The 224,933-nt window shown below is 71.3% G+C and carries 214 protein-coding genes and 1 riboswitch (1 of these 215 running past the window's edge); of the genes, 117 read left to right on the top strand and 97 right to left on the bottom strand.

From position 1 onward, the window contains the following. Together ACIPTO_RS36005 and ACIPTO_RS36010 are read right to left on the bottom strand one after the other, a co-directional pair. A partial coding sequence (locus ACIPTO_RS36005) for a maltotransferase domain-containing protein (protein ID WP_401199096.1) occupies window positions 1–920 on the bottom strand: 920 nt, incomplete at its 3' end. 79 nt (window positions 921–999) lie between these two features. Next, entirely contained in the window at window positions 1,000–1,302 is a 303-nt protein-coding gene (locus ACIPTO_RS36010) for a DUF5133 domain-containing protein (protein WP_401199098.1), read from the bottom strand. A gap of 301 nt (window positions 1,303–1,603) precedes the next feature. Between ACIPTO_RS36010 and ACIPTO_RS36015 the strand changes: the two genes are divergently transcribed. Together ACIPTO_RS36015 and glgX are read left to right on the top strand one after the other, a co-directional pair. Continuing rightward, a complete protein-coding gene (locus ACIPTO_RS36015; RefSeq protein WP_401199100.1) occupies window positions 1,604–2,107 on the top strand; it encodes a pep a2 in 504 nt (167 codons plus the stop codon). A 23-nt stretch (window positions 2,108–2,130) separates the two neighbouring features. Beyond that, on the top strand, window positions 2,131–4,269 hold the full coding sequence (glgX, locus tag ACIPTO_RS36020) for a glycogen debranching protein GlgX (RefSeq protein ID WP_401199470.1): 2,139 nt from the start codon (window positions 2,131–2,133) through the stop codon (window positions 4,267–4,269). Here the strand turns inward: glgX and ACIPTO_RS36025 are convergent. Next, a complete protein-coding gene (locus tag ACIPTO_RS36025) occupies window positions 4,247–5,050 on the bottom strand; it encodes a VOC family protein (RefSeq protein ID WP_401199102.1) in 804 nt (267 codons plus the stop codon). The two genes, glgX and ACIPTO_RS36025, sit on opposite strands and share 23 nt — an antisense overlap. 143 nt (window positions 5,051–5,193) lie before the next feature. On the opposite strand from ACIPTO_RS36025, the gene ACIPTO_RS36030 reads away from it, so the two are divergent. The 4 genes from ACIPTO_RS36030 (at window position 5,194) to ACIPTO_RS36045 (ending at window position 8,043) form a co-directional block, all read left to right on the top strand. Beyond that, window positions 5,194–5,649, top strand: coding sequence for a MarR family winged helix-turn-helix transcriptional regulator (locus ACIPTO_RS36030; RefSeq protein WP_401199104.1), 456 nt, complete (start codon window positions 5,194–5,196; stop codon window positions 5,647–5,649). Continuing rightward, window positions 5,646–6,518 (top strand): ATP-binding cassette domain-containing protein, encoded by an 873-nt coding sequence (locus ACIPTO_RS36035; protein ID WP_366315786.1) that lies wholly within the window; start codon window positions 5,646–5,648, stop codon window positions 6,516–6,518. The genes ACIPTO_RS36030 and ACIPTO_RS36035 overlap by 4 nt, the downstream gene beginning before the upstream one ends. After that, a complete protein-coding gene (locus ACIPTO_RS36040) occupies window positions 6,478–7,338 on the top strand; it encodes an ABC transporter permease (protein ID WP_366315784.1) in 861 nt (286 codons plus the stop codon). The genes ACIPTO_RS36035 and ACIPTO_RS36040 overlap by 41 nt, the downstream gene beginning before the upstream one ends. Window positions 7,339–7,527: 189 nt before the next feature. Continuing rightward, window positions 7,528–8,043: a hypothetical protein gene (locus tag ACIPTO_RS36045; RefSeq protein WP_366315782.1), complete on the top strand. Its 516-nt coding sequence runs from the start codon at window positions 7,528–7,530 to the stop codon at window positions 8,041–8,043. 19 nt (window positions 8,044–8,062) lie between these two features. On the opposite strand, the gene hemC is transcribed toward ACIPTO_RS36045, so the two are convergent. The 4 genes from hemC to ACIPTO_RS36065 form a co-directional block, all read right to left on the bottom strand. Continuing rightward, window positions 8,063–8,998, bottom strand: coding sequence for a hydroxymethylbilane synthase (hemC, locus tag ACIPTO_RS36050; RefSeq protein ID WP_366315780.1), 936 nt, complete (start codon window positions 8,996–8,998; stop codon window positions 8,063–8,065). Window positions 8,999–9,116: 118 nt separating this feature from the next. After that, complete coding sequence (locus tag ACIPTO_RS36055) at window positions 9,117–10,679, bottom strand: MGH1-like glycoside hydrolase domain-containing protein (protein ID WP_401199107.1); 1,563 nt, start codon at window positions 10,677–10,679, stop codon at window positions 9,117–9,119. A gap of 157 nt (window positions 10,680–10,836) precedes the next feature. Continuing rightward, on the bottom strand, window positions 10,837–11,481 hold the full coding sequence (locus ACIPTO_RS36060) for a response regulator transcription factor (protein ID WP_366315777.1): 645 nt from the start codon (window positions 11,479–11,481) through the stop codon (window positions 10,837–10,839). A gap of 22 nt (window positions 11,482–11,503) precedes the next feature. Beyond that, complete coding sequence (locus ACIPTO_RS36065) at window positions 11,504–12,664, bottom strand: histidine kinase (protein WP_401199109.1); 1,161 nt, start codon at window positions 12,662–12,664, stop codon at window positions 11,504–11,506. A 452-nt stretch (window positions 12,665–13,116) separates the two neighbouring features. Here ACIPTO_RS36065 and ACIPTO_RS36070 point away from each other — a divergent pair, with 452 nt between their 5' ends. The 7 genes from ACIPTO_RS36070 to ACIPTO_RS36100 all read left to right on the top strand — a co-directional run bounded on the left by ACIPTO_RS36070 (window position 13,117) and on the right by ACIPTO_RS36100 (window position 19,866). Beyond that, on the top strand, window positions 13,117–13,884 hold the full coding sequence (locus tag ACIPTO_RS36070) for a response regulator transcription factor (RefSeq protein WP_401199111.1): 768 nt from the start codon (window positions 13,117–13,119) through the stop codon (window positions 13,882–13,884). A gap of 264 nt (window positions 13,885–14,148) precedes the next feature. Then, complete coding sequence (locus ACIPTO_RS36075) at window positions 14,149–14,799, top strand: GntR family transcriptional regulator (protein WP_328833579.1); 651 nt, start codon at window positions 14,149–14,151, stop codon at window positions 14,797–14,799. Between the two features lie 61 nt (window positions 14,800–14,860). Further along, window positions 14,861–15,610, top strand: coding sequence for a PIG-L deacetylase family protein (locus ACIPTO_RS36080; protein WP_366315771.1), 750 nt, complete (start codon window positions 14,861–14,863; stop codon window positions 15,608–15,610). Between the two features lie 2 nt (window positions 15,611–15,612). After that, entirely contained in the window at window positions 15,613–16,317 is a 705-nt protein-coding gene (locus ACIPTO_RS36085) for a 4-carboxy-4-hydroxy-2-oxoadipate aldolase/oxaloacetate decarboxylase (RefSeq protein ID WP_401199114.1), read from the top strand. Further along, window positions 16,314–17,441, top strand: coding sequence for a 4-oxalomesaconate tautomerase (locus ACIPTO_RS36090; RefSeq protein WP_401199116.1), 1,128 nt, complete (start codon window positions 16,314–16,316; stop codon window positions 17,439–17,441). The genes ACIPTO_RS36085 and ACIPTO_RS36090 overlap by 4 nt, the downstream gene beginning before the upstream one ends. Further along, the gene (locus ACIPTO_RS36095; protein ID WP_401199118.1) at window positions 17,422–18,372 is read left to right on the top strand and encodes a catechol 2,3-dioxygenase; all 951 of its coding nucleotides are present in this window, start codon (window positions 17,422–17,424) and stop codon (window positions 18,370–18,372) included. The genes ACIPTO_RS36090 and ACIPTO_RS36095 overlap by 20 nt, the downstream gene beginning before the upstream one ends. Before the next feature lie 156 nt (window positions 18,373–18,528). Next, a complete protein-coding gene (locus ACIPTO_RS36100) occupies window positions 18,529–19,866 on the top strand; it encodes an MFS transporter (RefSeq protein WP_401199120.1) in 1,338 nt (445 codons plus the stop codon). Between the two features lie 135 nt (window positions 19,867–20,001). On the opposite strand, the gene ACIPTO_RS36105 is transcribed toward ACIPTO_RS36100, so the two are convergent. Beyond that, window positions 20,002–20,412 carry a cupin domain-containing protein gene (locus ACIPTO_RS36105; protein ID WP_366315761.1) on the bottom strand — a complete coding sequence of 137 codons (411 nt, stop codon included), beginning with the start codon at window positions 20,410–20,412 and terminating at the stop codon, window positions 20,002–20,004. 234 nt (window positions 20,413–20,646) lie between these two features. Between ACIPTO_RS36105 and ACIPTO_RS36110 the strand changes: the two genes are divergently transcribed. The 12 genes from ACIPTO_RS36110 to ACIPTO_RS36165 all read left to right on the top strand — a co-directional run bounded on the left by ACIPTO_RS36110 (window position 20,647) and on the right by ACIPTO_RS36165 (window position 31,719). Then, window positions 20,647–21,219 carry a carboxymuconolactone decarboxylase family protein gene (locus tag ACIPTO_RS36110; protein WP_401199472.1) on the top strand — a complete coding sequence of 191 codons (573 nt, stop codon included), beginning with the start codon at window positions 20,647–20,649 and terminating at the stop codon, window positions 21,217–21,219. Continuing rightward, on the top strand, window positions 21,216–22,718 hold the full coding sequence (locus ACIPTO_RS36115) for a sugar ABC transporter ATP-binding protein (protein WP_401199122.1): 1,503 nt from the start codon (window positions 21,216–21,218) through the stop codon (window positions 22,716–22,718). Before ACIPTO_RS36110 ends, ACIPTO_RS36115 begins: the two co-directional genes overlap by 4 nt. Next, a complete protein-coding gene (locus ACIPTO_RS36120) occupies window positions 22,715–23,728 on the top strand; it encodes an ABC transporter permease (RefSeq protein ID WP_401199124.1) in 1,014 nt (337 codons plus the stop codon). The genes ACIPTO_RS36115 and ACIPTO_RS36120 overlap by 4 nt, the downstream gene beginning before the upstream one ends. A gap of 46 nt (window positions 23,729–23,774) precedes the next feature. Then, window positions 23,775–24,725: a sugar ABC transporter substrate-binding protein gene (locus tag ACIPTO_RS36125; RefSeq protein WP_401199126.1), complete on the top strand. Its 951-nt coding sequence runs from the start codon at window positions 23,775–23,777 to the stop codon at window positions 24,723–24,725. A gap of 67 nt (window positions 24,726–24,792) precedes the next feature. Next, the gene (locus ACIPTO_RS36130; protein ID WP_366315753.1) at window positions 24,793–25,704 is read left to right on the top strand and encodes a LysR family transcriptional regulator; all 912 of its coding nucleotides are present in this window, start codon (window positions 24,793–24,795) and stop codon (window positions 25,702–25,704) included. A 124-nt stretch (window positions 25,705–25,828) separates the two neighbouring features. Next, complete coding sequence (locus tag ACIPTO_RS36135; protein ID WP_401199129.1) at window positions 25,829–26,746, top strand: VOC family protein; 918 nt, start codon at window positions 25,829–25,831, stop codon at window positions 26,744–26,746. 32 nt (window positions 26,747–26,778) lie between these two features. Beyond that, window positions 26,779–28,227 carry an NAD-dependent succinate-semialdehyde dehydrogenase gene (locus ACIPTO_RS36140; RefSeq protein ID WP_401199131.1) on the top strand — a complete coding sequence of 483 codons (1,449 nt, stop codon included), beginning with the start codon at window positions 26,779–26,781 and terminating at the stop codon, window positions 28,225–28,227. A 6-nt stretch (window positions 28,228–28,233) separates the two neighbouring features. Beyond that, window positions 28,234–29,004, top strand: coding sequence for a fumarylacetoacetate hydrolase family protein (locus ACIPTO_RS36145; RefSeq protein WP_401199133.1), 771 nt, complete (start codon window positions 28,234–28,236; stop codon window positions 29,002–29,004). Next, on the top strand, window positions 29,001–29,372 hold the full coding sequence (locus tag ACIPTO_RS36150; protein WP_019056998.1) for a VOC family protein: 372 nt from the start codon (window positions 29,001–29,003) through the stop codon (window positions 29,370–29,372). Before ACIPTO_RS36145 ends, ACIPTO_RS36150 begins: the two co-directional genes overlap by 4 nt. A gap of 26 nt (window positions 29,373–29,398) precedes the next feature. Then, window positions 29,399–30,202, top strand: coding sequence for an alpha/beta fold hydrolase (locus ACIPTO_RS36155; RefSeq protein WP_401199135.1), 804 nt, complete (start codon window positions 29,399–29,401; stop codon window positions 30,200–30,202). After that, a complete protein-coding gene (locus tag ACIPTO_RS36160; protein ID WP_401199137.1) occupies window positions 30,199–30,687 on the top strand; it encodes a heme-binding protein in 489 nt (162 codons plus the stop codon). Before ACIPTO_RS36155 ends, ACIPTO_RS36160 begins: the two co-directional genes overlap by 4 nt. 3 nt (window positions 30,688–30,690) lie before the next feature. After that, the gene (locus tag ACIPTO_RS36165) at window positions 30,691–31,719 is read left to right on the top strand and encodes a methionine synthase II (cobalamin-independent)-like protein (RefSeq protein ID WP_401199139.1); all 1,029 of its coding nucleotides are present in this window, start codon (window positions 30,691–30,693) and stop codon (window positions 31,717–31,719) included. A 46-nt stretch (window positions 31,720–31,765) separates the two neighbouring features. On the opposite strand, the gene ACIPTO_RS36170 is transcribed toward ACIPTO_RS36165, so the two are convergent. Further along, window positions 31,766–32,053 (bottom strand): putative quinol monooxygenase, encoded by a 288-nt coding sequence (locus tag ACIPTO_RS36170; RefSeq protein WP_401199141.1) that lies wholly within the window; start codon window positions 32,051–32,053, stop codon window positions 31,766–31,768. 236 nt (window positions 32,054–32,289) lie between these two features. Between ACIPTO_RS36170 and ACIPTO_RS36175 the strand changes: the two genes are divergently transcribed. The 5 genes from ACIPTO_RS36175 to ACIPTO_RS36195 all read left to right on the top strand — a co-directional run bounded on the left by ACIPTO_RS36175 (window position 32,290) and on the right by ACIPTO_RS36195 (window position 38,802). After that, window positions 32,290–33,738 (top strand): aldehyde dehydrogenase family protein, encoded by a 1,449-nt coding sequence (locus ACIPTO_RS36175; RefSeq protein WP_401199143.1) that lies wholly within the window; start codon window positions 32,290–32,292, stop codon window positions 33,736–33,738. Window positions 33,739–33,769: 31 nt separating this feature from the next. Continuing rightward, complete coding sequence (gene lhgO, locus ACIPTO_RS36180; RefSeq protein WP_401199145.1) at window positions 33,770–34,978, top strand: L-2-hydroxyglutarate oxidase; 1,209 nt, start codon at window positions 33,770–33,772, stop codon at window positions 34,976–34,978. A gap of 121 nt (window positions 34,979–35,099) precedes the next feature. Then, window positions 35,100–35,960: an amidohydrolase family protein gene (locus tag ACIPTO_RS36185; RefSeq protein ID WP_366315732.1), complete on the top strand. Its 861-nt coding sequence runs from the start codon at window positions 35,100–35,102 to the stop codon at window positions 35,958–35,960. A gap of 13 nt (window positions 35,961–35,973) precedes the next feature. Beyond that, window positions 35,974–37,695 (top strand): thiamine pyrophosphate-dependent enzyme, encoded by a 1,722-nt coding sequence (locus tag ACIPTO_RS36190; RefSeq protein ID WP_401199147.1) that lies wholly within the window; start codon window positions 35,974–35,976, stop codon window positions 37,693–37,695. A gap of 21 nt (window positions 37,696–37,716) precedes the next feature. Then, window positions 37,717–38,802, top strand: a complete 1,086-nt coding sequence (locus tag ACIPTO_RS36195) for an Ldh family oxidoreductase (protein WP_401199149.1) — start codon at window positions 37,717–37,719, stop codon at window positions 38,800–38,802. 66 nt (window positions 38,803–38,868) lie between these two features. On the opposite strand, the gene ACIPTO_RS36200 is transcribed toward ACIPTO_RS36195, so the two are convergent. From ACIPTO_RS36200 to ACIPTO_RS36210, 3 genes are all read right to left on the bottom strand, one after another. Beyond that, window positions 38,869–39,804 carry an alpha/beta hydrolase fold domain-containing protein gene (locus tag ACIPTO_RS36200; RefSeq protein WP_401199151.1) on the bottom strand — a complete coding sequence of 312 codons (936 nt, stop codon included), beginning with the start codon at window positions 39,802–39,804 and terminating at the stop codon, window positions 38,869–38,871. Between the two features lie 182 nt (window positions 39,805–39,986). Beyond that, window positions 39,987–40,979 (bottom strand): M56 family metallopeptidase, encoded by a 993-nt coding sequence (locus tag ACIPTO_RS36205; protein WP_401199153.1) that lies wholly within the window; start codon window positions 40,977–40,979, stop codon window positions 39,987–39,989. A gap of 4 nt (window positions 40,980–40,983) precedes the next feature. Then, window positions 40,984–41,409, bottom strand: coding sequence for a BlaI/MecI/CopY family transcriptional regulator (locus ACIPTO_RS36210; protein ID WP_366315721.1), 426 nt, complete (start codon window positions 41,407–41,409; stop codon window positions 40,984–40,986). Between the two features lie 230 nt (window positions 41,410–41,639). Here ACIPTO_RS36210 and ACIPTO_RS36215 point away from each other — a divergent pair, with 230 nt between their 5' ends. From ACIPTO_RS36215 to ACIPTO_RS36225, 3 genes are all read left to right on the top strand, one after another. Continuing rightward, window positions 41,640–43,010, top strand: coding sequence for a glycosyltransferase (locus ACIPTO_RS36215; RefSeq protein ID WP_401199155.1), 1,371 nt, complete (start codon window positions 41,640–41,642; stop codon window positions 43,008–43,010). Further along, window positions 43,007–43,783 (top strand): polysaccharide deacetylase family protein, encoded by a 777-nt coding sequence (locus ACIPTO_RS36220; protein ID WP_401199157.1) that lies wholly within the window; start codon window positions 43,007–43,009, stop codon window positions 43,781–43,783. Before ACIPTO_RS36215 ends, ACIPTO_RS36220 begins: the two co-directional genes overlap by 4 nt. Before the next feature lie 98 nt (window positions 43,784–43,881). Further along, window positions 43,882–44,403, top strand: coding sequence for a MarR family winged helix-turn-helix transcriptional regulator (locus tag ACIPTO_RS36225; protein WP_401199159.1), 522 nt, complete (start codon window positions 43,882–43,884; stop codon window positions 44,401–44,403). Window positions 44,404–44,507: 104 nt separating this feature from the next. Here ACIPTO_RS36225 and ACIPTO_RS36230 read toward each other — a convergent pair whose 3' ends face one another. Together ACIPTO_RS36230 and ACIPTO_RS36235 are read right to left on the bottom strand one after the other, a co-directional pair. After that, window positions 44,508–45,569, bottom strand: a complete 1,062-nt coding sequence (locus ACIPTO_RS36230) for a dihydrodipicolinate reductase (RefSeq protein ID WP_401199161.1) — start codon at window positions 45,567–45,569, stop codon at window positions 44,508–44,510. A gap of 79 nt (window positions 45,570–45,648) precedes the next feature. Then, on the bottom strand, window positions 45,649–46,314 hold the full coding sequence (locus ACIPTO_RS36235; RefSeq protein ID WP_401199163.1) for a TetR/AcrR family transcriptional regulator: 666 nt from the start codon (window positions 46,312–46,314) through the stop codon (window positions 45,649–45,651). Between the two features lie 145 nt (window positions 46,315–46,459). On the opposite strand from ACIPTO_RS36235, the gene ACIPTO_RS36240 reads away from it, so the two are divergent. The 6 genes from ACIPTO_RS36240 (at window position 46,460) to ACIPTO_RS36265 (ending at window position 52,605) form a co-directional block, all read left to right on the top strand. After that, on the top strand, window positions 46,460–47,740 hold the full coding sequence (locus ACIPTO_RS36240; protein ID WP_401199165.1) for an acyl-CoA dehydrogenase family protein: 1,281 nt from the start codon (window positions 46,460–46,462) through the stop codon (window positions 47,738–47,740). Next, window positions 47,737–48,759, top strand: coding sequence for a phosphotransferase family protein (locus ACIPTO_RS36245; RefSeq protein ID WP_401199167.1), 1,023 nt, complete (start codon window positions 47,737–47,739; stop codon window positions 48,757–48,759). The genes ACIPTO_RS36240 and ACIPTO_RS36245 overlap by 4 nt, the downstream gene beginning before the upstream one ends. Beyond that, a complete protein-coding gene (locus ACIPTO_RS36250) occupies window positions 48,756–49,724 on the top strand; it encodes an NADPH:quinone oxidoreductase family protein (RefSeq protein WP_401199169.1) in 969 nt (322 codons plus the stop codon). The genes ACIPTO_RS36245 and ACIPTO_RS36250 overlap by 4 nt, the downstream gene beginning before the upstream one ends. Further along, window positions 49,714–50,565: an acyl-CoA dehydrogenase family protein gene (locus ACIPTO_RS36255; RefSeq protein WP_401199171.1), complete on the top strand. Its 852-nt coding sequence runs from the start codon at window positions 49,714–49,716 to the stop codon at window positions 50,563–50,565. Before ACIPTO_RS36250 ends, ACIPTO_RS36255 begins: the two co-directional genes overlap by 11 nt. Then, window positions 50,562–51,710, top strand: a complete 1,149-nt coding sequence (locus ACIPTO_RS36260; RefSeq protein ID WP_366315701.1) for an acyl-CoA dehydrogenase family protein — start codon at window positions 50,562–50,564, stop codon at window positions 51,708–51,710. The genes ACIPTO_RS36255 and ACIPTO_RS36260 overlap by 4 nt, the downstream gene beginning before the upstream one ends. Window positions 51,711–51,813: 103 nt before the next feature. Beyond that, entirely contained in the window at window positions 51,814–52,605 is a 792-nt protein-coding gene (locus ACIPTO_RS36265) for an enoyl-CoA hydratase (RefSeq protein WP_401199173.1), read from the top strand. Between the two features lie 56 nt (window positions 52,606–52,661). Here ACIPTO_RS36265 and ACIPTO_RS36270 read toward each other — a convergent pair whose 3' ends face one another. The 5 genes from ACIPTO_RS36270 to ACIPTO_RS36290 are packed head-to-tail and all read right to left on the bottom strand — an operon-like array spanning window position 52,662 to window position 56,835. Next, window positions 52,662–53,888 carry an amidohydrolase family protein gene (locus ACIPTO_RS36270; protein WP_401199175.1) on the bottom strand — a complete coding sequence of 409 codons (1,227 nt, stop codon included), beginning with the start codon at window positions 53,886–53,888 and terminating at the stop codon, window positions 52,662–52,664. A gap of 6 nt (window positions 53,889–53,894) precedes the next feature. After that, window positions 53,895–54,215, bottom strand: coding sequence for a hypothetical protein (locus tag ACIPTO_RS36275; protein ID WP_366315696.1), 321 nt, complete (start codon window positions 54,213–54,215; stop codon window positions 53,895–53,897). Then, entirely contained in the window at window positions 54,202–55,467 is a 1,266-nt protein-coding gene (locus ACIPTO_RS36280) for an aromatic ring-hydroxylating dioxygenase subunit alpha (RefSeq protein ID WP_366315694.1), read from the bottom strand. Before ACIPTO_RS36280 ends, ACIPTO_RS36275 begins: the two co-directional genes overlap by 14 nt. Before the next feature lie 4 nt (window positions 55,468–55,471). Beyond that, window positions 55,472–56,134, bottom strand: a complete 663-nt coding sequence (locus ACIPTO_RS36285; RefSeq protein ID WP_401199178.1) for a carboxymuconolactone decarboxylase family protein — start codon at window positions 56,132–56,134, stop codon at window positions 55,472–55,474. Then, complete coding sequence (locus tag ACIPTO_RS36290; RefSeq protein ID WP_401199180.1) at window positions 56,131–56,835, bottom strand: SDR family NAD(P)-dependent oxidoreductase; 705 nt, start codon at window positions 56,833–56,835, stop codon at window positions 56,131–56,133. Before ACIPTO_RS36290 ends, ACIPTO_RS36285 begins: the two co-directional genes overlap by 4 nt. A gap of 234 nt (window positions 56,836–57,069) precedes the next feature. On the opposite strand from ACIPTO_RS36290, the gene ACIPTO_RS36295 reads away from it, so the two are divergent. The 13 genes from ACIPTO_RS36295 (at window position 57,070) to ACIPTO_RS36355 (ending at window position 69,824) form a co-directional block, all read left to right on the top strand. Next, on the top strand, window positions 57,070–57,801 hold the full coding sequence (locus ACIPTO_RS36295) for an SDR family oxidoreductase (RefSeq protein WP_366315688.1): 732 nt from the start codon (window positions 57,070–57,072) through the stop codon (window positions 57,799–57,801). Continuing rightward, complete coding sequence (locus ACIPTO_RS36300) at window positions 57,798–59,237, top strand: aldehyde dehydrogenase family protein (protein ID WP_401199183.1); 1,440 nt, start codon at window positions 57,798–57,800, stop codon at window positions 59,235–59,237. The genes ACIPTO_RS36295 and ACIPTO_RS36300 overlap by 4 nt, the downstream gene beginning before the upstream one ends. Next, window positions 59,234–60,439, top strand: coding sequence for a CaiB/BaiF CoA transferase family protein (locus ACIPTO_RS36305; RefSeq protein WP_401199185.1), 1,206 nt, complete (start codon window positions 59,234–59,236; stop codon window positions 60,437–60,439). The genes ACIPTO_RS36300 and ACIPTO_RS36305 overlap by 4 nt, the downstream gene beginning before the upstream one ends. Window positions 60,440–60,479: 40 nt before the next feature. Then, window positions 60,480–61,847: an ABC transporter substrate-binding protein gene (locus ACIPTO_RS36310; protein ID WP_401199187.1), complete on the top strand. Its 1,368-nt coding sequence runs from the start codon at window positions 60,480–60,482 to the stop codon at window positions 61,845–61,847. Window positions 61,848–61,901: 54 nt separating this feature from the next. Then, window positions 61,902–62,096, top strand: coding sequence for a ferredoxin (locus ACIPTO_RS36315; protein ID WP_327406534.1), 195 nt, complete (start codon window positions 61,902–61,904; stop codon window positions 62,094–62,096). A 36-nt stretch (window positions 62,097–62,132) separates the two neighbouring features. Next, the gene (locus ACIPTO_RS36320; RefSeq protein ID WP_401199189.1) at window positions 62,133–63,512 is read left to right on the top strand and encodes a cytochrome P450; all 1,380 of its coding nucleotides are present in this window, start codon (window positions 62,133–62,135) and stop codon (window positions 63,510–63,512) included. Continuing rightward, window positions 63,509–65,167 (top strand): thiolase C-terminal domain-containing protein, encoded by a 1,659-nt coding sequence (locus ACIPTO_RS36325; RefSeq protein WP_366315678.1) that lies wholly within the window; start codon window positions 63,509–63,511, stop codon window positions 65,165–65,167. The genes ACIPTO_RS36320 and ACIPTO_RS36325 overlap by 4 nt, the downstream gene beginning before the upstream one ends. Next, window positions 65,164–66,096 (top strand): alpha/beta hydrolase, encoded by a 933-nt coding sequence (locus ACIPTO_RS36330; protein WP_401199192.1) that lies wholly within the window; start codon window positions 65,164–65,166, stop codon window positions 66,094–66,096. Before ACIPTO_RS36325 ends, ACIPTO_RS36330 begins: the two co-directional genes overlap by 4 nt. Beyond that, window positions 66,093–66,716, top strand: coding sequence for a DoxX family membrane protein (locus ACIPTO_RS36335; RefSeq protein ID WP_401199194.1), 624 nt, complete (start codon window positions 66,093–66,095; stop codon window positions 66,714–66,716). Before ACIPTO_RS36330 ends, ACIPTO_RS36335 begins: the two co-directional genes overlap by 4 nt. Next, a complete protein-coding gene (locus tag ACIPTO_RS36340) occupies window positions 66,716–67,567 on the top strand; it encodes an NAD(P)-dependent oxidoreductase (protein ID WP_401199196.1) in 852 nt (283 codons plus the stop codon). Before ACIPTO_RS36335 ends, ACIPTO_RS36340 begins: the two co-directional genes overlap by 1 nt. 70 nt (window positions 67,568–67,637) lie before the next feature. Beyond that, window positions 67,638–68,930, top strand: a complete 1,293-nt coding sequence (locus ACIPTO_RS36345; protein WP_401199198.1) for a cytochrome P450 — start codon at window positions 67,638–67,640, stop codon at window positions 68,928–68,930. After that, a complete protein-coding gene (locus ACIPTO_RS36350; RefSeq protein ID WP_366315668.1) occupies window positions 68,927–69,130 on the top strand; it encodes a ferredoxin in 204 nt (67 codons plus the stop codon). Before ACIPTO_RS36345 ends, ACIPTO_RS36350 begins: the two co-directional genes overlap by 4 nt. 121 nt (window positions 69,131–69,251) lie before the next feature. Beyond that, window positions 69,252–69,824, top strand: coding sequence for a TetR/AcrR family transcriptional regulator (locus tag ACIPTO_RS36355; protein ID WP_366315666.1), 573 nt, complete (start codon window positions 69,252–69,254; stop codon window positions 69,822–69,824). Here the strand turns inward: ACIPTO_RS36355 and ACIPTO_RS36360 are convergent. Genes ACIPTO_RS36360 through ACIPTO_RS36370 form a run of 3 tightly spaced genes read right to left on the bottom strand, consistent with a single transcriptional unit; the run spans window position 69,790 to window position 72,329 of the window. Continuing rightward, window positions 69,790–70,599 carry an alpha/beta hydrolase fold domain-containing protein gene (locus tag ACIPTO_RS36360; RefSeq protein ID WP_401199200.1) on the bottom strand — a complete coding sequence of 270 codons (810 nt, stop codon included), beginning with the start codon at window positions 70,597–70,599 and terminating at the stop codon, window positions 69,790–69,792. The genes ACIPTO_RS36355 and ACIPTO_RS36360 overlap by 35 nt on opposite strands. Continuing rightward, window positions 70,592–71,311: an enoyl-CoA hydratase/isomerase family protein gene (locus ACIPTO_RS36365; protein ID WP_366315662.1), complete on the bottom strand. Its 720-nt coding sequence runs from the start codon at window positions 71,309–71,311 to the stop codon at window positions 70,592–70,594. Before ACIPTO_RS36365 ends, ACIPTO_RS36360 begins: the two co-directional genes overlap by 8 nt. Window positions 71,312–71,315: 4 nt before the next feature. Next, window positions 71,316–72,329 (bottom strand): 2Fe-2S iron-sulfur cluster-binding protein, encoded by a 1,014-nt coding sequence (locus tag ACIPTO_RS36370; RefSeq protein WP_401199202.1) that lies wholly within the window; start codon window positions 72,327–72,329, stop codon window positions 71,316–71,318. Window positions 72,330–72,392: 63 nt separating this feature from the next. Here ACIPTO_RS36370 and ACIPTO_RS36375 point away from each other — a divergent pair, with 63 nt between their 5' ends. The 9 genes from ACIPTO_RS36375 to ACIPTO_RS36415 are packed head-to-tail and all read left to right on the top strand — an operon-like array spanning window position 72,393 to window position 81,890. Then, a complete protein-coding gene (locus tag ACIPTO_RS36375) occupies window positions 72,393–73,931 on the top strand; it encodes an AMP-binding protein (protein ID WP_401199204.1) in 1,539 nt (512 codons plus the stop codon). Between the two features lie 35 nt (window positions 73,932–73,966). Next, window positions 73,967–75,145, top strand: coding sequence for an amidohydrolase family protein (locus tag ACIPTO_RS36380; protein WP_401199206.1), 1,179 nt, complete (start codon window positions 73,967–73,969; stop codon window positions 75,143–75,145). Beyond that, complete coding sequence (locus tag ACIPTO_RS36385) at window positions 75,142–76,569, top strand: FadD3 family acyl-CoA ligase (protein ID WP_401199208.1); 1,428 nt, start codon at window positions 75,142–75,144, stop codon at window positions 76,567–76,569. The genes ACIPTO_RS36380 and ACIPTO_RS36385 overlap by 4 nt, the downstream gene beginning before the upstream one ends. Further along, window positions 76,566–78,167 carry a methylmalonyl-CoA mutase family protein gene (locus ACIPTO_RS36390; protein WP_401199210.1) on the top strand — a complete coding sequence of 534 codons (1,602 nt, stop codon included), beginning with the start codon at window positions 76,566–76,568 and terminating at the stop codon, window positions 78,165–78,167. The genes ACIPTO_RS36385 and ACIPTO_RS36390 overlap by 4 nt, the downstream gene beginning before the upstream one ends. Then, window positions 78,167–78,565, top strand: coding sequence for a cobalamin B12-binding domain-containing protein (locus ACIPTO_RS36395; protein WP_366315650.1), 399 nt, complete (start codon window positions 78,167–78,169; stop codon window positions 78,563–78,565). The genes ACIPTO_RS36390 and ACIPTO_RS36395 overlap by 1 nt, the downstream gene beginning before the upstream one ends. 31 nt (window positions 78,566–78,596) lie before the next feature. Next, window positions 78,597–79,553: an LLM class F420-dependent oxidoreductase gene (locus tag ACIPTO_RS36400; RefSeq protein WP_401199213.1), complete on the top strand. Its 957-nt coding sequence runs from the start codon at window positions 78,597–78,599 to the stop codon at window positions 79,551–79,553. Beyond that, entirely contained in the window at window positions 79,550–80,605 is a 1,056-nt protein-coding gene (locus ACIPTO_RS36405) for a CaiB/BaiF CoA transferase family protein (RefSeq protein ID WP_401199215.1), read from the top strand. The genes ACIPTO_RS36400 and ACIPTO_RS36405 overlap by 4 nt, the downstream gene beginning before the upstream one ends. Continuing rightward, window positions 80,605–81,060, top strand: a complete 456-nt coding sequence (locus ACIPTO_RS36410; RefSeq protein WP_401199217.1) for a VOC family protein — start codon at window positions 80,605–80,607, stop codon at window positions 81,058–81,060. The genes ACIPTO_RS36405 and ACIPTO_RS36410 overlap by 1 nt, the downstream gene beginning before the upstream one ends. Further along, a complete protein-coding gene (locus ACIPTO_RS36415) occupies window positions 81,057–81,890 on the top strand; it encodes an SDR family oxidoreductase (protein WP_401199219.1) in 834 nt (277 codons plus the stop codon). The genes ACIPTO_RS36410 and ACIPTO_RS36415 overlap by 4 nt, the downstream gene beginning before the upstream one ends. Window positions 81,891–81,942: 52 nt before the next feature. On the opposite strand, the gene ACIPTO_RS36420 is transcribed toward ACIPTO_RS36415, so the two are convergent. The 3 genes from ACIPTO_RS36420 to ACIPTO_RS36430 all read right to left on the bottom strand — a co-directional run bounded on the left by ACIPTO_RS36420 (window position 81,943) and on the right by ACIPTO_RS36430 (window position 83,783). After that, window positions 81,943–82,113 (bottom strand): hypothetical protein, encoded by a 171-nt coding sequence (locus ACIPTO_RS36420; RefSeq protein WP_401199221.1) that lies wholly within the window; start codon window positions 82,111–82,113, stop codon window positions 81,943–81,945. A gap of 139 nt (window positions 82,114–82,252) precedes the next feature. Further along, complete coding sequence (locus tag ACIPTO_RS36425) at window positions 82,253–83,014, bottom strand: SDR family NAD(P)-dependent oxidoreductase (RefSeq protein WP_401199223.1); 762 nt, start codon at window positions 83,012–83,014, stop codon at window positions 82,253–82,255. 7 nt (window positions 83,015–83,021) lie between these two features. Next, window positions 83,022–83,783, bottom strand: coding sequence for an SDR family NAD(P)-dependent oxidoreductase (locus ACIPTO_RS36430; RefSeq protein ID WP_401199225.1), 762 nt, complete (start codon window positions 83,781–83,783; stop codon window positions 83,022–83,024). A 66-nt stretch (window positions 83,784–83,849) separates the two neighbouring features. Here ACIPTO_RS36430 and ACIPTO_RS36435 point away from each other — a divergent pair, with 66 nt between their 5' ends. Both ACIPTO_RS36435 and ACIPTO_RS36440 read left to right on the top strand, forming a co-directional pair. Then, window positions 83,850–85,274 carry a class I adenylate-forming enzyme family protein gene (locus ACIPTO_RS36435; RefSeq protein ID WP_401199227.1) on the top strand — a complete coding sequence of 475 codons (1,425 nt, stop codon included), beginning with the start codon at window positions 83,850–83,852 and terminating at the stop codon, window positions 85,272–85,274. Further along, the gene (locus ACIPTO_RS36440; RefSeq protein ID WP_401199229.1) at window positions 85,267–86,415 is read left to right on the top strand and encodes a thiolase family protein; all 1,149 of its coding nucleotides are present in this window, start codon (window positions 85,267–85,269) and stop codon (window positions 86,413–86,415) included. The genes ACIPTO_RS36435 and ACIPTO_RS36440 overlap by 8 nt, the downstream gene beginning before the upstream one ends. Window positions 86,416–86,478: 63 nt before the next feature. On the opposite strand, the gene ACIPTO_RS36445 is transcribed toward ACIPTO_RS36440, so the two are convergent. The 4 genes from ACIPTO_RS36445 to ACIPTO_RS36460 are packed head-to-tail and all read right to left on the bottom strand — an operon-like array spanning window position 86,479 to window position 89,601. Continuing rightward, window positions 86,479–87,282, bottom strand: a complete 804-nt coding sequence (locus tag ACIPTO_RS36445; protein WP_401199231.1) for an acyl-CoA thioesterase — start codon at window positions 87,280–87,282, stop codon at window positions 86,479–86,481. A gap of 20 nt (window positions 87,283–87,302) precedes the next feature. Continuing rightward, window positions 87,303–88,091, bottom strand: a complete 789-nt coding sequence (locus ACIPTO_RS36450; RefSeq protein ID WP_401199233.1) for an acyl-CoA dehydrogenase family protein — start codon at window positions 88,089–88,091, stop codon at window positions 87,303–87,305. 2 nt (window positions 88,092–88,093) lie between these two features. Next, window positions 88,094–89,209: an acyl-CoA dehydrogenase family protein gene (locus tag ACIPTO_RS36455; protein WP_401199235.1), complete on the bottom strand. Its 1,116-nt coding sequence runs from the start codon at window positions 89,207–89,209 to the stop codon at window positions 88,094–88,096. After that, window positions 89,206–89,601 (bottom strand): nuclear transport factor 2 family protein, encoded by a 396-nt coding sequence (locus tag ACIPTO_RS36460; RefSeq protein ID WP_366315627.1) that lies wholly within the window; start codon window positions 89,599–89,601, stop codon window positions 89,206–89,208. The genes ACIPTO_RS36455 and ACIPTO_RS36460 overlap by 4 nt, the downstream gene beginning before the upstream one ends. Window positions 89,602–89,811: 210 nt before the next feature. Between ACIPTO_RS36460 and ACIPTO_RS36465 the strand changes: the two genes are divergently transcribed. From ACIPTO_RS36465 to ACIPTO_RS36495, 7 genes are read left to right on the top strand one after another with little or no spacing between them, the layout of a single operon-like run. After that, the gene (locus ACIPTO_RS36465; RefSeq protein ID WP_401199237.1) at window positions 89,812–91,926 is read left to right on the top strand and encodes an ABC transporter permease; all 2,115 of its coding nucleotides are present in this window, start codon (window positions 89,812–89,814) and stop codon (window positions 91,924–91,926) included. After that, window positions 91,907–92,617: an ABC transporter ATP-binding protein gene (locus ACIPTO_RS36470; RefSeq protein WP_401199239.1), complete on the top strand. Its 711-nt coding sequence runs from the start codon at window positions 91,907–91,909 to the stop codon at window positions 92,615–92,617. The genes ACIPTO_RS36465 and ACIPTO_RS36470 overlap by 20 nt, the downstream gene beginning before the upstream one ends. Continuing rightward, the gene (locus ACIPTO_RS36475) at window positions 92,614–93,321 is read left to right on the top strand and encodes an ABC transporter ATP-binding protein (RefSeq protein ID WP_401199241.1); all 708 of its coding nucleotides are present in this window, start codon (window positions 92,614–92,616) and stop codon (window positions 93,319–93,321) included. Before ACIPTO_RS36470 ends, ACIPTO_RS36475 begins: the two co-directional genes overlap by 4 nt. Then, window positions 93,318–93,701, top strand: coding sequence for a hypothetical protein (locus ACIPTO_RS36480; RefSeq protein WP_401199243.1), 384 nt, complete (start codon window positions 93,318–93,320; stop codon window positions 93,699–93,701). Before ACIPTO_RS36475 ends, ACIPTO_RS36480 begins: the two co-directional genes overlap by 4 nt. Beyond that, window positions 93,667–93,984, top strand: coding sequence for a hypothetical protein (locus tag ACIPTO_RS36485; protein ID WP_401199245.1), 318 nt, complete (start codon window positions 93,667–93,669; stop codon window positions 93,982–93,984). The genes ACIPTO_RS36480 and ACIPTO_RS36485 overlap by 35 nt, the downstream gene beginning before the upstream one ends. Window positions 93,985–94,007: 23 nt before the next feature. Further along, window positions 94,008–95,303, top strand: coding sequence for an amidohydrolase family protein (locus ACIPTO_RS36490; RefSeq protein ID WP_366315617.1), 1,296 nt, complete (start codon window positions 94,008–94,010; stop codon window positions 95,301–95,303). Next, window positions 95,300–96,028 carry an enoyl-CoA hydratase-related protein gene (locus ACIPTO_RS36495; protein ID WP_401199247.1) on the top strand — a complete coding sequence of 243 codons (729 nt, stop codon included), beginning with the start codon at window positions 95,300–95,302 and terminating at the stop codon, window positions 96,026–96,028. The genes ACIPTO_RS36490 and ACIPTO_RS36495 overlap by 4 nt, the downstream gene beginning before the upstream one ends. Window positions 96,029–96,132: 104 nt before the next feature. Here ACIPTO_RS36495 and ACIPTO_RS36500 read toward each other — a convergent pair whose 3' ends face one another. Further along, window positions 96,133–97,125, bottom strand: coding sequence for an enoyl-CoA hydratase/isomerase family protein (locus ACIPTO_RS36500; RefSeq protein WP_401199249.1), 993 nt, complete (start codon window positions 97,123–97,125; stop codon window positions 96,133–96,135). 70 nt (window positions 97,126–97,195) lie between these two features. Between ACIPTO_RS36500 and ACIPTO_RS36505 the strand changes: the two genes are divergently transcribed. Both ACIPTO_RS36505 and ACIPTO_RS36510 read left to right on the top strand, forming a co-directional pair. Continuing rightward, window positions 97,196–98,227 carry a CoA transferase gene (locus tag ACIPTO_RS36505; protein WP_401199251.1) on the top strand — a complete coding sequence of 344 codons (1,032 nt, stop codon included), beginning with the start codon at window positions 97,196–97,198 and terminating at the stop codon, window positions 98,225–98,227. Next, window positions 98,227–99,471: an amidohydrolase family protein gene (locus tag ACIPTO_RS36510; protein ID WP_401199253.1), complete on the top strand. Its 1,245-nt coding sequence runs from the start codon at window positions 98,227–98,229 to the stop codon at window positions 99,469–99,471. The genes ACIPTO_RS36505 and ACIPTO_RS36510 overlap by 1 nt, the downstream gene beginning before the upstream one ends. A gap of 1 nt (window position 99,472) precedes the next feature. On the opposite strand, the gene ACIPTO_RS36515 is transcribed toward ACIPTO_RS36510, so the two are convergent. From ACIPTO_RS36515 to ACIPTO_RS36570, 12 genes are all read right to left on the bottom strand, one after another. Beyond that, window positions 99,473–100,198: an SDR family NAD(P)-dependent oxidoreductase gene (locus ACIPTO_RS36515; protein WP_401199474.1), complete on the bottom strand. Its 726-nt coding sequence runs from the start codon at window positions 100,196–100,198 to the stop codon at window positions 99,473–99,475. 46 nt (window positions 100,199–100,244) lie between these two features. Continuing rightward, window positions 100,245–101,393 carry an acyl-CoA dehydrogenase family protein gene (locus ACIPTO_RS36520; RefSeq protein WP_401199255.1) on the bottom strand — a complete coding sequence of 383 codons (1,149 nt, stop codon included), beginning with the start codon at window positions 101,391–101,393 and terminating at the stop codon, window positions 100,245–100,247. Between the two features lie 11 nt (window positions 101,394–101,404). Beyond that, a complete protein-coding gene (locus ACIPTO_RS36525; RefSeq protein WP_401199257.1) occupies window positions 101,405–102,553 on the bottom strand; it encodes a thiolase family protein in 1,149 nt (382 codons plus the stop codon). Then, complete coding sequence (locus tag ACIPTO_RS36530) at window positions 102,550–103,383, bottom strand: enoyl-CoA hydratase/isomerase family protein (RefSeq protein ID WP_401199259.1); 834 nt, start codon at window positions 103,381–103,383, stop codon at window positions 102,550–102,552. The genes ACIPTO_RS36525 and ACIPTO_RS36530 overlap by 4 nt, the downstream gene beginning before the upstream one ends. Beyond that, window positions 103,380–104,606, bottom strand: coding sequence for a CaiB/BaiF CoA transferase family protein (locus tag ACIPTO_RS36535; RefSeq protein WP_401199261.1), 1,227 nt, complete (start codon window positions 104,604–104,606; stop codon window positions 103,380–103,382). The genes ACIPTO_RS36530 and ACIPTO_RS36535 overlap by 4 nt, the downstream gene beginning before the upstream one ends. Window positions 104,607–104,622: 16 nt before the next feature. After that, window positions 104,623–106,221 (bottom strand): FadD3 family acyl-CoA ligase, encoded by a 1,599-nt coding sequence (locus ACIPTO_RS36540; protein WP_401199263.1) that lies wholly within the window; start codon window positions 106,219–106,221, stop codon window positions 104,623–104,625. A gap of 15 nt (window positions 106,222–106,236) precedes the next feature. Continuing rightward, entirely contained in the window at window positions 106,237–107,376 is a 1,140-nt protein-coding gene (locus ACIPTO_RS36545) for an acyl-CoA dehydrogenase family protein (RefSeq protein WP_401199265.1), read from the bottom strand. Further along, window positions 107,373–108,344 carry an acyl-CoA dehydrogenase family protein gene (locus ACIPTO_RS36550; protein ID WP_401199267.1) on the bottom strand — a complete coding sequence of 324 codons (972 nt, stop codon included), beginning with the start codon at window positions 108,342–108,344 and terminating at the stop codon, window positions 107,373–107,375. Before ACIPTO_RS36550 ends, ACIPTO_RS36545 begins: the two co-directional genes overlap by 4 nt. A gap of 2 nt (window positions 108,345–108,346) precedes the next feature. Further along, window positions 108,347–109,147, bottom strand: coding sequence for an enoyl-CoA hydratase/isomerase family protein (locus ACIPTO_RS36555; protein ID WP_401199269.1), 801 nt, complete (start codon window positions 109,145–109,147; stop codon window positions 108,347–108,349). Between the two features lie 82 nt (window positions 109,148–109,229). Further along, the gene (locus ACIPTO_RS36560; RefSeq protein WP_401199271.1) at window positions 109,230–110,030 is read right to left on the bottom strand and encodes a FadR/GntR family transcriptional regulator; all 801 of its coding nucleotides are present in this window, start codon (window positions 110,028–110,030) and stop codon (window positions 109,230–109,232) included. A gap of 150 nt (window positions 110,031–110,180) precedes the next feature. Continuing rightward, entirely contained in the window at window positions 110,181–110,948 is a 768-nt protein-coding gene (locus ACIPTO_RS36565) for an SDR family NAD(P)-dependent oxidoreductase (RefSeq protein WP_401199273.1), read from the bottom strand. Next, window positions 110,949–112,115 (bottom strand): acyl-CoA dehydrogenase family protein, encoded by a 1,167-nt coding sequence (locus tag ACIPTO_RS36570; protein WP_401199275.1) that lies wholly within the window; start codon window positions 112,113–112,115, stop codon window positions 110,949–110,951. It abuts the gene before it with no gap. Window positions 112,116–112,242: 127 nt separating this feature from the next. Here ACIPTO_RS36570 and ACIPTO_RS36575 point away from each other — a divergent pair, with 127 nt between their 5' ends. The 3 genes from ACIPTO_RS36575 to ACIPTO_RS36585 all read left to right on the top strand — a co-directional run bounded on the left by ACIPTO_RS36575 (window position 112,243) and on the right by ACIPTO_RS36585 (window position 115,488). Continuing rightward, window positions 112,243–112,623 (top strand): DoxX family protein, encoded by a 381-nt coding sequence (locus ACIPTO_RS36575; protein WP_401199277.1) that lies wholly within the window; start codon window positions 112,243–112,245, stop codon window positions 112,621–112,623. After that, on the top strand, window positions 112,620–113,087 hold the full coding sequence (locus tag ACIPTO_RS36580) for a peroxiredoxin (protein WP_366315584.1): 468 nt from the start codon (window positions 112,620–112,622) through the stop codon (window positions 113,085–113,087). Before ACIPTO_RS36575 ends, ACIPTO_RS36580 begins: the two co-directional genes overlap by 4 nt. A 64-nt stretch (window positions 113,088–113,151) precedes the next feature. Continuing rightward, the gene (locus tag ACIPTO_RS36585; RefSeq protein WP_401199279.1) at window positions 113,152–115,488 is read left to right on the top strand and encodes a SpoIIE family protein phosphatase; all 2,337 of its coding nucleotides are present in this window, start codon (window positions 113,152–113,154) and stop codon (window positions 115,486–115,488) included. A gap of 49 nt (window positions 115,489–115,537) precedes the next feature. On the opposite strand, the gene ACIPTO_RS36590 is transcribed toward ACIPTO_RS36585, so the two are convergent. Further along, window positions 115,538–116,368 carry an aldo/keto reductase gene (locus ACIPTO_RS36590; RefSeq protein WP_401199281.1) on the bottom strand — a complete coding sequence of 277 codons (831 nt, stop codon included), beginning with the start codon at window positions 116,366–116,368 and terminating at the stop codon, window positions 115,538–115,540. 174 nt (window positions 116,369–116,542) lie between these two features. On the opposite strand from ACIPTO_RS36590, the gene ACIPTO_RS36595 reads away from it, so the two are divergent. Next, window positions 116,543–117,517, top strand: coding sequence for a TauD/TfdA dioxygenase family protein (locus ACIPTO_RS36595; protein ID WP_401199283.1), 975 nt, complete (start codon window positions 116,543–116,545; stop codon window positions 117,515–117,517). Window positions 117,518–117,523: 6 nt separating this feature from the next. On the opposite strand, the gene ACIPTO_RS36600 is transcribed toward ACIPTO_RS36595, so the two are convergent. Beyond that, window positions 117,524–118,552 carry an LLM class flavin-dependent oxidoreductase gene (locus ACIPTO_RS36600; RefSeq protein ID WP_401199285.1) on the bottom strand — a complete coding sequence of 343 codons (1,029 nt, stop codon included), beginning with the start codon at window positions 118,550–118,552 and terminating at the stop codon, window positions 117,524–117,526. Between the two features lie 67 nt (window positions 118,553–118,619). After that, window positions 118,620–120,125: a metallophosphoesterase gene (locus ACIPTO_RS36605; RefSeq protein WP_366315574.1), complete on the bottom strand. Its 1,506-nt coding sequence runs from the start codon at window positions 120,123–120,125 to the stop codon at window positions 118,620–118,622. Window positions 120,126–120,213: 88 nt separating this feature from the next. Between ACIPTO_RS36605 and ACIPTO_RS36610 the strand changes: the two genes are divergently transcribed. Continuing rightward, entirely contained in the window at window positions 120,214–122,502 is a 2,289-nt protein-coding gene (locus tag ACIPTO_RS36610) for a zinc-dependent metalloprotease (RefSeq protein WP_401199287.1), read from the top strand. A 70-nt stretch (window positions 122,503–122,572) separates the two neighbouring features. Here the strand turns inward: ACIPTO_RS36610 and ACIPTO_RS36615 are convergent, their stop codons facing one another. Both ACIPTO_RS36615 and ACIPTO_RS36620 read right to left on the bottom strand, forming a co-directional pair. Then, window positions 122,573–123,520, bottom strand: a complete 948-nt coding sequence (locus ACIPTO_RS36615; RefSeq protein ID WP_401199289.1) for an MHYT domain-containing protein — start codon at window positions 123,518–123,520, stop codon at window positions 122,573–122,575. Window positions 123,521–123,673: 153 nt separating this feature from the next. Next, entirely contained in the window at window positions 123,674–123,856 is a 183-nt protein-coding gene (locus tag ACIPTO_RS36620; RefSeq protein ID WP_366315568.1) for an antitoxin, read from the bottom strand. A 310-nt stretch (window positions 123,857–124,166) separates the two neighbouring features. Between ACIPTO_RS36620 and ACIPTO_RS36625 the strand changes: the two genes are divergently transcribed. Next, window positions 124,167–126,539: a M4 family metallopeptidase gene (locus ACIPTO_RS36625; protein ID WP_401199476.1), complete on the top strand. Its 2,373-nt coding sequence runs from the start codon at window positions 124,167–124,169 to the stop codon at window positions 126,537–126,539. 83 nt (window positions 126,540–126,622) lie between these two features. Here ACIPTO_RS36625 and ACIPTO_RS36630 read toward each other — a convergent pair whose 3' ends face one another. From ACIPTO_RS36630 to ACIPTO_RS36685, 12 genes are all read right to left on the bottom strand, one after another. Then, the gene (locus ACIPTO_RS36630; RefSeq protein ID WP_401199478.1) at window positions 126,623–127,759 is read right to left on the bottom strand and encodes a glycoside hydrolase family 64 protein; all 1,137 of its coding nucleotides are present in this window, start codon (window positions 127,757–127,759) and stop codon (window positions 126,623–126,625) included. A 213-nt stretch (window positions 127,760–127,972) separates the two neighbouring features. Then, a complete protein-coding gene (locus tag ACIPTO_RS36635) occupies window positions 127,973–128,728 on the bottom strand; it encodes a dienelactone hydrolase family protein (protein ID WP_401199291.1) in 756 nt (251 codons plus the stop codon). A gap of 123 nt (window positions 128,729–128,851) precedes the next feature. Beyond that, window positions 128,852–129,472: an L-threonylcarbamoyladenylate synthase gene (locus tag ACIPTO_RS36640; RefSeq protein WP_366315562.1), complete on the bottom strand. Its 621-nt coding sequence runs from the start codon at window positions 129,470–129,472 to the stop codon at window positions 128,852–128,854. Between the two features lie 203 nt (window positions 129,473–129,675). Then, complete coding sequence (locus ACIPTO_RS36645; protein ID WP_401199294.1) at window positions 129,676–130,902, bottom strand: cytochrome P450; 1,227 nt, start codon at window positions 130,900–130,902, stop codon at window positions 129,676–129,678. Continuing rightward, window positions 130,899–132,137: a cytochrome P450 gene (locus tag ACIPTO_RS36650; protein WP_401199296.1), complete on the bottom strand. Its 1,239-nt coding sequence runs from the start codon at window positions 132,135–132,137 to the stop codon at window positions 130,899–130,901. The genes ACIPTO_RS36645 and ACIPTO_RS36650 overlap by 4 nt, the downstream gene beginning before the upstream one ends. Next, on the bottom strand, window positions 132,134–132,742 hold the full coding sequence (locus tag ACIPTO_RS36655; protein ID WP_401199298.1) for a GTP-binding protein: 609 nt from the start codon (window positions 132,740–132,742) through the stop codon (window positions 132,134–132,136). The genes ACIPTO_RS36650 and ACIPTO_RS36655 overlap by 4 nt, the downstream gene beginning before the upstream one ends. Further along, window positions 132,714–133,076 (bottom strand): DUF742 domain-containing protein, encoded by a 363-nt coding sequence (locus ACIPTO_RS36660; protein ID WP_401199300.1) that lies wholly within the window; start codon window positions 133,074–133,076, stop codon window positions 132,714–132,716. Before ACIPTO_RS36660 ends, ACIPTO_RS36655 begins: the two co-directional genes overlap by 29 nt. Beyond that, window positions 133,073–133,495 carry a roadblock/LC7 domain-containing protein gene (locus ACIPTO_RS36665; RefSeq protein WP_366315553.1) on the bottom strand — a complete coding sequence of 141 codons (423 nt, stop codon included), beginning with the start codon at window positions 133,493–133,495 and terminating at the stop codon, window positions 133,073–133,075. The genes ACIPTO_RS36660 and ACIPTO_RS36665 overlap by 4 nt, the downstream gene beginning before the upstream one ends. Beyond that, window positions 133,492–134,910, bottom strand: coding sequence for an ATP-binding protein (locus tag ACIPTO_RS36670; protein ID WP_401199302.1), 1,419 nt, complete (start codon window positions 134,908–134,910; stop codon window positions 133,492–133,494). Before ACIPTO_RS36670 ends, ACIPTO_RS36665 begins: the two co-directional genes overlap by 4 nt. Window positions 134,911–135,114: 204 nt before the next feature. Then, window positions 135,115–136,155: an NAD(P)-dependent alcohol dehydrogenase gene (locus ACIPTO_RS36675; protein ID WP_401199304.1), complete on the bottom strand. Its 1,041-nt coding sequence runs from the start codon at window positions 136,153–136,155 to the stop codon at window positions 135,115–135,117. Window positions 136,156–136,175: 20 nt separating this feature from the next. Continuing rightward, window positions 136,176–136,958, bottom strand: coding sequence for an SDR family NAD(P)-dependent oxidoreductase (locus tag ACIPTO_RS36680; protein ID WP_401199306.1), 783 nt, complete (start codon window positions 136,956–136,958; stop codon window positions 136,176–136,178). Between the two features lie 7 nt (window positions 136,959–136,965). After that, the gene (locus ACIPTO_RS36685) at window positions 136,966–137,712 is read right to left on the bottom strand and encodes a TetR/AcrR family transcriptional regulator (protein ID WP_401199308.1); all 747 of its coding nucleotides are present in this window, start codon (window positions 137,710–137,712) and stop codon (window positions 136,966–136,968) included. A gap of 182 nt (window positions 137,713–137,894) precedes the next feature. On the opposite strand from ACIPTO_RS36685, the gene ACIPTO_RS36690 reads away from it, so the two are divergent. The 3 genes from ACIPTO_RS36690 to ACIPTO_RS36700 all read left to right on the top strand — a co-directional run bounded on the left by ACIPTO_RS36690 (window position 137,895) and on the right by ACIPTO_RS36700 (window position 142,052). Further along, complete coding sequence (locus tag ACIPTO_RS36690; protein ID WP_401199310.1) at window positions 137,895–139,244, top strand: transaminase; 1,350 nt, start codon at window positions 137,895–137,897, stop codon at window positions 139,242–139,244. A 23-nt stretch (window positions 139,245–139,267) separates the two neighbouring features. After that, on the top strand, window positions 139,268–139,708 hold the full coding sequence (locus tag ACIPTO_RS36695) for an Lrp/AsnC family transcriptional regulator (RefSeq protein WP_401199312.1): 441 nt from the start codon (window positions 139,268–139,270) through the stop codon (window positions 139,706–139,708). Window positions 139,709–139,802: 94 nt separating this feature from the next. Next, on the top strand, window positions 139,803–142,052 hold the full coding sequence (locus ACIPTO_RS36700) for an MMPL family transporter (RefSeq protein ID WP_401199314.1): 2,250 nt from the start codon (window positions 139,803–139,805) through the stop codon (window positions 142,050–142,052). A gap of 9 nt (window positions 142,053–142,061) precedes the next feature. On the opposite strand, the gene ACIPTO_RS36705 is transcribed toward ACIPTO_RS36700, so the two are convergent. Further along, on the bottom strand, window positions 142,062–143,189 hold the full coding sequence (locus tag ACIPTO_RS36705; protein ID WP_401199316.1) for a PP2C family protein-serine/threonine phosphatase: 1,128 nt from the start codon (window positions 143,187–143,189) through the stop codon (window positions 142,062–142,064). A gap of 44 nt (window positions 143,190–143,233) precedes the next feature. After that, on the bottom strand, window positions 143,234–144,436 hold the full coding sequence (locus ACIPTO_RS36710; RefSeq protein ID WP_401199318.1) for a glycoside hydrolase family 64 protein: 1,203 nt from the start codon (window positions 144,434–144,436) through the stop codon (window positions 143,234–143,236). Window positions 144,437–144,834: 398 nt separating this feature from the next. Between ACIPTO_RS36710 and ACIPTO_RS36715 the strand changes: the two genes are divergently transcribed. From ACIPTO_RS36715 to ACIPTO_RS36725, 3 genes are all read left to right on the top strand, one after another. After that, window positions 144,835–147,252 (top strand): GH92 family glycosyl hydrolase, encoded by a 2,418-nt coding sequence (locus tag ACIPTO_RS36715; protein ID WP_401199320.1) that lies wholly within the window; start codon window positions 144,835–144,837, stop codon window positions 147,250–147,252. Between the two features lie 227 nt (window positions 147,253–147,479). Then, entirely contained in the window at window positions 147,480–148,370 is an 891-nt protein-coding gene (locus ACIPTO_RS36720; protein ID WP_401199322.1) for a GNAT family N-acetyltransferase, read from the top strand. A gap of 133 nt (window positions 148,371–148,503) precedes the next feature. Beyond that, window positions 148,504–148,848 (top strand): hypothetical protein, encoded by a 345-nt coding sequence (locus ACIPTO_RS36725; protein WP_401199324.1) that lies wholly within the window; start codon window positions 148,504–148,506, stop codon window positions 148,846–148,848. Window positions 148,849–148,855: 7 nt separating this feature from the next. Here the strand turns inward: ACIPTO_RS36725 and ACIPTO_RS36730 are convergent, their stop codons facing one another. The 3 genes from ACIPTO_RS36730 to ACIPTO_RS36740 form a co-directional block, all read right to left on the bottom strand. Then, the gene (locus ACIPTO_RS36730) at window positions 148,856–149,743 is read right to left on the bottom strand and encodes a Gfo/Idh/MocA family protein (RefSeq protein WP_401199326.1); all 888 of its coding nucleotides are present in this window, start codon (window positions 149,741–149,743) and stop codon (window positions 148,856–148,858) included. Window positions 149,744–149,927: 184 nt separating this feature from the next. Continuing rightward, a complete protein-coding gene (locus tag ACIPTO_RS36735) occupies window positions 149,928–151,106 on the bottom strand; it encodes a GDSL-type esterase/lipase family protein (RefSeq protein WP_401199328.1) in 1,179 nt (392 codons plus the stop codon). A 97-nt stretch (window positions 151,107–151,203) separates the two neighbouring features. Then, window positions 151,204–151,779 (bottom strand): TetR/AcrR family transcriptional regulator, encoded by a 576-nt coding sequence (locus ACIPTO_RS36740; RefSeq protein WP_366315523.1) that lies wholly within the window; start codon window positions 151,777–151,779, stop codon window positions 151,204–151,206. Window positions 151,780–151,850: 71 nt separating this feature from the next. Between ACIPTO_RS36740 and ACIPTO_RS36745 the strand changes: the two genes are divergently transcribed. The 4 genes from ACIPTO_RS36745 (at window position 151,851) to ACIPTO_RS36760 (ending at window position 155,762) form a co-directional block, all read left to right on the top strand. Further along, entirely contained in the window at window positions 151,851–152,345 is a 495-nt protein-coding gene (locus ACIPTO_RS36745; protein ID WP_366315521.1) for an FBP domain-containing protein, read from the top strand. A 338-nt stretch (window positions 152,346–152,683) separates the two neighbouring features. Further along, complete coding sequence (locus ACIPTO_RS36750) at window positions 152,684–153,541, top strand: aldo/keto reductase (protein WP_366315519.1); 858 nt, start codon at window positions 152,684–152,686, stop codon at window positions 153,539–153,541. Between the two features lie 88 nt (window positions 153,542–153,629). Then, the gene (locus ACIPTO_RS36755) at window positions 153,630–155,399 is read left to right on the top strand and encodes an ABC transporter ATP-binding protein (protein ID WP_401199331.1); all 1,770 of its coding nucleotides are present in this window, start codon (window positions 153,630–153,632) and stop codon (window positions 155,397–155,399) included. A gap of 120 nt (window positions 155,400–155,519) precedes the next feature. Next, entirely contained in the window at window positions 155,520–155,762 is a 243-nt protein-coding gene (locus ACIPTO_RS36760) for a DUF5133 domain-containing protein (protein WP_366315515.1), read from the top strand. A 5-nt stretch (window positions 155,763–155,767) separates the two neighbouring features. Here ACIPTO_RS36760 and ACIPTO_RS36765 read toward each other — a convergent pair whose 3' ends face one another. Then, on the bottom strand, window positions 155,768–156,736 hold the full coding sequence (locus tag ACIPTO_RS36765; RefSeq protein ID WP_401199333.1) for a GlxA family transcriptional regulator: 969 nt from the start codon (window positions 156,734–156,736) through the stop codon (window positions 155,768–155,770). 144 nt (window positions 156,737–156,880) lie between these two features. Here ACIPTO_RS36765 and ACIPTO_RS36770 point away from each other — a divergent pair, with 144 nt between their 5' ends. Then, a complete protein-coding gene (locus ACIPTO_RS36770) occupies window positions 156,881–157,348 on the top strand; it encodes a hypothetical protein (protein ID WP_401199335.1) in 468 nt (155 codons plus the stop codon). 4 nt (window positions 157,349–157,352) lie between these two features. On the opposite strand, the gene ACIPTO_RS36775 is transcribed toward ACIPTO_RS36770, so the two are convergent. Then, entirely contained in the window at window positions 157,353–159,392 is a 2,040-nt protein-coding gene (locus ACIPTO_RS36775) for a SpoIIE family protein phosphatase (RefSeq protein ID WP_366315509.1), read from the bottom strand. A 199-nt stretch (window positions 159,393–159,591) separates the two neighbouring features. Here ACIPTO_RS36775 and ACIPTO_RS36780 point away from each other — a divergent pair, with 199 nt between their 5' ends. After that, window positions 159,592–160,749, top strand: a complete 1,158-nt coding sequence (locus ACIPTO_RS36780; RefSeq protein WP_401199337.1) for a serine hydrolase domain-containing protein — start codon at window positions 159,592–159,594, stop codon at window positions 160,747–160,749. Window positions 160,750–160,788: 39 nt separating this feature from the next. Here the strand turns inward: ACIPTO_RS36780 and tgmB are convergent, their stop codons facing one another. From tgmB to ACIPTO_RS36795, 3 genes are all read right to left on the bottom strand, one after another. Next, window positions 160,789–161,775 carry an ATP-grasp ribosomal peptide maturase gene (tgmB, locus tag ACIPTO_RS36785; protein WP_401199339.1) on the bottom strand — a complete coding sequence of 329 codons (987 nt, stop codon included), beginning with the start codon at window positions 161,773–161,775 and terminating at the stop codon, window positions 160,789–160,791. Window positions 161,776–161,791: 16 nt separating this feature from the next. After that, window positions 161,792–161,983 (bottom strand): putative ATP-grasp-modified RiPP, encoded by a 192-nt coding sequence (gene tgmA / locus ACIPTO_RS36790; RefSeq protein ID WP_328833722.1) that lies wholly within the window; start codon window positions 161,981–161,983, stop codon window positions 161,792–161,794. 155 nt (window positions 161,984–162,138) lie between these two features. Beyond that, on the bottom strand, window positions 162,139–162,444 hold the full coding sequence (locus ACIPTO_RS36795; RefSeq protein WP_366315503.1) for a YkvA family protein: 306 nt from the start codon (window positions 162,442–162,444) through the stop codon (window positions 162,139–162,141). A 156-nt stretch (window positions 162,445–162,600) separates the two neighbouring features. Here ACIPTO_RS36795 and ACIPTO_RS36800 point away from each other — a divergent pair, with 156 nt between their 5' ends. Further along, entirely contained in the window at window positions 162,601–163,404 is an 804-nt protein-coding gene (locus tag ACIPTO_RS36800; protein ID WP_401199342.1) for a helix-turn-helix domain-containing protein, read from the top strand. A gap of 75 nt (window positions 163,405–163,479) precedes the next feature. Here ACIPTO_RS36800 and ACIPTO_RS36805 read toward each other — a convergent pair whose 3' ends face one another. From ACIPTO_RS36805 to ACIPTO_RS36815, 3 genes are all read right to left on the bottom strand, one after another. Continuing rightward, window positions 163,480–164,751: an alpha-L-fucosidase gene (locus ACIPTO_RS36805; RefSeq protein ID WP_401199344.1), complete on the bottom strand. Its 1,272-nt coding sequence runs from the start codon at window positions 164,749–164,751 to the stop codon at window positions 163,480–163,482. A 161-nt stretch (window positions 164,752–164,912) separates the two neighbouring features. Further along, window positions 164,913–166,148, bottom strand: coding sequence for a hypothetical protein (locus ACIPTO_RS36810; protein ID WP_401199346.1), 1,236 nt, complete (start codon window positions 166,146–166,148; stop codon window positions 164,913–164,915). Window positions 166,149–166,421: 273 nt separating this feature from the next. After that, window positions 166,422–166,853, bottom strand: a complete 432-nt coding sequence (locus ACIPTO_RS36815) for a hypothetical protein (RefSeq protein WP_366315495.1) — start codon at window positions 166,851–166,853, stop codon at window positions 166,422–166,424. 247 nt (window positions 166,854–167,100) lie between these two features. Between ACIPTO_RS36815 and ACIPTO_RS36820 the strand changes: the two genes are divergently transcribed. The 5 genes from ACIPTO_RS36820 (at window position 167,101) to ACIPTO_RS36840 (ending at window position 171,454) form a co-directional block, all read left to right on the top strand. Next, window positions 167,101–167,631, top strand: coding sequence for a PadR family transcriptional regulator (locus ACIPTO_RS36820; protein WP_401199348.1), 531 nt, complete (start codon window positions 167,101–167,103; stop codon window positions 167,629–167,631). A gap of 89 nt (window positions 167,632–167,720) precedes the next feature. Further along, the gene (locus tag ACIPTO_RS36825) at window positions 167,721–168,911 is read left to right on the top strand and encodes a DUF2306 domain-containing protein (RefSeq protein ID WP_401199350.1); all 1,191 of its coding nucleotides are present in this window, start codon (window positions 167,721–167,723) and stop codon (window positions 168,909–168,911) included. Then, a complete protein-coding gene (locus ACIPTO_RS36830) occupies window positions 168,908–169,819 on the top strand; it encodes a hypothetical protein (RefSeq protein ID WP_401199352.1) in 912 nt (303 codons plus the stop codon). The genes ACIPTO_RS36825 and ACIPTO_RS36830 overlap by 4 nt, the downstream gene beginning before the upstream one ends. 10 nt (window positions 169,820–169,829) lie before the next feature. After that, the gene (locus tag ACIPTO_RS36835; RefSeq protein ID WP_401199354.1) at window positions 169,830–170,822 is read left to right on the top strand and encodes a sigma-70 family RNA polymerase sigma factor; all 993 of its coding nucleotides are present in this window, start codon (window positions 169,830–169,832) and stop codon (window positions 170,820–170,822) included. A 74-nt stretch (window positions 170,823–170,896) separates the two neighbouring features. Continuing rightward, entirely contained in the window at window positions 170,897–171,454 is a 558-nt protein-coding gene (locus ACIPTO_RS36840) for a dihydrofolate reductase family protein (protein ID WP_401199356.1), read from the top strand. 104 nt (window positions 171,455–171,558) lie between these two features. Here the strand turns inward: ACIPTO_RS36840 and ACIPTO_RS36845 are convergent, their stop codons facing one another. Next, window positions 171,559–172,923: an FAD-dependent oxidoreductase gene (locus tag ACIPTO_RS36845; RefSeq protein WP_401199358.1), complete on the bottom strand. Its 1,365-nt coding sequence runs from the start codon at window positions 172,921–172,923 to the stop codon at window positions 171,559–171,561. A gap of 171 nt (window positions 172,924–173,094) precedes the next feature. Beyond that, complete coding sequence (locus tag ACIPTO_RS36850) at window positions 173,095–173,853, bottom strand: SDR family oxidoreductase (RefSeq protein ID WP_401199360.1); 759 nt, start codon at window positions 173,851–173,853, stop codon at window positions 173,095–173,097. A gap of 268 nt (window positions 173,854–174,121) precedes the next feature. On the opposite strand from ACIPTO_RS36850, the gene ACIPTO_RS36855 reads away from it, so the two are divergent. The 3 genes from ACIPTO_RS36855 (at window position 174,122) to ACIPTO_RS36865 (ending at window position 179,441) form a co-directional block, all read left to right on the top strand. After that, the gene (locus ACIPTO_RS36855; protein WP_401199362.1) at window positions 174,122–176,842 is read left to right on the top strand and encodes an MGH1-like glycoside hydrolase domain-containing protein; all 2,721 of its coding nucleotides are present in this window, start codon (window positions 174,122–174,124) and stop codon (window positions 176,840–176,842) included. Continuing rightward, window positions 176,839–178,317 (top strand): alpha-amylase, encoded by a 1,479-nt coding sequence (locus tag ACIPTO_RS36860; RefSeq protein ID WP_401199364.1) that lies wholly within the window; start codon window positions 176,839–176,841, stop codon window positions 178,315–178,317. The genes ACIPTO_RS36855 and ACIPTO_RS36860 overlap by 4 nt, the downstream gene beginning before the upstream one ends. A 197-nt stretch (window positions 178,318–178,514) precedes the next feature. Next, window positions 178,515–179,441, top strand: coding sequence for a hypothetical protein (locus ACIPTO_RS36865; protein ID WP_401199366.1), 927 nt, complete (start codon window positions 178,515–178,517; stop codon window positions 179,439–179,441). A gap of 102 nt (window positions 179,442–179,543) precedes the next feature. Here ACIPTO_RS36865 and ACIPTO_RS36870 read toward each other — a convergent pair whose 3' ends face one another. Next, complete coding sequence (locus tag ACIPTO_RS36870; RefSeq protein WP_366315473.1) at window positions 179,544–179,999, bottom strand: MarR family transcriptional regulator; 456 nt, start codon at window positions 179,997–179,999, stop codon at window positions 179,544–179,546. Between the two features lie 177 nt (window positions 180,000–180,176). On the opposite strand from ACIPTO_RS36870, the gene ACIPTO_RS36875 reads away from it, so the two are divergent. Both ACIPTO_RS36875 and ACIPTO_RS36880 read left to right on the top strand, forming a co-directional pair. Continuing rightward, window positions 180,177–181,634, top strand: coding sequence for an MFS transporter (locus ACIPTO_RS36875; RefSeq protein WP_401199368.1), 1,458 nt, complete (start codon window positions 180,177–180,179; stop codon window positions 181,632–181,634). A gap of 245 nt (window positions 181,635–181,879) precedes the next feature. Further along, on the top strand, window positions 181,880–182,677 hold the full coding sequence (locus tag ACIPTO_RS36880) for a hypothetical protein (RefSeq protein WP_401199370.1): 798 nt from the start codon (window positions 181,880–181,882) through the stop codon (window positions 182,675–182,677). A 30-nt stretch (window positions 182,678–182,707) separates the two neighbouring features. Here ACIPTO_RS36880 and ACIPTO_RS36885 read toward each other — a convergent pair whose 3' ends face one another. Continuing rightward, window positions 182,708–183,127, bottom strand: a complete 420-nt coding sequence (locus ACIPTO_RS36885; RefSeq protein ID WP_401199372.1) for an ATP-binding protein — start codon at window positions 183,125–183,127, stop codon at window positions 182,708–182,710. 297 nt (window positions 183,128–183,424) lie between these two features. Between ACIPTO_RS36885 and ACIPTO_RS36890 the strand changes: the two genes are divergently transcribed. Then, window positions 183,425–184,522 carry a PP2C family protein-serine/threonine phosphatase gene (locus tag ACIPTO_RS36890; protein WP_401199374.1) on the top strand — a complete coding sequence of 366 codons (1,098 nt, stop codon included), beginning with the start codon at window positions 183,425–183,427 and terminating at the stop codon, window positions 184,520–184,522. Between the two features lie 78 nt (window positions 184,523–184,600). On the opposite strand, the gene ACIPTO_RS36895 is transcribed toward ACIPTO_RS36890, so the two are convergent. The 6 genes from ACIPTO_RS36895 to ACIPTO_RS36920 all read right to left on the bottom strand — a co-directional run bounded on the left by ACIPTO_RS36895 (window position 184,601) and on the right by ACIPTO_RS36920 (window position 192,598). Next, complete coding sequence (locus ACIPTO_RS36895; protein ID WP_401199376.1) at window positions 184,601–185,548, bottom strand: chitinase; 948 nt, start codon at window positions 185,546–185,548, stop codon at window positions 184,601–184,603. Between the two features lie 283 nt (window positions 185,549–185,831). Continuing rightward, window positions 185,832–187,001, bottom strand: coding sequence for a permease (locus ACIPTO_RS36900; protein WP_401199378.1), 1,170 nt, complete (start codon window positions 186,999–187,001; stop codon window positions 185,832–185,834). A gap of 128 nt (window positions 187,002–187,129) precedes the next feature. Then, on the bottom strand, window positions 187,130–189,184 hold the full coding sequence (locus ACIPTO_RS36905; RefSeq protein WP_401199380.1) for a beta-galactosidase: 2,055 nt from the start codon (window positions 189,182–189,184) through the stop codon (window positions 187,130–187,132). Window positions 189,185–189,330: 146 nt separating this feature from the next. Further along, on the bottom strand, window positions 189,331–190,671 hold the full coding sequence (locus ACIPTO_RS36910; protein ID WP_366315457.1) for an extracellular solute-binding protein: 1,341 nt from the start codon (window positions 190,669–190,671) through the stop codon (window positions 189,331–189,333). A 46-nt stretch (window positions 190,672–190,717) separates the two neighbouring features. Next, the gene (locus ACIPTO_RS36915) at window positions 190,718–191,668 is read right to left on the bottom strand and encodes a carbohydrate ABC transporter permease (RefSeq protein ID WP_366315455.1); all 951 of its coding nucleotides are present in this window, start codon (window positions 191,666–191,668) and stop codon (window positions 190,718–190,720) included. Window positions 191,669–191,671: 3 nt separating this feature from the next. Continuing rightward, window positions 191,672–192,598 carry a carbohydrate ABC transporter permease gene (locus ACIPTO_RS36920; protein WP_401199383.1) on the bottom strand — a complete coding sequence of 309 codons (927 nt, stop codon included), beginning with the start codon at window positions 192,596–192,598 and terminating at the stop codon, window positions 191,672–191,674. 203 nt (window positions 192,599–192,801) lie between these two features. Here ACIPTO_RS36920 and ACIPTO_RS36925 point away from each other — a divergent pair, with 203 nt between their 5' ends. Further along, entirely contained in the window at window positions 192,802–193,878 is a 1,077-nt protein-coding gene (locus tag ACIPTO_RS36925; RefSeq protein WP_401199385.1) for a LacI family DNA-binding transcriptional regulator, read from the top strand. A 49-nt stretch (window positions 193,879–193,927) separates the two neighbouring features. Here ACIPTO_RS36925 and gndA read toward each other — a convergent pair whose 3' ends face one another. Further along, the gene (gene gndA / locus ACIPTO_RS36930) at window positions 193,928–195,397 is read right to left on the bottom strand and encodes an NADP-dependent phosphogluconate dehydrogenase (protein WP_366315449.1); all 1,470 of its coding nucleotides are present in this window, start codon (window positions 195,395–195,397) and stop codon (window positions 193,928–193,930) included. A gap of 187 nt (window positions 195,398–195,584) precedes the next feature. On the opposite strand from gndA, the gene ACIPTO_RS36935 reads away from it, so the two are divergent. Further along, window positions 195,585–196,454: an endonuclease/exonuclease/phosphatase family protein gene (locus ACIPTO_RS36935; protein ID WP_401199388.1), complete on the top strand. Its 870-nt coding sequence runs from the start codon at window positions 195,585–195,587 to the stop codon at window positions 196,452–196,454. A gap of 28 nt (window positions 196,455–196,482) precedes the next feature. Here the strand turns inward: ACIPTO_RS36935 and ACIPTO_RS36940 are convergent, their stop codons facing one another. Together ACIPTO_RS36940 and ACIPTO_RS36945 are read right to left on the bottom strand one after the other, a co-directional pair. Then, window positions 196,483–196,944 (bottom strand): hypothetical protein, encoded by a 462-nt coding sequence (locus ACIPTO_RS36940; protein WP_401199390.1) that lies wholly within the window; start codon window positions 196,942–196,944, stop codon window positions 196,483–196,485. 203 nt (window positions 196,945–197,147) lie between these two features. Next, entirely contained in the window at window positions 197,148–199,067 is a 1,920-nt protein-coding gene (locus ACIPTO_RS36945; RefSeq protein WP_401199392.1) for an NlpC/P60 family protein, read from the bottom strand. An 8-nt stretch (window positions 199,068–199,075) separates the two neighbouring features. Beyond that, window positions 199,076–199,249: riboswitch (cyclic di-AMP (ydaO/yuaA leader) on the bottom strand. A gap of 335 nt (window positions 199,250–199,584) precedes the next feature. Between ACIPTO_RS36945 and ACIPTO_RS36950 the strand changes: the two genes are divergently transcribed. After that, a complete protein-coding gene (locus ACIPTO_RS36950; protein ID WP_401199479.1) occupies window positions 199,585–201,660 on the top strand; it encodes a DUF1996 domain-containing protein in 2,076 nt (691 codons plus the stop codon). Window positions 201,661–201,741: 81 nt separating this feature from the next. Here ACIPTO_RS36950 and ACIPTO_RS36955 read toward each other — a convergent pair whose 3' ends face one another. From ACIPTO_RS36955 to ACIPTO_RS36970, 4 genes are all read right to left on the bottom strand, one after another. Further along, window positions 201,742–203,187: a glyceraldehyde-3-phosphate dehydrogenase gene (locus ACIPTO_RS36955; protein ID WP_366315443.1), complete on the bottom strand. Its 1,446-nt coding sequence runs from the start codon at window positions 203,185–203,187 to the stop codon at window positions 201,742–201,744. A 178-nt stretch (window positions 203,188–203,365) separates the two neighbouring features. Continuing rightward, complete coding sequence (locus ACIPTO_RS36960) at window positions 203,366–203,680, bottom strand: SCO5918 family protein (RefSeq protein WP_366315441.1); 315 nt, start codon at window positions 203,678–203,680, stop codon at window positions 203,366–203,368. Window positions 203,681–203,744: 64 nt separating this feature from the next. Beyond that, entirely contained in the window at window positions 203,745–205,313 is a 1,569-nt protein-coding gene (locus tag ACIPTO_RS36965; protein ID WP_366315439.1) for a DEAD/DEAH box helicase, read from the bottom strand. A 180-nt stretch (window positions 205,314–205,493) separates the two neighbouring features. Beyond that, window positions 205,494–205,697, bottom strand: a complete 204-nt coding sequence (locus ACIPTO_RS36970) for a cold-shock protein (RefSeq protein WP_366315437.1) — start codon at window positions 205,695–205,697, stop codon at window positions 205,494–205,496. Between the two features lie 246 nt (window positions 205,698–205,943). Between ACIPTO_RS36970 and ACIPTO_RS36975 the strand changes: the two genes are divergently transcribed. Together ACIPTO_RS36975 and ACIPTO_RS36980 are read left to right on the top strand one after the other, a co-directional pair. Further along, the gene (locus tag ACIPTO_RS36975) at window positions 205,944–206,255 is read left to right on the top strand and encodes a hypothetical protein (protein WP_401199395.1); all 312 of its coding nucleotides are present in this window, start codon (window positions 205,944–205,946) and stop codon (window positions 206,253–206,255) included. Continuing rightward, window positions 206,252–207,181, top strand: a complete 930-nt coding sequence (locus tag ACIPTO_RS36980; protein ID WP_401199397.1) for an oxygenase MpaB family protein — start codon at window positions 206,252–206,254, stop codon at window positions 207,179–207,181. Before ACIPTO_RS36975 ends, ACIPTO_RS36980 begins: the two co-directional genes overlap by 4 nt. Window positions 207,182–207,234: 53 nt before the next feature. Here the strand turns inward: ACIPTO_RS36980 and ACIPTO_RS36985 are convergent, their stop codons facing one another. The 5 genes from ACIPTO_RS36985 to ACIPTO_RS37005 all read right to left on the bottom strand — a co-directional run bounded on the left by ACIPTO_RS36985 (window position 207,235) and on the right by ACIPTO_RS37005 (window position 211,320). Further along, a complete protein-coding gene (locus ACIPTO_RS36985; protein WP_401199399.1) occupies window positions 207,235–207,675 on the bottom strand; it encodes a VOC family protein in 441 nt (146 codons plus the stop codon). Window positions 207,676–207,844: 169 nt separating this feature from the next. Then, window positions 207,845–208,888, bottom strand: a complete 1,044-nt coding sequence (locus ACIPTO_RS36990) for a glycoside hydrolase family 5 protein (RefSeq protein ID WP_401199401.1) — start codon at window positions 208,886–208,888, stop codon at window positions 207,845–207,847. A gap of 399 nt (window positions 208,889–209,287) precedes the next feature. Then, window positions 209,288–210,115, bottom strand: a complete 828-nt coding sequence (locus ACIPTO_RS36995) for an SAM-dependent methyltransferase (protein WP_401199403.1) — start codon at window positions 210,113–210,115, stop codon at window positions 209,288–209,290. Window positions 210,116–210,199: 84 nt separating this feature from the next. Then, complete coding sequence (locus ACIPTO_RS37000) at window positions 210,200–210,451, bottom strand: DUF397 domain-containing protein (protein WP_366315425.1); 252 nt, start codon at window positions 210,449–210,451, stop codon at window positions 210,200–210,202. Beyond that, window positions 210,448–211,320: a helix-turn-helix transcriptional regulator gene (locus ACIPTO_RS37005; RefSeq protein WP_366315423.1), complete on the bottom strand. Its 873-nt coding sequence runs from the start codon at window positions 211,318–211,320 to the stop codon at window positions 210,448–210,450. Before ACIPTO_RS37005 ends, ACIPTO_RS37000 begins: the two co-directional genes overlap by 4 nt. Window positions 211,321–211,560: 240 nt before the next feature. Between ACIPTO_RS37005 and ACIPTO_RS37010 the strand changes: the two genes are divergently transcribed. Continuing rightward, window positions 211,561–212,007 carry an ATP-binding protein gene (locus ACIPTO_RS37010; RefSeq protein ID WP_366315421.1) on the top strand — a complete coding sequence of 149 codons (447 nt, stop codon included), beginning with the start codon at window positions 211,561–211,563 and terminating at the stop codon, window positions 212,005–212,007. 40 nt (window positions 212,008–212,047) lie between these two features. Here ACIPTO_RS37010 and ACIPTO_RS37015 read toward each other — a convergent pair whose 3' ends face one another. After that, the gene (locus ACIPTO_RS37015; protein WP_366315419.1) at window positions 212,048–213,394 is read right to left on the bottom strand and encodes a SpoIIE family protein phosphatase; all 1,347 of its coding nucleotides are present in this window, start codon (window positions 213,392–213,394) and stop codon (window positions 212,048–212,050) included. 184 nt (window positions 213,395–213,578) lie between these two features. Here ACIPTO_RS37015 and ACIPTO_RS37020 point away from each other — a divergent pair, with 184 nt between their 5' ends. The 4 genes from ACIPTO_RS37020 to ACIPTO_RS37035 all read left to right on the top strand — a co-directional run bounded on the left by ACIPTO_RS37020 (window position 213,579) and on the right by ACIPTO_RS37035 (window position 216,920). Further along, the gene (locus tag ACIPTO_RS37020) at window positions 213,579–214,373 is read left to right on the top strand and encodes an SAM-dependent methyltransferase (protein WP_401199406.1); all 795 of its coding nucleotides are present in this window, start codon (window positions 213,579–213,581) and stop codon (window positions 214,371–214,373) included. Between the two features lie 137 nt (window positions 214,374–214,510). Continuing rightward, complete coding sequence (locus ACIPTO_RS37025; RefSeq protein WP_401199408.1) at window positions 214,511–215,389, top strand: SigB/SigF/SigG family RNA polymerase sigma factor; 879 nt, start codon at window positions 214,511–214,513, stop codon at window positions 215,387–215,389. 150 nt (window positions 215,390–215,539) lie between these two features. Further along, a complete protein-coding gene (locus ACIPTO_RS37030; RefSeq protein ID WP_401199410.1) occupies window positions 215,540–216,118 on the top strand; it encodes a hypothetical protein in 579 nt (192 codons plus the stop codon). A 145-nt stretch (window positions 216,119–216,263) separates the two neighbouring features. After that, window positions 216,264–216,920, top strand: a complete 657-nt coding sequence (locus ACIPTO_RS37035) for a TetR family transcriptional regulator (protein ID WP_401199412.1) — start codon at window positions 216,264–216,266, stop codon at window positions 216,918–216,920. A 3-nt stretch (window positions 216,921–216,923) separates the two neighbouring features. Here ACIPTO_RS37035 and ACIPTO_RS37040 read toward each other — a convergent pair whose 3' ends face one another. After that, on the bottom strand, window positions 216,924–217,748 hold the full coding sequence (locus ACIPTO_RS37040) for a DUF2993 domain-containing protein (protein ID WP_401199414.1): 825 nt from the start codon (window positions 217,746–217,748) through the stop codon (window positions 216,924–216,926). 144 nt (window positions 217,749–217,892) lie between these two features. Here ACIPTO_RS37040 and ACIPTO_RS37045 point away from each other — a divergent pair, with 144 nt between their 5' ends. Then, entirely contained in the window at window positions 217,893–219,521 is a 1,629-nt protein-coding gene (locus tag ACIPTO_RS37045) for an MFS transporter (RefSeq protein ID WP_401199416.1), read from the top strand. Between the two features lie 254 nt (window positions 219,522–219,775). After that, window positions 219,776–220,819, top strand: a complete 1,044-nt coding sequence (locus tag ACIPTO_RS37050; protein ID WP_366315405.1) for a YbhN family protein — start codon at window positions 219,776–219,778, stop codon at window positions 220,817–220,819. A gap of 11 nt (window positions 220,820–220,830) precedes the next feature. Here the strand turns inward: ACIPTO_RS37050 and ACIPTO_RS37055 are convergent, their stop codons facing one another. Then, window positions 220,831–221,616 (bottom strand): SDR family NAD(P)-dependent oxidoreductase, encoded by a 786-nt coding sequence (locus ACIPTO_RS37055; RefSeq protein WP_401199418.1) that lies wholly within the window; start codon window positions 221,614–221,616, stop codon window positions 220,831–220,833. 87 nt (window positions 221,617–221,703) lie between these two features. Between ACIPTO_RS37055 and ACIPTO_RS37060 the strand changes: the two genes are divergently transcribed. The 3 genes from ACIPTO_RS37060 to ACIPTO_RS37070 form a co-directional block, all read left to right on the top strand. Further along, complete coding sequence (locus ACIPTO_RS37060) at window positions 221,704–222,555, top strand: helix-turn-helix transcriptional regulator (RefSeq protein WP_401199420.1); 852 nt, start codon at window positions 221,704–221,706, stop codon at window positions 222,553–222,555. Between the two features lie 172 nt (window positions 222,556–222,727). Continuing rightward, entirely contained in the window at window positions 222,728–224,236 is a 1,509-nt protein-coding gene (locus ACIPTO_RS37065; protein ID WP_401199480.1) for a hypothetical protein, read from the top strand. A gap of 79 nt (window positions 224,237–224,315) precedes the next feature. Then, window positions 224,316–224,933, top strand: partial view of a hypothetical protein gene (locus ACIPTO_RS37070; RefSeq protein ID WP_401199422.1) — the 5' portion only. Its footprint extends 126 nt past the window's final position; only the first 618 of its 744 coding nucleotides appear in the window; its start codon is at window positions 224,316–224,318; its stop codon lies beyond the right edge, outside the window.

A 224,933-nucleotide genomic window follows, 5' to 3' on the forward strand; every position in this document is an offset into this window, starting at 1 on the left:
ATCTCCATGCCCAGTTCGGCGGCCCGGGTGACGAACGCGTCGAAGTCCTCCAGGGTGCCGAGCTGGGGGTGGATGGCGTCGTGGCCGCCTTCGGGCGAGCCGATGGCCCAGGGGACGCCGACGTCCTCGCGTCCGGCGGAGAGGGTGTTGTTGGGGCCTTTGCGGAAGGTGGTGCCGATGGGGTGGACCGGTGGCAGGTAGACGACGTCGAAGCCCATGGCGGCGATCTTGTCGAGCCGTTTCGCGGCGGTGCGGAAGGTGCCGTGGGGCTGGGCCGGGGTGCCCTCGGAGCGCGGGAAGAACTCGTACCAGGCGCCGTAGAGGGCACGCTCCCGCTCGACCAGCAGAGGGCGCGGCTCGGAGACCGTCACCAGGTCCCGCAGCGGATGGCGGGCGAGGACCTTGTCCACGTCCGGCGTCAGCGCGGCCACGAAGCGTGTCCCCACCGGCAGGGTGTCGTCGCGCAGTGTCTCCGCGGCGGCCAGGACCGTGTCACGAGCCGGGCCCTCGGGGACCCCGGCGGCGGCGCGCGCGTACAGCTCCGCGCCCTCCTCCAGCACCAGGCCGATGTCGATGCCGGCCGGGATCTTGATCCGGGCGGCCCGACGCCAGGTCGCGACGGGATCGCCCCAGGCCTCCACGACGTAGGACCAACTGCCGGTCGTGGTCGGGATGATCTCGGCGCCCCAGCGGTCGGTGCCGGGGGCGAGTTCCCGCATCGGGGTCCACGGACCCGGACGCCCGTCCGGGTCGTAGAGGACGGTGTTGGCGCCGATCGTGTCGTGGCCCTCGCGGAAGACGGTGGCGGTGACCTGGAACGGTTCGCCGACCACCGCCTTCGCCGGGCGCGCGCCGCTGTCCACGGACGGGCGTACGTCACGTACCGGAATGCGGCCGATGGCTGCCGGGGTCGCGTTCATGGGTCTCACCTCCGTCGTGCCGGAGGCCGGGCTGTTCGCCCGGCCGTGGGATGGGTGGGAGCTGCGCCGAAAGGGGGATCTACCGTCCCGCCGGGGAGCGGTGGTCGACGGTCACGGGCGGACCGCGGTGCGCGACGGCCGCCGTACGGGGGAGTCCGTTCTGCTCCTTGAGGTACGCGCCCTGGGTGCTGCGGAGATAGCGCTCCGCGGATTCCGCGGCCTCGCGCGCGCAGCGTTCGCCCATCAGCACGCACAGGGTGTAGCCCGAGTCCTCGAAGGTGGCCCGTACCGTCCGGTCGCCCGGCGACGCGAGCATCACGCGTTCCCACGCCCGGTAGCGCCGCAGTTGGCGGGCGACCTCGGCCTTGGCGGGTAGCAGCATGGCGCTGTTCACCTTTCGCCCCGGCGGACCGCGGTTCCCGACCATCGGGTGGCGGCCGGGCACGGAGCGGCATGGCTCCGTGCCCGGCAGTCGAGGCTTTCACTCATGGTGCACACCTGATGACCGAGCGTCTTGTTGGTTCTTCAACTACCTCGTCCGTCGCTCGTGTTGCACGAATGGCCTAGACCTCGCACGCTGGTGCTGACCCAGAAGCGATCAGTGCTCACGCTTCGTGTTCGGGGCCGGGTCCCGCAGGGGGCAGAGGCGGCGCGAGAGTTCCGTCGGTGAGGAGCCAACGAAGATGAAGACCGCAGTGCCGTGCTACTACCACCTCGATGTGGACGTCAGTCAGGAACGGGTCGGGCAGGTCAGGCGCATCCTGGCCGCCCACCTCCGGCTGTGGGACCTGGAGATCCTCGTGGAGCCCGTCTGCCGCGGCGCCGAGCTGCTGCTGCGGGCCATCGACGAGCACGCCACGGACAAGCACACGTCCATAGAGCTGTGGTGGAACGGCCAGCACCTGATCACCGCCATCGGCGACAACGACCGCGATCTGCGCCCCGACCTGGAACTGCGCGCCTGCCTCGCCCGGATCGCCGCGATGAGCGACGGCTGGGGATGCTGCGCCACCGGCACCGGGAGCAAGGTCATCTGGTTCTCGCAGCGAGCCCGCAGCGGTGAACGCGTCCCGCGCGTCCCCAGGACGCCCGCGCCGCGCCTGCGGGAGATGCTCGAACTTCCCCGCGAGGTGCCGGCCGCCCTGCCGGACCGCCCGGCGGACGGCGTCCTGGAGGACGCCAAGTGAGTGCGAGCCGGTCCCGGAAAGGGGTGCCCGTCTGGAACGGGCGCCCCTTTCCGCTGGGGGCCGCGTACGACGGCGCGGGTACGAACTTCGCCCTGTTCAGCGAGGTCGCCGAACGGGTCGACCTCGTCCTCGTCGGCGACGACGACAGCCACCGAAGCGTGCGGCTGACCGAGGCCGACGGCTTCGTGTGGCACTGCTACCTGCCGGACGTCGGTCCCGGCCAGCGCTACGGCTACCGGGTGCACGGGCCGTGGCAGCCGGGTGCCGGACACCGCTGCAACCCGGCGAAACTGCTCCTCGATCCGTACGCCACGGCGGTCGACGGACAGATCGACAACGACCCCTCGCTGTACGAGCGTTCGGCCGGACCGGCGCCCGGCGACAGCGCGGGACACGGGATGCTGGGCGTCGTCACCGACCCGGCCTTCGACTGGGGCGACGACCGCCCGCCCCGGCGCCCGTACTCCGACACGGTGATCTACGAGGCCCATGTGAAGGGCCTGACCCGCACCCACCCGGAGGTCCCCGAGGAACTCCGGGGGACGTACGCGGGTCTCGCGCACCCGGCCGTCGTCGAGCATCTGGTCCAACTCGGCGTGACAGCGGTCGAGTTGATGCCGGTGCACCAGTTCGTGCAGGACGGTGTGCTCCAGGACCGCGGCCTGTCCAACTACTGGGGCTACAACACCATCGGCTTCTTCGCGCCCCACAACGCCTACGCCGCGCACCGCGAACGCGGGCGCCAGGTCACCGAGTTCAAGTCCATGGTGAAGGCGCTGCACGCGGCCGGACTCGAAGTCATCCTCGACGTCGTCTACAACCACACCGCCGAAGGCAACGAACAGGGCCCCACCCTCTCCTTCCGGGGCATCGACAACTCCTCCTACTACCGCCTGGTGGACGGCGACTGGGGCCACTACTACGACACGACGGGCACCGGCAACAGCCTGCTGATGCGGCACCCGTACGTCCTCCAGCTGATCATGGACTCGCTGCGCTACTGGGTCACCGAGATGCACGTCGACGGCTTCCGCTTCGACCTCGCGGCCACCCTGGCCCGGCAGTTCCACGAGGTGGACCGGCTGTCGGCGTTCTTCGACCTGATCCAGCAGGACCCGGTGGTCAGCCGGGTCAAGCTCATCGCCGAACCCTGGGACGTGGGGGAAGGCGGCTACCAGGTCGGCAACTTCCCGCCGCTGTGGTCGGAGTGGAACGGCAAGTACCGTGACGCCGTACGGGACTTCTGGCGCGGCGGCGAGCACACGCTCGGCGAGTTCGCGTCCCGGCTCACCGGGTCCTCCGACCTGTACCAGCACAGCAGGCGCCGGCCGCGCGCCAGCGTCAACTTCGTCACCGCCCACGACGGGTTCACCCTGCGCGACCTCGTCTCCTACAACGACAAGCACAACGAGGCCAACGGGGAAGGGAACCAGGACGGCGAGAGCACCAACCGGTCCTGGAACTGCGGGGTCGAAGGAGAGACCGACGACCCGGCCGTCCGTGAGCTGCGAGCCCGGCAGCAGCGCAACTTCCTCGCCACGCTGCTCCTTTCGCAGGGCATCCCGATGCTCGGCCACGGCGACGAACTCGGCCGCAGCCAGCGCGGCAACAACAACGCCTACTGCCAGGACAACGACATCTCCTGGATCGACTGGGAGTTGACCGACGAGCAGCGTGAACTCGCCGACTTCACCCGGTACGTCATCGGGCTGCGGGCCGCACACCCCGTGCTGCGGCGGCGCCGGTTCTTCCGGGGCGAGACCGCCGTGCACGCCGGACAGCCGCTGCCCGACCTGGTCTGGCTGCTGCCTGATGCCCGCGAGATGGCCGACCTGGACTGGCAGCGCTCCGACGCGCACGCCATGGGGGTCTTCCTCAACGGAGACGCCATCGCCGAACGCGACGCGCACGGCGGGCCCGTCGTCGACGACTCGTTCCTGCTCCTGCTCAACAGCTACTGGGAACCCGTCGGCTTCCGGCTGCCCGACGCGGCCTACGGCGAGCGCTGGACCACCCTGATCGACACCGCCGAACCGCAGGGCGGCCCGGACGAGACGGAGCACAAGGCCGGCACGGAGCGGGTCGTGGAGGCGCGCAGCCTGGTGCTGTTGTCCCGGCCCGCCCGGGAGGGCCGCGAGGTCAGGGGGCGTCGCGGGAAGTGACCGTGAAGCGGGCGCCGTCGGGGTCGCGCAGGACGGCCTCGGTGGCGGACTCCCGCAGGACGCTGCCGCCGTACGACTCGGTCACCCGGGCACAGGACCTGACGTCGGAGACCGAGAAGTGGACCTGCCAGTTCGGCCGGACCGTCGGGTCGGGGGCCGCCTCCAGGGCGCCCGACTCGATACGGGCCACCACGTTCCCGCCGCTGCGCAGGACGACCTCATCGCTCTCGTAGCGCACCTCGCAGCTCCTCGGGTCCGCCGACGCCCAGTCGAGGACCTCGCCGTAGAAGATCGCCGCGTCGAAGGCGTCCCGGGTGTGCAGCCGGACGAAGGCCGGGGCCGAGCGGCGCCAGGTCTCCCAGCCGCCGACGAGCTCGCCCTCCCAGATGCCGAAGGTCGCGCCGTCCCGGTCGGCCAGCAGCGCCGCGCGGCCGGGCGGGAACGAGAGAGGGCCCACGGCGACCGTCGCACCGCGCTCCCGGACCCGGGACACGGTCACGTCCGCGTCGGGCACCGCGAAGTACGGCGTCCACGCCACCGCGACCTGCCACATGGAGGCCACCGCGGCCAGACCGGCCACCGGGACGTCGTTCGCCGTGGCGATCCGGAACCGTTCGCCGAGGCTGGCCGGGCGCCACTTCCAGCCGAACGCGGCCTCGTAGAAGGCCTCGGTCGACTCCACGTCACGGCTCGTGAGACTCACCCAGCAGGGGGCGCCGAACACCGAACGCGTGGAGACGGCTTCCGGCTCACCGGGGGACGTATTCCTGTCGTGGTCCATGGCAGTCGCGTTCCCCTTTCGTGGACCGGCGGCCACCGGTCTCCACCAGTGTCCAACCGGAACCGGTCGGACGGCCTGCCGAGCGGGCGTCTTGACCATCCTTTTGGGTTAGTTACCTCTGCTAAGGAGGTAATCTGAAGAGCGTGGAGACGGAGAACTTCCCCGAAGAACTGGCCGACGCGCTCGTCGGCGTCCAGCGGCTGATCCGCAGACGACTGCGCAGCGAGATGACCCTGCCGAGGCTGCGCGGCGCCGAAGTGGAACTGCTGCGCCTGGTCGAGGTCCGGCCCGGCATCGGCATCTCGGACGCGGCCAGGGAACTGTTCCTCGCGAGCAACTCGGTGTCGACGCTCGCCAACCAGCTCGTCAAGGACGGCTTCCTGATCCGCGGGACCGACCCCGCGGACCGGCGCGCCGCCCGCCTCCAGCTCACCGAGGCGGCCAGAACCCGGCTATGCGACTGGCACGCGCGACGCGCGGCGCTCGTCCGCGGCCAGGTCGACCGGCTCGACCAGACGGACCGGGACGCGCTGAGCGCGGCGATCCCGGCCCTGCGCCGACTGGCCGAGAACCTGCACGAGGAGGCCGAGGAATCATGACGCCGTCCATCGACGCCGCCACCGACACCGGGCGATCCCCGGCCGTCAGCTGCACGCGGCTCACCTACACCTTCGGCGAGACGACCGCGGTGGACGGGCTCGACCTGTCCGTGGGGGAGGGCGAGGTCTTCGGCCTGCTCGGCCCCAACGGCGCCGGGAAGACCACGGCGATCCGCTGCATCACCACCCTCCTGCCGGTCCCCGCCGGCATGGTCCACGTCTTCGGCCACGACACGGCCAAGGACCAGATGTCCGTACGGCGCATGCTCGGCTACGTCCCGCAGCAGCTCTCCGCCGACAGCGGGCTCACCGGCCGCGAGAACGTCGCTCTCTTCGCCCGCGTCTTCGACGTGCCGCGCAGGGAACGCGCCGCACGCGTCTCCCAGGCGCTGCGGGCCGTCGACCTCACCGACGCCGCCGACCGGCTCGCCAACACCTACTCCGGCGGCATGGTCCGCCGCCTCGAACTCGCGCAGGCCCTGGTCAGCGCGCCCCGCCTGCTCATCCTCGACGAGCCCACGATCGGCCTCGACCCGATCGCCCGCACCAGCGTGTGGGAGCACATCAACGCGGTGCGCGAGGCCACCGGCATGACCGTCCTGGTCACCACCCACTACATGGACGAGGCCGACCAGTACTGCGACCGCGTCGGCCTCATGCACCACGGCCGCATTCGCGCCCTGGGCACCCCGCAGCAGCTCCGCGAGGGACTCGGCGAACGCCGTCGTGCCGACGGGGCGCCCGCCACCGATCCGCTGCCCACCCTCGAAGACGTCTTCCGGGACATCGCCGGCAGCGGCCTCGAAGACCAGTCAGGAGGTTTCCGCGATGTCCGAAGCACCCGCCGCACCGCGAACCGTGTCGGCTGACCCCGCCACCGAGAACGGCCTGAACCTTCTGTTGACCCCGCCCCGGCCCCGGGCCGGATGGCGCCTGCTGCCCGCCCGCGTCATCGCGATGTGCGCCGTAGAACTCCAGAAGCTCCGCCACGACCGCACCGAGCTGTACACCCGGGCCGTCCAGCCGGCGCTCTGGCTGCTGATCTTCGGCCAGACCTTCACCCGCATCAAGGCGATCCCCACCGGCGGCATCCCGTACATCGACTACCTCGCCCCGGGCATCATCGCCCAGTCCGCGATGTTCATCGCCATCTTCTACGGCATCCAGATCATCTGGGAGCGCGACGCGGGCATCCTCAACAAGCTCCTCGTCACCCCCACCCCGCGCTCGGCGCTGATCACCGGCAAGGCCTTCGCGGCCGGGGTGAAGTCGCTGATCCAGGCCGTCGTCGTGGTCGTCATCGCCGCGCTCCTCGGTGTCGCGCTGACCTGGAACCCGCTGAAACTGATCGGCGTCGGGGCGATCGTGATCCTCGGTTCGGCCTTCTTCTCCTGTCTGTCGATGACCATCGCCGGCATCGTGCTCAGCAGGGACCGGCTGATGGGTTTCGGACAGGCGATCACCATGCCGCTGTTCTTCGGCTCCAACGCCCTCTACCCGGTGGCGATCATGCCCGGCTGGCTGCAGGCGGTCAGCAAGGTGAACCCGCTGAGCTACGAAGTGGACGCGCTGCGCGGGCTGCTGCTCGGCACCCCGTCCCATGTGGGCACCGACTTCGCGGTGCTGCTGGTGGCCGCCGCACTCGGGATCGCGGCCGCTTCCTCCCTGCTCGGACGGCTCGCCCGGTGATCTTGCCGGCGACGTGATGTGCGGCACGCCCCCGGCCGGGATTCGACGGCCGGAAAGCGGGTTTCTCCTGCGCACGGCTTGATCAGTGATCAAGCGGACGAAAACGCTGGCCACAGCGCATTCTGCTCATTTGACAGTGCGCTGAGCACACAGATAGGAAGCAGCTCTCTGAGGTCGAGAGGGTGCACTGTGTACGAGCCGAACGTGGTCGGGGACTGGCAGGAGTACGACGAACACGCCGGTCTGCGTGTCCGCGTCCACAGCCTGGCCGCCGCCGAGCCGCCACGCGGACGCGACGACGCGGCCGAGGGCCTGACGTACTTCACGCTCCGTGTCACCGTCGAGAACCGCGGGGCACGGCACTACGGCATCCACCTGGAGGACGGTCAGATCGACATCAGGGTGGGCCCGGACGGCGAGAGCGCCTTCATCGACTGGCGCAGCACGCAGTTCATCGAGGGCTTCGACGTCTATCCGCTGCGGCGCGCCACCGCCGTCGTGTACGCGGCCGGTGCGGAGGCCTCCCTGAAGCAGGTGGACGTCCAGGTCCAGCTGCGGGTCGAGGAGGAGTGGACCGAACGGCGGCTGTGGGCGGGCGGCATCGGCCTGTGCGAGGCGGCCGTCGCCGCCGGGGTCGGACGGGACGGCCTGGCCCACCAGGTGAGCAACTTCCTCCGTGACCAGGCGGAGCCGGGAACCCCCTGAGGCCCCCGGCCCCGAGCCGTCAGTGCGGGATGCCGTCGATGATCTCGCGGGCGCCCTGCCGCAACAGCGCCACCGCCACCGACGTGCCCAGCGTCGCCGGGTCGAGCCGGCCCGCCCACTCGTGGGCGTTCAGGCGAGTCTTGCCGTCGGGCGTGAACACACAGGCGCGCAGCGAGAGTTCACCGCTGCGGTCGACCCTGGCGTAGCCGGCGATCGGGCTGTTGCAGTGGCCCTGGAGGACGTGCAGGAACATGCGCTCAGCGGTCGCCTCCCGATGCGTCTCCGGGTGACCGAGCCCGCTGACCGTGTCGATGACGTCGGTGTCGCCCTCGCGGCACTGCAAGGCGAGGATGCCCGCGCCGATCGGCGGCATCATCGCCTCCGGGGACAGCACCTCGGTGAGCACGTCCGTGCGGTTGATGCGCTCCAGGCCCGACATCGCGACCAGCAGCGCGTCGGCCTCGCCAGCCGCAAGCTTCTCCAGCCGCCGGTTGACGTTGCCGCGGAACGGCACGCACTGCAACTCGGGGTGCGTGACGGCGAGTTGAGCGACCCGGCGGACCGAAGAGGTGCCGACGCGGGTGCCGGGCGGCAGCTCGTCCAGGGTCAGACCGCCCGGGTGGATCAGGGCGTCACGGATGTCGTCCCGCTTCAGGAACGCGGCGAACGTCGTACCGGCGGGCAGCGGACGGTCGGCGGGCACGTCCTTCACGCAGTGCACCGCGAGATCCGCCTCACCGGCGAGCAGCGCCGCGTCCACCTCCTTGGTGAACGCCCCCTTGCCCTCCACCAGGGCGAGATCGCCCATCCACTTGTCGCCGGTGGTCTTCACCGGGACGACCTCGGTGCGCACCTGCGGATGAAGGACGGCCAACTCGGCGCGGACGCGCTCCACTTGGGCCAGCGCCATGGGCGAGTCGCGGGAGACGATACGGATCAGTTCGGGCACGGACATGCCGACACGATAGACCGTCCGGCATGTCCGCGTTGACCGATGGGCGCACCTGGCGACAGCTTCAGGCCCATCTCAGGACAGTCGGCCCATGGGCCTCCTTGGCCCGTAGGGACCCGCTCTACTCCGTCAGGGCGACCTCGATCGTGTGATGCCCCCGCCCGTCCGCCGCGATGACGGGGTCCGCGGCCAGCCCGTCGACCGTGCACGACTCCACCCGGCTTCCGGCGCCGCTCAGCCGCAGGTCCAGCGTCATGCCGCGGTACCGCAGCCCGCGCAGACCCACCGGCCCCCAGGCCGACGGCAGGCACGGAGCCAGCCGTAGCGAGTCGTCCGTGAACGTGAGGCCGAACAGGCCTTCGTGGATCAGGCGGAGATACGCCGTCGCCGACCAGGTCTGGTCGGGCTGGGACACGAAGTGGTCCGCGTGTCCGCTCGCGCCGCCCTGCCAGCCGCCGTCGACCTTGCCGGTCACCGAGTCGTACAGCTCGTAGAAGCCGCCGCTCGCGGTGACCAGGTCGGCGAGGGTGTCCACGGCGAGGGCGAACGGCTCGGTGCGGCCCGCTCCGGCGGCGGCCCGGCCGTAGAGGCCGTGGACCATCGGCCAGACCATCACGTTGTGCCGTCCGGGGCGCCGGTCGTCGAAGCGCGGGAAGTGCGGCCAGACGTTGACGATGCCGTACGGCTGCCAGTGGGCGGAGTCCAGGATCCGGCCGGCGCGCGTGCCGTCGGCGACGCCGAGGAGGATCGCCAGGGCCAGGCCCGCGCCCTCCTGCGAGGTGTCGAGATGTCCGGCGAGGGGGCCCTCGCCGTGCACGAGGTAGCCGTAGGTGCCGGCGTCCGCGCGCCACAGGTGCCGGTCGATCGCCGTACGGAGGTGCTCCGCGTCCGAGCGGAACGAGGCGGCCTGCACGGGGTGGCCGAGGGCCTCGGACATGGCGGCGAGGGCCTGATGGGCGCCGTAGTAGAGGCAGTTGGTCGACAGGCACATCAGCTTCGCGGCGTGCGGATGGTCGAGGACGAAGGACGAGTGGACGGACGTCGACGCGGGCGGGCTGGGGTAGCCGGAGATGCCGTCGTTCATGAAGCCCGGGCCCGCGAAGAGGCCGAACGCCGGGTTGAAGTGCTCGGCCCGGCGGGCCGCCAGGGTGCGTGCGGAGGCGTCGTGCGCCCGGGTGAGGAAGTCGCGGTCGCCGGTGACCAGGTAGTGGTGGTGGGCTGCCGGCACCCAGACGATCTGGTCCCACCACTGGTTGTCCTGCTGGACGACGAGCCCGTCCCGCGCCCGGTCGACCACGGACCACAGCGTGTTGCGGCCGACGTCCGGCGCCAGCAGGCTGACCCCGCTCCACGCGTTGACCGCCGCGTCCCGGGTCCAGCGCTGCGGCGCGGGATAGCCGCCGCCCGCCCGCACGACGGTGCCGGGCGGATAGGACAGCAGGCCGGAACGGTCGTACACCGCGCGGTCCGCGCCGATGGTGTTCGCGCCGGACAGGGAGCGGAGCGCGGACGCGTGGACGGTGCCGAGGCGGTGCTGGACGGCCGGGTCGTCGAAGGCGAGGGTGGGCATGGTGTAGCCGTTCCCGGGGGCGGGGCCCTGGGCACCCGCCGGGCCGGCCGTCGCCCCGGCGATGGCCAGCGCTATCAGAAGCGCCCGCCGTGAGATCCCGCGTTCAGCTGCCACGTTCCGTCCTCTCAGGCCTCCCGGGGTCGCGACGACCCCGGGAGCCCTGAGAACGATGGTGCCCCCTCGGGGGTGGCGTCGGGCGCCGGTGCCGAACACGGTTGCGGAGGGTTCGCCCGCCGGCCGCCGTGTCGTCACCCGGCCCGGCCCACCCGGCTCACACGTTCCGCAGATACGCCAGCACGGCCAGCACCCGCCGGTGTCCGCTGTCGCTCTGCGGCAGGCCCAGCTTCAGGAACACATTGCCGATGTGCTTGCTGACCGCGCGTTCCGTGACGACCAGGGTCTTCGCGATCGTCGTGTTGTCGTGGCCCTCCGCCATCAGCTTCAGCACCTCCCGCTCACGCGGGGTCAGCGAGTCCAGCGGTGAATCGCGGCGCCGGGTCAGCAGCTCGGTCACCACCTCGGGGTCCAGCGCCGTGCCGCCGGCCGCCACCCGGTCCAGCGCGTCCAGGAACTCGTCCACGCGTCCGATCCGGTCCTTGAGGAGATAGCCGACCCCGCTCGCGCCGACGCCCAGCAGCTCGGCGGCGTACGACTCCTCGACGTACTGCGAGAGCACCAGGACCGGCAGCCCCGGGATCCGTTCCCGTGCCTCCAGCGCGGCCCGCAGTCCCTCGTCGCGGAAGCCGGGCGGCATCCGGACGTCGAGGACGGCCACGTCGGGCCGGTGTCCGAGCAGCGCGGGCAGCACCTCGGGCCCGCTGCCGGCGACGGCCACGACCTCGTGTCCCGCGGAGGTCAGCAACAGGACCAAGCCCTCCCTGAGCAGGGCGTTGTCCTCGGCGATCACGACTCTCACGTCAGCTCCGCCCCGACCACGTTCACCACACGCACGGCAGCTCCACTTCGATCACGGTAGGTCCCCCCACGGGGCTGGTCACGGTCACACGTCCGTCGAGCGCGGCGACCCGACGCCGCATACCGAGCAGCCCCGAACCACCCGCCTCGTCGGCGCCGCCCCGGCCCTCGTCGCGCACCCGGACACGGAGTCCGGTGCGGGCGCGGGCGAGGTGGACGTCGGCGCGGTCGGCGCCGCTGTACTTGGCCGCGTTGGTCAGCGACTCGGCGATCACGAAGTACGCCGCCGCCTCCACCGCCGCCGGGGCGCGCGGTCCGTCGTGCCCGTCGGTCAGCCCGTCCACGGTCACGGTCACGTCGAGCGCGCTGCCCGCGGCGAGCGCCCCGACCGCGCCCACCAGGCCGCGGTCGGTGAGGATCGGCGGATGGATGGCACGCACCACGTGCCGCAGATCCGTCAGCGCCTCCTCGGCCAGCGTCTGCGCGTCGTCGAGCATCCGGCGCGCCGCCTCCGGGTCCTGGTCGTAGGCCCGCTTGGCGAGCCCGATGCGCATGGACAGGGAGACCAGCCGGGCCTGGGTACCGTCGTGCAGATCGCGTTCGATCCGGCGCAGCTCGGCCCCGTGCGCGGCGATCGCGCCCGCCCGGGTCTGCGTCAACTCCTCGACCCGTACGGCGAGTTGTGCCTTCGGCGAGGGCTTCAGCAGAACGGTGGACCAGTGCGCGTCCAGATCCGCGAGCCGGGTGATGAGCGGCAGGATGACGGCCTTGCGGCGCAGCAGCCCGCACCACACTCCGTCGACGGCCAGGCCCAGTGGCCACAGCGGCAGCATCAGCACGGGCAGCGCGCCGTAGGCGTAGTAGGCGACCATCCAGCGGAAGTCGGTCAGCGTGCTCGGGTCGCGGACCGCCGTGCGCAGCCGCTCGCGCACGGTGCCGGTGAGCGGCTGGTACGCCTCGGGGATCGCGCGGCCCGTCCACGCGCCGGCCTGCTGCCGCTTGGCCCCGGCGATGCGCCGTATCAGCAGCACCGTCTCGGGGAGCATGAACGCGCCGACGACCACGGCCGTGGCGATCGCGGTGAGCAGGAGCACGGTGATGAAGATGTACGACCCGAAGGTCATCGCGGCGGAGACGGCCAGCTGGAGTGTCGCCCGGCCGGCCTGCCGCACGGTGGCGCGCATGAAGATCAGGTTAGGCGCATCAGTCCGGGCGAGCGGGGACGGACCGCCGGGCACGGGTGCGGCGCGGTCCGCCGGTGGTCCGGGGGACCGCTCCCTCGGGGCGTCGGGCGGACGCCGGAATCGTCGGGGCAACACGTCAGCCAGGATCCACATCTGCTCGGTCGGGAGGGAGGAGGGCGAAGAGGGATGAGTAGGGGCGAGGGAGTACAGGAGGCGGTGCGGGTTCGTCCGCGGACCCGGTGCCGGTCCGGGAGAGTGGACGGCGACCGGGTCCGGGACGGCGCCGACCCCCGTCCCCACGGGTTCGGCGCGGAGGCGGCCTTCCGCTCAAGGCGGCCCCAGTGCTGGCGGCGCGGGGCAGGCTCGGTCGTGCACCCGCTGCCCCGGCCGCCTTACGGTGACCTTACTTGAGTTAGGCAAGCATGCATGACTTACTTGAGTCAAGCAATGGTATGGATCTGCTGGAGTCGGGCGAGCGGGACGGTGGGGTGGCGCGCGTGTCCACGTACGGCGGCATCAGTGAGCCACCCACGCTCGCCCGCGGTCACGGGCAGCATCTGCTCGTCGCCGTGGAGGAGCCGTACGACGCCGAACTTCTCTCCACCATGCTGGAGTTGGCGGGCTACCGGATCGGGATCGCCGACAGGGGGACCGAAGCGGTGGCGCGGCTCGCGGAGCGGCGGTTCGAACTGCTCGTCATCGACGCCGAGTTGCCCGGGATGGATGCCCTCGCGCAGGCCCGTCCTCTCACCGCCCACTGCCCGCCCGTCCTCCTGCTCGCCGGCCGGGACGCCCTCGACGGACCGCTGCCCGACCTGGGTGCGGGGGAGCGGGACCGTGTCACCAGGCCCCTTCGGGTCGCCGAAGTGCTCGCCCGTGTCCAGGTGTTGCTGCGCGGCGGGAGCGGCGGCCGGGAGGGCGCGCTGCACTATGCCGACCTGGTCCTGGACGACACCACCTGCCAGGCCCGGCGCGGCCGGCGCACCCTCGACCTCACGCCCGCCGAGTACCGGCTGCTGCGCCATCTCCTCGGCAACGCGCACAAGGTGCTGTCCAAGGAGGAGATCGGCCGGTACGTCTGGGGCGACTTCCGTGGCGGCAACGCGGTGGAGCAACTGGTCTCCCGTCTCCGGCGCAAGGTCGACCGGGACGCCCCGGCGCTCATCCATACGCGCCGGGGTTTCGGCTACTGGCTCGGACGGGTGGCCGGCGAGGGGTGAGTGCCCCGCCGGGGCGGTGTCGCGGTGACGCGGCGCCGCCCCTTTTCCGTTGTGTGCGCGCGTCGGAGACGTCACCTCCTCGTGACCTCCTCGTGGGGCAACTCACCTGCTGTGCAACTGAGTTGATCTCTCTGTGCATCCCTGCCCGGTTCATGGTGGCAGCGGCAGGGGCGACGGCGTGCCTGCAATACAGCGGACAAAATTGTTGACAATCTTGTTTGGCTAGATTTAGGTTCGACAGGCACTCACTCAGGGAGGGCAACGATGCCGAAAGAAGCCCGTCCGAGCACCGGGGAGCAGGCCAAGCAGCATGCGCTCACGCAGCTGCGGCAGGCGATCCTGCACGGCGACATGGCACCGGCTCAGCGGTTGGTGGAGAACGAGCTCGCCGAGCAACTCGATGTGACGCGGGCCAGCATCCGTGCGGCACTGATCGATCTGGCGGCCGAAGGACTGGTCGAGCGGATCCGCAACCGGGGTTCCCGGGTGCGGGTGGTGACCGTGGAGGAAGCGGTCGCCATCACGGAGTGCCGCATGGTCCTGGAGGGGCTGTGCGCGGCCAAGGCGGCCGTCGCGGCCAGCGACGACCAGCTGGCCGAACTGGCGGACCTGGGCCGGGCCATGACCAAGGCCGTGGCCGACGGCGAGCCGGTCACCTACTCCGAGCTGAACCACGAACTCCACGACAAGGTGCGGGAGTTCTCCGGCCAGCAGACGGCCGTGACCTTGCTGGAGCGGCTCAACGCCCAACTGGTGCGTCACCGCTTCCAGTTGGCGCTGCGACCGGGGCGTCCGCAGCAGTCCCTGAACGAGCATCTGGCGATGATCGAGACGATCACGGCCAGGGACCCACAGGCGGCCGAGGCGGCCGTCCGCGCCCATCTCGCCAGTGTGATCGAGGCGTTGCGCGACTGACGCGCCGCGGACCGGCACAGCTGGGGCGGGCGCACACCTGTCCACCAAGGAGATTCCAGCAATGACGCACGGCAATGCGCCCGCCACCCCACGATCGACACTCGTCGTCACGGCGCACGCCGGGGACTTCGTCTGGCGGGCGGGCGGGGCCATCGCCCTCGCCGCCGCCCGCGGCGAGAAGGTCACCATCGCCTGTCTGACCTTCGGCGAGCGCGGTGAGTCCGCCAAGGCCTGGCGTGAGGGCAAGAAGCTGGACGAGATCAAGGCGATACGCCGGGACGAGGCCGAGCGCGCCGCGGCCACCCTCGGCGCCGAGGTCCGTTTCTTCGACGCCGGCGACTACCCTCTCGTCGCCACCGCCGGGCTGACCGACACCCTCGTCGAGGTCTACCGCGCCACGCAGCCCGACGTCGTGCTCACCCACCCCACCGAGGACCCGTACAACGGCGACCACCCGGCCGCCAACCGGATGGCGCTGGAGGCCCGCGTCCTCGCGCAGGCCATCGGCTACCCCGGCGAGGGCGAGATCATCGGCGCCCCGCCGGTCTTCTACTTCGAGCCGCACCAGCCCGAGATGAGCGGCTTCAGGCCCGAGGTCCTGCTCGACATCACCGAGGTCTGGGACGCCAAGCGCAAGGCCATGGAGTGCCTCGGTGCCCAGCAGCACCTGTGGGACTACTACACCGATCTGGCCGTCCGCCGCGGCGTCCAGCTCAAGCGCAACGCCGGCCCGAACCTGGGCCTGGCCCACAAGACGATGGCCGAGGCGTACATGCGCCCGTACCCGCAGATCACGAAGGAGCTGGCATAGCCATGGGCGGAGTGATCGTCACCAACCCCCCGAAGGCCGACGCGCAGGACGTCGAGGCGCTCGCCGCCTTCGGCGTGGCCACCGTCAGCGAGGCCATGGGCCGCACCGGTCTCCTCGGACCGTCGATCCGCCCTGTGCAACAGGGAGTCCGGGTCGCCGGCACCGCCGTCACCGTGCTCGGCTGGCCCGGCGACAACCTCATGATCCACGCGGCCGTCGAGCAGTGCGGCGAGGGCGACATCCTCGTCGTCACCACCACCTCGCCCAGCACGGACGGCCTGTTCGGCGAGCTGTTCGCCACTGCGCTCCAGCAGCGCGGGGTGCGCGGAGTCGTCCTGAACACCGGCATCCGCGACACCCAGGAACTGCGTGACATGGGCTTCGCCGCCTGGTCCCGCGCCGTCTCCTCGCAGGGCACCGTCAAGGCCACCGGCGGCTCGGTCAACGTGCCGATCGCGATCGACGGCCAGGTGGTGCGCGCCGGTGACGTGATCGTCGCCGACGACGACGGTGTCGTGGTCGTACCGCGTGAGAAGGCCCGCGAGACCGCCGAGAGGTCCGAGGCCCGCGAGGCCAAGGAGGCCGCCACCCGCGCCGCCTTCCTGGAGGGCCAACTCGGCCTGGACCGCTACGGCTTGAGGGACACCCTCAAGCAGCTCGGCGTCGAGTACCGGACGTACGAGGAGTACACCGGAGCCGGGTCGTGACCGATCCCGCGGAGGTCCGCTGCATGCTGATGCGCGGCGGCACCTCCAAGGGCGCCTACTTCCTGGCCGAGGACCTCCCCGCCGGCACCGCCGCCCGCGACGACCTGCTGCTGCGGGTCATGGGCAGCCCCGACCCGCGCCAGATCGACGGCCTGGGCGGTGCCCACCCGCTCACCAGCAAGGTGGCCGTGGTCGCCGCCTCGGCGGACCCCGAGGCCGACGTCGACTACCTGTTCCTCCAAGTCGCCGTCGACCGACCGGAAGTGACGGATCGTCAGAACTGCGGCAACATCCTCGCCGGAGTAGGCCCGTTCGCCGTGGAGCGGGGGCTCGTGGCCGCCGCCGACGGCGAGACGTCCGTCCGCATCCGCATGCTCAACACGGGGGAACTGGCCGTGGCGAGCTTCCCGACCCCGGGCGGGCGCGTCGACTACTCGGGTGCCGCCGAGATCTCCGGCGTCCCCGGTTCGGCGGCGCCCGTGGTGATCGAATTCCCGCAGGGCGGAGGCCAGTTGCTGCCCACGGGGCAGGTCCGGGACGTGATCGCCGGCACCGAGGTGACCTGCGTCGACAACGGCATGCCGGTCGTCCTCGTCCCCGCCGCCGCACTGGACATCACGGGGTACGAGACGCCCGCCGACCTGGAGGCGAACGCCCCACTGGCCGCCCGGCTGCGGGAGATCCGCCTGGCGGCCGGGAAGCTGATGGGTCTCGGTGACGTCGAGCACACCACCATCCCCAAGCTCAGCCTGCTCGCCCCGCCGACGGACGGCGGCGCGGTCATGACCCGCACCTTCATTCCCGTGCGCTGTCACACCTCCATCGGCGTCCTCGGCGCCGCGAGCGTGGCGGCGGGGCTGCTGGTCCCGGGCGGGGTGGGGGAGGGCATCGCGAGAACACCCGAACACAGTGACCGGATCCGCGTCGAGCATCCCAGCGGATTCCTGGACATCGACACGAGTGTGGCCGCCGGATCCGAGGGTTCCGCTCCCGTGGTCCGCAGCACCGCGGTCGTCCGCACCGCACGCAAGATCTTCGACGGCACCGTCTTCCCCCGGCCCGCCGGCCCGACTCCCGCACCCGTACGACCCCTTGGAGGCAACGATGGCTCCGCCGCTCGGTGACATCGCCCATATCGGCCACGCCCAGCTCTTCACCCCGGACCTGGACGCCAGTGTCGCCTTCTTCACCGACTACCTGGGCCTCACCGTCAACGGCCAGGACGGCGACACCGTGTACCTGCGGACCTACGACGACTACGAGCACCACAGCCTGGTCCTCACCACCCGCGACCGGCCGGGTCTCGGGCGCCTCGCCCTGCGCACGTCCAGCGAGGAGGCCCTTCAGCGCCGTGTCGAGGCGGTCGAGGAGGCGGGCGGCACCGGCCGGTGGGTGGAGGACGAACCCGGCATCGGCAAGCTCTACGTCACCACCGACCCGGACGGCCACGAGCACGCCCTGTACTGGGAGAGCGAGCACTACCGGGCGCCCGACGAGCTGAAGCCCGCGCTGAAGAACCAGCCGCAGGCCAAGCCCAATCGGGGCGTCGGCGTACGGCGGCTCGACCACATCAACTTCCTCGCGGCGGACGTGCTGTCGAGCGCCGAGTTCCAGCAGCACGTGCTGGGCGCCCGGCCGACCGAGCAGATCCGGCTCGACAGCGGCCGGATCGCGGCGCGCTGGCTGACGTACACGAACAAGTCGTACGACGTCGTGTACACGGAGGACTGGACCGGTTCGACGGGGCGGCTGCACCACATCGCCTTCGCGACCGACACCCGCGAGGACATCCTGCGGGCGGCCGATCTCGCCATCGACACCGGTGTGTTCATCGAGACGGGCCCGCACAAGCACGCCATCCAGCAGACGTTCTTCCTCTACGTCTACGAGCCCGGCGGCAACCGCATCGAGCTGTGCAACCCGCTCACCCGACTGGTGCTCGCGCCCGACTGGCCGCTGATCACCTGGACCGAGGAGGAACGGAAGAAGGGGCAGGCCTGGGGGCTGAAGACCATCGCCTCCTTCCACACCCACGGGACTCCGCCGGTCGCCTGAGCGGCGCGCGGAGGCCCCGAGCGGTGCGTGAGAGCCGCCGAGTGTGACGCGGGAGCCACCCCTCATTCATGGTCGATGAGATTGTTGACAAAAACGTTGACTATCCGGGGGTGGCTCCTTAGCGTCTAGCGCACCAAGCACGAGAGGTAACCAACGATGTCTTCCTCCCCCTCCCCGTCCCCCGCTCCGACCGCGCGCGCCGGCCGGCTGGCCCTGCTGGTCATCGGCCTGTGCTGGCTCGCCGTGCTCTTCGACGGCCTCGACATGTTCATCTACGGCTCGGTGCTGCCGCACCTGCTGGAGACGAAGACCTTCGGTCTCACCGCGGACCAGGCGGGCGACCTCGGCAGCTACGCCACCTTCGGCATGCTGGTCGGCGCGCTCACCGCGGGCACGGTCGCGGACCGCATCGGCCGCAAGCAGCTGATGATCGGCTGCGTGACGCTCTTCTCGCTCGCCTCCGGCATCTGCGCGGTCTCGGGCAGCGTCGAGGTGTTCGGCCTCGGCCGCACCCTCGCCGGTGTCGGCCTCGGCGGGCTGCTGCCCACCGCGATCAGCATGGTCTCCGACTACGCCCCGCGCGGCCGGACCGCCCTCACCATCGGCATGCTGATGACCGCCCACCACGCGGGCGGCATCCTCTCCGCCTACGTGGCCAAGTGGCTGGTGGAACCGGTCGGTTGGCGCGCCGCCTTCTGGGTCTGCGTCGTCCCGCTGCTCTTCGTCCCCGTGCTGCTGAAGCTCCTGCCCGAGTCGCTGAGCTTCCTGGTCGCCAAGGGCCGCACCGACGAGGCCCACGCCCTCGCCGAGCGCTTCGAGGTCCAACTGCCCGCCGCCACCGGCAAGAAGACGGCGGCCGACCGCTGGGACGCCCTGCTCGCCCTCTTCCGCGGCGGCGAATGGCTCCAGACCCTGCTGTACTGGCTGGCCTCCTTCGGCGGCCTGCTCCTCGTCTACGGCGTCGCCACCTGGCTGCCCACCCTGATGCGCGCCGAGGGCTACGAACTCGCCAACGCCCTCACGTTCGTCGTGGTGTTCAACCTGGGCGGCATCGTGGGCATGCTCGTCGCAGGCCGCGCCGCCGACCGCTTCGGCGCTCCGCGCATCTCGGCGATCTGGTTCGCGCTCACCGCCGCCGGCGTCTTCCTGCTCGGCGTCCACATGAACCAGACCGTGACGATGCTCGTCGTCTTCCTCACCGGCGTCTTCCTCAACAGCGCCCAGACGATGATCTACGCCACGGTGTCCATCCGCTCCACCCCCGACAACCGTGCCACGGCGGTCGGTTGGACCTCCGGCATGGGCCGCTTCGGCGCCGTCTTCGGCCCCTGGCTCGGCGGCCAGCTGCTCGCCTCCGGCAACGGAGACTGGGGCTTCACGTCCTTCGCCATCGCCGGTCTGTCCTCCATGGTGTTCATCGGCATCGCGGCGCTGCGCGGCTCCAGGCGGGCCGAACAGACAAGCGCCGAGCGAGAGTTGGCCGTCAGTCACTGACCGCGGACCCGGCCCGGGCGACCGGGGCGGGACCGGACGCCGGCCGCCGCGAGGACGCGGGGGCCGGGTCCGGGCACGAAGAAGCGCCTGACGCCCATGAGGGCGCAGGCGCGGGCCTGTTGACGTGCGGGTGCCTCAGTCCCTGCCCATCCGGTCCTCCGCCGACAGGTGTTCCACCGTCCTGCCCGTCTCCGTGAACGTCCGCGTCACGTACCCCGACGAGTACACCCACAGGATGCGCAGCGGGGTGTCGCCGATGTTCCGGAACAGATGAGGGACGGGGGAGGGGACGTACGTGGTGTCGTACTGCTCCAGCTCCGTCACCTCGCCGTCGACCACCACCTCCGCGCGGCCCTCCAGGATCGTCACGTGCTCGTCGCAGTTGTGCGAGTGCAGCGGCGCCCCGGAACCCACCGGATACACGCTCATCCCGCTGGTGATCAGGTTCTCCCCGCCCGCCGACGGCGTCGTGATCAACGGGGTCGTCGCGACGGCACCGCCCCGGTCGAGCACGGGCACGGAGGCGACCTTCACGATCGTGGTCATCCGGAGTTCCTTTCCACGTACATGCGTCTGCGGCGAACGACGTTAGGCCGCGGGCGCGGGAATGGCTGCCCTCCGGAGTGCAGCTTTACCTTGCGTTTCCAGAGGGGTGAGCATCCCGGACCCGCCTGTACGGTCGGCACGCATCGCACGGATTCCCGGACCGTGCCGGTAACGCGCCGGAAAGAAAAGGCAGGTAAAGGCCCCATGAGGCTCCCCGTTCTCACCGAAGAGGAAATGGACCCGCGCCAGCGGGAACTGGCCGCCCGCATCGCCGGCCGGCGCGGCGGGGTCCGCGGACCCTTCCGGGTCTGGCTGCACAGCCCGGAGATGTGCGAACGCGCCGAATCGCTCGGCGCCTTCGCCCGGTTCGACTCCAGCCTCCCCCGGCACCTGAGCGAACTCACGCTGCTGATGGCCGCCCGCAACTGGGACGCGCAGTACTCCTGGAACGCCCATGTGCACCAGGCGATCGAGGCCGGCATCCCGGAGGCCGCCGTCAAGGCGATCGCCGAGCACCGCGAGGCCGTCTTCGACAACGAGGCCGACCAGGCGTTCTACCGGTTCTGCCGGGAGGTCCTCGACGACCACTTCGTCACCGACGAGACCTTCGCCGCCGCACTGGCGCACTTCGGCCCCAAGGGCCTGGTCGACACCATCGGCGCGCTCGGCAACTTCACCATGCTCGGCATGTGCCTCAACACCTTCCAGGTGGACCTCCAGGCCGACCGGCGACCCCCGTTCCCGGACATCCGCGGCTACGGCCGGATCGCCCCGGACGGCGCCGACGGCACCGAGCCACGGCCGTGACAACTCCGGGGGGAGGCCCGGTACTTCGCGTCCGGGGCGTCACCAAGAGCTTCGGTGGCGCCGCCGCCCTGAAGGGCGTCGACCTCGACCTGTACCCGGGCGAGGTGCACGCGCTGATGGGCATGAACGGGGCCGGCAAGTCCACGCTGGTACAGGTCCTCTCAGGCATCCACCAGGCCGACGCCGGCACCGTCGAGGTCGACGGGCGGACACGGCACGGACTCACGGTCCGCACGGCCCGCCGGCTGGGCATCGCGTCGGTGCCCCAGCGCCGGGAGCTGGCGCCGGAACTCACCGTCGCCGAGAACGTACTGCTCGGCGACCTGCCCACCCGCGGAGGTGCCGTGCGCTGGAAGGAGGTCGGCTCCCGGGCCCGCGCGGCGCTCGACGCACTCGGCATCGACATCGACGTGACCCGCACCGCGGCCTCGCTCACCGTCGCCGAGCAGACCATGGTCGAGGTGGCCCGCGAGGTCCGCCGCGGCGGCCACATCCTGATCCTCGATGAGCCGACCGCCTGTCTGAGCGCCGAAGCGGCCCACCAGATACGGGAGTTGGTGCGCACCCTGCGCGACGAAGGCGTGGCCGTCGTCTACATCTCGCACTACATCGACGAGGTACTGGCGGTCGCCGACCGCGTCACGGTGCTGCGGGACGGAGCCGTCGTACGCGGCGCCCCGGCCGCCGAGTTCGACGCCGCCTCGCTCGTCCGCGACATGGTCGGCCGGGACGTCGTGTCGCGGCGCTCCCAACGGCCCGCGCCCAAGGACGAGTTCGGGCTCACCGTGCACGGCCTCACCGACGGCCGGGCGGTACGGGACTTCACCGTCGAGGTGCGCAAGGGCGAGATCGTCGCCGTGCTCGGACCGGCCGGTGACGCGCAGTCGCGCCTCTTCGACCTGCTCTCCGGGCGCCGCCGCCCCGACACCGGACGGCTTGCCGTGGACGGAACACCGGTGCCGTTCGGGCGGGTTCGCGCCTCCCTCGCCGGCGGACTGCGCTGCGTCACCGGGGACCGGCGGGCCCTGGGCCTGGTCCCCGAGCTGTCCCTGGACGAGAACCTGATGCTGGCCGGCGACCGCCTCGCCCGCCGCCGTATCCACCGGCGCACCCGACTCGCCCGCCGGGCAGCCCCGTTGCGCCGGGAGTACGGCGTGGTCGCACTCGCCGGGAACCCGCCGGTGGGCGCGCTGTCCGGCGGCAACCAGCAGAAGGTGCTGCTCGCCAAGTGGCTGCAGACCGAACCGGTCGCCTGCTTCCTGGAGGACCCCACCAACGGGGTCGACATCGCGGCCATGGCCGACATCCACGCCCTCGTCGACGACCTCGCCTCGCGCGGAGCCGCCGTCCTGCTCGCCTCCTCGTCCGCCGAGGAGGTCATGCGCCTGGCCGACCGGGTCGTCGTCGTCAGCGCGGGCCGCACGGTCGCCGAGCACGACATCGACGCCATCACCCACGACGAACTCGTCGCCACCGCCCTCGGAGGTCAACCGCAGTGAGCGTCAAGACACTTCCCGACGCCCCCGGCTTCTCGGACCCGCCCGCGAAGGCACGCCCCAAGCTCTCGTGGGCCGCGCTGCGCGGTGCCCCGCACACCGGCCTGATCGCCGTCCTGATCGTGGTGATCGTGGCCACCTCGATGCGGACCGACGCGTTCGCCACCGACACGAACGTCATCAACATCCTGCGCCAGGTCAGCGTCGTCGCCGTGATCGCGGCCGGGCTCACCCTGCTGATGACCGCGGGCGGCATGGACTTCTCGATGGGCAGCAACGTCGCCGTGACCACCGCGGTCGGGGCGCAGCTGCTGGCGCACGGCCACTCCACCGCGTTCACTGTCGTCGTCTCGCTCGTGCCGGCCACGCTGATCGGCCTGGTCAACGGCATGGTCGTGACCTTCACGAATGTGGCCCCGTTCGTCGCCACCCTGGCGATGGCGACCCTGCTCGACGGAGTCGCCCTGCTCGTGCTCGACAGCGTCAGCGTCTCCATCGGCACCAAGATGTCCGCCCTCGGCAACGACACGATCCTCGGCGTGCCGTACCTGCTGGTCGTGGCGGTCCTCGTGCTGCTCGCGACCGCCCTGGTCATGCGGTTCACCGTGTTCGGCCGTGACGCCTTCGCCATCGGCGGCAACGCACACGTCGCCCGGCTCAGCGGGATCCACGTCACCGCCCGCACACTCTCCCTCTACGCCCTGACCGGGGCCCTGTCCGGACTCGCGGGCCTGATGCTGCTGTCCCGGCTCAGCGGCAGCAGCCCCGGCACCGGCGGGCTCCCGCTCCAGCTCCAGGCCGTCGCCGCGGTCGTCATCGGCGGTACGGCCCTGGCCGGCGGCCACGGCACGGTCGTCGGCACCGCGCTCGGCGTGGTGCTCCTCGGCGTGGTCGCCAACGCGCTCAACCTGCTCCAGGTCTCCAGCAACTACCAGTCGGTCTCCGTCGGCGGGGTGCTGCTCGTCGCGGCCGTCGCCAACGAGATGCACAAGGCACGTTCCGCACGTCACTGACGTGCTCAGCCCGGCTCTGCCCACGTTCCCCGAATGGCGGTTCACCATGAGAATGTCGCTCCGTTCCCGCAGATCCCTGCTCGCCGCGTTCGCCGGCACCACGCTCGTCCTGAGCGGGTGCGGCACCGGCGAGGACAGCGGGAGTTCCGGCCATGTCACCCTCGGTTTCGTCAACGGCGGCGACACCGAGTTCCACAGCTGTCTCCAGAAGGCCGTCGAGCAGACGGCGAGGACGGAGAACGCGAAGGTCCTCACCGCCAACTCGCACCAGAACTCCACCACCGAGCTGTCCAACATCGAGGACATGACCTCGCGCGGTGTGAGCGCGCTGATCGTGCAGACGGTCAACGTGGACGCGTTGAAGGGCGACATCGCCAAGGCGAAGGCCGCGAACATACCGATCTATCTGACCTCCGTCGCCACCAGCGACGTGAACGACATCCTCGGCGCGGCCGTCGTCGACCTCACAAAGGTCGGCGCTCTCGACGCCGGCTGGGTCGCGACCGACGCGGGCGGCAGGAGCGTCGAGGTCGGCGTGATCGCGGGCGCGCCGGGCGCCGCCTCCGACCTCCTGGTGGGCGGCTTCACCAAGGCGCTGCCCGGCACCGCGAAGGTGGTCGCGAACCAGCCGGGCATGTTCAACCCGGTGAAGGCGCAGGACGTGGCGGAGAACATGATCCAGGCCCACCCGGACCTGGACTACGCGTTCGTCGCCTCCGAGGACATGGCGCTCGCCGCCCGCAAGGCCTTCGACGCGGCCGGCCGGAAGGACGTCAGGATCGTCACCGTGAACGGCACGGACGAGGGCCTGGCCGCCGTCGAGGACGGCCGCCTCTCCGCCACCGTCGCCAACTCGGCCATGGCGATCGGACAGACCGCCGTGCGCAACGCGGTCGGTCTGCTGGACAAGAAGAAGGTTGACAAAATTGCCGACATTCCTCTTTTGTTGGTGACCAAGGACAACCTGAGCAAGGCCCCCCAGTACTGCCCGAAGTAGACCCATCGGTACGACCGGCACCGCCGCCGGGGCCCACCCCTGGCACCCGTGGGCCTCCGGAGGAATCATGGACCGACTGCTCCTCATGCACAGCTTCGTCACCGTCGCACAGGCCGGGAGCTTCAGCGGCGCCGCCAAGAAGCTGGGCTCGTCGGGCTCGCTCGTCTCGCGCCACGTCGCCGAACTGGAGCGGCAGGTCGGCGTCCGCCTGGTCAACCGCACCGCCCGCTCGGTCAGCCTCACCGAACCGGGCCTGAAATACGCCGAGTTCGCGGCCCGCATCCTCGACGAGATCGAGGCCGAGGACGCCGTCATCTCGCACCTCCACGACCGCGCCGAGGGCACCCTCAGCATCATCTGCCCCAAGTGGATAGGCAGCCTGGACCTCGGGGACGCCATCGCCGCCTTCTCCGCGGCCCACCCCAAGATCCACGTCCGCTTCGAACTCGGCGGCATGTCGGACCGTACGTACGACTTCCTGGACAGCGGCTTCGACGTCGCCTTCCACACCCGCGACCTGCGCGACTCCAGCGTCCGCCTCAAGAAGATCGCCTCACTGCCCTTCGTGCTGTGCGCCTCCGGGACGTACCTGGAGCGCGGCGGCCCGCTCACCGAACCCAACGGCCTCGCCCACCACGACTGCCTGGTCCACGTCAACGACCCGGTCTGGCGGATCGGCCACGGCCACGCCTCCACCCTGCACAAGATCCGCAACGTGGCGTTCTCCTCGAACTCGTACCTCGCGCTCCAGAAGGCCGCCGTCCACGGCCGAGGCATCGCCCTGCTGCCCCAACGCCCGGCCTACGACGACCTGATGAGCGGCGCCCTCAAAGTGCTGCTCCCCGAACTCGCGGTCCCCGACCGCCCGCTGTTCGCGATCTACGGCCCGGGCCAGGCGACCCCGCGCAAGGTCAGTGTGTTCCTCGACTTCCTCTCCGCGTGGTTCGCGCAGAATCCCATTCCGGCCATCCGGTCCTGAGAACTCTCCGACGGATCAGGCCACGGCCGCAAGAAACGATTGCGCATTCCGACGAGCCCGGACCATTGAGGCCTCCACGCCCCGAAATCTAGGCTCGCCGGGCGACCCGCGAAACGAGGCATCCATGGGAATCCAGAGAATCGAATCCGTCACCTACGGGATCGACGACGTAGCCGAATGCGTCCGTTTCTTCGACGACTTCGGACTGTTCCTGCTGGAGCGGACCGACGAGCACGCGGTCTTCGAGACCCTCACCGGACAGACCCTGCATCTGGACACCGCGCCCGGCCCCCTCTTGCCACCGCCGCTGGAGGCCGGACCCACCGTCCGCGAGATCGTCTGGGGCGTCGACACTCCCGCCGAACTCGCCCGGCTCGTCGACGGACTGGGCCGCGACCGCACGGTCCACGAGAGCGCCGACGGCGTCTTCCGCACCGTCGACGAGAGCGGCTTCGGCGTCGGCCTCACCCTGGCCCGCCCGAAGCGCGCCGACGTCACCCCGCGCCCCGCCAACGCGCTCGGCAGCGTCCACCGCTGGAACTCCCCGCTGCGACCGCTCACCCGGGCCCACCCGCTCCGGATGTGCCATGTCGCGCTGAACATCGTGAAGGAAGGCCGCGAGGAAGCCGTCGCCTTCTACACCGACCGGCTCGGCTTCCGGCCCACCGACATCGTCGAACCCATGGGCGTCTTCATGCAGGCACCGGGCGACGACGACCAGCACACCATGCTGCTGTGCCACCGCCCCGACCGCGCCGGCATCAACCACATCGCCTACGAGGTCCCCGGCTTCGACGACGTCGTCGAGGGCGGCAACCACATGATCGAGCGCGGCTGGCGGGAGGCCCGCAGGCTCGGCCGCCACACCGTCGGCTCGAACGTCTTCCGGTTCCTGCACGCCCCCTGCGGAGGCCGCGTCGAGTACGCGGCGGACATGGACCGCGTCGACGACACCTACGAGACCCGCGTCCACGAGACCACCCCGCCCCACCACATCTGGGCGCTGCGCTCCCACCGCGACCAGGACGCCCCCGCCACCTGACTCTCCTCCCCAGCCTGAGAGGGCACCCACTCATGACCTCCGACCACGGCTACCCCGCCGTCCGCATGTACATCGCGGGCGAGTGGTGCCAGGGCGGCACCGGACGGACCGCCCCGATCGTGAACCCGGCCACCGAGAAGGTGATCGGCGACGTACCCCTCGCCACCACCGCCGACCTCGACCGCGCCCTCGACGCGGCCGACGAGGGCTTCCGCGCCTGGCGCGCCACCCCGGTCGCGCGGCGCTCCGCGATCCTGCACACGGCCGCCGACCTCATCACCGAACGCGCCCCCGAGATCGGCCGGATCATGGCCCTGGAGCAGGGCAAACCGCTCCGCGAGGGCGCCACCGAGGCCCTGCGCACCGCCGACACCCTGCGCTGGCACATCGAGGACGCCCGCCGCGCCTACGGCCGGATCATCCCGTCCGCCCCCGGCACCGTCCTCACCGTCCGCCGTGAACCGGTCGGCCCCGTCGCCGCGTTCGTGCCCTGGAACTTCCCCGTCGGCGGCCCCAACCGCAAGCTCTCCTCCGCCTTGTCCGCGGGCTGCTCGATCGTCATCAAGGCCTCCGAGGAGACACCGGGCACCGCCGCCGCGCTGGTCGCCTGCTACGCCGACGCGGGACTTCCCGCCGGTGTCCTCAACCTGGTCTTCGGTGAACCGGCCGAGGTCTCCGCCCACTTGATCCCCTCGCCGAAGATCCGCCTGGTCGCCTTCACCGGCTCCGTCCCGGTCGGCAAGCTGCTCGCCGCCCGCGCGGGCGAGGTCATGAAGCCCACCCTCATGGAACTCGGCGGCCACGCCCCGGTCGTCGTGTGCGCGGACGCCGACCCGGTGAAGGCCGCCCGCGCGTCCGCGCGGGCGAAGTTCTTCAACGCGGGCCAGGTCTGCACCTCCCCGAGCCGCTTCTTCGTCCACGCGAGCATCGCCGAGGAGTTCACCGCCGAGTTCGTGCGGGCCGCCCAGGACGTCACCGTAGGGGACGGCCTCGACGCCGGCACCACCATGGGCCCGCTGGCCAACGAGCGCCGCCTGCACGCGATGGAGACCCTCGTCGCCGACGCCGTGGAACGCGGCGCCACCGTGCGCACCGGCGGCCGACGCCTGGACCGCGACGGCTACTTCTACGCCCCGACCGTCCTCACCGACGTACCGGCGGACGCGCGGCTGCTGCACGAGGAACCCTTCGGCCCACTCGCCCCGATCGTCCCGTTCACCGACCTCGACGAGACCCTCGCCGTCGCCAACTCCCTCCCGTACGGCCTCGCCGCCTACGGCTTCACGGAGTCCGCCGCCACCGCCGAGAAGCTCTCGGACACGCTGGAGGCCGGCATCCTCTCCCTCAACCACTGCGGCGGCTCCGTCGCCGAAGCACCCTCCGGCGGCGTCAAGGAGAGCGGCTACGGCAGGGAGGGCGGCCCGGAGGCACTCGACGCCTACCTGGTCACCAAGCGCGTCTCCCACCTGCTGGCGGGCTGAACCGCCATGAGGTACACGCGCGTCGCGGTCGGCGGCCGGGCGGTGTGGGGCCGCGTGGGGGAGGAGGACATCGAGCTGCTGACCGGGTCCCCGATCGACGGCGACCCCACGGTCCTGGGCAACGTGCCGCTCGCGGACGCCCGTTGGCTGCCCGTCGTCGTACCGCCCGTGTTCTACGCGGTCGGCATGAACTACCCCCGGCACATCGCGCACGCCCGCGCCGAGACACCGGCCCGGCCCGAGGCCGGCTACCGGGCCAACAACGCGCTCACCGGCCACCGTTCACCCATCGTCAAACCCGCCGCGGTCGAGGGCCGGTTCGAGGCCGAGCCGGAACTCGTCGCCGTGATCGGCCGCACCCTCCGGCACGCCAGCTACGACGAGGCCCGCGCGTCGGTCTTCGGCTGGACCATCGGCAACGACGTGAGCGCCCGCACCTGGCAGCACCAGGACCGCTCGTTCTGGCGCAGCAAGAACAGCGACACGTTCAAGCCGATGGGCCCCTGGATCGAGACCGACGTCGACGCCCTCGCGCAGACCACGACCCTCCGGGTGAACGGAGCGGTCCGCGCCTCGTTCGCCACCGGCGACATGGTCTTCGACCCCTTCGACCACATCGTCGAACTCACCAGGCACCTCACCATGCACCCGGGGGACGTGCTGTGGATGGGCGCCGAGTCGACCTGCCAACTCGAACCAGGGGACACCGTGGACATCGAGATCAGCGGCATCGGCGTCCTGTCCAACCCCGTACACAGCGAAGGGAATCCGTCATGAGCAGCGCACCCCGCTACATCCACCACGTCAACTTCCCCACCACCGACCCCGACCGGACCGCCGAGTGGTACACGAAGGTCTTCGGGATGAAGCGCATCATGCCCAAGTCCAACACCCGCGTGGTGCTGATGACCCGCGGCAACTTCGACCTCCACTTCACGCCCGTCGAGGAGATGGAGCGCATGGCGCCCTATCACTTCGCCGTCGAGGTCGACGACTGGGACGACTTCCTCGCCCACCTCAAGGAGCTGGGCATCCGGCACACCCGGCCGATCGAGCGCCCCGAGAACCAGTCGAAGTTCTGCTACATCCACGACCCCGACCACACCATGATCGAACTCGTCTTCCACGGCCGCCGCCCCAACTAGCCACCCGCGCACAGGAGTTCAACACCATGCCCTTCGCCGACTCCGACGGCACCGCCATCTACTACGAACGCCACGGCAGCGGTCCGGCCATCCTGTTCGTGCACGGCAGCGGCGGCCACCACGCCGCCTGGTGGCAGCAAGTGGCCGCACTGCGCGAGGAGTTCACGGTCGTCACGGTGGACCTGCGCGGCTTCGGCAAGTCCGCCGCACCCCTTCCACCGAACGCGTCGACGCCCGAGTTCGACGGCCAGGACTTCCCCGGTGACGTCGTCGCCGTCCTCGACCAGGAGGACCTGACCGACGCCATGCTGGTCGGCCAGTCCATCGGCTCCGTCGCCGCACTGCGCGCCGGACTGCTCCGCCCCGAGCGGGTCGGCTCCGTCGTGCTCGGCCACTCGCTGGGCGGCATCAGCCACCCCGAGCTGACGGAACTCGCCGCCGCCGACCGCGCCGAGGCCGTCCGGCTGCCGGTCATCGACCGCCTGCTGACGAAGCGGTTCCAGCGGGAGCGGCCCGACCTCACCTTCCTCTTCCAGCAGATGGGCACGTTCAACGTCGCCCGCATGCAGGACCTGCGCAACCTCGACACCGACGGCCCCTCCCTGGACGACATCCGGGACTCGGGTGTGAAGGTCGCGTTCCTCGCCGGCGAGAAGGACGCGGTGCTCAGCGTCAAGACCGTCACCCGCGCCCATGAACTGCTGCCCGGCTCCCGCCTGGAGATCGTCCCGGACGCCCCGCACTCCATGTACTGGGAGACGCCCGCCGAGTACAACGCCGCCGTCGCCCGTCTGCGCCGCACCCTCACCACACCGAAGGAAGCAGCATGAGCAGCCTCACCCTGGACGCCGCCGAGAAGATCATCGACGCCGCCCACCAGCGCGCCCGGTCGATCGGCAAGGCGGTCAGCGTCGCCGTCGTGGACGCGGGCGGCTTCCCGGTGGCCATCCGTCGCCCGGACGGCGCCCGTCCGCTCACCCCGGACATCGCCCGCGCCAAGGCATACACGGCCGCGATCATGCAGCGCCCCGGCACCATGCTGAAGAAGTGGCAGGAGAGCCAGCCCGTCTTCTTCTCCCAGCTGTCCCAGCTCCCGGGCGCCGCCATGCCGATCATGGCCACGGAAGGCAGCCTCACCATCAAGAAGGACGGCGAGATCATCGGCGGCCTCGGCATCGCGGGCGGCACCGCCGACGAGGACCAGAGGATCGCCGAGGAGGCCCTCGCCTCGCTCGGCTACGAACTGGAGTTCGCCGCCTGGGGTGTCACGGGCAACCCGGCCCCGGCCCCGTCCCCGTCCGGAAAGGACGCCTGACCCATGGCGGACACGTTCAACTACCGCATCGACCACCACGGCAGCCTGGTCCGCCCCGCCGAACTGACGGCGGCCCGCGCGGCAGGCGACCCCGAGGCCCTGAAGGAGGCGGAGCTCCAGGCGGTCAAGGACGCGGTCGTCTTCCAGCGCAAGCTCCGCTCCACCGTCGTCACCGACGGCGACTTCCCCCGGGAGGACTTCCGCAGCGCGGTCCTTGACGGAGTGTCAGGGTTCCGGCGCACGGACGAGACGGACGCCGACGGCCTCACCCGCTGGGTCGCGGAGTCCCTCCCCAAGGCGGGCGGCCCGCTCCTCGCCGACTGGACGGCCCGGCTCACCGAACTGACGGTGATCGCCCCGAAGGCATCGCTGCCCTCACCCGCGTACCTCGCCGCCACCACCTTCCGGCCGGGCCACGGCCCGTCCTCCGCGCGGGAGTTGGGGGAGGCGCTGGCCGAGATCCTCGCCGCCGAGATACAGCTGCTGGTCGCCCGGGGTGTCCGCCTGATCCAGCTCAACAACCCGCTGCTGCTGGGCCAGTTGGACACCGACCCGGCCGACCCGGGCGCCCTCTCCTTCACGGACGCCCTCGCGGTCGACGCCCTGGCGGTCCGCCTGGACGACCGCCCCGAAGGCGTCCGTATCGGCCTCGCCCCCGGTCCGGTCGCCCCCGCAGCGATCGACGGGGCCCGCGCCGAGCGGCTCTACGGCGAGATCGCCGCCGACCGCTGGATCCTCCCGTTCGACCAGGGCACCCCGGCCGAACTCGCCCTGGTCAAGGCCCTCCCCGAGGACCGTGACTTCTGCCTCGGCGTCGTCGACGCGACCGTGCCCGGGCTGGAGGACATCGACACGGTGATGGCCAGGCTCGACGCGGTGGGCGAGTTCAAGGACCTGGAGGACGGCGCCGTAGCACCGTCCCGGGGCTTCGCCGACGTGGCGGCCCGGCCGCTGCTCAGCACCGAACAGCAACGCCGGAAGATCGAGTTGGTGGAGACCGTCGCACGGTACGTGTGGGGCAACGAGTTCTGACAGCAGGGCCGGGAAGCGCGTCCCCGTGCTTCCCGGCGGGGCTCCCTCACAGCACCTCGGCGAACGTCACCTTCCGGTCGGTCAGCAGAGGCCGGACGGTGTCCACGATCAGCTCGCCGAAGTACTCGGCCGCCTTGTGCGCGTCGAAACCGGCCCGGTCGGCGTACTGCTCGTACAGCACGAAAGCGCCCGGCACATCCGCCTCGGCATGCACCTCGTACGCCAGGTTCGCCGGCTCGGCGCGGGTGTGCTCGCGCACCTTCAGCAACGCGGCACGCACCGTGGCCTCGTCGGCGGGTTCGCAGAAGTAGCGGGCGATGACGGCGTAGGCCATGTCGTGTCTCTCCTCGGTGGTCCTGGGCTCCCGGCGGCATGGCGTCAACGGCCTCCGGCCAGCCGATTCCAGCACGGAACAACCCTTCGCCGACCCGCGCACGACGCAAGCAATGCCTGCCGCCGTGGGGCTTGTGGCGCCGCCCCCACATGGTGTGTTGTCGCATCCGGCCCACCGCGGCCGACGACTGTGCAGACCGCGGACCCCTGCCGCGGCGGACGAAGGAAGTGATCTTCATGCGAAGCCTGGAAACCCTCTCCGGTGGCGAGTGGGTGGCGACCGGCGAGTGGATCGAGGTGCACGACCCCGCCGACGTCCGCACCCCCCTCGCGCGCATCCCCGCCCTCGCCGCCAAGGACGTCACCCGCGCCTACGACCACGCCGAGCGCGGCTTCGCGGTATGGAAGCGCACCAGCCCCTTCGAGCGCGCCCGGATCTTCACCGAGGCGGCCCGGCTGATCCGCCAGCGGGTCGACGAGATCGCCGCCGACGTCACCGCCGAGAACGGCAAGACCGGCGCCGAGGCCCGAGGCGAGACCCTCAAGGCCGCCGACTTCCTCGACTACTACGCGGGCCTGGCCCGCCAGGGCTACGGCACCCTCCTGCACGACGCCCGCCCCGACACCCGCGTGCACACCCAGCGCGAGCCGATCGGCGTGATCCTCGTGATCAGCCCCTGGAACGACCCGCTGATCACCCCGGCCCGCAAGCTCGCCCCGCTGCTCGCCACCGGCAACGCGGCCGTGTTCAAGCCGGCCACCGAGACACCGCTGTCGGGCCTGCACTTCGCCCGCGCCCTGCACGACGCGGGCCTGCCCGCCGGAGTCCTGAACGTGGTGACCGGCCGTACCGCCGAGATCGAGGAGGCGCTCCTCGACGACCCGCGCATCGCCGCCGTCACCTTCACCGGCTCGAACGAGGTCGGAGCCCGCATCCGCCGCCGCCTCGCCGACCGCAACGTCCGCTTCCAGGGCGAACTGGGCGGCAAGAACGCCTCCGTGGTCCTCAAGGACGCCGATCTGCCGTTCGCCGCGAGGACCGTCGTGGCGGCCTCGTTCGGCCAGGCCGGACAGCGCTGCACCGCCACCAGCCGGGTGATCGTCGAGCGCCCGGTGTACGACGAGTTCACCCGGCTCCTGGTCGCCGAGGCCGAGGCACTGAAGGCGGGCCCGGGCAGCGACCCGGCGACCACCCTGTGCCCGCTCTCCAGCCCCAAGCAGCGCGACAGCGTCCTCGCCCGTCTCGCCGGGGCCGTCGAGCAGGGGGCGACCGTCCTCACCGGCGGCCACGCCGACACCGAGGGCGAGCGGGAACACGGCTGCTTCGTCCAGCCGACCGTCCTCGCCGACGTCACCGCCGAGACGGCGATCTGGCGCGAGGAGGTCTTCGGCCCGGTCCTCGCCGTCCGCGCCGTCGACGACTTCGAGCAGGCCCTCGACGCGGTCAACGACTCCCCGTTCGGCCTCGCGGCAGCGGTGTTCACCCGCGACCTGGCCGCCGCCCACCGCTTCGCCGACGACGCCGAGTGCGGTCAGATCGCGGTCAACACCACCACCCCCGGCTGGGACGTCCACCTGCCCTTCGGCGGCTTCCACGACTCCGGGACGGGCTACAAGGAGCAGGGCGACGAGGTCCTGCGCTTCTCCACCCGCGTGAAGACCGTCGCCGTGCACTTCGGTGCCTGAACACATCGGTACGACAGAGAGGAGGCCACCGATGGCCGACGAGACGATCGGCATCGTGGGCGCCGGCATCGTGGGACTCGCCACCGCCCGGGAGATCGCCCTGCGCCGCCCCGGCACCCGGGTCCTGGTCCTGGAGAAGGAACACGAGGTCGCCGTCCACCAGACGGGCCACAACTCCGGTGTCGTGCACGCCGGCATCTACTACGCCCCCGGCAGCCTCAAGGCCGACCTGTGCGTCCGAGGCGTGTCGATGCTGCGCGAGTACTGCCAGGACCGCGGGCTGCCGTACGACGAGATCGGCAAGCTCGTCGTGGCCGTGCGCGAGGACGAACTGGGGCGGATGGAGAACCTCTACGAGCGGGCCCGGAACAACCACGTGCCCGAACTCCGCAGGATCTCCAAGGAGGAGATCAAGGAGCTGGAACCCCACGTGGGCGGCATCGCGGCCCTGCACTCGCCGCGCACCGCGATCACCGACTACCCGGCCGTCGCCCGGGAGTTCGCGAAGGACATCGAGGCGTCCGGCGGCGAGGTCAGGCTCGGTTTCCCGGTCACCTCCCTCACCAAGGTGCCGGGCGGCATCGAGGTCGCCTCGGGCCGGCAACGCGTCCGTGTCGACCGGTTGATCCTCTGCGCGGGTCTCCACTCGGACACCGTCGCCCAGTTGGCGCAGGACAGGCGGGAACCGAGGATCATCCCGTTCCGGGGCGAGTACATGCTCCTCAGACCGGACCGCACCCACCTGGTCCGCGGGCTCGTCTACCCGGTGCCCGACCCTCGTTACCCCTTCCTCGGCGTGCACTTCACCCCACGCGTCGACGGCACCGTCGAGGTCGGCCCGAACGCCGTCCTCGCCCTCGCGCGCGAGGGCTACACGCTCGGCCGCCTCTCCGTGAAGGACCTCGCCGGACTCGCCGCCTACCCCGGCACCTGGAGGATGGCCGCCCGGCACTGGCGCACCGGCATCAAGGAATACCGCGGCTCCCTGTCCGCGACGGCCTTCATGAAGGACGCGAGGCTCTACGTCCCCGGAGTCGGCGTCTCCGACGTGGTGCGCGGCGGGGCGGGCGTCCGCGCTCAGGCACTGGACCCCGACGGCACCCTCGTGGACGACTTCCGCATCCACCGGGTCGGCCGGATCACCGCCGTCCGCAACGCGCCCTCGCCCGCCGCCACGGCCTCCATGGCGATCGCGGAGCACATCGTCGGCGCCGTCTTCGACACCCCGTCCGCACGCTGAGAATGCCATGCGCAGAGGGGTGTTCCGCGCAACTACTGCTTGCGCGCCCAGGGCTCTGCAAGGCCGCGTCGCCCGCCTAGCGTTCCCTCCGTAAAGACCTTCGAGAGAAAGAGTTGCGGCCATGTTCGTCGTCGACACGCAGATCCACATCTGGAAGGAAGAGACCCCGGACCGCCCCTGGGTCCCCGGAGCGCGCGAGCGCATCCGCCTCAACGGACACCGCGAGGAGGCCTTCTCCTACGAGGAGGCGCTGGAGCTGATGGACGAGGCCGGCGTCAACCGGGCGCTGATCCTGCCGCCGTCCTGGGAGGGCGACAGGATCGACTACGCCCTGGAGGCCTGCGAGGCGCACCCCGACCGCTTCGGGATCATGGCGCGCATCCCGCAGAACAAGCCCGAGGAGGGCAGGGCGATGCTCGCGGACTTCGCGCAGAACCCGCATGTGAAGGGCACGCGCCTCACCTTCCACCGGCCGCAGGACCGCAACTGGATGATCGACGGCACCAACGACTGGTACTGGCCGGTCGCCGAGGAGCTGCGCATCCCGACGATGGTCCACGCGCCCATCTGGAAGCGGGAGTTGGGCGAGATCGCCGCCAAGCACCCCGAGCTGAGGATCATCATCGACCACATGGGCATCATGGCCCGCTGCGTCGACGACGCGATCGGCTACTGGGTCTCGGAGACCGCCGACCTCGCCGCCCACCCGAACATCTACGTCAAGGTCTCGGCGCTCCCCGGCTACTCCACGCAGCCGTTCCCGAACAACAACATCCAGAAGTACGTGCGCGAGATGGTCGACAGGATGGGCCCGCAGCGCTGCTTCTACGGCACCGACATCACCCGCCTGCTCGGGCACGGCATCACCTACACCGACACGATCGAGCAGTTCACCAAGCACTGGGACTTCACGCCCGAGGAGCTTGAATGGATCATGGGCCGCGGTATCTCCGAGGTCCTGAACTGGCCGATCGAGGGCTGAGGACGGGCGAGAGATGACCGACACCACCCGCACCCCTGGCGCCGACGGCGGCGACGCCCTCGTCACCGCCTTCAACGCCGTCGGCGCCGACTACATCTTCTGCTCGTCGGGCTCCGAGTGGGCTCCCGTCTGGGAGTCCCTCGCCCGCCGCCACCGCGACGGACTGCCCTGCCCGCGGTACCTGGACCTGACCCACGAGACCGTCGCCGTCGGCATGGCCACCGGCTACGGACTGATCGAACGCCGGCCGCAGGGCGTCCTGCTGCACGCGGCCCCCGGTCTCCTCCAGGGCTCGATGGCCGTGCACGGGGCGCTCCTCGCGGGCGTCCCGATGGTGGTCGGCTCCTCGGAGTCGACCACGTACGGCGACGGGCCCGGCCAGGACCCGGGCGGCCAGTGGTACCGCAACCTGTCCGTCGTCGGCGGCCCGCACCAGATCGCGCAGCCCTTCACCAAGTGGTCCACCGAGGCCGCCAGCGTCCACACCCTTCCCATGATGGTGACGCGGGCGGCGGAACTCGCCTGGCGCGTTCCCGCCGGACCGGCCTACCTCAACGTCCCGCTGGAGATCCTCCTGGAGGACTGGGACGGGCGCGAGGCCAAGCCGATCGTCCGGCCCGGCTCCACACACAGCTCGCCCGACGAGGTCGACCCCGTGGCCCAGTTGCTCCGCGAGGCGAGGAACCCGGTCATCGTCACCGAGACGGCCGGGCGTGAGGCGGGCGGCTTCGAGGCACTCGTCGCCTTCGCCGAGGCGTGGCACATCCCGGTCGTCGAGCCCGACTCCGCGGTGTGCGGCAACTTCCCGCGCACCCACCCGCTGCACGCCGGCAGCGACATCGGGCCCTGGATGGACGAGGCGGACCTCATCCTCCTCGTCAACTGCCGTGCCCCCTTCTACCCGCCGTCGCGCCGCCCCTCCCGGGCGACGGTCGTCGTCATCGACGAGGTGCCGCAGCGCCCGCATGTCGTCTACCAAGTGCTGTTCGCCGACCGGTACCTGGAAGGGAACGTCGCCAACACCCTGCGCCAGCTCGCCAAGCGGGCGAAGGACCTCGACGAGACGGCCGTGGCGGCGCGCGGGGCCGCGCAGGAGGCCCGCCGCACGGCCGAGCGGACGGCGATCACCCGGGCCGAGACCCTGGCCGGGAGCGCGGCCGAGGGCGCCGGGGGCGTCGACCCGGTCCTGGTCGCCGCGACCCTGCGCAGACTGCTCGACGGCACGGACGCGATCGTCGTCGACGAGACCATCACCCACAGCCGCGTCGTCAGGCGCCACGTCCGAACCACCGACCCCGACGCGTACTTCTACGTCCAGGGCGGTCTCGGCCAGGGCATCGCGGTCGCCCTCGGCGTCAAACTCGCCGCACGGGAACGCCCGGTGGTCCTCACCATCGGCGACGGCGCCTTCACCTACAACCCGGTCATCCCGTCGTACGACGCGTCCAAGGCCTACGAACTCCCGCTGCTGATCGTGGTGTTCAACAACCGTGTCTACAAGTCGATGAATCTCAACCACCGCCGCTTCTACCCCGAGGGCGCCGCCGCCGACACCGGTGAGTGGCTCGGCACCGATCTGCGCCGGCTGCCCCGACTCGCCGCGTTCGCCGAGCCGTTCGGGATGCACACCGAGACCGTCGACGCCCCCGAGGCCCTCGCCCCCGCGCTGGAGCGGGCGCTCAAGGCGGTGGCGGAGGGCACCACCGCCGTCGTCGACGTCCTCGTCACCCGCTGAACCAGGAAGGCACCCGCCACCATGTCCGACACCGCAACGCCCAAGCCGGGCAAGGTCCTTGTCGCCGCCGACGAGCTGCGCGCCTTCTCCGCCGCGCTCCTGGAGAAGGGCGGTCTGCGCGCAGGGCAGGCGCGCACCACCGCCGACGTGTTCGTGTGGGCCGCGCTGCGCGGCGTCGACTCGCACGGCATCGCCCGCGTCCCCGCCTACCTGGACCTGCTGGCCAAGGGCGTGGCCAACGCCGACGCCGTCCTCACGGTCGAGTCGACCGCCCCGGCCGCCGCCGTCCTGGACGCCGACCGCGCGCCCGGCCCCGTAGCCCTCAGCGCCGCCGCCGACGAGGCGGTGACCAGGGCCCGGATCAGCGGAGTCGCCGCGGTCGGCGTCCGCCGCACCGTGCACACCGGCGCCATCGGCTACTACGTGTCGAAGATCGCCGAGCAGGGACTCGTCGGCATCGGCTACGTCGCCGGAATGCCCAACATGGCCTACGCGGGCGTCAAGGGCGCCGCCGTGGCGACCAGCCCCCTCGCCATCGCCGTACCAGCGGAGGCGCACGCCCCGCTGCTGCTCGACATGGCCACCGCCACCATCGCCCTCGGAAAGATCCGCCAGGCGAAGGCGAGCGGCACCCCGCTGCCCGAGGGGGCCGCCGCCACCGCGGACGGCACCCCGACCACCGATCCCGAACTCGCCGTCATGCCCCTGCCGTTGGGCGGCGCCAAGGGGTCCGGGATGTCCCTCGCGTTCGAACTCCTCACCAGCGTGCTGGTCGGCGCGCCGATCTTCGCCGCGTTCCACTCGGACGATCCGCGGGGCCGCGCGCACCGTCAGAACGCCCTTCTGATCGCCCTCGACCCGGCGGCCTTCGGCGACCCGGCCGCGTTCACCGAGGCGGTCGACGCCACACTGGCCACGCTCAAGCGACTGCCCCCGGCCGACGGTGCCGAGGGAGTCTTCTACCCCGGCGAGCGCAGCGCGGCGGTCGCCGAGAGCCGGGGTGCGGAGGGCATCCCCGTCGCGCCGAAGGTCTGGCGCGAACTGACCGAGGCGGCGGAGAAGTTCGGCCTCACGCTGCCGGAGCAGGTACCCGTGCCGACCGCGTGACCCAGCGGCACTTCGCCGACCGTCCGAGGGAGGCGGTCGGCGAAGTGCGGTGTCCGTGCGGGGAGTTCAGGCCCCGCCGACGGCCTCACGCAGCTGACGGGCGATCAGGGCGTAGGTCAGGCGGGCCCGTTCGTCGTCCGTGCCGTCGTACCCGTGGTCGGCTCCGGCCACGTCGACGTGCTCGACGAGTGACCCGGCCGTCCGCAACCGGTCGGCGTAGCGCACACCCTCCGCCTTGAGCAGGTCGTACTCCGCCGTGACGACCAGCGCCGGAGCGATGCCCTTCAGGTTCGCGGTGTCCGAGGGATGAGCGGGCGACACGAGCCGGTCGGAGCGCACTTTCGGATCCGGGACGTACGACGTGTCGAAGACCTCCGCCATCCAGGGCCGCAGCATCGGCTTGGCGATGGCCGCGTGCTTGTCCTTCGCGCTGGTCACGAGGTCGAGCGGCGGATAGTGCAGCACCTGGAGCGCGAGGGAGGGACCGCCCTCCTCCAGCGCCTGCCGTGCCACCGCCGCCGCGAGCCCGCCCCCGGCGCTCTGCCCGCCCACGGTGAGCCGGCCGCCGTCCCAGCCCTGCTCCGCGTCGTGCTCCGCGATCCACCGGACCACCTCGAAGGCCTGCCGGGGCGGCGCGGGGAAGGGATGCTGCGGCGCGACGACGTAGTCCACGTTGACGACCACGACGCCCGCCTCCGCCGCGAGGAACCGGCAGAGCGGGTCGTCCAGTTCGGTCAGCGGTACGACGTAGCCGCCGCCGTGGAAGTTCACGTGCACCGGGGGCGGCGGACCCTCACCGGCCGGCAGGTACACCGTCGCCCGCGCCGGGGCGATGCTGCTCGGGATGGTCAACTCCCGCGTCCGGCGCGGGTGTTCGGGAAACCGTTGATGCGAGGCGGCGGCGGAACCGCGCCCGCTCGGGCGCCGGTCGGCCAGCACGGAGAGGCGCTGCAGGGACTTGGCGGCGAGTGCGGCCACCGCGGGCCGGGCCAGAACAGACATACCGCTCCATGGGTGGAGTGCGCGCGACGGGTGATCCCGTCCGATCGCCGGGTTCGATCAACAGGATTCCTGTCGATGAGTGGGCCGACGATAGCACGGGCGCGCGGCGGGCGGACCCTGTGATCGGCGCTGTTCCGGGGTGGGAGGCGGTGCGGGGGCGGGGATGGCGAAGCAGGCGGTGGTCACCTGAACCGGACGGGCTCGTCCCTGTCCTCGCGGTCGGGGCAGGGTCCGTGGTGCGCCGGTGCGACGGTCGCCTGCTCCGTCACCCCGGCCGCCCGCTGGGCCGTCTCGATCATCTGCTCGCTGTCGGTCGCCGCGTCGGCCAGGCTCGCGCAGCACACGACGAGGAGCGCGGCGCCCGCGACCAGCGGCAGGGCCCGGCGTGGGGGAGGAGGGGCGAGCAGTGCCCGGACCCGCTGCGGTACCGCCCCGCCGGTCGCGGCCAGCACCGGGCGGGACCGGTTCGCCGACCCGGCGAGCGCCGCCCGGCCCACGGCGTGCGCGACGACCGTCCGATCGCCGACGCGTACCGCGGCCTCCTCGTCGGCCCAGCGCTCCAGGACGAAGCCGCCCGCGCCGGACAGCGGTCGCAGCAGGGGATTCGCGGCGGCGGAGAGGCGCCAGAGGGTCTGGAAGAGATGGTGGCGCCCGCGCAGGTGGGCCCGCTCGTGGGCGAGCAGGGCCTCGCGCTCGCGGTCGTCGAGGCAGCGCAGCATGCCGCGCGACACCACGATCCGCCCGGGCGACCCCGGCAGTGCGAACGCCTCGGGCGCCGCCATGTCCAGGACCGCCAACTCCGTGTCACCGGGCAGGAGTCTGCACTCGCGACGGGCCCAGCGCAGATGCCGCAGCTGGCGTACGGCGGCGACCGTGAGGCCCGTGAGGGAGGCGAGGAGGGCGAGTGCGGCGAGCCCGGAGACCGCGAGGTGGACCGGGTCGGAGGCGCGCACCGCCGCCACCGACCAGCGGCCCTCCTCGGCGACCTCGGGGATCTGCACCAGCCCGGCGAACGCCAGCAGTGCCAGGGAGCCCAGCCAGCCCGACGACGCCACCAGGGCGGCGGCGGCCAGCGACCAGGCGGCCGGGCGCGGGGCCAGCCGGCGGGCGGCGCGGGGAGCGAACACCGCGAGCACCATGGTGATCAGGAGGGGGACGTACACGCTGATCAGCACAGGATCACCGCCCCTCGTCGGCGCGGCCGGTGTGCTGCCGCCCGTCGGGTCCGGACAGCAGTCGTTGCAGCACCTGCTCGTCCTGCTCGGAGAGTTCGGAGACGAAACGGGTGAGCACCGCCTCGCGGTCGCTGCCGTGCTCCAGCAGCGAACGCATCCGCTCCGCGGTGTGCGTCGCCTCGTCGCGCGCGGGCGCGTACGCGTAGCCGCGGCCCGCGCGGTGCCGGACGAGCATCCCCTTGTCGTGGAGGCGCGACAGGATCGTCAGCACGGTGGTGTAGGCGAGGTCTCCGGGCAGTCGGTCCTTCACCTGGCGCGCGGTCTGCGGTCCGTCGGCGCCGTAGAGGGCGGCGAGGACACCGCTCTCCAGCTCACCGCGCGCCCGCCTGCCGGACGTAGCCCCGGGCTCGTCGCTCTTCCGGTCGTGCACTGTCCACCCCACCGCCTTTCCTCGCTCGGTTGCCCAGCCTACCCGGCTGTCTACTACGGCCTGTAGGAAGTGCGCCAGGGCTCGGAGTGTCCGGGTGAGGGGCCGGTCAAGGGACTGATCGGGACGGCGACCGGGGCCGTGCCGTCTCGAACTACTACATGTCGTACGAGCCTAGCTACTACATGTTGTAGAGTTTCGCCGCTCCACTCCACCCGCGGAGGAAAAAGCCCATGCCCCACCCCGGAAACACGGCGTGCCGTCCCTCGTCGGCCGAGCGGATCGTGATCGTCTCGGCGAGCGTCGGGGCCGGTCACGACGGCGCCGCCACCGAGCTGGAGCGGCGCCTGCTCGCGGCCGGACTGGCGGTCGACCGGTTCGACCTGCTGGACGTGCTGCCCGCCCGGCTCGGCCGACTCGTCCGGGACGGCTACCACCGCCTGCTCGTCCGGGCGCCCTGGATCTACCAGCGGATCTACAACAGGACCGAACGCGCGGGCGGCGGCGGCCCCCTCGCGCGGGCCCTGCTGCGCTCCGCCGAGACACGGCTGCTGCGCGCACTGCCCGCCGACACCGGCGCCGTCGTGTCGACCTACCCGGGCGCGAGCCGGGTCCTGGGCTCGCTCCGGCTGGACGGCCGGCTGACCGTGCCCGTCCTCACCTACCTCACCGACTTCTCCGTGCACCCGCTGTGGGTGGCCGACGGCGTCGACGTCCACCTCGCACTGCACGCCGTGCCCGCCGCGCAGGCCCGGGCCGCCGGGGCGCGCGACGTCCGCGTGTGCGGCCCGGTCGCCGACCCGCGCTTCCACCCCGTGCCCGCGCCGGAACGCGCCGCGGCCCGTGCTCGCTTCGGCCTGCCTCCCACCGCTCCACTGGCCCTGCTCGTCGCCGGTTCCTGGGGGGTGGGCCCGGTCCGTGCGGTCGCCCGGGACCTGCGCGACTGCGGCGCGGCCGTACCGCTCGTGGTCTGCGGCCGCAACGACACGCTCGCCGAGCAGTTGCGCGCGGACGGCATCGAGCACGTGCACGGCTGGGTCGACGACATGCCCGGCCTGATGCACGCGGCCGACGTCCTGGTCCAGAACGCGGGCGGCCTGACCTCCCTGGAGGCGTTCGCCACGGGCCTGCCCGTCGCGAGCTACGGCTGCATACCCGGCCACGGCCTCACCAACGCCGCCGCCCTGGACGAGGCGGGCGTCGCCGCGTGGATCCGCGAACCGTCCCAACTCAAGGACGTCCTGGCCGAGTTGATCGACGGCCCGCGCGGTCTGCTCCAACGGCGGGCGGCCCACGCCCTGTTCACGGCCGACGCCCACGGCCCGGCCGCCGAAACGGCCCGCGTCTGCCGCGCCGGCGCCGCCCCCACGGCCACCTCCGCCCCACGGCGGACCGTCCGCCCGGCCGCCTTCCGCCTCGCCACCACCACCGCCCTGGCCTGCGCGGTCTGGGCGGGCGCGGTCGGCACGGCGGTCGCCACCACCGAAGGCGCCCCGGACCTGATGCAGGCGATAGGCCACCACCTCGACCTGGACGACCTGCCCCACGAACACCACACGGGCCAGGGGCCGCACGGGCCGCACGCGAAGGGACGGCACGCATGACCGCCGCCCGCCTCCTCCGCGCGACCGCCCGCATCGCGCTCCCCGCGCTCCCGGTCCTCGCCGCCGCGTACGCCGCCCCGGTCCTCTCCACCTACGGCCCGCTCCGCAACCGCGTCATGCCCCGTCTCGCCGGCCGCGGCCGTCCGGATCACGTGGCGCTCACCTTCGACGACGGGCCTGACCCGCTGTCGACCCCTCTCTTCCTGCGGCTGCTCGACGAGCGCCGTGTGCACGCGACCTTCTTCCTCCTCGGCCGGCAGGCGGTACGCGCCCCCGGCCTCGTACGGGAGATCGCCGCCGCCGGACACGAGATCGCCGTCCACGGCTGGCTGCACCGCCCGTTGCTGCTGCGCGGCCCCCGCGCCACCCGTGACGACCTGGCCCGCGCCCGCGACGCGGTCGGCGACCTCACCGGAAGCGCGCCCCGCCTCTTCCGCCCGCCCTACGGCGTGATGTCGACCGCCGCCCACCTCGCGGCCCGCCGCCTGGACCTCACGCCCGTGCTGTGGACGGCGTGGGGCGAGGACTGGCGGGCACGCGCCACACCCGAGTCCGTGCACCGGACGGTCACCGGCGACCTGCGCGGCGGCGGCACCGCCCTGCTCCACGACTCCGACTGCACCTCGGCTCCCGGCTCCTGGCAGGCCACCCTCGGTGCCGTGCCGCGCATCCTCGACACCTGCGCGGCGCGCGGGCTGTCCGTGGGGCCGCTGCGGGACCATGCCGTGGGTCCCGTCCGCAGCGCTAGCGGCGCAGGGAGCGGGGGCGCCTGAGCGGCGGGACTCCCGGGAAGTACTCTCTCCGCAGCGGTGGTGGGAACCGCACGCCGTGACTTACTTGAGTTACGCAACGATATGGTAAAGTGGGTTCCATGTCCACACCACCGATCCCCGCAGAGCCCGCCTCCCCGGAGGTGACCGAGATCGAGCGAGCCCTCACTCGGATCACCTACCTGAGCACGCGTGCCCGCCAGCACGACCGGCTGATGGCCCTCGCCGGGGTACCGCTGGACCGGGCGGCGGTGGCGTTGCTGCGGCAGATCGCCGACTCCGACCCGCTGCGCCCGGGGGAGCTGGCCCAGCGCCTCGGCGTGGAGGCCTCGCATGTGACGCGGACGGTCCAGCAGCTGCAGAAGTCCGGCTACGTCACCCGGGTGCCCGACCCGGACGACCGCCGGGCCCAGCGGATCGAGCTGACCGAGGCCGGCCGGAAGGCCGTGGTCAGCGTCCGGGACGCGGGTGCGCGCGGGATGCAGATGGCCCTCTCCGAGTGGTCGACGGACGAACTGCAGCAACTGGCCACGCTGTTCCACCGCATGGTCGACGACTTCCTGAAGTACGCGATCGACGAGGACGGCGAGCCGGAGACCGCGGCGCCCGCGAGCACGGTCTGAGATCCGGGCACGGACTGTCCAAGTCCCGCTGAACGGGGACTGGTTGGTAGCCGGGGACAGTCGAGGACAGCCGGTGCCCGCCGGTCGCGTCGATCGCGTCGGCCTCAGTGGAGGTCGGCGACGATCTGCGGGAGCTCGGCCGTGGAGCGGATACCCGGGGGTGCCGCGCAGACGAACGGTACGGCGTTGACGGCCCGGTTGGCGGTGTAGGACGGGGACATCGCGGCCATGCGGTCGAGCGGCACGGGAAACCGCAGATCGACATCGAGCGGCGCATCCCCCTCGACCGACACGTGCCAGCCGGTCGCGCGGAGGTCCCACGCGGGGTCGAGGTCGGTGGTGCAGTACCAGTGCGCGCGGAACCGCAGCAGCGGTCGGCCTTCGCGCAGCCCGGACACGGTGATCCGCTGCGCGGCGACCGTGCCTTCGGGCAGCGTGCCCGCGGCGATTCGCGTGGTGCTCCGGGCGGTCGCGGCCTCGCCGACCGCCTCCACCGAGTCGAGCGGTACGGAGAGTGCCTCGGCGAGCAGCCGCAACGAAGGGCCGAAGCTGTCCCGCAGCCCGGCCAGCCGCTGTTCACCGAACTCGGCAGGGGGCCGGCCGAAGCCCATCACCTCGAACAGCAGCCCGGGGGAGGCCCGTTGGGAGAGATCCGCGAACTCGTCGATCGTCAGCGCGTCGAGCCGCCGCTGGATCGAGGTGAGCGCCAACGGCAGCGCCTCCGTGATGAACCCCGGGCTGCTGCCGGTGCTGTGGACGGAGGTCCCGCCGCGCGCGCACGCTTCCTCGACCCGCTTGCGCACCACCGGGTCCAGGCTGGGTGCGTGATGGAACTCGCCGCGCGTGGACACGACGTTCACCCCGGACGCGAGCAGCGCGCACACCTCGTCGAAGTCGCAGGCGCGCGGGGTGTAGAGGACGCAGTCGGCGCCCAGTGCCAGGATCTCGTCGATGTCGTGCGTGGCGACGACCCCGGTGACACCGGCGTCGCCTCCGCTCAACTCACCCGCGTCCAGGCCTGACTTGGCCGGCGTATGGACGTACACGCCGGCCAGGGTCAGCCGCGGATGCTCCAGTACGGCACGCATCGTGCGGGCGCCGATGGTGCCGGTGGCCCACTGCACGACCCGGTAGCGCTGTACCCCTTGCCGTAGCGGCTCGGTCATCGCCCACCTCCCGTTGCGGTGGGCGAGAACCGTACTCTCCGTTGTGGAGAGCGTCAATCACGCTGCTGTCGAGGGTCCGTCAGTTGCGCACCGGGGCACCCGAGAGGCCGCCGAGGCAGAACTGCCAGACCTCCTCGGCCGTGACCGCGGCGGCGTGGCTGTCGGACGGAACTCCGTTGCCCTGTGCGACGAACATGACCGTCTGCATCAGGATCGAGGCCTGACGGCGGGGCTTCCCGGCCGGGATGACACCGGCGTCCTCGGCCCGCTCGACCAGCTCCGTGAACACCTGGAGCAGCGGGAGATGGGCGGTGGCCACCTGCGCGGGGTGCTTCACCAGCAGCTGGAGCGCGAAGTCGCTGAACAGGGGGCGCTCGACACCGGGGTTGGACAGCGACTGCTGGAAGAGCATCTCCACCGCGAGCCGGAGTGCTTCGAGCGGATCCGATTGAGCACCGGCCGTCTCGCGGATCTCCGCCGCCGACGTGGACAGCGCGTCCTCGAACAGGGCGAGCAGCAGCTCGTGTTTGCCGTCGAAGTGCTGGTAGAAGCTGCGCAGTGACTGTTTGGAGCGGTCCACGACCTCCTGGACCGTGAAGTCCGTCGTCCGCTTCTCCGCGATGAGTTCCTGCGCCGCGTCCAGGAAGCGCTGTACACGCTGTTCGGCGCGGAGCTTCGCGGCGCGGGTGGAACGCTCGACGGCGCGCTGGCGCCAGGCTGGTTGCTCTTCGGGGACAGCTGTCACAAGAAGAACGATACTCCACTTCAGCGGTAACACATCGGCTTCCCCTACCGAAGGACGCACCGCAAGTTTCGAGACCCTTACTTGCGTGAGATGAGAATGATATTCTCACGGCCATCCGTCCGGGTTGGCAGGAGGTTCGTCTGACATGGCATGGGACTTTTCCACCGAGCCGGAGTTCGAGGAGAAGCTGGAGTGGATCAGACAGTTCCGCTCCGAGCGCGTCGACGCGCTCGACCTGCTCCACCCGGACCGCGCCTACCATCCCCTGGACGACGAACTCGGCCCCGTGGTGCGGACGTTGAAGCAACAGGTCCGTGACGCGGGCCTGTGGGCACCGCACCTCGGCCCCGAACTGGGCGGGCGCGGCTTCGGCCAGGTGAAGCTGGCGCTCATCAACGAGATCCTGGGCCAGTCGAGTTGGGCCCCCGTCATCTTCGGCACGGCCGCGCCCGACACCGGGAACGCCGAGATCATCGCCCGCTACGGCACCGACGAGCAGAAGAAGCGCTATCTCGAACCCTTGCTGGAGGGCGAGTGCTTCTCCTGCTTCTCCATGACCGAGCCCCAGGCCGGCGCCGACCCGACGATGTTCACCACCCGCGCCGAGCGCGACGGGGACGAGTGGGTCATCACCGGACGCAAGTTCTTCTCCTCCAACGCCCGCACCTCGCGGTTCGTCATCGTGATGGCCGTGACGAACCCCGACGTCAGCCCGTACAAGGGCATGTCGATGTTCCTCGTGCCCAGCGACACCCCCGGCGTCCGCATCGAGCGCCACCTCGGCATCATGGGCGAGGCCACCGACGAGGGCATGCACGCGCTCATCGCCTACGACGGCGTCCGCGTCCCCGCCGACGCGCTGCTCGGCGGCGAGGGCCAGGCCTTCGCGATCGCCCAGACCCGGCTCGGCGGCGGGCGCGTCCACCACGCCATGCGGGTCGTGGGCCAGAGCCAGAAGGCGCTCGACATGATGGCCGAGCGCGCCCTGTCCCGCGAGACCCAGGGAGAGCGCCTCGCGGACAAGCAGCTCGTGCGCGCCGACCTCGCCGACTCCTACGCCCAACTCGCCCAGTTCCGGCTGTTCGTGCTCCACACCGCCTGGCAGATCGACACGTACCAGGACTACAAGCGGGTCCGTAAGGACATCGCCGCCATCAAGTTCCTCACCCCCAAGGTGCTGCACGACATCGTGTACCGCTCGATGCACCTGCACGGAGCGCTCGGCGTCTCGAACGAGATGCCGTTCTCCGACATGTGGAACGGCGCCGCCGTCATGGCCGTCGTCGACGGCCCCACCGAGGTCCACAAGATCACCGTCGCCCGTGACCTGCTGCGCGGCTACGAAGCCGCCCCAGGCCTCTGGCCGACCCAGCACCTGCCCACTCGCCGCGCCTGGGCCCGGAAGCAGTTGGAGGACCTGCTGTGACGCTCGCGCATACGGAATCCCTCGCCCGCTGGCTGGACGACCAGGGCATCGCCCCCGGCGAACCCGTCGAGACGTCGTACATCTCCGGAGGCACCTCCAACGACATCTACGGCGTCCGCCGCGGCGACGTGAGCATGGTGCTGCGCAAACCGCCGGAGAAGGTCCCGCCGGGACGCAACGAGACCATGCTCCGCGAGTACCGCGTGCTCAGGGCGCTCAACGGCACGGACGTCCCGCACCCCGAGGCGATCGCCGTGTGCGACGACACGAGCGTGCTCGGCTCCTGCTTCTACCTCATGGCCCATGTCGACGGCTGGTCCCCGATGACCTCCGACGGCTGGCCCGAACCCTTCCTCGGCGACCCGTCGCTGCGCCCCGGCCTCGCCTACCAACTCGTCGAGGGCATCGCCAAGTTGGGCAACGTGGACTGGCGCGCACAGGGCCTGGAGGGCTTCGGCCGCCCGGACGGCTTCCACGACCGGCAGGTCGACCGCTGGCTCGCCCACCTCGCCGCGTTCAGCTTCCGCGAGATACCCGGCCTGGAGAGCGCCGCCGCCTGGCTGCGGGAACACCGCCCCGCCCACTGGGAACCCGGCATCATCCACGGCGACTACCAGTTCGCCAACGTCATGTTCCAGCACGGCGCACCCGCCAGGCTCGCCGCCCTCGTCGACTTCGAAATGGCCACCGTCGGGGACCCGTTGCTCGACCTCGGCTGGGTGATCATGGGCTGGCCGGACGCCGACGAGGACCGCACCCGGAAGGGCTATGTCGACTACACCGGCATGCCCGACCGCGCCGACCTGCTGGAGCACTACGCCAAGGTCAGCGGCCGGGACGTCAGCGAGATCGACTACTACGTGATCCTCGCCCGCTTCAAGATGGCCGTGGTCCTCGAAGGCGGCTACGCCCGCCACGTCCGGGGCGAGGGCGGCAACCCGAAGATGGCCCACTACGGCGACGTCGTCCTGCAGATGGCCGCCCAGGCGGCCGAACTCGCCGCGACCACCCGGCTATGAGAGCCGCCCGCTGCCACACCGTCGGCGGCCCGGTGGTCGTCGAGGACATCCCCGAACCTCCTTTCTCAGGACCGGAGTTCACCGAGGAGAACGGCATTCCGGTCGACGTGCACCACGCGGCCGTCAACTTCGCCGACGTCCTCGTCATCGACGGCACCTACCAGGTCACGGCGGAACCGCCCTTCACCCCCGGCAGCGAGTTCGCCGGCGTGGTCGCCGCCTCCGCGCACGGATTCGAGAAGGGCGAGCGGGTCTTCGGCTCGATGTTCGTCGGCGCCTTCGCCGAACGCGTCACCGCCCGCCCCGCCGCCCTGAGCCGCATCCCCGACGGCATCCCCACCCAGCGCGCGGCGGCCTTCGGCGTCAGCCACGCCACCGCCTACGACGCCCTCCGCCTCGTCGCCGGCGTACGGCCCGGCGAACGCGTCGCCGTGCTCGGCGCGGCCGGCGGAGTCGGTCTCGCCACCGTCGAACTCGCCGCGCTGCTCGGCGCGGAGGTGATCGCCGTCGCCTCGACCGAGGAGAAACGCGCGGCGTGCGCCGAGCAGGGCGCGCGGGTCACGTTGCCGTACGACGAGCTGAAGCGGAGCCTGCGGGACGCGGGCGGCGCCGATGTCGTCATCGACCCGGTCGGCGGGCCATACGCTGAGGAGGCGCTGCGGGCCATGCGCTGGGGCGGGCGGTTCGTCAGCGTGGGGTTCGCGAGTGGCGAGATCCCACACATCCCGCTCAACCTCCCCCTGCTCAAAGGCGTCAGCCTGCACGGCTTCGACCTCGGCGGCTGGGCCCGGCACCGGCGGGACGACCTGGTCACCGCCCGCACCGAACTCCACGGACTGTTCGCCGCGGGCAGGATCCGGCCCCGCGTGCACGCCGTGTATCCGCTCGCCGACGTCGCCGAGGCCCTCGCCCTGGGCCGGCGCGCCATCGGCAAGGTCCTTCTGGAGGTCGCGCATGGAGTTTGAGTTCGACGACGGACAGCGGCTGCTCCAGCGAGTGGTCCGCGAAACGGTCACCAAGTCACGGTCCCTGCCCGAGGAACAACTCTGGTACACCTACCTGGAGTTGGGCTGGCTCGACGCCCCGCCGGTGGAACTCGCCATCGTCCTGGAGGAGTTGGGGTACGCCGCCGATCCGACGCCCTTCCTCGCCACGGCCACCTGGTTCGCCCCGCTGGCCGGACGGCTGCCGCGCGGATCGGGCACCGGCGTCTTCGACGGCGCGGGACGGTTCGTCCTCGACGCCGACCGCGCCGACGAGATCGCCCTGCTCACCTCGGAGGGCGTGGTCGTACGGGACGGAAAGGAACTCGCCGCCGAGCGGCTGTCCGTGTTCGACCCGACCCTGCACGTCGCCCGGGTGGAGGCACCGGACCTGGTCGCCGGCGTACCCGACCTCGCCCTGATGGGCCTCGCGGTCAGCACGGTCGGCAGCTGCCGGCGCATCCTCGACCTGGTCGTCGCCCATGTGAAGCAGCGGCACCAGTTCGGCGTCCCCATCGGCTCGTTCCAGGCGGTCAAGCACAAGGCCGCCGACATGTACGTCGCCATCGAACGCGCCAAGGTGCTCGCCTACTTCTCCGCGCTCACCATCGCCGAGGACGACCCGCGCTCCGGCCGGGCCGCCGCGATGGCCAAGGCCGCCGCCGGGGAGTGCCAACGGGTCTGTTTCCGCAACGGGTTCCAGCTGTTCGGCGCCATGGGCTACACGTGGGAGAACGAACTGCAGATCCATCTCAAGCGGGCCAAGGCCGGGGACCTGCTCCTCGGCACGGCGTCCGAACACAGGAAGGCGCTGCTGGCATGAGGCTGGCCCCCGATCCCGAGGTCGAGACGTTCCGCGCGGAGTTCAGCGCCTTCCTCGACACCCACCTGCCCACCCCCGAAGAGGCCACCGTCCACTCCAGGTCCAGCGCGGACATCCCCGAGTGGGCCCGCCGCTGGCAGCGCAAGCTCTTCGACGCGGGCTGGCTGCTGCCCGCCCAGCCACCCGAGTACGGCGGCCGCAACGCCACCCTGCCCCAAGTCGTCGCCCACCTGGAGGAGTTGTCACGGCGACGGATCTACCACAGCTTCAACCCGCAGGGACTCAACATCATCGCGGCCTCCCTGCTGACCTTCGGCACCGAGGAGCAGAAACGCGACTGGGCCGTGCCCCTGCTCCGCGCCGAGATCACCGCCTCGCTCGGCATGAGCGAGCCCGGAGCCGGCTCCGACCTGGCAGGGCTGCGCACCCGCGCGTCACTGGAGGGCGACCACTTCGTCGTCAACGGGCAGAAGGTGTGGACCTCGGGCGCGCACGACGCCGACGTCCTGCTCACCTTCGTCCGCACCGATCCCGACGCGCCCAAGCACAAGGGCATCAGCGTCCTGCTCATCCCCACCGACTCCGAAGGCCTGGTGCGACGGCCGTTCGGGTCCATCGCCGCGCCCGACGACCTCGACTTCAACGAGGTGTTCTTCACCGACGTCCACGTCCCGAAGGCGAACCTCGTCGGCCCCCTCAACGAGGGCTGGCGCGTGGCCAACGGCTCGCTCGGCCATGAACGGACCCTGCTGTGGGTGCACTACGCCGAACGCATGGACGCCCTGATCCAGGACGCGCCCTGCGACGAGGAATGGTTCGCGACCCTGCACATGGACGTCCAGGCCCTGCGGCTGCTCGGCTACCGGCTGCTCGGACCCGACCGCGACCCGGCGGAGATCTCGGTGCTCAAACTGCTCGGCTCGGAGGCCGCGCAGAACGCCGAGCTGAACGCCCTCGAACAGCACGGGGCCGAGTCGCTGCTGCATCCGGTGCGGACCGGGCCGTACACCCATATGAACCTGCAGACCTTCAACGCCAGTTGGTTCGAACGGTACGCGCGCAGCTTCGGCGGGACCATCGCCGGCGGCACCTCCGAGATCCAGCGCAACATCATCGCCGAGCGCATTCTCGGCCTGCCGCGCTGAAACCGTCGCAGGCCGCACCCGCCGTAGCCGCAACTGCCGTGTGCCACCGCCGTGTTCCGCAGCCAGAGCCGCCCCTCCCGAGAGCCGACAGAGGACAAGACGCATGGACGAGATCCTGTACGAGGTGGACGACCGGGTGGGGATCATCACCCTCAACCGGCCCGAGGCCGCCAACGCGCAGAACATGGCACTGCTCGACGCCCTCGACGAGGCCTGGAGCCGGGCCGCGGCCGACCCGGACGTGAAGGTCGTCCTCCTGCGGGCCAACGGCAGGCACTTCTCGTCGGGACACGACCTGAAGGACCGCTGGCCGGCCCCGGCCGAGATCACCCTGGAGTGGATCTACAGCGCGGAGACCCGCCGCTACCTGGAGTACACGCTGCGCTGGCGCAACGTGCCCAAACCGACGATCGCCGCCGTGCAGGGCAAGTGCATCGCAGGCGGACTCATGCTCTGCTGGCCCTGCGACCTGATCGTGGCCGCCGAGAACGCCGAATTCTCCGACCCCGTCGTGCACATGGGCATCGGAGGAGTCGAATACCACGGCCACACCTGGGAGTTGGGACCGCGCAAGGCCAAGGAGATCCTGTTCACCGGCCGCGCCGTCACCGCCGAGGAGGCGGAGAGGGTCGGCATGGTCAACAAGGTCGTCCCCCTGGACCGACTGGGCACCGAAGCCATGGACCTGGCCCGGCAGATCGCCCGCATGCCGTCCTTCGGCCTCCGCCAGGCCAAGCGAGCCGTCAACCAGAGCCTCGACGTCCAGGGCTTCTACGCCGCCATCCAGTCCGTGTTCGACATCCACGAGACCGGACACGGAAACGCGCTGAGCGTGACCGGATATCCCATCCTCACGAAACTCGACGCCATGAAGGAACGCCTCAGGAACCAGTAGGCCGGGCCGGGTCCGCCGATCCCGGCGGACCCGGCCGACCCGACGCGGAGTCCGGCTCACCGGCGTTCGTCTCGGAAGACCTTCCCGCCCTTCATCACGAACCGCACGTCCGCCATCACGGAGACATCCTCCAGGGGATCGCCCGGCACCGCGATCAGGTCGGCGAGGAGTCCTTCCGCGACCCGGCCCCTGTCGTCGGCGTCGATCAGTTCCGCCGCGTTCACGGTCGCCGCCCGCAGCGCCTCCAGAGGAGTCATCCCGCGCTCGACCAGGGCGATCAGCTCCTGGGCGCCGCGGCCGTGCGGGATCGCCGGCGCGTCCGTGCCCAGGGCCATCCGGACACCCGCCTTGCCGGCCCTGGCCACCACGGTCTTCGCCCGCGGGAAGATCTCGGCGGCCTTCTCCTTCAGGACGGGCGCCGCGTGGGACAGGTCCATCCCGTCGATGAGTGCGGTCGTCGGCACCAAGAAGGTGCCCCGCTCCGCCATCAGCGCGATGGTGTCGTCGTCGAGCAGGAAGCCGTGCTCGATGCAGTCGATGCCCGCCTCCACCGCCGACCGGACGGCGTACGCCCCATGGGTGTGGGCCGCCACCTTGAGTCCGCGCCGGTGGGCCTCGTCGACGATGGCGCGCAGTTCCTCGTCGGAGTAGTGCTGCGCGCCGGGCGTGCCGGTGTGGGACATCACGCCCCCGGACGCACAGACCTTGATGAGCCGTGCCCCGTGCTTGATCTGGTAGCGGACGGCCTTGCGGACCTCGTCCACTCCGTTGGCGATGCCCTCCTCCAGGGAGAGCGGCATGATCCCGGGCGCGTAGGCGGCGAACATCGTGGGGTCGAGATGCCCGCCGGTGGGGGTGATGGCGTGGCCCGCGGGCACGATGCGCGGGCCGTCGATCCAGCCGGCGTCGATGGCCTTGGCCAGCGCGACGTCCAGCAGATACCCGCCCGTCTTCACGAACAGGCCGAGGTTGCGGACCGTGGTGAAGCCCGCGCGCAGGGTCCGCCGGGCGTTGCCCACCGCGCGGAGCATCCGCAGCGGGGGATCGTCCTGGACGGGGGAGAGAGCGAGCGTCTCACCCCGGCCGCCCATCAGGAGGTTGACCTCCATGTCCATGAGCCCGGGCAGGAGGGTCATGTCGCCGAGGTCGATGACCTCGCCGCCGGTGTCCGCGCTCGCCCCGCCGGTGTGCGTGATGCGGTCGCCGTCGACGGTGACCAGCCCCGGCGACTCGAACTCGCCCGTCTCCACGTGCAGTACACGCGCCGCCTTGAGCGTGAGCACGCCGGGTCAGACCTTCGGCTCGACGACGAGGTCCATGGAGGCGGCCCCGCTGTCGGGCACCCGGGCCTGCTTCCAGACCTCGACCGGGAACGACACGTTCACCAGAGAGAACATCAGAAGCAGCAAGTTGCGCTCCTGCTCAGGGAGTTCGGCGAGAGGGAAGGCGTCGAGATGCTCGGAGGCCTGTTCCAGGAGCGGGAACGCGGCGTCGTAGAAGGCCTGCATCTCCTCCATGGAGCTGGCCAGGCGCTTGGCGTACCGCTCGCGCTCGGACTCCAGGACCCACGCGCCGAACGGTTCGAGAGCCGCGAACTCACTGGGCAGCATCGGTGTGCTCCTTGACGTAGTCGGCGACCGTCTTGTGCAGATGGCGGAGCAGCAACTCCTGGTCGCAGAGCGGGAAGTCGGTCACCACCCGGCTCTTGAGCATCGTCTGGGTGGCCTCAAGAGTGTTGCCGTCCTGGAGCGCGTACTCCTTGAACGTCACGGCCGCCAGTTCCTGCTTCAGCCGCTCGCGCGCCGTCCTGGCGGGCACGAAGTACAGGTTCGCCTCGAAGAGGTGCTTGTCCACGGCCGTCGGCCAGTAGTGGTACGTCAGGTACCAGCCGGGCTTCCAGATCAGCAGCGTCATGTTCGGGAAGAACTCGAAGGAGTCGTTGCCCCACGCGCGGTGCCGGCCCGGGTTGAGTCCCGTCGGGAGACTGTCCAGGCCCTCGATGTCGGGCGCCTCCCAGGGCCCGAACAGGCCGCTGCGCAGGGCGCGTTCGATCGGCTTGACGATGGTCAGGTCCTTGGGCGGGGACATGCCTCCCCAGGAGGAGATCATCGAGTGCGGGGGGTGGATCTCGTAGTGCAGCGCCTCGTACCCGACGTTGAAGAGCTTGTCGGCCTCGTCCTTGACGGCCTGCTTCATGTGCAGGACGGGCGCGTGGTAGAACTCCGCGAACGCGTCGATGAACAGCTTCCAGTTGCTGCCGATCTCCGCCTTGTACGTGAAGACCTCGGTCATCTCGTGGAAGGGGTAGCCCTCCAGGCCCTTGGCGAACTCGCCGAGGTACTCCTTCAGCGGCTGCGCGTCCGGGTCGAGGTTGACGAAGACGAACCCCTCCCACACCTCGCAGCGGACGAGCTTGAGGCCGTAGTCCGCCTTGTCCAGGTCGAAGAACTCCTGCTCCTGCTGGACGAAGGTCAGTTCGCCGTCCAGGCTGTAGCGCCAGGCGTGGTACTTGCAGGTGAACTGGCGGCAGGTGCCCTTGACCTCCTCGCCCGGATAGTCGTTCCACACCAGCTTGTTGCCGCGGTGGCGGCAGACGTTGTGGAAGGCGCGGATCTCCTTGTCCCTGCCCCGCACGATCACCAGTGAGGTGTCGGCGACGGCCAGCTCCTTCGTGAAGTAGCTGCCGGCCTTGGGCAGTTGCTCGACCCGGCCGACGTTCAGCCAGGTCCTCTTGAAGATCGCTTCCTTCTCGGCCTGGTAGTACGCGGGGTCGATGGAGTCCTCGTAGTTGACCGGGCCGGTGCCCAGTTCGGGGTAGTTCTCGGTCCAGCTGCCGGCCTCGGGCTTGCTGAAGTGTGGCATGGGATCACCCCTCTCGCATGTGAGAATACCATTCTCGTTTTGGGAAACTGAAGTTCTCTTCCGAGATCGCGGGGTCGAGTTCCACGCCGAAGGTGTTGAGGGCCATCGTGAGCATCGTGTAGGCGCCGACGGTGAACACCAGGTCCATCAGCTGGTGTTGGTCCAGGTCGGCGGCGAGCGCCGCGTAGGTCGCGTCCGACAGGCCCGAGTCGGTGTCGAGTTCGTCCACCGCCCGGTTGAGCAGGGTGTCGGCGCCCGTGCGGACCTCGTCGATCTCGTCCTCGGTCACCCCGGCCTTGCGGCCGATCAGGACGTGGCTCGCCCACTCGTACCGGCTGCCCCGCCGCCACGCCACGCGCAGCACGGCCAGCTCGCGCACCCGCACCGGCAGCGTCGTGGTGTTGAGGTGCATGTTGAACGTCAGGAACGCCCGGGCCAGCGCCGGATGCCGCTGGAGGGTCCCGAGGACGTTGGCCTCGGGCAGCCTCCGATGCGGATCGATGACCGAGAACACGTCGTGGTCCCAGTCCTCGTACGGCACCGGGGCGATGCGAACGCCGTTCCCGGCGGCGGTGCTCGCGTGCTCGCGGTGCTCGGTGCCCGTCTCGGCCGGAGTGTCGTGCCGCTCGGCGCCCGTCTCGTCGCCGCGGGTCCCGCCCCCGCTCATGTGTTCCGCCCGCCGTTCACGCCGAGGATCTGGCCCGTGATGTAACCGGCCTCCTCGGACACGAGGAAGGCGCAGGCCGCGGCGATGTCCTCGGGGCGCCCGACCCGCCGTACCGGAGTGCGCTGAATGTGCTCGTCGACCGTCCCGCCCAGGAGTTGACGCTCCTCCGAGCGGCGCAGCATGGGCGTGTCGATGAAGCCGGGCGGCACCGCGTTCACGGTGATGCCCTGCGGGCCCAGCTCCAGGGCCAGCGCCTTGGTCAGTCCGTTGACCGCCGACTTCGCGGCCACGTAGTGCGTCATGAACGGCTGGCCGGACTGCGCGCTGGACGAGGAGATGTTGACGATCCGGCCCCAGCCGGCCTCCGTCATGTCGGGCAGGACCGCCTGCACGCAGTGGAAGACGCCGTGCAGATTGACGTCGATGACCCGCTGCCAGGCCTCGAACGTGAGGTTGGCGAAGCGCTTGTAGCCCTCCATGCCCGCCGCGTTGACCAGTACCGTCACCGGGCCGAGCTGCTCGCGGACCTCGGCCAGCGCCTCGTCCACCTGGGCCCGGTCGGAGACGTCGGCCTTCCGGGAGAAGCCTCGGTCGGACGGGTTGAGGTCGAGGGTGGCGACCTGGAGGCCGTCGGCCTCCAGGCGGTGCGCGATGGCCTGTCCGATGCCGGAGCCACCGCCTGTGACGAGGGCTGTCCTCATGCCGGAACCCCCTTCGTCTCGATCATGGAAATCTCCCTTCCGGATCTGAGAAGCGTATTCTCGTCTCCGGTGCTTCGGAAGTCCCGCGCGGGCGGGGGCGGTTCGTCGCGCCCCGTGTGCCCGCCGGTGAAAAGGCGGGATGACATTCTCGCTTCCGGATGGTTGATTCGCGTATACAGAGAATGTAGTTTCCGCTTCATTGGAGCAAGCCGCCCATCCATGCGAGGAGACAGGATGCGGTTCCAGGACAAGGTGGCGATCGTCACCGGAGCGGGACAGGGAATCGGCGAGGACTACGCCCGGGCGCTGGCCGCCGAGGGGGCACGGGTCGTGGTCGCGGACATCAACGAGGAGCAGGGCCGGCGGGTCGCGAAGGACCTCGACTCCGCGCTCTTCGTCAAGGTCGACGTCGGAGACCCCGCCTCGGCCGACGCGCTGGCCGCGGCCACCGTCGCGGAGTTCGGCCGCATCGACTTCCTGATCAACAACGCCGCGATCTACCACAGCATGCGGCGCGAGGGCCTGACCACCGTCGACGTCGACTACCTCAACCGGTTCATCCAGGTGAACCTGATGGGCGCCCTCTACGTCACACGCGCCGTCGTCCCGCACCTGACCGAGGGGGCCGCGATCGTCAACCAGTCCTCCGCGGCCGCCTACATGGCCAGCGGCTACTACGGCCTGGCGAAGATCGGCATCAACCACCTGACCGCGTCGCTCGCCGCCGAACTCGGCGGCCGGGGCATCCGCGTCAACGGCATCGCCCCCGGCCCCACCGACACCGAGGCCACGGCCACCGTCGTACCGGTCGAGTTCCAGGAGCGGATGACCCAGGCCCTGGCGCTCAAACGGATGGGCACGCCCGGCGACCTGACCCCCACCGTGCTGTTCCTGCTCTCCGACGACGCGGGCTGGCTCACCGGCCAGACCATCAGCGTGGACGGCGGACAGGTGGTGCGGCTGTGACCCGCCTGCTCATCGACGGCCGGCTCGTCGAGGGGGAGCGGACGTTCCCCTCCCTCAACCCCGCGACCGGCGCCGTCCACGGCCACGCGCCCGACGCCACCACCGCCCAGGCCGAGGCCGCCGTGGCCGCCGCGCGCACGGCCTTCGACACCACCGCGTGGCCGACGGACGTACAGCTGCGCATCCGCTGCCTCGACCAGCTGCACCAAGCGCTCACCGACCATGTCGAGGAGCTGCGCGAGCTGACCATCGCCGAGGTCGGCGCACCCCGCATGCTCACCCACGGCCCCCAACTCGACGACCCCGTCAAGCTGGTGCGCTACTACGCCGACCTGCTGCGCAAGTACCCGCTGACCGAGGAGCTCGGCGAGTCCGAGATCCGCGGCCAGCGGCACCGGCGCTGGGTGGAGAAGGAGGCGGCCGGGGTCGTGGCGGCGATCATCGCCTACAACTACCCGAACCAACTCGCCCTGGCCAAGCTCGCCCCCGCGCTCGCGGCCGGCTGCACGGTCGTCCTCAAGGGCGCCCCGGACACCCCGCTGACCACCCTGTTCCTCGGCCGGCTCATCGCCGAGCACACGGACATACCGCCGGGCGTGGTCAACGTCCTCAGCTCCTCCGGCGCCGACGTCGGCGAGACACTCACCACGCATCCCGACGTCGACATGATCACCTTCACCGGGTCCACCGCGACCGGCCGCCGCATCATGGAGGCCGCGAGCCGCACGGTGAAGAAGGTCTTCCTCGAACTCGGCGGCAAGTCCGCCATGATCGTCCTCGACGACGCCGACTTCGCCACCGCCGCCATGTTCGCGGCCGGCACCATCTGCTCCCACTCCGGGCAGGGGTGCGCGCTCACCTCCCGGCTGCTCGTGCCCAGGGAGCACCACGACGAGATCGTCGCCATGGTCGCGGCAGGCCTCGCCCGCATCCCGCTGGGTGACCCCGCCGACCCCAAGACCTTCGCCGGCCCGCTCATCAGCGAGCGCCAGCGCGACAAGGTCGACGGCATGGTCCAGAGGGCGGTGGCGGCGGGCGCGAACCTCGTCACCGGCGGTGAGAAGGTCGATCCCGGCTTCTTCTACCGGCCGACCCTCCTCAGCGACGTCGACCCGGACAGCGAGATCGCCCAGGACGAGGTCTTCGGGCCGGTCCTCGTCGTGATCCCGTACGACGACGATGACGACGCCGTCCGCATCGCCAACAACTCGGTCTTTGGCCTCTCCGGCGGTGTCCAGAGCGCCGACGACGAACGGGCCGTCGCGCTGGCCCGCCGTATCCGCACCGGCACCTTCAGCATCAACGGCGGCAACTACTTCGCCGCCGACGTGCCGTTCGGCGGCTACAAGCAGTCGGGCATCGGGCGCGAGAGCGGTGTCGCCGGCCTGGAGGAGTTCCTGGAGTACAAGTCGTTCGCGGCCGTGGTCCGGTCATGATGCCGCTCGAAGGCATCCGCGTCCTCGAGGTCGCCATGTACGGCTTCGTGCCCTCGGCGGGAGCCGTCCTCTCCGACTGGGGAGCGGACGTCATCAAGGTCGAGCACGCCGTCAGCGGCGACCCGCAGCGCGGTCTGCGGCAGACCGGCACCATGCGCGTCGAGGGCGACCCCAACCCCAACGTCGAGCATGCCAACCGGGGCAAGCGCAGCCTCGGCCTCGACATCTCCCGCCCCGAGGGCAAAGAGGTCCTCCACGACCTCGCCCGGCGCGCGGACGTCTTCCTGACCAGCTTCCTTCCCGGTCACCGGGAGCGGTTCGGCATCGACGTCGACGACATCCGTAGCGTCAATCCCCGCATCGTCTACGCCCGGGGCAGCGCCTTCGGTCCGCGGGGCGCGGAGGCGGGGAAAGGCGGCTACGACATGACGGCGTTCTGGGCCCGTGCGGGCACCGCCGCGAGCATCACCCCCGAAGGCACCGACGGCATCATCAACCCGCCCGCACCGGCCTACGGCGACACGATCTCCGGCACCAACCTCGCCGGCGGCATCGCTGCCGCGCTCCTGAAACGCGAACGCACCGGCGAACCCTCGGTCGTGGACGTCTCGTTGCTCGGCAGCGGACTCTGGGCGATGGGCCACGCCACCGCCCTCTCCCTGCACCTCGGCAAGCCCTGGATCCCGCCGCCCGTCGGCACCCACGGCTCCGTCGCCAACCCGCTGTCCGGGTTGTACGCGACCTCCGACGGCCATCATCTGGCGTTCGTCATGATGCAGCCCGGCAAGTTCTGGGCCGATGTGTGCCGGCACATCGGCCGCCCCGAACTCGCCGACGACCCCCGCTTCGACACGGCCGAGAACCTCGTCTCCCACACGGCCGAGGCCGTCGGGATCCTGCGCGAGGTCATCGCCACCCGCACCCTCGCCGACTGGAGCGGGCGCTTCACCACCCTGGCCGGGCCGTGGGCCCCGGTGCAGGACTCCCTGCAAGTGGGCGACGACCCGCAGATCAGAGCCAACGACTACCTGCTGCGTGCGGGAGAGCTCGAACTGGTCGCCAGCCCCGTGCAGTTCGACATGCACGCCCCACACCTCGGGCCCGCACCCGAGTTCGCCGCCCAGACCGAGGAGATCCTCCTCGAACTGGGCCTGGACTGGGACCGCATCATCGCGCTCAAGGAGGCGGGCGCGGTCACCTGATCCATCCGACAGCGGGACTCATTCTCAACGAGGAGAACCGATGAGACGCTTGCTCATCCCCGCGCTCGTCCTGGCCCTCGCGGCCGCGGCCGGATGCTCCGGCCGTTCCAAGTCCGCGGACACCAGCAGCCCTTCCACCACCGGAGCCGCCGACACCGCCACCGCGGACTTCGGCACGCTGAAATCCGTGTGCGGGAAGGGGACGGCCAAGACCGTCACCAGCCAGGGCGTCACCGCCTCCGACATCAAGGTCGGCGTCTTCACCGACGTCGGGTTCACCAAGAACCCGGAGTTCGAGAACGCGGCGAAGGTCTTCACCTCCTGGTGCAACGCCGCCGGCGGCATCAACGGACGCACGATCACGCCCGTCACGCACGACTCGCAGCTGATGCAGGTCAACCAGCAGATGATCTCGGCCTGCCGCACCGACTTCTTCGAGGTCGGCGGCGGCGCGGCCCTGGACGGCCTCGGCGTCAAGACCCGGCTGAAGTGCCTGCTTCCCGAGTTCCCGGCGCAGGTCACCTCCGAGATCGGCGCGGACCTCCAGGTCATGACCACGGGCGCCTCGACCGGGTACTCGCCCTACGCCGGTTACTTCTCCTGGCTGCTGAAGGAGGCGTACCCGTCGTCCGTGAGCGGCCTCGGCATCATCACCGGAGACGTACCCGTCACCAAGGTCATCGCCGCCCAGGACAAGGAAGTCCTCACCGCGATGGGCGGCAAGGTCACCTACTCCGACCTCTACCCGGCACAGGGTGTCTCCGACTGGACGCCGTACGCCCAGTCCATCAAGACGAAGAAGGTCAAGGGACTCGTCTTCCTGGGCGACTTCACCCAGCTGGCCAAGCTGGAACAGGCGCTCACCAACATCGACTACAAGCTCGACTGGATCGACGCCAACAGCAACGCCTACGGCCCCGCCTTCCTCAAGCTGGCCGGCCCCGTGCTCGGCACACAGACCAACTTCGCCTCCATCAACGGCGCTTACCCGCTGGAGAAGGCCGACGCCAACCCGGCGACGAAGGAGATGGTCGCCCTGTTCCGGAAGTACGCGCCCGACGCGCAGATCACCCTGCCCGCCATGCAGGCCTTCTCCGCCTGGCTGCTGTTCGCCACCTCCGCCCGCGACTGCGCGGAACTGACCCGCAGGTGTGTCCTGGACAACGCCAAGAAGCAGACCGACTGGACCGGGGGAGGGCTCCAGGCCTCGATCGACCTGTCCTCGCCCGACGTGCCCCTGAAGTGCTTCAACGTCGAGAAGGCCACCACCAGCGGCTGGGTGCCGGCCGACTTCAAGCCCACCGACGGCGCCTACCGCTGCGACGCGCCCTCCTACAAGTTCAAGGGCGACTACGGCAAGGCGCCGACGCTGGGCGACGTCGGCAAGTCGCTGTCCGACCTCACGTAGTCACGCCACAGCACCCGTTCACCTCAGCGTCCAGCACGGCAGGAAGGAAGGACCGTGAAGGTACGAGTCGACCCCGAGCGCTGCCAGGGCCACACGCTCTGCGCGATGCGCGCTCCCGACACCTTCGAACTCAGCGAGATCGACGGGCACTCCTCGGTCGTCGAGGAAGAGGTCCCCGCCGACCAGGAGGCGGCCGTCCGCGAGGCGGTCCTGTCCTGCCCGGAACGGGCGATCTCCCTCATCTCCTGACCCCCACCGCAGCCACCGAGCAGGAGAGGACTCCGCATGACCACGGACGACGCGGCCGTCGTCGACGACGACGCCGGCCGCAAGCACCCGCGGGTGCACTTCGACCGGCACACCCCCGACTACCGCGACCGGTTCGAGGACATCACGCACGAACTGCACGGGCAGTGCCCGATCGCCTGGACCGAGACCCACGGCGGCCACTGGGTCGCCAGCGGCAACCGCGAGGTCTTCGAACTCGCGAGGTCCGCCGAGTTCCTCTCCAACGACCATGACGTGAAAGGCGAACGGCGCGGCTACAAGGGCATCTCCATCCCCCCGCCGCCGCGCGCCCGCGAGGCCCAGGGCGGCTTCCTGGAGATGGACCCGCCGGACCAGCGCTACTACCGGCAGACCCTCAACCCGTATCTGTCACCGGCGGCCATCCAGCGGTGGATCCCGTTCGTCGACGAGGTCGTCCGCGCGAGCATCGACGAGAAGATCGAGTCCGGGCACATCGACTTCGTCGACGACCTCGCCAACATCGTGCCGGCCGTCCTCACCCTGGCGATGATGGGCATCCCGATCGAGCGCTGGACCATCTACAACGAACCGGCCCACGCGTCCGTCTACACACCCCCCGACTCCCCTGACCGGGAACGGGTGCTGGACCTCAGCCGCAGGATGGGCATGGACCTCATGGGCCAGCTCATGGAGATCCGCACGGCACCCCGCCCGGGCCTGGTGGACGCCCTGGTCCGCGCCGACCTCTACGGCCGCACCCCGGACGACGGCGAACTCCTCGGCGTCCTCGCCCTGTTGATCGGCGGCGGCTTCGACACCACCACCGCCCTCACCGCCCACGCCCTCGAATGGCTCTCCCAGAACCCCGGGGAACGCGACCGGCTCAGCCGCGACCGGAAGACCCTGCTGGACTCCGCGACCGAGGAGTTCCTGCGCTTCTACACCCCGGCGCCCGGCGACGGACGCACCTTCTCCGCCGACTGCGAGATCGCCGGCACCGAGTTCAAAGAGGGCGAACGCCTCTGGCTGTCCTGGGCGATGGCCAACCGCGACCCGTCGGTCTTCCCCGACCCCGACACGATCGACATGGAACGCAAGGGCAACCGGCACAGCAGCTTCGGCCTCGGCATCCATCGCTGCATCGGCTCCAACGTGGCCCGTACGGTGTTCAAGCGCATGGTCACGGCCGTCCTCGACCGGATGCCCGACTACCGCTGCGACCCCGAAGGCGCCGTGCACTACGAGACCATCGGCGTCATCCAGGGCATGCGCCACCTCCCCGCCACCTTCACCCCCGGCGAACGGCTCGGCGCCGGACTCGACGAGACCCTCGCCGAACTCCAGAAGGCCTGCGACGAACAACGCCTCGCCGAACCCGTCACCGCCCGCAAGTCCGGCGCACGGATCGACACATGACGGATCATCAGCGACCCGGGCCGGTGATCACGGAGGAGAACGAGTTCTTCTGGACCGCCGGCGCGGACGGCCGGCTGCGGCTGGCGGAGTGCGGGTCCTGCGCGGCCCTCATCCACCCGCCGCAGCCGGTCTGCCGGTACTGCCGCGGCCACGACATCGGCGTCCGGACCGTCTCCGGCCGCGCCACGCTGATCGGCTTCACCGTCAACCACCGCTTCGCCCTGCCCGGCCTGCCCGCGCCCTACGTCGTGGCCCAGGTCGCCATCGAGGAGGACCCCCGGGTCCGGCTCACCACCAACGCCGTCCAATGCGCCCCGGACGAGCTGGAGTTGGGCATGCGGATGGAGGTCGTCTTCGAACCGGTCGAGGACGCCTGGCTGCCGCTGTTCCGCCCCGCCCGCGAACGGCCCGGGGTCGACCCCCTGCCGCTCGACGAGGCCGACAGCCGCCGACTCGCCCGCCGCGTACGGCCGATGAGGACCACGGAGAAGTTCGAGGACAAGGCCGCGGTCACCGGAATCGGCATGTCCGAGATCGGCCGCCGCCTCCTGGTCCCCCCGCTGTCCCTGACCGTCCGGGCCTGCGAACGCGCCCTCGCCGACGCCGGTCTCACCGCCGACGACATCGACGGCCTCGCCACCTACCCCGGCGCGGGCGCCTACGGCGGCTTCGGCGAAGGCGGAGTGACCGCACTGGAATCCGCCCTCGGCCTGGAACCCACCTGGTACAACGGCGGCAGCGAGACCTTCGGCCCCGTCGGCTCCCTCGTCTCCGCGATGCTCGCCGTCGCGGGCGGCCTGGCCCGCCACGTGCTGTGCTTCCGCACGGTCTGGGAGGCATCGTACGGCGACCTCGCGCGCCGCGGCCGTATCGCGCAGGACCCACCGCGTCGGCTCGACGGCTGGACGAAGCCGTTCGGCGCGGTCTCGGCCGCCCACACCCTCGCCCAGAACGCCCAACGCCACTTCCACCGCTACGGCACCACCCGCGAGACCCTCGGCTGGATCGCCCTCAACCAACGGGCCAACGCGGCGCTCAACCCCACCGCGGTCTACCGCGACCCGCTCACCATGGACGACTACCTCAGCGCCCGCCCCATCACCACCCCGTTCGGCCTCTACGACTGCGACGTGCCCTGCGACGGAGCGGTCGCCGTGATCGTGTCCGCGGTCGACGCGGCCCGGGACCTCGCCCAACCACCCGTATTCGTCGAGGCGGTCGGCACCCAGATCCTGGAACGCCTCGAATGGGACCAGAGCACGCTCACCCACGAGCCCCAAGTCCTTGGCCAGTCCGCCCACTTGTGGTCGCGCACCACGCTGCGCCCCGAGGACGTCGACGTGGCCGAACTGTACGACGGCTTCACCTTCAACTGCCTCTCCTGGCTGGAGGGGCTGGGATTCTGCGGCATCGGCGAGGCCAAGGACTTCCTGGACGGAGGCAAGAACATCGCACGGGACGGCGTACTGCCCCTCAACACCCACGGCGGACAGCTCTCCCACGGCCGCACCCACGGCATGGGACTCGTCCACGAGGCGATCACCCAACTGCGCGGCGCCGCCGGGCCACGGCAGATCCCCGACGCGCGGGTGGCCGTGGCGAGCAGCGGCGGACTCACCCCGAGCGGCGCGATCCTCTTCCGGGCGGACGGATGAACTCCCGTACCCCAGACGTCGTTTCGCACGTCGTCGACGTCGACGGCATCCCCATGTCGGCCCTCGTGTGCGAGGTCCCCGACCCGCGCGCGGTGATCGTCGCGCTGCACGGGGGAGCGGTCACCTCGGGCTACTACGACTACCCGGGGCAGCCCCGGCTGTCGCTCCTGCGCACGGCGGCAGCGCTCGGCTTCACCGTCCTCGCCATCGACCGCCCCGGCTACGGCAGTTCGGCCCCGCACGGCGAGAGCATGGCATCGCCCGCACGGCGCGTCGACCTCGCGTACGCGGCCGTGGACCAGCTCCTCACCTCAAGACCGCGCGGGGCGGGACTGTTCCTGTGGGCGCACTCGATCGGCTGCGCGCTGGGCGTGCACATGGCCGGAGACGAACGCCGGAACGACCTTCTCGGCCTGGAGATCGCCGGTACCGGACGCCACCACGCCGCGGACGCCCTGGAGATCCTCGACTTCCGCCGGCGCGACCCGGACCTGCCGAGACGATCAGGACCCGGCCTGCGCACCCTGCTGTGGGAACCGGCACGGCTGTACCCGGGCGAGGTCGTGGGCGCCCCCCGTGTCCAGTCCGCCGGCCCGTCCTACGAGGCGACGGTCGCCCGGCGCTGGCCACGGGAGTTCGCCGAAGTCGCCGCCCGCGCAAGGATTCCCGTCCACTACACCCTCGGTGACCACGAACGCGTGTGGAGCTCCGGGCCCGAGGCCATGGCCGACATCGCGGGCCTGTTCACCGGCTCCCCGCGGGTCGTCACCGAGGAACAGGCGGACAGCGGCCACAACCTGAGCATCGGGCACACCGCGACCGGATACCACCTGAGGATCCTGTCGTTCGTCGAGGAGTGCGTTCTCGCCTCCGGGAACGGCGGACTCGGGACCGGCGGGATCGACCAGTTTCCGAGGAGGGCCGGATGAGTGACGCCGACGTCGCCGTACTGCTGCTCGTACGCGTGACCACCGGACTGATCATGATCATGCACGGGCTGAACCACTGGCGCGGCGGCGGCCGCATCGAGGGCACCGCGCGCTGGTTCACCGGACTCGGCCTGAGACAGGGGGTGTTGCAGGCCTGGGCGAGCGTCCTCACCGAGGTCGGCGCGGGCGCGCTGCTCGTCCTCGGCCTGCTCACCCCGCTGGCCTGCGCCGCCGTGATCTCCGTGATGCTGGTCGCCGGGCTGCTCGCCCACCGGCCCAACGGGTTCTTCGTCTTCAAGGACGGCTACGAGTACGTCCTCACGCTCGCCGTCGTCGCCCTGGCCCTCGCGGTGCTGGGTCCCGGCCGCTGGTCCGTCGACCACGCGGTCGGCATCGACGTGACCGGCTGGACCGGCGGCGCCGTCGCACTGGGCGTGGCCGTGGCGGCGACCGGGGGACTGCTGGGCACGTTCTGGCGACCGGAACCCCGGGCCGCCGCCGAGCCCGAGAACCCGGCCGGACCGGGACCGAAGCCTGCGGCCGAGCCCGGGAACCCGGCCGAACCCGCGCCCGGCACCGCCCTCCACCGGACCGGCCACGTCGACCAGGAGGCCCGCTGATGCGCGTCGGATTCATCGGGCTGGGCAACCAGGGCGCACCGATGGCGCGCCGGATCGTCGAGGCGGGCTTCGCCACGACGCTCTGGGCGCGCCGCCCCGCCACGCTCGCCGCGTTCACCGGCACGGCGGCCCGGAGGACCACGTCGCCGGTCGAACTGGCCGCCGCCAGCGACCTGGTGTGCGTCTGCGTCGTCGACGACGCCGATGTCGAGCAGGTCGTCACCGGCGAACAGGGTGTGCTGCGGGGGCTGCGCCGGGGCGGCGTGATCGCCGTGCACAGCACGGTCCACCCCGACACCTGCCGGCGCCTGGCCGAACGCGCCCACGTCCACGGCGTGTCCGTGGTCGACGCGCCCGTCAGCGGCGGCGCGAAGGCGGCGGCCGAGGGGCGGTTGCTGGTGATGGCGGGCGGCGAGTCCGGCACCGTCGCCTACTGCCGCAAGGTGTTCGAGACGTTCGGTGATCCGGTCGTCCACATGGGCCCGCTCGGCTCGGGACAGATCGCCAAACTCCTCAACAACCTGTTGTTCACCGCCAACTTGGCGACCGCGGCCGACACACTCGCCCTGGCGCCGGAGTTCGGCATCGACCGGGCCGCCCTCGCCGAGGTCGTCCTCCACGGCAGCGGAGCGAGTTTCGCGCTGGAGCGGGTGAAGGCCGCGGGCGGCACACTCGACCGGTTCGCCGAACGCGCGGGACCCCTGCTCCGCAAGGACGTGAGACTGCTGGCCGACCTCGCCGGCACGGCGGACGCCCCGACCGGAACCGTCCTCGCGGCGGCCGACGCGGCCCTCGGCCACATGGGCCAAGAGCGCCTGACCGAACCCGCAAGTCCCGCTCCAGGAGAGTGAAAACGGCCTTCTCGCACATGGAGAATATTGATAGCGTCGCTCGTCGTCAGACTGGTGACGGAAGGGAACCGTGCACACCGTGAAGGACTTCGAGGCGATCGACTTCTTCCAGGACGACGAGGTCGTCGCGGACCCCTACCCCTACCTGGAGGCCCTGCGCGGGAAGTGCCCCGTGCTGCGCGAGAGCCACCACGACGTGACGATGGTGACGGGCTACGACGAGGCGATCGAGGTCCTGAACGACCCCGACACCTTCTCGTCCTGCCTCTCGGTGACCGGCCCGTTCCCCGGGTTCCCGGTCCCGCTGGAGGGCGACGACGTCAGCGAGCTGATCGAGCGGTACCGCGACCAGCTCCCGATGAGCGACCAACTGCCCACGCTGGACGCGCCCGTGCACACCGACCACCGCGGCCTGCTGATGCGGCTCATCACCCCGCGGCGCCTCAAGGAGAACGAGGCGTCGATGTGGCACCTCGCCGACGCCCAGCTCGACACCTATCTCGCCGCCGGCGGCGGCGACTTCATCAGCGGATTCGCCGGACCCTTCACCCTGCGCGTCATCGCCGACCTGCTCGGCGTGCCCGACGAGGACCGCGACGCGTTCGTGGAGGGCCTCGAACACCGGCCGCAGGCAGGCATCGGCAGCACCGCGGGCGAGGTGTCGTACTCGCCGCTGGAGTATCTGTACGGGCAGTTCTCGGCCTATGTCGAGGAGCGCCGCCGCGCACCCCGCGAGGACGTGATCACCGGGCTCGCCGCCGCGAAGTTCGCCGACGGCTCGACCCCCGACGTCGCCGACGTGGCCCGCGTCGCCACCAACCTCTTCGCAGCCGGCCAGGAGACCACCGTCCGGCTGCTCAGCAACGCCCTCAAGCTGATCGCCGAAGACCCCTCTCTGCAAAGGCTGTTGCGCGCCGAACGCGACCGCATCCCGAACTTCGTCGAGGAGGTGCTGCGCACCGAGAGCCCGATCAAGGGCGACTTCAGGCTCTCCCGCGTCCCCTCCACGATCGGCGGCGTCGACATCCCCGCCGGCACCACCCTCATGGTTCTCAACGGCGCCGCGAACCGCGACCCGCGCCACTTCGAGGACCCGCAGACCTTCGACCCGGCCCGCGCCAACGCCCGCCACCACCTCGCGTTCGGCCGCGGCCCGCACACCTGCCCCGGCGCACCGCTGGCCCGCGCCGAGGGCCGCGTGGGCATCGAGCGCATCCTCGACCGCACGACGGACATCAGGCTCTCGGAGAGCGTGCACGGCCCGGCCGGAGCGCGGGACTTCCGTTACCTGCCGACGTACATCCTGCGCGGACTCACCCATCTGAACCTGGAGTTCACGCTCGCCGAGGAGTCCGCCCGATGAAGGCGACCGTCGACACGGACCGGTGCCGGGGCCACGGGATCTGCTGGTCGATCTGCCCCGAGGTCTTCGACCTGACCGACGACGGCTACGCCGAGGTGCTGACCCCCGAGGTCCCCGCCGAGTACGAGGAGCAGGTCCGCACGGCGCTGGGCAGCTGCCCCGAGCGCGCGATCACGGTCGACCGGCCCGCACGAGGATGAAGTGAGGGAGAGCGGACGAAGCCCTGGTCCCGGAACGGAAACGCCATGGCCGGATGGGTCGCCCGGGTACGACGGCAACCGTAGTGTCACATCGGTGTTGCCGTGGTGGAAGGGGTGCCCAATGACGACGGCCCGACACGAGGAGATCCTGCTCGCCGCGCTGGCGGTGTTCGCCGAGCGGGGCTACAAGAAGGCCTCCATCGATGCCGTGGCCGAACGCGCCGGCCTGACGCGGCAGGGCGTCCTGCACTACTTCCCGAGCAAGAAGCGGCTCCTCCTCGCCCTCGTCCAGCTCCGCGAGGACCTGGCCCGCGAACACCTCGCCGCCCTGCACGCGGACGCCGGCGAGGACCTGCCCGGACTGCTCGCCGAGGCCATCACCTACGACCACAAGAACCCCGGTCTCGCCCAGATCCACAGCGTCCTCGTGGCGGAGGGCGTCACCGGCAGCGACGAGGCGCAGCGGTTCTGCCACGACTACTACCGGTCCATCCAGGAGCACACGGTCCAGCACCTCACCGCGCTCTACGGCGACCGCGTACCCAGCGGACTGACCCCCCGAGCCGCCGCGACCGCCGTGGTCGCGATGCTCGAAGGGGTCCAGCAGCAGTGGATGCTCGACGAGGAGCGGACCGACTACCCCGAGATCATCCGCGATGTCATGGGCGTGCTGCTCGGGCCCACGCCTGTATGAAATCGGCCATCGCCGTCACGCTCTCGGGATGCAGGCTCACCGCGTCCGGCCGTACCCGCAGATCCACCGTGACGCCGGAGCGGGCCGCGCGGGCGGCGAACGACAGGGAGTCGTCCAGCAGCGGATCGGTGCCGGCCACCAGGAGCTGGATCGGCGGCAGCCCGTGCAGGTTGGCGTGCAGCGGGCTCAGCAGCGGGTTGGTGCGGTCGGCGCCGCCGGCGAACCGGGCCGCGTGCGACCGGAGTTCGTCGATGTCGAAGCCCGGATCGGCGGCGGCGTTGAACAGCAGACTCGGCGCGTCCAGCGTCAGATCGAGCAGCGCCGAACAAAGTACCGCGCACTCCGGCTCCGGCGCCCCCATGTCCCGCAGCCGCACCAGCAGCGAGGCCGCGAGTCCGGCCCCCAGCCGCTCACCGGCCAGCGCGACCGGACCGCGCGCCTGGCACGAGCTGTACACGGCGTGCACATCGTCGAGCGCTCCGGGGAAGGACGACCGGTAGCGCGGGCACACCACGACTGCCCCCGTGCGCAGGGCGATTCGCTCCGCGAGGTCGACCGCCGACTCCGGCGAGGCCGCCAACTGCCGGTCCCCGTGCAGATACAGGACGACGAGATCGCTCGCGTCCGGCGGCCGTACGATCGGCCCCACCGGGCTCGACTCGACCCGCACCCGACCGTCGTCGGCCGCACGGTCCGTACGCACCCGTACGTCGGCCAGGTCGGCGCCGCCCAGACCGGTACCGGCCCCGGTCGCCCCCACTCGTGTGTCACCCACGGGACATCACCCTCTCCGCTGCCTGCCAGTGCTCGTCGGACACCCAGAGGCGGGCGAAGGCGCGGGCCGCCTCCTCCTCCGGGACGGCTCCGCTCATCACGCGCTTGATCTCCCGCGCCGGATCGGTAGCCAGGGATCTGGCCAGGGTGCGCCACCCCTCCACGAACTCGGCGCGCGGCAGCACCAGTTCGAGCAGTCCGACCCGCCCGGCCTCGGCGGCGTCGAGCACCGTCCCGGTACCGGCGAGCATCAACGCGCGTCCCTTGCCGACGAGTCGGGCGAGCCGCTCGGCGCCGCCCCACGCGGGCATGATCGCCAGAGCCACCTGGTTGAAGCCGATCCTGATGTCGTCGGCGGCGACCCGGATGTCGGCGGCCATCGCCACCTCGGCGCCGCCGCCGAACGCGTGGCCGTTCAACGCGGCGATCACGGGTCCGGGGAAGGCCGCGATGCGGTCGCAGATCCCCCTCATCCGCAGGGACATGGCCATCGCGTCCTCCTCGGTGCGGATCGTGCTCAGCTGCTTCAGGTCACCGCCGGAGACGAACGCCCGGTCGCCCGCACCGGTGATGACCAGCGCCTTGGCGCCCGCCACCGCGTCGAGCGCCTTGTCGAGTTCGTCCATCGTGGACGGGGCGATCGCGTTGCGGGCGTGCGGCCGGTCGATCGTGACCACCGCGAGGCCCTCGTCGAGTTCGAGATCTACGTCCATGGCCTCAGTCCTCGTAGACGACAGTGACGTACGGCGTGGCCGGCTCGCCCTGGCAGGTCAGCACCCAGCCCTCGGCGACCTCGTCCTCGTCGAGCGCGTTGTTGACGCGCATCGTGGCCTCACCTTCGGTGACATGGGCGATGCAGGTGGCGCAGTTGCCCGCCTCGCAGGAGAACGGCGGGGCCAGACCTGCCCTGCGCGCGCTCTCCAGAAACGTCTCGCCGGAGCGCTGGGCGAGCGTGTGCGGCTTCCCGGAGAGCACGAGCGTGAGGGTGCCCTCCCGTTCGGGCACGTCGTCCGGCGCCGGATCGGTGGCCTGCGCGAACCGCTCGACGAAGATCCGCTCCGGGGCGGTCCCGTGGGCGAGAAGCGCGTTCTCGACCAGCTCCATGAAGGGCGCGGGCCCGCAGAGGTAGAAGTCCGCGTCCGTGTCACCGCCCGCGAACTCCCGCACCTGGTCGGCGGTGACGAAGCCCTGCCGGTCGTCGAGGTGGTGGCGTACCGAGAACCGGTGCGGATACCGCTCGGCCAACTCGGCGAGCGCGTCGGCGAAGATGACGGCCCCGGCGTCCCGGTCGGCGGCCAGCACCCGCACCGGTCGTCCGGTGCCGGCCAGCGCCGACTTGGCGAGGGACAGGATGGGCGTGATCCCGCTGCCCCCGCAGAACGCCACCACCGGACCTGCCAACTCCCGTGTCGTGTCGGCCTCGTCGCCCTCCCGCAGACAGAACACCCCTGCGGGCAGGGTGGTTTCGACGACGTCACCGGGTGCGAGGTGGTCGTGCATCCAGTTGGACACCAGACCCCCCGGAACCCGCTTCACCGTCGTCATGAGCTCGGTGTCCGTCTCCGGCGAACTGGACATCGAGTAACTGCGCAGCGTGCCACAGGCCTTGATCGTCACGAACTGGCCGGCACGGTACGGGAAGGGCGCGTCGAGTACGTACGTCCGTGTGTCGGGCGTCTCCTGGATGATCCGTGTGATCCGCACCGGGTGGAACCCGTGGTCTCGTCCCATGTGTGGAATTTACCTTCTCGCTCTGAGAGAGTGCAATTCTCAATGACGAGAGGGGTTCCAGTCGTGCGAAAGATCCCCGCTGAACTGGTCGACCGCTACGAGGCGGAGGGCTGGTGGACCAGGGAGACGATCGGTGACCTGCTGGCACGGGGACTGGCGTCCGCGCCGGAGACCGTCTTCCGGGTCCACTCGGCGGTACGGCCCTGGGACGGCACCTTCGGCGAGGTCGAACGGACGGCCCGCCGGCTGGCCGCGGGACTGCGCGAGCGGGGCGTCGGCACCGGTGACGTCGTCGCGTTCCAGCTGCCCAACTGGATGGAGGCGGCGGCCGTCTTCTGGGCCTCGGCCTTCCTCGGCGCGGTCGTGGTGCCGATCGTCCACTTCTACGGACGCAAGGAGGTCGGCTACATCCTCGACACGGTCGGGCCGAAGGTCTTCGTCACCGCCGAACGGTTCGGGCACCTGCGCCACGACCCCGGGCTGAGCGCGAAGGTCCCCGTGGTCGGCGTCGTGGGAAGGGACTTCGACGACCTGCTCGCCGCCGAACCGCTGCCCGGCGTCCTCCCGACGGACCCGTCAGGACCGGCGCTGATCGCCTTCACCTCCGGAACCACCCGCGATCCCAAGGGAGTTGTGCACAGCCACCGCACCCTGGGCTTCGAGACCCGCCAGCTGGCCGGACGGTACCCGCCCGACCGCGGCGACCAGCTCACCTCCGCGCCCGTCGGCCACTTCATCGGCATGGTCAACGCCTTCCTGATCCCCGTCCTCGACGGTAGCCCGGTGAACCTCGCCGACACCTGGGACCCGGGCCTCGTCCTGGAGCTGATGGCCCGCGACGGCCTCACCGTCGGGGGCGGCGCCGCCTACTACATGACGAGCCTGCTGGACCACCCCGACTTCACGCCCGCCCACCTCGCGCGCATGAAGTACGCGGGCCTCGGCGGCGCGGCCGTACCGAACGCGGTCACCCGGCGCCTCGCCGACCTCGGCATCACCGTCTTCCGGGCCTACGGCAGTACCGAGCACCCGTCGATCACCGCGTCCAGCCACTCCGCGCCCGAGGGCAAACGGCTCTACACCGACGGGGACGCGCTGGCCGGGGTCGAGATCCGGCTCGCCGAGGACGGCGAGATCCTCAGCCGCGGCCCGGACCTCTGTCTCGGCTACACCGACCCGGACCTCACCGGGCGGGCCTTCGACGCCGACGGCTGGTACCGCACCGGCGACATCGGCGTGCTCGACCGGGACGGCTACCTCACCATCACCGACCGCAAGGCGGACATCATCATCCGCGGCGGCGAGAACATCGGTGCGCTGGAGGTGGAGGAGGTGCTCCTCGGCCTGCCGGCCGTCGCCGAGGCCGCGGTCGTGGCCGTGCCGGACGCCCGCCTCGGGGAGCACGCGGCAGCGGTCGTACGACTGCGGGCGGGCCGGCGCGAACCCACCCTCGACGAGCTGCGCGCGCACTGCGCAGCGGTGGGCCTGGCCCGGCAGAAGTGGCCTGAGGAACTGCATGTCGTCGACGACTTCCCGCGGACCGCCAGCGGCAAGGTCCAGAAGTTCGTTCTCCGCAAGGATATTGCCGCCCATCGAGAGTGAGAATAGGATTCTCGCAATCTGCGAAGGAGGATCTCATGCCATCGCGCGTGCCGCCGTACCCACTGTTCGACGCGGACAACCACCTGTACGAGACGGAGGATGCGCTCACCCGGTACCTGCCCGAGCAGTACGCGAGCGCCATCCAGTACGTGCAGGTGAAGGGTCGTACGAAGATCGCCATCCGCGGCCGGATCAGCGACTACATCCCCAACCCCACCTTCGAGGTCGTCGCCCGGCCCGGCGCGTGGGAGGACTACTTCCGCGAGGGGAACCCGGAGGGCAAGTCCCACCGTGAGCTGTTCGGGGAGCCCATGCGGTCGATCCCCGCGTTCCGCGAACCCGGGCCGCGCCTCGCGCTCATGGACGACCTGGGCATCCAGCAGACCCTGATGTTCCCGACCCTCGCCAGCCTGGTCGAGGAGCGGATGCGGGACGACCCGGAGCTGATCCACGCCGTCGTCCACGCCCTCAACCGATGGCTGCACGAGACCTGGCAGTTCAACCACAAGAACCGCATCTTCACCACCCCGGTGATCAGCCTCCCGATCCTGGACAAGGCGATCGCCGAGCTCGAATGGTGTCTTGAGCGGGGAGCGAGGGCGATCCTCGTCCGGCCGGCCCCGGTCCCCGGCTACGGCGGATCGCGGTCCTTCGCGCTGCCGGAGTTCGACCCGTTCTGGAAGCGCGTCGAGGAGGCGGGCGTGCTGGTCGCCATGCACTCCTCCGACAGCGGCTACTCCCGCTACTCCAGCGACTGGGAGGGCAGGAGCCAGGAGATGACGCCCTTCCAGGCGCAGGTCTTCCGCATGATGTCCGAGTGGCGCCCCGTCACCGACGCGGTCGCGTCCTGGGTCTGCCACGGAGCCCTGTTCCGCTTCCCGGACCTGAAGGTCTCGGTCATCGAGAACGGCTCCTCCTGGCTGCTGCCCCTGCTCGACCAGCTGGGCAGCACCTACAAGAAGCAGCCCAGGGGCTTCCTCGGCGACCCGGTCGAAGAGGTCAGGAACCGCATCCACATCAGCCCGTTCTGGGAGGAGGACATGGCCGCCCTCTCCGAGGTCGTCGGCGTCGAGCGCGTCCTGTTCGGCTCCGACTACCCGCACCCCGAGGGCCTGGCCGACCCGGTCTCCTACATCGACGCGCTCCAGGGCATGAAGGAGGCCGACCAGGCCAAGATCATGGGCGGCAACCTCGCCCGCTTGATCGGCGCATGACCTGGGAGAGCATCCCGCAGATGGTGCTGAGCGCGGCCGACCGCTTCGGTGACGCCGAAGCCGTGGTGGACGGCCCGCTGCGCCTCACGTTCACCGAGCTGGCCGAGCGGGTGCGTGTGGCCGCGGGAGCCTTCGCGTCGGCCGGGGTCGAGCAGGGCGACCGCGTCGCGATCTGGGCGCCCAACTCCGCCGAGTGGATCGTCGCCGCCTTCGGCCTCATGACCGCGGGCGGTGTGCTGGTGCCGGTGAACACCCGGTTCAAGGCGGACGAGGCGCACGACATCGTGGTGCGCAGCGGCGCGCAGGCCGTGCTCGTCCAGGAGGGCTTCCTCGGCCTGGACTTCACCGCACCGCCCGGCGTACCGGTCATCGACCTCAAGTCCGGCTTCCTGGCGAGCGGTTCACCCTTCGAGCGGAACGTCACCGGCGACCAGGTCAGTGACATCGTGTTCACCTCCGGCACCACCGGCCGACCCAAGGGCGTCCCGATGACCCACGCCCAGACGCTGCGCCTGTACACGGAGTGGTGCGACCTGGCCGGGGTCAGGGAGGGCGACCGCTATCTGATCGTCAACCCGTTCTTCCACATCTTCGGCCTCAAGGCGGGCCTGGTCGCGTCGCTCATCCGCGGCATGACCATCCTGCCCGTCCCCGTCTTCGACGTGGCCCACGTCCTGGAACTGGTCGAGCGCGAGCGGGTCACGGTCCTGCCCGGACCGCCCACGCTCTACCACTCGCTGCTCACCGACCGGGGCTCAAGAGACCTGTCCTCACTGCGCGTCGCGGTCACCGGTTCGGCCGACATCCCCGTCGAACTGATCCGCCGGGTGATGACCGAACTCCCCTTCACCTCGATCATGACGGGCTACGGCCTGACCGAGGCGGGCACGGCCACCGCCACCCGGCCCGGCGACTCCTTCGAGGACATCGCCACCACCGTCGGCACCCCCTGCGACGGCGTCGAGGTCCAAGTCGCCGACGACGGCGAGGTGTTGGTCCGCGGCTACAGCGTGATGCACGGCTACTTCAACGACCCCGGCGCCACCGCCGAGGCCATCGACCGGGACGGCTGGCTGCACACCGGAGACCTCGGCACCCTCGACGGACGCGGCTATCTGAGGATCGTCGGCCGCAAGAAGGACATGTTCATCGTCGGCGGCTTCAACGCCTATCCGGCCGAGATCGAGGGCTTCCTCCTGGAGCACCCGGCGGTCGCCCAGGCCGCCGTGATCGGTGTCCCCGACGAGCGGATGGGACAGGTCGGCAAGGCCTTCGTCGTCCGCCAAGGGCCGCTGACCGCCGACGAGTTGATCGACTGGAGTCGGCTGCGGATGGCCGGGTTCAAGGTGCCCCGGACGGTGGAGTTCCGCACGGAACTGCCGCTGAGCGCCACCGGAAAGGTGATGAAGGACCTCCTGCGATGACGCCTCCCACACCGCCCCAGGGCGACGACCTCGTCCGGACCGCGTCCGGCCTGCCCCTCAAACCGGTCTACGGCCCCGACGACGTCCGCTCCCGGCCGCCCGCGCCGGGCACCTTCCCCTTCACGCGCGGCAACTACGCCACCGGCTACCGGGGACGGCTGTGGACGCTGCGCCAGTACTCCGGCTTCGGCACCGCCGAATCCTCCAACCGCCGCTACCACTACCTCCTCCGCCAGGGCGGCACCGGCCTGTCCGTGGCGCTCGACCTGCCCACCCAGTGCGGCTACGACTCCGACGACCCCGAAGTGGCCGAGGAGGTCGGCCGGGTGGGCGTCGCCGTCGACACCCTCGCCGACGCCGAGATCCTCTTCGAGGGCATCCCCCTCGACAGGATCAGCACCAGCTTCACCATCAACGGCACGGCCGCGATCCTGCTCGCCCTCTACGTCGCCGCGGCCGAACGCGCGGGCGTGCCGCGGGCGACGCTCACCGGCACCATCCAGAACGACATCCTCAAGGAGTACGCGTCCAGGGGGACTTGGATCTGGCCGGCCGACCCCTCCCTGCGGCTCATCGCCGACACCATCGAGTTCTGCGCCGCCGAGGTACCGCGCTTCAACGCGATCTCCGTCGCCGGCTCCCACTTCCGCGACGCCGGGGCCAACGCCGTGCAGGAGATGGCCTTCACGCTCGCGGACGGGGTCACCTACTGCGACACGGTGCTGGCCCGCGGCCGTATGACGATCGATCAGTTCGCCCCGCAGGTCTCCTTCTTCTTCTACACGCACGGCGACTTCTTCGAGGAGGTCGCCAAGTACCGTGCCGGACGCAGGCGTTGGGCGACCATCGTGCGCGAGCGGTACGGAGCGGGCAGCGACAAGGCTGCCATGTTCCGCTTCGGCTGCGTCGCCGGCGGCGCCTCCCTCTACGCACCCCAGGCACAGAACAACACCGTCCGCGTCGCCTACGAGGCACTCGCCTCGGTCCTCGGCGGCGTCCAGTCGATGTTCACGGCCGCCTGGGACGAGCCGTTCGCCCTGCCCAGCGAGGAGTCCGCGACGCTCGCCCTGCGCACCCAGCAGATCCTCGCCCACGAGACCGGCGTCACCCGCGTCGCGGACCCGCTCGGCGGCTCGTACTTCGTCGAGGCCCTCACCGACGCCACCGAGGCCCGCATCGTCGAGATCATGGACGACCTGGAGCGCTACGGCGGCATGGTCCGCGCCATCGAGGACGGCTACCTGCAGACCCTCATCGCCGACGAGGCCTACCAGTCGCATCGCGAGGTCGAGGCGGGCACCCGGCCGGTCGTCGGCGTCAACCGCTTCGTCTCCGACGAGCCGCCGCCCGACCTCTCCACCTACGAACTCGACGCGGAGGGCCGTGACCGGCAGCTGAAACGGCTCGCCGACGTCAGGGCCACCCGCGACGCCGACGCCGTACGGCGGCGCCTGGGCGAACTGGCCCGCGCCGCGGAAGGCACCGAGAACCTCATGCCCGTCCTGATCGACTGCGCCCACGCCTACTGCACGGTCGGCGAGATGGTCGCCGCGCTCAAGGCGGTCTGGGGCGAGTTCCAGCAGCCGGTGGTGTTCTGATGGCCGCCCGTGTGCTGATCGCCAAACCGGGGCTCGACGGACACGACCGCGGCGCCAAGATCGTCGCGCGGACCCTGCGCGACGCGGGCTTCGAGGTCGTCTTCACCGGTATCCGGCAGCGCGTCGACGACATCGTCGCCGTCGCCGTCCAGGAGGACGTGGCCGTCGTCGGCCTCAGCATCCTCTCGGGCGCCCACTGCGCGCTGACCACCCGCGTCATCGAGGCACTGCGCGCCACCGGCGCCGAGGACATCGCCGTCGTGGTGGGCGGCACCATCCCGCCCGCCGACGTACCGAGACTGCTCGCCGCCGGAGCCGCCGCGGTCTTCCCCACGGGCACACCGCTCGACGCCCTCGTGACCGCGATGCGCGCCCTGACGTCCGCCGTCCCGTCATGACCCGGCGGCAACCCGACCCCCTGGAGGCAGCGTGCGCATCGGAGTGATGATCGGGCCCGAGCGCGGAGACCCGGTCCGCAAGGTCACCCGCATGATCGACGACGTGACCTGGGCCGAGAAGGCCGGCTTCGACACCGTGTGGGTGCCGCAGATCCCGTCCGACTTCGACGCGCTCACCGCGGTCGCGCTGATGGGCGCCCGCACCGAGCGCATCGAACTCGGCACCGCCGTCGTCCCGTTGCAGGCCCAGCACCCCATCGCCCTGGCCCGGCAGGCCATGTCGGCCCAGGCCGCGACCGGCGGACGACTCTCCCTCGGCCTCGGACCCTCCCACCACTGGATCGTCCGGGACATGCTGGGACTGCCCTACGAGAAACCGGCCGCGCTCACCCGCGACCACCTGGACGTCCTGGACGCCGCCTTCGCCGGAACGGGCGAGGCCGACGTCGAGAACGGCACCTTCAGCGTCCACAACCCGCTCACCCTCGCCCCCGTCGCCCCGCTGCCGGTCCTGCTCGCGGCCCTCGGCCCGGTCATGCTGCGCGTCGCCGGGGAGCGGACCGACGGCACCCTGCTGTGGATGGCCGACGAACGCGCCGTCGCCGAACACGTCGTCCCCCGCATCACCAAGGCCGCCGAGAGCGCCGGGCGTCCCGCGCCGCGCGTCGTCGCGGGCATCCCGGTCTGCCTGTGCGGACCCGACCGCGTCGACGAGGCCCGCGAGCGCGCCAACCGCATCCTCGGCGAGGCCGAGATCTCGCCCAACTACCAGCGCGTTCTGGAGTACGGCGACGCCCGCGACATCGGTGACCTGTGCGCGGCGGGCGACGAGAACGCCATCGCCTCCCGCTTCCGCCGCTTCGCCGACGCCGGGGTCACCGACCTCTCCGTACGGCTGCTGCCGATCGGTGACACCCGCGACGAACTGGTCGCCTCCAAGCACCGCACCCGCGACATGCTCGCCGCCCTCGCCGCGGACCTGCGATGACCGCCGGACCGCTCGACGGCATCCGCATCCTGGAGGTCGGCCACATGCTGGCCGGCCCCTACGCCACGATGATGCTCGCCGACCTCGGCGCCGAGGTCACGAAGATCGAACCACCGGGCGGGGACATCTCCCGCCAGGTCGGCGACTCCTACTTCGCCAGCCTCAACCGCGGCAAACGCAGCATCCGCCTCGACCTCACGACCGACCACGGACAGGCCCGGCTCGGCCGACTCGTCGCCGGAGCCCACGCGTTGCTCGTCAACCTCAAGCCGTCGGCGATCCACCGCCTCGGCCTGACCTACGACGCGCTGCGCCGGTGGAACGACAGGATCGTGTGCGTCGCGCTCACCGGCTACGGCCTGGACGCGGGCGACGAGCCCGCCTTCGACTACGTGGTCCAGGCGGCCACGGGGGTCGCCGCCCTCACCGGCGACCCGGACGCGCCGCCGACCCTGCCCGGCTACTCGTCGGCCGACAACTCCTCAGGTCTGACGGCCGCGTTGGGGCTCCTGGCCCAGATCGTCTCCGGTCGCGGCGGCCAAGTGGAGGTGTCCCTGCGGGATGTGATGCTGTCCCAGCTCAACTACCGTGCCTCCGCCTATCTCAACGAAGGCGTCGAGCCGCGCCGACTGCCGCTCGGCGCGCACTCCTACTACGTACCGGCCCAGCTCTTCCCCACCGCCGAGGGCCACTTGGCGCTCTTCATCACCCACGACGGCTTCTGGAAGTCCTTCGCCGCCGAGGCGGGCATCGGCGGCTTCCCCACCATGGCCGAGCGCGCGGAGCGCCGCGAGGAGGTGCTCGCCGCGGTGACGGACGCCCTGGCCGCGGACACCGCCGTGGCCTGGGAGACACGGCTGCGCCCGCTCGGAGTGCCCGCCGCCGCCGTCCGCACGCTGCCTCAGGCGCTCGCGGCGACACCGGAGGCCGTGGTGAGGGCCGGTGACTTCCGGCTGGTGCGGGGTTCCGTGCGGATCGCGGGGTACGAGCCGGAGTACGGGCCGCCGCCCCGCCTGGGCGCGCACGACATCGCCGGGGCGGTGGGGGAGTGATGCGGGCCGAGGACCAGTTCCATCTCGGCCTGGTGGTCCAGGACTTCGAGGGGACGCTGGCCGAGTTCTCGGCCGCGTTCGGGTACGAGTGGTGCGCCGAGATCGGCGGGGCGGTCCCGCTGTCGCTGCCGATCGGAAACGTCGTCCTCGACATCAGCTGCGCGTACTCCCGGACGGTGCCCCGGCTGGAGATCGTCCGGCGGATCCCCGGAACCCTGTGGGAACCGGTGGCCGGCGGCGGGGTGCACCACGTCGGCTACTGGTCCGACGACATCGCCGCGGACGCCGCCGAACTCGCCCGGCAGGGCTTCGTGATTGAGGCGAGTCGGGAGGGCACCGGAGGCGCGCCCTTCGCGTTCCTGCGCGGCCCGAGCGGTCTGCTCGTGGAACTGGTGGACCGGGTGGCGCGGCCCGGCTTGGAGAAGCTGTGGGCTCACGGAGGAGGAGACGCGTGACGACCGTAGGCATCGCGACCGGGGCCGGGCGCGGCATGGGGCTCGCCTGCGCCAGGAGGCTCACCGACCTGGTGGACACGCTGCTGCTGGTGGACCGGGACGAGCCGGCCGTGACCGCGGCGGCGAAGGAACTGGCCGCCGCCGACCAGGAGATCGCGGTCGAGACCTTCGTCCTCGACATCACCGACCGGGCCGGACTCTCCCGACTCGCGTCCCGCGTCGCCGAGTCGGGCTCCCTCAGGGCTGTCTCGCACGCCGCCGGGATCTCGCCCACCATGGCCGACTGGCGGCGGGTCTTCGAGGTCGACCTCGTCGGCACCGCACGCCTGGCCGAGGCCCTCCGCCCGCTCGCCACCGAGGGGACGTCGATGGTGTGCTTCGCCTCCATGGCCCCGCTCCTCGGCCGCGTCGAGGCCGATCCCGCCGTGGCGGCGATCCTCGACGAGCCGTTGCGGGACGACTTTCTCGACCGGCTGCGGGAGGTGCTCGGGCCCGCGGTGGAGGACACCGGTCTCGCGTACGCGTGGGCCAAGCACGGGGTGCATCGGTTCGTGCGGCGGGAGGCGGTGCGGCTCGGGCCGCGCGGGGCGCGGATGTGTTCCGTGTCGCCGGGGGTCATCGACACCCCTCAGGGGCGGCAGGAGGCCTCGGCCCAGCCCGCCATGACCGCGCTGGTGGAGCAGACGCCCCTCGGGCGCGTGGGCCGGGCCGAGGACGTCGCTGCCGCGGTGGCGTTTCTGCTGTCGGACGAGGCCGCTTTCGTCTCCGGGATCGACGTGCTCGTCGACGGCGGGGTCTGTGCGGCGGTACGGGAACGCGCCGGTCGCTGACCGGCCGGGGACCGGCTGAGGGGGCGCGCCCTGGGGGCGGCGCGCCGTTTCCTCAGCGCCGGCGTCCGCTGCGGCGCGGGGTCCAGCCGCTTCCCAGTCCGGCCGAATGCGCGGCGAGGAAGGCGAGCCCGAGGAGCATGAGACTCGTCTCGCTGAAGACGAGCTGTGTCGATGTCTCGGTGACGCGGATGATGAAGGCGATGAAGAAAAGCGCTGCGGCCACGATGGCAAGCATGTGTCAACCCCTATGGATAGACGGCGAGCCACGCGTGATCCCGGTGGCTGCGCCGTTGTCTCCCGAGTGCCCCGGATGATGCCTCTCAGTCACCTCGGTCTCGTGCCGCGCACACGCCAACTGCCGTTCAGGGAAGGGATTCCGAGCGCTGGACGGTTCCGGTGAGTCCGGTGGCGTCCTGTCCCGCGAGCAGGACGGCGGCCCGCGCCATCGCCTCCGGCGGTTCCACCATCTCCGGTGGGATCTCCCGGCCCCCGCCACCCGCCTGCCAGCCCTCGGTGAGCACCACCCGTGACGGGGCGAGGCAGTTGACCGCGATGTTGTCCTCGCGCAGGTCGGCGGCGAGCCCCAGGTAGAGGCGTTCGACGGCCGCCTTGGACACCCAGTACGCGTTCGCGCCCCGGTCCGTCATGCCCACCCCGCCGGTCGTCACGGCCACCAACGAGCCACCGCCACGCGCCCGTACGTGCGGAATCACCGCGCGGGTCACCAGGAACACCCCGGTCAGATTGACGTCCAGCGCCCGTTGCCAGCGCTTGAGCGGCGTCGACTCGACCGGGCCGAGCCACAGCACCCCGGCGTTGGCGATGAGGATGTCGATCCCGCCGAACTCCGCGACCGCCGCGGCGACGGCCGCATGCACCGACCCCTCGTCGCTCACGTCACAGGGCACCGGCAGCGCGCGCCCGCCCGCCGCGGTGATCCGCTCCGCGACCGAGTGGATCGTCCCGGGCAGCCGGCCCTCCCGCTCGGAACGCGCGGCCACGGCGACCGAGGCGCCCGCCTGCGCGAGCGCCAGCGCGACCGTACGGCCGATGCCGCGGCTGGCGCCCGCGACGAACGCGACCTTGCCCTTCAACGGGCTTCCCGCATCGGCGAGTTCGCTCACCGCGCACTCACTTCGGCGGGAAGCGGAGGGCGCCGTCGAGACGGACGACCTCGCCGTTGAGATAGTCGTTCTCGACGATGTGCTGCACGAGGCCCGCGTACTCGACCGGCTGCCCCATGCGCTTCGGGTACGGGATCTGCGGCCCCCAGTACGCCTCCAGCTGGTCGCCCGCCTTGCCGTACGCCGGTGTGTTGAAGGTGCCCGGCGCGATCGTGACGACGCGGATGCCGAGCGGGGAGAGGTCGCGGGCGGCGACCAGGGTCATGCTGACGACCCCGCCCTTGGCCGCCGCGTAGGGGAGTTGGCCGATCTGGCCCTCGTACGCGGCGATCGACGCCGTGCTGACGATGACCCCCCGACCGCCCTCGGCGGGCTCCTGGCGGGCCATGGCTGCCGCGGCCAGGCGCATCACGTTGAACACGCCGGTGAGATACACGTCGATCGTCGTGCGGAAGCCCGCGAGGTCGAGGGGCGAGCCGTCCTTGCCGACGAGCCTGCCGCCGCTCGCCGGGCCGCCGTGCGCGTCCACCGAGATGCGGAGCGGGCCCGCCGACTCCGCCTCGGCCAGGGCCGCTCGGACGTCGTCCTCGGAGGTGGCGTCGGTGCGCACGTAGCGCACACCCAGTTCCTGCTCCAGGGCCTTGCCCTTCTCGTCGGCCAGATCGGCGACGACGACCTTCGCTCCCGCCGCGTGCAGTCGACGGACGGTGGCCTCGCCCAGACCGCCCGCCCCGCCGACGACCACCGCGGAGCTCCCACTGATCTGCATCAAGGATTTCCTCTCTTGCGAACAGCGCTCTAGTGAGACGAGAATAGCATTCTCATGAATATAACCATGATTCTCGAGATGGTGGCCTCGGGCGGCGACCGACCGGTGGTCACGGCGAACGGCCGCTCGCTGACCGCCTCGGACCTGCTCGCCCGCGCCCGCGCCGCAGCCCACCGCTTCCGGGGCCACCCGGCCGTGCTGTACCTGAGCCCCAGTCACCTCGCCTATCCGGTCGCCCTGTTCGGCGCGGCCCTGGCGGGCATCCCGTTCGTCCCTCTCAACTACCGCCTCGGCAGAAACCAGTTGACCCGCCTCCTGGCCCGCCACCCCGGCGCCCTCGTGCTGCGCCAGGCCGACCTCGACGAGCTGCTGAGCGCCGATGAGGCCGCCGAGTCAACGGAGTTGTCGGAACCGGCGCAGGACCAGGACTCCGTCGCGGTGGTCCTCTACACCAGCGGCACGACCGCCGAACCCAAGGCGGCACTGCTGCGCCACCGGCATCTGCTCGCCTACGTCCTGAACACCCAGGAGTTCGCCTCCGCCGAGGAGGGCGACGCGGCGCTCGTGGCCGTACCGCCGTACCACGTGGCCGGGTTGATGAACCTGCTGACGAACCTCTACTCCGGCCGCCGCCTCGTCTACCTCTCCGCCTTCGACGCGGGGGAGTGGCTGCGGACCGCGCGCGGCGAACGGGTCACCCACGCGCTCGTCGTGCCGACCATGCTGGCCCGCATCGTCGCGGAGGTCCCGACCGGCGACGCCGGCACCCCCACCCTCCGAAGCCTCGCCTACGGCGGCGCCAGAACCCCGCGCCCCGTGGTGGAACGGGCGTTGCGGATCTTCCCGGACACGGGCTTCGTCAACGCGTACGGCCTGACCGAGACGGCCTCCTCCGTCGCGGTCCTCGGACCCGACGACCACCGTGCGGCACTGGCGGCGACGGACCCGGCCCTGCGCGACCGACTCGGTTCCGTGGGGCGGCCGTTGCCCGGCGTCGAGATCGAGATCCGCGACGACGACGGCAGGCCCGCCCCCGCCGGGGAGACCGGGCTGGTGTTCGTGCGCGGGGACCAGATCTCCGGCGAGTACGGCGGACGCAGCGCCCTGGACGCCGACGGCTGGTTCCCCACCCGCGACCGGGGACGTCTGGACGCGGACGGCTATCTCTTCATCGAGGGCCGCGCCGACGACACCATCATCCGCGGCGGCGAGAACATCGCCCCCGCCGAGATAGAGGACGTTCTCGTCACCCACCCGGGGGTGCTGGAGGCGGCGGTCATCGGCGTGCCCGACCCGGAGTGGGGGCAGCGGATCGTCGCCGTGGTGGTGGGCGAGGGCGATCCGGCGGAGGTCCGCCAGTGGGCCAAGGACCGGCTGCGCTCCTCCAAGACGCCCGACGCCGTCGTGTTCCGCGCCGAACTCCCCAGGACCGAGACCGGAAAGCTGCTGCGCCGCACCCTGCTGGCCGAGTTGGAGACCACCCATGCCTGAAGCCGTCCTCGTGTCCGCACTGCGCACCCCCGTCGGCACCGCCGTCAAGGGCACGCTGCGCGACACCACCGCGTTCGACCTCGCCCACCACATCGTCGCCGCCGCTGCCGCCACCGAGGGCCTCGACCCGGACGCGGTCGACGACGTGATCCTCGGCGAGGGCCTCTACGGCGGAGGCGTCGTGGCCCGCCACGCGGCACTGACCGCGGGCCTCACCGCCGTACCGGGACTCGCCCAGAACCGCCACTGCGCCGCGGGACTCTCGGCCGTGCAGAGCGCGGCGGGGAGCATCCGCGCCGGCATGGACGAACTCGTCATCGCGGGCGGCGTCAACTCGGCCTCCACCGCGCCGAAGCAGCGTTTCCGCGTCGAGGGGGAGTGGGCCGACCCCTGGAGCCCGCCCACGCACCCCGACCGGCCCGACGCGCCCAACCTGGACATGTCGATCACGGTCGGCTGGAACACCGCCGTACGGGCCGGACTCAGCCGCGCCGACATGGACGAGTGGGCGCTGCGCTCGCACCGGAACGCCGTTCGCGCGATCGACGAAGGCCGTTTCGACGCCGAGCTGGTGCCCATCGGCACCCCGCACGGGCTGTTCTCCGTCGACGAACACCCCCGGCGCACCACGAGCCTGGAGAAGCTGGCCTCGCTCAAGCCGCTCCACCCCGAGATCGACGGTTTCTCCATCACCGCCGGCAACGCGGGCGGCGCCAACGACGGCGCCGCCGCCCTGGTGGTGGCCAGCGACCGGCTGGGGCTGCCCGCCCTCGCCGTCGTCCGTGCCTGGGCGTCGGTCGGCGCCGACCCCGCCGAGACGGGCCTGACCCCGGTGAAGGTGATCCCCAAGGCCCTTGCCCGCGCGGGGCTTTCGACCTCGGACGTCGACCTCTTCGAGATCAACGAGGCCTTCGCCGCCGTGCCCGTCGCCGCGGTGAAGCTGCTCGGCCTGGACCCCGACCGCGTGAACGTCAACGGCAGCGGCTGCTCGCTCGGCCACCCGGTCGCCGCGACCGGCGCGCGGATGCTGGTGACACTGGTGCACGAACTGCGCAGGCGGGGCGGCGGGATCGGCGTCGCGGCGATGTGCGCCGGAGGCGGCATGGGTTCGGCCACGGTCATCGAGGTACCGGCGCCCTGACGGAAGCGGGGCCGGAGGCCGAGGGCCCGCTCCTCCTGCCTCCGGCCCCGCGCAGCCGGTCCGTCACGCCGCGGTACGGAACCGCAGCAGCGCCTCCTGTGCGAAGGAGGCGACCAGGGATCCTCGCCGGGTGAGCACATCGCCCCGGCCGTAGCAGCGGCCGTGGGCGAGAAGCGCACTCCGGTGACGGAGGAGGAGCCAGTCGTCCGTGGTGAACGGGCGGTGGAACCACACCGTGTGCGCGGTGACGGCCGAGGTGAACGCCGTTCCCGAGTCGTGCTGGGTGACGCCCTCCAGCGGGCGCAGCGCCGTACCGATCAGGTTCAGATCGCTCGCGTACGCCGTCAGCGCCGGGGCCAGTTCCGGCGCGACGGCCGGTGTGCGCATCCACAGGTCGTACTCGGGAGGCTCCGACTTCGGCGAGTCCACGTCGACGGTCGCGCGCGTGTCCCAGGGGAACAGCGGCAGGCCCACCTCGTGCTCCGCTCCCGGCACTGACGGCATCGGGAACGCGGTCTGCTGGTCGGGCCCCTCCTCGTGGGAGTGCAGGGACACGGCCACCACGGCCGTCACTCCCTGGGTCTGCCGCGCCACGACCGTCAACGAGGCGAAGGAGCCGCCCTCGTGATGACGCGTCACCTCGTACCGCACCGGCTCCTGAGGCCTGCCCGCCCGCGCGAACTGCGCATGAAGGCTCTTGACCGCCTTGCCGGGGCAGGCCAGTTGGGCGGCGCGGACGCTCTGGGCGAGCATCTGGCCGCCGAAGACGCGGTGGTGGCCCAGCTGTTGGTTGCGGCCCTGGTACCCGGAGTCGGGCAGGGCGTCGAGGTTCAGGCAGGAGAGCAGGTCGCTCCAGAGATCGGTCACGGATGTCACTCCTCGGTCGGTCACAGGTGGACGAGCCGTGGAGCGGACCCGCCGGCCCGCAGCATGGCTCCCGCCTCGCGCGTCAACTCCCGTGCGCTGCCCAGCAGTCCGTCCAGCACCATGGCCCGGCGGACGTGCCGGTGCAGATCGTGCTCGGCGGTGAAACCGATCCCGCCGAGCACCTGCTGGCAGTGCCGGGCCGCCGTCAGCGCCGCCTGTCCGGCCGCCGCCTTGGCCAGCAGCGCGCCCCACGCGTCCGTGGCCGCCACCAGGGTCGCCTCGGCGCCCTCCAGTGCCACCAGCGTCTCGGCCAGTCGGTGCCGCACGGCCTGGAAGGACGCGAGCGGGCGGCCGAACTGCTCTCGGTCCAGGGCGTGTTGACGTGCCAGGGCGAGCATCGCGCGGCCGGTCCCGAGCAGCCACCAGCCCAGCGCGACCCGACCGGCGGAGAGCGGTGGCACGGTGTCCTCGGCGGGCGCGGTGAGCAGAGGCAGGTCCGGGTCCAGGGCCGTCCCGGCGGTGGTGTCGGCGCGCTCCCAGACCACCCACGCGCCGCCCGTGTACGGCATCGGCAAGGTGCCGCCGAGCGGACGGCCCGCCGCGTGCAGCAGGACGTCGTTCAGGAGCGGCGCGTGCGCGCCGGTCTCGCCCAGCAGACGGAAGGCGGTCGGCACGGCCACGTCCGTTTGTTCCGCGAGGAGTTCGGCCCAGCCGAGGTCGGCCAGGGCCGTGTCCAGCGGCTGCCCGGACGCCGCTGCCATCGTCTTGCGGAGAGTCCCGGCGAGCAGGTCCCGTTCGGCGGCGTCCACGGCTACTCCCTTCCCAGGCCGAGCAGTCGGCGCGCGATGATGTTCCGCTGGATCTCGGCCGTACCGCCGTAGATCGTCGCGGCCCGCGCGTACAGGTACTCCGCGCGCCACGGCGTGTCCGTCAACTCCAGTACGCCGGGCAGCAGATCGCGCACGGTCTCGAAGAGCTGCTGCTCGGAGCCGGCGAGGAGCACCTTGTCGACCGATGTCTCCGCGCCCAGCCGTTCCCCCGCGGCCAGGCGCCGCTGGGTGGCGTGGGAGCGGCAGCGGACGGTGTGCAACGCCAGGTGGGCGGCGCCGAGCCGAGTGTCGTCCGGGACGTCTGTCTCGGCCAGCAGGCGGTCGAGTCGTGTGTAGAGGTGGGCGATCCGGTGCCAGAAGCAGGTGGACCGCTCGTGCGGGAGCAGGTCCATGGCCAGGCGCCAGCCGTCGCCGGGGCGGCCCAGCATCCGGTCGGCGGACACCTTCACGTCGTCGAGGAACACCTCGGCGAACTCGTCCACGCCGTGCATCGTGCGCAGCGGCCGGACGGTGACGCCGGGGGTGTCCATGTCGACGAAGAACGCGGTGATCCCGTCGTGCCCGGGCGCGGTGCGCGTCAACAGGACGCAGCGGGCGGCGAACTGGGCGAGGCTCGTCCACACCTTCTGGCCGCTGATCACCCAGTGGTCGCCGCGCGGAACGGCACGGGTGGTGAGGGAGGCGAGGTCGCTGCCCGAGCCGGGCTCGGAGAAGCCCTGGCACCACTGCTCGCGCCCGCTCAGCAGCCGCGGGACCATCTCGGCGGCCAGCGCGGGAGAGGCGTAGGAGATCATCGTCGGGGCGAGGACCTCGATCATCGAGTAGATCCCCGGCTCGGCCAGTTCCCTGGTGGCGACCTCCTCGCCGAGCACCGCCCTGAGCACCGCGGGCCCGCCGAGCCCCGTGACCTCGGCGGGCCAGCCGTACCGCATCCAGTCCGCGTCGTACAACGCCCGGCGCACCCGGGCCAGTTGGGCGACCTGGGCGTCGAGGGAGCGGTCGGGGCCGGGGGACAGGTCGTGCGCGTCCAGCCAGGCGCGGAGGCCGGTGCGGAAGTCGTCGACGTCCCTGTCCCCGGGCGGCGGGGCGAGGGTCATGTCCTTGGGCGCTGATAGGCGTGCGGGCGGCCCGGGTCGTGCGCCCCGCTGCGGCGGATGAACGTCATCGCCCGCGTGCGCAGCCGCCACCCCTCGTCCGTGCGGACGTAGGTGTCGTTGTAGTAGCCGATGCGCAGATCGTGCGTGGCGTGATCGACGAAGCACAGCGGCTGCGTGCCGGTCGCCGTGTCGCCCGACAGGTCGACGGCGGGCGTCGCCGTGAGAAACAGCCCCTTGGGCGCGGCGGCCACCAGCGCGGGGAACTCGTCGAGGCCGTAGGAGTCCCCGAAGGCGCTGTACGTGCCGTCCGGTGTGAAGACCCCCAGGACCCCGTCCAGGTCGCCGCGGGTGATGCACACCGCGTAGCGGGCGAGGAGCTGCTGGATCTCCATCAGGTCGTCGGTCGGCCCCGGGGGAGGGGCCGGAACAGGCAAGGAGGACAAGGACTTTCCGCCCTTCACCATGAGTGAGAATGTCATTCTCTCAGATGAGTGGCAGATTTCCATGGGGTGTGAGGCGACGTCAACAGTCTCTGTCTGAATGGTTGATTCTCCGTAGACGAGAAGCTAGTTTCCAGCGGTGGAGAGGGGAGATCCGACGCGATGGACCAGTTCCTCACCTTCGGGATCGTGGGCCTGAGCACGGCCGCGATCTATGCCGTCATCGGCAGTGGGCTCGTGCTCACCTACACCACCACCGGCGTGTTCAACTTCGCGCACGGCGCGGCCGGCATGCTGTCCGCCTTCATGTACTGGCAGCTCACCGTCGGCTGGAGCTGGCCCGTGCCGGTCGCCCTGGCCGCTGTGCTGCTCGTGCTCGCCCCCGGCTTCGGGCTGCTCGTCGAGCGCTGCGTGCTGCGGCCCGTCCAGGCCCTCGGCGAAGCCGAACGGCTGGTGATGACGGTGGCGCTGCTCAGCGGCCTCATCGCCGCCGCGCGCTGGATCTGGGACCCGAACGTGGCGCGCCCCCTGCCGATGTTCTTCGCCGGCCGCAAGCCTGTCCACCTCGGCCCGGCCGTCGTCACCTGGCACCAGGCGATCACCATGGCGGTGGCCGTCGCTGTGGCCGTCGGACTGCGCGTCCTGCTCTACCGCACCCGCGCCGGAGCCGAGATGCGCGCGGCCGTCGACGACCGGGCCCTCGTCGGCCTCACCGGCGCCGACCCCGTCCGGGCCGGCCGGGTCTCCTGGGTCCTCGGCACCCAACTCGCCGCGATCGGCGGCATCCTGATCGCCCCGACGGTCACCCTCGACGCCGCCCAGCTCTCCCTGCTGATCGTCAGCGCCTACACCGCGGCCGTCTTCGGCCGACTGCGCAGCCTTCCCCTCACCTTCCTCGGCGCCCTCGTCGTCGGCTGCATGGAGAGCTACCTGACCGGCTACCTCCCGCAGAACGACTACCTTCCCGGACTACGGCTGGCCGCCCCCGCCCTCCTCCTCTTCCTCGCGCTGCTGGTCTTCCCGCACCGACGCCTGCGCGGCCGCGAACGACGGCTGGCCCGGGTCCCGGTGCCGAGCGCGCGCGGCACCCTCGTGTTCGCCGCGGCCGTCGTCACCTTCGGCGCGGTACTGGCCTCCCTCCTCGGAGAAGCCGACCTGATCACCTACGGAGCGATCTTCTCGCTGGGCGTGGTGGCGCTCTCGTACGTCCCGCTCACCGGATACGCCGGACAGGTCTCCCTGTGCCAGCTGAGCATGGCCGGCATCGGAGCGGTCGTCTGGGGACACCTCGGCGCCCACGGCGAACTCTGGGCGCTCGGCGCCACGGTCCTCGTCTCGGCCGTCGCCGGAGCGCTGGTCGCCCTGCCCGCACTCCGGCTCTCCGGCGTGTATCTCGCCCTGGGCACCGCCGCGTTCGCCGTGATCCTCGACCGGTGGATCTTCACGCTGCCCGCCTTCCACGTCCTCGGCGTGCGGATCGCCCTGTTCGACCAGGGATCGGTCGACGTCACCGGACCCGACCTGTTCGGCCTCCGCCTCGACAGCGGGCGGCAGCTGATGGTGTTCTCCGCCGTCTGCCTCGCCCTCGCCTCGATCGGCGTGGCGGCCCTGCGCCGCAGCCGCTTCGGCCGGCGGCTGATCGCCCTGCGCGACAGCGAGGCCGCGTACGCCACCCTCGGCGGCAACCTGCTGGTCGCCAAGGTCGCCGTGTTCGCCCTCGCCTCCGGCATCGCGGGACTCGGCGGGGCCCTGTACGGGATGCAGCAACACACCGTCACCGCCGACCAGTTCAGCCTCGTGGCGGGCCTGCCCGTCTTCCTCGTCGCCGTCGTCGGCGGACTCGGCGCGGTCGGCAACGGACTCTTCGCCGGAACCGCCTTCGCCGGCCCGACGAACGCCCTGATCGCCGTCGCCCCCGGCACCGCGAACCTCGTCGCCCTGCTCCCCGGCCTCGCCGGCGTCGGACTCGGCCACAACCCCGACGGCATCGTCTCCCGCTTCCGCCGCCAGTGGGAGCCCCTCGCCCGCGACCGCGTCGCGCTGCCCGCGCTGCTCTGCCTGCTCGCCGCGGCCTGGGCCCTGCGCTTCACCGACGTCATCAACGACTGGGTGTACTACGGCGGTTCACTCGTCCTCGCCGTGGCACTCCGCTCCTGGGCGAGCGCCCGCCGGACCGCTCCGGCCGAACCGGAGATCCCTGTCGAGTGGTGGGGGCTGCGGCGCGCATGGCGCCCCGAGGACGAGGAGGTGCTCGCCCGTGGCGTCGCTGCAGGTTAGTGGAGTCACCGTGTCCTTCGGCGGGAACCGCGCTCTCGACGGGGTCGCCCTCACCGCCGAGGCGGGCCGGGTCACCGGACTCATCGGACCCAACGGGGCAGGAAAGAGCACCCTGTTCGACGTCGCCTCCGGACTGCGCAGACCGTCCTCCGGTCAGGTCCGGCTGGACGGCCGGGACATCACCCGGGCCCGGCCCTCCGCACGCGCCCGGCACGGACTCGCCCGCACCTTCCAGCGCCTGGAACTGTTCGGCCGGCTCAGCGTGCGCGACAACCTCCTCGTCGCCGCCGAACTCGGCCCCGAACGCCGCCGCGCGGAGCCGGCCGTCACCGAGATCCTGCACCGGCTCGGCCTCACCGGACTCGCCGACGCCTCACCCGACGCCCTCCCCACCGGCGTCGGCCGCCTGGTCGAGGTGGGACGGGCGCTCGCGATCCGCCCGAAGGTGCTGCTCCTCGACGAACCCGCCGCGGGACAGGACGCGGAGGAGACCGAACGCTTCGCGGAACTCCTGCGCGCCCTCACCGGCGACGGAACCGCCGTCGTCCTCGTCGAGCACGACATGAGCCTCGTGATGGCCGTCTGCGACGAGGTGTACGTCCTCGACCTCGGCAAGATCATCGCCGTCGGCCCGCCCGAGGTGATCCGCAGCGACGAAACGGTTCTCGCCGCCTACCTGGGGGACGCGTGAGCGCACTTCTCGAACTGCGCGGCATCCGCGCCGCGCACGAACGCATCACCGTCCTGCACGGCGTCGACCTCGACGTCGCCGCCGGACAGGTGGTGGCACTGCTCGGCCCCAACGGCGCCGGGAAGACCACCACACTGCGGGTCGCGGCCGGGGTCCACCCCGTCGAGTCCGGCCAACTCCTGCTCGGTGGACGAAACATGACCGGCGCCGACCCCCGCGACCTGGCCCGCGCCGGAGTCTGCCTCATCCCCGAGGGACGGGGCGTCTTCCCGAACCTGTCCGTCCGCGACAACCTCCTCATGATGACCTTCACCGGCCGAGGCCGGGAGGAGATCGAGGAGATCGCGTTCGCCCGCTTCCCCGTCCTGGCCCGACGCGCCGGACAGGCGGCGGGCACCCTCTCCGGCGGCGAACAGCAGATGCTCGCCCTCGCCCGGGGCCTCACCACCGACCCGGCCGTCCTGCTGCTCGACGAACTCTCCATGGGACTCGCCCCGTTGGTCGTCGGCCGCCTCTACGAACAGGTCGCCGACATCGCCCGCCAAGGCGTCGCCGTCCTGGTCGTCGAGCAGTTCGCCGCCGCCGTCCTCGACATCTGCGACCACGCCGCCGTCCTCGTACGCGGCCGGGTCGAACGGCAGGGCCACCCCGACAGCGGGTTGCGCGCCGAATTGTCCGCTCTCTACCTGGGGAGTTCCACATGACAGCCACGGAGACGCGAGCGGACCGCTTCGTCCGCGAACTCACCGTCCTGAAGATCCCGGACCCGGCAGCCGGGAAGGCCGCTCTCTGGCTGCGCGCGGGCGCCGCCCTGATGACGATCGGCGTCGTCCTCGGCGTGTGCTCTTACTTCATCTCGCACAACACCAGCGATCCGCTGGTGCAGAACGACGCCCTCACCCTCGGACTGGCCGCCGTGACGGGCAGCGTCGTCGGCTCCGCGCTCTTCCTGCGGTACTCGCTCACCGGCTTCCTGCGGTACTGGATGGCCCGTCAGTCCTACGACGTGGAACTCCTCGCCGACCGCCTGCTCGAAAGGGACCTCCGCCATGACCCCACCGGCACCGACGCTGCGCCCCGGTGACCAACTCGCCAGCACCGTCTGCGGCACCCGCGTGGTCGTCATCCGCGCACCCGCCACGGCGCCACCCCAACTCACCTGCGGCGGCAGCCCGTTGGTGCCCGCGGCCGAAGCGCCTCCGGCGGGACCCGGACCGGTCGGCACCACCACCCTCATCGGCAAGCGGTACGTCGACACCACCGGGACGCTCGAACTGCTCTGCACCGCCTCCGGCGCGGGCGAACTCACCTGTGACGGCGCCCCCATGACCCTCAAGGCGGCCAGGCCGCTGCCCGCCTCCGACTGATCCCACCCCTGTAAGGAGCCGTCATGGACCGCGACGACCTCATCCTCATCAGCGTCGACGACCACATCATCGAACCCCCCGACATGTTCGTGAACCACCTTCCCGAGCGCTACCGGAAAGAAGCGCCCCAACTGGTCCACCGGGACGACGGCACCGACGTGTGGCAGTTCGGCGGCGCGACCATCACCAACTCGGCGCTCAACGCCGTGGCCGGCCGGCCCAAGGAGGAGTACGGGGTCGAACCGCAGGGCCTCGACGAGATCCGCCCCGGCTGCTACGACGTGCACGAGCGCGTCAAGGACATGAACGCGGGCGGCATCCTCGCCCAGATGAACTTCCCGTCCTTCCCCGGCTTCTCGGCCCGCCTGTTCGCGACCAAGGACGCGGACTTCTCCCTCGCCCTCGTACGGGCCTACAACGACTGGCACATCGACGAGTGGTGCGCCGCCTACCCGGGACGCTTCATCCCCATGGCGCTGCCCGCCATCTGGGACGCGGACCTGTGCGCGGCCGAGGTGCGCCGCGTCGCCGAGAAGGGCGTCCACTCGCTCACCTTCACCGAGAACCCCGCCGTCCTCGGCTACCCGAGCTTCCACGACCCCTACTGGAACCCGCTGTGGCGCGCGCTCTCCGACACGGACACCGTCATGTCGGTGCACATCGGCTCCTCCGGCAGGCTCGCCGTCCCGGCCGCCGACTCCCCGCCCGACGTGATGATCACGCTCCAGCCGATGAACATCGTCTCCGCCGCGGCCGACCTGCTCTGGTCGCCCCCGATCAAGCAGTTCCCGCATCTGAAGATCGCGCTCTCGGAAGGCGGAACGGGCTGGATCCCGTACTTCCTGGAGCGCCTCGACCGCACCTTCGAGATGCACTCCACCTGGACCCTCCAGGACTTCGGCGGCAAACTGCCTTCCGAGGTCTTCCGCGAGCACTTCCTGACCTGCTTCATCACCGACAAGCTGGGCGTACGGCTGCGCCACGACATCGGCATCGACAACATCTGCTGGGAGGGCGACTACCCGCACAGCGACTCACTGTGGCCCGACGCCCCCGAGCAGCTGCACGACGTGCTGTCGAGCTGCGACGTCCCCGACGACGAGGCCCGGAAGATCACCTACGAGAACGCGATGCGCTGGTACTCCTTCGACCCCTTCACCCACATCCCGCGGGACGAGGCGACCGTGGGGGCCCTGCGCAGGGCGGCCGAGGGCCACGACGTCAGCACCCGCGCCCGCAGCCACCAACTCATCGAGCCCGCCGAGAAGTTGGAGGCGTTCCGCTCGAAGGCCCGGGCGGCCGTGGCGGCGGCCCGATGAGCGACCTGGTCCCGACGGAACGGATCGGCGCCGTCCTCCTGGTGACGCTGAACCGCCCAGAGGTCCGCAACGCCCTCAGCCCGGAACTGATCGACGACCTGTCCGCCACCCTCCGGGAGGCGGACGCGGACCCCTCGGTCCGGGCGATCGTCCTCACCGGCGCGGGCACGGTCTTCTGCTCCGGGATGGACCTCAAGGCGTTCGCGAAGGGCGGTGGCGGCTTCGACGGCCTGGTGTGGTTCTTCCGCGAGGGCATCGCCACACCGGTCGTCGCCGCCCTCAACGGCTCGGCGCTCGCCGGCGGCTTCGAACTCGCCCTGGCCTGCGACCTGGTGGTCGCCGCGGAGGACGCGAAGCTGGGGATCGCGGAGGTGAGACGGGGGCTGTTCGCGGCCGGCGGCGGTACGACACTCGCCGACCGGGTGCCGCTGGCGGTGGCCCTGGAGATGGGACTGACCGGCGACCTCGTCACCGCCTCGGAGGCCAGACGGTTCGGCCTGGTCAACCGCGCCGTCCCGGCCGGCGAGGTGCGGGAGGCCGCGCTGGCCCTGGCCGGACGCATCGCCGAGAACGGCCCTCTCGGCGTCGCGATGACCAAGAAGCTGATGCGGGAACGCCGTTGGGCCGAGCCGGACGAGGTGACGTCGGTCTTCAAGAGCGCCGACGCGGCGGAGGGGGCCCGGGCCTTCGCCGAGCGCCGCAGCCCGGTGTGGACGGGGAAGTGACCGTACGACGGGCGTGACCGGACCAGAGACGTGATCGAACGCCGGTGTTCCCGAGGCCGCGGGATGGTCTCGGGGGCACCGGGCCGAAGCGCACGTGCCTGTCCCTAGTGCCGGAACCCGCGCCGAGAGGCCGCCGCCGCGCCGTCCGGCTCACCGCTCCCGCCGACTGCGCGGATCGCGTCGACGAGCCCCCACCGCAGCGCCTCCCCGGCGCCCAACTCCACTCCGGACAGGGCGAGATACGCCGTCCGCTCCCGGCCGACCCGCGCCGGGATGCTCGCCGTGCCGCCCGCACCAGGAATCAGCCCCATCCCGACCTCCGGCAACCGGATCACCGTGTCCGGCGCGGCGACCACGGTTCCCGCGAAGGCCGCGAGTTCTATCCCCGCACCGACACACGCACCGTGGAGATGCGCGGTCACCCGGGGAGCGCACCGGTGCAGCAGCGTGCCCGGACTGCGATGGACCCGCACCAGATGGGCCCGCGCCGGATCACGCGACGTACCGAACTCCGCGAGGTCCCCGCCGCTGCAGAAGGCCGGACCCGCCCCGTACAGCTCGACCCGCCGGATGGACGCATCGGCCACGGCCACCTCCAGCGCCTCGCACAACCCGTCCCGCGTGGCCGCGTCGAACGCGTTGCGCACCCAGGGCCGGTCCAGCGTGATGGACAGCCGGGAGCCGTCGCGTTCGAGCCGTACCGGTGTCCCGGCAGGCCGGTGGATGCGCCGGGGCGAGGCGGCCAGCCAGGACCGGAAGGCCGTTCCGCCCTGAAGCGTGGAATAGGCGAGGGATTCGAGAACGAGCCTGTCGGGGACGGAGAGCCCGCCGCCCATCCGCAGTACCTGCACCAGCGCGACGCACGCGGCGGCCCGACTCGCGACGACGCGACCCAGCTCCCGGGCCGTCGCGTCCGGGTCCGCGCATCCCACCCACGGCCTGGGCGGATCGGCGGCACCGGTGAGGAGGACGTCGAATCCGCCGACCACGTCCCTGGGTTCCGCCGCCACGCCGACCACGACACGGTCCCGGTCCCGGACGTCCGCTTCCCGGTCCGGGGTGCGGTCGAGATCGACGATCACGAAGGGCGGCTCCACGGTGATCTCCCTCCGGACGTGAACCGGAGTGTAATTTGAGATCACCTGTGGCGAGAAGGGAGTTCGGCTCATGGAGAACGACACTCTCCAATCCTGGATGGACTCCGTCGAACCGTTCCTGGCCCCGCTCGCCGGGACCGCGGCTTCGTTCACCGACCTGACGGGTGTCCCGGTCGACCTGCCGACCGCACTGTTCCTGCGGGCCCGACTGGCAGGCCTGGAACGCCCGTTCAGGACATCGGCCAACGGCTCCTGCCACCTCCTCGGAACCGCCGACGGCTGGGCCGCCGTGAACCTCGCCCGCCCCGACGACCTGGCCGCCGTACCCGCGCTCCTGGCGCTCCTCGGCTCGCCGGACGAGCCCGGAGGCCTGCGTGCGGCGGTACGAGGGAGTACGGCGGCCGAAGTGGCCGAGGCCGCACGGCTGCTCGGTGTCGCCGCTGCCGTGCCGGGATCGGCCCAGGGCGGACGGCCCGCGGTGCAGGCCCGGCGCTGCGGCGAACGGCGGTCGCGCGCGATGGCGGTGGTACGGGTCGTCGACTTCTCGGCGCTCTGGGCGGGGCCCCTGTGCGCACGGTTGCTGGGACTGGCGGGAGCGCGCGTGGTGAAGGTGGAGAGCGCGACGCGACCGGACGGTGCGCGCTCCGGGACACCCGCCTTCTACCGCTGGCTGCACGACGGGCACGACAGCGTGGTCGTGGACTTCGCCCCCGGTGCGCTGGACGGGATCGTCGCCGAGGCCGACGTCGTCATCGAGGCGTCCCGGCCGCGCGCGCTGCGCCGACTCGGGCTGCGGGCCGAGGAGTTCCTCGCCGCGCGCCCCGGCCGGGTGTGGGTCGGCATCACCGGATACGGCCGCGAGAACGACCGTATCGCCTTCGGGGACGACGCCGCCGTGGCCGGCGGGCTGACGGGCACCGCCCCCGACGGCGGCCCCGTCTTCCTCGGTGACGCGCTCGCCGATCCCGTCACCGGCGTGTTCGCCGCCCAGGCCGTGGCCCGTTCCCTGGCCGAGGGAGGCGGCGAACTGCTCTGCGTCTCCATGGCGGCCTGCGCCGCGACCCTCGCGGACGCGCGAACCGGGGCCCAACGACCGTGCTGATGAGGAACGTCGAGATCGAGGGCCACGCGGAGGCGGTGGACGTCCGGATCGACGGCGGGCGCATCGCCGAGATCGGGTCCCGGCTGACCGGGACGGCCGACGTGGACGGCCGCGGCGGTGCGTTGCTGCCGGGGCTGCACGACCATCACATCCACCTCGCGGCGCTGGCCGCCGAGGCCGCCTCCGTGCGGGTCGGGCCGACGGACGTGCCGGACCGAACGGCCTTTGCGGCGGCCCTGGTTGGCGGTCCGCCGGGGGAGTGGGTGCGGGCCGTCGGCTATCACGAGAGCGTCGCGGGGGAGCTGGACCGGTGGGCGCTCGACGCGCTCGCGCCGGACCGGCCGGTGCGGGTGCAGCACCGAACCGGTGCGCTGTGGGTGTGGAACAGCGCCGCGCTGCGGTCGGCAGGCATGGACGGCGACGGGCGGTTCTGGCGCGAGGACGAGCGGCTGCGCGGACGCGTGCCGCCCGTACGGCTGGACCTGGAGGGAGTGGGGCGGCGGGCGGGCGCGCTCGGCGTCACGGGGTTCACCAACGCCGACCCGCACCCCGCGAGCGGCCTCGTCCCGCTGCTGTCCGTCCTCCCGCAGCGGCTCCTCGTCATGGGCGTCGACGACCCCGTGAAACTGATCCTCGACGACCCGACGCTCCCCACGCCCTCCCAACTCGCCCGCCACATAGGGGAGATCAGGCCCCGGCCGGTCGCCGTGCACTGTGTGACCCGGGTACAGCTGCTGGTGACGCTGCTCGCCCTGGACGAGGCGGCCCCGGCCGACGGCGACCGCATCGAGCACGGGTCGGTGATACCGGCCGAGACGATCCCGTGGCTCCGGCGGCTCGGCGTGACGGTCGTGACCCAGCCCCACTTCCCGGCCGAACGGGCCGCCGCCTACGCCGCCGACGTGGACGCCGACGACCGCCCGCACCTCTACCGGTGCCGCAGCCTGACCGAGGCGGGCGTACCCCTCGCCGCCGGCACCGACGCGCCGTACGGCACCGCCGACCCCTGGGCGGTCATGCGGGCCGCGACCGAGCGGGAGGACGGGGAGCGCCTCCGACCCCGGGCGGCGCTGCGGCTGTTCACCGGCGAGGCCCGGCATCCCGCGCGGACACGCCGGTTGGCGGTCGGGTCCGAAGCCGACCTGTGCCTGCTCCGCGTACCGCTGCGCGAGGCACTCCGTACGCTGACCGGCGAACTGGTCCGTGCCACCTATGTGTCGGGGCGACGCATCGGGCCCGCCTGACCTACACGCTGTACCCGCCGTCGACGCCCAACGCCTGCCCGGTGATGAACCCGGCCCGGTCCGAGGCGAGGAACGCGACCGCCTCCGCGATGTCGGTCGCATCGCCGAAACGGCGCATCGGGATGTTGCGCCGGGTGACGGCGAGGGCGGCCTCGTCCAGCTCGCCCGTGCTGATCAGACGGCCGGCGATCCCGTCGTTGAGCATCCCGGGGGCCACGCAGTTCACGCGGACGCCGTACCGGCCCTCCTCGGCGGCGAGTGCCCTGGCGACGGCCTCGACCGCGCCCTTCGCGCCCGACGACAGGCCGTCGCGCACCGGGAAACGGCGGGTGGCGACGGTCGTCACGGCGACGACGCTGCCCCGGCTCTCCCGCAGCAGGGGCAGTGCGGGATGCACCAGGTTGAAGAACGCCACGGCGTCGCCCTCCAGTTGGGCGCGGTACTCGCTCGGCGTCACCCGGCTCAGATGCCGCATCGGGACATGCGGGCCCGCCGCGTACACGAGGGTGTGGATGCCGTGGGCCGTCCCGGACACCGCCTCGGCCGTGGCGGACTCGTCGGTCAGGTCCAGCGGCAGCGCGCGGACCTGACGGCCCAGCTTCGTGACCTCGGCGGCCACCGCGTCGGCCGCCTCCTGGTTGGCGCGGTAGGTGAACACGATGTCGCTGCCGCGCTCGGCGAGGAGTCGGACGATCGCCGCCCCGATCCCGCCCGAGCCGCCCGCCACGAACGCGACACCTGGTCTGCTGGAGAAGTCCGGCACCGTGACCGCCTCACAATCCGAGGGACTTGGCGATGATGACCTTCATGACCTCGCTCGTCCCGGCGTAGATGCGGGTGACGCGTGCGTCCGCGTAGAGCCGGGCGATGGGGTATTCCAGCATGTAGCCGTAGCCGCCGAACAGTTGCAGGCAGCGGTCGACCGCGCGGGCCTGCATCTCGGTGCAGAACAGCTTGACCTTGGCGGCGTCGGGACCGCTCAGTTCGCCCGCGACGAGGTCCAGCACCGCGCGGTCCAGCATGGCCTGCGCGGCCTCTGTCTCCGCCGCTACGGCGGCCAGTTCGAACTTGGTGTTCTGGAACGAGGCGACGGTCCTGCCGAACGCCTCGCGCTCCTTGACGTACGCGACGGTCGTGTCCAGTGCCGCGCGCGCCTGCGCCACCGAACCGACCGCGACGGTCATGCGCTCCTGGGGGAGGTTGCGGCCGAGGTAGCCGAACGCGGCGCCCTCCTCGCCGAGCCGGTTGGCGACCGGGACGCGCACGTCGTCGAAGGCCAACTCCACCGTGTCCTGCACCCTGATGCCCATCTTGTGCAGCACCCGGCCGCGCGCGAAGCCGGGCATGCCGTCCTCGACGACCAGCAGGGTGAGCCCGGCGCGGCGGTTGTCCGGGTCGGTCGATGTACGGGCCACGACGATCACCAGGTCGGCGAGGAGCCCGCCGGTGATGAAGGTCTTCGCGCCGTTGAGCACGTAGGTGTCCCCGTCGCGCACGGCGGTCGTGCGGATACCGGCCAGGTCGGAGCCCGTGCCCGGCTCGGTCATCGCGATGGCCGTCAGCAGCTTCCCGGAGGCCAGGCCGGGGAACCAGCGCTCGCGCTGGTCCCGGTCGGCATAGGCGAGGAAGTACGGCAGGACGACGTCGAGTTGGGTGCGCACGGTGCCCAACGTGACCAGGGCGCGGGCCGATTCCTCCTGGAGGACGACGTTGTAGCGGTAGTCGGCGAGGCCCGCCCCGCCGTACTCCTCGGGAACGGCCGTGCTCAACAGGCCCAGTGCACCCAGCTGTTCGAAGAGCGCGCGTGGGAGGCGGCCGGCCTCCTCCCACGCGGCGTAGTGGGGCACCACCTCGTGGGCGATGAAGTCCCGCGCGAGCGCGCGGAACGCCTCGTGGTCGTCGGTGAAGACGTCTCGGCGCACAACATCCCCTGTCAGGATACGAGTTCGACGACGGTGGCGTTGGCGGTGCCGCCGCCCTCGCACATGGTCTGCAGGCCGAGGCGGATCCCGCGGTCCCGCATGTGGTGGATCATCCGGGTCATCAGGACGGCACCCGACGCGCCGAGCGGATGCCCCAGCGCGATGGCGCCGCCGAGCGGGTTGAGCAGGGCCGGGTCCGCGCCGGTCTCGGCCAGCCAGGCGAGCGGGACGGGTGCGAAGGCCTCGTTGACCTCGAAGACGCCGACCTCCGCGAGGCCGATGCCCGCCTTGCGGAGCACCTTCTCCGTCGCCGGGACCGGACCGGTCAGCATGAGGACCGGATCGGAACCGGTGACGACGCCCGCGCGGTACCGCACGATCGGTGTCAGCCCCAACTCGCGTGCTTTTTCGGGGGTGGTGACCAGCAGGGCGGCGGCACCGTCGGAGATCTGGGAGGAGTTGCCCGCGTGGATCACCCCGTCCTCCTGGAACGAAGGCCTCAGCCTCGCGAGCGTGTCGGTGCTCGTGCCGCGCCGTATGCCCTCGTCGGCGGTCACGGTGTGCGAGCCGTCCGTCACCGGCACGATCTGCGCGTCGAACGCACCGGCGTCCTGCGCGGCCGCCGCCCGCTCGTGCGACAGCGCGGAGAACGCGTCGAGCACACCCCGGCCCAGACCCCACTTCCGCGCGATCCGCTCGGCGGAGACGCCCTGGTCGAAGGAGAGCCCCTCGTAGCGGGCGAGGACCTGAGGGCCGTACGGCGTCCCGCCGGCCCGTGAGGCGCCGAGCGGAATCCGGCTCATCACCTCGACCCCGCCCGCCACCACGACGTCCTGCTGACCCGACATGACCGCCTGGGCGGCGAAGTCCAGGGCCTGCTGGCCCGATCCGCAGGCCCGGTTCACCGTGGTGCCCGGGACGGTCTCGGGCCAGCCCGCGGCCAGCACCGCGTAGCGCCCGATGTTGCTCGACTGGTCGCCCAGCTGGCCCACGCAGCCCCACACCACGTCGTCGACGACCTCGGGGTCGAGGCCCGTGCGGTCGGCCAGTGCCTGAAGGACGAGGGCGGAGAGACCGGCCGCGTGCACCCCCGCCAGTCCGCCGTTCCGCCTGCCGACGGCGGTACGGACCGCCTCCACCACCACTGCCTCACGTGTCACGAGTCCTCCGTGGCTGTCGGCGCGGTCGCCCGCGGCGCCGTGCCCGGCACCGCCCAGCGCCCCGTGTAGTGAGCCGGACGCTTCTCGGTGAAGGCGGCGTACGCCTCCGGGATGTCCGCCGTGGCGAAGTTCACGGCCTGGGCCCGCGCTTCACCGGCCAGGGCCTCGCGCAGGGTGCGGTCGGCGTTCTCGTGCAGGAGCGCCTTGTTCTGGGCGAGCGCGACCGGCGCTCCGGCCACCAGCCGGGCCGCGAGGCCGCCGACGAACGCGTCGATCGTGGCGGCGTCCACGACCCAGGTCACCAGGTTCTGGGAGTGGGCCTCCGCCGCGCCGATCGTCTCGGCCAGCAGCACCAGCCGCTTCGCCTGCTGCAACCCCACCAGCCTCGGCAGCAGCCACGAGCCGCCGCAGTCCAGGGAGAGGGCGCGGCGCGCGAAGATCTGCGAGAACGTGGAGTCCGGGGTGGCCACGACGAGGTCGCAGCCCAGGGCGAGATTCCAGCCGGCGCCGACCGCCACGCCGTCCACCTTGGCGATCGTGGGGATCGGCAGCTCGTGGAGCAGCAGGGTGACGTCGTTCAGGGTCCGCATCCGGTACAGGGGGTGCTCGCCGCTGACGCCGTTGCGGATGTCCGCCCCGGAGCAGAAGGCGTCCCCGGCCCCGGTCAGGACGAGCGCACGCACCGTACGGTCGCTGCCCGCCGCGGAGAGCTCCGTTCGCAGCGCGTCCCACAGCTCGGCGTCGATCGCGTTCTTGCGGTGGGGCCGGTTCAGGGTGAGTGTCCGGACGCCGTCGGCATAGCTCGTCAGCAGCACCGGCCGCCCGGTCACAGCACGGCTCCCCGCGCCCGTAGAACGGCGATCTCCTCGTCGGTGAGGCCGAGTTCGGCGAGGACGGCGTCCGTGTGCCGGCCGAGTGCGGGCACCGCGCCCATCGGCGGGTCGTAGCCGTCGATGACCGGAGGCGGCAGCAGGGCGGGGACCGGACCGGACGGGGTGTCGATCTCGCGCCATCGGTCGCGAGCGCGCAGATGCGGGTGGGCGACGACGTCGCGCGGCGTGTTGTAGCGGGAGTTGCCGATGCCGGCCGCGTCCGCGCGGTCCTGTACGTCGGCCAGGTCGTGCCGGGCGCACCAGGCGCTGATCTCCGGCTCCAGCAGGGCGCGGTGTTCCACCCGCCCGGCGTTGCGGTGGAAGCGCGGGTCGTCGGCCAGGTCGGGCCGGTCGATCAACTCCCGTGCCAGGCGCTGCCATTCGCGGTCGTTCGTGGTGCCGAGGATCACGGTGTGGCCGTCCGCGGTGCGGTGGGCGCCGTAGGGGGCGACGGCGGGGGAGCTCATGCCGAGCGGCTGCTGCTCGATGCCGGAGTGGCGGGTGTAGGTGAGGGGGTATCCCATCAGCTCGGTCATCGTGTCGAACATGCTCACCGCGACGGACGAGCCGGCGGGCCCCACGCCGCGTTCCCTGCCGCACAGCAGCGCGACCACGGACAGCGCCGCGTACAGCCCGCTGGACACGTCGGCCATCGGCGGGCCCGGCTTGGCCGGCGCTCCGGGGTGGCCGGTCACCGCGCAGGCTCCCGACTCGGCCTGGACGAGGAGGTCGTAGGCGCGCTTGTGGGAGAGGGGGCCGCCGGGGCCGTAGCCGTCGATCTCCACGGCGATGAGCTGGGGGTGACGTGTCGTCAGATCGGTTGGTGCGATGCCGAGTTTGGCCGTGGTGCCGGGGGTGAGGTTGGAGACGAGGACGTCGGCGCGCTCCAGCAGGCGGTGCAGGACGGCCATGCCGTCGGGTGTCTTCAGGTCCAGGGCGACGGACTCCTTGCCCCGGTTGACCCAGACGAAGTGCGCTCCCAGGCCTTTCACCACGTCGTCGTAGTGGCGGGCGAAGTCGCCGCCCCTGGGGTTCTCGACCTTGATCACGCGGGCGCCGAAGTCGCCGAGCGTGCGGGTGCACATGGGAGCGGAGATCGCCTGCTCCAGTGCGACCACGGTGATTCCGGCCAGCGGCCCGGTCGTTGTGGTCGCGGGACTCGGCGTGTGGGGACGCGGCATGTCGGGACTCGTCATCTCAGATCGTGGCGTCTCGGGTCGCGGCCGTGAACCGGGCCCGGAGTTCGTCCTTCAGCACCTTCTGGCTCGCGTTGCGCGGGAGACTGCCGACGAAGCGGACGTGCCGGGGGACCTTGAAGTTGGCCATGCGCTCGCGGGCCCAGGCGATGACCTCGGTCTCGGTCGGCGTGCGCTCGGGCGACGCGACCACGAAGGCGCAGCCGACCTCGCCGAGGCGTTCGTCGGGCACGCCGATCACCGCGACCTGCTGAACGTTCTCGCAGTCGAGGAGCAGCTTCTCTATCTCCGCCGGATAGGCGTTGAAGCCGCCCACGATGTACATCTCCTTCTTGCGGTCGACGACGGCGAGCCTGCCGTCGTCGTCGAGCCGGCCGATGTCCCCGGTGTGCAGCCAGCCCTCGGCGTCGATCGTCGCGGCGGTGGCGTCGGGGTCGTCCCAGTAGCCCCGAGTGACGTTGTGGCCGCGGACGAGGATCTCGCCGTCGAGACCGGTCGGGACGTCCAGGCCGTCGGCGGCGACGACGCGTACCCGCACACCGGGAATGGGGCTTCCGGTGGTGCGGGCGACGGTCTCCTCGGAGTCGCCGACCCGTGTCGTGGTCACCAGCGCCGTCGACTCGGTGAGGCCGTAGGCGCTCATCACGATGTCGAATCCCAGGTCCGTCCTCATGGCGCGGATCAGGGGTTCCGGGACTGTGGTGCCGCCGGTCATGGAGACCCGCAGCGACGACAGGTCGTGTGCCCGGCGGTCCGGGTGGTGGACGAGGTCGTGGAAGATGGTCGGCGGCCCGAGGAGGATGCTCACCCGTTCCCGGGCGATCAGGTCCAGGGCACGCCCCGCGTCGAAGACGGGCATCGGGATCACGGTCACGCCGTGCATCAGGGAGGCCAGCCAGCCCGCCTTGTAGCCGAAGCAGTGGAAGAAGGGCGGGATCACCAGGAAGGTGTCGGAAGCCCCGAAGGTGTACTCCTCCGCCATCCAGCCGTAGGTGCGCAGGGACTGGCCGTGGCTGAGCATCACGCCCTTCGGGTGGCCGGTCGTGCCGGACGTGAACATCACGTCGGCCACGTGGTCCGGGGTCAGACGGTCGATCGACGCATGGGCGGCGGACGGCGGCACGCCTTCTCCCGCGGCGAGAAATCCGCTCCAGGTCAGTGCGGCGGCTCCCCGCGGGCCGAGGACGGACACCGTCTTCCGGAGAGCGGGCAGCCCCGGATCGGCCTCCCGCAGCTCGCCGATGTAGTCGTGGCCCAGGAAGGGCGAGGCGAACACGGCCGCCGCCTCCGACGTGCGCAGGATGTACGAGAGCTCGCGCGCCTTGAACCGTGTGTTGAGCGGCACGAGGATCGCCCCGGCGCCGTGGATGCCCAGCGCGGCGAAGATCCACTCCGCCGAGTTGGGGGCGCACAGCCCGACCCGGTCGCCCGGTTCGACGCCGAGCGCCAGGGTGGCGCGGACCGCGTCGACCATCCGCTCCTCGACCTGCCGGAACGTCCACCGGCGGTCCCCGTCGATGAGCGCGGTAGCGTCCCCGAAGCGCCGGGCGGCCAGCCTGATGACGTTCGGAATGCTCAGGAATTCGTCGTCGTGGCGCATCAGTCGGCTCCAGGGCTAACCGTTCGAGGGCAGATGCAGGATCCGTTTGGCGATGATGTTCCGCTGGATCTGGGAGGTGCCGCCGTAGACGGAGGCCGCACGGGAGTAGAGGTAGTCGCCGAACAACTCGCTGCCGTCCCGGGCCAGTTCGCCCGGAAACACCTCAAGTGCCGTTTCGTGGAGCCGCTGTTCGGTGCGCGTCATCAGCAGTTTGTCCACGGACGACTCCGGTCCCGCGACCTGCCCGGCGAGACGCTCGGCGGTACGGCGGCGGGCGTGCGCGACCAGCACCTCGTAGTCCACGACGCACCGACCGATCCGCGACAGCAGCCCGTCGGGCAGGCTGCCTCGCTGCTCGGCGGCGTGGCGCCGGAGCCGCTCGACGAGAATCCCGTACTTCGAGATGTGCCCGGTGTCGAGGGCGTTCCGCTCGTACGACACCGTGGTCATCGCCAGCGCCCAGCCGACGCCCTCGGCGCCGATGCGCTCGGACTCCTCGACGCGGACGTCGTCCAGGAACAGCTCGCAGAACTCGTCGTCGCCGTTGGCCGCGCGCAGCGGTCGTACCGTCACCCCGGGGCGGTCCAGGGGCAGGACGAACGCGGAGATCGACGTGTGGGCCGGTGCCGTGCGATCGGTCCGGGCCAGCAGCAGGCACAGGCCGGAGTACTGGGCGTAGCTCGTCCAGAGTTTCTGGCCGCGCACGACGTAGTGGCCGTCGTGCCGCGCGGCGAAGGTGCTCATGCCCGCCAGATCGGAGCCGGCCCCCGGCTCGCTGAAGCCCTGGCACCACACCTCGTCGCCCGCCAGCATCCGCGGCAGGAAACGGAGTCGCTGCTCCTCCGAGCCGAACTCCAGCAATGCGTGGGCGAGATAGCCGATCCGGGGGACGCCCGGGGCGCGGCAGGCGCCCAGTTCGTCGCTGACGGCGACCTGGTGCAGCGCGGTCAGGCCCCGGCCGCCGTACCGCTCCGGGACGTCGAGTCCGACCCAGCCGCCCGAGTGCAGCAGCCGGTGCCAGCGGTGCAGGAAGACCGGGACCGGTTCACCCGACTGCCGTTCGGGAAGCGGGTGTTCGGCCAGCCAGGCGCGGAACTCCCGCCGCAGCCGGTCCAGATCGGCCGGGTCGCCGAAGTCGAGCGGGGTGTCGGTCATCGCGTCGCCTCCGGCATGGCCAGCGCGGGCAGCAGGTCGGACGTCGCGGCGAGCAGCGTCGACCCCAGGCGCACCTTGCGCAGATACAGGTGCGCGACGTGCTCCCAGGTCTGGGCGATCCCGCCGAAGACCTGCATGGCGGCATGAACCGCCTCCAGCGCCGAGGAGTTGACCTCCGCCTTCGCTGCCCGTGCCGTCGTCAGGGCCCGCTCCGGGGGCTCGTTGTCCAGACACCAGGCCGCGTAGCGCGTGACGCCGGCGCACGCCTCGACCAGGACCGTGGCGTCCGCCAGGAGATGCTGGACGGCCTGGAAGGAGCCGATCGGCCGTCCGTACTGGTGGCGGACGCTGGCGTATTCGACGCTCTGCTCGACCAGTGAGCGGGCCGCGCCGACGAGTTCGGCCGCCACGACGACCAGTGCGTAGGCCTGCCAGCGGAGTTGGTCCGCCGGAGTGAGGTGTCCTATGACCTGCGCGGGGCCGACAGGGGGCACCGAGCGCACCGAGCGAACGAGGTCCGTGCTCGGTGCGGGCGGGCCCATCTCCACCAGGGTGACCGCTCCGTCGGCGGTGACGCAGAGCGCGCTGTCGGCTCCCTCGCAGTCCCAGGCGACGAGAGCGGCCGACGTCCGTGCCGGGAAGCGGAGTTCAGGGGTGAGTGCGACGGTCGGGGTCGATCCCAGGGCGTCGGTGCCGAGCAGGCGGAGCAGCTCGGGGGCCAGCAGGACCGTGCCGAGCAGGGACGTGGTGAGCGGCCGGCGGCCGTGCTCCTCGGCGAGCAGCGCGCACTCCTGCGCGGTCGCCGCCGGGGGCGAGGTGCGCCGTAGACCGGTCAAGCCCAGCTCTTCCAGGGCCTGTTGAGCCGCCGACCGGGTCGACGGCTTCACCTCGTCCGCCGAGGTCACGCCGAAGCGGGTGGCCAGGGAGCGCACCATGTCGCGGACCAGGACGAACTCCTCGCGGTCCACGCTCAGTTCTCCTCGGAGGGGCGGGCGCGCCGTTCGGCGCGGGACGCGAGTCCGGTGAGGGCGCGGATGTGGTCCGGGCTGGTCATCGTGGCCCGTTCCGCCATCAGCGCCGCTTCCATCGCGCCGCGCGACACCTGCTCGACCAGTGTGGCGAGTGCCAGTTTCGTGGCGCGGAGGGCCTCGGCGGGCTGCGCCGCGAGCCGGTGGGCCAGGGCGAGGGCCTCGCGCATCAGGTCGTCGGGCGGGACCGTGCGGTTGGCGAGGCCGAGTTCGACCGCCGTGGCGGCGGGGATGCGGTCGCCGGTGAAGAGGTACTCCTTGACCCTCAACAGGCTTGTCAGCAACGGCCAGAGAGTGACTCCGCCGTCACCGGCCACCAGGCCCACCGACACATGCGGGTCCGCGATGTAGGCGTCGTCGGCGATCAGTACGAGATCGCAGGCCAGGGCGAGGCTGCACCCCAGGCCCACCGCCGGGCCGTTGACGGCGGCGACCACCGGCAGCGGGAAGCGGATCATCTCGGTCTGGATGGTGCGGTCGAGGCGGATGGACCGCTCCCGCAGCTCCGGGTCGGTGTGGTGGCGCAGGAGATGGTCGAAGTCGCCGCCCGCGCTGAACGCGCGGCCCGCGCCCGTCAGGACGACGGCCCGCGCCTTCGTGTCGTCGGCGAGTTCGCGCCACACCTCCGACAGGCGGCGGTGCAGTTCCTCGGACACGCCGTTCAGCCGGTCCGGGCGGTTCAGGGTGACGATGCGGACGTCTCCGTCGGCGGCCACGGTCAGCACGGGACTCACCTCGCTCATACCGCGATGGTATGAAAGGTCAGACCGATACTGTCAATGGTGTTGCACGAGAAAGAGAATCACATTCTCATTCTTGAAGCAATCAGCTCTCCGGACCGGTGAGATCCACGCCGTCCCGTCGGTCGACCTCCGCGGCGGCCCGCGCGAAGCCGCACACATGGCGGGTCATCCGGCGCATCGCCGCCTCGCTGTCGCCGTCCCGGATGGCCTCGGTGATGCGGGCGTGGGCCCGGGCGGTGAGGTCGCGGATGCCCGCGTCCATGAACTGCTCGATGTCGGTGGCCGCGTGGATCGACTGCGAGAGAGCGCTCATGAACCCGATGAGAAGCTCGTTCTCCCCGGCCCGCGCCACCGCGTTGTGCCAGCGGATGTTGGCGCGCAGGAAGCGCTGGATGTCCTCGTCCGCCGCGACGAGGTCCGCGTGGGCGTCCTCCAGCTCCGCCAGGTCGGCGTCCGTGCGGCGCCGCGCCGCGAGCGCCGCGCACGCGGGCTCGATCGCCTCCCGGGTCTCGTGCAGGTCCTCCAGCCGGATGCGCTGGCCCCGGATCACCAACCGCACGGTGTTCGCGAGGGATTCGCGGCCCGGCCGGTGCACGAAGGCCCCGCCGCCGCGCCCCGGCCGGATCTCCAGGAGGCGTTCGACCTCAAGGATGCGCAGCGCCTCGCGCACCGTGGCCCGGCTCAGCCCCGTCTGCTCGACCAGCTGGCGCTCCGGCGGCAGCGCGGTGCCCTCCGTGAACTCCCCGGAGAGAATCCGCTCGCGCACCTCGCCCGCGAGGACGTCCGAGGCCTTGGGGACGGTGAGCGTGTCGAAGCGCGGCCGGGGTTCACCGGCCGCGGCGCGCCCCCGGGCGGTGCGGGACGGGTGCTCGGCGCTCTGCACAGGTTCAGCCCTCTCGTCGAAGGCCGCGCTCCTCGGCCTCTTTGGCTGAACCATTCAACACAGCGGGCGCGGCGCCTGTCACTTCACCGTCCCGCGCGGCTCGTACGGCGGCTGTCACGCCACCGTCCCGTGCGCCCCGCGCCCCGCCCCTCACATCACCATCCCGCCGTCCACCGGCAGCACCTGCCCCGTGATGAAGGAGGCCGCGTCGGAGGCGAGGAACACGAAGCTGCCCGCGATCTCCGCCGGCTCGGCCCAGCGGCCCAGCGGAATGCGGGCGAGCATCTGGGCGGAGAACTTCTCGTGGGTGCGGATCGTCTCCGTCATGGGGGTCGCCGCCAGCGGGGCGAGGGCGTTGACCAGGACGCGCCGCCGTGCCAGTTCGCGGGCCAGGGACTTCGTCAGGCCGATGACGCCCGCCTTGGCGGCCGAGTAGTTGACCTGCCCGAGCGTGCCGACCAGGCCCGCCGACGAGGTGACGTTGATGATCCGCCCCCTGCCGTCGTCCGGGAGGAACGGCAGCGCGGCCTGCGCGCAGTGGAAGCTGCCCATCACATGGATGTCGAGGACGCGGCGGAACGCCTCCTCCTCCAGCTTGTCGAACATGGCGGGGGCGATGACACCGGCGTTGTTGACCAGGATGTGCAGCGTGCCGTCGGCGAGCGCCGCCGCGCGGGCCACCGCGGCGTCGGCGGCGGACCGGTCCCGTACGTCGAGGGACGCGCTGTCCGCCGTGAGACCCGCCGTCTTCATCTTCCCGGCGACGGCCGCGGCGGCCGATCCGTCGACGTCGGTCACCAGTACCGCGGCTCCCGCGCGCGCCAGCGCCTCGGCGACGGCGGAACCGATGCCGCCGCCCGCGCCGGTGACCAGTGCCGAGCGGCCCGTGAGGTCGAACAGCCCTGTGCTGTCGGTCATTCAGTAGCTCCTCGGGAGTCCCAGCGTGTGTGATCCCAGGTAGTTCAGGATCATTTCCTGGCTGATCGGTGCGATGCGCATGAGGCGGGCCTCGCGGAAGTAGCGGGCCACGCCGTACTCCTCGGCGTAGCCCATGCCTCCGTGGGTCTGCAGGGCCCGGTCGGCGGCCGTGAACCCGGCGTCGGCGCACAGGTACTTGGCGGTGTTCGCCTCCCGCCCGCAGGGCCTCCCGTGGTCGTAGAGCCAGGTCGCCTTGCGGAGCACGAGTTCCGCCGCGTCGAGGCGGGCCAGGGAGTCCGCGAGCGGGAACTGGACGGCCTGGTTCATGCCGATCGGGCGGCCGAAGACGACGCGCTCCCTGCCGTAGCGGACGGCCTTGTCGAGCGAGGCGCGGCCGATGCCGAGGGCTTCGGCCGCGATGAGCATGCGTTCCGGGTTGAGGCCGTCGAGGAGGTAGCGGAAGCCCTGGCCCTCCTCGCCGACGCGGTCCTCGACCGGGACGCGCAGGTCGTCGATGAAGAGTTCGTTCGAGGTGACGGCGTTGCGGCCCATCTTCGGGATCGGGCGGACGTCGATGCGGTCGCGGTCGATGTCGGTGAGGAACAGGGTCATGCCGTCGGTCTTCCTGGCGACCTCGTCCGCCCTGCTGGTGCGGGTCAGCAGCAGGACCTTCTCCGACTCCACCGCCTTGGAGATCCACACCTTGCGGCCGTTGACGACGTAGTGGTCGCCGTCCCGGCGGGCGTACGTCGTGATGCTCGCGGTGTCGAGGCCCGCGCCCGGTTCGGTGACGCCGAAACAGACGTGCAGGTCGCCGTCGGCGACGCGCGGGAGGGTGCGCCGCTTCAGCTCCTCGGAGCCGTGGACCACCACCGGATGCATGCCGAAGATGGACAGGTGGATCGCGCTGGCCGCGTTCATCCCGCCGCCCGAGCGGGCCACCTCCTCCAGGAGCAGGCTGGCCTCGGTGATGCCGAGGCCGTGGCCGCCGTACTCCTCCGGGATGGTGATGCCGAGCCAGCCGCCGCCCGCGACGGTGTCGTAGAACTCCGTCGGGAACTCGTGCGCCTGGTCCTTGGCCATCCAGTACTCGTCGCCGTAGTCGCGCAGCAGTCCGGCGACGGACGAGCGGATCGTTTCCTGGTCCTCGGTCAGCTCAAAGTCCATGGGCGGGACCCTTCTCCGGTTCCGGCTGCGAAACATATCAAAGGTCAGACCGAAAAAGGAGAGCCGCCGTCACCACGCCCGCTTACCGTGGAGTAACATCGCGCGGCAGGCCACCAGAGGAGGAACCGTGCCACGGTCCGAACGCTCGTCACTGCTGCTCGCCGGTCTGCTGGCGACCGCCGGGGTCGCCCACTTCGCCTCGCCGAAGCAGTTCGACGCGATCATCCCGCGCTCCCTGCCGGGGCCGCCCCGGACCTGGACGTACGCGAGCGGGGTCGTGGAACTGGCGCTGGCCGCCGGGATCGCCGTGCCGCGCACCCGGCGCACGGCCGCGCTGGCCGCCGCGGGCTTCTTCGTCGGCGTGTTCCCGGCCAACGCGCGGATGGCGCTGGACTGGCGGAATCGTCCGGCCCCGCAGAAGGCGGCGGCCTACGGGCGGCTGCCGCTGCAGATTCCCCTCGTACTGTGGGCCCGTAGTGTCGCGAAGAATGGAGAAGGACGGTCATGACAGGACGCCTGGGTGTCGGTGACAAGGTCGAGGACTTCACGCTGCCGGACGAGACCGGCGCGGAACGCAGCCTCGACGGACTGCTCGCCGAAGGGCCGGTGGTGCTGTTCTTCTACCCGGCCGCGATGACCGCCGGCTGCACCGCCGAGGCCTGCCACTTCCGTGATCTGGCCGCCGAGTTCGCGGCCGTCGGCGCGCGACCCGTCGGGATCAGCGGCGACAGCGTCGACAAGCAGCAGGAGTTCGCCGGGAAGCACACCCTGGGCATGCCCCTGCTCTCGGACGCCGACGGCGCGATCCGGGAGCGGTTCGGCGTCAAGCGCGGCTTCTCGCTCGCGCCCACCAAGCGGGTCACGTTCGTCATCGGCGAGGACCGCACGATCCTGGAGGTCGTCTCCAGCGAACTGCGGATGAACACCCACGCCGACCGGGCCCTCGCCGCGCTCCGCACCCACCGGAAGTGACGCGGGAGCCACCAATGCCGTACCGCGGTTGTTGCGGCGCGGTACAGGGATCATCCTGGACGACATGGAGCAGGCCTCCGCCGCGGCGGTCATCAGCGCCCGCGGCATCGTGACGGGGTGGAGCGAGGGTGCCCGGACCCTGACGGGATACCCGGCCGGCGAAGCCGTGGGCCGGCCGGTCGCGGCACTCCTCGCCGAACCCCTCTCCACCACGGCCGTCGCCGCGCTGACCGGACCCGTCGTCCTGCGGCACCGGGACGGCACCCCGCTCCCGCTCACCGTCCGGGCCTGCGAGATCCTCGGCCCGGACGGCACCCCGGACGGCTACGTCCTCACCGTCGAACCCCCCGCCGCACCCACGATCGCCGAGCAGGCCTTCCAGCAGGCGTCGATGTCCCTTTCCGTCTTCGACACCGGGCAGCGCTACGTTCGCCTCAACGACGTCGCCTGCCGCGTGATGGGAGTCTCCGAGGACGCCCTCGTCGGCCGGTACTTCCCCGAGAGCGTCGAGGACGCCGAACACAGCCGGGGCTTCCTGCGCAACCTGCGCACGGTCACCGAGACCGGCAGACCGGTCCGCTACGACAGCTGGGCGGGCGCCCCGGCGCTGAACCGGGAGCACGCCTGGAGCATCGAGATGTGGCCCCTCAAGGGCGACTCCGGAGAGGTGACCGGGGTCGGCCTCGCGGCGTTCGACAGCACCGAGCAGTACCTCGCCCAGCAGCGGCTGGCCCTCCTGAACGAGGCCGCCGCCCGCATCGGCACCACCCTCGACGTGGTCCGCACCGCCGAGGAACTCGTCGCACTCCTGGTCCCGCGCTACGCCGACTTCGCCAGCGTGGACCTGCTGCCCTGGGTGCTCGGCGCTGACGAACCGCCGCACCACCTGGACGGCGACGTGGTGCTGCGCCGCGTCGCGCACGGCTCACCCACCGAGGGCATCCCCGAGGCCGCCGTACGGCTGGGGGACGCGGACCACTACCCGCCGTTCTCACCTCCCGCGCGTGCCCTGCGCGAGGGACGGGCGGTGCGCAGCCAGGCGGGCGAACCCGACTTCGTCCGCTGGGTCGCGGACCGCAACGCCCGCTCCCCGGAAGGTCGTTCGCACCGCGAGGGCGTCCACTCGATGCTCGCGGTGCCGCTGCGCGCACGGGGCACCACCCTCGGCGTCGCGGTCGGCGTCCGCATCACCCACCCGGACGACTACGCCGCCGACGACGCCCTGTTCGCCGAGGAACTCGCCAGCCGCGCCGCCGTCTGCATCGACAACGGGCGCCGCTTCGCCCGCGAGCGCTCCACCGCACTCGCCCTCCAACACAGCCTGCTTCCCAGGGACTTGCCCGGACAGGCGGCCGTCGAGGTGGCCCACCGCTATCTGCCCTCCGGGTCCCTCGCGGGCATCGGCGGCGACTGGTTCGACGTGATCCCGCTCTCCGGCAGCCGGGTCGGCCTGGTCGTCGGCGACGTCGTCGGACACGGCATCACCTCCTCGGCGACCATGGGCCGCCTCTGCACGGCCGTCCGCACCCTCGCCGACGTGGACCTGCCGCCCGACGAACTCCTCACCCACCTCGACGACCTGGTCACCCACCTCGCGGCCGACGACACCGCCGACGAGGTCGCCGAACTCGGCGCCACCTGCCTCTACGCGGTCTACGACCCGGTCTCGCGCCGCCTCACCATGGCCGCCGCCGGACATCCACCGCCCGCCGTCGTCCTGCCCGGCGGCACCGCGAGCCTCGTCCCCATCGTCGCGGGAGCGCCGCTCGGCGTCGGCGGAATCCCTTTCGAATCAGTCGAGTTGGAGCTGCCCGAGGGCGCCACCGTGGCCCTGTACACGGACGGTCTCATCGAGGACCGCGAACGCGACGTCGACCACGCCACCGACGCGTTGTGCCATGCGCTGCTCACCCCCGCCGAGTCGCTGGACGCGCTGTGCGACGCGGTGCTGAAGGCCGTGATGCCGACGGAGCCCAGCGACGACGTGGCCCTCCTGCTGGTCCGCACCCGGGCGCTCGGCGCCGACCGGGTCGCCACCTGGGACATCGAGCCGGACCCCGCACACGTGGCCGGGGCCCGCCAGGCCGCCACCGAGCAACTCACCGCCTGGGGACTGGACGAGGAGGCCTTCGTCACCGAACTCGTCGTCAGCGAACTGGTCACCAACGCCATCCGCTACGGCGAACCACCCATCCAGCTCCGGCTGATCCGCGACCGCGCCCTCATCTGCGAGGTCTCCGACGCCAGTTCCACCTCACCGCACCTGCGCCGCGCCCACGCCTACGACGAAGGCGGACGCGGACTCCTCCTCGTCGCCCAGCTCACCCAGCGCTGGGGCAGCCGGCAGACCGGCAGCGGCAAGACCATTTGGGCGGAACAGCCACTCCCGCCACCGGACTGACCGGTCACCTCGCCTGCCGGCTCCCGGACATCCGGGAGCCCCGGACCACTCAGAACTCCTCGTGCGTCTCCGGGTCCCCGCCCAGCCGCTTCGGCGTGTGGCCGGAGATCGCGGCCAGTTGGGCCGGGCCCAGCTCGAAGCCGAAGATGTCGAGGTTCGCGCGCTGCCTGCCGGGGTCCGCCGACTTGGGGATCGGGACCGCCCCGAGCTGCGTGTGCCAGCGCAGCACCACCTGGCCCGGCGTCACCCCGAACGCCTCCGCGACGGTCACGACGGCGGGGTCGTCCAGCAGCTCGGAACCGCGCCCGAGCGGGCTCCAGCTCTCGGTGAGAACACCCTTCTCTGCGCCGAAGGCGCGCAGCTCGTCCTGCGGGAACAGCGGGTGCAGCTCGATCTGGTTGACGGACGGCAGGACGCCGGTCTCCTTCTCCAGCCGCTCGATGTGACCGGGCGTGAAGTTCGAGACCCCGATCGACCGGACGAGACCCTCCTCACGGAGCTTGATCATCGCCTTCCAGGAATCGACGAACCTGCCGACGCGGGGCAGCGGCCAGTGGATCAGATACAGGTCCACGTACTCGACGCCGAGCCGCGCCCGGGACTCCTCGAACGACGCGAGGGTCTCCTCGTAGCCGTGATGGCGGCCCGGCAGCTTCGTCGTCACGACGATCTCCTCGCGCGGCACACCGCTGCGGGCGATGCCCCGGCCGACACCCGTCTCGTTGCGGTAGTTCGTCGCCGTGTCCACCAGGCGGTAGCCCATGCGCAACGCGCCGTCGACGGCCTCCTCCGCCGTCGCGTCGTCCATCGGCCAGGTGCCCAGGCCGATGGCGGGGATCTTCGTACCGTCGTTGAGCGTGTGCGTCGGGGTGCTGATCACGGTCGGACCTTCCCTTGAGTGTGCGGTACACCCAGTATGGGTGACCGGAACCCCTGTCGCCCCGCGCGGTGATCACTGACACGATCTTCCTTGGAACCCGTACGACCTGGGTACGACCGCTGGGGAGGCCCCGGTGCGGACGACCGGCCGGGCACGTACGACGACGGAGTGAGCATGACGACGGACAGCGGTACGACGGACGAGGCGGTGCGGGTGGACGGCATGGAGGTGAAGCCCGCCGCCGGGCACATCGGGGCGGAGATCACCGGTGTCGACCTGGCCGGAGAACTCGACGACGCCGTGGTGGCCGCTGTCCGGGCGGCGGTGCTGCGCTGGAAGGTCGTGTTCTTCCGCGAGCAGCGCCTCGACCACGCCGGGCAGGTGGCGTTCGCGCGCCGCTTCGGCGAACCGGTCGTGCTCGGGCGCCGCGGCAGCGCGTCACCGGCCGGCTTCCCGGAGGTCGAAACGACCGCGGACCGGCTGGAGTTGGGCGGCCGGTTCGGCATGGAGCACGAGGAGTGGCTGGAGCGGCGCAGGCACACCCTGCTGCGCGGCTGGCACTGCGACCACGGCGCCCGCGTCGACCCGCCCGCCGCGACGATCCTCCGCGCGGAGACCGTCCCGCCCTACGGGGGCGACACCACCTGGTCGAACCTGGCCGCCGCGTACGCCGGACTCTCGCAGCCGGTACGGGAGTTCGTCGACGGACTGCGGGCCGAGCACCGGCTCGGCGTCGGCTATCAGCCACGCCCCGGCGACGACGCCTACGTCCGCCACCTCCTGGACCACCAGGTGGCCTCCGTGCATCCGCTGGTCCGGGTGCACCCCGAGACGGGGGAGCGGGTGCTGTTCGTCAACGGCTACTACCTGGAGCGGATCACCGGCGTCTCCCGTGCGGAGAGCGTGGCGATCCTGGAGATGCTGCTGGCCCAGGCCACCCGGCCCGAGTACACGGTGCGGTTCCGCTGGGAGCCGGGCAGCGTGGCCTTCTGGGACAACCGGGCCACCATCCACCTCGCCCCCAGCGACAACGCCCACCTCGGCTTCCCGCGCACCATGCACCGGGTGATGCTCACCGGCGACATACCGGTCGGCGTGGACGGCAAGCCGTCGGACCCGATCGTCGGTACGGAGCAGGGCCGCTGGTGAGTCCGGTCAGGCGGCCGGCCGCCACCCCAGCGCCGGTCCCAGCTTCGTCGCCATGTCCGTCAGGATCTGCACGTAGTCCTCGTGGCCGAAGGTGAACGGCAGCGCGAACGCCACCTCGTCGATCTCCCTGAACGCGGCGTGCGCGTGCAGGAGTTCGGCGATCTCCGCCGAGGTGCCGACGAGGTCCGGCGCGAACATCAGCCGGGCCGGGCCCTGAGGTGTCGTCGTACGGGGAGTGCGCTTGCGGGCGAACTCCCCGTACTTCGCGCGCTGTTCGGGCGACGCGGAATCGGTCGGGATGACCACCAGGCCCTGTGAGACACGGGCTGCCTCGCCGTCCGGGTGGTGGGCGCGGAACGTACGGATGTGGGAGAGCTGGATCTCCGCGAAGTCCCGTGACTCGTCCGGCCCTTCGGCCTTGACGACGCTGCTCGTCAGGAAGTTCATGCCGTGCTCGCCGGCCCACTTCGCCGAGCCCGCGCTGCCGCCGCCGTACCAGAGCCGACGGCCGAGGCCGGGGGAGTGGGGCTGCACACGGTCGGAGAACACCTCGAAGCCCTCGACCCCGCTGAAGTCCGTGGCCGGTTTGCCGCGCACGAAGTCGAGCAGGCGGCGCACCCGTTCGTAGCCGAAGTCCTCGACGTCGGCCGTGTCGGGGTACAGCGCCTCCTTGAGCTGGTCGAAGTGCATCGGCGGGCCCACGCTGACACCCGGGTTGACCCGGCCGCCGGAGAGGATGTCGACGGTCGCGAGGTCCTCCGCGAGCCGCAGCGGGTTCTCCCAGCCGAGCGGGATCACCGCCGTGCCCAGCTCGATCCGGCTGGTGCGCTGCGAGGCCGCCGCCATGACCGCGACGGGGGAGGAGATGCCGTACTGGAGATGGCGGTGGCGCAGCCAGGCGCTGTCGAAGCCGAGCCGCTCGCCGAGTTCGATGATCTCCAGCGTCGACTCGTGGCCCCGGCGCGGATCGGCCTCGTCGAACAGGCCGATCGTGAGGAAGCCCAGCTTCCGCAGCGGGCGTGAGGTGGGCGGCACGGGCTCCTCCGGCGGTCGTACGTCAGTTCTGTCCCGATTGTGGCAGGTGAGTGTTGCGGGCGTGTGATCAGTTCAGCGGGATGGTGATCTCGTCCTCGACCGGCGGCTCGATCTCCTGGGCGCGGTTGCCGGTGGCCGCGAAGCAGCGCAGCCGGATCGCGTCCGGGGTGACGTCCAGGCGGAGGAAGCACTTGAAGAACGGCGGGCTGTACGTCACAGAACTGGGCGAGAAGAGCTGGGTGTAGATCTTGCGCACCGGGAGGCGGAACCGTGCGCGGCGGTCGGGGCGGCTCCCGGCGCCCAGCAGGCTCGCGACGAGGCGCATGCGCCGGGTGATGCGGACGGGCGGGCCCGGGGTGCGGGTCGGCGGGATGCCGAGGCGCTCGCAGATCACGGCCGACGCCTCGGCCTCGCTGAGGGCGAAGAAGCGGCGCAGCCGCAGCCGGCGGCCGTAGAGCCTGCTGTAGAAGGCGAGGGAGTCGCCGCGCAGCGGGTAGCAGCGGAAGTCCTGCTCGGTGACGTGTCCGATGTCGACGCGCGGCACGGTGTGCGTCGCGTGCATGAACGCGCCGCCGCCGCCCGAGACCACGTACTGCAAGGTCCGGCCGTCCGCCAACCGCACCGGGTAGCGCTGGTAGTTGTGGATGTCGCCGCCGATCGCGGCGACGAAGTGGTGGGCCGGGTCGCTGACGATGTCGTCGACCGTGCCACCGCCCTCGATGGCGCACGGGTGGTGCTCGCCGTCCACGTAGAGCGGCGAACCGGTGATGAGGATCTTCGGCGTCGGCCCCTGCGCCACCTCGCGCAGCCAGGCGCCCTGTTCGGCGTCGATCGTGCCCAACAGCCCGGTGTCGATACCGATGATGCGCACCGGCCCCGCGTCGATCGCCCAGTACGGGCCCGGCTGCACGGCCTGTTGGTCCGGCGAGGAGCGCAACTGCCGTGCCTTGTCCAGCTGTTCGCCGTCGGACGGACGCGGGTGGTGCCACAGCAGCGCACGCCACCAGGCACGGGTCAGTGGACGCGGTGCCTTCGGCGCGGGCAGCGCGGGCGCGTCGTCGCAGAAGACGCGCATGAAGCCACCGAGGCCCTCGTACCAGTCGTGGTTGCCGGGTATCGCGTAGATCGGCGCCGGATAGGCCTGGTAGGGACGGAAGAACTTCGTCTCGTAGTCGTCCGCGGTGCCCACCGGATAGATCACGTCACTGGCGACGACCGCGAAGTCCGTCCCCTGACTCACCTTCAGAAAGCCCGGCACGACCGCGTACTGAGGGTCGTCGCCCTCGCCCGTGTCACCGATGACCATGAAGGAGAAGGTGTCCGGACCGCCGCGCCGGATCACCTTGTCGGCGGGCGCTCCGGCCGCCTCCCGCTGCGCCACCCAGCGGCCGCGGGTGTCGCCGGTCGGATCGCCGAACCAGGACGCCAGCACACCGTTGCGCGCGGCCCACAGGGTCCTCGGATTCAGCCACGACACCTTCTCGACGTGGGACGGCATGAGCTGCTGGTAGGCGCCGCGCTCCGCGGTGCCCCAGCCGGCGCCTTCGGCGGTATCGCGTGAGGATTCAGACACCGGTGCACCGTAACAACGAGCCCACGCGTCACGACCGGCAGGGGCCTGGCAACATCAACTCGACGTTGCTCAACCGAAAGGCCCCCGCATGCCCGGCGAAGCCGACTTCATCGATCTCGTCCCCGACCCCGAACTCCGTTCGGACCGGCTGCTGTTGGGCATCCGCCACTTCGACGAACCCTTCCTCCTCGCCGTCTCCCTCTCCCAGGGCCTGGGCTCCAGCGACCTCTGGCTGGACCGGGGCAAGGCGGGCCGGACCTCGCTCGCGCAGTTCCGCAGGGTCGGCGACCGCGTGCTGCTCGCCGTCCGCAACAAGCACTTCCTGACCTCGGGCGACCCGGCCGCCGTTCGGGCCGGCGAGGAGTCGTTCGCGCTGTCCGTGGTGTGGAGCGCGCCCGTGCTGCGCGAGGAGAACGGCGCGGCGGTCGTCGACGCCACCGGACTCGTCCTCGCCGACCACGACCTGATCGCCGAGCATCTGCACGACCGCGAGCAGGGCGACCACACGATCGACGCGTCCGCGAGTCTCCCGCTCGTCGCCGACAGCCGCACCGGCCCCACCGCCGTCCGGCTGCCCGCGCTGCTCACCTTCCGCGGGCCCGGCCGGGGCCCCGCGGTCCGGGCCGTCGCGGGCGACCCGCGCGCCATCACCGTCGTCCAGCAGCTGACCCTGCTGCGCCTCCCGGCCTCCCCGCTGCCCGTACGCCGCTACCATCCCGCCTCGGGCGGCTACGGCATCGGCTACGCCGACCACGCACTCGTGGGCCGGGCGAGCACCCAGGTCAGGATCCAGCCCCGCTTCCGAGCGGAACCCGGCGGCGCCCCGATCGTCTTCCACATCGACCCGGCCGTCCCCGAACCCTTCCGCTCGGCGGTGGTCGAGGGCGGCAACTGGTGGCAGCGGGCCTTCGCGGCCATCGGCCTCCCCGATGCCTACCGCGTCGAGCCCGGCGGCTCCGGCTTCGACCCCTACGACCCCGACGTCAACGGCGTGGTCTGGGTGCACCGGGCGGGCCGCGGCTGGTCCCTCGGCCAGGGCCTGACCGACCCGCGCACCGGCGAGATCCTGCACGCCCGGGTACGTCTCGGCTCGCAGCGCGTCGAACAGGTCCGCGCCCTGGGCGAGTCCCTTCTCGCCCCCTACGGTCGCCCCGACGAGGCCGAACGTCTCGCCGCCGTCGAGGAGTTGGTGCTCGCCCGGCTCCGCCAGCTCGCCGCGCACGAGATCGGGCACGCGCTCGGGTTCATGCACAACTTCGCCAGTACGGGACACCCCGAGCCGTCCGTCATGGACTACCCGCACGCCCGGATCCGCGTCACCGAGGAGGGCGGCCTCGACCTGACCGCCGCGTACGGCACGGGACTCGGGCCGTGGGACCATGTCCTGGTCGCGCACGCCTACGGCCGCTTCGACGCGGGGGACGAGGAGCGCGCGCTGGCCGAACTGCGCCGCGAGGCGGCCGAGTCGGGCCTGATCTACCTCTCCGACGAGGACGCCCAGGGCCCCGGCGCCGCGCACGCCGACGCCGTGACCTGGGTGACCGGGGCCGACGCCCTCCAGGCGCTGGAGACCGTCCTGCGGGTCCGCCGTATCGCCCTGGACGGCTTCTCCCGGGGAGTGCTGCCGCCCGACCGGCAGACCGGCGAACTGGAGGAACGCGCCGTCCTGGTGCACCTCCTGCACCGCCACGAGGTGACCGCCGCGGCCCGGCTGGTGGGCGGCGTGCGCTACGCGTACGGCCTCGCGGGCGAGGACGGCCAGGGCGCGCGGCCCGTCGACGCGGCCACCCAGCACACGGCACTGACCCGCCTCGCCGAACTCCTGCGGGCCGAGCAACTGGCCCTGCCCCGCACGGTGTTGGACACGCTCACCCCGCCCGCGATCCGCTACGGCCGGACGGAGCAGTACCTCGACACGGGCGCCGGGCGGATCTTCGACCCCTTCGAGGCCGTACGGGTCGCGACCGCACTGGTCACGGAACACCTGCTGGACCCGGCCCGGCTCAACCGGGTGGCCTGGCAGCACGCCGCCGACCCCGGGATCCCCGGCGTCGGCGACCTCGTCGACGCGCTCCTCACCGCCACCTGGCGCCGCACCGACCCGGTGCCGGCCGATCTTCCCGGCGGGACGGCCGTGCAGCACGCGGCGGACTGGACCCTGCTGAACCATCTGCTGACCCTGCTCGACGACACCGCGCTCCACGCGCCGGTCCGCATGTCCCTGCGCGCCGCCGTACGACGGCTGGGGACGGAGCTGCGCTGTCAGGGCGACGAACAGGCCAGGGAGGCGGGGGAGTTGATCCGTGCGTTCCTCGCCGACGCGGGGTCGGTCCGGGTCGACCCCCTGCCGAGGGTGCCGCCGGGCGCCCCCAACTGAGGCCGTCGCAGGGCGACATGGCGCTCAGTGTGCCTGACCGCTCAGGTCGGTTGACGGCCTCCGGCGTCGGTCACCACTCACCCGGGCGGCGCGGGGGGACGTACGGCGTCGAGGCGGTGGGGTTCGTGCGGGTGTCGCGCTTCCGGGCGCGACGGCCGCCCGGCGCGGCGGGCGGGCTCCCGTGGCGTTCCGGAGCGTCGAAGAGGGTGCCGGGGCGGGCGGCGGGCCGTCCGCCGCCGGCGTCCGGCGTGACGGGGCCGCGGGCGAAGGAGCGGTCCCAGTCGCCCTCGCCCATCACCAGCAGCGGGTCGAACATCACGACGACCCCGGCCAGCAGCAGGAAGACGGCCGGGCCGAGCAGCATGGGCAGCAGAAGGGAGTTGGGAGAGTCGCCCGACCACGAGCCGCTGGCGCCGTGCAGATGGACGCTGACGGCTGCCATGGCCGTGTAGTGCATCCCGGACACCGCGACGCCCATCACCAGGCTGGCGCCCAGGCTCGGCAGGAAGCCCCGGATGGAGACGGCCGCCCACAGGGCCGCCGTCGCGGCGACGATCGCGATCAGCACGGAGAGCACGACCGTGGACGTCCGGTACTCGATGTCGGCGTTCAGCTTCAGGGCGGACATGCCGAGATAGTGCATCGCGGCGACCCCGAGGCCGGTGACGATCCCGGCCGTGGAGAGGGTGCCGACGGAGGCGCCCCGGTAGCCCACGGCGAACACGCCGATGCCGACCATGACGATCGCCACGGCCAGACTCAGCAGCGTGAGGCCGACGTCGTAGCCGATCCGGGTCTCCTCGACCTGGAAGCCGATCATCGCGATGAAGTGCATCGTCCAGATGCCGCTGCCGATCGACGTCGCGCCGAGCGCGAGCCAACCCGCCTTCCAGGACTGTCTGTTGTGCAGGGACCGCACCACGCAGCGCAGCCCCAGAGCCCCACCCAGGCAGGCCATCAGATAGGCCGCCACCGGGGTCACCGCACCGTAGCGGAACCCGTCGATCGTGCCGAGCATGAGCCAACTCCCCCCAGAGTTCTGGCCTCTTGTGGGGGGAGTATGTATGGATCGTGGCCCGGGTGCGCAACCCTTTCAGGTCAGCACTCGATGAACTCTCCGTTTCGGGAGGGCACGTCGTGCGCGGTGCGGGCGATACGGGGACAGCGGCGGTCAGGGCTGTTGCGGCTTGTCGCGGTCGATGAAGCCCTTGGCCTTGTCCTGCGCCATGTCGACCTGCTTGGCGTGCTTGCCGCCGGTGCGTTCGTCGATCATGTCTCCCGCCCGGTCGACACCCTTCTTGGCCTGGTCGGGGTGCTGTCCCAGCATTCCCTTGACCTTGTCCATGAACGACATGGCTGTCCTCCTTCGGACGTGCGTTGGCCCTCCCAGCATCCCCCCGCTTTCCGCGTGCCGCATGTCGGGTGCGCTCCGGTCCGGACAGAGGGAAAACCCTTGAGTGCCGGGAGCTGCGTGACATGGACGGGTCAAGACTGTCATTCTCCACGCAGCTACCCCACGGATCCTTCACGGATTGGTCAAAGCTCAGCCGGTCCCGCACAGCTCAGCTCTTCCCGGACAGCAGACCCGGCTGTCCGGTCTGTCACCGGCCGCGCCCGCGGCCGTCGCAGGAGGAGTACGAGTGAGACGCATTCCCCGCAAGCGGATGGCGCTCGGAGCCCTGGTCTCCACCGCCGCTTTCCTGGCCGTAGGCATTCAGTCGGTGCCCGCGACCGCGAAGCCCGCGTCCCCCCACCCGAGTCCGCTGCTCACCGGCAGCCTGGAGGCGAAACTCACCCCGGCCCAGCGTTCCGCCCTGGTGAAGAGCGCCACACAGAACAGCACGGCGACCGCGCGCACCCTCGGCCTCGGTGCCAAGGAGAAGCTGGTCGTCAAGGACGTCGTCAAGGACAACGACGGCACCGTCCACACCCGCTACGAGCGCACCTACGACGGTCTCCCGGTCCTGGGCGGCGACCTCGTCGTGCACACCCCGCCCGCCGCCGAGGCGACCGGCACCGTCAGCGCCACCTTCAACAACAAGCACACCCTCACGGTCCCCTCGACCACCCCGGCCCTCACCAGGTCGGCCGCCGAGACCAAGGCCCTGACGACCGCGAAGGCCCTCGACGCCAAGGCGCCGAGCACCGACAGCGCCCGGAAGGTGATCTGGGCCGGCGACGGCACCCCGAAGCTCGCCTGGGAGACGGTCGTCGGCGGGTTCCAGGACGACGGCACCCCGAGCCAGCTGCACGTCATCACCGACGCCACCACCGGCAAGGAGCTCTCGCGCTTCCAGGGCATCCAGACCGGCACCGGCAACACCCAGTACAGCGGCACGGTCACGCTCAACACCACGCTGTCCGGCTCGACCTACCAGCTGTACGACACCACGCGCGGCGGCCACAAGACGTACAGCCTGAACAACGGCACGTCGGGCACCGGCACGCTGATGACCGACGCGGACGACGTCTGGGGAACGGGCGCCGGCTCCAACACCCAGACCGCCGGCGCGGACGCGGCCTACGGCGCGCAGATGACCTGGGACTTCTACAAGAACACGTTCGGCCGCAGCGGCATCAAGAACGACGGTGTCGCCGCGTACTCCCGCGTCCACTACAGCACGGCGTACGTCAACGCCTTCTGGGACGACAGCTGCTTCTGCATGACCTACGGCGACGGCAGCGGCAGCACCCACGCGCTGACCTCGCTGGACGTCGCCGGGCACGAGATGAGCCACGGTGTCACCTCCAACACCGCCGGGCTCAACTACACCGGTGAATCAGGCGGGTTGAACGAGGCGACCTCCGACATCTTCGGCACCGGCGTCGAGTTCTACGCCAACAACAGCACCGACGTCGGCGACTACCTCATCGGCGAGAAGATCAACATCAACGGCGACGGCACGCCGCTGCGGTACATGGACAAGCCGAGCAAGGACGGCAGCTCCGCGGACAGTTGGTACTCCGGCGTCGGCAACCTCGACGTCCACTACTCCTCGGGCCCGGCGAACCACATGTTCTACCTGCTCTCCGAGGGCAGCGGCACCAAGGTCATCAACGGCACGACCTACACCAGCAGCACCTCCGACGGTGTCGCCGTCGCGGGCATCGGCCGGGCCGCCGCCCTGCAGATCTGGTACAAGGCGCTGACGACGTACATGACGTCCAGCACCAACTACGCGGGCGCCCGCACCGCCGCCCTCAACGCGGCGGCCGCGCTGTACGGCACAAGTTCCGTCCAGTACGCGGGAGTCGGCAACGCCTTCGCCGGCATCAACGTCGGCAGCCACATCACAGTGCCGACCAGCGGCGTCACGGTCACCAACCCGGGCAGCCAGTCCTCGACCGTGGGCACGGCCGTGAGCCTCCAGGTCTCGGCCAGCTCCACCAACAGCGGCTCGCTGACCTACGCCGCCACCGGACTGCCGACCGGGCTGTCGATCAGCAGCTCCACGGGCGCCATCACCGGCACCCCGACGACCGCGGGCACCTACAGCAGCACGGTGACCGTCACCGACAGCACCGGGGCGACCGGCACCGCGTCCTTCACCTGGACCGTGAGCTCCAGCGGCGGCGGAGGGACCTGCACCTCGACGCAGCTGCTGGGCAACGCGGGCTTCGAGTCGGGCAACACGACCTGGACCGCGACCAGCGGGGTCATCACCAACGAGAGCGGTCAGACGTCCCACGCGGGCTCGTACTTCGCCTGGCTGGACGGCTACGGCTCGACCCACACCGACACGCTGTCCCAGTCGGTGGCGGTGCCGAGCGGCTGCAAGGCGACGCTCACCTTCTATCTCCACATCGACTCGGCGGAGACGACCACCAGCACGGCGTACGACAAGCTGACGGTCACCGCCGGATCGACCACCCTGGCCACCTACTCCAACCTCAACAAGGCCACCGGGTACACGCAGAAGACCTTCGACCTGTCCTCCTTCGCCGGCTCCACCGTGGCGTTGAAGTTCAGCGGCGTCGAGGACTCCTCCCTGCAGACCAGCTTCGTCATCGACGACACGGCCCTGACGACCAGCTGACCCAACCCGGGTCCGGCACCCCGCACGCGCCCCCAGGCGTGCGGGGTGTTCCGGTCTCTCGGCTCGGCTCGGCTCGGCTCGGCTCAGCTCAGCGGGTCGAGGGTCAGATAGGCCTGCTGCGGGTTCCCGTCGTTCACCAGGGACTCCTGGGCGCCGACGTCGTCGAACGCGAACGCGTACGCCTTGCCGTCGGCCATCTGCGCGTGGATCCTGCGCGCGTACTGGTTGGTCACCGCGTCCGCGTAGAAGTTCGCCGTGGTGGTGTCCGGCTGGTTGGCGTTGACCAGGAGCGTGGAGCGGTTGAAGCCCGCGCACAGCGTGCGCGAGATCGGGCCGCGCACAAGGTCGTTGGGGGCGTCGAGGTACTTGTAGCAGCCGAAGACACTGGCCGCGTCCGGCTTCTGGAAGCTGGTGACCACCGCGCCGGAGCTGTTGGTGAAGTTCATGACGTTGCCCGACACCCGGCCGAAGTACTTGGTGTTCGGCTGGTCGGTGAACGGTGTCACGGTCAGGGTCGACGACGCGTACTTCGACCAGACGCGGTTGATGTAGTCGTCCATCACCGTGCTCGGCAGGGCGCCGGTCTCGACCCCGTAGCCCGGTGAGAGCGCTCGCAGAACGGTTCCGTCGGACCGGGTCTGGATCAGGTTGGCCCAGCCGCCCGACTGTCCGCGCAGCCCGTTGAAGAAGGCGGTGTAGCCACCCGCCTTGAGGTGTCCCGTGGTGGCCGTGGTCCCGTTCGACCGCTGCACCCCGACCGCGTACGGCGCGGAGAACATGTCCACCTGGGTGCTGTTGATCCACAGGCCGGAGTCGTTCAGCGTGTACTCGGACCAGTTGAAGAGGATGGTGCGGTTCGGGTCGGTCGGGTTCTGCACGGCCGGCTGCACCAGGCCGCCGGTGGTCAGCTTGAACACCAGCTTCTGGCCGTACGAGAAGTAGATGCGGCCGGAGAACTTGGGGATCCGGATGGTGCTGGTCTGACCGGCCGCCGGGCCGGGGATCGACGCGTCCGGTGCCGGGGTGGGCGGGTTGCCGCCGGCCGGCCAGGCGTGGAAGGTGCCGTTCGCGTCGGCCCAACCCTGTTGGCCGGTGGCCAGGTTGGTGCCCAGGTCGTAGATGTAGACCGCGTCGCCGCGGCCCGAGTTGTTGGTGATCTTCAGCGGGATCGTGGCGGGCACCGCGGCGTCCGCCGTCAGGGGTGTGGCCAGCGCGATCATCGTGGCCACCGCGGTCGCGGCACCCAGTCGACGCAGGAGTCGGGCGAGCACTACTCACCTCCGTGTGGGGGTGTACGAAATTGGTCCGTACCTGTGTGAGAGCGCTCTCAGCGTCGCGCCGAGGCGCGTGCATGTCAATGAGTTGAACGAAAGGTGCCCACGACGACGCGCGCCGTGGGCACCCGGGTTGAACCCGTGAAGGCGGTCCGCCGATCAGAAGGTGCGGTCCAGCAGGTCGAGCAGAGCGACCCAGTGCTTCTCGTCGGCCTCCGCGTCGTACGACGAGGTGTCGGCCTGCGTGTAGCCGTGCTGCGCGCCCGGGTAGACCTCGCAGCGGTGCCGCACACCGGCCGCGGTCAGCGCCTCCTCGAACCGCTTGATCTGGTCCTCGGGCAGCGAGGGGTCCTGGTCGGCGTGGCCGAAGTACAGCTCGGCGGTGATGTGTTCGGCGGCCAGGTGCGGGCTGTTCGGGTCGTCGGTGGCCAGCCGTCCGCCGTGGAATCCGGCGGCGGCGGCGACCCGGTCCGGGTAGGCGCCCGCGGTGTACAGCGCCAGCCGGGCGCCCATGCAGTACCCGGTGATCGCCACCGGTCCGTCCGCGACCAGCGGCGACTCGGCCAGCCAGCGCAGATAGGCACCGGCGTCCCGCTCGACGAGATCGGGGGTCAGGCCCATGAGCAGCGGGCCGACCTTCTCGAAGATCTCCGGGCGCTCGTGCGGGTCGATGAACTCGGGCAGCTCGACCACCGGCGCGCGGCCATTCCGGTAGAACACGTTCGGGACGAGGACCGTGTAGCCGGCCTCCGCCAGCCGGTCGGCCATCGACTCCAGGTGCGGGCGGAGCCCGAAGGCGTCCTGGTAGAGCAGCACGGCCGGACGGGGTCGCTCGTCGCCGGGGTGAGCCAGATAGGCGTCGGCGATGCCGTCCTCGGTGGGGATGTCCACGGCTGTGCCCTGTACGGCGGTCATGGCGGGGGTGCCTCCCTGCGGATGGTCGCCGGGCCACCTGCCGGCCCGGCGCGGCGTGTCGCGATCATCGTGGCACGCCCGCCTGCGACCCCTCCGCCGGGGTCGCGCCAAGGGGGAGCGGGGTCACTCGAAGCGGGAGACGTCCCCCGCGCCCTCGCGGACGATCTCGGCCTCGCCGTTCGAGAAGTCGATGACGGTCGTCGGTTCCGTGCCGCACTCCCCGGAGTCGACCACCGCGTCCACCACGTGGTCGAGCCGGTCCTTGATCTCCCAGCCCTGGGTCATCGGCTCCTCCTCGTCGGGCAGCAGGAGGGTGCTGGACAGCAGCGGCTCGCCCAGCTCGGCCAGCAGGGCCTGGGTGACGACGTGGTCGGGGATGCGCACGCCCACGGTCTTCTTCCTGGCGTTCAGCAGCTGGCGCGGCACCTCCTTCGTCGCCGGCAGGATGAAGGTGTAACTGCCGGGCGTGGAGGCCTTGATGGCGCGGAACACGTCGTTGTCGATGTGCACGAACTGGCCCAGCTGGGCGAAGTTCTGGCACACCAGCGTGAAGTGGTGCCGGTCGTTCAGGTGCCGGATCGTCTTGATCCGCTCCATGCCGTCACGGTTGCCCAGCTGACACCCCAGCGCGTAGCAGGAGTCGGTCGGGTACGCGATCAGCGCTCCCGAGCGGACACTGTCCGCGACCTGGGAGATGGTGCGGGGCTGCGGATTGTCCGGGTGCACGTCGAAGTACTTGGCCACCCGCCGAGCTTATGCCGTAGCCGCGAGGGGCGCCGCGCGGGCCCACCGCCGGTCGATGTGTGGCCCGGGAAAACGGGGGAAGCCGACCAGTGCGCCCGGGTCTTCTCCCCCCGAAACCCGGGCAGGACGGTTCCGCCCGCGGCCCATCCCCCCCCCGAGGCCGCGGCGGACCGGTCCCACCGACCGGAGGAGCCCGCCCCGGCTCAGCCCCGCGGCCGTACCGGTATCTCCCGCCAGCCGAAGGCGATGAACGACGGCACCTGGCGCAGCGCGTCCGCGTCGACGGCGAGCCGGGCGTCCGGGAAGCGGTCGAAGAACGCGGGCAGGGCGGTCAGGGCCTCCACCCGGGCGAGCGGCGCCCCGATGCAGCGGTGCACACCGATGCCGAAGGACAGATGGTCGTCCGCGCCGCGGGCCGGATCGAAGACGCCCGCGTCCGGGCCGTAGTGCGCGGGGTCGAGCCCCGCCGCCGCGAACGTGGTGATGATGGCGTCCCCGGCCGGGACGGTGACGTCCCCGACGGTCAGGTCGGTGACCGCGAAGCGCAGCGGCAGCGAGGCGATCGACGGGTGGACGCGCAGGGTCTCGTCGACGACCGCGTCCCAGCCGGTCTTCCCGGCCCGCACGGCCTCCAGCTGCTCGGGACGGCCGAGCAGGGCGACGATCGCGTTGCCTATCAGGTTGACCGTCGTCTCGAAGCCCGCGCCGATCACCAGCAGCAGCGTGTAGAGCAGTTCCTCGTCGCTGAGCCGGTCGCCGTCCTCGTCGCGCACCCGGATCAGCTCGGTGGTGAGGTCGTCGCCCGGGTGCTCGCCGCGGTACGCGATCAGCGCGGGCAGTACGGTGCCGATCTGCCGCTGCACGGACGCCGCGTGCTCCGGGGTCGGGTCGGAGGTGTCCATGATGGCCGCGATCAGCCGTCCGGTGTCGTCCACCAACTCGTCCGGAACGCCGAACAGTTCGCAGATGATCCGCATCGGCAGGGGATGGGCGAGGGCCGCCCTGAGGTCGATCACCTCGGCGTCGTCGGCGGCGACCGCGTCGAGCAGTTCGGCGGTGATGGCCTCCACCCGGGCGCGCATCGCCTCGGTGCGCCGGTGGGTGAAGCTCGGTGCGACGAGCTTGCGCAGCCGGGCGTGGTCGGTGCCGTAGGTGGAGAGCATGTTGATGACGCCGACCCAGCCCAACACCCAGCCCCAGGAAGGGTGTTCGCCGATCTCGGGCCACCGGTTCCAGTGCAGCCGCGGGTCCTTGCTGACCCGCGGGTCGAGGATCAGTTCCTTCAGGGTGTCATAGCCCGTGGGGGCCCAGGCCGGGATGCCGCCGGGGAGTTCGACGGGCACGATCGGGCCGAGGGCACGCAGCCTGGCGCTCTCGGCGGCGATGTCGGCGCCGAAGGGATCGAGCACGATGCGGTCGGACACGGTCACGACAGGTCTCCTGGCTCGTCGGGGGAGTGGGGGCTGAACCGCACGGGCAGGGAGGTGAGCGAGCGGTGGAAGGGCCCCGGCCGCCACGTCAACTCCTCGCGGGCCACGACGGGTTCGAGGTCCGGTAGCCACAGGGTGAGCCGCTCGATCGCCTCCGTCGCGATGAGCAGCGTGTGCTGCTTGACCGGGCAGGCGTGCGGTCCCGCCGACCACGACAGGTGCGAGGCGTCCTTGGGATGCCGGCCGTCGACGACCTCCTGCTCGGCGAAGTGCGCGAGCGCGCCGTAGGAGACGACCACCGGGACGGCCGGCCTGATCCATGTGCCGTGGAACGTCACGGGCGAACGGGCGTAGTGGATGCCGTAGTTGGCGAGCGGTGTCTCGTGGTGCAGCACCTCCACCACGGCGTCCATGACCGGCCGGGCGCCGCTGGTCAGGGTGGAGTAGTAGACGGAGGTGCCGAGGATGCGGGACAGCGCGTTGGACACCAGGTTCGCGGTCGGCTCGTGCCCCGCGCCCAGGGTGAGGAACACCTGCCAGGCGACCTCCTCGGGGCTCAGCCCGGCCGGATGGTCCAGGAGCCAGCTCGGCAGGTCGTCGCCGCGCACCTCGGCCTTCGCGGCGATGAGTTCGAGGACGTAGCCTCCGAACTCCGCCTCGCCCTCGGCCGCTTGAGGCCCGCCCTCCATCATCATGCCGAGTGCCCGGTCCAGCCGCTCGCTCTGGCTGTCGGGCAGTCCGAACAGGCTGTTGAAGACCATCGCCATCAGCGGGCGGGCGAACTCGCCCACCAGATCGGCCTGTCCGCGCGGCCCGATCCGGCTCACCAGCGCATGCACCGCCCGGTGCACCCGCGCGCGCAGGTCGTGCGGCTCGATCCGCTCGAAGGCGTCGATCAGCGCGGCGCGGTAGCGGACGTGCGCCGCGCCGTCCGCGAACAGGGAGTTGGGCCGCCAGCGCATCATCCCGAGGACCGGCGAGTCCTCCGCCACGGTCGTCTCCCACGGCCGCGGGTCGTGCGAGAACGTGTCGGTGTCCCGCAGCAGCTCCAGCGCCGCCCGCCGCTCGGTGACGACGTACGCCGGTACGCCCGGGGCGAGTTCGGCGCAGCCGACCGGACCCTGCGCGCGCAGGGCTGCGTAGTGGCCGTAGGGGTCGCGCGCGAAGGCGTCCTCCCACAGACGGACCGGGTGGACGGGCCGGACGGGCTCGACGGGCGAAGGGGTGGTCGTCACCGGTGCTCCGGAGGGTCGCGGTCGATCAGATGCTGGACCAGCGCGAGCAGCGCGTCGACGGACGAGTCCGCGTCCCGGGCGTCGCAGGTCACCAGCGGGGTCGTGGACTCCAGGTCGAGGGCGGTGCGCAGTTGCTCCGCGGTGTGGTGCCGGGGCGCGTCCGGGAACGTGTTGACGGCGACCGCGTACGGCAGACCGCTCTCCTCGACCATGCCGAGCACGTCGAAGGAGGCGTCGATCCGGCGGCTGTCGACCAGGACGAGCGCCCCGAGCGCGCCGTACGCGATGTCCTCCCACAGCGCCCGGAACCGCTCCTGGCCCGGGGTGCCGAACAGGTACAGCACGATCCCGCCGGGCAGGCTGATGCGCCCGAAGTCGACGGCGACGGTCGTCGTCGCCTTCTCCCGCACCCCGTCGAGATCGTCCACGTGCACGGAGGCCTCGCTGAGGCGTTCCTCGGTGTGCAGCGGACGGATCTCGGAGACGGAGTCGATCAGGGTCGTCTTGCCCACCCCGAACGGTCCCGCGACGAGGATCTTCACCAACTCGTGGGCGGTGTCCGGCAGATGGATGCCGCTAGGTGTGCTTGAGGGCGCGTAGGCCATCGGCCACTCTCTTCAGCAGGTCGGGGTCGAAGTGTTCGGCGGGCGGGATCGGGGCACGGGCGAGCACCAGACCCAGGTCGAGCAGGCCGGCTGCCAGGACCCGGATAGCGGAGACCGGCAGTTCCAGCAGGACCGCCGCCTCCACCACCGTCAGCGAACCGCCGAACAGGGCGTCCAACAGGGCGAGTTGAGCGGCGGGCAGCTCGGCGGGAGCGGGTTCGCCGCTGCCGCTGAGCACCGTCAGCCGCTCCAGATGCGGGCGGCTGGGCCGGGCGACACCGCCGGTCGACAGATACGCGGGAACCAGAGGACGGCCGCCGCGGCGGCCCGTCATGCCGACGCGCCGCCGTCAACTCCCCGCGCAGCGGCGGCCATCGCCTTCTCGCCCAGCCGCGCCACCTGCGAGTGCACCCGGTGCGCCAGCAGATCCAGCCGCACCTCGGTGTCGCCGTAGGCCGCCACACACGTCCCGTGATCCGTGGGGACGATGAGCACGTACCCGAGGTCCGACTCGATCACCACCTGCCGGATCTCGGCCCGGTCCCGGTCGGCGAAGGCCGCCGCGGCGGCGCGGCACGCGCCCTGCACCGTGCTGGTGATCGCGGCCACCCGCTCGCCCGAGGGCTGCGACAGCGTGTCGGTGTATCCCCGCACCAGCCCGTCCCGGGTCAGCAGCACCGCCGCCACCACATGCGGCACCTCCAGGATCGGATCCAGCACCCAGGCTGTGTCGCCCCCATCGCGGCTGGTCATCTAGCCGCTCCCCCTTCGTAGTCGGTCGCGTGTCTGTCGTGTGCTACGGATTCATCGGCGGCGGAGGTTCCGGCGCCGTCGCTCGCGGCACGCGCGGCGGCGGTACCGGACTGCAGCGCGCCGAGTGCCGCGGCGGCCTGCTCCGGGCCGCGCTGCGGCGGGTGCGACGCGGACGTGGCCTGTGCCGTCGGCGCGCCGACCGGGGTACGGCGACGCCGACGCGGCAGGCCTCCGTTGTCGGGCACGGTCCGATGCCCGGACGCTTCCGGCACGGCCGGCTCGTCGCGCTTGGAACCGTAGGCGTGCGTGGGTGCCGGCGTGCGGGCCGGTTCCGGGGTCCGGCGGGTCGAGCGCGGGGCACCGGCGGCGGGCGGCCGCTGCTCGGGGTCGATACGGCTGAGGAGGTGGCTGTCGACGCGCAGGACCGCGCGGACGCCGCCGTACGGGGAGGGCGAGGAGACGTCGACGCCCAGGTCGAACTGGCGGGTCAGCCGGCCGATCGCGGCGAACCCCATGCGGGGCGGGTCGCCCAGGTCGGTGAGGAGGATCGGGTCGGAACCGGCCACCATCCGCCGGGCGTGGTCGCGTTCGTCCTGGGTCATGCCGAGCCCGGCGTCGTCGACGGTCACGCAGACGCCGTGGTGGACGTGCTCCAGGTTGACCACGACGTCGGTGTCCGGGGCGGAGTGCCGCAGCGCGTTGTCGAGGAGTTCGGCGACGATGACGGCGACCGGTTCGACGGCGTGCGAGACGAGCGCGGTACCGGCTTCGAGGTGGTTGTTCACCCGGACCCGGTGGTATCCGGCGAGCCGGGCCTGGCCGCCGGTCACCGCCTCGACGAGGTGCGACTCCTCGCGGGCGAGCCCGACCCAGGCCCCGCAGACCACGGCGGCGACCTGCGCGCGGCGCAGCGACTGCTCGTTCTCGTGGTCGAGCATGAACAGGGTTTGCGCCAACTCGGGCTCGTCGTACCGCTGTTGGAGCGAACGCAGCGCGTCCTGCAAGCGGTACAGCGCGGCCTGGATCTCCCGGGTGGCCCCGCGCATCCCCGCCTGCGCGGCGGCGTCGACGCGGGTGCGCTGCGCGCCGAGTTCCGAACGGACGGCGCTCAGTACGCTTTCGAGGGCGATCCCGATGGGCGAACCGATGAACTGCGGCTGCGCGGGCCCCGGTACGGCGGCCCGCGGATGGGTGAGCTGCCGGGCGGCGGCCGGTACCCGCAGGCCCGCGAGATGCTCGACCTCGGCCACCAACTCCGCCTGGACACCGTCCAGTCGGTCCCGCAGCGCGGTGATCTCCGCGTACTGCAGGGCGCGTTGACGCCTGGAGCGCAGCAGCCCGGTACCGAGCAGTGCCAGCGCGGACAGTGTGCCGGCGGCGAGAGCACCGGCCACCAGGTCCGGTAATTCGATCATCGAATCGAGTCCAAGCGACGACGGGCAGGGCTGGGTCCGGGCTCCGGAGGCGGGGCGCCCGCAGCACAGTACACACCGTCATCGACCGCTCTCGCACGGTGTAACAGGAGTTCGCTCCGAAACTGACCGGCCTCTGTTCGCTTCTGCGCCAACTGTCGGAAATGGCGTGTGGGGAAAGCGAGTTGAGAGGCCGGCCGTCGTGCGTCAGCCGTTCGGAAGGATCACCGCGCGGCCGTTGATCGTCCCGGCGTGCAGCCGCTCGTAGGCGAGCGGGGCCTCGTCGAGCGTGAACGTCTCGGTGTGCACCGACACCGCGCCGGACCGGGCCAGCGACAGGACCTCGGCGAGTTCGGCACGGCTGCCCCAGTAAGGGGCGTGGACCGACACCTCGAAGGGCAGCTGCCCGAAGCCCACGGGCAGGGAGCCGCCGCCGATGCCGACGATCGCCACCTCGCCCTCGACGGCCGCGACCGCGCCCGCCGTCCGGACGGTGGGGTCCGCGCCGACGAAGTCGAAGACGGCCTCGGCACCGGTCCCGCCGGTCAGGTCGCGGACCGTCTGCGCCGCCTGAGCGTCGGACAACACCGTCTCGTGGGCGCCGACCTGGCGCGCCAGCCGCAGCTTGTCCTCGCTCACGTCCAGCGCGATCACCCGTGCCGACGTCAGCGCGCGCAGCAGCTGGATGGCCACATGGCCGAGCCCGCCCGTGCCGATGACGACGGCCGTCGAACCCGGCACCAGCTTCGGCAGCGCCCGCTTGATCGCGTGGTACGGGGTCAGCCCCGCGTCCGTCAGCGGGACCGCGGCGACCGGGTCGAGACCGTCGAGCGGAATCAGGTGCCGGGGGTCGTCCACGAGGAGGTACTCGGCCATCGCGCCCGGTGCCCCGAGCCCCGGCGGGTGGATGCCCGATTCGGCTGCCCGCAGGCAGTAGTTCTCCTTGCCCTCGGCGCACTTGACGCAGGTGCCGCAGCCCCAAGGGCCGTACACCGCGACGGAGTCGCCCTCCCGGACGCCGGTGACCCCGGCGCCGAGCGCGGCCACCGTGCCGACGCCCTCGTGGCCGAGGGTGAGCGGAAGGTCGTAGGGGAATCCCTCCGCGGGCCAGCTCATCACGGCGATGTCGGAGTGGCAGACGCCGGCGGCGGTGACCTTCAACAGGACCTGGCCGGGGCCGGGTTCGGGGTCGGGGACGGTGACCACTTCGGGGGCGGCGCCGATCGTGCGGTACTGAAGTGCCTTCATGGTCGGATTCCTTCCCGGGCTCAGACGGCGGTGTAGGCGCCGTCGACGAGGTGGTAGCTGCCGTGGACGAAGGAGGCGCGGTCGGAGAGCAGGAAGACGATCAGCTCGGCGACCTCCTCGGAGCGGCCGAGGCGGCCCGCCGGGTGGAGGGCGACGAGGCCGTCGTAGGCAGTGCTGTCCATGCCCCGCAGCAGCGGGGTGTCGATGAAGCCGGGGCCGACCGCGTTGATGCGGATGTTCTTCGACGCGTACTCGGCGGCGGCGGTCTTCGTGAGGCCGACCACGCCGTGCTTGGCGGCGACGTACGCGGGGGAGCCCGCGAAGCCCGTCGAGCCGAGGATGGAGGCGACGTTGACGATCGCGCCCCGGCCCGCGGCCTCGATGACCGGGAGTTCGTGGCGCAGCGAGTAGAAGACGCCGTCCAGGTTGGTGCGGATGACGCGGTCGTAGGCCTCGATGTCGTAGGCGCCGGTCGGGGCGCTCGGGCCGCCGATCCCGGCGTTGTTCACGGCCAGGTCGAGGCCGCCGAAGGTGTCGACGGTGAAGCGCACGGCCGCCTCGACGGACTCCGGGCTCGTCACGTCTAGGGCGACGGCGGCTGCCTTGACGCCCTCCGCGTTCAGCTCGGCGGCGGCCGTCTCGGCGCCCTCGACGTTGAAGTCGGCGATGACGACGTTCGCGCCGCCCGCGCCCAGGCGGCGGGCGGTGGCGAGACCGATGCCGGAGGCGGCGCCGGTGACGAGGGCGGTCCGGCCGGCGAACTCGGTGGCGTAGTCGGGGGCGGTGGCGGGGGTGGTGCTCATGATGTGCTCACTCTTCGGTAGTGCTGCGGGACGCCGCGTCCGCGGCCTCCCCGATCAGGGCGTCGTAGGCCCGCTCCACCAGGGCGGCGAGGTCTGCGGCTCCCGAGTCGTGCTCGTCCGTGCGGCGCGCCCAGATGCGCAGGGCGGCCGTCAGGACTCCGGCGGCGGCGTCGACCACGACGGCCGGGCGGACATCCCGCACGTCGTCGGTGCCGAGCCGGTCGGCGAGGATGCGGATCGACTCCTCCTGGGCGTCGACCCGGATGCGTTCGTAGGCGGCGAACAGGGCGGGCTCCCGGTCCACCAGGGCCAGCAGCCGCCGCATCCGCGGGCGCAGGTGCCAGGCCGGGTCCTCCCGGTCGGCGAGCCAGTCGCGCACCGCCCTGCGATAGGCCAGCAGCGGCGGTTCGGCGGCCGGGCGGGTCCGCAGCAGGGCGTTGATGCGGTCGCCGTCGCCCCGGACGAAGTCGAGCGCCGCGTCCTCCTTGCCGGTGAAGTGCCGGCTGAAGGTGCGCCGCGTGACGTCCGCGCGCTCCGCGATCGCCTCGACCGTGGTCGCCGCCAGGCCGTGCTCCAGGATCAGGTCCACCGCGGCCGTCGCCAGCGCGTGCCGCGTCTGCCGCGCCTTGCGCTGCCGCCGGTCCACCGAGGCGGTGCCGACGGGATCCGCGGGGGCGCCGACGTGTCCTGCCGGGCCGTCGAGGGTCCTGGCCGGTGCGCCGACGGTCTCGGCGGGGGGCTCCATTGCCTTCATGTCCTCGACCGTACACCCATGATGTCCCCATGGGACATGAGACCCGGTGAGACTTGTGTCCCAGTGGGACATGAGTGCGAATCGATCGTCACCGCAATCGATACAGCGGCCACGTCTTGTTCACTCGCTTCTTTCGGCCTTAGAGTCCGGACGATCCGTCGTCGACGCCACCGAGGTATCCCATGGACCGCACGCGCCTGAAGGACCTGCTCGCCCGGGAGAGCGCCGAGGCCGAGCGGCTCAACCCGCGCTCGAAGGCGGCCTACGCCCGCGCCGAGCATCTCTTCGGGCGGGTGCCGATGACCTGGATGAACAAGACGGCCGGCGCCTTCCCGCGCTACCTCGACACCGCCCGGGGCGCCCGCGTCACCGACATCGATGGCCACGAGTACATCGACTTCAGCCTCGGCGACACCGGAGCGATGGCCGGTCACTCGCCCGCCGTCGTCGCGGAGGCCGTGCACCGCCGGTTCGCCGAACAGGGCGGCGCCACGGCGATGCTGCCCACGGAGGACGCCGAATGGGTCGGCGCCGAGCTGACCCGCCGGTTCGGGCTCGCCCGCTGGAGCTTCGCGCTGACCGCGACGGACGCCAACCGCTGGGCGATCCGGCTCGCCCGTGCCGTCACCGGCCGCCCCAAGATCCTGGTGAACAGCTACAGCTACCACGGCAGCGTCGACGAGTCGCTCATCGTCGTCGGACCGGACGGCCACGGCACCGCCCGACCCGGCAACGTCGGCGCCCCCTGCGACGTCACGCTCACCAGCCGCGTCGCCGAGTTCAACGATCCGGCCCAGCTGGAAAGGGAGTTGGCGCACGGAGATGTCGCCGCCGTCCTCATGGAACCCGCGCTCACCAACATCGGCATCGTGCTGCCCGAGCCTGGCTACCTGGCCGCCGTACGCGAACTGACCCGGAAACACGGCACGTTGCTCATCAACGACGAGACCCACACCTTCTCGGCGGGCCCCGGCGGCTGCACCGCGGCCTGGGGCCTCGAACCCGATCTGCTCACCATCGGCAAGGCGATCGGCGGCGGCATCCCGGCCGGAGCCTACGGCCTCTCCGCCGACCTCGCCGACCGGCTGCTCGGCCGTGCCGACCTGGACCTGGTCGACATGGGCGGCGTCGGCGGCACCCTCGCCGGCAACGCGCTGTCCGTCGCCGCGATGCGCGCCACGCTCGAACACGTCCTGACCGAGGGGGCGTTCGCGCACATGGCGAAGCTGTCCGAGCGGTTCGCGGCCGGGGTCCAGGAAGGCATCGACGCCCACGCGCTGCCCTGGACGGTCAGCCGTCTCGGCGCCCGCAGCGAGTACCGCTTCGCCTCCCCGGCCCCGCGCACCGGCACCGAGTCCGAGGCGGCGGGCGACCCGGAGCTGGAGGACTTCCTCCACCTCTACCTCGCCAACCGGGGCGTCCTGCTGACCCCGTTCCACAGCATGGCGCTCATGTGCCCCGACACGACCGAGCGGGACGTCGACACCCACACCCGGGTCTTCGCCGACGCGCTCGCCGAACTGGCCTCCTGACGCCGGGAGTTGGAGACACGCACGTGGACGACATCGACCGCGCCATCCTGCGCGAACTGCAGACCGACGGCCGTATCGCCTACGCCGACCTCGGACCGAAGGTCGGGCTGTCCGCGTCGGCCGCCCGGCAGCGGCTCCAACGCCTGCTGGATTCCAGGGCCGTTCAGGTGGTCGGGGTGACCGATCCGATGGCCATGGGCGGCCAGGCCATGGCCATGCTCGGCATCGAGGTGGACGGCGACCCCCGCGCGGTCGCGGACGAACTCGCCCTGCGCGACGAGGTGGTGTACTCCGTCCTCACCTCCGGCGGCTTCGACCTGTTCGCCGAGGTGGTCACCCCCGGGCCGCGCGACCTGCTGGACTTCGTGAACGACGTGGTGCGGCCCCTCGAAGGGGTCCGCGGCGTCCGGTCGTTCCCCTACTTCGGCATCCACACCCACCGCTTCCTGTGGGACGTGGGCTGACCGACGCGCGAGCGCGGGCCCGAGATGCCGGAGTGATCCCGTGGGCGTCTAATGAGGGTGTCGGAAATGTCCCCTGGCGGAAAAGGCCGAGGTCATGGTGTCCACGGATTCCATAGCAGGGGGCAGCGGGGCCGCGGCCAAGGGCGTGCTGCGACGGCTGGGGGAGTGGTGCGCCCGGCACTTCGTGATCGTCATCGTCGGCTGGCTCGTCGCGCTGGCCGCGCTCCAGATCCTCAACAGGTCCTTCGGCGGCGACTACTCGGACGACTTCTCGCTGTCCGGCGTCCAGTCCCAGCACGGGCTGCAGGTCCTCAAGGAGCACGATCCGGCGGCCGGCGGCTACAGCAGCCAGATCGTCCTGCACGACAAGGACAAGCAGCTCACCTCCCTGACCTCGCAGATGTCCGAGACGGTCGGCGACCTGCAGAAACTCCCGCACGTGCTGTCGGTCCAGAACCCGCTGCCACAGCCCGGCACGCAGCCACCGGCGTCCTCAGGACCGAACGTCGGCCCCCTCTCCTCCGACGCGAGGACCGCGTACATCACCATCCGTTTCGACGTCCAGCCGTCCACCCTCGGCGACGGCTACCTCCACGGCGTCGACACCTCCGTCACACCGCTGCGCGCCGCCGGCGCCCAGGTCGAGTACGGCGGACCGCTCGGCGAACTGGCCCGGCCCGCCGCCAACGACAAGATCAGCGAACTCATCGGCTTCGCCGTGGCCATCGTCGTCCTGCTGATCGGCTTCGGCAGCGTGATCGCCGCCGCGATGCCCCTGGTGACCGCCCTGATCAGCGTGATCGGCGGACTCGCCTGCCTCGGGCTGCTGGCCGCCGCCTTCACCTTCGCGACGGTGTCACCGACCCTCGCGACGATGATCGGCATCGGCGTCGGCATCGACTACGCCCTGTTCCTCATCACCCGGCACCGGCAGAACCTCATGAACGGCAGCGATCCCGTGCGCGCCGCCGGACAGGCCACGGCCACCAGCGGCCGGGCCGTCCTGGTCTCCGGCTGCACCGTGATCATCGCGCTCGCCGGACTGTTCGTGTCCGGAGTGCCCTTCATCGGGAAACTCGGACTCGCCGCCGCCGTCACCGTGGTGTCCGCCGTCATCGGCGCGCTCACCCTCGTGCCCGCCCTGCTCGGACTCGTCGGCAGACGGATCGACCGCTACCGGGTGCGCCGCCCGGTCGCCGAGACCGACGCCGAACCGGGCACCGAACCCACCGGCACCTGGCACCGGTACGCACAGCGCGTGGAACACCGGCCGTGGACCTTCCTCGCGGCGGGCATCGCGACCGTCGTCGTCCTCGCCATCCCGGTGTTCTCGATCCAGCTCGGCCACATCGGCGACGGCGCCGACCCCACCTCGTTCACGGACCGGCGTGCCTACGACCTGATGACCGACGCCTTCGGCCCCGGCTCCAACGGCCCGCTCACCGTCGTCATCGACCAGACGGGCGTCCCGGCCGCCCAGCGCTCGGACCTGTCGAGCCAGGCGCAGAAGACCCTCGACGGGGTCCAGGGCGCCGCCAAGGTCACCCCGCTGACGACCACCAAGGACGGCGACGTCCTCGTCGGCACTGTCTACTCGAAGCAGTCCCCGCAGAGCGCCGACACCACCGACCTCACCAACCGCCTGGTCCACGACACCCTGCCCGACGCGGTCTCCGGCACCTCCGCAAAGGGCTACGTCACCGGAACCACCGCGGCCCAGGTCGACTTCCGCGACATCGTGTCGAGCCGACTGCCGCTGATCATCGGCGTGGTGGTCGCGCTGGCCTTCCTGATCATCCTCGCCGTCTTCCGCGGCCTCCTCGTCGCCCTCAAGGCCGCCGTCCTCAACGTGCTCTCCATCGCCGCCTCCTACGGCGTCGTCGTCGCCGTCTTCCAGTGGGGCTGGGGCGGCCCCGCGCTGGGCGTCTCCGGCAAGGTCCCCATCGAGAGCTACGTCCCCATGATGATGTTCGCGATCATCTTCGGCCTGAGCATGGACTACGAGATCTTCCTGCTCTCCCGCGTCCACGAGGCCTGGCTGCGCACCGGCGACGCCAAGGCCTCGGTCGCCCACGCCCTGGAGATCACCGCGCGCGTCATCACCTGCGCCGCCCTGATCATGGTGAGCGTCTTCGCGGCCTTCGTCGTCAGCGACAACATCGTGGTCAAGATGCTCGGCCTCGGCCTGGCCGTCAGCGTCCTCATCGACGCGACCGTCGTACGGCTGCTCATGGTCCCGGCGGTGATGACCCTGCTCGGGCGGCACGCCTGGTGGACACCGCGGTTCCTGGACCGGATCCTGCCGCACATCGACGCCGAGGGAGACCACGAGCCGCAGTCGTGAGCCTCAGCCTCAACTCGCCTGCTGTGCCGGGGGCTGCGCCAGGGGAGTGAGCACGAGCATCGTCACATCGTCCCGGATCTCCGGAGCGTGCCCCAGCAGGTCCGCCCACACCCGCTCGGCCATCGACGCCGGGTCCCCGTCGGCGAGGCGGGCCAGCCGGTCGACGAACGGATAGAAGGACCCGTCTGTGTCCCGTGCCTCCCACACCCCGTCGGAGGCGAGGAACAGCCGGTCCCCGGGCCGGAGCCGAAGGGTCGCACCGCTCGGCGGACCGACGTCCGACAGCCCCAGCCCGAGCGGCGTCCACGCCTCGACGTCGATCTCCGTGACCCGGCCGTCGCGCAGCAGCACCGGCGAAGGGTGCCCGCAGGCCACCATCCGCACCGCCCCCGCGTCCGCGGAGAACTCCAGCAGCACCGCCGTGGCGAACAGCTCCGCGTGCTCCGACCGCGCCGAGTCCACCACGAGCCTCCGGTCCAGCCGCGCGGCCACCGCCTCCAGTTCCGGCAGGTCGAGCACCGCCTCCCGGAACGCTCCCAGCAGCGACGCGACCGTCGAGACCGCCGACAGCCCGTGCCCCTGCACATCACCCATGACCGCCCGCACGCCGTACGGCCCGGCCCGCACGTCGAAGAAGTCCCCGCCGACCAGCGTCCCGCGCTGCGCCGCCCGGTACAGCCCCACGCACCCCACCGGCCCCACCCGCTCCGGCAAGGGCGGCACGACGGCCCGCTGGGCGGCCTCGGCGACCGTGCGCTCCAGATCCAGCTGGGCGTCACGGCGGCTGCGGACGAAGGACACGAACACGCTCAGCACCGCGACGAACAGCACCGTCAGCAGATCGGTCTGACCGGGATCGTTCAGATGGAACGCCGGCACGGTCAGCAGCCCGATCGAGGCGGCGCCCAGCAGCGCGGTCGCGAGCGGCCCGTACGACAGCCCGGCCAGCGGCGGGATCGCCCCCAGCAGGAAGCCGATGTCGAGCGCGTGCGGGCTGACCAGCGTCGCCACGCACGTCCCCGCCGCCAGCGCCCAGGGCAGCACCCGCACCCACACGGGCGGCGGCGCGCCCCGGAGCCACCCCCGCCGGACCGGCTCCCGGTCCCGGCCGAACCACGGAACGCGCACCTTTCCCACACCACCACGCTCCTACGGCGGGCCCGGCGCCGCACGCCGAGCGGCTAGAACGGCGTGAGGGTGAGCCGTATCCCGGTGGGTGCCGTGTCCTGGACGTAGCTCGCGAAGTCCGCCACGTCGTCGAAGGCGAAGCCGTACGCCCTGCCGTCGGCGGTGGCCGCGTGGACCGCCTTCGCGTAGTGGTTCGTGAGGTCGGTGGCGTAGAAGCCCGACGCGTCGGTGGTCGGCTGGGCCGGGTTCGACAGCAGCGTGGAGCGGTTGAAACCGGCGCCGAGGACGGCCGCGACCGGGCCCGTGGTGCCGTCGTTCGGGGCGGCCAGGGCACCGTCGCAGAACAGCACGTCCCGGGTCGACGGCTTGGCGAACGAGACCGAGGCCGGTCCGGTGAACGTGAACCGGTCGGCGCGCACCCGCCCGGTGAAGGCACCCGCGTTCGTGGTGACCGTGAGGTCCTTGCCGGTGTACGTGCTCCACACCTCGTCGATGTACGGCGTGAAGTAGTCCGCGGCGAACAGGCCCGCGTCCAGCCCGTGCCCCGGCGCGATGACCCGCGTGTCGTCCACGACGAGCGGGGCGAACGCCTCGACCTTCCGGACGGCGTCGAACACGGACGCCCGGCCGCCGGAGCGCAGGGTGCCCGTCGTCTGGTCCTGCGCGCCGGTCAGCCGGATGCTCATCGGCACGCTGAACATGTCGACCATCGTGGTGTTGCAGAACATGCCGGACGCGTTGTGCGTGAACTCCGCGCAGTCGTGCAGCACCCCGTAGTTGGGGTCGGAGGCGACCCAGCCGGCCGGGTACTGGAGCGCCGGATTGCCGTCGCCGTCCGCCACGGCCTTGAACTTGAGCTTCGCGCCCAGCGAGACGTAGATGCGGCCCGACAGGTACGGGAGCGACAGCGTCGTCTCCGCACCGGAGCCGAGGCTGATCGCGTAGTCGGTGAAACCGTCGGCGCCGTTGTCCGAGAGCGCGATCGGCGCGATCGTCCCGTCGGGGGTGACCCGCACCTGCTTGCCGTCGACGTTGCCCACGACGTAGACGTGCACGTTGGCGTTGTCGAACGAGCCGCTGTTGTTGACCAGCGTCAGCGGGAGGGCGCCCGCCTGCGCGGCCGTGGCCTGCGTGGACTTGGTGTCCGCGAGGGCGTAGGGGGCGAGTGCGGCGACGGCGGGAGCGGCCACCGCCGCGCCGCCGAGGGCGAAGAGGAGCTTGCGGCGGCCGAGCGGGCGGTGGTGACGGGCAGTCATGTGGGGGGACCTCCGGGCGAGTCGGGCTGTTCGGAGCGGACGATGCCGACGCTGAGAGCGCTCTCACAGCGTGCGTCGGCACCGCCGCCGGGGCCCGATGTTACGCATGAGCACTCCTGTGGCCAACGGTTCCACCGGAACCCGCCACCGCGCTGACCTGCGAAGACATGACGAGAGGTGAGGCTTAACCCCCGCTTAAGGATCACTTAAGTGCGCGGCGGACCGTTCACCCGCGTGGTGAAGCGTTCACGCGTGCTTCATCACGCGTACCCGAGGGCCTCTTCCGTCCCGCCGCGCGACCTCCTAGCCTCGCGACGCCCCCTGTCCTTCCCCGCCCCACGTCCCTCTCCATCTCCCTCTTCATCCCCATGTCCCCTCCCCGAAAGGCCACTTGACGCATGCGTCACCAACTCCTCGGTACGGCACGGCGGTTCGGCTTCAGAGCCGCGGCCGTGGCGGTCACGACCGCACTCGCCGCGTCCGCGCCGCTCCCCGCCGTCGCGGCGAACTCCCCGTCCGCCAGGCCGTCCTCACTCGTCGACCCGCTGATCGGCTCCAGCAACGGCGGCAACACCTTTCCCGGCGCCACCCTCCCGTACGGCATGATCGCCTGGTCCCCGACCAGCACCACCGGCGACCAGACCAGCACGGGCGCCGCCAACGGATACGAGTACGGCGCCACCCGCATCCGCGGCCTCAGCCTCACCCATGTCAACGGCGCCGGCTGCAACCCGGGCGCGGCGGGCGACGTACCGATCATGCCGTTCGTCGGCGACGTCACCTCGTCCCCGTCGGCCGACACCAAGGACGCCGTGTACGCGTCCGACTTCTCGCACGCGGACGAGAAGGCCACCCCCGGCCGCTACACACTCGGCCTCGCCTCCGGAGCCACCGCCGACCTGGCTGTCGGCAAGCGCTCCGGGGTGGCCGACTTCACGTTCCCCGCCGACCGTCCCGCGAACCTGCTCTTCCGCGTCTCCAACTCCCTCAACGGCAGCCAGGACGCACACGTCGACATCGACACCGCCCATCACAAGGTGACCGGCTGGGTGTACACGGGAGCCTTCTGCGGGCGCCGCGCCAACGGCGGTGTCAACAACCGCAAGAGCTACTACAAGCTCTACTTCAGCGCCTCCTTCGACCGCGCCTTCTCCACCGTCGGCACCTGGCACGACAGCACCGTGTCCCCCGGCTCGACGACCGCCTCCGGAGGCGAGGGATACGCCACCGGCGCCGACCGCGCGGGCCGCGGATCGGGCGGCTGGGTCGGCTTCGACACGGCGTCTGACAACGATGTCCACATGCGGATCGGCATCTCCTACGTCAGCCTCCGCGGAGCCGAGTCCAACCTGCGCCAGGAGATCGCCCCGCACGCACGCGTGGCCGACGTCGCCGAAGCGGGCGCCCGCGCGTGGGACCGCGAACTGAACACCGTGCGCGTCGACGGAGGCACCCCCGCACGCCGCCAGACGTTCGACACGGCGCTCTACCACGCCCTCATGCAGCCCAACCTGATCAGCGACGAGGACGGCCGCTACTGGGGCATGGACCAGGCCGTGCACCGGCTGGCGCGCGGACAGCGGGCGCAGTACAGCAACTTCTCCGGCTGGGACCAGTACCGCGCCCAGATACAGCTCCTCGCCCTCCTGAAGCCCACCGTCGCCGGTGACTTCGCCCAGTCGCTCTACAACTTCTCGAAGCAGAACGGCGGCATCTGGGACCGCTGGGTGCACATCAGCGGCGCCACCCACGTCATGACGGGCGACCCGTCCGCCGCGACCCTGGCCACCTTCTACGCCATGGGCGTCCGCAACTTCGACTACGAGGGCGCCTTCGACTCCCTCGTCCATCAGGCCACCGTGCCGAATCCCGACGAACTGTCGGACGCCGGATGCCCCGGTCAGTGCGTGGGCCAACGCCCCAACCTCGCCCAGTACATGACCTCCCACTACGCCGCCCAGGACGCCTGCCACTGCTGGGGCGGTGCCGCCGAGACCCTGGAGGACGCGGTCGCCGACTCCGCGCTCGGCCAGTGGGCGAAGCTGCTGGGCCGTACCGCCGAGGCGAAGACCTTCACCGAGCGCGGCACCTACTGGCGCAACGTCTTCAACCCCGCCACCGGCTACGTCCAGGCCCGCAACCTCGACGGTTCCTGGGTGGGCCCGTTCAACCCGGCGTCCGACCTGGGCTTCGCCCAGGGCTCTGCCGCCGCGTACGTCTGGATGATCCCGCAGGACGTCCAGGGACTGGCCGAGGCGATGGGCGGACGTGAGACGGCCGCCACCCGGCTCGACGGCTTCTTCCACACCGCCGACGGCGCCTGGTCGGTCCGCGGCGGCGACGCCCTGCGCTACGACCCCACCAACGAACCCGACATCCACGCCCCCTGGCTCTACACCTCACTCGGCCTGCCCTGGAAGACCCAGGCGACCGTCCGCCAGATCCTCGACACCGCCTACGGCACCGGACCCAAGGGCCTGCCCGGCAACGACGACCTCGGCACCATGTCCGCCTGGTACGTCCTCTCCGCCATCGGCATCTATCCGCGCACCCCGGGCAGCGCCGACCTGCTGCTCGGCGCACCGCTGTTCCCGAAGACGGTCCTCGACCGGCCCGGACGCACCGACATCGTCGTCACCGCGCCCGACGCCGACGAGACCCACCAGTACGTCGACGCCGTACGCCTCGACGGACACACCCTCACGCGCGCGTGGACCGGCGCCGGACTCACCCTCAAGGGCGGCCGGCTGGACGTCCGCCTCGCCACCGAGCCCAACACGAGCTGGGGCACCGACCCGGGACAGCTCCCGAAGTGACGCGCACCGGCCCGGCGGACCCGCGCTCCGCCGGGCCGGACCCGTAAAAGCGGTGGACGACCGGGAGAACGATCACCTACGGTGTGCGTGCACGCCCCGAGACCAGCGGAAGGAGGCGAGTGCGATGAAGTGCACAACACCCCAGCGCTCCCTCCCCGTTCACCCGGTGTGCCCTACGTGACCTGACCGGGAGCGCTCCACGCGGTACCCCTCCCGGAGGACACCCCATGACCGATCTGGTCATCCGCGCGCTCGACGACAGCGACGCGCATTTCTTCGACACCCTTCCCGACCCGCTCGACACCCGGACCGCGCACCGGCTCACCACCTGGCGGCCCGAATGGCAGCGGCTGGCCCTGCGCGACGGCAGGGTCGTCGCACGCGCCGCCTGGTGGGGCGGCCCCGACGACACCGAACCCCTCACCCTCGCCGCCTTCGACCTCATCGAGGGCGAGGAGGAAGCGGCGGCCGAACTCCTGCGCGGCGCACCCTGGCGCGTCGGCGCCGAGCTGAACCTCCCCACCGGCTGGCGCGACAACCCCGAGCTCCGCAGCGCGGCCGAGGCACGCTTCACCGCCCTGCGCGCCGTCGGCTACGAACTCCTCGTGGAGCGGTTCCTCTACCGATGGACCCCGGAGTGCGGCCTTCCGGAGCGACCAGGACGCCTCGTCTTCGCCCCCGAACCCGACGACAACGTCTTCTTCGACGCGCTGCGCCGCATCCACTCCGTCACCCTCGACGCCCACGCCCAACAGGCCATCCGGGAAGGGGGAACCGACCGGGCCGCGCAGGAGGAGATCGACTTCTTCCGGTGGTGCCCGTCCCCGCGTGAGTGGTGGCAGGTCGCCCGCACCCCGGAGGGAGACCTCGCGGGCATCCACATCCCGGCCCACAACCCGGCGGGCCCCTGCATCGGCTTCATCGGAGTCGTGCCGGAACAGCGCGGTCACGGCTACGCCCTCGATCTGCTGGCCGAGTGCACGCACTACCTCGCCGAGCACGGCGCCGAGTTCATCTCCGCCGCCACGGACCAGGGCAACTTCCCGATGGCCGCGCACTTCGCGAAGGCGGGCTTCCCGGTCGTACGGGAGCGCCTGAACTTCCATGTCGTCGCGTAGGCGCGTCGGACGGTAGACGCGCACACCAGTCGGCCCGGCCCGTCCCGTGGGCCGGGCCGACTGTCAGTGCCGGGTGCCATGCTGGCGGCAGGTCGATCTACGGCCGGTCGGTCCACGGTGGGACGGAGGCGCGATGGGGTTCGTGGGCGAGGTCTGGCAGGTGCGCACGGGCGAGGAATCGGTCGGGGAGATCCTGATCGACGACGCCGACTTCCCCTGGCTGTCCGGCAAGTTCACCGCCGGTCCCGCCTTCGAGGCCGTACGGGATTTGTTCGCGCGCGAACTCGCCCTGGCGCAGGGGGACGCCGACTGGCAGCGGTGGGAGGAGGCCTACGACGAGATCAGCCGCCGGGTGACGCTGACCTCGCCGGACGGGCCCGTGCCCGAGTTCCTGCTGCACATCGAGGGGGAGCGGGCGTGGTTCCGGTGGAGCGACGAGCCGTTCGACGAGGACGAGGAGCCACCCGGTGGCGACTGACCAGCGCTCAGGCGGTCCCGCCGTCCACCATCGCCTCGGCCTCCGACAGGATCTCGGTGACCCGCTGCGCGAAGGTCACGTCGCACGGGTGCGGCCGGCCCGTGCGGGCGGACTCGCCCAGCGCGTCGGCGGCCCGTCCGAAGGCGGAGACCGCGTCGTCCGAGCCGTCCGGGATGCTGGTCACCCCGGCCTCACCGCGCAGTTCGACCGTGGCTCCGGCCGCGGCCGTCGGCGCGGTGAGGCTCAGTGTCAGGGTGCTGGAGGCGCCGCCCTCGTGGTCGAGGACCAACAGCGTCGTGTCGCCCGGGCCACGGACGGCGGCGGCCACCCGGCGGACGTCACCGAGCACCGGCAGCAGCACCGAGAGGGCGTGCGGGCCGACGTCCCACAGAGCGCCCTTCTCCCGCCGCCAGGGCGAGTTCATGAACGGGCTGTCGCTGGTGAACACCGAGCCGAGCCATTCCGCCCGCGCCGTGAACCAGCCCCCGGCGGCGGCCTGTTCGGTCACCCACGCCTCGCACGCCGGCTCGAAGCGGGTGGTGAAGAACACGACCGACGCGACCCCGGCCTCCCGCACCGCGTCCACCACGGCCCGCCCCTGCTCCACGGTCGGGGCGAGCGGCTTGTCCAGCAGCAGATGCCGCCCCGCCCGCGCGGCCCGCACCGCCAACTCGGCCTGCACGGAAGGGGGCAGCGCGATGGCGACGGCGTCCACGTCCGCGATCAGCGCGTCGACGTCGTCGTAGGCAGGTACGCCGTGGCGGTCGGCCAGTTCCTTGGCGGCGTCGGCGCGGCGGCCCCACACACCCGCGAAGTCCCACGTGCCGTGTCCGCCGAGGGCGGGGGCGTGGGCCATCTGCGCCCAAGGGCCGGTGCCGAGCAGTCCGATGCGCATGTCGCTGCCTTTCCACGATCAAGCCTGGTGACGCGACCGGAGCTGATCGGTCCGGTCGCTGGTGAGCGTGCCACACGACCGGGGCAGGTGCGCAAGCCCTTCCGGCCGCTTGCCGATGGCAGGGGTCCTGCTCAGCCGGGTCTGGTGGACAGGGGCCGCTGTCGCGAGCGAGCCCCGGCCGGACTCAGCCGGCCCCCAGCGCGAAGGGACCCCCCTCCCCGAACACCAGCCGTCCGAAGTTCTCCCCGATGCGCCGATGTCCCGCCGGATCGGGATGGACCCCGTCGGGCAGCGGGAGTTCGGCGAAGTCCGTCTCGCCGTAGAGTTCGCGGCCGTCGAGGTAGTGGAGGTGCGGGTCCTCGGTCGCCCGCTGTTCGACGACCTGGGCGAGCGCGTCACGGATCATGGTGAGAGTCAGGCGCCCGGTGGCGCGCTCGGCCGGATCGCCCGTCGCCCTGAACCGCACGGTGCCGCCGTCGAGTTCGGGCATCAGGGGCCCGGGAGTGTCCTCCTGGACGGGGCACAGGATGGGGGAGACGACCAGCAGCGGTGTCGTCGGATGCCCCTCACGGATGGTGTCGAGGAAACCGTGGACCGCGGGGGAGAAGGCACGCAGGCGCATCACGTCGGCGTTCACGATGTTGATGCCGATCTTGACGCTGATGAGGTCCGCGGGAGCGTCCCGCATCGCGCGGGCGGTGAACGGATCGAGCAGGGCGTTGCCGCTGAACCCCAGGTTGACCAGCTCCACTTCGCCCTGCGCGGCTGCCAGCGCCGGCCAGATTCCGCTCGGATGCGCGGCGTTGGAACCGTGACTGATGGAACTCCCGTGGTGCAGCCACACCTTGCGCCCGCGGTCCGGCGCCTTCTCGACCGGGGCGTCCGTGCGCAGGGCGATCAGCTCGGTCACCTCCGTGTGCGGGAGCCAGATCTCGATGGTCTTGTCGCCCGCCGGCAGCTCGGCGAACCGGGCGGTGCCCGGCCGCCCCTCGGTCAGTTCGGAGGCCTGGGTGATCATGTCGGTGACCGTGCGCACATTGCCGCCGATCACCGTGGTCTGGGCGGTGAGCCGACCGTCGACCAGCAGGTCGTACACGCCGTCCGGCACGGCGGGGAAACCCCGGTAGACGCGCTTGGTGGGCAGTGTGTCCAGCTCGACGGTCCTGGCCCGGGTGCGGAAGACCAGCCGTACCCCGGAGGGCTGTGCCTCGGCGACGACCAACTGGTCGTCGGGGAACTGGTGGCGGGCCCGGGCGGGCAGCCGGTGCGGCAGCAGGCCGCGCGCGGTCGTCTCCATCTCCAGGAAGCCGCGCAGCATGTCGGTGGTGACGGGCGTGGTGATCATGTCCTGCTCTGTGGTCATCGCCTCAACCTGTTGATCGGGAGGTCCGGAGTACGGCCGGGTCGGGTACCGGATCGCGCTCGGATCCGGAACCGAGGTGGGTGGGTCCAGGACTACGTCAGTTCGGGGGCACGGCCCGGTTGCGCAGCAGCGCGTCGAGCGAGTCCACGATCCAGGTCCAGGACTCCCGCGCGTCGGGCGCGCTGTGGTCGAAGCCCCCGGCCAGCTCCAGGCTGACGTAGCCGTGGAAGACGCCGCCCAGCATCCGGACCGCATGGGTCTGGTCGGGTTCCGCCAGGTCGTAGCCGCGCAGGATCGCCCGCGTCATCTGCGAGTGCCGTACCCCGGCGCTGGCGGCCGCGGTCTCGGGGTCGAGCCGGAGCCGGGCGGCGTCGTACCGGCCGGGGTGTTCGCGGGCGTAGTCGCGGTAGGCGTCCGCGAAGGCGGCCAGGGCGTCCTTGCCCGCCCGTCCGGCCACGGCGTCGGAGACCCGGTCGGCGAGTTCCTCCAGCGCGAGCAGGGCGATGCGGGTCTTGAGGTCGTGGGAGTTCTTCACATGCGAGTACAGGCTCGCGACCTTGACGTCGAAACGCCGGGCGAGCGCCGACACGGTCACGTGCTCGAAGCCCACCTCGTCCGCCAGCTCCGCCCCGGCGACGGTCAGCCGCTCCGCTGTCAGTCCTGCTCTGGCCATGACCTTCCTCTCCCTCGGCGAAACCTATTATGCATTTGCCTAAAGGTTTTAGGCAAACTAGCCTCGGCATTATGAAACCCCTGACCGAGCGCGAGATCCGCGCCGCCTTCGTGAACTGCACCAAGGGCGAGGCCAAGCGCCTGGCCGTCCCCCGTGACCTGGCCGAACGGCCCTGGGACGACCTGGACTTCCTCGGCTGGCGGGACCCTCAGGCCCCGGACCGGGCCTACCTCGTCATCGAGCTGGACGGCCGTCCGACGGCGCTCGCCCTGCGCAGCCCGGGCTCCACCTCCTGGCAGACGCGGCGCAGCATGTGCTCGATGTGCATGACCACCCACACCGGAGGCGTCTCCCTCATGACCGCCCCGAAGGCGGGCAAGGCCGGGCAGCAGGGCAACTCCGTGGGCGCCTACATCTGCGACGACCTCGCCTGCTCGCTCTACGTCCGGGGCAAGAAGGACGCGGGCGTCGGCGCCCGGATGCCCGAATCGCTCACCCTGGACGAGAAGATCCGGCGAACCGTCACCAACCTCACGGCGTTCATCGCCAAGGTCGCCCCGCGCTGAAGAACCCCGGTGAGGCGCCCCCGCCGGCCAACCCCGCCAACCGCACCCCCGCCAACCGAATCCCCACCAGCCAACCGGTACCCCCAACCCCCGTCGGCCAGTTCCGACCGAACCGTCCTGATCGAACCGTCCTGATCGAACGGTTCCGATCGAGCGGTCCCGATCGAGCGGTCCCGATTGAGCAGTCCCGCTGCTGGATCCATTCGGTTTCTTCTATTGGACCTGTGGACCCGGGCCCGACACGCTGGGTACCGCGTCCTGCCCGCTGTGCCCGAGACCCGGCCGCGGTGGCGCCGGACGGCACGGTCCCGCGTGACAGCCGGAGGAGGAGCACCCCCATGGACACCCGCCGCATCGGTGACGTCGAGGTCAGTGCGATCGGCCTGGGCGGTATGCCCATGTCGATCGAGGGACGGCCGGACGAGGCCCGCTCCCTCGCGACCATCCACGCCGCGCTCGACGAGGGCGTGACCCTGATCGACACCGCGGACGCCTACCACCTGCACGCCGACGAGGTCGGTCACAACGAGACCCTGATCGCCAAGGCCCTCGCCTCGCACGACCGGGGCGGGGACGTCCTGGTCGCCACCAAGGGCGGCCATCTCCGCCCCGGCGACGGCAGTTGGACCCTGAACGGCGACCCGGCGTACCTGAAGGAGGCCTGCGAGGCGTCCCTGCGCCGGCTCGGCGTGGAGGCCATCGGGCTCTACCAGTTCCACCGTCCCGACCCGAAGGTCCCGTACGCGGACTCGGTGGGCGCGGTGAAGGAGCTGCTCGACGAGGGCAAGATCCGCCTGGCCGGCATCTCGAACGCGAACCCGGAGCAGATCCGGCTGGCGAACGAGATCCTCGACGGCCGCCTGGTCTCCGTGCAGAACCAGTTCTCCCCAGCCTTCCGCTCCAGCGAGCCGGAGTTGGAGCTGTGCGACGAACTCGGCATCGCGTTCCTGCCCTGGAGCCCCCTCGGCGGCATCACCCGCGCCGGTGAACTCGGCTCCGCCTACGCGCCGTTCGCCCGGATCGCCGAGCGGTACGGTGTCAGCCCGCAGCGCGTGTGCCTGGCCTGGATGCTCGCCAAGTCCCCGGTCGTCGTGCCGATCCCGGGTGCCAGCCGCCCCGAGACGATCCGTGACTCGGCCGCCGCGCCCGAACTCGCTCTCTCCGCCGAGGAGATCGCGGAGCTGGACGCCGTCTGAGCATGCCGTGACACCTGAGGTGCCGTGGGGCGGGTCGGCGTAGAAAGCGCTTGCCCGCCACCCGGTGGCAGAGGAAGGATCACGGTCCATGGCGTCATCCACGGAGAAACCGCTCGACCACCGCTACCGCGACGAACACCCGATCCGCACCCTTGCCTACCTCTTCCGGGCCGACCGACGGCGACTGGCCCTGGCCGTCGCCGTGTTCACGGTCAAGCACAGCCCTGTCTGGCTGCTCCCCCTCATCACCGCGTCGATCATCGACACGGTCGTCCAGCACCAGCCGGTCAGCCGCCTCTGGACGAGCACCGGCATCATCCTGTTCATCCTGCTGATCAACTACCCCCTGCACGTGCTCTACGTCCGCCTCCTCTACGGCAGCGTCCGCCGCATGGGCACCGCCCTCCGTTCGGCCCTGTGCACGCGGATGCAGCAGCTGTCCATCGGCTACCACTCCCGGGTCAGCGCCGCCGTCCTCCAGGCCAAGGTCGTCCGGGACGTGGAGACCGTCGAGCAGATGGTCCAGCAGACCGCCGAGACCGGGCTCGGCGCGATCACCGTGCTCACCGGCGGCCTGGTCATCATCGCCTTCCGTACACCGGAGTTCGTGCCCGTCTTCATCGTGGTCGTACCGGTCGCCGCGCTCCTCGTCTCCCGGCTGCGGGCCCGCCTCCGCACCCACAACGAACACTTCCGGCACGAGGTGGAGACCCTGTCCTCGCGCGTGACGGAGATGACCCGCCTCATCCCGGTCACCCGCGCCCACGGACTGGAGGGCAAGGCCCTGCGCCGCATGGACGGCACCCTGAGCCGCCTCCTCACCTCGGGGATGCGCCTCGACCTGCTCAACGGCCGCTTCGGCTCCCTGGCCTGGGTCGTCCTGAACGTGGTCGGCGTCCTCGTCCTCGCCGGCGCGGCCCTCGTGTCGTACTACGGCGTCTGGGGCGTCACGGCGGGCGACGTCGTCATGCTGAGCGCCTTCCTGACCACGCTCACCAACTCCACCACGACCCTCACGAGCCTGGCCCCGGTCATCACCAAGGGCCTGGAATCGGTCCGTTCGGTCGGCGAGGTCCTCCAGGCACCCGAGTTGGAGGACAACGAGGGCAGGACCGAGGTCACCGAAGTGCGCGGGGCCATCGCCTTCCAGCACGTCGGCCTCGCCTACGACGACCAACTCCGGCCCGCCGTCCACGACTTCACGCTCACCGTCGCACCCGGCGAGACGATCGCCCTCGTCGGCGCGTCCGGCGCGGGCAAGTCCACCGTGCTCAACCTCGTCATCGGCTTCATCCGCCCCACCACCGGCCGACTGCTCCTCGACGGCACCGACATGAACACCCTCGACCTGCGCACGTACCGCCGCTTCGTCTCGGTCGTCCCCCAGGAGTCGATCCTCTTCGACGGCACGATCCGCGACAACGTGGCCTACGGCATGGACGACGCCGACGAGGAGGCGGTCCGCACGGCACTGCGCGACGCCAACGCCCTGGAGTTCGTGGAGAAGCTGCCGCGCGGGGTGGAGACGCTGGTCGGGGAGCGCGGGGCCCGACTCTCCGGCGGCCAGCGTCAACGCCTCGCCATCGCGCGGGCGTTGATCCGCGACCCCAAGGTGCTGATCCTGGACGAGGCGACCTCGGCGCTCGACACCCGCTCGGAGGCGCTCGTCCAGCAGGCCCTCGCGCGGCTGCTGCGCGGTCGTACGACCTTCGTGGTCGCGCACCGGCTGTCCACCGTCCGCAGCGCCGACCGGATCGTGGTGATGGGCGACGGGGAGATCCTGGAGGTCGGCACGCACGACGAACTCCTGCTCCGGGGCGGCGCGTACACGGCACTGCACAGCGGGCAGGCCGCCTGACGGCTGACCGGGACGGCAGACCGGTGGCGTCGTGTCAAGGGCGCGCCGGTGTGTCGTTGTCGTGTGCTTGGTCCGGCGGCGGCCGGGCACACGGAGGGAAAACCGAGAAAGGGGCGTTCCGTGCTGGTGCCGGACCCGAAGGCCGTCAGAACACTGCTCACCCGGTACGCGGTGCTGCGTATCTCCCAGGCGGAGAGGCAACACCCGCAGACGGCCGCCGAGTTGAACGACGTCGTGCACGCCCTCTGCGTGATGACGGGCACCACCGGCATCCGGGAGGCCATCGACAGGGCGGACGCCCTGCTGGCGGCGGCACGCAGCACCCCGAAGACCGTGATCGCGGACCGCCGGGCCGCCGCGTAGTCCGGTCAGGACGACATCGCCGCGGTGGCCGGCCTGCCGTGGAACGCCGAGCGGTAGGCCTGCGGACTGGTGCCGACCACCCGGCGGAAGCGTTCGCGGAACGCGGTGGGGGAGCCGAACCCGGCCTGCTGGGCGATGCGTTCGACGGTGTGGTCGCTGTTCTCCAGCAGATACTGGGCCCGCCGCACGCGGGCCCGCAGCAGCCACTGGAGCGGGGTGCTGCCCGTCTGTTCGCGGAAGCGGCGGCTGAACGTCCGCTCGCTCATGCCGGATCGGGCGGCCAGTGCGCCCAGGGTGATCTCGTGGGAGAGGTTGTCCTCGATCCACCGGAGGAGTGGTTCGAGGGTCGAGCCCTGCGGGACGGGCGGGTGCCGGTGGACGATGAACTGGGCCTGCCCGCCCTCGCGTTCGAGTGGCATCACCGACAGCCGGGCCGCGTCCGCGGCGACCGCCGAGCCGAAGTCCCGCCGGATGAGGTGCAGACACAGGTCGAGCCCCGCGGCGGCTCCGGCCGAGGTGAGGATCTGGCCGTTGTCGACGTACAGCACGTCTGGCTGCACCTCCACCAACGGGTAGGTGCGGGCGAGCAGTTCGGCGGCCACCCAGTGCGTGGTGGCGCGCAGTCCGTCCAGCAGTCCGGCCTCGGCCAGCACGAAGGCGCCCGCGCAGATGGATACGATCCGGGTCCCGGCCGCCGCCGCCTCCCGCAGTGCTTCGAGCACCCGGGCGGAGGGCGGCGCGGCCCGCTCCGAGCGGCCCGGCACGATGACGGTGTCGGCGTCCGCGAGCGCTTCGAGTCCGTGGTCGACCCGCAGGGCGAACCCGTCCGTCCGTACGTCCGGGGTCTCTCCGCACACCCGCACGCGGTAGGCGCTCCGCCCGTCCGGCAGCCGCGTACGGCCGAACACCTCCAGCGGTGTCGCCATGTCGAACGGCACCACATGATCGAGGACGAGGATCGCGACGGTGTGCATGAACACCACGATAGGCGGATTCCCGCCAGGGGCGTGACGCCGTCTTCGGCCCTCATCACCTTCTCAGGGCTGGTGGCGAGAATCCGTCGGAAGCTGTCGTTTCAGCCACTGTGTTCCCGTGCCGGAGGTCCCTAGCCTGGGCCGGTGACCAAGATCCTTCTCACTCTGCACGTCCTGGCCGCCATCGTCGCGGTCGGCCCCGTCACCGTCGCGGCCAGCATGTTCCCTCCCGCGGCCCGCCGCGCCCTGACGGGCCCGGACGGTCCCGACGCGGGCGTGACGACCGTACGACTGCTGCATCGCATCTGCCGGGTCTACGGCGCGGTCGGGCTGGCGGTGCCCCTCTTCGGCTTCGCGACCGCTTCCGCCATGGGCGTCCTGGGCAGCGGCTGGCTCATCGCCTCCATCACCCTCACCGCGGTCGCGGCCGGCATCCTGATCGCCTTCGTGCTGCCGCGCCAGGACGAACTCCTGGAGCAAGTCGGCGCGCGGACGCCCGTGGAGCGCTCGGGAACCGTTCAACTCGCCATGTTCACCGGCATCTTCAACCTCCTGTGGGCCACCGTCACGGTCCTCATGATCATTCGCCCGGGATCGACCACGGGCGCCTGACCGGTCAGCCGGTGGCGCGGACCAGGAGGAGTGCCACGTCGTCGTCGGGCTCCGGGCGCAGCGCGTTGAGCAACAGGTCGCCGGTCTGCTCCAGCGGGCGGCGGGAACTCTGCAACAGCCGTGTCAGCGCGTGCAGTCCGACATCGATGGACTCGCCCCGGTTCTCCACCAGACCGTCGGAGTACAGGGCGAGCAGCGCGCCCGTGGTGAAGTCGACCCGGGCGGTCCCGAACGCCACCCCGCCGACGCCGAGCGGCACTCCGCCGGGGATGTCGAGGAGTTCCGCCGCGCCGTCGGGGCGGATCAGGACGGGCGGCAGATGCCCGGCGCTGGACAGCTCGCAGGTGCCGCGCCCGAGGTCGACCACACCGTACGCGCAGGTGGCGATCGCGTCGCCGAGGGAGCCCGCGAGGTCGTCGAGGTGGTGCAGCAACTCGGCCGGAGGCAGGTCGAGTCGGGCCAGGGCGCGGGTAGCGGTGCTCAACTGGCCCATGATGGCGGCGGCTTGGACCCCCTTTCCCATCACGTCGCCCACGACGAGTCCGGTACGGCCCGGCCCGAGCGGCAGCACGTCGTACCAGTCGCCCCCGACCTCGCTCAGCGCCGGCAGATAGCGGGCCGCGATGTCGAGGCCCTCCTGCCGGGCCGGGGCGGGTGGCAGCAGGCCGCGCTGCAGGGTCAGCGCGGTGGTGCGTTCGCGGCCGTAGAGGCGGGCGTTGTCGATGCAGATCGCGGCCCGCGCGGCGAGTTCCGAGGCGAGGACGCGGTCCTGCTCGTCGAAGGGGCGTTCGTTGACGGTGCGGTAGAGGCTCAGCGTGCCCAGCACCTCGCCGCGGGCCATCAACGGGACGGCGAGATAGGAGTGGACGCCCGCCGTGCGCAGGGTCTGGGCTGCGCGGCCGTCCCTGGCGATACGGCGCATCGTCGGCGGGTCCACGCGCTCGACCAGGATCGGTCCGGCCTCGCGGACGCACCGGGTGATGATGCGGTTGGGGCCGTAGGTGGCCAGCTCGCCCACCGGGTCCGCCGCGTGGATCGCGTCGGTGAGGTAGCCGGCGGCGACGGCCAGCGCGCGGAACTCGACCTGCGCGTCCTCGGTCACCGGAGTGATCGTGCCGTCCGTGACGACCGACTCCAGCACGTCCACGGCGGCCAGGTCGGCCACGTGCGGGACGGCGACGTCGGCCAGCTCCCGCGCGGTCTGCTGGAGGTCCAGCGTCGTCCCGATCCGCACCCCGGCCTCCGCGACGACGGACAGGTGCTGGCGCGCCTGCGCGACCTCGGCCGCCGCCTGCTCCCGCTCGGTCACGTCCAGGACAGCCATCGCCAGTCCCAGGACCCGGCCCTGCGCGTCCTCGATGCGGTGGTACGACTCCGAGTACGCCCGGTCCACGACGTCGGCCGCCGTCCGGCCCACGGTCTGCTGGTCGAGCAGCGGCTTGCCGGTTATCAGCACATGCCGCATGCGCGACTCGATGGCCGCCACGTCCAGGCCGGGCAGCACCTCACCGACCCGGCGGCCGACGACCCGCTCCTCGGGCACGCCGTTGATGCGTTCCAGCGCCGGGTTGACCCCGACCCACCGCAGATCGGTGTCGAACACCGCGATGCCCACCGGCGTCTGCCGCACCAGGCTGTGGGAGAGGGCGAGGTCACGCTCCACGCCCCGTACGGTCGAGGCGTCCGCCGCCAGCCCCAGCAGATGCGGCTGACCGTGGCTGTCGCGCAGCCGCATCGTGCGGAACTCCACCGGCCGTTCCGTCCCGTCCCGGTGCAGCAGCGGGAACACCCCGGCCCAGCGGGCGCCCGTTCCGACCTGGGCGAACAGTTCACGCGCCCTGACCCGGTCGTCGGGCGAGACCAGCAGCAGGTCCGCGCGCTGGGTCAGCGCCTCCTCGGGGGAGTAGCCGAGCAACTGCTCCGCCTCGGGGCTCCACAGCGTGATGTACCCGCCGCCGTCCAGGACCACGGCCGCGACCCGTAACAGGTCCAGCAGCCCGCCCGGGGCGGCCGAGACACCGTCTCCGGCACCGTACGCGTCCATCCCAGCCGCTCCTTCCGGCGCGGCACGGCACCGCCAAGATCCGTACCACGGGTCCTCCGATTACGGCACAGCCCGGGCGACGGGGCAACACCATGGGCGGCGAACAGGGGGAGGGGCCGGATGGAGCACACGCCCGCGCGGGCACGGGCGGGCCCCCGGATTCTGGTCGTGCCCTGCCCCCACTGCCCCAGGACACTCCATGCCCCTCCCGCTCCGCCTCGTCTCCGTCGTGGTCGCCACCTGCGTGGGCGCCCTCGCACCCGCGTCGCCCGCCGCGGCCGACGACCACTCGCTCCAGCGCGGCCTCGACGCACTGGTCGCCGAGCCGGGCGGCCCGCCCGGTGTCGTCGTCGTGCTCCGCGACGGCGACCACCGGCGCGTCCTGACCGCCGGCACCGCCGACATCACCACCGGCCGCCCCCTCGCACCCGACGACCACACCCGGACCGCGAGCACCAGCAAGGCGTTCAGCGGAGCGGTGGCCCTGAGCCTCGTACGGGAACACCGGCTCTCCCTCGACGACACGATCGGCGCCCGGCTGCCCCACCAGCCCCGCGCCTGGCGCAAGGTGACCCTGCGCCAGCTACTCCAACACACCAGCGGCCTCCCGGACTTCAGCGAGAGCCCCCGATTCCGCGGCCTCCTCCAGGCCGACCCGCACCATCACTTCGACTCCCGGCGCCTGCTCGACTTCGTGGCGGGCGAGCCGCTGCGCTTCACGCCGGGCTCGCGGTACCGCTACTCCAACTCCGACAACATCGCCGTCGCGCTGATGGCCGAGGCGGCGACCGGCGTGCGCTACGAGGATCTGCTGCGTCGGGACGTGTACCGGCCGCTGGGGCTGCGCGACACGAGCCTGCCGCAGGGGTACGAGATGCCCGAGCCGTACATGCACGGCTACGCGGTCGGCGATCCGTCCGGGCCGGAGGACGTCAGCGAGGCGATCGGCATGTCGGGCGTGTGGGCCTCGGGCGGGATCACCTCTTCGCCCGGCGACCTGGCCGCGTTCATCAGCGGCTACGCGGCCGGGGCCCTCACCTCGAAAGCCGCCGTGCGGGAGCAGCGGCACTGGATCCCGGGCGCCTCCGAACCGGCGGGCCCCGGCCGCAACAGCGCGGGACTCGCCCTCTTCCGGTACGACACGAAATGCGGCGTCGTACTCGGACATACCGGGAACACCCTCGGTTACACACAGTTGATCGCGGCGACCCCCGACGGCCGACGGGCCCTCACTTTCTCATTGACAACTCAGGTGAACCAGACGGGGAACCCGGAACTGCTCGCCAAAGTAAGGGCAGTTGAGGAGGACGCCGTATGCAGCCTCCTCGGGACGTACGGGGCGGAGCGCCACTCCTGACCCAGGGCGCTCTCCCCGCCTCAGGCGAACCGTTCCTGCTCAAGTGGCGGCGCTGTCCGACCCGTTGACGAGCTCCTCCCGCTCCGAGGCGGCGGGCAGCGCGAGCCAGTCCGCGATCGTCCGGGCGATCGGCTGGCCCGTCTCCGCCTCGACGAAGCCGAACTGGCCCGACTGGTTGCACTCCAGGAACCACCAGGTCCCGTCGGCGTCCTCGGCGAAGTCGAAGGCGCCGTAGGCCAGTTCGGCGTCCCGCATGTACGTCAGGACGGCCTCGGCGATCCGCGACGGGACCTCGGCGGGCCGCCACGGCTGCGCGGAGGTGGCGAAACGGACGTCGACCTCGCCGGGGTCGGCGTCCGGGGCGGTGGCCGTGCGGGCGGCGAGCATCCGGTCGCCCACCACGGTCAGCCGGATGTCCGCGCGCTTGGCGACCCGGCGCTGCAGCAGCGTCGGGCCGAACGCGACGGCGGAGAAGTCGGTGTCGGGCGCGACCCGGCTCGTCGGCACCGCCCGGGGCGGATCCTGGGGATGGGCGCCGGAGACCGGCTTCACCACCAGGTCCGGGAAACGCCGTGAGAACTCGCGGGCGGCCTGCGGGAACGTGGTGATGAGCGTGGCCGGCACGGGCAGTCCGCTGTGCTGGGCGAGCCGCAGCTGCCAGGGCTTGTGGCGGGCGCGCCGGGACGCGTCGGGGTGGTTCATCCAGCGGGCGCCGGAACCGCGGAGCATGCCGTAGAGCGCCTGCGAGGCCTCCTCGGTGAGCCACGCGGAGGGCTGGGGCGCGCGGGTCGCCGGGGTGCCCGGTCTGCGCACCCAGATGGAGCGCAGCCCGCTCACGCTCACCAGCCGCCCCCCGGCGGACAGATGACCCCGGAAGGCTCCGTGGACGTACTCCCCGGACAGCGCGACCCCGCCGGTGAGATCGGCGGGATCGATCCGGACCACGGGGACGCCGGACGCGTGCAGGTGGACCACCACCATGTCCGCCGTGACGTCCTCTTCGCAGGTAAGGACCAGGACGGTCATTTTCGTCGTTCCGTGTTCAGTCGTCGAAGTGAGTCTTCGATCCCGCGGTGGACGTCGTGGTCCCCAGTTCTCTCAGCAGAGCGAGATCATGGGCGGCGACCCGTCCGTCGGCGAGCACGTTCAACTGCAGTCCGGAGTCGTAGCTGTACGGAGCGGTGAACTCCAACTGTGCTGCCGGGCGAGCGTAGTTGAGCGCGAACGGTTGCATCGTCTCTCCCTCGTCGGTACTGCCTCGTGCAAGCGGTGGCCACCCTGCGAGGTCGCTTGGCCCGCTGACTTCCGTCTGCTTCCAGAGACTTATACGAATCGAACGAGTGAATGGTTTCCTTACTCTCCGTAGTCAAAGTAAGGAGCGCGCCGCGCTCAGCGGGGCCCGTCGAGCTCGCTCGGCAACCCCTTCTCCTGCTCGCCGAGGGAGTTGCGCATCGTGCGAAGAGCGAGGAGAAGCACGGCGATGTCGTCCAGATACACCGGATCGGGCATCAGGTCGGTCGGCAGCACGAAGTAGAGGACGGCACCCCAGAAAACCCACTTGGGGCCGGTGGGAAGCCCTGCGCGCCGCATCGAGCGCCGGGTGCGGACGAGCCGCACGAACACTCCGAGGGCCACGGCGAGCAGCAGCAGCGCGAGCACCGCGACGATGACGATCACGGTCGTGGTCGAGTCCACTGGCGCCCCTTTTTCCGGTCCGGCCACACGGCATGTGCCCTATCCGGATGCCCTGTTACGGCCTCGGTATTGCCGACGAGGGGAACATCACACCCGAACGCCCCGAAGAGTCTTGACAGCCGCCGGCCCCCTGTCGGGCGCTGGTACGTTTTCACCGTGAACGCGATCAACGGCACCGGAACCCACGTACGGATCGGCCTCGACGCCCCACCGCGCGTGGCGAGCCTGGGCGTCGGAGTGCACGGGACGGTGAGCCCGCGCGACGTGTTCCGGCTGCCGGACCTGTGGCAGCTCCATCTGTACCGCTACGAGGCCGAGTTGACGGTCGACGGCGTGGCGCACGCGATCAGGCCCGGCCATGTCAGCCTCGTGCCCCCCGGCGCGCTGGTGCGGTTCCACTACCGGGGCCGGTCCGAGCACCTCTTCGCCCACCTGGAACTCCCGTCGGCCGGTGAGCGCTTGACGGTTCCCGTGATGCAGGACGCCGGCACGCGGACCCCGGCGCTCACCGACCTGATGCAGCGGGCCGTCGCGGCGGCACCCCGCAACCCGGCCCGTGCGGCTGCCGAGTTGTGGGCCCTGCTCTGGCGGGTGGCGGACCTCGCGACCCCGGCGGACGGCGGAGCCTCCGGACCCCATCCGGCGGTCGCCCTCGCCGTCGCGCACATCGAGTCGCACCTCGCGGCCCAACTGACCGTCCCCGACGTGGCGTACGCGGCCGGCGTCTCGCACAACCACCTCATCCGCCTGTTCCGCGCCGAGACCGGCACCACGGTCGTCGCCTACATCCGGCACCGCCGCATGGAGCGCGCCCGGCACCTGCTGCGCGAGTCGACGCTGTCCGTCCCGGCCATCGCGGCGGCCGTCGGCATCGGCGACCTCCAGGCCTTCAACAAAGCGTGCCGACGCGAACTGGGGGCGTCCCCCAGGGCGGTTCGGGCGGGGGCGGGCGGTACCTGAGGCCGGCAGGGGCGTGGTGGACTCGGCAGGGCGCGGGCCGGGCGCCGTCGCGGGCCCTCACCGGCGCCGCCTGCCTCAGTTCCTCCCCGCGCCCCGGTACACCTCCAACTCCCCGTCCAGCTCGACCGCGAGGACCGTCGCGACCTCGTCCACGTCCGCCGCACCCGGCGCGTCGATCCAGGTCACGCCCGGCACCTCCCCGAGCCCGCCGATGACGTCATGGCCGAGCGGGGCGCCGGTGCCGAGCACGGTGACCCGCTTCACGGGTGTGCGCAGCCCGCGTACCGACACCGACTCGCGCGGCGGGTCGAAGCACACCAGGTACAGCGTGCGGCGGTCGGCGGACAGGGTGCTCGGACCGTAGTGGTGTCCGGCGGGCAGCCCGGCCACCGTGCCGTACACCGCCTCCTGGTGCCGGGCGATCCACGCGCCGAGCCCCTCGAGCCGCTCCGTCTGCGCGGGAGTGATCGTCCCGTCCTCCTTCGGGCCCACGTCGAGCAGCAGGTTGCCGCCCATCCCGATCGTCTCCGTGAAGTAACGCACCAGCTGCCGCACCGACTTGTGGTGCTCGTCCGCGTGCTGGAAACCCCACGAGTCGTTGACCGTGATGCACAACTCCCAGGGCCCGTCCGGGGCGTGCAGCGGCACCCCCTGCTCGGGAGTCGCGTAGTCGCCCCGGCTCAGCATGCGGGCGTTGAGGACGGTGTCCGGGTTCCCGGCGAGGATCAGCTCCGCCAACTCCCGCATCCCCCACTGCTCTTCGCTGCGCTCCCACTCGCCGTCGAACCACAGCAGGTCGGGCCGGAACCGGTCCACCAGCTCGCCGACCTGGCCGTCGCGGTAGGCCAGATAGCGCGCCCAGGCGACCGGGTCCTCGTGGCCCGGCCGTGCGGAGGAGTACGGGTTGGCGCCGATCTCCTCGTCCGCCGGCCGCGGGTGCACCGTGCTGGCGTAGTCCGGGTGGTTCCAGTCGGAGTGCGAGTAGTAGAGGCCCACCTTGAGGCCCTCCTCGCGCAGCGCCTCGGTGTACGGCCCGACCAGATCGCGGCCGGCCGGGGTGCGGCGGACCACGTCCAGGTCACCGTGGGCCGTGTCCCACAGGGCGACACCGTCGTGGTGGCGGGCGGTCAGCACCGCGTACTTGGCACCCGCCCGCGCGAACAGCCGGGCCCAGGCGCGGGGTTCGTAGCGCGCGGCGGTGAACCCGTCGAGCTGCCGCATGTACTGGTCGTGCGGCACCTGGCCCGTGTAGAAGGACCAGGACTCCGGCACACCGTCGACGGCGTAGATCCCGTAATGGACGAAGATGCCCAACTTGGCATCGCGGAACCAGGGTTGCATCGGCATGTCGCAAAGCTAGGGCGGGCGGCGGCGGGTGCGCGTGGGCGGTGATCACCACTGGTGGTCCATTTTCACCGCGGACGTCGCGCTGCGTAGGCCTTCCGCGCGACCTGGGGGCCGGGAGGCCGTCCGAGCGGTGACGTCTCCCCGGCCCCGACGCCGAACGCCTACCGCTCCTCGGCCGGGCGGACTCCGTCACTCGGCGGATCGCCCTGGTCGCTGTCGGTCGGTGCCGCCGGGCGCAGCGCCTTCGTCGCGTCCCTCAGCCGGCCGAACGTCCGCTGGAACGGCGACCCGCCCGTCAGCGGCGGAGCCCCGGGCACGGCCGCGGCACCGGCGGACTCGCGCAGCGCGGCCAGTGCCTCGTTGGCCCGGTCCGCGGACTCCCGGTACAGGTCGCGGGACTTGGTCATCGCCTCCAGCGCCTCGGCGTACATGGCCACGAGCCTGCGCTCCCGCGCCAGTTCCTCGTCCATCGTCATCAGGCTCCACTGCTCGCGGAGCGCGGTGACGGCGGCCTGGCCGCCCTCCGGCAGGGGACGCTCGGAGGCGGCGTAACGGCAGAGCGCGTCGATGAGTTCGGTGGGTTCGGAACCGTCGAGGAAGACGCTGCGCACGGAGAACTCGCGCACGTCGTAGGAGTCCGCCACCGGGCTGGTCGGCAGCACCACGGCACCGCCGCGCGGCACCTGGAAGTCGAACTCGCGCAGCAACGCCCAGTTCACGGAGCGTAGTTGATCCGGGGTGGCCCGGTGTTCGACCACACGGTCCTGGAGACTCGCGGGCAGCATCCGCGCCAGGGGCAGCCGGCCGCGCGCGTCCGGGGTCATCGCCTCGTGCACGACGACGTGGATGCTCCAGCCGTCCTGCGCACAGCCGCGGAACAGGCGCCGCAGCTCCTTCTCGTCGGACGGCAGCGGGTTGACCTGCCGGAAACGCAGGCCCGGAACCGTCACGTGGTCCCAGCCGGCGTCCGCGTCCTCGGGCCAGAACACGGTCGCGGGGGAGGGCCACCGCAGGTCCCAGCCCCGCTCGGCCTCGGCGACCAGGATCCACTCCCGCCCTTCGGCGGCGGGCGAGGCCGCGGAGCCGGTGCCGGGTTCCGGGACGTGCGGGAGCGTCAGCCGCGCCCGTACGGTCACCGTTCCCTCGACCCGCCATCGTGCCTCGAAGACCCGGTCGCGCGGATCACCAACCGGAACGTGGTCCTGGTCCGGGCCGGTGTCCCGGTCCCGGTCCTGGTCCTCGTCCGGTTCCAGGTGGTCGTCGATGACCTCGCGGTCCTTGAGTCGCTGCAACTGCCGCCGTACGACATCCGCGGCGTCGTCGTCCCCGACATGGCGGCCGCGGGCGAGCCAGACCGTGTGAGGGATCAGGGGCGGAGCTGTGGAGGAGTTCGACATAGGCCAATCTGCGTGCGGGGGCGGTACTGACCCACCAGTATCACCGTCGGAGATCTTGGCGGGTCAAGCGGGGGCCGAGCAGGGGTGGTGAAGTCTCGTATGCCCGGTTTTTCGGCGATACCGCGCGAGCATACGCGCGGGGTGTGATCCGTTCACTCCGGGCGGCCGGGTTTCACGCGTGTCTGTGACCTGGCCCGGTCCGCACAATGAGGGGGCGGACGGGACCCGCCCACCATCCGCTCGGGGCGGGTCCCTTCCGTGTGTCACCGGGTCTCACCGCCGTCGACGCCTGTCCGGGCCGCCCGACCGGGACGGGGCGCCCGGTGGCGGCGCGGGCGCGCTGAAGCCGGCCGGAACCGACCGCACGCCCGGCGCGGACGGCACCTCCAGAGGGACGACGGTCTCCTCGCGGGGCGGGCGGGTCCGCGGTGCGGGGCGGCCGACGACACGGGTGTGCGACATCAGCGAGGCGCAGGCCGCGCACACCTCGGCCAGGGTCCACACCTGGCCGACCGCCGGATCGTGGCGCAGTACGAGCAGCACCGAGCCCGAGCAGTCGACCCGGGTCCCCTCGTGCGCCGCGCACCGCTGACGACGGCAGCCGCAGGCCGCGTCGGGGCGGACGGTGGCCGCTCTGACATGGGCCGCCGCATGGGCTTCGGCGAAGCGGCGCAGGGCCGCGATGTCCCGCGACCGGGCCGGCATGCCGCACCCGGAGGAGCAGCTGACCGACGCGGTACGGTCGCGGTGACCTGTGATGCGAATAGTCCAGGTACGCCCGGGCCTGCGGGCTGATGGGGCGTCAGGGTACGCGAGAGCCAAGACCACAGTTCCTTATGTAGTGGAGGTGTTCACGCGGAGAAGGCGCTGAGTTAAGAACTACCCGTCGTGGGGCAGTTCAGAGCATTTACGGCCCTCAAGTATTCGTTCGACACCGCGATACGGTCGGCGCATGTCTGACGTGCGGCTCACCACCTCCTCCTTCCTCGTCCTCGGCATCATCGACAAGCTGGGCGAGGCGAGCCCGTACGACGTGAAGGTCGAGGCCGCGCGGACGGTCGCGCCGTTCTGGTCGGTTCCGCACGCGCAGGTGTACGCGCAGTGCGACCGGCTGCTGGCGGCGGGGCTGCTCTCCCAGGTGCGGCAGGAGAGCGGCCGCAACCGCCGGGCGCTCACCCTCACCGACCAGGGCCGGACCGTCCTGCGGGGCTGGCTCGACGACCCGGAGTTCGTGCCGGTCGAGGCCAGGGAGCGCGGCATCCTCAAGCTGTGGTTCGGCGGCCGGCCCGACGTCCTCGCCCCCGTCCAGCTCGGCGAGCACGAGAAGACCCTGCGCGACTACGAGGAACTCGCCGACGACGTGGGCGGGTTGCTGACCGCGGGGCAGCGCGAGGCGTTGGAGTTCGGCATCCGGTACGAACGGATGATGGTCGACTTCTGGCAGTGGGTGCGCCGGCGCGACGAACGCGCGCAGGACCGTTGACCCCGGCGGTGGCCGCCTCTAGCGTCTCGATAGTCCAGAAGAGACCATCGAGGGCCGGGCCGAGGCCCCGTGCCAGCAGGAGGGCCGCCGTGCGTCGTCCGACGAACAGCACCTGGCGCCGCGCCACGATGATCGCGGTGACGGCCGTGTGCGTGGCGTACGCGCCGATCGCGATGACCGAACTCTGGCCCTACGCCCGCCCCGGCGCCCCCGCCCTCGGTGAGTGGGTCATGGGCCGCGTCGTCAGTCCCCGCTACGTCACCGACGCCCTCGCGGGCCGCGTCGCGCCCTACCGGCACAGCCTCGTCCCGATGATCGTCCACTCGGTCCTCGGCGGCGTCCTCATGCTGCTCGGCCCGGCCCAGCTCCTCACCGCCGCCCGCCGGCGCACCCGTCTGCACCGCACGCTGGGCGTGGTCTTCGCGGTCACGGTGTACGTCTCGATGGCGGGCGCCGGGATCTACCTGGCGCGCACGGCGCCCGAGGACGCGTTCAGCGGCCCCGCGTTCTGGATCGTGCTGGCCACCATCCTGGTCGGCACCGTCCTGAGCGTGACCTTCGGCATCCTCACCGCGATCGGCGGCCTTCCCGACCTGCACCAGCGCTGGATGCTCCTCTGCTACGCCTTCCTCCTCACCGCACCGCTGCTCCGCCTCGAATGGGGCTTCCTGCCACGGCTGTTGCCCGGTCTGACGATGGAACAGATCAACCAGGTGGCGATCGCGCACCTGGGCTCGGTGGTCGTGCTCGGCGCGCTGATCGCCTCCCGCGCCCGCGACCGCCGCACGACGGTCGCGGGTGTGTCGGGGTCCTGGGCGCCGCTGCCCGTGCTCGCCGTCGCGCAACTCGCAGGTGGCGCAGCCCTGTTGTGGATCGCGCGCTCGTATCTCGACTTCGGCGCGACCGGACGGCGCCTGCTGTGGGCCTATCTCCTTCCCTACGCGGTCGGTTACGCCGTGATGGCCGTCAACGCCCGCCGCGCCGGACGTCAGGGGCGGCACTGGGCACGGGAGGAGTGGCGGCTGCATCTGACCGCCCTGTGTCTGGCACCGGTGCTGTCGGCCGGTGCGGCTCCCGTGTTCCAACGCGCCCTGGGACTCGACCGGTTGACAGCCCTGTCGGCCGGTGTCGCCATCGGCTGCGGCATGCTCGCGTTCGCGGCGACCACGGTCGTGAGCCTGCGCGTCATGTACGCCCGCGAGCTGCTCAAGCGCACGGCGCCCGCACCATCGGCCTCGACGTCCCGTCTGTCCACGCCGGTTGCGCAGGCCCGCCCATGACGGACGCACCGGAGCGGGGCGCTACGGACGGCGGGCGTCCCCTCACGGCCGGGGTCGTCATCCTGGCCACCACCGTCGCGGTCGTGAGTCTCCTGGTCGGCGGAGTCCTGTCCGCGGTGAGTCTCACCGGGCATGTCCTCGGCGCGTGGTCCTCGCCCGAGTCCGTTAGTCCGGGGCTGATCGGCGCGGCGATGCTGGGCACCGCGCCGGGCCTGTTCACCGTCGCCAAGGCGCGCCGGTGGGAGGAAGTGCGCACGTTGGTCCTCCCGTTGGGGATCGTGCTCGTCGGGCTGTTCGCCGTGGCGGTACTCGACGCGGGGCGGCTGTACATCGCGCGCGGCGGCCCGATCGTCTCCGTGCTGTTCAGCCTGGGCTGGCTGGCCACGCTGGGGCTGCTGAGCGTGGCCGCGCTGATCACCCTGACCTGGCAGCACCTCACCCCGGCCGGACCGCCTCCGCCCCGCACGACCCCGCTCCCTGCCTGGTCGAAACCCCCGCTCGCCGTGCTCGGTTCGGCCTGGCTCGGCATCGGCGCGGGCCTGCTGACCCGGCCCTCCTTCTGGGCCGACTTCGTCCCCTGGACCGTGAACCGGGTCGACGCCCAGGCCCTCGGCGTCTGGGCGCTGGCCCTGGGTGTCGGTGTCCTCGGTGCGCTGGCCGAGGACGACCTCGACCGAACTCGCCCCGCCCTCCTGGCACTTCCCGGTACGGCGGTCGCCGCAGCGGTGGTGCTGGCCTTCCGCGCGTCCGTAGTCAACTGGTCCTCCGGCCCCGCCCTCAGCCTCGTCTGCATGGTGAGCGGCCTGTTCCTCGCGGGGGCGAGCGGACGGCTGCTGCTCGGTTCGGCCGGCAGGGACGAGAGTGCCGGGGCGGCTGCCGGGGCGGCCGGTCGCGGAACTCCTCGCTGAGCAGCCCGACTTGACGGACGAGCACGGAGCGGGTTCCCGGGACAGCGGGGACGTCAGCAGAGCCGTACGCCATGATGGGCGGGTGGACTTCGAGCCGTACCGGGGCGAACTCGTGGCGTACTGCTATCGGATGCTGGGCTCGTTCCACGAGGCCGAGGACCTGGTGCAGGAGACGATGCTGCGCGCCTGGAAGGCCCGCGACCGCTACGATCCCTCGCGCGCGTCCGTGCGGACCTGGCTGTACCGCATCGCCACCAACGTCTGCCTCACCGCGCTCGAAGGACGCGCGCGCCGCCCCCTGCCCTCCGGCCTCGGCGCCCCGGGCGACGACCCCGGCACACCGCTCACCCCCGCGACCGACATCCCCTGGCTCCAGCCCTTCCCCGACGCGCGCCACGACATGGAGGCCCGCGCCGACCTGCGGCTCGCCCTCGTCGTCGCCCTGCAGCGACTGCCCGCGCGGCAACGGGCCGTACTCGTGCTGCGCGAGGTGCTCCAGTTCAGCGCCGCAGAGGTCGCCGACCAGCTCGACACCACCGTCCCGGCCGTCAACAGCACCCTGCAGCGCGCCCGCGCCGCCCTCACGGACGTCGGCGACGACGACGCGATCACCGAACCGGACGACCCCGGGGCACGCGAGGTCGTCGACCGCTACCAGCGGGCGTTCGAAGCGGCCGATGTCCCCGCCCTGGTACGGCTGTTGGCCGACGCCGTGGTCCTGGAGATGCCGCCGGTCCCGCTCTGGTTCAGCGGCGCCGAGCACTACGGCGCGTTCATGCGCAGGGTCTTCGAACTCCGCGGCACCGACTGGACGTTGACGCGGCTGACATCCAACGGGCAACCTGCGCTCGCCGCGTACACGGCGGGCACCGACGGGGAGCGGTGGCTGCACAGTCTTCAGGTGTTCACGGTCACCGGTGGCCGCGTGACCCGCAACGTCGTCTTCACCGATCCCCGGGTGCTGGACACCTTCGAGCTGCCACGACGGATGTCCTCGAACTGACCCCGCGCACGGCGATGAGTTCGGCCGGTGCCACCGGTAGGTACGGGTGGGCACCGACCGAAAGGACACCCATCATGAGCGTCATCGTCATCCAGTTCACCACCCTGGACGGGATCGTCTCCGACCCCGACGGGTCCGCGGGCACCCCGGACGGCGGCTGGATCCTCCGCTACGGCCGCGACGAGATCGACGGCGACAAGTTCCGGCTGGGCGGCATCCTCGACGGCGGGGTCCTGCTGCTCGGCCGCAGGACCTGGGAGGCGTTCTCGCGGCTGTGGCCGGCCCGCGCCGACGCGTTCGCCGCGCGCATGAACGCCGCGCCGAAGCTGGTCGCGTCCCGCACCCTGACGGATGTGTCCGCGTGGGCGAACTCGAGCGTCCTCGACGGCGATCTCGTCGACGCCGTGAAGCGCGAGGAGCGGGACGTGATCGTCATCGGCAGCCTGCCCGTCGTCCACACGCTGATGGCGGAGGACATGGTCGACGAGTACCGGCTGATCACCTTCCCCACCCTCCTCGGCACCGGCGACCGCCTCTTCCCGGCGGGCGGTCCGCCCGTCCACCTGGAGTGCCTGACCCTGGAGAAGGCGGCCCACACCGTGTTCGCGCGGTACGGGAGGGCGGCGCGCTGAACCGCGCGAGGGGCCCGGCGGTCACGGCCGCCGGGCCCCTCGGGCTGAGCTTCAGCGGACTGCTTCCGCTGTACGGGACTGCTTCCGCCGTGCGAAGGCGGAGGTCAGGCGCCGCTGGCTCCGAGCATGTCCTCACGCTCGACGATCTTCACGCGCTCGCGGCCCTGCGGTTCGCCCAGTGCCTTCTCGGCGGCGTCCAGCTTGTACCAGCCGTCCCACGTGGTGAAGCGGACGTTCCGCTCGGCGAGGAACGCGTCCACGGACTCCGGTTCCGGCGAGACAGGCGTGTGCAGACGGCCGTTGACGTGGTCGTCGAGCAGGTTGGCGACCGTCTCGTTGGCGTCGCCCTTGGTGTGCCCGATCAGACCGACCGGGCCGCGGCGGATCCAGCCGGTGACATACGTCGACTGGAGGTGCTCGCCGGTCTCCTGGATGACGCGGCCGCCTTCGTCGGGGACGGTGCCCGAGTCGATGTCCCAGGGCAGTTTGGGGAGCTTGTCGGAGAGGTAGCCGACGGCGCGGTAGACCGCGGTGACGTCCCAGTCCTTGAACTCGCCGGTGCCCTTGACGTTGCCGGTGCCGTCCAGGGCGGTGCGTTCGGTGCGCAGGCCGGTGACTGTGCCGTCCTGGCCGAGGATTTCGGAGGGGGACTCGAAGAAGTGCAGGAACAGTTTGTGCGGGCGGTCGCCGACGTCGCGGATCGCCCAGTTCTCCAGGGTCTTGGCGACCATGTCGGCCTGCTTGTTGCCGCGCCGGGTGGTGATCGAGCCTTCGTCGTAGTCGATGTCCTCGGGGTCGACGATGACCTCGATGTTCGGTGAGTGGTCCAGCTCGCGCAGCTCCATCGGGGAGAACTTCGCCTGGGCCGGGCCGCGCCGCCCGAACACGTGGACCTCCAGTGCCTTGTTGGCCTTCAGGCCCGCGTGGACGTTCGGCGGGATCTCGGTCGGGAGGAGTTCGTCGCCGGTCTTCGCGAGGATGCGGGCCACGTCGAGCGCTACGTTGCCGACGCCCAGGACGGCGACCTTCTCCGCCTCCAGGGGCCAGGTGCGGGGGACGTCGGGGTGGCCGTCGTACCAGGAGACGAAGTCGGCTGCGCCGTAGGAGCCGTTGAGGTCGGTGCCGGGTATCGACATCTCACGGTCGGCCGTGGCGCCGGTGGAGAAGACCACCGCGTCGTAGAAGCTGCGCAGGTCGTCCAGGCTGATGTCGGTGGGGTAGTCGACGTTGCCGAAGAGGCGGATCTGTGGTTTGTCCAGGACCTGGTGGAGGGCGGTGATGATGCCCTTGATGCGGGGGTGGTCGGGGGCGACGCCGTAGCGGATCAGGCCGAAGGGCGCGGGCATGCGCTCGAAGAGGTCGATGGAGACGCCGGGTTCGGCGGCCACCTCGGACTTGAGCAGGGCGTCGGCGGCGTAGATCCCGGCGGGGCCGGCTCCGACGATGGCTACCCGCAGGGGGCGCGGCATGATCAGGTTCCCTTCGAGCGAAAACAGACGACTCGACGGGAAGCCTAAACTAAGGCATGCCTTACTCGGTATGCGGGTCCGGTCTATGACCCCATAAGGCCGACTTATGGGGTACCTAAGTCCTACGCATGGGTCGGCCGAGTCTCCCACACGTGCGGCGGACCGCCGGCCTCAGCCCGCCGGGCGGATGTGCACCACGTCCTGGACGACCTCCGGCGGTGTGCCGAGCAACTGGACCATCACCCGCGCGACCGTCGCGGAGGGGAGCGGCTTCATGGCTCCGACCCTGGCCAGATAGCCGTCCGCCTGCCACACGGGCGCGGCGCGCCGCCGGTCCTCGCCGGAGAAGTTCTCGGCGAACGCGCTGTCCGAGATCGAGCCCAGGAGCACCAGCGCGACCCGGATCCCGTCGCCGCGCAACTCCTTGTGCATCGCGGCGGTGAAGCCGTTCAGGCCGTGCTTGCCGGCCGCGTACATCGACATCAACGGCATGTGGTCCAGCGTGATCTCGGAGGAGATGTTGAGAATGTCACCCCCTCCGGCCGCCCGCAGCAGGGGCACCGCCGAGCGGATCGTGTGGATCGGGCCCAGCAGATTGGTGCCGATGCAGGTGTGGATGTCCTCGTCGGCCGTCTCCTCGATGGCGCGGATGCGGGCCACCCCGGCGCTGTTGACCAGGATGTCCAGCCGTCCGAACCGCTCCTCGACCCGGGCGAAGGCCGCGCGGACGCTGTCGCCGCTGCTGACGTCGGTCGGGATCGTCAGCACCGATCCGGTCATCTCCCGCGCCGCCGTCTCCAGCCGGTCGGCGCGGCGGGCGAGCAGGACCACGTCCGCCCCGTCCTCGGCGAGCTGCGCCCCCAGGGCCCGCCCCACGCCGGTCGAACCCCCGCTGATCACGGCGACCTTGCCCTGCATCGTGCCTGCCATGACGGCCTCCCCGACGAGACGGAACGAGTTCCGGCGATCGGGTGAGAGGCTACCTCTCGCTATGTGAGAACGCCATATCCGCGACAGAGGGCGGCAGTTGAGACCTCTCCGGACGATCGTCGGCCGTCGCCCCGGTCCTCGCGCGCTCCACCCGGACCCGGAGGTGAACGCGAGCGGACGATCCGCGGGACCGGCCCGGTATCCGTTGCCGTCGCGGGCCGGACGCCGGAGTCTTGTCGAAGGTGCTCGGCCACGAGGAGGACACGCGATGGGGACGAGCGGTGACACGCCGGATGCCGAGCGGCGACGGCTGGCCGAGGCGGACGAATCCGGGGTGCCCTGGCGCCGGTGGGGCCCCTATCTGAGCGAGCGCCAGTGGGGGACCGTACGGGAGGACTACAGCGAGAACGGCGACGCCTGGTCGTACTTCACCCACGACCAGGCCCGCTCCCGCGCCTACCGCTGGGGCGAGGACGGCATCGCCGGTGTCAGCGACGACAAGCAGCGGCTCTGCTTCGCACTCGCCCTGTGGAACGGTCGCGACCCGATCCTCAAGGAGCGGATGTTCGGGCTGACGAACTCCGAGGGGAACCACGGCGAGGACGTCAAGGAGTACTACTTCCACCTCGACAGCACGCCCACCCACTCGTACATGAAGTACCTGTACAAGTACCCGCAGTCGGAGTTCCCGTACGAGGACCTCAAGGCCACCAACAGGGCCCGTGGGCGCGGTGACTTCGAGTACGAGCTCCTCGACACCGGCGTCTTCGACGAGGACCGCTACTTCGACGTGTTCGTCGAATACGCCAAGGCCGGCCCCGACGACCTGCTGATCGAGATCACCGCGCACAACCGCGGCCCCGACGAGGCACCCCTGCACCTCCTGCCGACCCTGTGGTTCCGGCACACATGGTCCTGGGCCGGCGGCACCGCCGTACCGTCCCTCCGCCAGGAACCCGGCGGTCATCTCCGCGCCGACCACGAGGAGTTGGGCCCGCGCTGGCTGTACCGCGACACGGACGCGGAGGCCCTGTTCACCGAGAACGACACCAATAACGAGAAGATCTTCGGCAGTCCGAACGCCTCCCCGTACGTCAAGGACGCCTTCGACCGCCACGTCGTCGGCGGCGAGAGCGGAGCCGTCAACCCCGGCCGGACCGGCACCAAGGCGGCCGTCCACCACGTGCTCACCATCCCGGCCGGAGCGAGCGCCACGGTCCGCCTGCGCCTAGCCGCCACCGAACTGCCGGACTGGACCGCCGACTTCGACACGGTGATGGCCGCACGGCGCACCGAGGCGGACGAGTTCTACGACAGCATGACCACGCCCGGCACGTCCGCCGACGAACGCCGCCTGGTGCGACAGGCGTTGGCCGGGATGCTGTGGAGCAAGCAGTACTACTACCTCGACGTCGAGCGCTGGCTCTCCGAGCACGGTCTCGACCCGCTCGCCTCCGACCCCCGGGTGCGGAACAGCAACTGGTACCACATGGTCAACGACGAGATCATGTCGATGCCGGACACCTGGGAGTACCCGTGGTTCGCCGCCTGGGACCTCGCCTTCCACACCGTCGCCCTGTCGATGGTCGATCTCACCTTCGCCAAGGGCCAGTTGGACCTGCTGTTGCGTCGCCTCTACCTCCACCCCAACGGCCAGATCCCGGCCTACGAATGGAACTTCGGCGACGTCAACCCGCCCGTCCAGGCCTGGGCCACCCTGTTCCTCTACGAACTGGAGAAACACCGCACCGGCCACGGTGACCGCGCCTTCCTGGAGAACGCCTTCCAGAAGCTGATGAAGAACTTCAGCTGGTGGCTCAACCGCAAGGACGCCGACGGCAACAACGTCTTCCAGGGCGGCTTCCTCGGCCTCGACAACATCGGCGTCTTCGACCGCAGCGCCCCGCTCCCCACCGGCGGCCACCTCGACCAGGCCGACGGCACCGCGTGGATGGCGCTGTACTGCCAGAACCTCCTGGAGATCGCCATAGAGCTGGCCGTCGACAACCCCGTCTACGTCGAGCAGGCGCAGTCCCTGTTCGAGCACTTCGCGTGGATCGCCGTTGCCATGAACCGCGTCGGCGCCGACAACGCGAGCCTGTGGGACGAGGAGGACGGCTTCTTCTACGACGTGCTGCGACTGCCCGACGGTACGGCGACCCGGCTCAAGGTGCGCTCCCTCGTCGGCCTGATCCCTCTCGCCGCCACCAGCCTGGTCGGCGGCTGGGCGGACCAACGCTTCCCCGAACTGGTCGCGGGGGCACAGGAGTTCATGAAGCGCCATCCGGCCGTGGAGGCCACCATCTCCTCGCACGAGGCGCTGGGTCCGAACGCCGACGGCCGCTATCTGTTCGCCCTGTTCGGGGAGGACCGGCTGCGCCGCATCCTGTCCCGGATGCTCGACGAGGGCGAGTTCCTCGGCCCGCACGGCATCCGCTCGCTCTCCCGCCACCACGCCGAGCACCCGTACACCTTCGAGGTGCACGGCGAGTCGTACGGCGTCGGCTATCTGCCCGCCGAGTCCGACTCCGGGATGTTCGGCGGCAACTCCAACTGGCGTGGCCCCGTGTGGTTCCCGGTCAACCTGCTGCTGATCCGCGCCCTGTTGAACCTGCACGCCTTCCACGGCCCGGAGTTCACCGTCGAGTGCCCCACCGGCTCCGGCCGGCACCTCACCCTCTACGAGGTCGCCCGCGAGCTCTCCGACCGGCTCACGGCCACCTTCCTCAGCGACGCCGACGGACACCGTCCGGTGCACGGCGCCCAGACCAAGTTCGCCGAGGACCCGCACTGGAAGGACCTGATCCTCTTCTACGAGTACTTCCACGGCGACAACGGCGCCGGTCTCGGCGCCTCCCACCAGACCGGCTGGACCGGCCTGTCCGCCGTCACCGCCACCCTCTTCCACACCCTGGGCGACGAGGAGTGGTCGGCCCGGGGCCGCGACAGTCTCCGCCCGACGGGCGGCCGAGAGGAGCCCCTGTCATGACGGCCTGGCCCGAGCACCCGGTGATCTACGAGATCAACACCCTCGTCTGGCTGCGGGAGTTGAGCAGCCGCCACGGCCGTGTCGTCACGCTCGGCGAGGTCCCCGAGCCCGCCTGGGACGAGATCGCCCTCCCGGGCGTCGACGCCGTCTGGCTGATGGGCGTCTGGGAGCGCAGTCCGGCCGGGCTGGAGATCGCCCTGCGGGACGAAGCGCTCCAGGCGTCGTTCCGGGCCGCGCTGCCGGACCTGCGCCCGGAGGACGTCGTCGGATCGCCGTACTGCGTCCGTGACTACGTCGTGGACGCGTCCCTCGGCGGCCCGGAGGAGCTGGCGGCGGCCCGCGCCCAACTGGCCGCCCGTAGCGTGCGGTTGATCCTCGACTACGTCCCCAACCACGTGGCCCCCGACCATCCCTGGCTCACCCGGCGGCCCGGCTGTCTCGTCCAGGGCGGCCGGGACGACCTGGCCCGCGACCCCGCCGCCTTCCTCGAAGCCGGTGGCAGGGTCTTCGCCCGGGGCCGCGACCCGTACTTCGCCCCCTGGCCCGACGTCGTGCAACTCAACGCCTTCAGCGAGGAGTTGCGCACAGCAGCCGTCGACACCCTGGCCTCGATCGCCGACCAGGCCGACGGCGTCCGCTGCGACATGGCGATGCTGCTGATGACCGACGTCTTCGCGAAGACCTGGGGCGAACGGGCCGGCACGGCACCCGCCGAGGACTTCTGGCCGTACACGATCCCCAGGGTCCGCGCACACCACCCCGACTTCCTCTTCGTCGCGGAGGCGTACTGGGACCTCGAATGGGCCCTGCAACAGCAGGGGTTCGACCACTGCTACGACAAGCGGCTCTACGACCGACTGCTGCACGAGGGCGCGGAGTCGGTGCGCGCCCATCTCGGGGCCGACGCCGGTTACCAGCGCGGCCTGGTCCGCTTCCTGGAGAACCACGACGAACCCCGCGCCGCCGCCACCCTGTCACCCGAGCGGGAACGCGCGGCGGCCGTCACCATCGCGACCCTGCCCGGCGCGACGCTCTGGCACGAGGGCCAGTTCGAGGGGCGACGGGTACGCCCGCCGGTCTTCCTCGCCCGGCGGCCCGAGGAGCCCGTCGACGAGAAACTCCGCCTGTTCCAGCACCAGTTGCTCGCCGCCGTCGCCTCCTCGGGCATGCGTACGGAGGGGGAGTGGCAGCTGCTCGACTGCACGGGCTGGCCGGACAACTCCACCCACGAGAACCTGGTCGCCTGGTCCTGGATCGCCGCTTCCGGCCGCCACCTGGTCGTCGTCAATCTCTCCGCACAGCCGGCCCAGGGCCGGGTCCGCCTCCCGTGGACCGATCTGCGCGGCGCCACCCGTCAACTCACCGAACTGCTGGGCGACATGACCTATGAACGCGACGGCGACGAACTCGTCGACCAGGGCCTGTTCGTCTCGTTGGAGGGGTTGCATTGGCATCTTGTGACCGTGCTGCCCTGATCTTGACCCGTGGGTAACTGGTGAAGGATTGACGGGAGTTGTGAAAGGTGACAAGAATTCGGCTTGCTTCGCTGTGGCTACGCTGAGCGAAGCGCCGCGAGCGGTCCGGTAGCGCACGCCATCGATCGTTTCCCTCAGTGTGCCCGCCGCTCGCGTGCTGCCACCTCCCACACCTTTCACCATCGTCGAGGCTCACTTTGTCACGTTCGCAGCACCTTCGATCCCTGTCCGCTGTCGCGGCAAGCGCGTTCATCGCGGCTGCCGCCCCCGTGCTCGCGGCCGGTCCGGCGAGCGCCGCCGAGACCGGCGGCTGCCAGTCCGCCACCGTGCAGTACCGCATCATCGGTGCCGACGGAAACGTCGTGGGCGCGGACTGGACCTCGCAGAGCGGGTTCCTCCAGTGGAACACCGTGCCGGGCACCGTCGAGGTCCGGCTCGCCCCCGACCAGAGCGTCGGGGACAGCTGCAAGTACCCCGTCTCCCTCGCCGAGTACACGACCGAGGGCCCCACCTGGTACACCTCCGGCCACCAGACCATGGTCGACAAGGCCACGGTCTACCTCACCGCCAAGGACGTCGCAGGCGCGGACGACGCCCGGCACACCTGGCAGCGGCTGAAGGTCAAGTCCCCCGACTGCTACGGCCAGATCGACCTGTACGGCGACGACGTCACGTACGACGGCGGCACGGGCGAGGGCCACGGCCCCCTGCCCTACCAGCCCGACAACATCGCGACGCCGTACCACCTGATAGCCGCCTGGAACGGTGGCGACAAGAAGTGCACCCCCGGCACTCCGGAGTCGCCCACCCCGACGCCGACGCAGCCCGCCTCCGCGCCGCCCGCGACGCCGTCGACCCCGGCCGACAGCACGCCTCCCGCCGAGGAGTCGACCCCGCCGGCCAGCCCCAAGCCGTCGACGACGCCTCCCACCTCCGCGCACGTGCCGCCGCTCCAGTCGTCGCCCTCGCCCACTCCGAAGGCGACGCCGAACGGTGGCAACCAGCCGCTGGCGGAGACCGGTTCGAGCGCGCCGGTCGGTCTCATCGCCGGTGGTGCGGCCCTGGTGATCGCCGTCGGTGGCGGTGCGGTGTACCTGGCCGGCCGGACCCGCCGCTCGTCCTGACGCCGGAACGCCCTGCGTGAACCGGTCGCCCCGCCCCGTGCGTTGACACGGGGCGGGGCTCACGCGTGCTGTCGGTGGGCTGAGTTCACGCCTGCGCGGCGGTCACGGCCGCGGCCAGGGGCGCCCGCCGAGCCGTTCGATGTCGGTGTTGAAGCGTCGTAGAAAAGCCGCGAAGGCGTCGATGTCCTCGTCCGGCCAGTCGGCCATGACCTGGTCCAGGGACTGGACGAGACCCTCGCGTTCCTCGTCGAGCATCCGTGCGCCCAGCTCCGTGATGCGGAACTTGCGGGCCATGCCGCCCTGCGGGTCGGGAATGCGGTCGACCAGCCCGGAGCGCATCGCCGCCGCCGTCTGCCGGTTGAGGGTCGACGTGTCGAGACCGAAGGCATCGCTCAACTCGCCGATGGACATGGGTCCTTGGATACGGATCCGGCTCAGCAGGATGTAGGCGCTGCGCTCCAGCACGCCGTCCTTGCGGCGGCCGCCCTTCAGCGACAGCAGGCCGTGCCGACTGAGGAGCATCTGCTCGTACTCGACCTCGCGCGTGCGCCTGTCCATCGGTCCGCTGCCTCCTGCTTCCTGCCGATGCCGCCACCGTGTCCCGGGCCCGGGAGCGGCACGGCCCATCCTCCCACGACGGTATGCATCATCCAGATGACATGGCCGATACATACGATGTGTACGATGCATATTCCTTCACGTCCCGACTGAACAGACATGCCGAGGAGTCCCGTCATGGACGCCCCCCAGCCTTCAGCCCGCGCAGGCGGCGTGGTCGCCACGCTGGCCTTCGCCGGCACCACCGCGGCGATCATGCAGACGCTGGTCACCCCGCTCATCGCCGACCTTCCGGAGATGCTGCACACCTCGTCCTCGAACGCCGCGTGGGTGATCACCGCCACGCTGCTGGTGGCCGCGGTCTGTGTGCCGGTCGTCGGACGCCTCGGCGACCTGCTGGGCAAGCGCCGCATGCTGCTCGCGTGCTCCGTCCCGCTCATCGTGGGCTCGGTGGTCTGCGCGCTCTCGTCCTCCGTCGTCCCGATGATCGTCGGGCGCGGACTCCAGGGCATGGGCATGGGCATGGTCCCGCTGGGCATCGCCCTGCTGCGGGACGTCGTACCGCAGGAGCGGCTCAGCCCCTCCATCGCCCTGGTGAGCGCGTCCATGGGCATCGGCGGCGGACTCGGCCTGCCGATCGCCGCGGCCATCGCGCAGTACGCCAACTGGCGTGCCCTGTTCTGGGGTTCGGCCGCTCTCGCCCTGGTGGTCGCCACGCTGATCTGGTTCCTGATCCCGGACGTGCCGGCCGCCGCCAAGGGCCAGCGTTTCGACGCGCCCGGCGCCCTCGGCCTGGCCGTCGGCCTCGTCTGCCTGCTGCTCGGCATCTCCAAGGGCGCCGACTGGGGCTGGGGTTCGGCCACCGTGCTCGGCCTGTTCGCCGTCGCGATCGTGGCTTTCCTGGCCTGGGGCGTCTGGGAGCTGCGGACCAGTGACCCGCTGATCGACCTGCGGACGACGGCCCGCCCCCGGGTCCTGATCACCAACATCGCCTCGGTCTTCGTCGGCGTCGGCATGTACTCCAGCATGCTGGTCGTCCCGCAGCTGCTCCAGTTCCCCGAGGCCACGGGCTACGGCCTGGGTCAGTCGATGCTCGCGGCCGGTCTGTGGATGGCGCCCGGCGGCATCATGATGATGATCGTCTCCCCGCTCGGCGGAATGCTCACCAACGCCCGCGGCCCGAAGTTCACCCTGATCAGCGGTGTCCTGGTCATCACCGCGGGCTACGCCCTGTCGATGGGCCTGATGAGCTCCGCGTGGGGCCTGATGGTCGTCTGCATCGTCATCAACAGCGGCGTCGGCCTCGCCTACGGTGCGATGCCCGCGCTCATCATGAGTTCGGTCCCGCTCTCCGAGACCGCCGCGGCGAACGGCTTCAACACCCTGATGCGCTCCCTCGGCACCTCGATCGGCGCCGCGGTGATCGGCGTGGTCCTCGCCCAGATGACCACCACGGCCGGTGGCTACACCTTCACCTCCGAGGACGGCTTCCGCACGGGCCTGATCATCGGCGGCGGCGTCGCACTGCTGGCGGCCGTGGTCGCGGCGGCGATCCCCGCCGTACGGCAGACCCCGGCGGAGGAGAAGAAGGCGGAGCCGGTCGTGGCCCTCGAAGAGGCCGGCGCCGAGTCCTGACCCGACCGTAGGGAACACGCGGGGTCGCACTGCCCGGCGCCGACGGACCGTTGAACCGGTCCGGGGCGCCGGGCAGTGCGCTGTCCGGGCACCACCTCCCGCGCGGGGCAGCGCTGTTGCGGTGAGCCCCCTGCAACTGGTTCTACGTATGGATTGTTCAACGATCCCTCAATAGGATGGTTCAATATTCGGCCGTCCGTCGATGCGTGGACGCGGAACGGGCACCCAGCGGAGGGCGGAAGGACATGAGCCGAGATCAGGGCGATGAGGTCGACGACAATGGGCGGATCCTGTTCGGCGACGACCCGGCGCTGCGGCTTGAGCGCGTACTGATGGGACTGGAGACCGCGGACGGCACGGTCACCCTCGATCCCGCGCGGACCCGCCACATGCCCGTAGCCCTTTTCGAGTTCAGGCATGCCCGGGGCGTGGGCGACTTCGGGTACATGGTGCCGAAGGGGACTCCGCGCGACGGGATACCCGAGGAACCCCGTATCGAAGGCGCCATCCTGTCCGGCATGCGGCGCCTGCCGCCCGAGTTCCCCGACTCGCGCCCCGCCGACGCGCCACGATCCGACGGTGACGGGGGCCGCCCCGACAGCAACTGGCCCACCCTGTTGGACGAGCTGTGCATGCGCGAGACGCTGCGACGCGACCTCGACGAGGTCTCCCTCTTCATGGACCGCGGGTCGTCCGGCTACGCCGACCTGCGCTCCATCCCCGGATGGGAGCTGCACGAGGTACCCGACGAACAGCCGCGACTGGCGCAGCGCCTCGGCTCCCCCTACTCCCGGCTGGAACTGAGGACGCCCGGCGGCGAGATCTGCTCCCGCACCTGGGTCGCGCACGACCCCGAGTGGCGGGCCGCCGCCCTCCGTCACGGACACGTCGTGTGCCTGTGCGGCGTGGAACTGGGGATCCGCGCGCCGTACGCGATGAGCGACGCGCAGCACACCCCGGACATGCGCCACGAGTCCTTCCGCCGCGGCTGCGCGCTGGGCCTGACCGCCGGCGGGCTCGTCGCCTACGTCGACCACCGATGACCCGGCCGCTCCCCGACGCGTGCGGCCGGGTCAGACGGCCAGGATCGCGCGGACGCGCTTGCCGGCGCCGGTGACCGGGGTGACGTCCAGGCGGTGGGCCAGGCAGCGGACCATGGCCAGGCCTCGGCCGCTCTCGCCCTCGGCCGTCAGCGGCCGGACGTGCGGCGGAGCCGGGTTGTCGTCGTAGACCTCGACCGTGACGCGCTCGTCGGACACCTGGATGCGCAACCGGCACTCGCCGCGGCCGTGCTCGGTCGCGTTGGCGACGAGTTCGGACACGATGAGCGTCGCGTCGTCGATCCGCGACGCGCCCACCCGCTCGATCCGATGACGGGAGCGGGCGAGGAACTCCGAGGTCAGCCTCCGTGCCTGACCCGCCGACGTGGCCTCGTCCGGCAGCAGGTACTCCACGCGTACGGAACGCCTATGGGTACGCCGATGCGCACGCATGGCGAATCACTTCCCCTCCTAGGACGACCCGGTATCCCCGCGGCGCCACCGCACCGGGGCCGCGACATGGTGTGCGCGGCAGGTCCTGCACAAGTTCACTTGCCCTGAGTCCGTGATCGGCAACCGGGCGGTGTCATATGGTTGTCATCGATCAGGAAATGTCCGTTCTCGGACTCAATTGGGTAAAGCGTCGCGCGCGTCGAGGGGATTGCCTGGCAGCCTTGCGATGTCCAAAGGTGGGGGAGGGGCCCCTGCGGAAGGCGGCTCCCGAAAGCCGCGACGCCCTTGGAGTGGACCATGGCCGCAGCGAAGCCGCAGCGCAGTGTTCTCCTGCTGACCTGGCTGCCCGCCGCGGTGATGGCGGTGGTCGCGGTCGGCGACCTCGTCACGGGCCCCGGCCTCGGCTTCCTCCCGCTGGCCTCCCTCGGACCGGCCTTCGCGGGCCTGGTCGGCGGCTGGCGCCGCACCGCGTGGTTCGGTGCGGCGGCCCTCGCCCTGTGCGTCGGACTCGGCCTCTACGATGGCCTGTTCCAGGAACGCCGAGGCTTCCTGGCGATGGTGTCGGTCGTCGGCGTGACCGGCGCGGGCATCGCCGCCGCCGTGATGCGCGGCCGTCGCGAGGCCGAACTGGCCAGTGTGCGGTCCATCGCCGAGGTCGCCCAGCGTGTGCTGCTGCGGCCCGTACCGCTGACCGCGGGACCGCTCCAGGCGGCGGTGTCGTACACCTCGGCCGTCGCGGAGGCCCGGATCGGCGGCGACCTCTACGAAGTGGTCGCCTCCCCGCACGGCGTGCGGGTCATCGTCGGTGACGTCCAGGGCAAGGGCCTGGCCGCTGTCGAGACGGCCGCCGTGGTGCTCGGCGCGTTCCGCGAGGCGGCGCACGACGAGTCCGATCTCGTCGGACTCGGCGAACGCCTGGAGCGCAGTGTCTCGCGGGTGCTGTCCGACGAGAAGTTCGTCACCGCCGTCCTCGCCGAGATCGGCACCGACCATGAAGTGCTCTTCCTCAACTACGGCCACCCGCCACCGATGGTCGTACGGCACAACGGCACCGCCGACTTCCCCGTCCCGCCCTTCTACGCCCCGCCGCTCGGCCTGGGCGGTGCCCAGGGCGGCGAGACCCCGAAGCCGTTCTCCGTGCGTTTCGCCCCCGGCGAGCAACTGCTGCTGTACACCGACGGTGTCACCGAGGCCCGCGACGACCGCGGCACCTTCTATCCGCTGGGGGAGCGGGCGCACCTGCTGAAGGAACCGGACGCGCAGAGCGCGCTCGACTCCCTCCGCGAGGACCTGGTCCGCCACACGGCGGGCCCGCTCCACGACGACGCCGCGATGCTCCTGCTGCGCTACCACGGCCACGCGACCACGACGGGGGACGAACCGCCCGTCCGGTGAGCGGGGCAGGGCGTGGGGCGCCGCATGGTCCGGCCCGCCGCCGCCCGGGGAGGGGAGCCGGCGGGCCGCGGCCAGCCGCTAGTGGTGGTCGCCCGAGCCGCGTGTGAACGACGTGAAGGTGTGGCTGAAGTACCAGGTGTCCTGCGCGATCCCGGAGCAGTTGTTGGCGCCCCCGGTGCCCACGCAGCCGCCGTTGTCGCGCTGGAGCGCCCAGAAGGACAGGGTGTTGATGCCCCGGGCGGCGGCCCAGTTCCGCACCGTGACCGCGTTCTGCGTGGTGAAGGTCTCCGCCGGGCCGAAGTCGTCGATGCCGGGCATCTCGGTGACGCCGATCGTCTTCCACAGCTTCGCCGGGTTCGACTTCGTGTGGAGCGCGGCGAGTTGGGAGTGCAGACCGGTCGCGGCGGTCTTGGTGTCCTGCGCCATGTCGTGCGCGGCGCCGTCGTAGTAGTCGAACGTCATGATGTTGACGACGTCCACGCGCGCGCCGTTGTCGACCGCGTTCTGCAGCAGGGCCACGCCGTTGGGCGCGAGACCGGTGGTGGTCGTCGGCAGCGTGTAGGAGAACTCCACGCTGCGGCCGGTGCGTTCGGCCCAGCGCTGCACCTTCGCGATCGCCTTGTTGCGGCGGTCGACGCCGGCCGTGTTGTTGATCGAGTCGGCCTCGATGTCGAGGTCGATACGGCTCACGCCGTACGTCGTCACCAGGCTCTCGTAGACCTTGGCGATGGCGTCCACATCGGTGCAGCTGTCAGCCAGTTCGGTGTTCGTGGTGTCCGCGCTGTAGCCGCCGAAGGACGGGATGACGTTGCCGCCGCGCGCCTGGATCGTGGCGATGTCCTTGCCGAACGTGGACTTCGCGATCGGCTGGGCGGGCTGGCCGTTCCAGTACGCCGTGCACGAACCGGGTGCCTCGGTCTGCAGGAAGGCCATCGTCAGGTACTTGTTGCCGGACGCGGCGGCGAGCGCCGCCGGGCTCTCACCCGTCCACGCCTCGAAGTACGGCGCCGCCACATGGTCCGGCATGGGCCGCGCCCGGTGCGAGGCGTCCGCGGCACCCCCGCCGAGAGCGACTAGCCCCGTGGACAAGGCGGTTACGGCCGCGCAGGACAGTGACGCGCGGAGAAGCCCAGGTCGTCTCATTGACGCTCCCATGCTGAAAGGAGAGAAGCCGTCCCTGACCGGGACGAACAGCGACCATATTTGGACTAGACCAATCGTCTGTCAAGGTTCTTTACAGTGAACTGGCCGTGCCGGGAGGGGAATTCGACCCGGGACGCCTCGGGGCGCCACGGGTCGACGGGCTGGGCTAGTGGTGGTGCTCGTGCTCGTGCGGCTGCCCGCCCTGATCCGGTGAGCCGCTCATCATCCGCAGCATGGCCGGACCACCGCTGCGCAGGAACCGTACGACCAGACTCGCGGCGAGCAGCAGGAACGCGATGTTCAGCCAGGTCGTGTAGTTCCAGGTGATGCCGTCGTCGGGGATCTTGGCGTCGGCCTGGTCCGGGATCAGCCCCAGGCCCCCGAAGGCGAACTCGACGACATAGCCCGCGACGGCCATCGCCGCGAAGAAGGTGACCAGCAGGAAGCCGGCCATGCGGGCGCCGTAGTACTTCCGGTAGATGTTCAGGATCGGCAGGATCAGCAGATCGGCGTAGAGAAAGGCGATCACCCCGCCGAAACTGATGCCGCCCTTCCACAGCACCACCGCCAGGGGCACGTTGCCGATCGAGCACACGAAGGTCGCGATGGCCACCAACGGTCCGACGAGCGGGCCGACCAGCTTTGCGGCGAGCGGGTGGCCGGCGAGGAAGAAGGTGTTCCAGAAGCTGTCCGGCACCCAGGCGGCGATCGCCCCCGCGATCAGCAGCCCGGCCACCAGGTCGCGCAGGATCGCGGCCCACTCCATCACGAAGATGTGCGCGACGGACGTGAACCCGTCCCGCGAGAACAGCCGACGGGCGAAGCTCCCCTCGCCCCCGATCGACATGTCCATCGCCGCGTGCCCCTCCATGGAGCCGGCCAGCCCGCGCTCCGCCTGTTCCCGCGCCCGGTCCAGCAGCCGCTGCCGCAGGAAGAGCCGGAACAGCACCGCGAGCACGACGATCATGATCGGCCCGCCGGTGAACTCGGCCGCGGTGAACTGCCAGCCCATCAACAGGGCCAGGATCACGCCCAGTTCGACGACCAGGTTGGTCGAGGCGATCTCGAAGGTCATCGCGGCGGTGAAGTTCGCCCCCTTGCGGAACAGCGACCGTGCGAGCGCCACGGCCGCGTACGAACAGGACGACGAGGCCGCGCCGAGTCCGGCGGACAGCGCGAGCGTGCGCGGCCGGTCGTCGCCCAGCAGCCGTACGACCGTGGACCGGCGCACCACGGCCTGCACGACGGCGGAGAGCGTGAAGCCGAGGATCAGCGCCCAGGTGACCTCCCAGGTCATCGACCCGGCAATGGACAGCGCGTGCCCGATCGCTCCCATGAACCCGCCCCTCTTCGGTGTGCGTCAGGGGGGACTGTACCCCTAGGGGGTATCGCACGCAGGGAAGAAGTCGCGTCGGCGGGGCAGAAGCCGGCCCCCGGGCGGTGTCGCCCGGGGGCCGCGCGGGCTCAGCCGACGGGCCGGCGCACCACGGCGACGTCCCGGGGGGCGAGGACGGGGAAACCGTCCTCGCCCGCGCTGCCGACCAGGAGTTCGCCGGACAGGCCGGTCAACGGCACCGTGTCGTCCGTGCGGTTGACCAGGAACAGGTAGCGGCTGTCGGCGTTCCGGCGGACCGTCAGCTCCACGACACCCTGTGCGGAGTCCGGGAGTTCACTGCCGACACCGGCGGGGGCGAGCAGTTCCGGGAGGAGCTCGGCGAGGCCCTCGCGGCCCAGGCGGGTGGAGACGTACGCGGCCGAACCTCCGCCCACCGTACGGCGGGTGACGGCGGGGCGGCCCGTGTGGTCGCCGCTGCGGTAGTGGGCCAGCACCTCCACCTCGGGATCGGTCACCGTGATCCGGTCGGTCCACAGCGAGCCGGTGGCGGTGCCGTCGAGGTCCAGCTCGACCGTGTCGCCGTCGAGCAGCGGGCCGAACTCCTCGATGCGGATGCCCAGCAGGTCGCGCAGGGCGCCCGGGTAACCGCCGAGCCAGATGTGGTCGTTCTCGTCGACGACGCCGGAGAAGTAGGTGGAGACCAGGTGGCCGCCCTGCTCGACGTAGCGCGTGAGTTCCTTGGAGAGGGCCGCCGGGACCATGTGCAGGACCGGTGTGATGACCACGTCGTAGCGGTCGAGGGCGGTCTGTGCCGTGACGAGGTCGGCGCGGACGCCGAGGTCGAGGAGGGCGGAGTACCAGTCCAGCGCCTCCTGGCGGTAGTCGAGGCGGTCCGTGGGGTGCGAGTCCTGCTCGCTCGCCCACCAGGACTCCCAGTCGAAGACGATGCCGACCCGGGCCGTCTCGCGGTCGGAACCGGCGACGGGGGCCAACGTGCGCAGCGTGCGGCCGAGTTCGGCCACCGCGCGGAAGACCTCGCTGTCGGCCCCGGCGTGCGGGACCATCGCGGAGTGGTACTTCTCGGCGCCCGCCGCGGACTGGCGCCACTGGAAGTAGCAGACGGCGTCGGCACCGTGCGCCACGTGCAGCAGCGCGTCGCGGGCCAGGTCGCCGGGGCGCTTCGCGACGTTGACGGGCTGCCAGTTGACGGCGCTGGTGGAGTGCTCCATCAGGAACCACGGGCGGCCCGCGGAGATGCCGCTGACGAGGTTCGCGGAGAAGGACAGCTCGTCGCGGTCCTGTGAACCGGGCGTCACGTAGTGGTCGTTGGAGACGAAGTCGATCTCGGCGGCCCAGTCGGCGTAGTTCATGCCCTTGGTGCTGCCCATCACCATGAAGTTGGTGGTGACCGGCACGTCCGGCGTGATCTCGCGCAACAGGTCGCGCTCGGCGCGCAGATAGTCCTTGAGCGCGTCCGACGAGAAGCGCTTGAAGTCCAGTTGCTGGGTGGGGTTCGGGAAGGAGGCGGCCAGCCGGGGCGGCAGTATCTGCTCCCAGTCGCTGTACCGCTGGGACCAGAAGGCCGTGCCCCAGGCCTGGTTGAGCGTGTCGACGGTGGTGTAGCGGGCGCGCAGCCAGTCACGGAAGGCGCGGGCCGCGTCGTCGGAGTAGTCGTAGACGTTGTGGCAGCCCAGCTCGTTGGAGATGTGCCAGGCGGCCAGCGCCGGGTGGTTGGCGTAGCGCTCGGCCACCTTCCGCACCAGACGCAACGCGTGGTCGCGGAAGACGGGCGAGGTGGGACGCCAGTGCTGACGGCCGCCGGGCCACAGGGTCTCGCCGGAGGCGGTCACCGGGAGGATCTCCGGGTGCTCCGTGCTCAGCCACGGGGGCGGGGAGGCGGTGGCGGTGGCGAGGTCGACGCCGATGCCGCCCGCGTGCAGCAGGTCCATGATCTCGTCGAGCCAGCCGAAGTCCCATGCGTCGCGGGTCGGTTGGATGCGGGCCCAGGAGAAGATCCCCACGGACACGATGTTGACGCCGGCCTCGCGCATCAGCCGGATGTCCTCGTCCCACACCTCCCGCGGCCACTGCTCCGGGTTGTAGTCGGCGCCGTAGGCGAGGCGGGGCGTGGTGGGTTCACCGTCCGGCCCGTGCCGCAACTGGGACAGGAGGGTGGAGATCATGGTGGTCCTTCCGGTTACTGCACAGGCGGTACGAGGTGCGTGCTGCGTGATGGATCCCGGGCGGCCGCCGCCGGGCGGACTGCTGCTCGGCGGCGGCTCCCGAGGAGATGCCGGTCACCGCTGGGTGCCGGTCGCTCCGGGCGGGGTCACTTGTTGACGGTGAAGCCCTGCTCGTTGCCGTACTTGACGGAGGCGTCCTGCCAGCTCTTCAGACCCTGGGCCAGCGTCGTACCGGAGATGTACGCCTTGCCGACGGTGTCGTTGAAGATCGAGTTGGCGTACTGCTGGAAGGGCAGGTACGACCAGTCGGACGCGACCTCGGACGCGGACTGGGCGAAGATCTGGTTGGCCTTCTGCCCGCCGAAGTACGGGAACGTCTTGTTCTGGAACGCGGCGGACTGCTGCTCGGCCTTGGTGGCCGGGAAGGCACCCTCGTCGACCCGGGTCTGGACGCCCGCGCCGGCGTTGGCGTACTGGACGAACGCGTAGGCGAGTTCCTTGTTCTTGCCCAGGGTGGGCAGGGTCAGGGAGCTGCCGCCGTTCTCCGCGCTGGCCTTGCCGCCCGCGGTCCACTGCGGCATGGGGGCCGCGCGCCAGTCACCGGAGGCACCGGCGACACCGCTGACGAAGTTGGCGGGCATCCAGGCGCCGGTGGTCAGGGTGGCGATGGTGCCGTCACCGAGGCCCTTGTACCAGTCGTCGGTCCAGCCGTTGATCGGCGCGAGGAGCTTCTCGTCGATCAGCTTCTGCCAGGTCTCCGTGTACTTCTTGGCGCCCGCGTCCTCGAAGTTGACCGTCACCTTGGTGCCGTCGACCTTGTACGGGCGCGAACCGGCCTGCCACAGCATGCTGGTGGTGAAGCCCGCGTCACCGGCGTCGTTGGCGATGTACGCCTTCGGGTCGGCCTTGTGCAGCTTGCGGGCCGCGACGACGTACTCGTCCCACGTGGTCGGGACGGCGATCTTGTACTTGTCGAAGACCTTCTTGTTGTAGAACATCGCCATCGGGCCCGAGTCCATCGGCAGACCGTAGACCTTGTCGCCGTCGCTCACCGCGTTCCACGGGCCGGCCGTGTACTTGGAGGCCAGCTTGTCGGCGCCATAGGGCGAGAGGTTGGTGAGGCCCTTGGTGAGGGAGTACTGGCTCAGCGCGAAGTACTCGACCTGGGCGACGTCGGGAACGCCCTTGCCGGCCGCGATGGCGTTCGACAGCGCGGTGTAGTGCTTGTCGCCGGAGCGGTCGCTGACCAGGTTGATCTTGACCTTGGGGTACTTCTTCTGGAAGTCGGCCGCGACCGTCTTCAGCGTGGGCTCCCAGGCCCAGACCGTGACCGAGCCGCCCTTCTTGAGAGCCGCCTGGATGTCCGAGGCGGAGACGGCCTTCGTGCTGGAGCTGTCGTCACCCGAGCCGCCGCAGGCGGTCGACCCCAGGGCGAGGACGGAGAGGATGGCCATGCCGCGCAGCAGGCGGCTGGTGGTTCTGCGCATGGAGGTGCTTCCACTTCTTCGTGGGTGGGACTTCTTGAGGGTGGGGTTATTCCTTGACGCTTCCGGCGGCGAGACCGGACTGCCAGTACTTCTGCAGCAGCAGGAACGCGGCGATCAGCGGCACGATGGTGAGCAGCGAACCCGTGATCACCAGGTTGAAGATGACGTCACCACCGATCGTCTGGGCCTGGGAGTTCCAGGCGTCCAGGCCCAGGGTCAGGGGGTACCAGTCCGGGTTCTTGATCATGATCAGCGGAAGGAAGTAGTTGTTCCACGTCGCCACCGTGGTGAACAGCAGGACCGTCACGACACCGGGGGCGAGCAGCGGCAGGGACACCTGGAAGAAGGTGCGGATCTCGCCCGCGCCGTCGATCCGCGCGGCCTCCAGGAGCTCGACCGGGATGGCCTCGGTGGCGAACACCCACATCAGGTACAGGCCGAACGGCGAGACCAGCGAGGGGATGATCACCGCCCACGGGGTGTCCGTGAGCCCCATCTTGCTGAACATCAGGAACGTCGGCACCGCGAGGGCCGTACCCGGGACCGCGACCGCGCCGATGACCACGGCGAAGACGGCGCGCTTGCCCGGGAACTTGAACTTCGCCAGCGCGTAGCCGCCGAGGATCGACAGGAAGGTGGCACCGCCGGCGCCGAGCACGACGTACAGCAGGGTGTTCAGCAGCCAGCGGACGAAGATGCCGTCGTGGTAGGTGAACGTGTCGTGGATGTTCTGCCAGAGCGCGAAGTGGTGGGCGAACCACAGGCCGTTGGAGTCGGCCAGCCCTGACTGCGTCTTGGTCGCGTTGATGACCAGCCACAGCAGCGGCACCACCGTGTAGACCAGGATCAGACCGGTCAGCACGGTCAGCAGGACACTGCGCTTGGGGCGCCCGGGGGTGTGCTTCTTGCGCGGGGTGCGCAGCCGGGGCGCGCTCTTCGAACCGCCGCCGGACGCGGCCGACGCCGAGGGAGAGGCGGTGGTGACGGGGGTGCTCATGGCTCAGGCTCCCTTGCGCATGCCGCGGAGCTGCACGACGTAGGCGATGACCATGGTGATCAGCCCCATGATGATGGCGACCGCCGCGGAGTAGTTGTGCTGCTGTCCGTTGAAGGACAGTGAGTACGTGTAGAAGTTCGGCGTGTAGTCCGTCGTGATCGCGTTGCGCGCCAGCGGCCGCAGGATGCTCGGCTCGTTGAAGAGCTGGAAGCTGCCGATGATCGAGAAGATCGTCGCGATGACCAGGGCGCCCCGGATCGCGGGGAGCTTGATGGCCGTGATCACCCGGAACTGGCCGGCGCCGTCGATCTCCGCCGCCTCGTACAGCGAGGTGGGGATGACCCGCAGCGCGGAGTAGAAGATCAGCATGTTGTAGCCGACGAACTCCCAGGTCACGATGTTGCCGATCGACGCCAGCACCAGGTGCGCGGAGAGCGGGTCGGGCAGCGTGACGTCGAACGCGCTGTTGATGTCACCCACCAGACCGAACTGCGTGCCGTACATGAAGCCCCACATCAGGGTGGCGACCACGGCGGGCACGGCGTACGGCAGGAAGATCGAGATCCGGAAGAAGTCCCGGCCGAAGAGCCTGCCGCTGTCCAGGGCGAGCGCCACGAACAGGGCGATGCCGAGCATGATCGGCACCTGGATCACCAGGAACAGGGAGACCCGCTCCAGGGAGGACCAGAACTGGTCGTCCTGGAAGGCCTGCTTGTAGTTGTCCAGACCGACGAAGTGGTTGCCGCCGATGAGCTGGTCGCGGAAGAGGCTGAGGTAGATCGAGTACGCGATCGGAGCCAGGAAGACGAAGGCGAAGACCACCGCGAAGGGCCCGATGAAACCCCACCCTGTCCAGGAACGGCGGTCCCGTTTCGCCGAAGGCCTGTCAGGAGGCCGAGTCGCGGCCGCAGGGGGCTGAAGCGTCGTCATGTAGTTCCTCGCTCGTCCATCTCGGAACCGGCGTCACACGCCGTCGCGATGTTGCGTAAACAGCACGGTCCACAACGGCCCCGGCCTGTTATGTTTACGTAAACATCTGATGGCGGCATGTCTACACTGCCCCAATGTCGGTGGTCAAGGGTCGTCTGGCGAAACACGACCGTGGCAATCGGATCGATATGTGAGGGAGACGGGTGGACACAGCGGACGGTGCCTCGGCGAGAGAAGACGGGGCACGCGCGCGTGGCGGGAAGCGCTCCGCGCGGCGCGCCCAGAGTGCCTCGATGGCGGATGTCGCACGCGTGGCGGGCGTGTCCTCACAGACCGTCTCCCGAGTGTCGAACGGCTACGAGGGCGTCAACGAGGAGACCAGGCAACAGGTCCTCGCCGCCATGAAGGAGCTGGGCTACCGGCCCAACAGCGCGGCCCGCGCGCTGAAACGCGGTGAGTTCCGCACCATCGGAGTGATCACCTTCAACCTCTCCACCACGGGCAACATGCGCACCCTGGAGGCGATCGCCACCTCGGCGGCCCACGAAGGCTACGCCGTCACGCTGCTGCCGGTCGCCGTGCCCACCCAGGACGAGGTGCGCGGAGCCTTCTCGCGGCTCGGCGAACTCGCCGTCGACGCGGTCATCGCCATCATGGAGGTCCACCTCCTGGACGCGGCGACCATCTCCCTGCCCCCGCACGTCCAGGTCGTCGTCGCCGACTCCGACGCGGGTGACCGCTACAGCGTGGTCGACACCGACCAGAACGGTGGCGCGCGGGCCGCCGTACGTCATCTCCTCGACCTCGGCCATCGCACGGTCTGGCATCTCGCGGGACCCGAGGAGTCCTTCGCCGCGCAGCGCCGCGCCGACGCCTGGAGCGCCGAACTCACCGACGCGGGACGGCCGGTGCCCCCGGTCGTGCGCGGCGACTGGTCGGCGGAGTCCGGCTATCGCGTGGGCCTGGAACTCGCCCAACAGGCCGACTGCACGGCCGTGTTCGCGGCCAACGACCAGATGGCGCTGGGCCTGCTGCGCGCGCTGCACGAGCGCGGCCGGCGCATCCCCGAGGACGTCAGCGTGATCGGCTTCGACGACATCCCCGAGGCCGGGTCCTTCCTGCCGCCCCTCACCACCGTCCACCAGGACTTCGCCGAGGTCGGACGGCTGTGCGTGGAGGGTGTCCTGCGGCGGATGCGGCAGCGGAGCGAGGAACACGGCACCACGCTCGTGCCCACGAAGCTCGTCATACGCGACAGCACGGCACCGCCCCTCGCATAGGCGGAAGGGCCCTCCCACGCGCGCGGGAGGGCCCTTCTCAGCGGGTCGCTCAGGCCGTCGTCTCCGGGCGGCCGGGGCGGGACCAGTGCGTGTGGAACGTGCCCGTGCGGTCCGTGCGGCCGTAGGTGTGCGCGCCGAAGAAGTCGCGCTGGCCCTGGAGCAGGGCCGCCGGCAGCCGGTCGGCGCGCAGCGTGTCGTAGTGGGACAGCGCGGCGGAGAACGCCGGGACCGGAATCCCGCGGCGCGCCGCCGAGGCGACGACCTCGCGCCACGGGACCTGCGCGTCGCCGATCTCCCCGGCGAAGCTCTCCTCGCTCAGCAGGCTGACCAGCCCCGGGTCCGCCGTGTACGCGGCGCGGATCCGGTCAAGGAAGGAGGCGCGGATGATACAGCCGCCGCGCCAGATCCCGGCGACCGCCGCGAGGTCGATCGACCAGTCGAACTCGACCGCCGCGTCCTGGATCATCTTCCAGCCCTGGTCGTAGGCGATCACCTTCGAGGCGTACAGGGCCTGCTCGACCTGGGCCGTGAAGCGGTCGGCCTCGGTGCGGCTCAGCGGGGGAGTCGTGCCGCCGGGCAGCCCTCGGTAGGCCGCGCGCAGGGAGCCCTGGCTGGAGGAGGCGCGGGCGAAGGTGGCCTGCGCGATGGCGGTGACCGGCGAACCCAGTTCCAGCGCGGTCTGCACGGTCCAGCGGCCGGTGCCCTTCTGCCCGGCCGCGTCGGTGACGATGTCGACGAACGCCTTGCCGGTCTCCGCGTCGGTGTGGGCGAGGACCTCGGCGGTGATCTCGATCAGATAGGAACCGAGCCGCCCCTCGTTCCAGCGCCGGAAGATCTCCGCTATCTCGGCCGGGGCGTAGCCGCCGACCTGCCGCAGCAGGTCGTACGCCTCGGCGATGAGCTGCATGTCGGCGTACTCGATGCCGTTGTGCACCATCTTGACGAAGTGCCCGGCGCCGTCCGTCCCGATGTGCGTGGAACACGGCTCGCCGTCGACCTTCGCGCTCACGGACTCGAACATCGGGCCGAGCACGGCGTACGACTCCGCCGAACCGCCGGGCATGATCGACGGCCCGTTCAGCGCACCCTCCTCGCCGCCGGAGACACCGGCGCCGACGAAGTGCAGGCCCTTGTCGCGCAGGGCGGCCTCGCGGCGTCGGGTGTCGGCGAAGTGGGCGTTGCCGCCGTCGATGATCATGTCGCCGGGCTCCATCAGCTCGGCGAACTCGTCGATCACGGCGTCGGTGGCGGGACCGGCCTGCACCATGATCATCAGGCGGCGGGGCTTCTCCAGCGCGGCCACGAACTCGCGCGCGGTCTCGGCCGGGACGAAGGCTCCCTCGCCGCCGTACTCCTTCATCAACTCGTGGGTCCGGTGCGGCGACCGGTTGTGGACGGCGACCGTGTAGCCGTTGCGGGCGAAGTTGCGCGCGAGGTTGCGGCCCATCACGCCGAGGCCGGTGACGCCGATCTGGGCGGTTCCGTCGGCGGCGGGGTCGTGCGGTGCTGATGCGTTCATGGGGTGCCTGTTCTCCGAGTCGGTGACGTGGCGGGTCGGCGCTGGGCGCCCATGACCGCAGGTACGTGTGTGATCGCGAAATGACTCGACGTACGGGCCACGGATTCGTCATTCGTTCCGCGGCACCTCACTGACCGGCACCACCGGGCCGGCCCGGCGGGCGGCCTCCGTACAATGCGGCCTGACTATGGGTGACTCACTGGTGCGGTGTGCGACGTTCAACGTGCTGCACGGTCGGCCGATCGGCCCGGACGGCCGTCCGACGGCCGTGCTCCCCGGCGATCTCCCGGCTTCCCTCGCCGCGGCCGTCGCGTCCCTGGACGCCGACGTCGTGGCGCTCCAGGAGATCGACCGGCTCCAGGAACGGTCGGGCGGCGTCGACCAGGCGGCGGTCGCCGCAGCGGCGATGGACGCGCGCGACTGGCGCTACGCGACGGCCCTGCACTGCCGCTCCGTACCCGGCCGGGGCTGGGTCCTGGACCCGGACGAGCCCGGGATGCGGGTCTACGGCCCCGAGGCCCGCCAGCCCCAAGTCCCCTCGCACGGCGTCGCGTTGCTGTCCCGGCTCCCGGTCCGCGAGTGGCACGCCCTACGACTCCCGGCGGCCCCCTTCGGCATGCCGCTGCGGGTGGCCGGGCGCGCCGCCCCGGTGCTGGCCCGGGACCAGGCGCGGGCCGCGCTGGCCGCCGTACTGGAAGGGCCGCACGGCCCGTTCACCGTCGTGGCCGTGCATCTCTCGTTCGTACCGGGGTGGAACATCGGGCAACTGCGCTCCGTGCGCCGCTGGATCGCCGGACTGCCCCGGCCCCAGCTGGTGATGGGCGACTTCAACCTGATCGGCGCACTGCCCCGGGTCACGCTCAACGTGTCCGCGCGGCGCGGCCGGAGCGGCTGGCGGTCCGCGGCGCGACAGGCGACCTTTCCCTCGCACCGCCCGCTCGTCCAGCTCGACCACATCCTGCTGAACGGGCTCGGCGAGGACGCCGCAGGCGGGGTGCGGGCACCCAGGACGGCGATATCGGATCACCGGCCGCTGGTGGTGGAGCTGTCCCTCTGAGGCCCGTGCGCCCTGCGAGTCCGGTGCGTCAGTTCCACAGGGGGTAGGTCACGACGTGCGCGAACTTGTCCGGCCGTGCCGCCGTGTACGTCAGGCTGATCTGGCCGTACTGCTGCACCTGGGGGTGCCGCTTCCAGGTCTGCGGGGTGTCGAGGCGGACGACGACCGGGTACGAGTGGAACGTGCCCGCCGCGCAGTAGGGGACGCAGTCGTTCACCATGTTGACGCCCGTGGCCGTCGCGGAGGTGTCGTTCCAGGACGTCCAGTGCAGCGATGTGAGGCGGCTGTTGCCGTCCCCGCACGCGAGCGTGAAGTCGGTGGGGCGCACCTCGGGATGCCACAGGCAGTCGACGAGCACGGGGCCCCGGAACGGCCGGTGGGCGGCCACCGGCTCCGTCCGCACCGACGCCGCGGCCGAGCTGCCGACGGCCGGTGCCAGCAGCGCGGCGGCACACAGCGTGACGACTCCGACCATGGTGTGTTTGTACATGTCCGCTCCCGGCCGCCTGTTCGTCCTCGTCGCCCCGTACTCGTAGCGGCGGTGGACCCGCCCGCCGAGGCACACGATCTCGTCTCCCTGTCGACGCTACGACCGTGTCGGCGGTTCCACCACTCGTACGGACCAACGACACGCCAGTACGAGAGTGGCGGGGCGGGCGCGATCGGGGCCGGGAACGCCCGGCCCCGGGCGGATCAGGCGGGCCGCACGGCGCCCCGGATGGCGGCCGAACCGGCGTAGAAGATCGACTCCTCGCGGATCGGCGTACCCGGGCTCGGTGCGTGGATCATCAGGCCGTTGCCGGTGTACAGGCCGACGTGGTCGACGCTGTCGTGAAAGAACAGCAGGTCGCCCGGATGGATGTCGGTGAGCGGGACGAGCGTGCCGGCGCTCGACTGGTCCTGCGCGGAGCGCGGCAGGTGGACGCCCGCGGCCTTCCAGGCGGCCTGGGTGAGGCTGGAGCAGTCGTACGCGTCGGGTCCGGCCGCGCCCCACAGGCAGGGCCTGCCGATCTGGGCGCGGGCGAAGGCGAGCGCCGTGGCGGTCTTGCTCTGCGTGCCCGCGTCCGGTGCGACGGGCACGGGCGCGGCGACCGTCGGGCTCATGGCCGGAGCCTCCGGGAGGATGATCTCCGGGGTCATGGCCGGAACGGCGGCCGCGGTGACCTCGGGCGCGAGGAGCGGGGCCGCGGCGAAGGAGACCTCGGCGGCGGGCGGGATCGGCTGCCACTCCTGCTGCGGAGGACGCCAGTCCTGCGGGGGCGTCGGGTACGCGGCCGGCTGCTCCGGGATCAGGGGCAACTGGCCGGTCGACCAGAGCTGTTGCTCGGGCATGGCGGGCATCTGCGGCGCGGACCAGGCCTGTTGCTCGGGCGCCATGGGCGTCTGCCCGGTGGGCCAGGGTGCTTCCGGGGCGGTCACGATCGGCGTCTGGCCGGTCGACCACGTCGGCTGCGGCGCGGCCACGACGGGCATCTGGCCTGTGGCCCACGGCTGTTGCTCGGGTGCGACGGGCATCTGGCCGGTGGGCGCGGCTTGTTGTTGGGACACGACCGGCATCTGCCCTGTGGAGGCGGCCTGTTGCTGGGCCACGATCGGCATCTGCCCGGTGGACCAGGTCTGTTGCTGGGGTATGGCGGGCAACTGGCCCGTGGACCAGAGCTGCTGCTGCTCGGCCACCATCGGCATCTGACCGCTGGACCAGGGGGTCTCCGGAGCGGCGACGATCGGCATCTGGCCGGTCGACCACGTCGGCTGCTCGGGGATCACCGGTGTCTGCCCGGTCGACCAAGTCGGCTCAGGGGCAGGCCAGTTGGACTCGGCGGCGGGGGGCCAGGTGGCCAGCGCGGGGGCGGCCGGTTCGGCGCGCGGCGCGGCGATGGACGGGAGCAGATTCAGGTCCGCGGTGAGCGGGTCGAACGCCGGTGCCGGTGCCGGGGCGAACTGCTGCGGCTGGGGCTGCGTGAAGGTCGGTGCGGGTGTCATCTCGACGGCGGGCACGGCCGGCAGGTCCAGCATGGTCGGCTGAGGCAGCTGCGGAGCCTGCGGCATCTGCGGCACCTGGGCCTGAGGCGCCTGTGCCTGGGGCGCTTGAGGCGCCTGCGGAGCGGCGGGCAGCAGCTCGGCGACCGGCCGGGCGGTGGACTCGGCGACGGGCGCGGCGAGTTGCCGGCCGGCGATGCCCGGTCCCGGTACGGAGGTTCCCGCGGTCAGCTCGGCGACGGCACGTCCGGACTGCGCTTCGGGTGCCCGCCCGCGGCCGTCGCCCTCGGGGCGTCGCTCGGACCGCTCGGAACGGGCCGCCGCCGGACGGGCCGGATTCCTGCCGGGCGGCAGGATCGCCGGTACGGTCGGGCCGACTTTGGCCCGCGCCCGGTCGAACAGCTGCCGGGTGGCGGCGTCGAGGGCGGGGTCGGAAGGACGTGAAGCGCCGGACCGGGGTTCGACCCGCTTGCGCGGACCTCCGGACATCGCACGGGTGGCGTTGTAGTTCCCGGTGGCCGTCTCGGCCCTGTCGTAAAGGGAGTTGATCCGCCGCTGGACTTCGTCACGGCTGGGTCGGTCGTCCACGGTGGGGCCACTGCCTCCGGTGCGCGTACTTCGTTCTGCCGGCATGGCAGACGTGCTCCTTCCGTAACGCGCTTACCGGGTTAGCTGTCGGGTTCGGGCGGTCGATCACGGAAGGTGTGCCCTACGGCCCTTGCCCAGAAGGGCAGTTGGGCCGATTCACCCCAAGTCGGTTGGGTCCCCGGCTCCGGCTGTCGCGAGCGACGCACCGGATTCAACGCGAGCCGCGCGGCCCGGCGCTGATCGCCGGTGTTGGTCGTACGGCCTGGGCGTCAACCTAGCCAACGTGTGTGCCTCGTGTGAAGGTTGAAGCGCGATATGTCCGATACGTATTTGTGACCTTTACCTCCTCCTGGGCGGGACGAGGGCTCCTGGGCCCACCGCGCAGGGAGCTCCATAAGAGGTCGCTATGAATTTTTGGGACGGTTGAACACACCGGGACGCGGTTGCGTATTGGTGCGGGGGATTTCCATGCCGGGACGAGCCGGGCCGACCGATACGTGTAGGAGCAACTTCCTTGGCACGCAACACGCGCAGACGCCCCACGGGCGCACGACGCGCGACGATGGCAGCAGTCGCCCTGATGCTGGGCGGCGGAGGACTGGTGGCGGCGAACGTCTACGCGTCGGCGTCCGAGGGCTGGGGCGGTGACACGACCAAGCAAGCCTCTCCCGACGCGGCATCGGACGGTGCGACGATCGACTGCCCGGACGTCGGGACCCAGTTGACGACGGTGCCCGACGCGGCGAAGACCGAGGTCGACAACCAACTCGCGCTTCTGGACCAGCAGATAACCGAGGCGTACCAGAAGCTCAAGGACTCCACCGAGTCCATCCGCCAGGACGCCTCCTTCGCCGACAACGCGATCATGAATCCGCTGAAGGAGAAGCGGTCCGCGACGATCGCCCGGATCAACGACGCCATCGCGCGCGTCGGCGACCGTCCGGAGGGACTCGACGCGCTCGCCGGCTGCACGCTGATCGCGCCCACGAAGTCCGACGACCAGAGCGGCGACGGCAACGGCGACGGCAGCGGTGACGCCACCGGCAGCGCGGGCGACCAGAGCGGTCAGCCCGGTCAGGGCCAGCAGGGCAACCAGCAGTCCACCAACGGGCCCGTCGCCTCGGACTACGCGGACATCACCTCCGTACAGCCCAACGTGAACGCGGCGCAGGACCAGGCCGACGCCTCCCGCGGCACGTTCGTCACCGCCTGCGGGGTGAACGAGAACGGTCTGTTCAACTCCGACAACGTGATCGTCGCTCCCGGAGTGACCAACGGCGCTCACCACTTCCACGACTACGTGGGCAACCAGTCCAACAACGCGTTCGCCAGCGACGACGACCTGGCGAAGGCGAAGACGAGCTGCGAGAACCAGGGCGACAGGTCCACGTACTACTGGCCCGTGCTGCGCCTCCAGAACGGCAAGCAGGAGCGCGACGCCGACAAGCCCGGCGGCGGCACCGAGGGCAACTCCGGTCAGATCGTCACGGCCAAGGCGGCCACGCTGACGTTCGTGGGCAACCCGAAGAGCAAGGTCGTCGCGATGCCGCGCCTGCTGCGCATCATCACCGGTGACGCCAAGGCCTTCGTGAACGGTCCGGCCAACGCCAACGCCTCCTGGAGCTGCACCGGGTTCGAGGACCGGCAGCTCAAGGACAAGTACCCGCTGTGCCCGTCCGGCAGTGACGTGGTGCGCACCTTCAAGTTCCAGAGCTGCTGGGACGGCCGCAACATCGACAGCGCCAACCACCGCACCCACGTGGCCTTCGAGGCCGCCGACGGCACCTGCCCCGACGGTTTCGAGGCCATCCCCCAGCTGGTCCAGCGGATCGTCTACGACGTGAAGGCGCCGAGCCTCCAGGACGGCGGGAAGACGACTCCGCTGTTCGCGGTGGACTCGTTCCCCGAGCAGCAGCACAAGCCCGTCACCGACCACGGCGACTTCATCAACGTCTTCGACGAGGGCCTGATGAAGGACATGGTCAACTGCATCAACAACGGCGAGAAGTGCGGCGCCGGCACGGGCAACGACCCCGGAGGCTCGGGCAACGGCAACGGCAACGGCAACGGCGGTGGCGGTGGCTCGGGCTCCGGTGAACCGCAGGAGTCCCCGACGGCCACCGACAGCGCCCAGCCGACGGCCTCCGCCACCGCGTCCGACGAGCCCGCCGGGAACGGCGGCAACGGCGGTAACGCCGGGAATGGTGGCAACGGCGGGAACGGCGGAAAGGGCGACGACGGAGGGAAGGGTGACAACGGCGGCCAGGCCACCGCGGATCCCGCGACCAGCGCGCCCGACGACCAGCCCACCGACGTGCAGACCACGGACCCGGGATCGCTGACCACCGCCGTCTCGGTGCCCAAGGCCGACACGAAGACCGAAGGCTCCAAGGCGACCCCGACCCAAGGTGGTTCGGACGACAACGCCGGTTCCGGTGGCGAGGTCGGCACCGCCGAGACGACGCCGCCCGCCGCGAGTTCCGGTGGCGAGAGCTACGCCGCCGTGAGCCCGAACGAGCCGCAGGCGCAGGGCGGGCTCGCGGAGACCGGCGCGAACCTGTGGCCCGCCGTGGCCGGCGCGCTGCTGCTCGTCGCCGGGTTCGTGGTGCTCTACCGGAGCAAGCGCGGCGCCCGCTGACACCCCGCACGGCTGTGATCGACCGTGGCCCGGTCACCCTCACTCGGGTGACCGGGCCGCGGTGCGTTCAGGGTGTCCGGATCAGACGGCCGGTGCGGGGTACGTCGGATACTCGACCCCGGTGACGTGCTGGACGACCCGGACGACCTGGCAGGAGTAGCCGAACTCGTTGTCGTACCAGAGGTAGAGGATCGCGTTGTCGCCGTCGACCTTGGTGGCGCCCGCGTCGATGATCGAGGCGTGGCGCGAGCCCATGAAGTCGCTCGACACCGCGTCGGGGGCGGTGGTGAAGTCGATCTGCCGTTTCAGCGGGGACTTCAGCGAGACCTCGCGGAGGTGGTCGAGGACCTCGGCACGGGTGGTCTCACGGCCGAGTCGCAGGCTGAGGATCGCGATCGAGACGTCCGGCACCGGGACGCGGATCGAGCTGCCGGTGATCGGCGCCTTCAGGTCGGGCAGCGCCTTGGCGACGGCGGAGGCGGCACCGGTCTCGGTGATCACCATGTTCAACGGCGCCGACCGGCCGCGGCGGTCCGCCTTGTGGTAATTGTCCAGCAGGTTCTGGTCGTTGGTGAACGAGTGGACGGTCTCCACATGGCCGCGCAGCACACCGTACTCGTCGGCCATCGCTTTCAGCGGCGGCACGATCGCGTTGGTGGTGCAGGACGCGCAGGACAGGATCCGCTCGTCCGGCTTGATCGTGTCGTGGTTGACGCCGTGCACGATGTTCGGGACGTCGTCCTTGCCGGGCGCGGTCAGTACGACCTTGTCGATGCCCGGCCGCAGGTGCTGCGAAAGCCCCTGCCGGTCACGCCACTTGCCCGTGTTGTCGATGAGGATGGCGTCCTTGATGCCGTACGCCGTGTAGTCGACCTCGGACGGGTCGCCCGCGTAGATCACCTTGATCTCGTTGCCGTTGGCGACGATCGTGCTGTTCGCCTCGTCCACGGTGATCGTGCCCTGGAACTGGCCGTGGATCGAGTCGCGGCGCAGCAGCGAGGCACGCTTGACGAGGTCCTGCTCCCCGCCCCGCCGTACGACGATGGCCCGCAGCCGCAGACCGTTGCCCGAGCCGGACTTCTCGATGAGCAGGCGGGCGACCAGGCGGCCGATGCGCCCGAAGCCGTAGAGGACGACATCGCGGCCCTCGCGGCGCTCGACCTTGTTGGCGCCCGTGGCACCGGCGACGGCCTCGGCGGTGAACTCCTCGGCGGACAGGCCGCGTTCGTCGGCTCGGTGGGTCGCGGCGAGCATGCCGATGTCGATCTGCGAGGGGCCCAGGTCGAGGGTGGTGAGCGTCCGCAGGTAGGGGAGGGTCTCCGTGACGGAGAGTTCCTCGCCGTCGATCTGGCGGGCGAACCGGTGGGTCTTGAGGATGCTGACCACCGACTTGTTGACCAGGGAGCGGCTGTGCAGCAGGACGGTGACGTCGCGCTCGCGGTGCAGCTTCCCGATCATCGGGATCATCGACTCCGCGATCTCCTCGCGGGTCTTCCAGTTGGTGAACGAGTCCTCGTTGACAGGCACAGGTTTCTCTTTCGAGCTAGGCGGCGCTCATATGCTAACCCGCTGTTCATCTGCCCGTTCAGCAGGGGTGCCGCCCGGCCCGTACGGGGTGCCCCCGGGCCTGTGGAGGCCCTGCAACGCCGTGAGGGCCCTGCCGAAGCGCGTCGGCAGGGCCCTCACGGGTGTACTGGTGTCGCTGTCACACGTCCTGGGGAGCGGCGCCGCCCAGCAGGGCCGACGCGTTCTCGAACGGCGTGAGCGTGTGCACGGGCGTCGCCTCGGGGCGAGGGTGGCAGGTGAAGCCGAGCCGGGTCATGGCCCGGACGACCTCGCCGCTGTTGAAGTCCCGCGGGTCCTGCCGGGTGACGACCTGCCCCACCTGCTTGACGGGGTAGCGGCGCCGCCCGACGGTCACGGACTCACCCGTGATCACCTCGGGCTTGACGCCCTTCATCGCCTCCAGGACGCCCGCCTTGGTGAGCTCGAAGGGATACCGGGCGATGACACAGCGCATGGTGCCTCACAGAGAGAAGGAGGATCGGGAGCCGAACGGGCGCCCGGAGGCGCCGAATTGGTCCTCAGGCCGCAGAGCCGAAGGACGACCGTCGCTGCCCCCGGCCGCCGCTGCTTCCGCTGCCTGTGCCGTTGCCGCCGCTGCGTCGCGCCGCGCCACCGGTGGACCGGCCCTCACCGGCCGGACGGCCACGACGGCCGCGGGACGACGAGGACGGACGACGGGTGCGCTCGCGCTCCACGACCGGCGCGGCGATGACGACCGGCACGCCGGACGGGGCCTGGGCGCCCGTGATCCGGGTCAGCTCCTCCTCGCCCGACCGCACGGCGGTGACCTCCGGGGTGATACCGGCCGCGACCATCAGACGGGTCATGTCACGGCGCTGGTCGGGGGTGACCAGCGTGACGACACTGCCGGACTCGCCCGCACGGGCCGTACGGCCGCCGCGGTGCAGGTAGTCCTTGGGGTCGGTGGGCGGGTCGACGTTGACGACCAGGTCGAGGTTGTCGACGTGGATGCCGCGCGCCGCGACGTTGGTCGCCACCAGCGCCGTCACCTGCCCGTCCTTGAACTGGGCGAGCGTGCGGGTGCGCTGCGGCTGGGACTTGCCGCCGTGCAGGCCGGCCGCGCGGACGCCGTTGTTCAGCAAGTGCTTCACCAGCCGGTCCACCGCGTGCTTGGTGTCCAGGAACATGATGACCCGGCCGTCGCGCGCCGCGATCTCGGTGGTCGCCCGCTGCTTGTCCGTGCCGTGCACGTGCAGGACGTGGTGCTCCATCGTCGTGACCGCGCCCGCGGACGGGTCGACGGAGTGGACGACGGGATCGGTCAGGTAACGGCGGACCAGGAGGTCCACATTGCGGTCCAGGGTGGCGGAGAACAGCATCCGCTGACCACCGGCCTGCACCTGGTCGAGCAGCGCGGTGACCTGCGGCATGAAGCCCATGTCGGCCATCTGGTCGGCCTCGTCGAGGACGGTGATGGAGACGCTGTCCAGGCGGCAGTCCCCGCGCTCGATCAGGTCCTTGAGCCGTCCCGGAGTCGCGACCACGACCTCCGCGCCGCCGCGCAGCGCCCCGGCCTGACGGCCGATGGACATACCGCCGACGACCGTGGTCATCCGCACGCTCACGGCGCGGGCGTACGGGGTCAGCGCGTCGGTGACCTGCTGGGCCAGCTCGCGGGTCGGCACGAGGACGAGCGCGAGCGGCTGACGCGGCTCGGCGCGACGGCCCGCCGTACGGGCCAGCATCGCCAGGCCGAACGCGAGGGTCTTGCCGGAGCCGGTCCGGCCGCGGCCGAGCACGTCACGGCCGGCGAGGGAGTTGGGGAGCGTCGTGGCCTGGATCGGGAACGGGACGGAGACGCCCTCGTGCGCGAGCGCGGCCAACAGCTTGGCGGGCATGTCGAGTTCGGCGAACGACTCCACGGCGGGCAGGCCGGGGGTGACCGTCTTCGGCAGCGCGAACTCGCCCTGGAGAGCGGCCGGCCGGCCACCACCGCTCCTGGAGCGGCGCGGTGCGCCGGAACGGTTGCCGGACGGAGTCGACGAACGGTAGCCGCCGCTCTTTCCGGATTCCGGATTCCCATTGCGCTTTCGCGAGAAACGGTCATTCGTACGTGCGCGGTTCAAGATGTGGAACCTTCCTTGATATGGCACGTATCAAGGAATTCCCGCGGTGAATGAACGGCGCAGAGAATCGCAAGAACGAGCCGGTGGCTTCGGCGGAATTGCGCCGACAGCGGGGAAAATGCAGCGAGCTGGGGCCCGCACCCCAAGGTGCGGGCCCCAGCTGCGAAGTAAACGTCGTTGTTACGCAGGGACGATGTTCTCGGCCGTCGGGCCCTTCTGGCCCTGTGCGATGTCGAAGGTCACCTTCTGACCCTCCTGCAGCTCGCGGAAGCCCTGGGCGACGATGTTCGAGTAGTGGGCGAAGACGTCAGCGCCGCCACCGTCCTGCTCGATGAAGCCGAAGCCCTTTTCCGAGTTGAACCACTTCACGGTGCCACTGGCCATTTTGTTCTCCTTCGGGGCGGTCACCGGTGCCCGCACTGTGCGGACTCCGTGTCGCCGTGATGATCACCCCGCCGGAAAGACCGGACACACAAAAAAATGCTCCACCGTCCCGGAGGGTGGTGTGGGCATCTGAAGGGTTTGGCAACCACAACTGCAACTGAGATCAATAGTAGCACGGCGCGATCGGCCGTGTGCGAGCGTTAATTTCATTTCTCATGTCGCCGACGTAGATATCAGGTTTCGTACGTGACGAGCCCAGCCGGGGGAGCTCCCAGCGATGCCTGCCGGGCGGCGGTTCAGGGCACGCTGTACGGCATGGTGATGTGCGAGTACTTCGCGGCCGTGAGTGACGAGGCCGCCGTCGGTGTCCTGGAGGCGCCGGGCGGGCCCGATCCCTCGGTGTTCGACATGCTGTCCCTCATGGACGTCGACCCGGTGGTCGTGATGGCCCGGCTCGAAGGCATCCTCACCGACCGCACCTACGACGAGGCGCGCGCCCGTCCTCGCTCCGGGCAGCTCTCTGAGAACCCCGACTCGGCGGTCAGGAGCGGCTCTTGACCATCCCCGGTGATCCGACGGCCTCCGAGCCGCTCGGGCCGTCGTCAGTGGCCTGGCGGTACTTCAGCGACTGGCGGGGCATGCTGATCGGTCTCTGGGCCGGTTCGATGCAGAACATGCACCCCGCCCTCGGCGCCGGGGTCGAGGAGCATTCACACTTCTTCGAGGAACGCTGGGAACGGCTGCTCCGCTCGCTCTACCCGATCGCCGGAGTGATCTACGACGGCCCTGACGCGGCCCGCACCGCCCGCGAGGTGCGCGACTACCACGTCGGCGTCAAAGGCGTCGACGGCAAGGGGCGGCGCTATCACGCGCTCGACCCGGACACCTTCTTCTGGGCGCACGCGACCTTCGTCATGGTGCCGGTGCTGGTCTGCCGGTACTTCGGCCGGCCGCTGACCGAGGAACAGAAGGAGCAGTTCTACGCCGAGAGCCTCCAGTGGTACCGGCTCTACGGGGTCAGCGACCGGCCCGCTCCGGCCGACTGGGCGGGATTCACCGCGTACTTCGAGCGGATGTGCGCCGACACCCTGGAGGACAACCGTGCGGCACGCGCGGTGCTGGACATTCGCCGCATCGGCAGGCCGCCCTTCCTGACGTGGCTGCCGGAGGCGGTCTGGCGGGTGGTCCGGGGCCCGCTGACCCGGCCCTTCGTCTGGCTCACCGTCGGTATGTATCCGCCCGCCGTGCGGGCCAGGCTGGGCTACCGCTGGTCGCGGCGGAGCGCGGTCGGGCTGTGGCTGCTGGGCCGTACCGTCGCGCTCTGCTGGCATCTCGTGCCGTTCGAGCGGCGCTACCACCCGCGGGCCAGGGCCGGTTGGCGACGGGCCCGCGGGCTGGTCGTAGGACCGGTTCATACGCCGCGGCGGAATCTGCCGGCGGAGGAGCGGCGGGGGGACGGGAAGCACTACGCGCCGGATGTGTAGGGGCCGCGATGCGCTTTCCTCCGGCCGGCTCGTGCCGGTCGGTTCCGTCCGGCTCACCTCAGCTGCTGGCCAAGGCCGACGATGATGCCCTCCGGGCCGCGGACGTAGCAGAGCAGGTAGCTGTCCTCGAACCGGGCGATCTCTCCGACGAGTTCGGCGCCGTGCGGGCGCAGGCGGGCGACCGTGTCCTCGATGTCGTCGACGGCGAACATGACGCGATGGGTGCCCAGGATGTTGTGCGGCCGGTCGCGCGGTCCGTCGTCGATCACCTCGGGGCTGCGGTACTTCGCCAGTTCCAGTCGGCCGTGGCCGTCCGGGGTGCGGACCATCGCGATGTCGCAGTGCACGCCGTCGAGCCCGGTGCACTGGTCGGCGAAGGGGCCCTGGACCTCAGCCCTGCCCTCCAGTTCCATGCCGAGTTCCAGGAAGAACGCGACGGCGGCGTCCATGTCGTCGACGACGATGCCTACGTTGTCCATCCGCTGAATCGCCATGGTGTTGCTCCTTCGTCCTGTGGGCCTTCTCACGGCCGGTGGTGGCCGCTGATGTCCCTGGGACGGAGCCGGCGGCGCGTTCTCGACATCCTCGGGTGCGATCACGCGATCCGCGTCGCGCGCCCCGGTCCGTGTCCCCCGCCGGAGGGCCACGGACCAGGGCGCCGGTTCAGGACTTCACGGGCTTGCCGCGCCCCCAGGCCCACGCCAGCCGGTCCGCCCCGGACTGGTTCGTCGTGGCGAGCCACGGGCGGGCCGTGTCGCCGGTGAGCCTCTGGATCGAGTACGTGTCGTCGGTGCGCAGGCCCGGCCAGTACACGGACCCCATGCCGAGCTCGCGGAACGTGTCGGTGTCGGCCTGGATGAAGTTGACCGAGTTGTCCGTGGGCGTCGGGACGTCGTAGTTCAGGCCCGTGGTCATCGGGGCGCCGAACTCGTCGGCCACCGTGCGGTTCGCGCAGGTGCCGAGGCGTTCCTTGAGATCGCTCACCCACTGGTCGTAGGTCGCGTAGTCCTTCCAGAAGCCGTAGTGGTGCAGGGAGAGGTACGTGCCCTTCAGGCGCGGGTCGGCGCAGACCGTGGTGACGTGGTCGTTGTAGCCGGCGCCGCTGACGAAGACGCGGTCGCGCGGCACCGAGCGGTAGGTGTCCAGCCACTTCGCGGCGAGGTCGGCCCACTCGGCGTCGGTGTAGCCGTGGGGTTCGTTCATCGGCTCGAAGTAGACGCGCTGGTTGTGCTGGTAGGCCTTGACCACGGTGTTCCACATGGGCCAGTAGGTGGCGGGGTCGTCGATGAAGCCGTCCTTGTTGGCGCCCGTCCCCTCCCAGTAGGAGACGATGACCTTGAACCCCTGTGCCGTCGCCGCGTCGATCACTCCGCGGTACGACTTCCAGTAACTGCCGTTCACCGTGTACGGGTTGATGGGCAGCCGCACCGTGTTGGCGCCGAGGTTGGCGCGGAACGCCGCGATCACCCGGGTCGCCTTGACGTATGTCCGGGCGTAGCTGTCGGAGAGCGACAGGCCGGACAGGACGACCGGGTCGTCGGCGTAGTTGTCGCGCGGGTCGGCCCAGTTGACGCCCTTGAACTGGGAGGTGTTGGTGCTCGGCGCGGCGGACGCGGGGCTGCCGGCCAGCGTGGCGCCGGTGACCGCGGCGACGGCGACGGCCGCGAAGGCGGCCCGCAGGCGGGTTCTGGCGGGGTGGGTGCGCATCGACTTGCCCTTTCAGGAATGGCGGCTCCGCGCATGGCGAGGCATGCGTGCGGCTGAGCGGCCGTCGGAACGGGTTCCGGGCGGGACGGATGACGTCGGCTCGTCGTCCCGAGTCTCGGTGGGCTAGGTGGGGGGGGCTCGGTGGAGGTGGGGGCTCGGCGCGGTGGGGGAGTGGAGTGCGGTGGTGCCTGCTCGCCGGGAGCCTCCTGTCCCCCTTACGCCACCGGCCGCGACGCGGTGTTTACGTAAACATCCAGCGCCGGAATCCTCGGCCGATTCCGGGGCCGAGGAGGTCGATTCGGATGTTTACGCAAACATGGCGGCGCCGGAATCGTGGCATCCGGCACCGCCGTCGTCAAGGTTTCCCGCACGTGACGTCAGGGGCGTCCCGCGGCGGGGCTACGGCTTGATGCCCACCCCGGTCCACAGGCTGACCTTGGCGTCCGTGGGTGCCTCGTCCTCGGACCACTGCTCGCCCATGGGGGCGGGGCGCCAGTGGTGCCCGACGGCGATACCCGGGTCGAGCAGGTCGAGTCCGGTGAAGAAACGCGCGACCTCGTCCCGGCTGCGGACCTTCACCGGGGTACCGGCCTCGTTGTAGATCGCCGTGACCTTCGCCCAGGCCTCGGGGTCGAAGTCCGCGGTGACGTGGCTGATGGCCAGGGCACTGCCCGAGGGGAGGACCGACACCAGACGCTCCACCAGACCGTACGGGTCCTGGTCGTCGGTGACGAAGTGCAGAAGGGCGTTCAGGGACAGCGCGATCGGCTTGTCGAAGTCGAGTATCTCCGCCACTTCGGGGGAGTCGAGGAGCGTGTCGGGGTCGTTCACGTCCGCCTGGACGTACGCGGTGCGCCCCTGCTGGGTGCTGCGCATCAGGCGCTCGGCGTACTTCAGGACCAGCGGGTCGTTGTCGGCGTAGACCACCCTGGCCTCGGGCACCACGGACTGGGCGACCTGGTGCAGGTTCGGCTCGGTGGGGATGCCCGTGCCGATGTCGAGCCACTGGCGGATGCCGTGCTCGCGGGCGAGCACCCGGGTGGCCCGGTGCATGAACCCGCGGTTCTCCCGGGCGGCCACGAAGACGCCGGTGAAGACGCCCGAGACCGCCTCGGCCGCCTGCTTGTCGACGTCGAAGTGGTCCTTGCCGCCCAGGTAGTAGTCGTACATGCGGGCGGAGTGCGGCCTGCTGGTGTCGATCTCCCGCGCGGCGTGGGCGTTGGTCATGCTCTCCCTCTCAAGTGGTGTACGTCGGCCTCTCGGGCAGGTCGCAGCCGGGCCGGCTCCGGAATCCCACGCCCGTGGTCTTGTTCAGCCGGCCATCAGATGGTCGGCCAGTCCCCGCTTGACCCCGTCGACGAACGCGGCCATCTCCTGGGGCGTGTAGATGAGCGCGGGTCCCGCGGGATCGGTCGACTGGCGCAACGCGACGCGTCCGTCGGCGAGTTGCTTCGTCTCCACGCACTGACCCCCGTTGGGACCGCTCCAGGGGCACTCCCAGCCCTGCTCGCCGAGCTTCGACGCGGGCATCCCGTTGTAGACCATGTCGTCGGTGGTGGTCATGAGTACTCCTTGCGCATGCGGTTCAAGAGCGCCTTGCTGTCCGCGGACGAGGTCAGCAGCGACATCCTGTTGTGCGCCTCCAGATGCGCCACGACATCGGACCGTTGGTCCAGGTACATGGAGGCGGAGAGGATCTCGCTGTAGACGACGTCGGGCAGCTCCGGTTCCTGGAACCGGAAATAGGTGAAGGGTGCGCACGCCCCGACGTGGGCACCCGCGGAGAACGGGACGATGTCGACACTGACGTGGTCCAGTTCCGAGACCTCGAGGAGCCGGTCTATCTGGTCCCGCATGACCTTGGGACCGCCCACCACCCGGTGGAGCACGGCTTCTTCCAGCACCGCCCACAGCGTGGGCGACTCCGGCCTCTCCAGCAGACTCTGGCGGCGCAGACGCAACTGCACCCGCCGTTCAAGGTCTTCGTCGTTGTCGTTCGGGAAGCCGCCGCTCAGGACGCCTCGCGCGTAGTCGTACGTCTGGAGGAGTCCCGTGACGTAGTGCGGCTCATAGGTACGCAGGGTCTTGGCGCCGGTCTCCAGGCTCACGTAGGCGGTGAACCAGCCCGGGAGCACGTCACGGTAGGCGTGCCACCAGCCGGGCTCGTTGGCCCGCTCGGCGAGGGCGACGAACTCCTCGATCTCCTGGCGCTCGGCGCCGTAGGTCTCCAGGAGCTTCTCGACATAGAGCGGTTTGAGGCCGACCTCGGCCTTCTCCAGCCGGCGGATGGTCAGGGACGTGACCCGCAGAGCCTTCGCGGCGTTCTCCAGGGACACCCCGGCGTCCTGCCGCCGATCCTGCAGCCGTCGGCCGAGGATCATGCGGAGAACCGTGGGTGCACCGGCGCCGGTGCTCGACCGAGCTTCGCTCACGCCCAAACCTCCTGAGGGACTGTCACCGGCGTTAGTCTGACAGCGACTTGCTGATGCCGCCAGACAGTAACGGTCGTTCTGAAATTATCAGGGAGTCGGTTGCAGCTTGAACTGAGCTATGGGCATAGTTACTTGCGTGAGCGATCTAGGCCGTCCACCGAACTAGCCAAGTCCGGCAGGCCTGTTGCCCACGCCGTGCGTCTCCCGCCTGCGCCCGCCCCCGATGGAAGGCGAACCACCGTGTCCCCCCACACGACTCCCTCCCCGCAGCTCTTAGACGTCGCCAGCCCGGACCTGGCGCACTGGCTGGAACTCCCGGCGCACCGCTCCGGTGTCCGGACCGCCCGGCACGCCATGGGCGCGCAGCTCGCCAGGTGGCGGCTGCCCGAACCGGTCCGTGACGACGCGGTGCTGCTCATCTCGGAGCTGGCCACCAACGGCGTGTGCCACACGCCCAGCGCGCGACTCCTGTGCGGTGTCGGCTTCGTCACCGACCGTAGTCTCCGGATCGAGGTCCACGACCACGACTACACGGGCAGCAACCTGTCCAGATGCGAGCCGTGCCTCGACGACGAGAGCGGGCGCGGACTGTTCATCGTGAATGAGATCGCGGAGACCTGGGGGGTCGACCGATCGGGGCTCACCGGCGGAAAAGCCGTCTGGGCCACTCTGTCCACCGGCTGCTGACGCCGGACACGCGGAGGGGGAGCGGACGCCCGCGGCCTGTTCAGGTGGTCGCGGGCGTCAACTCGGCCAGCAGCAGGGTGCGATCGTCCGCCCCGGGCGCCGAACACGGAGCGCGCAGCAGCCGCTCGCACAGCGAGGGGAACGGGTCGGGCGCGCCGGGCGGGTCGGCTTCACCGGCCGGGGCGGGCTCGGCGGCCGTGTCGAGGGTCCGGGCCAGCCGGGCGATCTCCTGGTCGATGTCGGTGTGCCGGGACTCGACCAGGCCGTCGCTGTAGAGGAGGAGCAGGGCCGGTTCGTCGATGGTCACCACCGTGGCCTCGTAGTTGCCCGTGCCGAGCCCCAGCGGCAGTCCCGGGCTGGTGAGCGTGACCGGTGCGGTCGGTCCGTCCGGGCCGCGCAGCAGCGGCGGCGGATGGCCGGCGCCGACCAGGGTGCACGAGTGCGCCTGCGCGTCCCACTCGGCGTAGATGCACGTGGCGAAGGACGCGCCCGGGGTGTCGCACGCCAACTCGTCGAGTCTGCGCAGGAGTTCGGCCGGTTCCATGTCGAGTCGCGCCAGGGTGCGGACCGCCGTGCGCAACTGGATCATCGCCACGGCGGACTCGGGGCCGTGGCCCATCGCGTCGCCGACGACCAGGCCGACCCGGCCGCCGGGGCGCGGCAGGACGTCGAACCAGTCGCCGCCGATGATGTTCGCCTGGCCGGCCGGGAGATAGCCGTGCGCTATGCGGCAGCCGTCGAGCGCGCGGGCCGGGTCCGGCAGCAGGCTGTTGCGGATGGCGAGGGCGGTGCGGCGCTCGCGTTCGTAGCGGCGCGCGTTGTCCAGGGCCACGCTCGCCCGCGCCGCCAGCGACTCCACGGCGACGGCCTCGCCCGGCAGGAACGGATCCCGGTCGGGGCCGCGGGTGCAGGCGACGAACCCGACGGTGGCGCCCCGCAGCTGGAGCGGTACGACGAGGAAGGACGCGGTGCCCAGCAGATCGTCTATGCGCTTGGCGTCACCGCCCGCGGAGGCCAGCAGCCGCTCCGAGGTGTGCTTGTCCACCCCGTCGAGCAACTGCGTGTGCCCGCTGGCCAGGGCGCGTGCGTACGGGGTCTCGCGAGGGAACACGACCACCTCGCCGACCGGCAGCACGCCGTCCCAGGCCTCCGCCGCCTCCGCGCCGACCCGCAGCGCCAGCCTCCGTGCCTCGATCTGCGGTGGATCGGCGGCGGGATACGCGTCCTCCTCCAGCACCCATCGCTCCAGCAGGTACACCGACGCGGCGTCGCAGAACCCGGGTGTCAGCGCGTGCACGACATGGCTGCCGGTCAGCCGCAGGTCGAGCTCCGAGCCGATCACGTCGGCGGCGGGGGCGAAGGCCTGCCTGCGGCGTGGTGGGGGCACGGCAGGGAGCGCGTCACCTGGGTGACTGCGCGGTTCGTTCCGCAGGGTCGTGCCTTTCAGGGTGGGGGACCGGCCGCGTGACGTGGGGGAGGCAAGCGGTCTGCCGTGCTTTCGTCGGCAACTATATGATGACTCGTCAAGGATCTTGTGGCGAGAGGGAGTTGTGGTGCCGGAAACTGGAGGTTTGCCGCAGGGGATCGACCCGGGCAAGGCGAGTGTCGCCCGAATGTACGACGCGATGCTGGGCGGTGAACACAATTTCGCCATAGACCGCGAGGCGCTCGCGGCCTTCACCGCGATCGACCCCCAGGTGCGCACCCTGGCGCGGGCCAACCGCGACTTCCTCGGCCGGGCGGTGCGCTTCCTGATCGCCTCCGGGGTACGGCAGTTCATCGACCTCGGCTCGGGCATCCCCACCCAGGGCAACGTCCACGAGGTCGCCCAGGCCGCCAGCCCCGGAGCGCGCGTGGTCTACGTGGACAACGACCCGGTGGCCGTCGCCCACAGCGCCTCCCTTCTCGCCGACAACCCGGACGCGGCCATCGTCGACGGTGACATCCGGCGGCCGGCCGATGTCCTGTCCGCCCCGCAGGTACGGAAGTTGATCGACTTCGAGCAGCCGGTCGCCGTCCTGATGATCACGATCCTGCACTTCGTCACCCCCGCCGAGGACCCGGCGGGCATCGTCGCCGCGTTCCGCGACGAACTCCCGCACGGCAGCTGGCTGGCCATGAGCCACGCCACCAACGAGGACCGCCCGGACACCGCGGCGGCCGTGGGCAAGCTGTACAGCTCCAAGGCCACTTCGCCGGTCACCGCCCGTTCCTACGAGGAGATCCACGGTCTGTTCGACGGCTTCGACCTCGCCGAACCCGGCCTGACCTACGTCCCGTTGTGGCGTCCGGACTCGGAGGACGAGATCCCGGAGAAGCCGTCGGAGTACTGGGTCTACGCGGGGGTCGGCCGCAAGAGCGACTGAACCGGCCCTGTCGTTCCCCCTGTTCACGGGAAACGAGGCGCGCGCCCCGAAATTGTCCGGATGAGGGGGAGTGAGTCGCGGGATCGGGGGCAGGGGGCTTTTGTCGACAGTTTCTTCGGACGAATGGGGTGGGCGTTATGGCAGCCGTGACGGCAGCGGAGGCACCGGCCACGGCAGGACGGCGGACGACGGCAGGGGAAGCGCTTCCGCGGATCGCGCAGCCGTCGAAGGTGAGCCCGAAGGACGCGCGTGAGCTGTCGCGCCAGTTCTTCGACCGGCTGGCCTCGCTGGAGGAGGGCACTCACGAGCACCAGTACGTGCGCAACACCCTGATCGAGATGAACCTCTCCCTCGTGCGCTACGCGGCGGCGCGCTTCCGCAGCCGCAGCAACAACGAGATGGAGGACATCGTCCAGGTCGGCACCATCGGACTCATCAAGGCGATCGACCGGTTCGAGCTCTCCCGGCAGGTGGAGTTCACGTCGTTCGCCGTCCCCTACATCGTCGGTGAGATCAAGCGCTTCTTCCGCGACACCAGCTGGGCCGTCCACGTACCGCGCCGGCTCCAGGAGGCCCGCGTCGAGCTGGCCAAGGCGACCGAGGAACTGCGGTCCCGCCTCGGCCGTACGCCCACCACGCGTGAGCTGTCCGAGCTGATGTGCCTCTCCGAGGAAGAGGTCATCGAGGCCCGCAAGGCCTCCAACGGCTACACCTCCTCCTCGCTCGACGCGGCGCTCAGCTCCGACGCGGGCGCCGAGGGCGAGACCGTCCTGGCCGACGTCATCGGCGAGGACGACCCGGGGATGGAACTCGTCGACGACCTCAGCTCCCTGGCCCCGCTGATCGCCCAACTCGACGAGCGCGAGCGGCAGATCATCCACATGCGCTATGTCGAGGAGTGCACGCAGGCCGAGATCGGCGAGCGGCTCGGCATCTCCCAGATGCATGTCTCCCGGCTCATCAGCCGGATGCTCCGCCGCCTCCGCGCGGGGCTGCTCGACCCCGCGGTCGCCTGACGGACCGATCGGGCCGAAGGTCCCGACCGGCCGGGCTGTCGGTGATTTCGTCCTCCCCGGACATCCGTTCTGCGGCACTCTCGTCCTGCGGCCGGGCCGGGCACCTCTGGTGCGGGCCCGGCCCTCGCGGGGTTGCCGGAAGGGGGAGTTGTGGCGTGGCGGAGTGAGGAGTTCGGGGAGTCCCACGAGGGCTTCGTGGGGGCGGTCCTCGCCGACGGCAGCGAGCCGAAGCCGGTCCATCTCGATGTGGGCAGGGACGGTTGCGGCTTCGAGACAGGTGAATGGTGGGCGTACAACGGCTGGTTGGGGCGGCCGAAGGCGGCGGCCCGGCGGGCGTCCTGCGCGTGCGGCTGGCGCGGGGAGAGCCATCCCATCGACTGGGAGCAGGTCGACGGCCACGACCTCGACGACCTGGACACCTCCGACGCGTACGACGACTGGTGGGAACACATCCGCGCGGTCGAGCGGCGCACGATCCCGCTGCCCGAGGAACTCTCTTGCCTGATGCGGCAGGTGGAGCAGCGGCTCGACGCGCTCGCGGAGACCGCGCCGGTCGCCGCCCTGAAGGCGGTGGCCATGCTGGAGCGGATGGCGGGGCGCGTCGGCAAGGAGGCCGCGTACGGGGTGCAGGCCGACGACGTGTCCGGCGAGGCCCTCGGAAGGGCGCTCGGACTGAGCGTGGACAGCGCGCGGGAGCGGCTCGACCGGCATCTGCGCGCCGGTCGCTGACGTCGGCCGATGCCGACGGCGGCCACGACTGCCAGGGCCGCCGGTGTCGGCGGTGCCCGCTGCGCCGCGCCGCCGCGGCGCTCGGGGCCCGTGCCAGACTGGGCGTACCGCTCGGCCCTGTTCCCGCACTTCACCGAGGTTGTCCGTGACCAAATCCCCGGCCCGTGTCCCCCAGCGCAGCAACGCGCGCTCCAACCGGGAACGCATCCTGGCCACGGCCCGCCGGGAACTCGGCCGCAACCCCGACATCACCCTGGAGGAACTCGCGCGCGCCTCCGGCGTCGTACGACGGACTCTGTTCGGGCACTTCCCCGGCCGGGAGGCGCTGTTGGAGGCGCTGGCCGAGGAGGCGTCGGAGGCGCTGCGGGCCGCGCTGCCCGCCGAGCCGGAGCCGTCCGGCGCGGAGGCGGAGCCGGCCGAGCGGTCGTACGCGCGGTTCGTGCTGTCGATGTGGACCGTGGGCGACCGCTACCGGCTGCTCCTGGCGCTGGCCCGGCGCGACCTGGGCGTGGAGCGGGTCACGGAGATCCTGTCGCCGGCGCGCGGTGTGGCCGCGACCATCCTGGGCCGGGGGCAGCGCGAGGGCGTCTTCCACAGCCAGTTGTCGGCCGCCGTGCTCAGCGCCGGACTGGAGGCCATGTCGATCGCCCTGCTCGAAGAGGTCAACTCCGGGGAGCTGGACGACGACGGCACCCGAGCGGCGGTCGCCTCGCTGATCGCCGCCGGTGTGCCGGAGAAGCAGGCGCGGACCGTGGTGGACGAGGTAGCGCCGACGGGCCGGGCCGCCGCCGCGGACGACTGACCCTCAGGCGCCGCTGGACGACGCGTCGGTCCCCGCGGTGGCGTCGGCGCGGAAGGTGACCGACTCGCCCGACAGCCGGGCGCTGAGCCCGCTGTCCGTCGCGGTGACCGAGCGCAGGCCGAGGCCCTGCGGGATGTTCCGGAGCCGGATCGGCCGCGCGAAGGCCCCGGTGAGTGCCGCACGTCCCAGGTCCGCCAGCGGGCCGCCCGTGACCTGGAAGTCCTGGAAGGCGATGCGGTTGCCGGGGAGCACCGAGACCGTCGTCGTCACGGTGAGGTGGCCGCCGGTGGGCAGGGGGACGGTCGCGCGGACCTGGCCGGGGCGGCTGCCCCGGGAGATCGCCGGGCCCAGGGTGGCGGACAGGTCCGGGTAGGACAGCAGGGCGGTCGCCTCCGCCGAGTGGGCCCGTGCCTCCGAGTCGTCGTCGGACCTTCTCAGGTCCGTGAGCCGCAGCGAGAGTTCGCTCAGCGGCAGCGGGCCCGTGGTGGCGCCCGCCGGTAGGTCGTGCGCGGTGATGTCCACGTGCCGCAGGGTGCCGGAGGCCAGCTGGGTCAGCACGGGGAAGCCGCGCACGTGGACGTCCGGCGCCGAGGGCGTGTGCATGCCCGCCTGGAAGGCCGTGGCCGTACGGGCCTCGACCCGGGCCGTCGCCACGCGGTCGGCCGCGGCGGGCACGAGCAGCAGCGCGAGCAGGGAGCCGACGGCGACGGCGGCCCGGTGCCGGTTCCTGCGGGGCGGACCGTGCGCGTCCAGCGGCTCGGCGGGCGCGTCCGTCTCGTGATGCGCGCGCAGGTCGTGTGGCTCGTCCATCTCGTGGTGCTCGTGCATGGCTCTCTTTCCTCGGGGTTCCTCGGGGTGGCCGCAGGCGGCGAACCGGGTCGGCCGTGGGATCGCATCGGCATAGTTGCACACCGGTGGGCAATAAAATAACCTGCACATCAGTGAGCAATTAATGTCGTCCAGGAGTCTCCGATGCCGCTCGTCGCCACCACACCCGTCGACAAGATGACAGGGCCGTACCCGCGGCGCTGGTCCGCACTGATCGTGCTCTGCCTGAGCCTGTTGATCGTGGTCATGGCGAACACCTCGCTGATCGTGGCCGCCCCCGACATGACCGCCGACCTCGGCCTGAGCAGCAGCGACCTGCAGTGGGTCATCGACGGCTACACCGTCCCGTATGCCGCGCTGATGCTGGTGCTGGGCGCGATCGGCGACAAGTACAGCCGGCGCGGCGCACTCCTGACCGGGCTGGTGATCTTCGGCGGCGGATCGGTGATGGGGAGCCTGGTCCACGAGACCGGGATGGTCATCGCGGCCCGCGCGGTCATGGGGGTGGGCGCGGCGGTGGTCATGCCGGCCACGCTGTCCCTGCTGGTCGCGATCTTCCCGAAGCACGAGCGGGCGCGGGCCATCACGGCCTGGACCGCGACCTCGGGGCTAGCCATCGCCATCGGTCCGCTGGTCGCGGGCCGGCTGCTGACGGACCACGCCTGGGGTTCCACGTTCCTGATCAACGTCCCCATCGCGCTCCTCGCCGTGGTCGGCGCGCTGGTCCTCGTGCCGCCGTCCAGGGCGGAGGGGATGGGCCGCATCGACTACATGGGTGGTCTGCTCTCGATCGTGTCGGTCGGCGCCCTGGTCTACGCGCTCATCGAGGGCCCGCACTTCGGCTGGGACGCGGGTCCGGTCACCGCGGCCGTCGTCGCCGCCGTCGGTCTGCCGGCCTTCGCCGCCTGGGAGTCGCGCCACCCGCACCCCATGCTCGACGTCCGCAGGTTCACCGAGCGCGCCTTCAGCGGCTCGATGCTGGCGGTCCTGTTCTTCTTCTTCGGCACCTACGGCGCGATCTACTACGCCACCCAGTTCCTGCAGTTCGTCCTCGGCTACAGCGCGCTGGAGACCGGCGTACGATTGCTGCCGCTGGCCGGTGCCGTGTCCGTCGGCGCCCTCGTCACCGGGCGGCTGACGCCCAGGCTGGGCGTGAAGCCGATGGTCGTGACCGGCATGGCGATCGGCACCGCGGGGGTCTTCCTGCTCACCCTCGTCGACAAGACGTCCGGCTACGGCGCCTTCCTGCCGATGATGCTCCTGCTCGGCTTCGCGATCGGACTCAGCGTCTCCCCGGCCACGGACACGATCATGGGCTCGTTCCCGGAGAACGAACTCGGGGTCGGCGGCGGCGCCAACGACACCGCGCTGGAACTCGGCGGCTCCCTCGGCATCGCCATCCTCGGCTCGCTGCTGGGCACCACCTACAAGGACAGGCTGACCGACCTGGCCGGCGGTCACCTCCCGGCCGCCGCGCTGGACACCGCGAAGGACTCGGTCGGCGGCGGCCTGGCGGTCGCCCGGCAGATCGCGAACACACCCTCCGCCGGACCGCAGCAGGCGCAGGCCCTGGTCGACGCCGTGCACGAGGCCTTCGCGCACGGCGTCGCGCGGACCAGCCTCGTCGGCGGGATCATCATGGCCGCGGGCACGCTGATCGTCCTCGCCGTCCTGCCCGGCCGCCGCGCCGATGCCGAGCCCGGACCGCGGGGTACGGAGCCCGGCCACGACCAGGAACATGCCACCTCCGCGCCGAACTCCCGCTCCCTGTAGGCCCTTTGGGGTCCAGCGTCCGGTGAGCCGGATCCGCCGGGGGCGCACGCCGGCCGGCCGGACCATCGTGGATAAACTGGAACAGTTCCGCCCCGGCGCCCCCTTTCCCGCCCGCTCGGAGAACACCGTCCCCGCGACGCGCGGCGCCGGAATCCCCGACGACCGCATGTCCCTGCCCGCTCGCGGGCAGGGGTCCGGGGGTGACGGGCCGGATGCCGTTCCCGCCCACCTGACGGAGACCGACGGTCCTGCCTGTGAACCCCACGGACGCCACCGCCCCCCTCGCCGAACCGACCACCCGCCGCGGCCGGCGCTGGCTGCGGCCCGCGGTGATCACCGTGCTGCTCGCGCTGTTCGGCACCGAACTGGTCCTGGGCTGGCCCTCGCTGGCCGCCGCCCTGTCCCAGCTGCGCGCGCCCCGGCTGAACTGGTTCGCCGTCGCACTCGTCGCCGAGGTGGCCGCCATGGGCTGCTACGCGCGCATGCAGCGCCGACTGCTTCGCTCGGCCGGGGTGATCGTGCCGATCCAGAAACACGTCGCGCTCGCCTACGCCGCCCACTCGCTCAGCGTCACCCTGCCCGGCGGGCCCGCCTTCTCCACGCACTTCAACTACCAGCAGATGCGCCGCTTCGGAGCCACCCCCGCCGTCGCCTCCTGGTGCATCGCGCTCTCCGGCATCCTCTCGGCGGCGGCCCTGGCCGTCGTCACCGCGATCTCCGCGGTCGCCTCCGACGGCAGCCTGCAGTGGCACAGCCTCGTCACCCTCGGCCTGGCCGTGGTCCTGCTGACCGTCGGCATCCGGCGCGTCACCCGCCACCCCGAGAAGGTCGAACCGGCCACCCGCGCCGCGCTGGCCCGGGTCAACCGGCTGCGGCACGTGCCCGAGACCCAGGGCCTGGACCGCGTCCGCGGCTTCGTCGAGCAGCTCCGCACCGCCCGACTCGAACCCCGGCACGCCGTCGCCGCCGCGGTGTTCGCCGTCCTCAACTGGCTGCTCGACGCGGGCTGTCTCTGGCTGTGCTTCCACGCCATCAGCGACACACGGATCAGCGGTGCCCAACTGCTGCTCGCCTTCTGCGCGGGCATGGCCGCCGGGACCCTCACGATCATCCCCGGCGGCCTCGGCCTCATCGACAGCGCGCTGATCCTCGGGCTGGTCACCGGCGGCGTCGCGACCAGCACCGCGATCGCCACGGTCGTGCTGTACCGGATCATCAGCTTCGGGTTCGTCATCGGCGTCGGCTGGATAACGTGGCTCGTCATCCGCCGCCACAACCGCCGGGAACCCGCCGTCTAGCGCGCCGGGCCTCAGGCCCGGGCGCCGCCGTCGACCCGCAGGACCGTGCCGGTCACGAAGGACGCCCGGTCACTGAGCAGCCAGGCCGCGGCCTGCGCGATCTCGTCGGGGTCGGCCGCCCGGCGCAGCGGGGTGTGCGCCGTGAGCCGGTCCTGGAGCCCGGGTGACTCCGCCTCCCAGGCCCGGATCATCTCGGTGAGGGTGTTGCCGGGCGCGATGGCGTTCACCCGGATGCCCTCGGGGCCGTAGGTGACGGCGGCCGACTCGGTGAGGCTGTTGACCGCGCGCTTCATCGCGGCGTAGGCGGGAAGCTCGGGGTTGCCCATCAGGCTGCCGACGGAGGAGTTGTTGACGATGGCGCCGGTCCCGGCGGTGGCGCGGATGGCGGCGACCTGGGCGGCCATGGCGAGCCAGACGCCCCTGAGGTTCACGTCGTAGACGTGGTCGAACTCGCTCTCCGTCAACTCGTCCATCGGGCCCGGGCGCTGGATCGTGGCGCCGTTGTTGAAGGCCGCGTCGAGGCGTCCGTACAGCTCCACGGTGCGGTCGACGGCCGCGCGGACGCTCGTCGCGTCGGCGAGATCGCAGACCACGTGGTCGGCGGTGCCGCCCGCCGCGCGGATCTCCTCGGTGACCGCCTTCAGCTGGGCCTCCGTACGGGCCGCGAGCAGTACCTGAGCGCCTTCCCGGGCGAACAGCCGCGCCGCCGCCGCGCCGATGCCGCGCCCCGCGCCGGTGACGAAGGCGACCTTGCCGGAGAGCAGGCCGAGGGAGGGGGAAGTGGGTGTGTTGGTCATGGCACCGAGCCTGCGCCGGACCGCCGGGCCCATCCAGGCACCGGCAGTACCTGGATCCGCGGGGCGCCTCCGGCCGACACTGGGGGAGTGGATCGACGAGAACTTGGCGACTTCCTGCGCAGCAGGCGTGAGCGGATCACCCCGGCCGAGGTGGGGCTGCCCGCCGGGCCGCGCCGCCGTACCCCGGGGCTGCGCCGCGAGGAGGCCGCGCAGCTGGCGTTCATCTCGACCGAGTACTACACCCGGCTGGAGCAGGCGCGCGGCCCGCACCCGTCGCGCGAGGTGCTGGCCGGGCTGGCCCGCGCGCTGCGGCTGACGGACGCCGAGCGCGACCACCTCCACCACCTCGCGGGCGTGCCGCCGGGGCCGCCGCCCGGTCCTTCGCGCGAGGTCCGGCAGAGCCTCCTCGACCTGGTGCACCGGCTCCCGCAGGCCGCCGCGTTCGTGCTGTCGGCGACGTACGAGGTGATCGCCTGGAACGACCTGGCCGCCGCCCTCATGGAGGACTTCTCGGCCGTGCCGAGGCGCGACCGCAATCTCGTGCGCCGTGTCTTCCTCGGACCCCACCTGCCAGGACGGCGGCTGTACGGCGTGTCCGACGCCGACGAGTTCGCCCGGCGCGCCGCCCAGGACCTGCGCGCCACGTCCGCCCGCTATCCCGACGACCCGGAACTGAAGGACCTGGTGGCCGAACTCCTTGCGGGCAGTGAGGAGTTCACCGAGCTGTGGAACTCCCACGACGTGGCCGCAGCGCCCACCTTCTGCAAGACCTTCCAGCACCCGGTGGTCGGCCCGGTCACCGTCAACTGCGACGTCCTGGACATCGCCGACCGCGACCAGCGGGTGGTGATCTACACGACCGTCCCGGGCTCACCGTCCGAGAGCGCCCTGCGCCTGCTGTCGGTCATCGGCACCCAGCGCATGGACATCACCCCGTGACTCCTCCACCGCGCGACACATCGCGCGGTGGCGAGACCGGCAGGACCCCACTGTCCTGGCACTGAACCCGACCGTACACTGACAAGTCACGGTAACGGGGGCATTGTTGATCGGGGGGAAGCGCATGTCCGGAGATCAGTACGGGTCCGCTCAGGGGTGCGTCGTGCCACCGATGCCGTCGTTCCCACCGCCCGCGCCGCCGGACCGGCTCAGATCCGTGGCGGTCGGCCTGCTCAACCTCAGTGGTCTCGGGCTCGGTTACGCCCTGATGCGCCGCTGGCTGCTCATGGCCGTGTGCTGGGTCGCGACCGCCGTGCTCCTCCTGGTGGCCCTGCCCGCCGACCCGGACGGCGTCTCCGGCGTCCTGGTCACCCTGTATGTCGTCTTCCTCGTACTCGCCGCCGTGCACGGCGCGTTGACCGGTCTGCGCACCCGCCTGGCCTGGCCCGCACCCATGGCGGTCGCGGTCGTCCTGGGCCTGGTCCTGCTCGCCGTGCCGGCCGGAGGAGTCGTCCTCTACGACCACGCGCGCGACGAGGCGACTCAGCAGATGCTCCTGGACCGGCTGGACAAGGCCGACCAACTCGTCGCCGATTCCGGGAGGTTGTCGTTCTCGGCGGCCGAACCGCACTACCGCCAGGCGCTGGTGGTCTACGACGACCTCAGCACCGACCACCCCGGTTCGCGGGCGGCCGACCGCGTGCCCGACCGGATGAAGACGTTCTACACGACGGTCGCCGGCGCCTACGCGCAGAAGAACTACTGCGACGCGATACCCCAGTTGAAGTACCTGCGGACCGTCCCCCGCACCATCGACAAGAAGGAACTGGGCACGCTCACCACCTGGCCCGACGACCGGCTGGCCACCTCGCTCTACGAGTGCGCGTCCACCGGGCTGGCCGCCCAGGGCGCCGACTGGCCGGGGAACTTCGGTGATCTGCTGACCCTGTTCCCGGACTCCGCCCAGGCGAAGCAGGTCGAACCCGCCGTCAAGTCGGCCGTGGACAAGGCGGTCGACGGAGTGCGCGGCAGCCAACCCTGCACGGCCGTGCAGCAGTTGACGACTCTCGCCGGGCAGATCGGCACCCTCCAGGGTCAGCAGGCGGGCGCGAGCGACGCGCTCGGCGCGGACGCGCGGCGGGCGGGCGGACAGGCCGACTCCGGTGCCTACCAGTGCGGTGTCTTCCAGTACAAGGGCGGCGACTTCGACTCGGCGCTCAGCACGATGAACGACTTCGTGAAGAAGAACACCCACGACAAGAACCGGGACCGTGCCAAGAAGATCGCCATCGCCGCCGAGGTGGCGAAGACGGTCCCGGCCGCGGGCAAGAAGCTGCCGACGACCGCGTCCGGCGGCAGCATCTCCGTCACCGTCAAGAACGACAGCCCGGACGACATCACCGTCCTGTACACCGGTCCGGTCACCGGCAGCTTCACCCTGAAGGGCTGCGGCAGCTGCACGTCGTACTCCCTCACCACCACGCTGCTGAAGGGGTTCAAGCCGTGCAGCTCCGGCAAGAGCTACCCGCAGAAGACGATCAGCCTGCCGACCGGGACGACGTACTTCGTGCACCGTCCCGACAGCTCCACCGCGACCCCGGCCTCGGACACGGCGACGCTCAGGTCGGGCTACATCTACACGGAGTGCGCGTACAGCACGGGCGCGTTCGGCACCGGATGACCGACCGGCCGGAGCCGCCGCGCGTCCGCGGGGCGGGGCGGGTGAGGCGGTAGGTCCCCGGCCGGGGACAATCGGTGCCATGACGGACGGTACGGACGGTAGGGGCGACGCCGAGAGCCGCTTGGCCAGGGTCGAGCGGCTGTTGGAGGACGGCGGGCGCGATGTGGTGCCCGCGTGGCGCCGGGTGACGCGCGGGGAGACACGGTGGGCGGTGTCCGCCGTCATCCTGGTGGCGGTCGTCCTGCAGCTGATGCTGCCGCACGGGCTCGCCCTCCAGCCGTACTGGCTGCTGCCCGTCCTCGAACTCGTGCTGATGGTCGGCCTGTTCATCGCCAACCCGCGACGGATCGAGCCCGGCACCCGGTGGCTGCGCTGGCCGGGTCTCGTCCTGATGGGCGTGATCAGCCTGGCCAACGGGTGGGCGGCGGTCCGCCTGGTGAGCGGTCTGGTCCGGGGCACGGAGAAGCTGGGGGCCGGACCGCTGCTGCTGACCGGCGGTGCCATCTGGCTGACGAACGTCATCGTGTTCGCCCTGTGGTACTGGGAGTGGGACCGCGGCGGTCCGATGGCCCGGGTCATGGGACAACACCGGTACGCCGACTTCCTCTTCGTCCAGATGCAGAGCCCGGAGACCGCGCCACCGGACTGGGAACCGGCGTTCCTGGACTACCTGTACCTGTCCTTCACCAACTCCACC

This window comes from Streptomyces sp. NPDC090083 (assembly GCF_044747445.1).
Taxonomy (GTDB): Bacteria; Actinomycetota; Actinomycetes; order Streptomycetales; family Streptomycetaceae; genus Streptomyces.

Bases quoted from the DNA above. Each gene is read 5' to 3' on its own strand.
- ACIPTO_RS36010 (WP_401199098.1), bottom strand. From the start codon at position 1,302: ATGCTGCTACCCGCCAAGGCCGAGGTCGCCCGCCAACTGCGGCGCTAC.
- ACIPTO_RS36015 (WP_401199100.1), top strand. From the start codon at position 1,604: ATGAAGACCGCAGTGCCGTGCTACTACCACCTCGATGTGGACGTCAGT.
- ACIPTO_RS36025 (WP_401199102.1), bottom strand. From the start codon at position 5,050: ATGGACCACGACAGGAATACGTCCCCCGGTGAGCCGGAAGCCGTCTCC.
- ACIPTO_RS36035 (WP_366315786.1), top strand. From the start codon at position 5,646: ATGACGCCGTCCATCGACGCCGCCACCGACACCGGGCGATCCCCGGCC.
- ACIPTO_RS36040 (WP_366315784.1), top strand. From the start codon at position 6,478: ATGTCCGAAGCACCCGCCGCACCGCGAACCGTGTCGGCTGACCCCGCC.
- hemC (WP_366315780.1), bottom strand. From the start codon at position 8,998: ATGTCCGTGCCCGAACTGATCCGTATCGTCTCCCGCGACTCGCCCATG.
- ACIPTO_RS36065 (WP_401199109.1), bottom strand. From the start codon at position 12,664: ATGCGCGCCACCGTGCGGCAGGCCGGCCGGGCGACACTCCAGCTGGCC.
- ACIPTO_RS36070 (WP_401199111.1), top strand. From the start codon at position 13,117: ATGGATCTGCTGGAGTCGGGCGAGCGGGACGGTGGGGTGGCGCGCGTG.
- ACIPTO_RS36075 (WP_328833579.1), top strand. From the start codon at position 14,149: ATGCCGAAAGAAGCCCGTCCGAGCACCGGGGAGCAGGCCAAGCAGCAT.
- ACIPTO_RS36080 (WP_366315771.1), top strand. From the start codon at position 14,861: ATGACGCACGGCAATGCGCCCGCCACCCCACGATCGACACTCGTCGTC.
- ACIPTO_RS36085 (WP_401199114.1), top strand. From the start codon at position 15,613: ATGGGCGGAGTGATCGTCACCAACCCCCCGAAGGCCGACGCGCAGGAC.
- ACIPTO_RS36095 (WP_401199118.1), top strand. From the start codon at position 17,422: ATGGCTCCGCCGCTCGGTGACATCGCCCATATCGGCCACGCCCAGCTC.
- ACIPTO_RS36100 (WP_401199120.1), top strand. From the start codon at position 18,529: ATGTCTTCCTCCCCCTCCCCGTCCCCCGCTCCGACCGCGCGCGCCGGC.
- ACIPTO_RS36105 (WP_366315761.1), bottom strand. From the start codon at position 20,412: ATGACCACGATCGTGAAGGTCGCCTCCGTGCCCGTGCTCGACCGGGGC.
- ACIPTO_RS36110 (WP_401199472.1), top strand. From the start codon at position 20,647: ATGGACCCGCGCCAGCGGGAACTGGCCGCCCGCATCGCCGGCCGGCGC.
- ACIPTO_RS36125 (WP_401199126.1), top strand. From the start codon at position 23,775: ATGAGAATGTCGCTCCGTTCCCGCAGATCCCTGCTCGCCGCGTTCGCC.
- ACIPTO_RS36130 (WP_366315753.1), top strand. From the start codon at position 24,793: ATGGACCGACTGCTCCTCATGCACAGCTTCGTCACCGTCGCACAGGCC.
- ACIPTO_RS36135 (WP_401199129.1), top strand. From the start codon at position 25,829: ATGGGAATCCAGAGAATCGAATCCGTCACCTACGGGATCGACGACGTA.
- ACIPTO_RS36140 (WP_401199131.1), top strand. From the start codon at position 26,779: ATGACCTCCGACCACGGCTACCCCGCCGTCCGCATGTACATCGCGGGC.
- ACIPTO_RS36145 (WP_401199133.1), top strand. From the start codon at position 28,234: ATGAGGTACACGCGCGTCGCGGTCGGCGGCCGGGCGGTGTGGGGCCGC.
- ACIPTO_RS36150 (WP_019056998.1), top strand. From the start codon at position 29,001: ATGAGCAGCGCACCCCGCTACATCCACCACGTCAACTTCCCCACCACC.
- ACIPTO_RS36155 (WP_401199135.1), top strand. From the start codon at position 29,399: ATGCCCTTCGCCGACTCCGACGGCACCGCCATCTACTACGAACGCCAC.
- ACIPTO_RS36160 (WP_401199137.1), top strand. From the start codon at position 30,199: ATGAGCAGCCTCACCCTGGACGCCGCCGAGAAGATCATCGACGCCGCC.
- ACIPTO_RS36165 (WP_401199139.1), top strand. From the start codon at position 30,691: ATGGCGGACACGTTCAACTACCGCATCGACCACCACGGCAGCCTGGTC.
- ACIPTO_RS36170 (WP_401199141.1), bottom strand. From the start codon at position 32,053: ATGGCCTACGCCGTCATCGCCCGCTACTTCTGCGAACCCGCCGACGAG.
- ACIPTO_RS36175 (WP_401199143.1), top strand. From the start codon at position 32,290: ATGCGAAGCCTGGAAACCCTCTCCGGTGGCGAGTGGGTGGCGACCGGC.
- lhgO (WP_401199145.1), top strand. From the start codon at position 33,770: ATGGCCGACGAGACGATCGGCATCGTGGGCGCCGGCATCGTGGGACTC.
- ACIPTO_RS36185 (WP_366315732.1), top strand. From the start codon at position 35,100: ATGTTCGTCGTCGACACGCAGATCCACATCTGGAAGGAAGAGACCCCG.
- ACIPTO_RS36190 (WP_401199147.1), top strand. From the start codon at position 35,974: ATGACCGACACCACCCGCACCCCTGGCGCCGACGGCGGCGACGCCCTC.
- ACIPTO_RS36195 (WP_401199149.1), top strand. From the start codon at position 37,717: ATGTCCGACACCGCAACGCCCAAGCCGGGCAAGGTCCTTGTCGCCGCC.
- ACIPTO_RS36200 (WP_401199151.1), bottom strand. From the start codon at position 39,804: ATGTCTGTTCTGGCCCGGCCCGCGGTGGCCGCACTCGCCGCCAAGTCC.
- ACIPTO_RS36215 (WP_401199155.1), top strand. From the start codon at position 41,640: ATGCCCCACCCCGGAAACACGGCGTGCCGTCCCTCGTCGGCCGAGCGG.
- ACIPTO_RS36220 (WP_401199157.1), top strand. From the start codon at position 43,007: ATGACCGCCGCCCGCCTCCTCCGCGCGACCGCCCGCATCGCGCTCCCC.
- ACIPTO_RS36225 (WP_401199159.1), top strand. From the start codon at position 43,882: ATGTCCACACCACCGATCCCCGCAGAGCCCGCCTCCCCGGAGGTGACC.
- ACIPTO_RS36230 (WP_401199161.1), bottom strand. From the start codon at position 45,569: ATGACCGAGCCGCTACGGCAAGGGGTACAGCGCTACCGGGTCGTGCAG.
- ACIPTO_RS36240 (WP_401199165.1), top strand. From the start codon at position 46,460: ATGGCATGGGACTTTTCCACCGAGCCGGAGTTCGAGGAGAAGCTGGAG.
- ACIPTO_RS36250 (WP_401199169.1), top strand. From the start codon at position 48,756: ATGAGAGCCGCCCGCTGCCACACCGTCGGCGGCCCGGTGGTCGTCGAG.
- ACIPTO_RS36255 (WP_401199171.1), top strand. From the start codon at position 49,714: ATGGAGTTTGAGTTCGACGACGGACAGCGGCTGCTCCAGCGAGTGGTC.
- ACIPTO_RS36260 (WP_366315701.1), top strand. From the start codon at position 50,562: ATGAGGCTGGCCCCCGATCCCGAGGTCGAGACGTTCCGCGCGGAGTTC.
- ACIPTO_RS36265 (WP_401199173.1), top strand. From the start codon at position 51,814: ATGGACGAGATCCTGTACGAGGTGGACGACCGGGTGGGGATCATCACC.
- ACIPTO_RS36275 (WP_366315696.1), bottom strand. From the start codon at position 54,215: ATGCTGCCCAGTGAGTTCGCGGCTCTCGAACCGTTCGGCGCGTGGGTC.
- ACIPTO_RS36280 (WP_366315694.1), bottom strand. From the start codon at position 55,467: ATGCCACACTTCAGCAAGCCCGAGGCCGGCAGCTGGACCGAGAACTAC.
- ACIPTO_RS36285 (WP_401199178.1), bottom strand. From the start codon at position 56,134: ATGAGCGGGGGCGGGACCCGCGGCGACGAGACGGGCGCCGAGCGGCAC.
- ACIPTO_RS36290 (WP_401199180.1), bottom strand. From the start codon at position 56,835: ATGAGGACAGCCCTCGTCACAGGCGGTGGCTCCGGCATCGGACAGGCC.
- ACIPTO_RS36295 (WP_366315688.1), top strand. From the start codon at position 57,070: ATGCGGTTCCAGGACAAGGTGGCGATCGTCACCGGAGCGGGACAGGGA.
- ACIPTO_RS36305 (WP_401199185.1), top strand. From the start codon at position 59,234: ATGATGCCGCTCGAAGGCATCCGCGTCCTCGAGGTCGCCATGTACGGC.
- ACIPTO_RS36310 (WP_401199187.1), top strand. From the start codon at position 60,480: ATGAGACGCTTGCTCATCCCCGCGCTCGTCCTGGCCCTCGCGGCCGCG.
- ACIPTO_RS36320 (WP_401199189.1), top strand. From the start codon at position 62,133: ATGACCACGGACGACGCGGCCGTCGTCGACGACGACGCCGGCCGCAAG.
- ACIPTO_RS36325 (WP_366315678.1), top strand. From the start codon at position 63,509: ATGACGGATCATCAGCGACCCGGGCCGGTGATCACGGAGGAGAACGAG.
- ACIPTO_RS36330 (WP_401199192.1), top strand. From the start codon at position 65,164: ATGAACTCCCGTACCCCAGACGTCGTTTCGCACGTCGTCGACGTCGAC.
- ACIPTO_RS36335 (WP_401199194.1), top strand. From the start codon at position 66,093: ATGAGTGACGCCGACGTCGCCGTACTGCTGCTCGTACGCGTGACCACC.
- ACIPTO_RS36340 (WP_401199196.1), top strand. From the start codon at position 66,716: ATGCGCGTCGGATTCATCGGGCTGGGCAACCAGGGCGCACCGATGGCG.
- ACIPTO_RS36350 (WP_366315668.1), top strand. From the start codon at position 68,927: ATGAAGGCGACCGTCGACACGGACCGGTGCCGGGGCCACGGGATCTGC.
- ACIPTO_RS36355 (WP_366315666.1), top strand. From the start codon at position 69,252: ATGACGACGGCCCGACACGAGGAGATCCTGCTCGCCGCGCTGGCGGTG.
- ACIPTO_RS36365 (WP_366315662.1), bottom strand. From the start codon at position 71,311: ATGGACGTAGATCTCGAACTCGACGAGGGCCTCGCGGTGGTCACGATC.
- ACIPTO_RS36370 (WP_401199202.1), bottom strand. From the start codon at position 72,329: ATGGGACGAGACCACGGGTTCCACCCGGTGCGGATCACACGGATCATC.
- ACIPTO_RS36380 (WP_401199206.1), top strand. From the start codon at position 73,967: ATGCCATCGCGCGTGCCGCCGTACCCACTGTTCGACGCGGACAACCAC.
- ACIPTO_RS36385 (WP_401199208.1), top strand. From the start codon at position 75,142: ATGACCTGGGAGAGCATCCCGCAGATGGTGCTGAGCGCGGCCGACCGC.
- ACIPTO_RS36390 (WP_401199210.1), top strand. From the start codon at position 76,566: ATGACGCCTCCCACACCGCCCCAGGGCGACGACCTCGTCCGGACCGCG.
- ACIPTO_RS36395 (WP_366315650.1), top strand. From the start codon at position 78,167: ATGGCCGCCCGTGTGCTGATCGCCAAACCGGGGCTCGACGGACACGAC.
- ACIPTO_RS36405 (WP_401199215.1), top strand. From the start codon at position 79,550: ATGACCGCCGGACCGCTCGACGGCATCCGCATCCTGGAGGTCGGCCAC.
- ACIPTO_RS36410 (WP_401199217.1), top strand. From the start codon at position 80,605: ATGCGGGCCGAGGACCAGTTCCATCTCGGCCTGGTGGTCCAGGACTTC.
- ACIPTO_RS36430 (WP_401199225.1), bottom strand. From the start codon at position 83,783: ATGCAGATCAGTGGGAGCTCCGCGGTGGTCGTCGGCGGGGCGGGCGGT.
- ACIPTO_RS36435 (WP_401199227.1), top strand. From the start codon at position 83,850: ATGATTCTCGAGATGGTGGCCTCGGGCGGCGACCGACCGGTGGTCACG.
- ACIPTO_RS36440 (WP_401199229.1), top strand. From the start codon at position 85,267: ATGCCTGAAGCCGTCCTCGTGTCCGCACTGCGCACCCCCGTCGGCACC.
- ACIPTO_RS36455 (WP_401199235.1), bottom strand. From the start codon at position 89,209: ATGACCCTCGCCCCGCCGCCCGGGGACAGGGACGTCGACGACTTCCGC.
- ACIPTO_RS36460 (WP_366315627.1), bottom strand. From the start codon at position 89,601: ATGGAGATCCAGCAGCTCCTCGCCCGCTACGCGGTGTGCATCACCCGC.
- ACIPTO_RS36465 (WP_401199237.1), top strand. From the start codon at position 89,812: ATGGACCAGTTCCTCACCTTCGGGATCGTGGGCCTGAGCACGGCCGCG.
- ACIPTO_RS36480 (WP_401199243.1), top strand. From the start codon at position 93,318: ATGACAGCCACGGAGACGCGAGCGGACCGCTTCGTCCGCGAACTCACC.
- ACIPTO_RS36485 (WP_401199245.1), top strand. From the start codon at position 93,667: ATGACCCCACCGGCACCGACGCTGCGCCCCGGTGACCAACTCGCCAGC.
- ACIPTO_RS36490 (WP_366315617.1), top strand. From the start codon at position 94,008: ATGGACCGCGACGACCTCATCCTCATCAGCGTCGACGACCACATCATC.
- ACIPTO_RS36495 (WP_401199247.1), top strand. From the start codon at position 95,300: ATGAGCGACCTGGTCCCGACGGAACGGATCGGCGCCGTCCTCCTGGTG.
- ACIPTO_RS36505 (WP_401199251.1), top strand. From the start codon at position 97,196: ATGGAGAACGACACTCTCCAATCCTGGATGGACTCCGTCGAACCGTTC.
- ACIPTO_RS36510 (WP_401199253.1), top strand. From the start codon at position 98,227: ATGAGGAACGTCGAGATCGAGGGCCACGCGGAGGCGGTGGACGTCCGG.
- ACIPTO_RS36535 (WP_401199261.1), bottom strand. From the start codon at position 104,606: ATGCCGCGTCCCCACACGCCGAGTCCCGCGACCACAACGACCGGGCCG.
- ACIPTO_RS36540 (WP_401199263.1), bottom strand. From the start codon at position 106,221: ATGCGCCACGACGACGAATTCCTGAGCATTCCGAACGTCATCAGGCTG.
- ACIPTO_RS36545 (WP_401199265.1), bottom strand. From the start codon at position 107,376: ATGACCGACACCCCGCTCGACTTCGGCGACCCGGCCGATCTGGACCGG.
- ACIPTO_RS36555 (WP_401199269.1), bottom strand. From the start codon at position 109,147: ATGAGCGAGGTGAGTCCCGTGCTGACCGTGGCCGCCGACGGAGACGTC.
- ACIPTO_RS36565 (WP_401199273.1), bottom strand. From the start codon at position 110,948: ATGACCGACAGCACAGGGCTGTTCGACCTCACGGGCCGCTCGGCACTG.
- ACIPTO_RS36570 (WP_401199275.1), bottom strand. From the start codon at position 112,115: ATGGACTTTGAGCTGACCGAGGACCAGGAAACGATCCGCTCGTCCGTC.
- ACIPTO_RS36580 (WP_366315584.1), top strand. From the start codon at position 112,620: ATGACAGGACGCCTGGGTGTCGGTGACAAGGTCGAGGACTTCACGCTG.
- ACIPTO_RS36585 (WP_401199279.1), top strand. From the start codon at position 113,152: ATGGAGCAGGCCTCCGCCGCGGCGGTCATCAGCGCCCGCGGCATCGTG.
- ACIPTO_RS36595 (WP_401199283.1), top strand. From the start codon at position 116,543: ATGACGACGGACAGCGGTACGACGGACGAGGCGGTGCGGGTGGACGGC.
- ACIPTO_RS36610 (WP_401199287.1), top strand. From the start codon at position 120,214: ATGCCCGGCGAAGCCGACTTCATCGATCTCGTCCCCGACCCCGAACTC.
- ACIPTO_RS36615 (WP_401199289.1), bottom strand. From the start codon at position 123,520: ATGCTCGGCACGATCGACGGGTTCCGCTACGGTGCGGTGACCCCGGTG.
- ACIPTO_RS36620 (WP_366315568.1), bottom strand. From the start codon at position 123,856: ATGTCGTTCATGGACAAGGTCAAGGGAATGCTGGGACAGCACCCCGAC.
- ACIPTO_RS36625 (WP_401199476.1), top strand. From the start codon at position 124,167: ATGGCGCTCGGAGCCCTGGTCTCCACCGCCGCTTTCCTGGCCGTAGGC.
- ACIPTO_RS36630 (WP_401199478.1), bottom strand. From the start codon at position 127,759: ATGATCGCGCTGGCCACACCCCTGACGGCGGACGCCGCGGTGCCCGCC.
- ACIPTO_RS36635 (WP_401199291.1), bottom strand. From the start codon at position 128,728: ATGACCGCCGTACAGGGCACAGCCGTGGACATCCCCACCGAGGACGGC.
- ACIPTO_RS36655 (WP_401199298.1), bottom strand. From the start codon at position 132,742: ATGGCCTACGCGCCCTCAAGCACACCTAGCGGCATCCATCTGCCGGAC.
- ACIPTO_RS36660 (WP_401199300.1), bottom strand. From the start codon at position 133,076: ATGACGGGCCGCCGCGGCGGCCGTCCTCTGGTTCCCGCGTATCTGTCG.
- ACIPTO_RS36665 (WP_366315553.1), bottom strand. From the start codon at position 133,495: ATGACCAGCCGCGATGGGGGCGACACAGCCTGGGTGCTGGATCCGATC.
- ACIPTO_RS36670 (WP_401199302.1), bottom strand. From the start codon at position 134,910: ATGATCGAATTACCGGACCTGGTGGCCGGTGCTCTCGCCGCCGGCACA.
- ACIPTO_RS36675 (WP_401199304.1), bottom strand. From the start codon at position 136,155: ATGAAGGCACTTCAGTACCGCACGATCGGCGCCGCCCCCGAAGTGGTC.
- ACIPTO_RS36680 (WP_401199306.1), bottom strand. From the start codon at position 136,958: ATGAGCACCACCCCCGCCACCGCCCCCGACTACGCCACCGAGTTCGCC.
- ACIPTO_RS36685 (WP_401199308.1), bottom strand. From the start codon at position 137,712: ATGAAGGCAATGGAGCCCCCCGCCGAGACCGTCGGCGCACCGGCCAGG.
- ACIPTO_RS36690 (WP_401199310.1), top strand. From the start codon at position 137,895: ATGGACCGCACGCGCCTGAAGGACCTGCTCGCCCGGGAGAGCGCCGAG.
- ACIPTO_RS36700 (WP_401199314.1), top strand. From the start codon at position 139,803: ATGGTGTCCACGGATTCCATAGCAGGGGGCAGCGGGGCCGCGGCCAAG.
- ACIPTO_RS36710 (WP_401199318.1), bottom strand. From the start codon at position 144,436: ATGACTGCCCGTCACCACCGCCCGCTCGGCCGCCGCAAGCTCCTCTTC.
- ACIPTO_RS36715 (WP_401199320.1), top strand. From the start codon at position 144,835: ATGCGTCACCAACTCCTCGGTACGGCACGGCGGTTCGGCTTCAGAGCC.
- ACIPTO_RS36720 (WP_401199322.1), top strand. From the start codon at position 147,480: ATGACCGATCTGGTCATCCGCGCGCTCGACGACAGCGACGCGCATTTC.
- ACIPTO_RS36725 (WP_401199324.1), top strand. From the start codon at position 148,504: ATGGGGTTCGTGGGCGAGGTCTGGCAGGTGCGCACGGGCGAGGAATCG.
- ACIPTO_RS36730 (WP_401199326.1), bottom strand. From the start codon at position 149,743: ATGCGCATCGGACTGCTCGGCACCGGCCCTTGGGCGCAGATGGCCCAC.
- ACIPTO_RS36735 (WP_401199328.1), bottom strand. From the start codon at position 151,106: ATGACCACAGAGCAGGACATGATCACCACGCCCGTCACCACCGACATG.
- ACIPTO_RS36740 (WP_366315523.1), bottom strand. From the start codon at position 151,779: ATGGCCAGAGCAGGACTGACAGCGGAGCGGCTGACCGTCGCCGGGGCG.
- ACIPTO_RS36745 (WP_366315521.1), top strand. From the start codon at position 151,851: ATGAAACCCCTGACCGAGCGCGAGATCCGCGCCGCCTTCGTGAACTGC.
- ACIPTO_RS36750 (WP_366315519.1), top strand. From the start codon at position 152,684: ATGGACACCCGCCGCATCGGTGACGTCGAGGTCAGTGCGATCGGCCTG.
- ACIPTO_RS36755 (WP_401199331.1), top strand. From the start codon at position 153,630: ATGGCGTCATCCACGGAGAAACCGCTCGACCACCGCTACCGCGACGAA.
- ACIPTO_RS36765 (WP_401199333.1), bottom strand. From the start codon at position 156,736: ATGCACACCGTCGCGATCCTCGTCCTCGATCATGTGGTGCCGTTCGAC.
- ACIPTO_RS36775 (WP_366315509.1), bottom strand. From the start codon at position 159,392: ATGGACGCGTACGGTGCCGGAGACGGTGTCTCGGCCGCCCCGGGCGGG.
- ACIPTO_RS36780 (WP_401199337.1), top strand. From the start codon at position 159,592: ATGCCCCTCCCGCTCCGCCTCGTCTCCGTCGTGGTCGCCACCTGCGTG.
- tgmB (WP_401199339.1), bottom strand. From the start codon at position 161,775: ATGACCGTCCTGGTCCTTACCTGCGAAGAGGACGTCACGGCGGACATG.
- tgmA (WP_328833722.1), bottom strand. From the start codon at position 161,983: ATGCAACCGTTCGCGCTCAACTACGCTCGCCCGGCAGCACAGTTGGAG.
- ACIPTO_RS36805 (WP_401199344.1), bottom strand. From the start codon at position 164,751: ATGCCGATGCAACCCTGGTTCCGCGATGCCAAGTTGGGCATCTTCGTC.
- ACIPTO_RS36810 (WP_401199346.1), bottom strand. From the start codon at position 166,148: ATGTCGAACTCCTCCACAGCTCCGCCCCTGATCCCTCACACGGTCTGG.
- ACIPTO_RS36815 (WP_366315495.1), bottom strand. From the start codon at position 166,853: ATGCCGGCCCGGTCGCGGGACATCGCGGCCCTGCGCCGCTTCGCCGAA.
- ACIPTO_RS36820 (WP_401199348.1), top strand. From the start codon at position 167,101: ATGTCTGACGTGCGGCTCACCACCTCCTCCTTCCTCGTCCTCGGCATC.
- ACIPTO_RS36830 (WP_401199352.1), top strand. From the start codon at position 168,908: ATGACGGACGCACCGGAGCGGGGCGCTACGGACGGCGGGCGTCCCCTC.
- ACIPTO_RS36840 (WP_401199356.1), top strand. From the start codon at position 170,897: ATGAGCGTCATCGTCATCCAGTTCACCACCCTGGACGGGATCGTCTCC.
- ACIPTO_RS36845 (WP_401199358.1), bottom strand. From the start codon at position 172,923: ATGCCGCGCCCCCTGCGGGTAGCCATCGTCGGAGCCGGCCCCGCCGGG.
- ACIPTO_RS36850 (WP_401199360.1), bottom strand. From the start codon at position 173,853: ATGGCAGGCACGATGCAGGGCAAGGTCGCCGTGATCAGCGGGGGTTCG.
- ACIPTO_RS36855 (WP_401199362.1), top strand. From the start codon at position 174,122: ATGGGGACGAGCGGTGACACGCCGGATGCCGAGCGGCGACGGCTGGCC.
- ACIPTO_RS36860 (WP_401199364.1), top strand. From the start codon at position 176,839: ATGACGGCCTGGCCCGAGCACCCGGTGATCTACGAGATCAACACCCTC.
- ACIPTO_RS36870 (WP_366315473.1), bottom strand. From the start codon at position 179,999: ATGGACAGGCGCACGCGCGAGGTCGAGTACGAGCAGATGCTCCTCAGT.
- ACIPTO_RS36875 (WP_401199368.1), top strand. From the start codon at position 180,177: ATGGACGCCCCCCAGCCTTCAGCCCGCGCAGGCGGCGTGGTCGCCACG.
- ACIPTO_RS36880 (WP_401199370.1), top strand. From the start codon at position 181,880: ATGAGCCGAGATCAGGGCGATGAGGTCGACGACAATGGGCGGATCCTG.
- ACIPTO_RS36885 (WP_401199372.1), bottom strand. From the start codon at position 183,127: ATGCGTGCGCATCGGCGTACCCATAGGCGTTCCGTACGCGTGGAGTAC.
- ACIPTO_RS36890 (WP_401199374.1), top strand. From the start codon at position 183,425: ATGGCCGCAGCGAAGCCGCAGCGCAGTGTTCTCCTGCTGACCTGGCTG.
- ACIPTO_RS36895 (WP_401199376.1), bottom strand. From the start codon at position 185,548: ATGCCGGACCATGTGGCGGCGCCGTACTTCGAGGCGTGGACGGGTGAG.
- ACIPTO_RS36900 (WP_401199378.1), bottom strand. From the start codon at position 187,001: ATGGGAGCGATCGGGCACGCGCTGTCCATTGCCGGGTCGATGACCTGG.
- ACIPTO_RS36905 (WP_401199380.1), bottom strand. From the start codon at position 189,184: ATGATCTCCACCCTCCTGTCCCAGTTGCGGCACGGGCCGGACGGTGAA.
- ACIPTO_RS36910 (WP_366315457.1), bottom strand. From the start codon at position 190,671: ATGCGCAGAACCACCAGCCGCCTGCTGCGCGGCATGGCCATCCTCTCC.
- ACIPTO_RS36915 (WP_366315455.1), bottom strand. From the start codon at position 191,668: ATGAGCACCCCCGTCACCACCGCCTCTCCCTCGGCGTCGGCCGCGTCC.
- ACIPTO_RS36920 (WP_401199383.1), bottom strand. From the start codon at position 192,598: ATGACGACGCTTCAGCCCCCTGCGGCCGCGACTCGGCCTCCTGACAGG.
- gndA (WP_366315449.1), bottom strand. From the start codon at position 195,397: ATGAACGCATCAGCACCGCACGACCCCGCCGCCGACGGAACCGCCCAG.
- ACIPTO_RS36935 (WP_401199388.1), top strand. From the start codon at position 195,585: ATGGGTGACTCACTGGTGCGGTGTGCGACGTTCAACGTGCTGCACGGT.
- ACIPTO_RS36940 (WP_401199390.1), bottom strand. From the start codon at position 196,944: ATGTACAAACACACCATGGTCGGAGTCGTCACGCTGTGTGCCGCCGCG.
- ACIPTO_RS36945 (WP_401199392.1), bottom strand. From the start codon at position 199,067: ATGCCGGCAGAACGAAGTACGCGCACCGGAGGCAGTGGCCCCACCGTG.
- ACIPTO_RS36950 (WP_401199479.1), top strand. From the start codon at position 199,585: ATGGCAGCAGTCGCCCTGATGCTGGGCGGCGGAGGACTGGTGGCGGCG.
- ACIPTO_RS36960 (WP_366315441.1), bottom strand. From the start codon at position 203,680: ATGCGCTGTGTCATCGCCCGGTATCCCTTCGAGCTCACCAAGGCGGGC.
- ACIPTO_RS36970 (WP_366315437.1), bottom strand. From the start codon at position 205,697: ATGGCCAGTGGCACCGTGAAGTGGTTCAACTCGGAAAAGGGCTTCGGC.
- ACIPTO_RS36985 (WP_401199399.1), bottom strand. From the start codon at position 207,675: ATGGCGATTCAGCGGATGGACAACGTAGGCATCGTCGTCGACGACATG.
- ACIPTO_RS36990 (WP_401199401.1), bottom strand. From the start codon at position 208,888: ATGCGCACCCACCCCGCCAGAACCCGCCTGCGGGCCGCCTTCGCGGCC.
- ACIPTO_RS36995 (WP_401199403.1), bottom strand. From the start codon at position 210,115: ATGACCAACGCCCACGCCGCGCGGGAGATCGACACCAGCAGGCCGCAC.
- ACIPTO_RS37000 (WP_366315425.1), bottom strand. From the start codon at position 210,451: ATGACCACCACCGACGACATGGTCTACAACGGGATGCCCGCGTCGAAG.
- ACIPTO_RS37025 (WP_401199408.1), top strand. From the start codon at position 214,511: ATGGCAGCCGTGACGGCAGCGGAGGCACCGGCCACGGCAGGACGGCGG.
- ACIPTO_RS37040 (WP_401199414.1), bottom strand. From the start codon at position 217,748: ATGCACGAGCACCACGAGATGGACGAGCCACACGACCTGCGCGCGCAT.
- ACIPTO_RS37045 (WP_401199416.1), top strand. From the start codon at position 217,893: ATGCCGCTCGTCGCCACCACACCCGTCGACAAGATGACAGGGCCGTAC.
- ACIPTO_RS37055 (WP_401199418.1), bottom strand. From the start codon at position 221,616: ATGACCAACACACCCACTTCCCCCTCCCTCGGCCTGCTCTCCGGCAAG.
- ACIPTO_RS37065 (WP_401199480.1), top strand. From the start codon at position 222,728: ATGCCGTCGTTCCCACCGCCCGCGCCGCCGGACCGGCTCAGATCCGTG.